The organism is Janthinobacterium sp. GW456P (genome assembly GCF_002127655.1).
Classification (GTDB): domain Bacteria; phylum Pseudomonadota; class Gammaproteobacteria; order Burkholderiales; family Burkholderiaceae_D; genus Janthinobacterium.
The window spans coordinates 55,900-271,011 of record NZ_NEHB01000004.1 but is presented as its reverse complement, the minus strand read 5'-3'; the positions used below and the strand labels follow the sequence as shown (position 1 = coordinate 271,011).

Below are 215,112 nucleotides of genomic sequence, written 5' to 3'. Positions count from 1 at the left end.
CAGGGCCGGCGCCCACGGCACGCGGCCGCGCTCGCGGCCGGGCGCCCAGCCCCAGCGGTGGCCCAGCAGCACCCAGCGGCCGTAGTGCGAGGGCGCATAGCCCCACGGCGCATTGTCGACCCAGGTCCAGCCCCACGGCGCGATCCACGTCCAGCGCCCGTCGCTGTACGGTGCCCAGCCGGCAGGCACCGTGCTGGGCAGCCACAGGGGACCGTATTCCGCGTTGTCCTGCCAGGCGCCGTAGCGGTCCAGCTCTTCATAGCCTGTCGTATCGTCCGTGACATAGCGCAAGGCCGGCGCGGCGGCGGGCAAGGCTTCGGGCCAGTTGTCGAAGGAGACTCTCTGTGCGGCGCCCGTGCGCAATTCCTCGTCCGTCAGCTCGGCGCGCTTGCCCGCGCGCAAGGTCACGCTGCCCGTCGCGCCATCCACGTCGGCCGCGCCGTCGAGCACGCTGACGACGCTGGTGCCGGGCTGGCGCCCAGCGTCGATGCGCACCCAGCCCGGCTGGGTCAGAATCACACGCGCCTGGGCCGTGGTCAGCTCGAAGCCGCGCAGCGCGTCCGGGTTGCGCACGCGCACGCTGACCGTGCCATAGCTGAGGTGCAGCCTGAAACTGTCGTCGTCGAGCTCGCTCACTTCCAGCTCGGAATCGCCATCGAGCCGCACGGCGGCGGCGCCCACGCGAAACTCCGCCAGCGCGCCGCGCATGGTACTGAGGCGGTTATCCGTCGTGACGGGCCAGTTCACGAGGGCGTTTTGCGCCTCGCCATCGCCGGCGCGCACCAGCACCGGCCCTTCAACGCTGGAAATGCGCCCCACGCGGGCGGGCGGGTCCTGCGCCAGGGCGAAGGCGCACGCCGACGACAGCAGCACGGCGCACACGGTGTTCAGCAGGGGGGAAGAGAGGATAGGACGCATGGCAGCGCTCCAGGCAGGACTACAAGGAAGACATACTGCCGATTACATCCGCATCGTGCCGGCATCGCAAGCGGGCTTACAAATGTTTGCATATTGACTTCGTTCAGGATGCCGCCTGGCTGCCCCGCTTGACGAAGAACAGGGCCGCGCCGACGGCCATCAGCAAGCCGCCAAAGAAGCGGTTCTGCTTTTTCACGGCCTTGGCATCGCGGAAAAAACGCTGCATCGACGAGGCGAGGAAGGCATAGCTATGCATGACGATCTGATCGATCGTGCACATGGTAACGGCCAGGATCAGCAGCTGCGGCAGCAGCGGCGCTGTCGGGCTGATAAATTGCGGCAACACCGCCACCATGAAAATGATGCCTTTCGGATTCGTCACATTGGTCAGAAAACCCGTCAGCACGCGCCGGCCCATGGAAGGCACCACGGCGTCGGCATGCAGGTCGCCCGCCACCGCCACCTTGGCGCGCCATTGCGACAGGCCCAGGTAGATCAGGTACAAGGCGCCCACCGTCTTGACGATATTGAACGCTACTTCGGAAGCGAGCAGGAGGGAGCCGACGCCGGCGCCCGCGATACCCAGCACCACCAGCAGCCCCAGTTGCAGGCCCAGAATCGTCGCGCTGGCCTTTCTGACCCCGTACGACAGGCCATGCGACATCGACAGCACGGCGCCCGAGCCGGGCGAGACGGCGATGATGGAAGCGGCGATGACAAAGGTGATCCAGGTGGCGAAAGGCATGCGGTGTCCAAAAAATGGTGACGATGAGCAATTTTAACCCGCTCAGTGCGGCCCTGCCGGCCCGCCCTGGGGTAAGATCGCAGTCGCACACTCCCTTGCCGTACAACCAAGAATAACATCATGAAAAACAACACTTTACTTGCTCCACAGTTTCCTGCCACCACCGTGGGAGCGCGCTGAGATGGCCGGCTCCAGCCTGCTGGCCCTGCTCGACGACATCGCCAGCATCCTCGATGACGTTTCCCTGATGACCAAGGTAGCCGCCAAGAAGACGGCCGGCGTGCTCGGCGACGACCTGGCCCTGAACGCGCAGCAAGTGGCCGGCGTGCGCGCCGAGCGCGAATTGCCCGTCGTCTGGGCCGTCGCCGTCGGTTCGCTGAAGAACAAGGCCATCCTCGTGCCCGCCGCGCTGGCCATCAGTGCGTTCGCGCCGTGGGCCATCACGCCGCTGCTGATGGTGGGCGGCGCCTACCTGTGCTTCGAGGGCTTCGAAAAGATCGCCCATAACTACCTGCACCCGGACGACAGCCACAAGGCCGAACTGGCTCAGGCGCTGCGCGATCCGCAGGCCGACCTCGTCGCGCTGGAAAAGGACAAGATCAAGGGCGCCATCCGCACCGATTTCATTTTGTCGGCGGAAATCATCGTCATCGCGCTGGGCACGGTGGCCGCGGCCACCTTCGCCGAGCAGGTGGCCGTCGTCGTCGGCATCGCCATCATCATGACGGTGGGCGTGTACGGCCTGGTGGCGGGCATCGTCAAGCTCGATGACGCGGGCTTTTATTTGTCCGCGCGCAAGGGTACGGGCGCGCTGATGGATGGCGTGCGCGGCGTTGGCCGCATGCTCGTGTCGGCGGCGCCGAAACTGATGAAATTTCTCTCCGTGGTCGGCACCCTGGCCATGTTCATGGTCGGCGGCGGCATCTTGACGCATGGCTGGCCGTGGGCCAGCGGCATGCTGCACCATGCGGAAGAAGCGGTCGGCGGCGTGGCCGGCATCGGTCCCGTGCTGGCCGCCGTCACGCCCAGCCTGATCAACGCGGTGGCCGGCGTCATCGCCGGCGGCCTGGTGCTGGCCGGCGTCACCGCCGTGTCGGCTTTGTTGCGCATGATCAAGTCGGGCAAATAAACTTTCTGGTCTGATGGGGCGGCAGGCGCATCCGTGCCTGCCGCCACGGCCATGCCGGCGGCGCCGTCCGTCCATGGAGACCCTATGCAGACTTCCCCCATCCAACGTCCCAGCAGCGCCTTCATCGGCGCCTCCTGGGCGGCGTTGCTGATCGGCATCATCACCTACCTGTCCGGTCTGTGGAACGCCAGCATGGCGCTCAACGAGAAAGGCTATTACTTCACCATCCTCATGTACGGTCTGTTCGCCGCCATCTCGCTGCAAAAATCCGTGCGCGACCGCAGCGAAGGCATCGCCGTGACGGGCATCTATTTCGGCCTGTGCTGGATTTCCGTGCTGCTGGCCTTGCTGTTATTGACGCTGGGCCTGTGGAACGCCACCCTGCAAAATAGCGAGAAAGGGTTTTATGCGATGGCATTCCTGCTGAGTTTGTTTGCTGCCGTGGCCGTGCAAAAGAATGTGCGCGACGTAACGCGCGCGGAGCTGGCCAGTTCCGGGGCCAGCTCTGCCGAAGCGCCGGGAACTTAAATACCGGTGGCGCATCTATCCCTGTATCGATGTCGGGAGGGGAAGATGAGCGACCAGCAGAAACGTTTGCAGATGGCCCTGGAGGCGGCGCATATGGCGATCTGGGATTCGCGCATCGTCGACGGCCAGGTGATCGACGGCACGGTCAGCTGGTCGGCCAAGGGCGCCACCTTGCTGGGCCTGGAAGAGCGCGCGCTGACGCAGCCATTTCGCAGCTTCCTCGACTGCGTGCACGCCGGCGACCGCGACAAGGTGCTCGGCGTGCTGCAGGACGGCGTGCGCCGGCGCTGCGGCTACGCCCTGCAATACCGCGTCATCTGGCCCGACGCGAGCGAACACTGGCTGGCGGCCAAGGCGCATATCTTCATGGATGCAGCCGGGCAACCGGAACGCACCCTGGGCATCATCTGGGATATCACCGAACACATGGCGCGCGAGCTGATGATCGCCGAGCACAAGGAACTGGCCGAAGTGACGCTCAGTTCCATCGGCGATGGCGTCATCACCACCGATCCGCAGGGCAAGACGCGCTACCTGAACCGCGTGGCCGAGAAATTAACGGGCTGGAACAACGACATGGCGCAGGGCCTGGACATCGCCGTGACCATGCCGCTGGCCGATGAACGCACGGGCGAAGCGCGCGAGCACGTGGCCATGCGCTGCCTGCAACAGCGCATGGCCATCGGCACTTCTCCCCGCTCGCAGCTGATCACGCGCGACGGCCGGCGCATCGCCATCGAAGAGTCGGCCGCGCCCATCTGGTCGCGCGACGGCGACATCCTCGGCGCCGTCGTCGTCTTCCGCGACGTCAGCCACGAACGCAAGCTGAGCCAGGAACTGTCGTGGCAAGCCTCGCACGACACCCTGACGGGCCTGATCAACCGGCGCGAATTCGAACACCTGGTGGCCAAGGCGCTGCACACGGCCAAGCAGGACGGCCACGTGCATGCGCTGCTGTACCTGGACCTGGACCAGTTCAAGGTCATCAACGACACCTGCGGCCACGGCGCCGGCGACGTGCTGCTGCAACTGCTGGCGAAAATGCTGCAGGGACAAATGCGCGACAGCGACATTCTGGCGCGCCTCGGTGGCGACGAACTGGGCGTGCTGCTGCCGCACTGTCCGCTCGACCACGCGCGCCAGATCGGCGAGCAGCTGCGCCAGTCCATCCGCGATTTCCGCTTCGCCTGGGATAGCCGCAGCTTCGAACTGGGCGTAAGCATCGGCATCGTGGAAATCAGCCAGGACAGCAAGTCCATGAGCGAGCTGCTGAGCGCCGCCGACCAGGCTTGCTACCTGGCCAAGGAGCAGGGCCGCAACCGCATCCATGTCTACCAGGAATCGGACGTCATGCTGGCGCAGCGGCATGGTGAAATGCTGTGGATTTCGCGCCTGAACGAGGCGTTCGCACACGATTATTTCCGCCTGTACGCCATGCCCATCGTGCACCTGCACGACAGCGAGGAATACCACGACGAAGTGCTGATCCGCATCCGCAACAGCAAGGGCGACCTGATCTTGCCCGGCGCCTTCATCCCCGCCGCCGAGCGCTACGACATGATGCTGCCCATCGACCGCTGGGTCATCCGCGCCGTCTGCGCGCATATCGAGAGCGTGCGCGACAGCCTGCCGCCGCTCGAAGCGATGGCGGAAAGCCGCCGCCGCGCACCGGCCCTGTATTCCGTCAACCTGTCGGGTATGTCGCTGGCCGACACGGCCTTGCACGACTACATCACCGAGCAGTTCGTGCAGTTCGCGGTTGCGCCCGAACAGATCTGCTTTGAAATCACGGAAACGGCCGTCATCGCCAACCTGCCCAAGGCGCAAATGTTCATGCGCCAGCTCAAGGCCATGGGCTGCCGCTTCTCGCTCGACGACTTCGGCAGCGGCTTTTCCTCGTTCGGCTACCTGAAGGCCCTGCCCGTCGACTATTTGAAGATCGACGGCGTCTTCGTGCGCGACATCGCCAGCAACGCCATCAACCGCGCCATGGTCAAGGCCATCAATGAAGTGGGCCACGTGATGGGCCTGCAAACGGTGGCCGAATACGTGGAAGACGAAGCCACCCTGGCCGTCATCCGCGAGCTGGGCATCGACTATGCGCAAGGCTACGCCGTGGGCAGCCTGCGGCCGCTGACGGCGGGCGTGGACTAGCGGCCAGACTTCAGAGCTCGCAGGCCGGCGCCGCCGCCACGCACTGCGCATCGGGAAACGCGCGCACGCGGTAGCGCACCGGGTAGCAATCGATTTGCTCCATCAGGCCGCCGCCGATGGCTTGCGCATCGTCCCAGGCCAGCAGCTTGCTGCCGCTGCGCTCGCCATGCTCGTCGTTCAGCTCCAGCGCCACGACATCGGTGCGCGGCAGCAAGGTATGCACGGCGCGGGCCCAGCTGCTCACGGAAACGACGCGCTCGCCCGACTGCCGTTCGATCAGCATGCAGCTGGCGACGAAGACGTCTTCGCCCGTGCTCGTGTTGAGTTGCTCCCACTCTTCCTTCTGCTGGTTGTAGAGATCGGCGCGCACGATCGTCTGGAAACGCCGCAGCGCCGTGGCGACAGCCGCATCGGCCGGCTCGCAGGCAACGATTTTCCCTTCCCGCACGCCATACAGGGCGGTCGAGACATGCCGCCCCTCGTCGCGCGCCAGCTGGTCGGCCAGGGCCACCATGGCCAGCTGTCCCGCCGCATTGTGCGACGACGCCAGCAGAAAGCGCCCGCGCGTGGGCACCATCACCAGCGGTTCGCCGCCCTCGCAGGCGCGGAACAGCAAGTCCGGCAGCAGCAAGCGCGAAGAATCATAGGCATCGTTCCAGTCGCCCAGCAGCAAGCCGTTGCCCAACGTTACGAAGCTGTGCGCCGTGCGGTCGCGCAAATTGTCCAAGGCCGCCGCCAGCGCCTGTTCGAACGTCACGCCCCACTGCGCCAGCGTAGCCTGGCCGATGGTGGCCATATTCGCTTCCGTATCGTAGGCCAGCATGACGACCGCATCCTCGCTGAAGTCCTGGCAGGCAGTGGCAAATGCCGGACGCTGCGGCTCGGTCTGCGCCAGCAGGCGCAGATAGTCGCCCTGCCGGCGGCTGCGCAGCACGGGCATCAGGCTGGCGCGGGCGTCGGCAAAGCTGGACGGCATGCCCGGAGCCGAGTAGATGTTCAGGTAGTGCTGCACGACGTGTGCCCGCTGCTTGCGCGGCGCGGCGCAATAGTCGCGGTAGGCATTGTCCAGATTGAAAACATGCCCGTCATCGCTGCCCGACACGATGCGAAACTGTTCCCGTTCATAGCGGCTGTCGGATGCCAGGCCATCTTGGCCGATCTGCCGCAGGACGATCTGCGCAAAGGCATCGCGCGAGGGAGGGCTGCGGAAAAAATCGAATAAACCCATGGGTCTCCCGTATCCAAAGAACGCCGACCAGGCAAATAGTGCCAATTGGCAAAATAAATAGCCAATTTGGCACTATAAACCAAAAACCGCCATGACGAAACAGCTGCTCGCTTGAGGGGCACGGTAAATTACCGAAGCCAATATTGAGGATTTTGATCTACATCAATAAAAATGCGTAGTCGACTCCTTACACTGATCTCCATTCTTGCAATCGTGCAAGTCTTACTCACCAATTGCTCATTTAACCGATCAGGAAGCCGCGACCATGCGACAAAATTTGCCAGTGACTAACCGTGAAGTCCTCGTCCAGGACGACCAGGCCATCGTGTCGAAAACGGATATGAACGGCAATATCGTGTACGTGAATCCGTACTTCAGCCAGGTTAGCGGCTTCAGCGAGGCAGAGCTGCTCGGTTCGCCCCAGAATATCGTGCGCCACCCGGACATGCCGTCCGAGGCGTTTGCCGACCTGTGGGCCTCGATCCAGGCCGGCACGCCGTGGACGGGCCTGGTCAAGAACCGCTGCAAGAACGGCGATTTTTACTGGGTGCGCGCCAACGTCACGCCCATCCGCGAAGCGGGCAAGACCACCGGCTACATGTCGGTGCGCGTCAAGGCTGACAAGGAGCAGGTCAAGGCGGCCGAGGAAGCCTACGCGGCCATCCGCAACAAGGAAGGCGGCAACATCGTCATCAAGCACGGGCAGATTGTGCGCCCGGGCCTGGCCCACCTGCTGCACAACCTGACGCACATGTCGCTCAACCTGCGCATCTGGGCCGCCACCTCCATCGTCAACTGCCTGCAGTTGCTGGTGTGCATCATCAGCCTGTTCGCCAGCGGCGGCAAGATCACCAATTACGCCATCTTCGGCGCCACCCTGTTCGGTTTCCTGATCAACGTCTTCCTCTGGTACACCTTGCGCATGTCCGTGCTCAAGCCGCTGGGCAAGGCCCTGAACGGCGCGCGGGCGATCGCCGCCGGCGACCTGTCAGGCAGTTTTGAAACGGACAGCACCGATGAAATGGGACAATTGCTGCGCGCGCTGCAGCAGATGAACAGCAACCTGATCGCCACCATCCGCGACGTGCGCATCAACGTGGAAACCATGGCCGTGGCCACCAGGCAGATCGCCGTCGGCAATATGGACTTGTCGGGCCGCACGGAATCGCAGGCGGCCAGCCTGGAAGAGACGGCCTCGAGCATCGAGGAATTCTCGTCGACCGTGAAACAGAACGCGGACAACTCGGTGCAGGCCAATGAACTGGCCGTGGCCGCCTCGAAAGTGGCGGTGCAGGGCGGCGAGATCGTTTCCGAAGTGATCACCACCATGGACGACATCAGCACCTCGTCGAAAAAGATCGTCGACATCATCGGCCTGATCGAAGGCATCGCCTTCCAGACCAACATCCTGGCGCTGAACGCGGCCGTGGAAGCGGCGCGCGCCGGCGAACAGGGCAGGGGCTTCGCCGTGGTGGCGGGCGAAGTGCGCAACCTGGCGCAGCGCTCGTCCGTGGCGGCCAAGGATATCAAGCAACTGATTGAAATTTCCGTCGGCAAGGTGGGCGCCGGCATGCTGCAGGTGAACCGCGCCGGCGCCACCATGGAGCAGGTAGTCAGCTCCGTCAAGCAGGTGACGGCCATCATGCAGGAAATTTCCATCGCTTCGCGCGAACAGAGCATCGGCGTCGACCAGGTCAACCAGGCCATCGCCCACATGGACCAGGTGACGCAGCAGAACGCGGCCCTGGTGGAAGAAGCCGCCGCGGCCGCCACGCGCCTGGCGGAAGAAGCAGCCAGCCTGTCGCAAGCCGTGAGCCTGTTCAATTTCGGCAAGATGCCGCCACCGCGCCGCGTCGCCATGCCTGGCGGCAAATCGGGCGCCGCGGGCGCAGCGAACGCCGGCAAACCCGCCATGAAACGCCTGGCCGCCTAAACCTTTCAAGACATCAAAACACATCATGCCTACACTCCTCAGCAGTGCTTCCGCCGAACTCGATGCGGTCGTCGAATTCGACCCGGTCATCATCGGCAAAATGAGCCAGTCCGGCCCCCGCTACACGTCCTACCCGACCGCCGACCGTTTTAGCGCCGACTTCGGCTACGGCAACTTTCTCGAAGCGCTGGCCGCGCTGCGCATGCGCGGCGGCCGCCGTCCCCTGTCGCTGTACGTGCACGTGCCGTTCTGCGACACCCTATGCTACTACTGCGCCTGCAACAAGATCATCACGAAAGACCGCAGCAAGGCCGCCACCTACCTCAGCTACCTGAAACAGGAAATCGCCATGCAGGGAAAGCTGTTTGCCGGCATGAACCAGATCGAACAATTGCACTTCGGCGGCGGCACGCCCACGTACCTGAGCGAAAAGCAGATGGACGAGCTGATGGCGCATTTGCGCCAGCATTTCGAGTTCGCTGCCGATGAAGACGGCGAATATTCGATCGAGATCGACCCGCGCACCGTCTCGCGCGAACGCGTGTTTTCGCTGCGCGCGCAAGGCTTTAATCGCATCAGCCTGGGCGTGCAGGATTTCGACGCCGACGTGCAAAAAGCCGTCAACCGCATCCAGCCGGAAGCGGAAACGGTGGCCATCATGCAGGCGGCGCGCGACGCCGGTTTCCGCTCGATCAGCATCGACCTGATCTACGGCCTGCCCAAGCAAAGCCTGGAGACGATGACGGAAACCCTGCGCAAGGTGATCAACGCCAGCCCCGACCGCATCGCCCTGTATCACTACGCGCACATGCCGCATTTGTTCAAGCCGCAGCGCCGCATCCTCGACGCCGACATGCCCGACAGCGCCACCAAGCTGGCCATGCTGGGCCTGTGCATCGCGCGCCTGACGGCCGCCGGCTACGTGTATATCGGCATGGACCATTTCGCCAAGCCCACGGACGACCTGGCCGTGGCGCAGCGCCAGGGCCGCTTGCACCGCAATTTCCAGGGCTATTCCACGCGCGCGGAAGCGGACCTGATCGCCTGCGGCGTGTCGGCCATCAGTTCCGTCGGCGCCGTCTACAGCCAGAACGAAAAGACCCTGGACGCCTACTATGAAAAGCTCGACGAAGGCGTGCTGCCGATCGCGCGCGGCATCAAGCTCGATACGGACGATTTATTACGCCGTATTATTATCCAGATGCTGATGTGCAATTTCGAATTGTCGATCGCCACCATCGAGCAGGCGCATCCCGTGAAATTCCGCAGCTACTTCGCCACGGAACTGGAAAAGCTGCGCGAACTGGCGCGTGACGGCTTGCTCGTCATCGAAGAAGACTGGCTGACCGTGACGCCGAAAGGGCGCTTGCTGATCCGCAATATCTGCATGGTTTTCGACCGCTACCTGACCCTGGCGCGCGCGAACGCGGCGCCGGACGCGGTGCAGCCGCTGCGCTACTCGAAAACGGTGTAACACCGCCCGATGAACGCCCTCAGCCTCGTGCCCATGTTCCTGGTCGGCCTGGCCGGCAGCGTGCACTGCATCGGCATGTGCGGCGGTATCGTGGGCGCCCTGTCGATCAGCGGCGGCGCACCGGCGCCGACGCGTCCCGTGATCGCCATCGCCGTGGCGCGCCCCGCGCTGCAGGCTAACGTGCTGCGCGTACTGGCCTACAACGGCGGGCGCATAGGCAGCTACATGCTGGCTGGCGCCCTGGCCGGCAGCCTGGCCGGCGCCGGCATGCTGCACCTGGCGTCGCTGCAAGTGGCCGGCTACTGGCTGGCCAACCTGATGCTGGTGGCTTTGGGCCTGTACCTGATGGATGCCTGGCGCGGCCTGGCCCGGCTGGAAGCGGCCGGCAACGTCGTCTGGCGCCGCGTGCGCCCCCTGCTGAAACCGCTGATGCCCATGGATACGCCATTCAAGGCGCTGGCCGTGGGCGGCCTGTGGGGCTGGGTGCCGTGCGGCATGGTCTACAGCGCGCTGCTGACGGCCATGATGCAAGGTTCGGCATTGCGCGGCGCGGCCACGATGGCCGCCTTCGGCCTGGGCACCCTGCCCACTTTGCTGAGCATGGGCTTGCTGGGCACGCGCTTGCGCATGCAGATGCAGCGCCGCCCCGTGCGCATCGCCAGCGGCTTGCTGGTGCTGGGCTTTGGCTTGCTGGGCCTGCTGCGCGCCGCGAATGGTGTCTCGCTGGGCTGGCTCGACGCCCTGTGCGTCACGGGCCATCCATGAAAAGACGCATGAAAACATACCTATGAATGCTGTTTTACAACCCTCCGCCTGCTTCCATTGCGGCTTGCCTGTGCCCAGCGGTTCCAGCTGGCTCGTCACCATCGACGACGTGCCGCGCGCCATGTGCTGCCCCGGCTGCGAAGCCGTGGCGCAAACCATCGTCGACATCGGCCAGAGCGCCTACTACCGCGACCGCGACGAATATGCCGTCAACGCGGCCGATGCGACCATGGTGCCGCCCGAGCTGCGCCTGTACAGCAATGACGACGCGCAATTCGCGCGCGACGCCAGCAGCTGCGAAGCAACGCTCTCTGTCGAGGGCATCCGCTGCGCCGCCTGCGTCTGGCTGATCGAGCGCCAGCTGACGCGTTTGCCCGGCGTGCAGGCGGCCAGCCTGAACGTCGCCACGGAACGCCTGTACGTGCGCTGGAGCCGCGCGCAGTGCGAACCGGGCGACATCCTGCAAGCCGTGCGGCAAGTCGGCTACACGGCCTATCCGTATGACGCCGTGCGCCATGGCGAACGCCTGCAGAAAGCCAGCAAGACGCTGGGCCGCCAATTGTTCGTCGCCGGCCTGTCGATGATGCAGGTGATGATGTACGTGGCACCCGCCTACCTGGCGGCCGAAGACGGCACCCTGGACAACAATATGGCCAGCCTGATGCGCTGGGCCAGCCTGCTCTTGACCCTGCCCGCCATCTGCTATTCGGCCCTGCCGTTTTTCCAGGGCGCCTGGGCCAGCCTGCGTGCGCGCACCCTGGGCATGGACGTGCCCGTGGCGCTGGGCATCCTGGCGGCCTTCTTCGGCAGTGTGGTGGCGACGTTTACGGGCCGCGGCGAGGTGTATTACGACTCGGCCACGATGTTCATTTTCCTGCTGCTGTGCAGCCGCTATTTCGAGCTGCAGGCGCGCCGCAAGGCTGCCTCGGCCCTCGAGCGCTTGCAGCATGCCTTGCCCGCGTCCGCCTCGCTGATGGCGGGCTTTCCAGACAACCGGGCCACCACCCTGGTGCCGGCGGGTTCCCTCGCCGTGGGCGACGTCATCCTGGTCAAACCGGGCGAGGCGATTGCCGCCGACAGCGTCATCATCGAAGGCACGAGCGCGCTCGATTTATCGCTGCTGACGGGCGAGAGCGCGGCGCAGCGCCGCAAACTGGGCGAGCGGGTGCCGGGCGGCGCCATCAATGCCAGCGCGGCACTGATCCTGCGCGTGCTGAAACCGGCGCGCGAAAGCACGCTGTCGGACCTGTTGAAACTGATCGAGCGGGCCGGCAGCGGCAAGCCGCAGATCGCCCAATGGGCCGATAAAGTGGCCGCCTGGTTCGTGCTGGGCCTGCTGCTGTTCGCCGTCGCCGTGTTCGCCTTCTGGAGCTGGCACGATGCGGCGCAGGCGTGGCCCGTGGCGATTGCCGTGCTGGTCGTGTCGTGCCCGTGCGCGCTGTCGCTCGCCACGCCGACGGCGCTGGCGGCCGCCACCGACAGCCTGCTGCGGCGCGGCGTGCTGATCGTCCAGCCGCACGTGCTGGAAACCCTGCACCGCGCCACCCACATCGTCTTCGACAAGACGGGCACATTGACCCTGGGCCGGCCCGTGCTGAAACAGATCGAGGGCCTGGACAGCATGACGGAAGACGACTGCCTGCAGGTGGCCGCCGCGCTGGAAGCGGGCAGCGCCCATCCGCTGGCGCAGGCGATCCTGGCAGCAGCGGGAGAAACGCCGCGCACGCATGCGGAAAACCTGCAGGAAGTGCAGGGCCAGGGCCTCGAGGGCATCGTCGACGGCGTGCGCTACCGCCTGGGCAATGCGGCCTTTGTCGCCGCCATCGCGGGTCCGCCGCTGGGCGACACGGCCGTCGGCATGCAGGGCATGACGCCGCTGTACCTGGGCACGCAGGGGCGCTGGCTGACGCGTTTCCTGCTCAGCGACGCGCTGCGCCCGGAAGCGCGCGACGTGGTCGCGTATTTCCACCAGCGCGGCAAGCAAGTCGTGCTGCTGAGTGGCGACCAGGAGGCGCTGACGCAAAGCGTGGCGGCCGAGCTGGGCATCGCCACGGCGTGCGGCGAATGCCTGCCCGATGAAAAGCTCGATTTCGTGCAGCAATTGCAGGCCACGGGCGCCGTCGTGGCCATGGTCGGCGACGGCATCAACGACGCCGCCGTCCTGAGCGGCGCCGACGTGTCCTTCGCCATGGGTTCCGGCGCCGCGCTGGCGCAGGCGCATGCGGACACGGTGCTGCTGTCGAGCCAATTGGTGTCCGTGCTCGACACGGCGAAAACGGCCGCGCGCAGCATGCGCATCATCCGCGAGAACCTGGGCTGGGCCACCCTGTACAATCTGACGGCCATCCCGGCCGCCGCGCTGGGCTTCTTGAACCCCTGGCTGTCCGGCGTCGGCATGGCTGCCAGCTCGGCGGTCGTCATCGCCAACGCCCTGCGTCTGCGGAAAGCCTGAACATGGAAGCACTGTACCTCCTCATCCCCTTAAGTGTCGTGGTCGTCTTCATCGCCCTGTGGGTGTATTTCACGGCCTCGGACAGCGGCCAGTTCGACGACCTCGTCGGACCGGGCCTGCGCGTGCTGCAGGATGACGACACGACGGTCAAGCCGGCGCCCGGCGAACCGCATCCCTGACCCTGCCCGGCCGGCGTCGCGCACGCCATGGCCGGCGCATCTGCTCCCCATGCCCTTTTTGCAGGGATCTTGTACGGCCTTTTTGATCGAAATATCACTTTATTTCGATGCCAGTTCGCTACGCTTATTTCATCCGGGGAATTTTGATCCACATCAAAGTTTTTTCGCGGTCAAACACTTACTCTCTGGCCACCATCATAAATAGTAATTCCAGGGAGAGTCTTTGTGGATCAATCGCTGAACTATAACTACAAGATCGTGAAGCAATTCGCGGTCGCTACTGTGGTATGGGGCATCATCGGCATGCTGGTAGGCGTTATCATCGCCGCTCAGCTGGCCTGGCCTGCCCTGAACCTCGACATACCATGGCTGACATACGGACGCTTGCGTCCGCTGCACACGAATGCGGTGATTTTCGCCTTCGGCATCTGCGGCCTGTTCGCCACCTCGTACTACGTCGTGCAACGCACCTGCCAGGTGCGCCTGTTTTCCGACAAACTGGCCGCCTTTACCTTCTGGGGCTGGCAAGCGGTCATCCTGTGCGCGGTCGTCAGCCTGCCCATGGGCCTGACCCGCGGCAAGGAATACGCCGAGCTGGAATGGCCTATCGCCATCCTCATCGCCGTCGTCTGGATCGCCTACGCCATCGTCTTCTTCGGCACCCTGATCAAGCGCAAGGTCAAGCACATCTACGTGGCCAACTGGTTCTTCGGCGCCTACATCCTGGCCGTGACGATTTTGCACGTGGTCAATGGCGCCGTCATGCCAGCCTCGTTCACCAAGTCGTATTCCGCGTATGCGGGCGTGCAGGACGCCATGATCCAGTGGTGGTACGGCCATAACGCGGTGGGCTTCATCCTGACCGCCGGCTACCTGGGCATGGTCTATTACTTCATCCCGAAACAGGCCGAGCGCCCCGTGTACTCGTACCGTTTGTCGATCGTCCACTTCTGGGCGCTGATCTTCACCTACATGTGGGCCGGCCCGCATCACCTGCACTACACGGCCTTGCCTGACTGGACGCAATCGATCGGCATGGTCTTCTCGCTGGTCCTGCTGGCGCCAAGCTGGGGCGGCATGATCAACGGCATCATGACCCTGTCGGGCGCCTGGCACAAGCTGCGTACCGACCCGATCCTGAAATTCATGATCGTCTCGCTGTCGTTCTACGGCATCGCCACCTTCGAAGGTCCGATGATGTCGATCAAGACCATCAACTCGCTGTCGCACTATACCGACTGGACCGTTGCCCACGTGCATGCGGGCGCCCTGGGCTGGGTGGGCTTCATCACCATGGGTTCGATCTACTACCTGCTGCCGCGCCTGGCGGGCCGCACGCAGATGCACAGCACGCGCCTGGTCGACGTGCACTTCTGGGTGGCCACCATCGGCATCGTGCTGTACATCGCCGCAATGTGGATCGCCGGCGTGATGCAGGGCCTGATGTGGCGCGCGGTCAATCCGGACGGCACCCTGACCTACACCTTTGTCGAGAGCGTGAAAGCAACGTATCCGTACTACGTGGTGCGCGTGGCCGGTGGCCTGCTGTACCTGTCGGGTATGTGCATCATGGGCTACAACACCTGGATGACTCTGCGCGGCAGCAAACTCCCCGTCGCCCGCATTCCGGAACTGAACGCGGCGCACGCCTGATAGGAGCGAAAGCAAATGAAATTTTCACATGCATGGATTGAGAGAAACCCCTGGCTGCTGATCGCCCTGGTCACCGTGGTGATCAGCATCGGCGGCGCCGTCGAGATCGTTCCCCTGTTCTTCCAGAAGAGCACGACGGAGCCGGTCGCCGGCCTGAAGCCGTACTCGCCGCTGCGCCTGGCGGGCCGCGACATTTACGTGCGCGAAGGCTGCTACAACTGCCACTCGCAGATGGTGCGTCCGCTGCGCGCGGAAACGGAACGCTATGGCCACTACTCGGTCGCCGGCGAATTCGTCTACGACCGTCCGTTCCAGTGGGGTTCCAAGCGCACGGGGCCGGACCTGGCCCGCGTGGGCGCCCGCTACAGCGACGAATGGCACCGCACGCACTTGAACAACCCGCGCGACGTGGTACCCGAGTCGAACATGCCGGCCTATCCATGGCTGGCGAAGACCAAGCTGGTGCCTGACGACATCATGCCGAAGATGCGCGCCCTGAAACGCCTGGGCCAGCCGTACAGCGAGGAAGAAATCGCCGCCGGCCCCGCGCAGCTGCAGGACAAGACGGAAGAAGACGCCCTGGTCGCCTATCTGCAAGGCCTCGGTACATTAATCAAAACAAGGAATTAGCATGGCAATCGAAAACCTGTTTGACAGCGCCAGCAGCGTCATGACGGTGGTTTCCTTTATGACATTCGTGGGCATCCTGTGGTGGACGTTCAGCCGCAGCAATGGCGACTTCGACGCGGCGGCACGCCTGCCGTTCGCCGACGAGGCGCTCGACTATCCGGCCGATGCCGCGCCGGCACAAGGGGAGCGCAACCATGGCTGACTTTACCAATGGCTTCTGGAATATCTACGTCATCGTGCTGTCCCTGCTGGGCATCATCGGCTGCGGCGTGCTGCTGTACTCGCAGTCGAAAGTGAAAGTGGCCGCCGGCGCCCCCGCCGACGGCACCACGGGTCACGTCTGGGACGAGGACTTGAAGGAACTCAATACGCCGATGCCGCGCTGGTGGATGTGGCTGTTCTACATCACCATCGTCTTCGCGCTGGCCTACCTGTTCCTGTATCCGGGCCTGGGCAACTATGCCGGCAGCCTGGGCTGGAAATCGACGGGCCAGTACGAGGAAGAGCTGAAGAAGGCGGAAGCCGACTACGGCCCCCTGTTCAACAAGTACCTGAGCCAGGACTTGAAGACGGTGGCCGCCGATCCGCAGGCGCAAGCCATCGGCCAGCGCCTGTTCCTGACCTACTGCGCGCAGTGCCACGGTTCGGATGCCCGCGGCAACAAGGGCTTCCCCAACCTGACGGACAAGGACTGGCTGTATGGCGGTGATCCCGACATCATCAAGACCACCATCATGCACGGCCGCAATGGACAAATGCCGCCGATGGGCGCCGCGCTGGGTTCCGAACAGGATGTCGAGAACGTGGCCCATTATGTGCTGAGCCTGTCCGGCTCGACCTCGGACCCCGTCAAGTCGGTGCTGGGCAAAGCCAAGTTCGGCGCCTGCATGGCCTGTCACGGTGCCGATGCGAAGGGCAACCAGATGCTCGGCGCGCCTAACCTGACGGACAAGATCTGGCTGTACGGCGGCAGCGCCGATACCATCATGGAAACCGTGCGCAAGGGTCGCAACAACACCATGCCGGCCTTCAGCGACTTCCTCGGCGAATCCAAGGTACACGTGCTGTCGGCGTATGTCTGGAGCCTGTCGAATCCCCAGACGCCCGTGAAATGACGTAATGGAACCTCAAGTCATCAAGATGTATGCGGCCCGCGAGCAAATCTACCCTCGCGAGGCCAAAGGACGCTACGCTACCTGGCGATGGGTATGCGTATGGCTTACCCAGCTCGCGTTCTACGGCTTGCCGTGGTTGACCTGGAATGGCAGGCAAGCCCTGCTGTTCGATTTGACCACGCGCAAGTTCTACATTTTCGGCGTCGTGCTGTGGCCCCAGGATTTCATCTATCTGGCGGCCCTGCTGATCATCTGTGCGTACTTGTTGTTCCTCGTCACGGCCATTGCGGGGCGAGTGTGGTGCGGGTTCTCTTGCCCGCAAACGGTATACACGGAAATTTTCCTGTGGGTCGAACGCCGCATCGAGGGCACGCGCAGCGCGCGCATGGCCCTCGACAAGCAGGGCCCGTCGCTGCGCAAGACGGCCAAGAAGACGGCCAAGCACCTGGTATGGGGCGCCATCGCCCTGTGGACGGGCTTTACCTTTGTCGGCTACTTCACGCCGATCAAGGAACTGGCGCAAGAGGTGACCACGCTCAATTTCGGTCCCTGGGAATGGTTCTGGGTCTTGTTCTACAGCCTGGCAACCTACGGCAACGCGGGCTGGCTGCGCGAGCAGGTGTGCAAATACATGTGCCCCTACGCGCGCTTCCAGAGCGCCATGTTCGACCAGGACACCCTGATCATCACCTACGATGCCAAGCGCGGCGAACCTCGCGGCGCGATGAGCAAGAAGGCCGGCAACAACGACAAGCTGGGCGACTGCATCGATTGCACCCTGTGCGTGCAGGTGTGTCCGACCGGTATCGATATCCGCAACGGCCTGCAGTATGAATGCATCGGCTGCGCCGCCTGCGTCGATGCCTGCAACAGCGTGATGGACAAGGTCGAGCGGCCGCGTGGCCTGATACGCTACAGCACCGACCATGCGATGGAAAACAACTTCAATTCGAAGCAGATCCGCCAGCGCGCCATGCGCCCGCGCGTGCTGATCTACACGTCCATCCTGGCCCTGATCATCATCGCCGTGTGTACGTCGCTGGCCCTGCGCACGCCCCTGAAAATGGACGTGATCCGCGACCGCGGTTCGATGGGACGCGAAGTGGAAGACGGCATGATTGAAAACGTCTACCGCCTGCAGATCATGAACACCTCCGAGCAAAGCCAGCATTTCAAGATCAGCGCTTCCGGCTTGCCGGGCCTGACCTTGCTGACGCGCGAAGAAGTGACCTTGCAGCCGACGGAAACGCTGGGCTGGCCGATCCGCCTGCGGGTGCCGCACGGCGTGGGCGAGAAGGGCTCGAACAAGATTGCGATCGAATTGCATTCGCTGGACGACCCGTCGCTGCATGTGCGTGAAAGCGCGGTATTCATCGTGCCGCGTTAACAAGGAAAGGCGGACGGGGACCGGGTGCCCCCGCCGCCGCCACGAAGTTGCAGGAAGGCCGGTCCCCGCATGGGGACTGGCCGTATACACAGAAACACAGGAGAAATACCATGTCCGACAGTCTCAAGCTGCAAGCCCCCGTTGCCCCATGGTACAAGCACCGCTGGCCATGGCTGTTGATGATCGGCCCCGGCCTGTCCGTGGTCGTCGGCAGCTTCATGGGCTATATCGCGTTTACGCAGCCCGACGCGCTGGTGGTGGGCGATTATTACAAGCAGGGCAAGGCGATCAACCAGGATCTGAAGCGTGACACGATCGCCAGCGACCTGGCGATGGATACGACCCTGTCGTATGACGTCGCCGCAGCGCGTCTCAGCGGTTCCGTGCACAGCTTCGGCAAGGCTTACCAGGGTCCGCTGCAATTGCACCTGGCACACGCGACCTTGCCGGAAAAAGACATCAAGCTGCTGCTGCAGCCCGATGCGTCCGGCAATTTCTCGGTGGCGCTGCCGATGCTCGAGCGCAGCCGCTGGCAGGTGCTGGTGGAAAACGACAAGCGCGAGTGGCGCCTGTCCGGCATCTGGACCTGGCCGCTGCAACGCAGCATCGCGCTGCACGCGGATGAGGAACTATGACGTACAGTGCCGGGAAAACCGTAGCGAGCGGCAGTGATTTGTGGCTGAGAAGCACAGCTGTGCTATAGCACAGCGAGCATCGCAGGCCGCAAAGCGCGACGCGCAGTAGGTTTTGACGGTGCTGTTATTTGCAGACGTCCGTGCCGGCCGTGATGGCTTTCAGCTTGGCCGGCTGCAGGATTTCAATTTCCCGGTTGGACACGCGCAGCCAGCCTTCCTTCTTGAATTTCGACAATAAACGGCTGACGCTTTCGATGGTCAGGCCCAGGTAGTTGCCGATTTCCTCGCGCGACATGCGCAACTGGAATTTGCTGGCCGAATAGCCGCGCGCCTCATAGCGCGACGCCAGGTTGACGATGAAGGCGGCAAAGCGCTGCGTCGCCTGCATATTGCCCAGCAACAGCATCACGCTTTGCTCGCGCGTGATTTCCTGGCTCATCATGCGATGGAAATGGCGCAGCAGGGTCGGCATATTGCCCAGCAATTGTTCCAGGCTGGAAAACGGGATTTCACACACTTCGCTGTCTTCCAGCGCCACCGCATTACAGTGGTGGCGGTCGGCGCTGATGGCGTCCATGCCCAGCAATTCGCCAGCCATCTGGAAACCCGTCACCTGCTCTTCGCCGCCCGGATTGATCTGGTAGGTCTTGAAGTGGCCCAGACGGATCGCATACAGGTTCTGGAACGAGTCACCGATGCGGAACAGCGAAGCGCCGCGCACAATCTTGCGGCGGCGGCCGATGATCTGGTCCAGTCTGTCCATGTCGCCCACGTCGAGGCCCATCGGCAGGCACAATTGATGCATGCTGCACGTCGAGCATCGCGCACGCAACGCTTCCACGGTCACTGTGGGCAAGGTTGGAGTGAGTAGCGCTTCAGTCATGTCGGTACCTTTTAGAAAATGCAATAACAAGTTTACTGCATACAGGGTTGCCGTGTGCCAATTTCACCGCAATTTCGCTGAATAAACGACGTTCCGACTTTAATTATATGGCAACATCGCCAAAAGCCCATGCACGGGGGGCCATTTGCGCGGCGCCGCTTGCCAAGTTGATGTATTGATAGGAAAATTCCTAACAGCATTCTCTTGCCGCCTGTGCCGCCCGGTACTGAAAAGGAAATCATGAAGCCTCTTGGCATCAAAGCAAAAGTCGCGCTGGCCACCAGCCTGACCTCGATCGCCATGATCGCGCTGGTCACCATGATCCAGGTGCAGCACATGCGCGACGACTTCACGCGAGTACTGCTGAGCCAGCAATCTTCCCTGATCAGCCGCACCGCTGCCGAACTCGACGACAAACTGGGCATGCTGCTGCAGATCGTCACCCTGACGGCCAGGCAGCAGCCGCCGGAATTGATCGCCCAGCCCGCCCAACTGCGCGAATACTATGCGCGCCGCTCGATGCTGGTGCTGTTCGACGACGTGCTGGTGCTCGACGCGCATGGCGCCGTCGTGGCCGACATGCCGGAAGTGGCGGGGCGCGCCGGCATCAACGTCGCCGAGCGCGAATACTTCCAGACCGTGCTGCGCACGCGCCAGCCCATGATCACCGAGCCGATGCTGGGCAAATCGAGCGGCATGCCCATCGTGCAGATGGTCGCGCCCGTGCTCGCCGCCGATGGCCAGGTGGCCGGCGTGGTGATCGGCGTGCTGCGCCTGTACAAGGACAACCTGCTGGGGCGCCTGCGCTCGGAAAAGATCGGCAAGAGCGGCTATTACTTCATCCTCACGCGCGGCGCCGTGCCGCGCTATGTGCTGCACCCCGACACCAGCCGCTTGCTGCAGCCGCGCCTGCCGACCGCCAACCTGACGACCACCCAGCTGCTGAAGGACGATGGCGAAGGCAGCATGGTCAGCACCAACAGCCGCGGCATCACGGCCGTCAACAGCTTCAAGCGCCTGAAATCGGTAAACTGGCTGCTGGCCGCCTCGCTGCCCCTCGACGACGCCTTCGAACCGTTCGACGGCGTGCTGTACCGCCTGGTGCTGTGGAGCATCCTCGCCTCGCTGCTGGCCGCTTTTGTTCTGGGCTGGGTCACTGTGCGCCTGCTCTCGCCGCTGGTGCGCCTGCGCGACACCCTGCAGGCGCTGCGCACCAGCGGCAGCCGCTTCACCCCCGTGCCGGTGCAGCAACGCGACGAGATCGGCGAACTGACGGAAGCGTTCAACGGCCTGATGAGCGAACGCGACCGGCTGCAGCAGGAACTCGAAGCGCGCGCGGCAGAGCTGGAACAGGAACGCGACCGGGCCGAGGCGGCCAACCGCGCGAAGAGCGATTTCGTCGCCAACATGAGCCATGAAATCCGCACGCCCCTCAATGCGGTGCTGGGCATGGTGTATTTATTGGGCAATACCAAGCTCGATACGGAACAGCGCAAGTACCTGACCATGGTGCGCGTGGCGGGCCAGTCGCTGCTGGGCATCCTCAACGACGTGCTCGATTATTCGAAGATCGAGGCGCGCCGCATGGAATTGTCGCCCGTCGAATTCGACCTCGACGAGGTCATGAACACGCTGGCCACGACGATGACGATGAATGCGGGCGAAAAGGAGCTGGAACTGGCGATTGCCGTCGAACCCGACGTGCCGCGCCGCCTCGTGGGCGACGCCCAGCGGCTGCAGCAGATCCTCGTCAACCTGGCCGGCAACGCCATCAAATTCACCGAGAGCGGCGAAGTGGTGGTGGCCGTCAGCCTGGCCGAGAAAGACAACGGCCGCGCCTGGCTGCGCTTCGAAGTGCGCGACACGGGCATCGGCATGACGCAGTTGCAGCAACAGCAGCTGTTTTCCGCGTTTTCGCAGGGCGACCAGAGTATCACGCGGCGCTTCGGCGGCACGGGCCTGGGCCTGGCCATCAGCAAGCAGCTGATCCACATGATGGGCGGCGACATCGCCGTCGCCAGCAGCGAAGGCAAGGGCAGCCGCTTCTGGTTCAGCGTGCCGTTCGACATGCTGGCGCAGCCGGCCGAAACGCGGCGCACGCCCACCCTGGGCCAGCTGCGCCTGCTGGTGGCCGACGACAACCGCACCACGCGCGAACTGATCGTCAAGCTGATCGAGGCGTGGGGCTGGCTGGCCGACGAAGTGGACTCCGGCTTTGCCGCCATCGAACTGTACCGCGAGCGCCTGGCGCAGCAGCAGCCCTACGACGTGGTGCTGGCCGACTGGCACATGCCCGTCATGGACGGCCTGGCCACGGCCAAGGCCATCCGCCAGGCAGCCAGCGGCCAGCGCCAGCCCATCGTGGTGATGGTCAACGCCTTCGCCCGCAACCACCTCGAGGAAATCTCCAGCGCGGCCGAGGCCGACGTCGTGCTGATGAAGCCGATCACGGGTTCAAGCCTGTTCGATGCCCTGCACCAGGCGCTGATCGCCAAGCACGACGGCGGCGAGCAGCGCATCCTGCAGCAGCCGCTGGGCACGGAACTGGCCGGCGTGCATTTCCTGCTGGTGGAAGACAATCATTTGAACCAGGCCGTGGCGCGCGGCATCCTCGAACACATGGGCGCCACCCTGGACGTGGTGGGCGACGGCTTGCAGGCCGTGGAACGGCTGCGCACGGAAGCGCTGCGCTACGACATCGTGCTGATGGACATGCAGATGCCCGTCATGGACGGCTTCAGCGCCACCCACATCATCCGCACGGAACTACGCTTGAGCCTACCTGTGATCGCCATGACGGCCGGCGTGCTGGCGTCCGAGCGCGAGCGCTGCATGACGGCCGGCATCAGCGATTTCATCGCCAAGCCCGTCGTGGTGGAAGAGATGATGGAAGTCATCCTGCGCCACCTGCCCAAGCGGCCGCCAGTGCAGACGGCCGGGCCGGCGCCCGTCGCCGATGAAGAAATTTTTTCCATGGCGCCGCTGATGCGCGTGATGGGGCGCGATGCGAAGGGGCGCGGCGTGCTGCGGCGCATGGTGGAAGACGCGCTGAACAAGGGCATGACGCCCATGCGCGACGCCGAAACAGCATTGCAGGCAGGCCGCCACAGCGACGTGGCGCGCATCCTGCACAGCGTGCGCGGCTCCGTCGGCACCCTGGGCACGAAACGCCTGATCCGCACCGCCTTCGCCACCGAGGAAGCCATCGATGCGGGCCGCCTGGACGAAGTGCCGGCACTGCTGGCGCAGACGGCGCAGGAGCTGGAGCAGGCGCTGGCGGCGGCGGCCGATTGGTTGTCGCGGCTGAAGGATTAAATTTGCGACCTTGCGCGGGTCGGATTAGCGCGCCAGCGCGTAATCCGACACCACGGACGCCAACAATATTGTCGGATTACGCGGCGTGCCGCCGCTAATCCGACCTACGGCTTTTGGCTTACGCCGGCACGCCCAGAATCACGCTGGACGCTTTGAAAATCGCCGTCACGCTGCTGCCGATCTCGATGCCCAGCTCGGTGCTGCTCTGGTTGGTGATGATGGCGGCAATCGTGCCGCCGCTTGGCAAGTCCAGCACCACTTCCGTGTTGACGGCGCCCGTCTGCACGCGCGTGACGGTGCCGGCCAGCTGGTTGCGCGCGGAAAAGCGCGCCCCTGCGCCGTCGGCCACGAGGATGATCGACGAAGCCTTGATCAGCGCGAACGCTTCCGCGCCCGGCACCAGGCCCAGGCCCGCGCTGCTGCCCTGCGTGACGATGGCCACGATGTGCTGGCCACCGGGCAACTCCAGGGTGACTTCATCGTTGACGGCGCCCGGTTTCAGTTCGGCCACCTTGCCCAGAAATTGATTGCGTGCCGTGGTTTTCATGGCCATTCTCCGTATGAGTAAAAGATCGTCGGCGATGCCTTCGGCCTGGCTGCCCAGCTGGCGCAGGTAGCGCGCATGCTCGCGCTCGATGATGCGGAAATTGTCGACCAGCTGGCGTCCCCGCTGCGTCAGCCGCGTGCCACCGCCGCCCTTGCCGCCCGTCAAGCGTTCAACCAGCGGCTCGCCGGCCAGGTTGTTCATCGCGTCGATGGCATCCCAGGCCGCCTTGTAGCTCATCTTGACGAGCTTGGCCGCCTGCGTGATGGAGCCGCATTCGGCGATGGCGCCCAGCAATTCCACCCTGCCGGCGCCGCCCAGGTTTTCTCCGCCCACCGTCATCCATACCGAGCCTTGCAGGCCGATTTCCGCTGCCGCTGATTTATCCAATGCGTTCACCCAATGCCATGTGTTCTTCCCTGTTATCGATCTGTCCGTCGCGCAAGTACAGCACATGCTCGCCCAGAATGCGCGCATCTTCCGGATCATGGGTGATCAGGATCATGGGCACGTCCAGGCGCTGCTGCCACTGGCTCAGTTCCAGGCGCATTTTGACACGCAGGGCCGGATCGAGGGCGGCGAACGGCTCGTCGAGCAGCAACGCGGCCGGTTCGGCCACGAGCGCCCTCGCCAGCGCCACCCTTTGGCGCTGGCCTCCGGACAACTCGTCGGGAAACTGGTGCGCCAGTTCCTGCAAGTGAAACGCGTCCAGCCAATGCTCGACCTTCTGCAATTTTTCGCGCGCGCGCGGGTTGAACCAGCCGCGTGCCAGGCCGAAGCCCACGTTCTGGCGCACCGTCAGGTGCGGGAACAGCGCGTAATCCTGGAACAGGTAGGCGACATTGCGCTGCTGCGGCGGCAGATTGATGCCGGCGGCCGCATCGAACAGGGTGCGCCCGTTCAAGCGGATATGGCCCGCGTGCGGCGTGAAGAGTCCGGCAATGGCTTTCAGGGTCATGCTCTTGCCGGCGCCGGACGGGCCATACATGGCGATGCGCTGGCTGCCTGAGGTGCATTGCACCTGCAGGTCGAAGCGGCGTTTGCCGGAACGCAGGGTGGCGCGGATGTCGAGGTCGAGTTGCATGGGCGTCATCATAGACCTCATTTGTGCGCGACGCGCCCGGGCGCCAGGCGGCCAGCCGACAGCAGCACCACGATGCAGACAAAGGAGGTGATCAGCACCAGAGTGTTGGCGACATCGTCCTGGCCCGCCTGCACGGCTTCATACACGGCCACCGACAGGGTCTGCGTCTTGCCGGGAATACTGCCGGCCACCATCAGGGTGGCACCGAATTCGCCGAGCGCGCGCACAAATCCCAGCAGCACGCCGGCGAGGATGCCGCGCCACGCCAGCGGCAAGGTGACGCGAAAGAAAATCGCCATTTCAGAAATACCCAGCACGCGGGCCGCCTGCTCGAGCTGGCCATCGACCGCCTCGAAGGCGGCGCGCGCGGGCTTGAAGACGAGGGGAAAGGCGACCACGGTGGAGGCGATCACGGCGCCCTGCCACGTAAAAATCAGGTTGATGCCGAAGTTGTCCTGCAACCAGATACCCAGGGTGCCGCGCCGGCCCAGCAGCACCAGCAGGTAATAGCCGAGCACGGTGGGCGGCATCACCATCGGCAGGGTCAGCAGGGCGTCGAGCAATTCGCGCCCGGGAAAACGCGTGCGCGCCAGCAGATAGCCCGTACCGATGCCGAGCAGCAAATTGAGCGCCGTGGCCCACGCCGCTACTTTGAGCGACAGGGCCAGCGCGGTCCAGGCGATATCCATGCGCGTTCGTTTTACCTTATGGCTTCTTGAAACCGTACTTGGCCAGGATGGCTTGCGCCGGCGCCGTCTGCAGGTAGCTGACGAAGCGCTTCGCCTCGGCCGCATTGCCGCTGCCCTTGATGGTGGCGATTGGGTACAGCACGGGTGCGTCGAGCGGCACGTCCAGCACGACGTTGACCTTGTCTTTCATGATGGCCGCGTCGGTGGCGTAGACAAAGCCCGCATCGACTTCGCCGCGCGCAACGTAGTCGAGCGACTGGCGCACATTCTGCGTGCCGATGGCTTTCGGCTGCACGGCGTCCCACAGCTTCGCCTTCTTCAGCGCGCCTTCAGAATAGCGGCCGACGGGTACGCTGGCCGGGTTGGCGATGGCCACGCGCGTGATGCTTTTTTGCGCCAGGTCGGCCAGGCTCTTGATGCCCAGCTTGCTATCGTGCGGCACGATCAGCACCAGGCTGTTGCCGACGAAATCCATGCGCTCGGCCGGCAGCACCAGGCCCTGCTTTTGCGCCGCATCCATGGTTTCCTGGTCGGCCGAGGCAAACACATCCACGGGCGCGCCCTTGACGATCTGCTGCAGCAGCACGCCCGAGGCGGCAAAGTTCAGGGACACCTTGCTGCCCGGATACTGCGCCTCATAGCTTTGCGCCGCATCCTTGAACGCATTCGTCAGGCTGGCCGCGGCCGACACCACCACTTCGCCGGCAAAGGCGGACGAGGCAGCGGTGGCGAGCAGGGCGGTGCCAAGCAGGCGGGCGAGGGAGGTGAGGCGCATGATCGTATCCTTGTAAGTGAACGGTGAACAAGGAACGTAATATACACTTATATATAGCGCTCTGCCATGGCGCAAGTCAAGACGGCACAAGGCAGATTCCCTGATATACTGTATATAAACACAGTATATCGAGGTGAGCCATGGAATTGACGGACAAGCTGGAAATCCTGGCCGACGCGGCCAAGTACGACGCGTCCTGCGCCAGCAGCGGCGCACCCAAGCGCGATTCCATCGGCAAGGACGGCTTTGGCGCCACCTCGGGCATGGGCATTTGCCACAGCTACACGCCGGACGGGCGCTGCGTCTCGCTGCTGAAAATCCTGCTGACCAATTACTGCCTGTACGATTGCCAGTACTGCGTCAACCGCCGCAGTTCGAACGTGCCGCGCGCCCGCTTTACGGTGGCCGAGGTGGTGAAATTGACTGCCGACTTTTACCTGCGCAACTACATCGACGGCCTGTTCCTGAGTTCCGGCATCATCCGCTCGGCCGACTACACGATGGAGCAACTGGTGCAGGTGGCGCGCGAGTTGCGCGAGGCGCACCAGTTCCGCGGCTATATCCACCTGAAAACCATCCCCGACGCCGACCCCGCCCTGATCGCGCAGGCGGGCCGCTATGCCGACCGGCTCAGCGTCAATATCGAACTGCCGACCCAGGACAGCGTGCAGAAACTGGCGCCGGAAAAGAGCGTGCACACGATCAAGCTGGCCATGGGCGCCATCCGCCGCAAGCTCGATGAAAAAGCCGAAGAACCGCGCGCGCCGCGTTTCGCGCCGGCCGGGCAAAGCACGCAGATGATCGTCGGCGCCGACGCCAGCGACGACCAGCAAATCCTCGCCACCGCCGAGACCTTGTACGGCAGCTACAAACTCAAGCGCGTGTATTACTCGGCTTTCAGCCCCATCCCCGACAGCCCGAACAGCGTGCCGCTGGCGCCGCCGCCGATGCTGCGCGAACACCGACTGTACCAGGCCGATTTCTTGCTGCGCAGCTATGGTTTCCAGGCCAGCGAACTGCTGCCCGCCAGCGGCGGCAACCTGGCGCTCGACATCGATCCCAAGCTGGCGTGGGCGCTGGCGCACCGCGAACATTTTCCGCTGGACTTGAACCGCGCGGCGCAGCACATGATCGCGCGCGTGCCCGGCATCGGCCTGCGCAACGCGCAGCGCATCGTCGACCTGCGCCAGTTGCGGCAAGTGCGCTACGCTGACCTGTCGCGCCTGCGCTGCAGCATGAAGAAAATTGCGCCCTTCATCATCACGGCCGACTATTTTCCCGCGCGCGACACCGCCGCTTCCGAACAATTGCGCCGCGCCATGGCCGATGCGCCGCAGCAAATGCATTTATGGCCGGAGTTGCAGGCGGCATGAGCGGCCAGATGGTGCGCCTGGCGCAGTCGTTCGACGCGTGGCGCGCGGCGGCGCGCGAACTGATCGCGCGCGGCGTGCCGCCTGCCGATGTGGCCTGGCAATCGCGGCCCGGCGAGGGCGACCTGTTTTCCTCCACGCCAGAGGCGACGGATACCGGCGCGCCGCCGCTGCGCCTGCCCCGCCAACTGGTGGAACTGCTGGAAAGCGCCGCCTGTTTCAACGTCCCTGACCGCTGGGCCTTCCTGTATCAGGTGCTGTGGCGCTGGCAGCTGGGCCAGCACGACGTGGTGTCGCCGGCCGACGCGGACGGCGCGCGCCTGCACGCCATGGTCAAGGCCGTGCATCGCGAAGAGCACGACATGCATGCGTATGTGCGCTTCCGCGAGCGGGCGGAAAGCGACGGCGCGCCCCGCTTCGTCGCCTGGTTCGAGCCCACGCACGAGGTGCTGCCGCAGGTGGCGCGCCACTTCGCGCGCCGCATGGGATCGGCCAGCTGGATGATCGCCACGCCCGGTGCCAGCATGCTGTGGGATGGCGCCACCCTGCACGCGGGACCGGCCCTGCTGCGTGGCGCGGCCGACATCGACGATGCGGGTGAAGCGCTATGGCTGACGTACTACCGCAGCATCTTCAACCCCGCGCGCGTGAATGCCGATTTGCTGCACAGCCATATCCCCTCGCGCTTCTGGAAAAACTTGCCGGAAGGCGCCATCGTGCCCGCCATGCTGAGCGGCGCGGCCAACGGCGAGCGGCGCACGGGGCAGACGGCCAGCGTGGGACAGCGGCAGGGCGCGGCCATGATCCCGATCAGCGCAGAACGGGCCCAGCCCGTGCGCGCGGTAGCGACTACCCTGGACCAGTGCCGCCGCTGCGCGCTGTGGCAGCACGCCACGCAAGCCGTGCCCGGCACAGGTCCGCACACCGCCCGCATCATGCTCGTCGGTGAACAACCGGGCGACCAGGAAGACCTGGCCGGACTGCCGTTCGTCGGCCCGGCCGGTGCGCTGCTGGACAGGGCCATGCGGGAAGCGGGCATGGCGCGCGACAGCATCTATCTGACCAATGCGGTCAAGCATTTCAAGTGGGAACCACGCGGCAAGCGCCGCCTGCACAAGACCCCGGCCCAGCGCGAGATCCTCGCCTGCCATGGCTGGCTGGAAGAAGAAATGGAACGTGTCAAACCACAGGTGATCGTGGCGCTGGGCAGCACGGCATTAAAATCCGTGCTGCGGGATGGCGCGGCGGCGATGACGCCGCTGATCGGCACGCCCATCGAACACGACGGCCGCTGGGTGGTGACCGTCTACCATCCGTCCTACGTGCTGCGCGCGCCAGACGAGGCGAGCCGGCGGCAGGCGTATCGGGTGATCGTGGACGGTTTACGGCAGGCCTTGACGCTGCAGCAAGGCTAATCCTACAAGGTCGTCGCCGGTCCTTCCTGCTGCTCGTCGCGCCGCGCATAGCGTTGCGCAATCACGGCGCAGATCATCAGTTGAATCTGGTGGAACAGCATCAGCGGCAAAATCACCATGCCCAGCGCGTGCGTGGCGAACAAGACCTTGGCCATGGGCACGCCGCTGGCCAGGCTTTTCTTCGAGCCGCAAAAGACGATGGCGATCTCGTCTTCCTTGCTAAAGCCCAGGCGGCGGCTGATGAACGTCATCAGGCCCAGGACCAGCGCCAGCAGCAAGATGCTGAACAGGCCCAGGGCGACCAGGGTTTCCACCGAGATCGTGTGCCACAGGCCTTCGCTGACGGCTTCGCTGAAGGCCGTGTAGACCACCAGCAAAATGGAACCTTGGTCGACGAATTTCAGCATGGCCTTGTGACGGTCGACCCAGCGGCCGATCCAGCGGCGCAGGAACTGGCCGGCCAGGAAGGGCAGCAGCAGCTGCATCACGATGGACAGCACGGCATCGACCGACGACTTGCTTTCCGCGCCCTTGGCCACCAGCAAGCCCACCAGGATGGGGGCCAGAAAAATGCCGATGAAATTCGAGGCCGAGGCGCTGCAGATGGCGGCCGGTACATTGCCGCGCGCCATGGCCGTCAGGGCGATCGATGATTGCACGGTCGATGGCAAGGCGCACAGGAACAAAATGCCCACGTACAGCTCGGGCGTAAGAAAAGTCAGCGCCAGCGGACGCAGAGCCAGGCCCAGCAGGGGGAACAAAATAAAGGTACTGGCCAGCACCAGCAAATGCAGGCGCCAGTGCATGACGCCGGCCACCACGGCTTCACGCGACAGCTTGGCGCCATGCAGGAAAAACAGGGCGCCGATGGCAACAGTGGTGATATTGCCGAAGACCACGGCCGTCTGGCCCGTGCAGGGCAGGAAGCTGGCCAGTGCCACGGTGACGAGCAGGGCGATGGTGAAGTTGTCGGGTTTCAGATTGCGCAGCAGGGCGGCGGAAGAAAAAGAAGACATGCGGTAGCCTGGTAGCGGCCCAGCCTTGCAACACTGCGCCGTGGATGACAAAAAGCGCCGGGAACGGCGCCATTGCTGGCTATTCTACCTGCTTCCACTCAGAGCCTGACAGAACCGTAGCGAGCGGCAACGAGTTGTGGCCAGGAAGCGCAACTGTGCTACAGCACGGTGCGCATCACAGGCCGCCAATGGCGACGCGCAGTCGCTACTGTCAGGTGCTACACGATGCCGCTGCTGCTCGCGCCTGCCTTGGGTGGCCGCGCCACGCCGCACTGCTCGCGGTAGCCCGTCGTGCGATAGCACGCCACCGGATCGATCGCGCCGCCCGAGCGCAAACGCGCCATGGCCAGAATCGCGCTCACGTCCGTACGGAAAGCCTGCTTCAAGGCTTGCGCCGACGCATGCACGTCATTGCTTTCCTGCAGCTGGCGCAGGCCGGCGCGGTCAACCAGGGCCGACTGGATAAAGGCGCGCTGCACCTCGACCGCGCTGCTCATCAGGCTTTCGATGGGGTCGGTCACATTGTGCGACTGGTCCAGCATGTAGGCAGGATTGAAAGTGCTGCCTTCGCGCTCGGCCGCGTCGGCCAGTTCGTTGAACACCAGGAACAGCTGGAACGGATTGATGCTGCCCGAATCGAGGTCATCGTCGCCATACTTGCTGTCGTTGAAATGGAAGCCGCCCAGCTTGCCGAACTGCGCCAGGCGCGCGACGATCATTTCAATGTTCGTGTTGGGCGCATGGTGGCCCAGGTCGACCAGGCATTGGGCTTTCTGTCCCAGCGCGCTGGCGCAGGCAAAGCTGGTGCCCCAGTCGGCAATGGTGGTGGCGTAGAAGGCTGGCTCGAACAGTTTATGCTCGATAAAGATGTTCCAGTCGGCGGGCAGGGCGCCGTAGATGTCGCGCATGCTGTCGAGGTAACGTTCCAGCGCGCCGCGCAGATTGTGCTGGCCGGGGAAGTTGGCGCCATCGCCGACCCACACCGTCAGCGCTTTCGAGCCCAGCGCGCGGCCCAGTGCTATACACTCGATGTTGTGTTCGACCGCCTGCGCGCGCACGGCCGCGCTTTGCGACGTCAAACTGCCGTGCTTGTAGGTATGCGCCTGGCCCAATTGATCCTGGAAGGTGTTCGAATTGACGGCGTCAAAGCCCAGGCCATGGCCTTGCGCGATTTCGCGCAGGGCGGCCGTATCGCTGACCTTATCCCAGGGGAAGTGCAGCGAGACGGCAGGCGTGGCCTGCGTCAGCTGGTTGATCACGGCGCAGTCTTCGAGCTTTTCAAACACATTGCGCGGCTCGCCCACGCCAGGAAAACGGGCAAAGCGCGTGCCGCCGGTGCCGGCGCCCCAGCTTGGCACGGCCACGGCGAAGGTCTGCGCCAGCGCCGTCAGTTTTTCAATATCCTGGCCGCGCCGTTCCAGTACGCCGGCCAGCGCCGCGTAGTCGGCGTCCAGGTTACCTTGCAGCTTGGCATTGTGTTCGGCCACCAGGCCGCTGTCGATCATGGTACTCATCTTGTCTCCTTGGGCGCGGCGCGGCGCATGGGCCGGCTGCTTTTTTATAGGGCGTGATTATCGTGTAAAGGCGGCCGCATTGCCGGCATCGACATTGAGGATATTGCCGGTGCTCTTGGCCGCTTTTTCGCTGGACAGGAAATACACGGCCTCGGCAATGTCTTCCGGCAGCACGCTGCGTTTGAGCATGCTGCGCTGGCGGTAGAATTCCTCGATATCGTCCGAATCGATCTTGTTCGAGGCGGCCCGCTCTTCTTTCCACTTGCCGTCCCAGATGCGCGAACCGCGGATGACGGCGTCGGGATTGACGACATTGACGCGGATGCCGTGCGGCGCGCCTTCCAGCGCCAAACAGCGCGCCAGGTGGATTTCGGCCGCCTTGGCGGTGCAATAGGCCGAGGCGCCGCCCGAAGCCACCAGGCCATTCTTGCTGGCCACATACACCATGCTGCCGCCCAGTTGCTGCTGCTTCATGATGCGGAAGGCGGCGCGGCTGACGAGGAAGTAGCCGGTCACCAAAATCGACTGGTTGCGCTCCCACATTTCCAGGGTCGTGTCTTCCACCGGCGCCGACGAGGCGATGCCGGCGTTCGACACCAGCAGGTCGACGCCGCCAAAGCGCAGCGCGGCCGCGTTCAGGATGGACTCGACTTCGTGCTCGGCCGTGATATTGGCGCGCACGGTGGCGATATTGTCGCGCCCCGCCACCTTCAGCAAATTCTGTTCCGCCTCTTCCAGCGCGCCGCCATCGATATCGGTCAGCATCACGCACGCGCCTTCCTGCAGCAACTGGCGCGCCACGGCCTGGCCGATGCCGCCGGCGCCGCCCGTCACCAGGGCGATGCGCCCGGCCAGGCTTTTTGGTTTCGGCATGCGCTGCAGCTTGGCTTCTTCGAGCAGCCAGTATTCGATGTCGAACGCTTCCTGTTCCGGCAAGCCCACATAGGTGTCGACGCCATTGGCGCCGCGCATCACGTTGATGGCGTTGACATAGAACTCGCCGGCGATGCGCGCCGTCGCCTTGTCCTTGGCGAACGACAGCATGCCCACGCCCGGGATCAAATAGATGATCGGGTTGGCGTCGCGCACGGCCGGGCTGTTGTCGTGCTTGCAGCGCGTGTAGTAGGCGATATAGTCGGCGCGGTAGGCGGCCAGCGCCTCGTCGAGGCCGCCGACGAGCTTGTCGAAGTCGGGGTCAAGCGGATCGAAATCGATCACGAAAGGACGGATCTTGGTGCGCAGGAAGTGGTCGGGGCAGGAAGTGCCGAGCGCGGCCAGCGGCAGCAGATCATTGCTGCAGACAAAATCGAGCACATTGGCGCTGTCGTCAAAGTGGCCGAGCTTGTATTCATGCTGGCTGATCTTGCCGCGCAGCACAGGCATCAGGCGCTGCGCCAGCGCCGCGCGCTCCTGCGCTGGCAATGGCGCGGCCTTGGCACCGCCAAAGGCGGGCTGCTTGCTGTTGGCGGCCAGCCAGTCTTCGGCGCGCTTGATGATGGCCAGGGTCACTTCATAGCAGGACTTGGCCGTATCACCCCAGGTAAACAAGCCGTGGCCTTCGAGGATGATGCCCTTCAGGTTCGGTTGCGACTGCGACAGCGCTTCGAGTTTCAGGCCCAGGTCATAGCCGGGACGCTGCCATGGCAGCCAGCCCAGTTCGCCTTCAAAAATCCTGTGCGTGAGCGCTTTGCTATTGGCGCAGGCGGCGATCGCGATCACCGCGTCCGGGTGCATATGGTCGACATGCTTGCGCGCGATGTACGCATGCAGCGGGGTGTCGATACTGGCTGCGCGCGGGTTCAGGTTGAAGGTGCAGTGGGGCAGATACGCCACCATTTCATCTTCCAGCGCCAGGCCACGGTAGCGGCCTTTCAAGGCATGGAGCTTGTCCATGTAGAGGGTGGAAAAACCGTCGAGCTTGATGCTGCCCAGGTCGCCGCCCGACCCTTTCACCCACAGCACCTCGGCTGCGCCGCCCGTCAGCGGGTCGGTCATGCTGATCTTGGCCGACGTATTGCCGCCGCCAAAATTGGTGATGCGCATGTCGGAGCCGAGCAGGTTCGAGCGGTACAGCAGCAGTTCCGGTTCGCTCAAGGTTGCGGCGTGCGCGTCATCCCACAGCGAAGTCATGGGCGCAGGCGTGTTGGTGTCCATCGTGGCGGTCATACAGTGTCTCCATTATTGGTTATGTGTGCACTTGCCCTGGCCGCATCTGCGTGCGGAGCAATTGGCGGCAGCAGCGTTCAGTAGAAGTCAGGCGCCTGATCATGTCAATCAACAAGCAATCAAAAGCGTGAGAGAAACGCAAATAATCATCATGTTGATCGAAACGTCGATCAGGCATTTGCGCAATGGGCAAATAATCACGATGTTGATTGATTGATTGTTGACACGCACCGCTCAACTGCTTAGGCTGGCTCACCGATAAAGAAGTCGTCCCTGCCCATCTGGCTACGCCAGGGCAAGGCAGGAGAGGGCTCAAGAGGAGACAAAGGTGATCAATCACAAACGCCGCAAAGGGCTGTTGAAGTTACTCGCCGAGCATGCCGCGGCGAGCGTCGACCAGTTGGTCGGCTGGCTCAATTCGTCGCCAGCGACCATACGGCGCGATATCGCCTGGCTGGCCGAGCGCAACCTGCTGGTGCGCACGCGTGGCGGCGCGGAAAGCCTGCCGCAAAAAAAGCAGCGCACCTTTGCGCTGTCGGGCGAGACATTCCAGAACAATATCGACCGCGGCGCCGCGCAAAAACGCGCGATTGCCCGCCATGCCTGCGGCCTGTGCGCGGACGGCGACACCATCATCATCAATGGCGGCACCACCACCTACCGCATGGTGGAATTTCTGGTCGACAAGCGCCTGAAAATCCTCACCAATTCCTTCATGATGGCCGAACGCCTCCTGATGACGAGCGAGAATGAAATCATCTTGCCGGGCGGTACGGTGTACCGCGAACAGAACGTCATCCTCAGCCCTTTTGATAACGACATCAGCCAGCACCATTACGCCGGCAAGATGTTCATGGGCGTGTATGGCCTGTCGATGCTGGGCCTGATGGAAGCGGACCCAATGCTGATCCAGGCGGAAAAACGCCTGATCAGCCAGGCCGAGGAATTGATCGTGCTGGCCGACAGCAGCAAGTTCGCCCGCAAGGCGGGACTGATCCTGTGCGGCCTGAACCGCGTCTCCTGCGTCATCACGGACACGGGCGCATCCGACGCTGCCGTGCAGATGCTGGAACAGTCGGGCGTCAAGGTGCTGGCGGTAGCGCCCGAACTCGCGCCCGAGGCGGCCATGTCGCAGGCGGAAAGCGACTGGCAGGGCCAATAAACACCAATAACAAGATGGCCGGAGGCATGGTGCCTACCGCCACATCAATAATAAAAGGAGACGTGGCATGACAATGAAAAAAATGATGGTGGCGATCCTGAGCACCTGCATGATGGCCTGCCTGGCCACCGGTGCCCAGGCGGCTGACAAAATGAAGATCGCCATGGTCGTGAAAAACCTCGGCAACGGTTTTTTTGACGCCGCCCATGAAGGCGCGAACGAAGCGGCCAAGCAGCTGGGCGACGTGGAAATCATCTACACGGGCCCGACGACAGCCACCGCCGAAGGCCAGATCGAAATCATCAGTTCCCTGATCAGCCAGAAGGTCAAGGCCATCGTCATTTCCGCCAACGACGCCAATGCCCTGGTGCCGATCACCAAGAAAGCCATGCAGCGCGGCATCAAGGTCATTTCCTTCGACAGCGGCGTCGCCAAGGAAGGCCGTTTGCTGCAGCTGAACCCATCGAGCCCGTCCCTGATCGGCCAGAAACAGATCGAAATGGCGTCCGACGCCATCGGCGGCGCCGGCGACATCGCCATCCTGTCGGCCACAGCGCAGGCGACCAACCAGAATATCTGGATCGGCGAAATGAAAAAGACGCTGGCCCAGAGCGCGTATGCCAAAATCAAGCTGGTGTCGACCGTGTATGGCGACGACCAGTCCGACAAGAGCTACCGCGAAGCGATTGGCCTGTTGCGCAGCAACCCGAATTTGAAAGCCATCATCGCTCCGACGACGGTCGGCATCAATGCGGCCAGCAAGGCGGTGGTTGATGAAAAACTGGTGGGCAAAGTGTATGTGACGGGCCTGGGTTTGCCATCGGAAATGGCTGGCCACGTGAAAAGCGGCGCCGTGAAAAGCTTTGCGATCTGGAACCCGATCGACCTCGGCTACGCCGCCACCTATGCCGCGCACCAGTTCGTCACCGGCAAGGCGACGGGCAAGGCGGGCGAATCGATTGCCGTCGGCCGCATGGGCAAGCTGACGATCGACGCCGCCGGCGAAGCGGCGCTGGCGCCACCGTTTACCTATGACAAGGATAACGTCGACAAGTTCTCGAAGATTTTCTAAGCAGGTTGGATTCGGCGCGTGGCGCCGTAATCCGACAACACCTGCGACGTCAACAATGTTGTCGGGTTACGCCTTTGGCTAACCCGACCCACAATTTTTCTTGTGTGAACGGATATGTCACAGAATCCCCCCATTGCGCAGAGCGCGGCGCCGGTATTGCGCCTGCACGGCCTCTGCAAGCATTTTCATGGCGTCACCGCGCTGCACGACGTGGCGCTGACCGTGCGCGCCGGTGAAGTGATGGCGTTGATCGGCGAAAACGGCGCCGGCAAGTCGACCCTGGTGAAGACCCTGACGGGCATTTATCAGCCGGACGCAGGCCATCTCGAAGTCGGTGGCCAGCGCGTGCTGTTTGCCAGCCCGCAAGACGCGATGGCTGCCGGCATCACCGCCGTGCACCAGGAAACCGTGATGTTCGACGAACTGACGGTAGCCGAAAACATTTATATCGGCCGCCAGCCGCAGACCGGCTACCCGGCGCGCATCGACTGGGCGCTGATGGCGCAGCAAGCAGAAGCGATCTTTGCGCGCCTGGAAGTGCAGCTGCCGGTGCTGGCCAAGGTGAAGGACCTGAGCGTGGCGCAGCGCCACTTCGTGGAGATCGCCCGCGCGCTGTCGCAGGAGGCGCGCGTGGTGATCATGGACGAACCGACGGCGTCGCTGTCGCAGCGCGAAATCCACGAGCTGTACCGCATCATCGGCCAGCTGCGCGCGGCCGGCACGGCCGTCATTTTTATCTCGCACAAATTCGATGAAATCTTTGCCGTCGCCGACAGCTACACCGTGCTGCGCGACGGCCATTTTGTCGCCGCCGGCCTGCTGGCCGAGATTACCGAACCGCAGCTGGTCTCCTTGATGGTGGGCCGCGCCATCCACCAGGTATTTCCCAAGGCCGAGGTAGCGCTGGGAGCGACCTTGCTGGAAGTGTCGCAGTTCTGTCATCCGACCGAGTTTCGGGACGTCAGTTTTTCGGTGCAGCAAGGCGAGATCGTCGGCTTCTACGGCCTGGTGGGCGCCGGGCGCTCCGAAGTGATGCAGGCGCTGTTTGGCCTGACGCCAGGCGTGACCGGCACCGTCAAGATTGCCGGCCAGGAAGTGGCGATCCGCTGCGCCAGCGACGCCATCCGGCACGGCATCGCGTATGTGCCGGAAGACCGCCAGCACCAGGGCGCGCACCTGTCGCTGTCCATCGTGCAGAACATCACCTTGCCTATTCTCGACGGCATCGGTTTTTTCCTGCGCAGCAAGCGTGCCAGCGAAACGGCGATCGCGCGCCAGCTCAGCGAACAGCTGGAACTGAAGGCCAGCCACTTTACGCAGATGGTGTCGGAGCTGTCGGGCGGCAACCAGCAAAAAGTGGTGCTGGCCAAATGGCTGGCCACCAAGCCCAAAGTCATCATTCTCGATGAACCGACCAAGGGCATCGATATCGGCTCGAAAGCGGCCGTGCACCGCTTTATCAGCGAACTGGTGACGCAGGGCCTGTCGGTGATCCTGGTGTCGTCGGAATTGCCGGAAGTGCTGGGCATGGCCGACCGCGTGGTGGTGATGCACCAGGGCCATATCCATAGCGTCTTTTCACGCACCCAGGCGACACCGGAAAACGTGGTCGCCGCCGCCTCCGGCAGCGTCCACTCGAACGAGGAACTCCCATGCACTACCTGAAACAACGCGAAGTCCAGCTGGCGCTGCTGATCGTGCTGCTGGCCGGCGCCGTGGGCCTGCGCGCCCCCGTCTTTTTGAGCGCCGGCAGCCTTGGCAACCTGCTCACCGACAGCACCCTGCTGGTGATGCTGGCGCTGGCGCAGATGTTCGTCATCATCACGCGCGGCATCGATCTGTCGGTGGCGTCGAACCTGGCCCTGTCGGGCATGATGGCCGCGCTGCTGGCGGTGCAATATCCGGCGCTGCCTTTGGCAGTGGTGATGCTGGCGGCCGTGCTGATCGGCCTGCTGTTGGGCCTGGTCAACGGCTACCTGATCGGCTACCTGGACTTGCCGCCCATCGTGGTGACCTTGGGCACCATGAGCGTGTACCGCGGCCTGGTGTTCGTGCTGTCGGGCGGCGCCTGGGTCTCGTCGCACCAGATGCCGGCCCACTTCATCGCCTTTCCGCTCGAGCGCTTGTTGGGCGTCACGCACCTGGTGTGGATAGCGGCCGCGGCCATCATCGCCATCTGGCTGCTGGCGCGCTACACGCGCTTTGGGCGCGACCTGTATGCGATCGGCAACCAGCCACAGGCGGCGCGCTATGTCGGCATCTCGACGGCTCGCCGGCTGTTCTGGACCTACGGCCTGTCGGGCATGATGGCCGGCCTGTGCGGCTACCTGTGGGTGGCGCGCTATGCGGTCGCGTATTCGGAAATTGCCTACGGCTTTGAATTTACCGTGATTGCCGCCTGCGTAATCGGCGGCATCAGCATCGCCGGCGGCGCCGGCACGGTGTCGGGCGCCGTGCTCGGCGCGCTGTTCCTGTCCGTGATCAATAACGCCTTGCCGATCATCAAGGTCTCGCCGTTCTGGCAAAGCGCGCTGACGGGCATCGTGATCCTTACCGCCGTGCTGATCAATGCACGCGGCAACAAGAAGGCCGGGCGCCAGATCCTGCCGCTGGCCATGCTGCAACCGTCCTCAAGGAGCGCCGCGTGAACGCGATCTCGACTTCCCTGCACCAGAGCACCGTGAACGGCACGCCATCGCCCGCCGCGCCCGGTACGCGCTACACCATCCTCGACCGCAAGGCACAGCGCCTGTCGCATTACCTGGCGCACTGGGAAGCGCTGCTGGCGCTGCTGCTGGTGGCCGTGTTCATCGGCAACAGTGTGCTGCTGCCAAACTTTTTCGACGCCTACAACCTGGCCGACAGCACCTTCAATTTCAGCGAAAAAGCGCTGATTGCGCTGCCGATGGCCTTGCTGATCATTTGCCGCGAAATCGACATTTCCGTCTCGGGCACCTTGGCGCTGTCGTCGGTGGCGATGGGTTTTGCGCACCACCACGGCGTGCCGCCCGCAGGCCTGCTGTTTGTCGCGCTGGCCATGGGCGCCGTTTGCGGCAGTCTGAACGGCGTGCTGGTGACGCGCTTTGCCCTGCCGTCCATCGTTGTGACGATCGGCACGGTGGCGCTGTTTCGCGGCCTGGCCAGCGTGATCCTCGGCGACCAGGCGTATACCGGCTATCCGCCACTGCTGGTCGACTGGGGGCAGGGCTATTTCTTCGACATTCTCCCGCGTCCCTTCGTGATATTGCTGGTGTTTGCCGTGCTGTTTGCCGTGCTGCTGCACGCGACCAGCTGGGGCCGGCGCATCTTTGCCATCGGCAGCAATCCGATGGCGGCGCGCTTCTCAGGCGTGGCGGTGGACCGCTACCGCTTTGCGCTGTTCGTGCTGACAGGCACCATGGCCGGCCTGGCCGCCTGGCTGCTGACGGGACGCATCGGCAGCACGCGGCCCAATATCGCCATGGGCTGGGAGCTGGAAGTGATCACCATGGTCATCCTCGGCGGCGTCAGCATCGCCGGCGGCAAGGGCAGCATCGGCGGCGTACTGCTGGCCGTGCTGCTGCTGGGCATGGTCACCTATGGCCTGGCGCTGCTCAATATTCCTGGTGTCATCATGACGATTGTTGTCGGCATCTTGCTGTTGATTACGATTGCCCTGCCGCGCCTGCTGAACCGCAAACCGACGAAAAAATAACCATGGAACACATCGCTTTCAGGATGCAGCTCAAGCCGGGGCCGGCCATCGCCGCCGAATATCAACGCCGCCACGACGCCATCTGGCCCGAACTGGCCAGCTTGCTGCACGACTCGGGCGTGCGCGACTACAGCATCTTTCTCGATGCAGGCACGGGCGCGCTGTTTGCCGTGCTGCGCCGCATCGACGGCCACGCGATGGACGCTTTGCCGCAGCATCCGGTAATGCGCCGCTGGTGGGATTACATGGCCGACCTGATGGACACGCGGCCCGATGCGTCGCCCGTCGCCGTGCCCCTGGTTCGCGTTTTTCATCTGGCCTGAGGACAAGACGTGACCGACAACGCCACCGTGGTACTCGATATCGGCAAGACCAATGCCAAGCTGACCTTGCTGGACGCCACCGGCGCCATCCTGGCCGAACAGCGCTGCCCGAACAGCATCGTGCATGCGGGACTGTATCCGCACCACGATACGGAGCGCCTGTGGGACTGGCTGCAGACCATACTGGCCGTGTTTGCGCGCCAGGCCCGCATCACCGCCATCGTGCCCGTCACGCATGGCGCCACGGCGGCCCTGGTCGACGACGACGGGCTGGTGCTGCCCATCCTCGACTATGAGTCCAGCTTGCCGCAAGCGCTGGCAGCCGAGTATGCGGCGCTGCGTCCCGCGTTTGCCGACAGCCTGTCGCCACGACTGCCGTGCGGGCTGAACCTGGGTTTGCAGCTGTACTGGCTGGCCAAAACGTATCCGGAGCAATTTGCCCGCGCGTGCCATATTCTGACCTACCCGCAATACTGGGCCTGGCGCCTGTCGGGCGTGGCGGCCGGCGAAGTGACCTCGCTGGGTTGCCATACGGATTTATGGCAACCGCGGCAAGGCACGTATTCCTCGCTGGTGCAGCAGATGGAATGGACGCATCTGTTTCCACCGCTGCGGCCGGCGTGGACCGCGCTGGGGCCGGTGCTGGCCCACGCCTTGCCGCCCGCGTGCCAGGTGCTGTGCGGCATCCACGACAGCAATGCCTCGCTGCTGCGCTATCTGGATGCGCGAGCAATCGGCGAGCCGCGCACGGTATTGTCGACTGGCACCTGGGCGATCGCCGCCGCGTTTGGGGCGCCCCTCGAGCAGCTCGATGAAACGGCCGACATGCTGGCCAATGTCAATGCGCTGGGCCAGCCCGTCGCCTGCATGCGCTTCATGGGCGGACGCGAATTTTCGGTGCTGGCCGGCGAGCAGCCGCAAGCGTGCGATGCGGCCGACATCGCGCGGCTGGTCGGGCAAGGCACGCTGGCGCTACCGTGCTTTGCGGAGTCGGGCGGGCCGTTCGTGGGGCAGGCGGGGCGCATCGCCGGGCCAGCGCCGCGCAACGCGCAGGAACGGTATGCGCTGGCCACCTTGTACTGCGCGCTGATGAGCGACTATTGCCTCGATGCCCTCGGCGCACGAGGGCCGGTCACGGTGGAAGGCAGTTTTACGGACAACCGGCATTTTTCGTCCTTGCTGGCGGCCTTGCGGCCAGGCCAGGACGTGTCCGTGTCGCAGGACGCCAGTGGCACCACGTGTGGCGGCTGGATGCTGCATCGCTGGGGCGAGGTGCCGACGATGGCGGCAACGCTGATGCCGGCGCTGGCCGTGGACGGCTTGCTTGCTTATCGTGAACAATGGCGGGCACTGCTGACACAATAAATCAACGGGCAAAAAAATGCCCTGTCCGCAGACAGGGCAACCCGGAGTAAAGTACAGCGCGAGGGGGATTAGCCGGCGGCTTTGACTTTCAGCTCGTTCTTGATTTCTTTCACGCCGCTCACGGAAGCGACGATCTGCACGACGCGGTCACCCGCTTCGGCGCTCGGCACGTCGCCCGACAGGACGACCACACCTTGCTGGGTTGCTACCTTGACGGGCAGGGCAGCGGCTTGCGCATCGGCGCTCAGGGCGGCCTTGGCCGAGGAAGTGATGGTTTCATCAGGAACGGCAGCGGCGGCGTTGGCGGCCACGACGGTGTCAGCAGGAGCTTGTGCTTTTGGGGCGGAGTCAGCTGCATGCGAAGCGGTGATCGAGGCGCCCGACAGTACGATAGCGGCAACCAGGGTATTGAACAGTTTCGATGTTTGCATGGTAGTTCCTCTCAATGAAGTTAAAAGCTTCTTACTTAGATAAAGCAACACTTTGAAGCGTCACATCTACCCATATAGCAAGCACCGTGCCAGCTTTTAATTTCCATTCAAAATCAACGACTTACACTAAAACACAATTTTTTCAGCGCATTTTTGCCGGATCCGGCCCGGAAAACCGGGCATTTTGTCGCCTGCCAGCGACAGCTTGTGGCAACAATATCAATGTTTCAGACTAAGCCGCTGATTTTTAACGCTTTATTTTTGTCGCTAATCAGCGACAGGGTCGCCGTCGGCCCGGAACAGGGCCGGCGTCAGCTCGTATTTCTGCAGTAAACGGTAGAACTCCGTGCGGTTGCGATCGGCCAGGCGGGCCGCGTCGGCCACGTTGCCGTCCGTCAGGCGCAGCAGTTGAATCAGGTAGTCGCGCTCGAAGCGCTGCTTGGCTTCGTTATAGCTGAGCGCTTCCAGCGACGGCACGCGCAAGGCCCGCTGCACCAGGGTCAAGGGCACCAGCGGCGCCGTAGCCAGCGCGCACACTTGCTCGACGACATTGACCAGCTGGCGCACGTTGCCCGGCCATGGCGCGGCCACCAGGGCCGTCAGGGCGTCAGGCGCGAAGCCGTTCAGGGGCTTGTCGTACTTGGCCGCCAGTTTTTGCAGGAAATGGTTGGCCAGCAGGGCGATGTCTTCGCGGCGCTCGGCCAGCGGCGGCAGGGTTAACGTCACGACATTGAGCCGGTAATACAGGTCCTCGCGGAATTGCCCTTCCGCCATGGCCACATCGAGGTCGCGGTGCGTGGCGGACAATAAGCGCACGTCGACGGGCCGCGTCTGGTCGGCGCCGACGGGCCGCACGGCCCGTTCCTGCAGCACGCGCAGCAATTTGACTTGCAGCGGCAGCGGCATGTCGCCGATCTCATCCAAAAACAGGGTGCCGCCATCGGCCGCCTGGAACAAGCCTTCGCGGTTGCCGACGGCGCCCGTAAACGAGCCTTTCACGTGGCCGAACAGTTCCGATTCCAGCAGTTGCTCGGGAATGGCGCCGCAGTTGACGGCGATGAACGGCGCCTTGGCGCGGCGGCTGGCGTTGTGCAGCGCGCGCGCCAGCAATTCCTTGCCCGTGCCGCTGGGCCCGCGGATCAGGATGCTGGCGTCGGACCCCGCCACCAGCTTGGCTTCGGCCAGCAGCTCGGCCATCTGCGCACTGCGGCTGATCAGTTCGGCGCGCCAGCGCTCGTCGCCGGACGCCGGCGCCGGCATGACGGTGGACAGGTTGATGGCGTACGCCACCTTTTCCATCAAGAGCTTGCCGTCGAACGGTTTCGTCAGATACGCAAACGCGCCGCGCGCCGTGGCATCGACGGCGTCGGGGATGGTGCCGTGCGCCGTCAGCAAAATGACGGGCAGGGCCGCGTGCTGGCGGCGGATTTCATCGAACAGGGCCAGGCCGTCGCGGCCCGGCAATTGCACGTCGGTAATGACCAGGGCCGGCAATTCCACGGCCAGGCGCGCCAGCGCCGCTTCCGCGCTGCCCACGGCCGTGACCCGATAATTGCCCGCCTTCAAGCGGATGGTCAGCAGGCGCAGCAGATCGGGATCGTCGTCGACCAATAGAATGTGGGCGTGCTCGCTCATTTCGCCGCTCCCGCGGCAGGGCGCACGGACAGGCTGCGCTCGATGTTTTTCAGCGCCTCGAGTTTTTCATTGAGCTGGTCGATGCGGCGCTGGGCGTCGCGCAGCTGCGTGCTGAGCTTGTCGATGCTCTCTTCCTGGCGGCGCAGTTCCGCATACTGGCTGCCCAGCAATTGCGCCAGCGGCGCCAGCAGCTGCGCGTCCTTGCCCGTGGCCGTGGCCAGCGGTTCCAGCAAGGCTTGCGCGCGGGCCAGGTCGCCGGGACCGCGCACGGTCGCCTGCAGCATGGCGCGGCGCAGCGTGTTGTGCGGCGCGTGATCGGCTTTCGCCAAATCCTGCTGCGCCTTCGCCAGTTCCGACGGCGTCATCAGGCGCAAGGCGCTTTGATACGCGAGCAGTTCGGTCAGCTGGGGATCGGCCACGATCACCACGCGCGGCGGCGTTTGCACCAGCACGGGTGTCTGGGTGGGGGGCTTGGCGGCGCAAGCGCCCAACAGCAGCGCGCAGGCGGCCATGCCGGCCAGGGAAGTTCTCGTCATCATAAGGGCAGTTCTATCCGAAAATGCGCGCCAGCCTGGCGCGGTAAAAGAGTGACGCTGCCATCGTGGGCGGCGATATATTCGCGCACGATGGACAGGCCGATGCCATTGCCGTTGCGCGCGCCGGCCGCCTGGCGCACGCCTTGGTAAAACGGTTCGAAGATCCGCGCGGCATCCTCGGGCGCCACGCCGGCCCCCTCGTCGAGGCAATCGATGCGCACACGGCCGCCTTCGCACGACAGGGCGAAACGCACGGTGCCGCCTTCCGGGCTGAAGCGCACGGCATTCGACAGCAAATTCGCCAGGGCGGTGGCCAGCTTGTCGCGGTCGGCCTGCACGATCAGGGTTTCGCCCTGCACCTCGACCGTCAACCGGCGCGCCAGCCACTGCAGGCGCTGCGCGGCCACCACATCTTGCAGCAGGACCAGCAAGTCGACCTTGCTGTGCGCCAGATGCTGGGCGTCAAAAGCGGCGGTATTGTAGCGCAGCAAGTCTTCGATCTGGGTTTGCAGCGAGGCCGTGTTTTGCTGCAGGATGCCGGCGATTTCGCGCTGGCTGTCGCTGAGCTTGCCCGCCACCTCGTCTTCCAGCAAGGCCACGCCTTCGCGCAGGGCCGCCAGCGGCGTTTTCAGCTCATGCGAGATATGGCGCAGAAAACGTTCCTTGTCGGCATCGAGGTCCGCCAGGCGCTGGCGCAACCAGTCCAGCTGCTGGCCCAGGCGGCGCGTATCGGCCGGGCCGCCGACGACGATGGGCTGGTCGTAGCGCTTCTCGCCCAGGCGTTCGATGGCCGTCTCGATGCGGCGCAGCGGACGCGAGAGTAAAAAACCGAAACAGGTGGCCAGCACGGCCGCCAGCAGCACGGCGCCGCCCACCAGCAGGCCCAGCAGGCGGCGCTGGCGCTCCAGCTCGGCCAGCAGGGCGTCATTGCGGCTGCCTATTTCCGTCTTGCTTTCGCGCGCCAGGCGTTCATTGATCTGCGTCATGCGGGCAAACGCGCGGTACACGACGGCGTGACCATCGCGCTTGCGGCGCTTACCAGCTTGCAACACTTCCCACGCCGATTGCGCCTGCGCCGTCCATTCGTCGGCCAGCTGGGGAGCGAACTCGGGTGTGGCACGGTTCAGCACCTGCAGCGCCGCCGTCGCTTCGTCGCGCGCCGCCGCATAGCGTTCGCGGAACACGGGGTCGTCGAGCACGAGGAACTGGCGCGCGCTGCGCTCCATGGCCAGGGTGCGCTCGGACAGGCGCTGCGACTGTTCCGTCAAGGCAATCGCCTGCGCCGCCGTCTCGCGCCCCAGCCGGGCCAGGTGCTCCAGGGTCAGCAAGGCTTGCACGGAGGTAGCCGTCAAAATGCCCGTCGTCAAAATGAAGGCGGCAAATAACAGTTGGCGAAAGGAAAGTCTGGACAAGGTAGGCGCCTTCGGTTCAGTCTGGAATGCAAAAGGCGCATGGTACGCTAAGCTTTCATTCGGAGACGCCACCCATTTTGCAATGATCAATTTTGCAACACTGTCGCTTTTCCGGCGGCCAGCAAGGCCCCGGCGGCGGCGCACGAATACTCCTAGTACAATAGGGAAAAACTTCACACAGGCATCAACGTGGCCGCCGGCCCTGGCAATACGCCACTTTGTCCCCAGATGTGATGCACGTCCACCGACCATCCGAACCATCTACCGCAGAGATCCCATACCGCATGAGCACATTTGAAAAAGTCAGCAGCAACTTCATTCCAGTCTTGCAGGCAACCATCGAGCAATATGTCGAGCCAGCAACGGGCATGCGCCATATCCATATGCATACCGAGCAGGCTGAGATGGTGTTCCTGGTGGCCTTTCCCACGGTGCCGGAAGTGAGCGACGGGCGCGCCCACATCCTCGAACACCTGGCCTTGTGCGGCTCGTCGCGCTACCCGGTGCGCGATCCGTTCTTCTCGATGCTGCGCCGCTCGACGGCCACGTTCATGAATGCGATGACCTATGCCGACCGCACCGTGTACCCGTTCGCCAGCACCGACCGCAAGGATTTCTTCAACCTGCTCGACGTCTACCTCGATGCGGCCTTCTTTCCGAACCTCGATTACCTGAACTTCCGCCAGGAAGGCTGGCGCCACGCGTTCGAAGGCGACAAGCTCGTGTACCAGGGCATCGTCTTCAATGAAATGAAGGGCGCCTTCAACAGCCCCATGCGCGCGCTCGACAGCGGCATCGCCAGCGCCTTGCTCAAAGGCACGACATATGAAGTGGAATCGGGCGGCGATCCGCTGAATATCCCCGAGCTGACGCATGAAATGCTGAAAGAGTTCCACGCCAGCCACTACCATCCTTCGCAAGCCGTGATCATGACTTCCGGCAATATCGAAGCGTCGGCCGTGCAGGAGCAAGTCGCGGAACGCGTGCTGTCCAAGCTCAGCGGCTTTAGCCCGCGCCGCCTGCCGCAGCTGGCGCCCGCGTGGACGGCGCCGCAGCAAAACATCGTTAAAATTCCATCGCAGGAAGCGCGCGACGATGAATTCGGCCTGCAATTCGCCTGGCTGATGGGTGAATCGAGCGACCCCATCGCCTACTACCACGCGCATCTGCTGTCGCATGGCTTGCTCGGCGAATCGTCGGCGCCCGTCATGCGCGCCATGGAATCGGCCGGCTATGGCCGCCCATCGGACATGAATGGCCGCGACGCGGGCATCCGCCAGATGGTGTTCCACATCGGCATGGAAGGCTTGACGCAGGAACAGATCGCCGATGCGCACCAGCGCATCTGGACGGCGCTGGAAGAAACGGCGGAAGAGGGCATTCCTGCCGCCGTGCTGCACGCCGCCTTGCGCGACATCAAATACAGCCAGCGCGAAATCAGCAGCGGCCGCATGCCTTACGGCCTGGGCCGCCTGCTGCACGCCTTGCCGCTGGCCATGTACGACGGCAACGTCATGGACGCCTTCGACAATGCTGCCATCCTGGAAACCCTGGAACAGCAGATCGAAGACCCGGCATTTTTCAAACAGCTGGTGCGCGAGCTGATCGCCAATCCCACCCGTTTGACGACGCACGTGGTACCCGACAGCGCCTATTTTACGGACCGCGCCGCGCAGGAAGACGCCAAACTGGCGGCACTGCAGGCAAAGCTGACGGATGCCGAGCGCGCGCACATCGTGGCCGAGTCGGCCGCGCTGGAAGCGCATCAGCAACTGCCGTCGAATTCGGAAGTGCTGCCGCGCATCCGCCCCGGCGACGTCAGCGCCGCGCCGCGCCCGGCCCTGCCGATTCCTGCCGCTGTCGACGGCGCCGTGGCGTTCAGCATTGCCTCGAACGGCATCAGCTATGCCAACGTGCTGTACGACGTGTCGGGCTTGCCGGAGGCATCGTGGCCATGGCTGCGTTTATATACGGACCTGGCGCCGGAACTGGGCGTGGGCGACATGTCGTTCGACGACGCCAGCGCCTGGCGCCAGAGCATGGTGCCTTCGTTCCACATCGGCCTGGAAGCCATTCCCCGCCCGCAGCAAACGATGCGCGTGGAACTCTCGTTCTCGGCCAGCGGCTTGCGCGAAGAACACGCGGCGATCGCCGCCGTGCTGTCGGCCTGGATCGCCAAGCCCCGCTTCGATGAAGAGGAGCGCCTGGCCTTCCTGATCGAAAGCCTGGTGCAAGACAAACTCTCCAGCCTGGCCGAATCGGGCAACCGCTACGCCATGCTGGCGTCGGCGGCCCCGCTGTCGCCGACGCGCCGCTTCGACGACATCGTCGGCGGCCCGGCAGCCTTGCCGTTCTACCGCCGTTTGCAGCAGCTGAGCAAGACGTCGGCAGGCTTGCTGGAAATCGCCCGCGAACTCGACACCCTGCACGCGCACATCATCGCCCAGCAGCCGACCGTGCTGTGCGCGGGTCTGGAGCAGGATGGCATCACCCTGGCCCGCCTGCTCGAGTTGCCGGCCGCCAGCACGGAGGCGGCCGCGCCAGCCGTTGCCGCCGCACCTGCCGCCTTGCCGCTAGCCAACACGGCCCTGCATGCGACGAGCCAGATCAACCATTGCTTCGTTTCCTGGGCCGTGCCAGGCGTGCATCATCCCGACGCTTCGGCCCTGGCCGTGGCCGCCGAGCTGATGACCAACCAGGTACTGCATACGGCCCTGCGCGAAAAAGGCGGCGCGTATGGCGGCAGCGCCAGCTATGCGGCCGGCGCCGGCACGTTCACGCTGAGCTCCTACCGCGATCCGCGCCTGGCCGGCACGTTTGCCGACTTCGGCACGACGCTCGATCAAATCCTCGATGGCGATTTCTCGCAAGAGCAGGTGGAAGAAGCCATCATCTGCGTCATCAAGGGCCTCGACAAGCCGCACTCGCCGTACGCGGAAGCGCTGACGGCGTGGAACATGCAGCAGCGCGGCACGACGGAAGCCGTGCGCCAGCAGTTCCGTACCGGCGTGCTCAATTGCACCCTGGCGCAGATCAAGGACGTCACGCGCACCTGGCTGAAAAACGGCCAGGCTAGCCGCGCCGCGTTCGCGGGCAACACAACGCAAGACCTGGCCGGGCTGGATGTGGTCGATTTGCTGGCGCTGGCCAGCTAAGGCTGAGGTTTAACAGTCGGGTAGGTCGGATCAGCGGCGGCACGCCGCGTAATCCGACACCACCACGTATCAGCCAGGTACGGCGCCTGCTTCCATGTACATCAATTCCCATTGATGCCCATCGGGATCCTGGAAACTGTGGCCATACATGAAGCCGAAATCGATCGGCTCCTTGTAGATGCTGCCGCCCGCCTGGACGGCTTTTGCCACCAGCGCATCGACTTCGCCCCGGCTCTCGGCCGACAGGCACACGAGCACTTCCGTCGCCACCTTGGTATCGCACAGCTGCTTGGGCGTGAATTGCTTGAATTTGTCGTGCGTCAAGAGCATCACGAAGATATCGTCGGCAACGATCATGCACGTCGCTGTTTCATCCGTGAAATGGGCATTGAAACTGAAGCCCAGCGCCGTGAAAAACGCCACCGAGCGTTCCAGCGACTGGACGGGCAGATTGACAAAGATTTTGCGAGCCATCATGTCTCCTTGTGGGTCGTAGTTATGGATGCTGCCCGCCGATTCTACACCGGCTTTTTAGCCCTTCGCGCGCCCCACGGTCTTCGGCGCGTAGCCGAAATAGCGGCTGAAGGCGGCGCTGAAATTGGCCGGGTGACGGTAGCCCGTTTGCCAGCCCGCCTGCGCCACCTGGCAACCATTTTCCAGCAGTAACTTTGCCCGCTGCATGCGCAGCGCCAGCAGGGTGCGCTGGGGACTGTCGTGGAAGCGGTAGCGCCATCCCTGCTTGAGTTTGAACAAACTCAGCCCTACTTGCGCGCACAGATAATCGAGCGTGAGTGCCTGCGCCATCTGCTCCTGCATCAGCGCGTAGGCACGCTCGAGCTTGATGATGTCGGCCTCGGACCAGCGCGGCACAAGAACGGGCGCCGGCCGCAGTCCCCGCAACTGTTCCGCCAGGATACTCAGCACGCCGATATGCACGGCCAGCGGGTCCGTCGCGCGCAGCAGCGAACAGGCGTGCAGGGAGACAGCCGCCGTGGTGGCCGCATGCGCCAGCTGGCGCGCGCCGCCGTGCGGCAGCAGCGATGCCAACCCCTCGGGCCAGTAGCGCGCCAGCGCATCCTCGTCGACCAGCACGCGCAATTGCGCCGCCCGTTGATGCGCCTCGAAGCGGCGCTCGCCGCTGACGTGGTGAAACACCGTCATGGTCGTATGGCCGCCCTGGAAACGCAATTGCCCGCCATCGCGCGTGACATAGCCGGATGCGCCTTCCAGGCCGATGGTAATGACCAGGCCGCCCCCGTCGTCATGCTTCGATTGCTCGACGAGCGCCCGCTGCGGACAGTAATCGGAATGCACGAGCAGCAAGCCCTGGTCGACCTGGCGCTGGTCGGCGCGGCACTCTTTCAATCCCGGGTCCAGCTGGCGCCGCGTCCAGCCTGCCGCTTCCCTGTCCTGTTCCAGCATCGCTCCTCCCTGTCCTTGCGCGCCGTCGCGCATACGAAATGCGCCGCGTCGCATACAAATGCAAATGATAATTATTCTCATTGTTGCATAAAATGACGCTGATGCCCACCTCGCCGAAAGGAAGATCATGTCATTCGATACACAACACGCCTTGCAACCGTACTGGGACCTGGCCGTCGCGCCCGTGCAGGCCGATGGGCTGGCCGCCGCCCTGGAACTGGGTATTTTCGAGGTGCTGGCCACGCCGCACACGCCGGCACAACTGGCCGAGTCCCTGTCGCTGCATGCACCGCACACGGCCCTGCTGCTCGAATTGCTTTGGAGCATGCAGGTGCTGGAACGCGATGGCGCCGATGCGGATACGAAGGCGAACGCACTACGCTACCGCTGCACGGCGGCCACCTTGCAGTATTTCTGCCGCGACTCCGTGGCCTTTTGCGGCGATGCCTGGCTGTACCGGCTGCACGCGCTGCGCCATTTCGCCACGCAGCTGAACACGCTGGTGCGCGACGGCGGAAAAGTAGCGCCCTACAGCACGGCGAGCGGGGTCAACTGGGCCGCCGCCGCGCAGCAGCAGATCGGCCAGGAGCAGCGCGCCGTCACCATGCGCGCCGCCCTGTCCGTGATGCAGCGCGTCGCGCCGTTTGCGGACGGCAACACGCCGCTGCGCCTGCTGGACCTGGGCGGCGGTCCCGGCTGGGTGGCCATTGCGCTGGCGCAAGCCCATGCGGGCGTGCGGGGCTGCGTCTTCGACTGGCCGGAAACGGTGGCCGTGGCGGCCGCGAACATCGCCCATGCGCAACTATCCGACCGCCTGGAAACTTTGGGCGGCGACCTGGACAATGACGATATCGGCGGCAATTACGACCTCATCTGGTGCTCGTCCGTGCTGCATTTCGTGCCCGACATGACGAGCGCCTTGCGCAAGATGCAGGCGGCCTTGAAGCCAGGTGGCGTGCTCGTCTGCGTGCAGGCGGAAATCGCGGCGGCGCCGGGCGACGCGGCGCGCGTGCTGCCATATTACTTGCCGATGCGCATGCTGGGCCGCACGGTGACACGGCACGGTGAATTGGCGCTGCTGCTGCGCGACATGGGCTGGCGGCAGGTGGAGCAGTATGGCGCCAGCGATTTTCCCATGGCGCCCGTGCAGGTCCTGATTGCTCGGGCCTAACAATTACCATTTAGTAATTATCTTTTTTATAGCAAAAAAGTACGCAAATGCGCTAAGCTGTGCCGGCATTGATCGATGCCATCCGCAGCACTGTGCTGCCTTCACAAGGAACCCATCATGAGTCAAGCTATAGCAGGGAAAGTCGTCCTCATCACCGGTGCCAGCAGCGGCCTGGGCGAAGCCACCGCGCGCCATCTGGCCGCGTTGGGCGCCTGCGTCGTGCTCGGTGCGCGCCGCATGGATTTGCTCAATACCATCGCCGAGGAAATCACGGCCGCCGGCGGCCAGGCCGCCATTGCCCAGACCGACGTCACTCAGGCGGGCGACCTGAAGCGCCTGGTCGACACGGCCCTGGCCGTGTTCGGCAAGGTCGATGTGATGATCAACAATGCGGGGCTGATGGCCATCGCGCCGATGAGCGCCTTGCAAGTCGACGAGTGGAACAACATGATCGATATCAACATCAAAGGCGTGTTGAACGGCATCGCCGCCGTCCTGCCATACTTCCAGGCGCAAAACAGCGGCCACTTCATCAATATCTCGTCGGTGGCGGGACAAAAAGTCTTCAGCCCGGGCGGTACCGTCTACAGCGGCACCAAGTTTGCCGTCAGCGCCATTTCGGAAGGCTTGCGCCACGAGCTGGCGGCCAGCGGCGGCACCATCCGCACCACCGTCATTGCACCGGGCGCCGTCGACACGGAGTTGAGCCAGGGCAGCAGCCACGCCGAGAGCGCCAAGGCCGTCAAGGAGTTCTACCAGATCGCCATTCCCGCCGATGCCGTGGCGCGCGCCATCGCCTATGCGATCGAGCAGCCGGCCGACGTGGCCATCAATGAAATCGTGCTGCGCCCGACGGCGCAGGCGTTTTAAGCGGCATCCTGTTGCAGCGACTCGATGATCAGGCCGGCCAGGCGCTCGACGGGCGGCCTGGACACCGTTGAAGCGCGCAGCAATTCCAGCGACAGCGGAGGCAGGGCGGGCAAGCCCGCTTCCACGTGATCGAGCGCGCGCACGGTCGAGGGCAAGCCCAGGCTAGTACGCACCGTCACGCCCAGCCCGGCTGCCGCCGCCGCCCACAGTCCCGCCAGGCTGGGGCTGGTAAACGCCGTACGCCAGGCGATGCCGGCCCCATCGAGCGCCTGCGTGGCGCAGCGCTGGAACAGGCATTCGCGGTCGAACGTAATCAATGGCAAAGGTTCGCCCGACTCGGGCCGCCAGGCCAGGCTGGACGAGGCGATCCAGCGCATGGACGGTTCGGCAATATGCTGGCGCTGCTGCGGCGGATATTCGGCCACGTCGGCGATGCAGGCGCCGCCCCACAGCAGGGCCAGGTCCAGCTGGCCCATGGCCAGCCCTTGCATCAGCGCCGTGTTGCGCGCCACGTGCGCCTCGATGCGCACTTTCGGATGCGCGCGGGCAAAACGCCCCAGCACGTCGGGCAGCAAGGCTTCGCCAAAATCCTCTTGCAGGCCCAGCCTGATCCAGCCTTCCAGTTCCGCCCCGCGCAAGGCGACGGCCGCCTCGTCGTTGAGTTCCAGCAGGCGGCGCGCATAGCCGAGCAGCACATCGCCGGCCGGCGTCAGCGCCAGGCCCCGGCCATCCTTGCGAAACAGCGGCATGCCCGCCTGCTCCTCGAGTTTTTTCAGCTGCGCACTGACGGCCGAGGTGGAGCGGCCCACCTTGTCGGCCGCGCGGGCAAAGCTGCCCAGCTCGATGCCAGCCACATAGCTGCGCAGGAAGGCGATGTCGAAATTAAGCAGGCTCATGGCGTGGTGGTAATCGTCCTGTTTTATGGGATGGTGTAGCGTAAATTATCTGATATTCAGAATGATCGTAGCGCGCCACACTGTCAGGGTCAACCACTTTCCTCTCCCTGCCATGAACACCCGCTGCCAAGCCGTTCCTGTCCCTGTTCCCGTCACCGCGCCCGTGCTGGGCGACGCCCACCGCTGGAAGGTGCTCGCCGTTGGCGTGGCGGCCAATGCCAGCTTTTCCGCCGCCGCCAACGGCATGCCCACCACGGCCATCTGGCTGCGCAGCGGCTATCACCTGAGCAATACAGAACTGGGGGTGGCGCTGGGCGCCATGGGCCTGGGCGTGGCCCTGACCGAATTGCCATGGGGCATGGCCACCGACCGCTGGGGCGACCGTCCCGTGCTGCTGACCGGCTTGCTGGGCACCATGCTGGCGCTGCTGGCCTTGCTGCTGTGGATTACGCCCGCTGACGGGTCCGTGCCGCCCTTATGGGCGCTGGCGGCAGGGCTGGCCCTGGTCGGCGTGCTGGGCGGCAGCGTGAACGGCGCCAGCGGCCGCGCCGTGATGCGCTGGTTCGGCCCGGGCGAACGGGGGTTCGCCATGAGCATCCGCCAGACGGCCGTGCCGCTGGGCGGCGGCCTCGGCGCCCTCATTCTGCCCAGCCTGGCATCGCGCTACGGCTTCATGCCCGTGTTCGGCGCCCTGGCCCTCATATGCGGCCTGTCGGCGTTTTTTACGTGGCGCTGGATGCATGAGCCCGATTTCTCTGCCGAGGCCGCCACGGGGCCGCACAACGCGCCCACGGGCCTGGTTGCGGTCAAGCCTGCGTCGCCCCTGCGGAATCGTCAAGTCTGGCGCATGGTGGCCGCCATCGGCTTGCTGTGCGTGCCGCAGTTTGCCGTGCTCAGCTACGCCACCGTCTTCCTGCACGACCATGGCGGCCTGGGCTTGGCGGCCATCACGGCCGTGATGGTGGCCCTGCAGGCGGGCGCCATGGTGATGCGCATCTGGAGCGGACGCCATACGGACCGCCGCGCGAACCGGCCCGCCTGGCTGCGCGGCTCGGCCCTGGTGGCGCTGGCTGCATTCATTTTGCTGGGATGCATCGCCTGGCTGGAGGCGCCGGGCTGGCTGTTGATGGCGGCAGTGGTGCTCGCCGGCATCGCGGTGTCCGCCTGGCATGGCGTGGCCTACACGGAGCTGGCCACGGAAGCGGGCGGCGCCAACGCGGGCACGGCCCTGGGCATGGCGAACACGGCCGTCTACGTGGGGCTGTTCCTCACGCCGATGGCCATCCCGCACCTGCTGGCGGTCAGCAACTGGCCCGTCGTATGGTGGCTGGCGGGACTGGTGGCGCTACTGACCTGGCCGCTGTTTCCGAAGCCTTAAGACAGCGGCGAAATCCTGTAAACGCAGCGCATCGCGTTCGCCAGCACGTGCTGCTCGCGCACGATGCTGGCGCTTGGTCCCACCACTTCCTGGAACAGCTGCAGTTCGGAGCGGCAAAAGCCCTGGCAGGTGCGCGCGGCCGCGCAGATGGGGCAATGGTCTTCGATCAGCAGCCAGTCGTCGCCGTCCGCTTCCACGCGCGCCATATACCCCTCTTCGTCGCGCACGGCGGCCAGTTGCCGCAAACGCGTGGGCAAGTCCGGCGCCGAGCACGCCAGGGCATAGGCGCTGCGGCTTTCCTCTTCGCGCTGCGTGATGAGTTTATCCAGCCCCGCCTCGCCGAACAGCTGGCGCACAGAACCGATCAGCTTGATCGTCAGTTGCGCATGCGTGTCCGGAAAGCGCGCATTGCCCGCTTCCGTCAAGACCCAATTCTGGCGCGGCCGTCCGGCGCCCGCCTGCGCTTCCTGGCGTCCTTCGATCAGGCCCGCCGCCACCAGCTTTTGCACTTGCTGGCGCGCCGCCTCGCCCGTCATGTCCAGGGTCTTGGCCAGGGTCGCCGTGGAGACGGGTCCCTTGGTCTTGATGAAATACAGGATGCGCTCCGTCGTTTGCGGCGCCTCGCTATTATCCAAACGTTTACTTGTGTAATTCATTTCACTCAACTATCATGGGGCCAGTTAACCAACTAATTGCTTGCATAATAGGCCGGTAGCTCCCCGCTGTCGAGGAGTTTCCACGCCTGCATGCCGGCACGGTACTCTTTTGACAGGATTTTCCCATGCAACTGTCTCACTCCATCTGGCTGTTTCACGCCATTTTCGCTAGCGGCCTGGCAATCTGGCTCACCCTGGCCGCCATCAACAACCTGCACGCCTTCCATGGCTCCGTCTGGGCCATCGGCAACACCATGCGCATGGACCCGCTGCGCCAGGACCCGACCATCCAGACGCCGCTGCTGCGCCGCGCGCTCACCTCATTGACCTTGCACCGGCTCTCGCTGGGCGTGGTGCTGGCGCTGCAACTGCTGGCGGCCATTGCCGCCTGGACGGGCGTGGCGCTGTTTCTCGGCGGCGGCCTGGCCGCTGGCTTGCCCTGGCTGAACCTGGCCTTGTGCGCCATGGCGGCCTTCTTGCTGCTGATGCACCTGGGCGGCCTGTGGTTCGGCTACTGGATCGCCCAGGAAAGCTTGCAGACGACGCACCTGGTGCTGCTGCTGTGGACCATAGCCCTGTTTGTACTTTTCAACGCGCAGCGGACCTGATCAGCCTCCGCTGCGCCTCTTCTCCCTTTGACTGCAGTAAAGGACTTCATCATGAACACGAAAATCGTCGGCGCTTCCGCGCTGGCCATCGCCCTGGCCGTCGCGGGCGCCGCGCTGTATCCGCGGGCAGATTCGCATGCGGCCGATGCCGCCGCCTACCCCGCCACCAAGGTGGCGCTGGTTCCCGTCGTGCTGGGCACGCAAGAGCGTTTTTTTGCGGGCGTGGGCGAACTGGAAGCGGCGCGGCAAGTACAAGTGGCCGCCGAAACGGGCGGCCGGATCACGCAGATCCGCTTCGAATCGGGCCAGCAGGTGGCAGCTGGCGCCGTGCTGGTACAGCTGAATGACGCGCCGGAACGGGCGGCCCTGCTGCGCCAGCGCGCACAGTTGAAAAACGCGGAAAGCAGCCATGCGCGCACGGCGCAGATGGTCAGGGAAAAAGCGGCCACGCAGGAGCAACTCGATAGCGCCCTGGCCGCGCGCGATGCGGCCCTGGGCGACGTGCGCCAGACGGAGGCGCTGATCGCGCAAAAGACCATCCGCGCCCCGTTCGCGGGGCAACTGGGCATCCGCAAGGTGCACGCGGGCCAGTACCTGAACGCGGCCGATACGGTGGCCAGCCTGATCGACACGAAGTCGTTGATGGTGAACTTCGCCCTCGATGAACAGAGCAGCGCGAAGCTGGCGCCTGGCCAGGCCGTGCAAGTGCTGGTGGACGCCTGTCCCGATGAAATCTTCACGGCGAAGATCAACGCCATCGACCCGTTGATCGCCCGCTCGCGCATGGTGCAGGTACAGGCGGCGCTCAGCAATCCGCGCGGCGCCTTAAAAGCCGGCATGTACGCGAATGTGCGCGTGGCGCGCGAAGCGGGCCGGCAGCTGACGGTGCCGGAAACGGCCGTGACCTACAGCGCGTATGGCGACACGGTGTTTGTGGCGCAGCAGGAGGGCAAGCAGCCGCTCACCGTCAAGCGCGTGGGCGTCAAACTGGGCGAGAGGGCGGGGGGCCGTGTCGCCATCCTCGACGGCTTGCGCGAAGGGCAGCGCGTGGTCGCTTCGGGCCAGCTGAAACTGGCCGACGGCATGGCCGTGCAAGCCGTGGCCAACACCCTGGACGAGGCCAAGCGCGCCGCGCCCAAGGCCGGTTCTTGAGGGAAGGCCGTCATGAAATTTACCGACCTATTTGTGCGCCGCCCCGTGCTGGCGCTGGTGATCAGTACCCTGATTTTGATGCTGGGCGTGGTCGCCATCCTGCAGCTGCCGATCCGCCAATATCCGATGCTCGAATCGTCCACCATCACCGTAAAAACCACGTACCCGGGCGCTTCGGCGGAACTGATGCAGGGTTTTGTCACGCAGCCGATCGCGCAAGCCGTGTCGTCGGTGGAAGGCATCGATTATCTGACCTCATCCTCGGTGCAGGGCAGCAGCACGGTCACCGTGCGCATGGAATTGAACCGCGATTCCACGCAGGCGCTGACGGAAGTGATGGCCAAGGTCAACCAGGTGCGCTACAAGCTGCCCGAAGGCGCGTTTGACCCCGTCATCGAGCGCTCGGCCGGCGATTCCTCCGCCGTCGCCTACGTGGGCTTTGCCAGCGAGAGCGTCTCGGCGCCCGCGCTGACCGACTACCTGGCGCGCGTGGTGCAGCCGATGTTCGCCACCATCGACGGCGTGGCGAAAGTCGACGTGTATGGCGGCCAGCAGCTGGCCATGCGTTTGTGGATCGACCCGGCCAAACTGGCGGCGCGCGGCCTGACGGCGGCCGACGTGGCCGACGCCGTGCGGCGCAATAACTACCAGGCGGCACCGGGCAAGGTGAAGGGACAATTCGTCGTTTCCAACATCAGCGTCAACACGGACCTGACCAGCGTGGAACAATTCCGCGACATGGTCATCCGCAAGGGCGGCGATGACAGCGCATCGCTCGTGCGTCTGAAAGACGTGGGCACGGTGGAACTGGGCGCGGCCGCGCTGGAGACGAGCGGCATCATGGATGGCGTGCCGGCCGTGTATCTGGGCCTGTCGCCCACGCCGGGCGGCAACCCGCTGGTGATCGTCGACGGCATCAAAAAACTGCTGCCCGAGATCCAGAAAACCCTGCCGCCCGGCGTGAAGGTGGAGCTGGCGTTCGAGACGGCGCGCTTCATCCAGTCGTCCATCGACGAGGTGGCGCACACGCTGCTCGAAGCGCTGCTGATCGTCGTCATCGTCATCTATTTGTGCATGGGATCCCTGCGCTCGGTGCTGATTCCCGTCGTGACGATACCGCTGTCGATGCTGGGCGCGGCGGCGCTGATGCTGGCCTTCGGCTTCAGCATCAATCTGCTCACCCTGCTGGCGATGGTGCTGGCCGTGGGCCTGGTGGTCGACGACGCCATCGTCGTGGTGGAAAACGTGCACCGGCATATCGAGGAAGGCAAGACGCCCGTGGCGGCCGCGCTGGTCGGCGCGCGCGAAGTGGCCGGCCCCGTGATCGCCATGACGATCACGCTGGCGGCCGTGTATGCGCCGATCGGCATGATGGGGGGGTTGACGGGCGCGCTGTTCAAGGAATTTGCGCTCACTTTGGCCGGCGCCGTGGTGGTGTCGGGCGTGGTGGCGCTGACCCTGTCGCCCGTGATGAGCTCATTGCTGCTGCAACCGAAACAAGCGGAAGGGCGCATGGCGCGCGCCGCCGAGCATTTCTTCGAGGGTTTAACCTCGCGCTATGCGCGCCTGCTGGACCGCTCGCTGCACCACCGCTGGCTCAGTGCCGGTTTCGCCGCGCTGGTGATGGTGAGCCTGCCGTTCCTGTACCTGCTGCCGCAGCGCGAACTGGCGCCAGCGGAAGACCAGGCCAGCGTCTTGACGGCGATCAAGGCGCCGCAGCACGCCAACCTCGATTACGTCGAGCGCTTTTCGTACAAACTCGATGCCATCTACAAAAACATCCCCGAAACGCACTCGCGCTGGATCATCAACGGCGGCGAAGGACCTGCATCGAGCATCGGCGGCATCAACCTGACGCCGTGGGCGGAACGCGCGCGCAACGCGGCCGTCATCCAGGCCGAATTGCAGCACGCCGTGGGCGACGTGGAAGGCACGAGCATCTTCGCCTTCCAGCTGGCGCCCTTGCCCGGGTCGAGCGGCGGCTTGCCCGTGCAGATGGTGCTGCGCAGCGCGCAGGATTACGCCACGCTGTTCCGCACCATGGAAGATGTCAAGCAGCGCGCACGGACAAGCGGCCTGTTTGCCGTCGTCGACAGCGACCTCGATTACAACAACCCCGTGGTGAAAGTGCGCGTGGACCGCTCGAAGGCGAACAGCCTGGGCATCCGCATGCAGGACATCGGCGAATCGCTGGCCGTGCTGGTGGGCGAAAATTATCTGAACCGCTTCGGCATGGATGGCCGCGCCTACGACGTCATCGCGCAAAGCCCGCGCGAACAGAGACTCACGGCGCAAGCCCTGACGCAGCAGTACGTGCGCGCCGACGATGGCAGCCTGCTGCCCCTGTCCGCCGTCGTCTCGGTGAGCGAACAGATCGAGCCGAACATGCTGACGCAGTTCAACCAGCAAAACGCGGCCACTTTCCAGGGCGTGCCGGCGCCCGGCGTGACCCTGGGCGACGCCGTGGCCTTCCTCGACGGCGTGGCGAAAACCCTGCCGCCCGGCTTCAGCTACGACTGGCAATCGGATGCGCGCCAGTTCGCCACGGAGGGCAATGCCCTGTTGCTGGCCTTCCTGGCGGCCGTGATCGTGATTTACCTGGTGCTGGCGGCCCAGTACGAAAGCCTGACGGACCCTTTGATCATCCTGATCACCGTGCCCCTGTCGATTTGCGGCGCCCTGATTCCGCTGGCGCTTGGCTACGCCACCGTCAACATCTACACGCAGATCGGCCTCGTGACCCTGATCGGCTTGATCAGCAAGCACGGCATCCTGATGGTGGAATTTGCCAACGAATTGCAGGTGCATGAACAGCTCGACCGCATCACGGCCATCCGCAAGGCGGCGCAGATCCGCCTGCGCCCGATTTTGATGACGACGGCCGCCATGGTGGTAGGCCTCGTGCCGCTGCTGTTCGCTTCCGGCGCGGGCGCCAACAGCCGCTTCGGCCTGGGCGTCGTGATCGTCTCGGGCATGTTGATCGGCACCTTTTTTACCCTGTTCGTGCTGCCCACCGTGTACACCTTTCTGGCCCGCCGCCACACGGCCGACCATGCCACGCCGCGCGCGCGCGATTTGTCGCAGGCGCTGAAGGAATCCGTATGAAAAATTACCGCTATCTAGCCTTCCTTTTCCCCGTGCTGGCCGGCTGCGCCGTCAGCCCCGCCTACGTCACGCCGGGCACGCCCGCCATCAGCCTGGCCAGCCCGCAGCAGGCGCAATTCGCCCCCGGCGCGGGCGCCGTCAGCGACGCCGCGTGGTGGACGTTTTTCGACGATGCACGGCTGTCGCAGCTGATCGCCAGCGCGCTCGAACACAACCTCGACATCGCCCAGGCGCAGGCGAGTTTGCTGGCCGCGCGCGCCGTCTTCGACGAACGCCGGCTCGACGAACTGCCTGCCGTCACGGGCCAGGCCGGATGGCAGCGCACGGTGCAGCAAAATACGCCCGATAGCCGCGCCGCCAGCGCCAGCACGCGCGTGGGTTTCGACGCGCAATGGGAGATCGACCTGTTCGGCCGCCTGGCGCACATGAGCCGTTCGGCGCAGGCGCGCGCCGATGCGGCGCAGGCCGATTTGCGGCAAGTGCGGCTGACGATCGCCGCCGAGGTGGCGCGCAATTATTACGAGGCCCTGGGTTACCAGCAAAACCTGGCGCTGACCCAGGCGCAGGTGCAAAGCTGGCGCGACACGGTGGCCTTGATCGACGCGCGCATCCGCGCCGGCAGCGGCTTGCCGGAAGAACGCCACAACGCGCTGGCCAACCTGGCGCGCAGCGAGGCAGCCTTGCCGCCGTTGCAGGCGGGCTTGCGCCAGGCGCAGTACCGGCTCGATGTGCTGAGCGGCCAGACGCCCGGCGCCATCGCGCTGGCCACCAAGCCCCAGCAGCAGGCGCCGCTGGCGGGCCAGCTGCCGCTGGGCGACGTGAACCGCCTGATCAAGCAGCGGCCCGACGTGGTGCGCGCCGAGCGCCTGCTGGCCGCTTCCAGCGAAGACGTGGGAGCCGCCACGGCCGACCTGTATCCGCGCCTGAGCCTGGGCGGCTTTCTGGGCTTCTTTGCCTTGCGCGGCAGCGGCGTGTTCGATGGCGGCGCGCGCGCGGTCGAGGTGGCGCCCTCCGTCAGTCATCCGGCCTTCCGTCTGGGCAGCGTCAAGGCACGCTTGCGCGGCACGCAGGCCCAGGCGCAGGGCGCCCTGGCACGCTATGAGCAAGTCCTGCTAACCGCGCAGGAAGACGTGGAAAACGCCGTCACGCAGCTGGCGGAAAACCAGACGCGCCTGGCCTCCCTGCTGGAATCGGCGCGCCATGGCAACGCGGCCCTGGGCATCGCCAGCACGCGCTATGCGGGCGGCGGTGGCAGCTATCAGGCCGTGCTGGAAAACCAGCGCGCCTTGTACGATATCCGGCGCGAAGCGCTGCTGGCGGAAACGGCGTCCTACATCGATGCGATCGCCCTGTACAAGGCGCTGGGATGGGGGCACACTATGTAGCATTTTTTGCTCAGGAGGAGAGGCGATGTTCACGCAAGGCAGCTGGCTGAATCCACCGGAAAACTGGTCCGCCGACGGCGCGCAATTGCGCGTGACGACGGATGCGAACACGGATTTCTGGCGCAAGACGGCGTATGGTTTTATCCGCGACAGCGGCCACTTTTTCGGCACTGAAGTCGACGGCGATTTCACGGCGCAGCTGCACGTGGCGGCGCAGTATTGTGCGCTGTACGACCAGGCCGGCATGATGGTGCGCATCGATGCGGAAAACTGGATCAAGTGCGGCGTCGAATTTTCCGACGGCCAGCTGTTGTTGAGCACCGTACTAACGGCGGACAAATCGGATTGGGCCGTCAGCCTGGCGCCCGCCATGCCGGACGGTTTCTGGCTGCGCGTGACGGTGGAAAAGGGCGCCATCCGGGTGCAGTATTCGCTTGACGGCAAGCTATGGCCGCTGCTGCGCCTGGCGCCGTTTCCCGTGGCGCCGAGCTACCTGGTGGGACCGATGTGCTGCACCCCCGAGCGGAGTGGCCTGGAGGTGGTATTTTCACAGTTTTCCACCGGTCCCGCGCTGCAAAAAGCGTTGCATGATTTAAGCTGATTTTCCAGCATAAAATCACGGCTGTTTATTCGTGCTGGTTGAGCGAGCGGTGCACGTCTTTCGACTCGTTGCGCCCCGGCCTGTCATCGGCCAGCTTGCCCGCTTCGCTGTGCGGCTGCTGGGCCACGCCCTTGACGTGGTCGCGGTGTTCCGGCTGGCCCAGCGTGGGCAGGTTTTCCTGCGCCACGGCGTCGGGCGCGCCCTGCGGCGTGATCACATTGTTCGCCCAGTGGCCGCTGGCGACATTGCCGCTGGCGGGCTTGCCGCCACCCTGGTTGGCGTAGGCGTCGCCCTCCGCTTGCGCGGTAGCGGTCTTGTCGATGCCGCTATTGCGGGCCTGGTTTGCCGGCTTCAAGGGGCTGTCGTTCATCGCGCTTCTCCTGTCCATGGTCGATAAAACTCCATCTTGAACCGACAGTTCCTCCTGCGCAGCCAGCGCGCGGCTTGCCTGTCTGTAGGAAAATGCCACGCTTCTTGCTCCCGTTACACGGCCGCCGGCACCGCCCACGTCTCGTGCAGATGGCGCCACAGCAGGGTGCCGGCAGGCGTTTTTTCATACACGACAGTCGACAGACGCTCGGTGTTTTCCGCGCCGGGCATGGACTGCAACTCACGGTAGGCGACGGTGGCGCCGGCCGCGCTTTCCTGTATCAGAACGATATCCGAAATGCGCATCTGTAAACCCGGACGGCTGCCGCCGGCGCTCCGGAAAAACGCCGTCAAGCCGGCAGCATCGAGCTGCTTGCCACCGGGCGCCACCATCGTGAAATCAGGCGAGAAACGCGCGAGCAAATCAGCGCAATGTTCGGGCGCCGTGGCTGCGCCGGAAAGCCATTCGCGGATCAGCACATGCGTCGATAAAACGTCGTCAAAATAAGGGGTAGATGCATTCATTTTTTGCTTGCTCCATGGTGATGTAAAAGGTCGAGAACAGCGCGGTTGTCGATGCGCAGGCACAGCACCAAAGGCAGCACGCACGACGCGGCAGCCAGGGCAAAGCACCAGTGAAACACCTGCGCCGCGCGCGCATGCAGGGCCGGGTCGTCCAGGCTGGCGATGCCTTGCGCCGCCAGCAAGCCGTTCAGCAGTACGCTGAGCAGCGCCACGCCCAGGCAAAAGCCCAGCTGGCGGTTGATATTCCACACGGCACTGGCCTGGCTCAGTTGCGCGTCGGGCGTGCGCAAAAACGCCGTGCTTTGCGCCGTGCTGCTGCACAAGCCGCCGCCAAAGCCCATCACGGCATACGCGCCGGCCAGCCAGAACAACTGATCGGCCGCCGCCACCCGCAGCAGCATCAGCATGCCCGCCGCCTGCAGCAGGGCGCCGGCGATGAACAGCGGCTGCGGCCCCACGCGGCGGTAGCTTTTGCCGGTCAGCGCAATGGCGCCAAACGAGGCCAGCGCCCACGGCAGCATCAAGGCGCCCGCCGTCGAGGCCGGCATACCCAGCACGCCCTGCAGGTACAGCATGGCCAGCAGGCTCACGCCCATGAAGACGCCCGGCACCAGCAGATACATCAGCATGGCAATGCGCAGCAGCGGCTCGGCGGCCAAGCGCAGGTTCAGCAGCGGCGTCGACTTGCGCAGCGCGCCACGCACATAACCCCACGCGCAGGCGGCGCCCAGCGCCAGCACGCCGGCACCGGCCAGCAACTCACCCGGCGTACCGAGCATGGTCAAGCCCAGCAACAGCAGCAAAATCGCCGTGCTGCCCGCCAGCAGGCCGCCCACGTCGAGACGGGGCACGGCCGCGCGCGGCGGATCGGCACGCAGCCAGCAGGCGGCCAGCAGCAGCGCCAGCGCGGCGAACGGCACGTTCAGGTAAAAAATCGCCCGCCACGACAGGCTGTCGACGATCACGCCGCCCAGCGCCGGCGAGAGGGCGGGCGCCAGCAAGCCCACCAGCATGATGACGGAGGACAGGCCGGGGCGCTCGGCAGGCTGGTACAGCTGGTAGGTCATGCTTTGCCCCAGCGGGATCAGCAAGCCGCCGCCGAGGCCCTGCACGCAGCGCCAGGCGATCAGCGCCTCGATCGACGGCGCCAGGCCGGCGCCGATGCTGGCGCATAAAAAGGTGAGCAACGATGCCATGAACACAGTTTTGCTGCCATAACAGGCAGCCAGCCAGGCGCTGGCGGGAATGACGATGGTCAGGCCGAGGATGTAAGCGGTGCTGATCCACGCCAGCTGCGCCACCGACGCATGCAAGGCATGGCCGATGTCGGGATAGGCAACGCTGGTGATGAACATGTTGATCAGGTCGACGAAAAACCCCAGCAGATAGATGGCCGCGACCTTTTTGCGATAGTCCATGGTGCTCCGAATGGCAAACGGCCAGCTTAAGCGTCCGTCGCCATTTGCGTAACGGGCCAGCCCCGACTACACTGTCAAACCTATTTTGACAAAACCCTGCAAGCCGCATCTTTCTTCTTATCTATGATCAGTCTTGACCGCCTGGGTATTTTTATCGCCATCGTCGACGCCGGTTCGCTGACGGCCGCCGCCGCCGTGCTGGGCCAAAGCAAGGCCGTCGTCAGTTTTAATTTGAAACAGCTGGAGGCGGAACTGGGCGTGTCGCTGCTCACGCGCAGTACGCGCAGCCTGGCGCTGACGGACGTGGGGCGGCGCTTTTACGAGGATTGCCAGCGCGTGCTGAGTGAAGTGCACGGCGCCATTGAGACGGCACGCCAGGGCCAGCAAGGCTTGCGCGGCACCTTGCGCCTGACCACCACCGTCGAATACGGCAGCCGCACGGTGATCCCCGCGCTGATCGCCTTTGCCGCCGCCCATCCGCAACTGCAGATCCAGCATTCGTCGTCGTCGTCGCATGAAGATCTGATCTCGGGCCGCTATGACCTGGCCATCCGCATGGGTTCCCTCAACGATTCGAGCTACCGCGCCGCGCTGATCGAGCCGTACGCGATCTGGCCCGTTGCCTCGCCCGCGTATCTGGCCAGCCTGCCGGCCAAAGGCATCGCCTCCCTGGACGAACTGCAGCGCGCGCGCTGGCTGGCGCACAGCCGGCTCAGCACGCCTTTGCGCTGGGACGTGCAGACACAAGACGGCCCCGCCGCCTTTGCCGTGCAGGACGATGCCGCCATCCATTCCGACTCCGCCTCGGCCCTGCTGGGCTTTGCCCTGGGCGGCTGCGGCGTGGCCCTGCTGCCGCAGTGGCTGGTGGAAGGCGAGGTGCGCGCGGGACGCCTGCGCCGCCTGCTCCCCGACGTCGTCTTCCCGCAGCAGGGCGTGTATGCCGTGTATCCGAACACTCAGCATATTGCGGAAAAGGTGCGCGCCTTTATCGACTTTTTGCGCGCGTTTGTGGGCGCGCCTGACTGAGATTTCACTTCCCCAACATTTGATCAACACAACAATTTCCAAGGGGCAAACGGGCGCCGCTTTCGGTTTGCACGGCCTACACTGGAAGGACGTTGTTCATCGAATGGAGACCATCATGGCACATACATTGGCAGCAGTTTTCGCCCTGCGCGACATGGCCGAGCGCGCCCGGCACGACCTGATCACGGCGGGCTTTCCCAGCGCCAACATCCGCCTGCACGATGCGGGCAGCGACGAATTTTCCGCCACGGAAAATATCCGCCGCGACGACAGCGACAGCCTGCTCGACAACATCAAGCATTTCTTTACCGACCTGTTCGGCAGCCACGCCGACCGCCACATCTATGCGGAAGCCGTGCGGCGCGGCCATGTCGTGCTGACCCTGGAAGGAGCGAGCGATGCCGATATCCAGCGCGCCACCGACCTCGTCGAGCGCTACGCGCCGCTCGACATCGATGCGCACGCCGAGCACTGGCGCGCAGGCGGCTGGCAAGGCGCGCCGCAAGACGACAGCGCGAGGCGCCAGGGTGCCAGCATGCAGTACGGTGCGCCATCGCGGCAGGGCACGTCCGCCGACAATATGAACGAGGCGCCAGGGTCGCAGCAGTTTGCCAGCGACATGGCATCGCCGCCGCCGTCCAGCGCGGGCGCCAACGTGCGCCGCTATCCGGGCGCCGACAACCTGCCCGGCACCAGCTACGACGACGAGCAGTACTACCGCAGCCACTGGAGCGCCACCTATGTCGCCACCGGGGCGCGCTTCGACGACTACGATCCCGCCTACCGCTATGGCCATTCCATGGCCAACAGCGACAGCTACCGGGGCCGCCCATGGGACGAGGTGGAAGCGGACCTGCGTTCCACGTGGGAGCACACATATCCCCAGTCGGCGTGGGACAACTTCAAGGCGGCCATCAAGCATGGCTGGGAACGCGTGACGTCCTGACGCGCTGAGGGGTTTGCGCCCCTCAGCGCCCCTCGTGCGTGAGCTTGAGGAAGTGGTTCAGGATGTGGAAGTGGTCTTCGAAGAATTGCTCTTCCATGGCCGACAGCGAGGCCACGGGCACCCACTGCGCCAGCGCCGCATCGTCGGCCGCCGTCACGGCCGGCAGCTGGCGCGTCTTCAGGTCAAAGTAATGCGCATGCGTGATGGTGCGCCCGCGCTGGCTGCGGTCCGGATGGTCGAACACGGCCACGCCCACCAGCGCCTCGACGAGGGTGGGCGCCAGCACGCCCAGCTGGGTTTCTTCCGCCAGTTCGCGCAGCGCGCCCTGCAGCAGCCGTTCGCGCGGCTCCAGGAAGCCGCCCGGCAAGGCCCACAGGCCCTTGCCCGGATAGCCGCCGCGGCGCACGAGCAGCACGTGGCCGCCCGTCTGCACCAGCGCATCGACGGTCGTGAAGATGGGCGCATACGGCGCCACTTTCCAGCGCGCCTTGTAGGCCTCGATGGCGCGGTATTCCTGCACCAGCGGCGCGTACCACGGCAGCAAGGTCCACGCTTTCAGATACTGGCCGATGGCCGCCGGCAGCAGCTGCGCCACGGCGCTCAGCGACACATCGACGTCTTCCGCTTCGAACAGCACGTTGCGGATGGCCGTCGCGCCGATCGGTGCGCCAGGGTCGATCTCCAGATTGAGTAACTGCCAGTGCGGAAAGTGGTGCAGATAATAACTGGTGGCGTCCTTGAAGCAGGCCACCAGGGCGATGCGCTGCGCCGCAGGCACGGCGCCCGCCACGGCGCGCCGCACGGCGTCGGCCCACAGTCCATCGTCGTAGTAATCGCGCACGGCCACGTAATGCACGCGCGCACGCTGCGCTTCGGGCAGGGTGGCGGCGATCATGGCGGCCCGCTCCTGCCACGTAAACGGGTTTTTAGGACTGCGCGCATGGAAGGCGGAACCGAGCACCACCACCACTTGCGCGGCCGTCGTCAGCGCCTTCTGCAGCAAGCCCGCATGGCCGTTATGAAAAGGCTGGAAACGGCCGATCAGGATGGCCGCGTCGGCGGAATAGGATAAGGTCATGCGTCGTCTCCGGTGGGGTAGTGGGCGGCGATCGGCAATTGACGCCCGCTGCCAAAGGCGCGCGAACGCACGCGGATGATGGGTGCCGCCTGGCGCCGTTTATACTCGTTGCGGGCGACCATGCCGAGGATGCGCGTCACGAGCGCGCGCCCCTCGTCCGTCTCGCGCAGCTGGTCGACCAGACTCAAGGCTTGCGCGCTTTCGGCCGCCGGCAAACGCCGTCCTTCGATATGCCATTTGAGGATTTCATCGAGCACGGGATACGGCGGCAAGCTGTCGGTGTCGCGCTGGCCCGGCGCCAGTTCCGCCGACGGGGGTTTCTCCAGCACGGCCACAGGAATCAGTTCGCGTCCGGCGCTGGCGTTGAGGTGGCGCGACAGGGCGAACACCTCGGTTTTATACAGGTCGCCAATCAAGCCCAGTCCCCCATTCGTGTCGCCGTACAAGGTGCAGTAGCCCACCGAGATTTCGCTCTTGTTGCCGGTGGTGAGCAGCAGGGCGCCGAACGCATTCGAGTATTCCATCAGGATGGTGCCGCGCACCCGCGCCTGCAGGTTTTCCAGCGGCAGTCCCTGCAGCCTGCCATCGAAGGCGGCCGCGTAGCCGGTTTCATACTGCACCACGATGTCGCGGATGGCATGCGTGTGCAGCGCGATGCCGAGATTGGCGCACAGGGCGACGGAGTCGGTGACGGAGCCGGCGCTGGAAAAGACGGACGGCATGGTGATGGCCACGACATTGTCGGCACCGAGCGCCTCGACGGCCAGGGCCAGGGTCAGCGCCGAATCGATGCCGCCCGAGCAGCCGACGACGACTTGCGTAAAGCGGCAGCGGCGCGCGTAGTCGCGCAAGCCGAGCACGATCTGGCGCCGCGCAAATTCGACGGCGGGGATGCCGTCCGGGTCCGGCACGGGAAACGCCGCACCATCGGTACGGGTAAAACGCCCATCGGCAAAGCGCAGCAATGGGAAATCCTCGACGAAGCGGGCCGCCTCGAATTGCACGCCGTCGCCCGGCGAGATGGCGAATGAGGCGCCGTCGAACACGAGCTGATCCTGGCCGCCCACCTGGTTGACGAACAGCAGGGGCAGGTGCACGCGCTGGCAGGCGGCGCCAAACACGGCGTGGCGCTGCGCGCGCTTGCCGATATCGGACGGGCTGGCATTGATGCTGACGATGAGATCGGGCCGCGCCGCGTGCAAGGTTTCAAAAGGGTTGATGGCGTAGGCACGGCCATCGTCGTTCCAGCCATCCTCGCAAATCATGAAACCGACCTTGCAGCCGGCAATCGTCAGCGTGCAGGCGCCGGGCGGGCCCGGCTCGAAATGCCGGCCCTCGTCGAAGATGCCGTAGGTCGGCAGCAGCTGCTTGTAGTACTCGGCGACGATATGCCCGTCGCGGATCGCCAGCAGGGCGTTATAAAGGGGCTTGCCGACGCCGGGGTTGGGCCGCGCCGTGCCGATGACGGTGACCAGCGCCGGCCAGCGCGTGGACGCTTGCAGCAGGGTGTCGAGCGCCTGCTGCAAGCCGCGCAGGAAGGCGGCATCTTCGAACAGGTCGCCCGGGTAGTACGCGCACAGCGACAGTTCGGGGCAGACGAGCAGGTCGGCGCCATCCTCGCTGGCGCGGGCCATGCGCGCGGTAATGGCGGCGACATTGGCGTCGAAGTCGCCCACGGTGGGATTCATCTGGGCGAGGGCGATGGTCAGCATGGCGATCCTTCATTGGTTATGCTTGAAACCACTATCCTGCCTGAAAACGTTTCTGAAGGTACTGATGCAATCGTGCAAGCCTGCCGGTCGCGGCGCTACAAGGTCTTGCGCCAGGCCCGCAAGCGCATGTGCGCATTCGCATACGGCGACGCCGTATTGAACTGGATCATGCGCCCCATCGTGTAATGCGTGTACCAGGGCCGGCCATACAATTGCGCGTCGTCATGCGCGTCGACCAGCGCCAGCAGCTGGTTTTTCGCCTGCTCCAGGCGCTGCAGCAAGTCGTCCATGCCCAGTTCAGCATAGTCGGCATAGAAGCGCTGCGCCAGTTTTCCCAGAGCGTTCCACGTGAAACCTTCAGCGGGAAAGGCGATCTCGTCCATACGCTTGCCGTCGCGCAGCTGGGCGTGCCAGTGCAAGACCAGCTCGTTCCAGCCCACCAGGTAGGCGAGCAGATCGCACACGCTCATGCGCGTGCCTTTCACTTGCCCCTCCAGCACAGGATCGCGCGCCAAGGCCGGCGGCACGCGCGCCAGCTCCTGCGCCAGTTTCGCATACGTGCTGTTGATGGCGGCAATGAGTTCCTGCTTGCTGTTGGGGATCGCCATCATGCCGCCTTCACGACAGGCAAGCCGGCCGCCTGCCAGTCGTCGTAGCCGCTGCCCAAACGGCGCGCCTGCAAACCGTGCTGGCGCAGGGCCGCCACGGCTTGCACGGACAGCACGCAATACGGGCCGCGGCAGTAGGCGGCGATCTCCGCGTTCGCGGGCAGTTCGGCCAGGCGGCGCTGCAAATCTTCCAGAGGAATATTCAGCGCGCCGGGCAAATGGCCGGCGGCAAATTCCTGCGCGGGCCGCACGTCGAGCACGGTGATGCTGGCTTCCTGCATGCGTTCCCGCAGCTCGTCGCCCGTGATCGCTTCCACATGGTCGCCCCGGCCCAGCGCCTGCAACTCGCTGCGCTGGTGCTGCGCATACACGTCCAGCGCAGCGAGCAACTGCATCACAGGGCCGTTGCCGAGCCGGTACAGCACGCGCTTGCCGTCGCGCCGCGCCTGCACGAAACCGGCGCGCCGCAACTGTTGCAAATGCTGCGAGGTGTTGGCTACGGACAAGCCCGTCAACTCGACCAATTGCTCCACCGCATGCTCGCCGTGCGCGATCTGTCCGAGCAGGCGCAAGCGGGGCGCACTGCCTAAAATTTGGGCAAACTCGGCGGGGCCGGTGAGGAGATCGATATCAGCGGTTTTCATTGACACGATGCTAGCACCCTTATAACATTCAAGCAATTACTTGAATGAAAATAGGAGAGACCATGCAAGCACTATGGGTTGACGCGCTGGCCATCGGCGTGGGCGCCACGGCGGTGATGGATGTGTGGGCCGTGGCCTTGAAGCGCTTCTGGTGCATCCCCTCGCTCAATTACACGATGGTGGGGCGCTGGCTCGGCCATCTGCCGCGCGGCACGTTACGCCACACGGCCATCGGCCAGGCGGCGCCCGTGCGCGATGAAGCCGTGCTGGGCTGGACGGCGCACTATGCGATCGGCGTGCTGTTCGCGGCCGTGCTGCTGGCGCTGGCAGGTCAGGAGTGGGTGCAGGCGCCGACCTTCGCGCCGGCCCTGCTGGCCGGTGTGCTGAGTGTGGCGGCGCCGTTCTGCATCTTGCAGCCGGGCATGGGCGCCGGCCTGGCCGCCAGCAAGACGCCGCACCCGAGCGCCGCCCGCCTGCGCAGCCTGATGGCGCACCTGGTTTTCGGCATCGGCCTGTACCTGGCGGCGCTGCTATGGTCGACTATCCGCTGACTTGCTGCTAACTAGCTCGTCAACGGCGGCACAGGCGTCGGTGCAGCCGTGGGGGCCGGCGCCACGGCCGACATGACCGGCGCCTCGGGCTGCGCCGGCAAGGTGCTCAGCACCATCGTGCTGGGCTTGGCGATCGCGATCTGCGCGTCGGCCAGGCGCTTGAGCAGCTCGAACAGCAGGGCACTGCGGATGCCCGACGTCAGGCGCGGCGACGAGGCATAGCCGGTGGCGTTAAACAGCAACAAGCCATTGTCGATGCCGTCCAGCTGCACGCTGGGCGCCGGCGTGTCAAGCACGTCGGGATTGTCGACAAAGGCGGACAGGATCAGCGCGCGCGCCGCCTGCGCATCCGTGCCCAGCGGCAGCGGCAGCTTGACTTGCACCAGGCCCAGCGGATTGGCCAGCGTGACATTGCGCACCGTCTTGGTGATGAATTCCGAGTTCGGCACGATCACCGTGGAACGGTCGCCCAATTGGATTTCCGTGGCGCGCACATTGATGCGGCGGATATCGCCCTCCACGCCGCCGAGCGAGACCCAGTCGCCCACTTTCACAGGGCGCTCGGCCAGCAGGATCAAGCCGGAAACGAAGTTCTGCACCACCGCCTGCAAGCCGAAACCAATACCCACCGACAAGGCCGACGCCACCCATGCGACGCGTTCCAGGCCGATGCCGGCCGCCGACAGGGCCAGCGCCACGGCCAGCACGCCGCCGATGTAGCCGAACAGGGTGATGAACGATACTTGCATGCCGGTATCGAGATTGGTGGTTGGCAAATAACTGTTTTGCAGCCAGCGCTTGAACAGGCCCAGCGCGATAAAGCCGACGACCAGCACCAGCAGCGCCTGGATCATGGCGGCCGGGCGGATCGCCACCTCGCCGATGGCCAGGCCATCCTGCAGCTTGCCCACGCGCTGGAACAGCTCGCCCGGGCCTTCGCCGAACGGCGCCAGCAGCAGCATCAGGGCCAGCAGCACGACAATGGCGCGGCCGATGCCCGACAACAGCACGGCCGCCTGGTCGCGCGCCTTGGGCGTGGCCAGCACAGGATGGGCGGCGTCCGGCGGCGGCGGGGTCGAGGCCAGCAGCATGCAGATATCGTCGACCAGCACCGTCAGCAGATAGGTGCTGCACAGCACCACGATGACCCAGGCGATTTGCTTGGCAATAAAGCTGCCGAATGCCACATAGCCAACCAGCAAGCTGATGACGCTGGATGCCAGCGCCAGCCACAGCAGCACCGTGACGCAGCGCAGCCACAGCGGCGTGACCAGGGTGGTGGGATCGGCCTCGCGCAACTGGCGCCAGCAACGTTCGGCGCGCATCAGGCCGTAGGCGATGGTCGTGCTCATCACCAGGGCGACGATGCAGTTGACGGCCACGGCCGTCGACAGGCCCGCATTGATGACGATGGTGACCCGTTCCGTGGCCCATACGAGCACGACGATGAAGGAAAACATCGAGGGAAAGTTGCGCATGCGGTGCGCCAGCGCATCGGGCAGGGGCAGCAAGCGCCACGATACACGGCGTGGCGACAGCAGCGCGTGGCCGAGCCCTGCCGTAAAGCCGGCAAAACAGATGATGCCGATCAAGCTGCTGAGGAAAGTCGAGGTTTTTTCGGACAGACCGCCATCCCAGCGCAGCCCCATGGCCAGCAATTCGGCCACCAGGCCCGGCGTGGCCGCCGCCAGCACCAGCACGGCCAGCGCATGCAGCGAACGGCGCAAACGGCCATGCGGCACGCGCGTGGCCGTGATCACCAGCAGATAGCGCGAAGCCCAGACGCTGACGCCGAACACGGCCACGATGCTGGCCAGCAAGCCACCCCAGGCCGACCACGGCGTGGCGCTTGCCGCGTTCGTCAATTCCAGCTCCAGCGCCCGCAGGCGCTGCAGATTCTGCGGCAATTCCGCATGCAGTTGCTTCCAGAACGAAGCGGCCAGTATCGATGCCGTGCGTTCACCCAGGCGCGCCTGCAACTGCGCGCGGCGCACCGTCGACACTTGCTCCGACGCCTGCGTCGCTTCCACAGCCAGCAAGCGCGCCAATTTCACCTGCGCATCGAGCGCGCTGCTGGTGCGGTCCAGCTGGCTGCGCTGGGCCGCCACGTCGGGGGCGTCTTTCGTGCCCGCCGCCGGCTTGCCCAGCTCGGCAAGCCGCGCCTGCACGCTCGATAGCGTGGGCACGAGCGCATCGGCCACCTTGTCGGCCTCGGCGCTGGCCGCCAGCGCATCGGCGCGCATCTGCGACAGGGTCGCGTCATCGAGTTCCGCCTCGCCATCGAGCGCCTTCTGGATGGTGGTAATTTGCTTGCGCAAGCCATCGAGGCGCTGGTCGGCCGTGGCCGCATCGTCGACCGGTTGCGACCAGGCGGAGGAGGGGGACAAGGAACAGGCCAGCAGCAGGCTCAAGAGCAGCGGCAGAAGCCAGCCGCGCCAGTGCGGGCGCGCGGCGCGGGGAAGGGGGGTACGAAAAGAAATCATGCAGTCCTAGGGCCAGGTGAGACGGTGGTATCCAGACGCCATCGTAGCGGCGGGCGCGGCGGTGCAATGCCGGCACACGGCGGGAACGACGGGAAGTACGGGAGTTGCTTAACTGTACGGCAAACAATGACAGACTAGCGCACTCCTGCGATGGATGACGGATATTTTCGTGCGGCAAGCAGAAACCGGCGCCGGTTTGCAAGCCATCCGCGGCCGCCGTCCGCGCAAACACGCCAGCGTCCCTGTCGCGCGCAGGCAGCGCCCGGCGGGACGGCAGTGGCCACGGCGCTTGATAACAGAAATTTCCTCAAGACAATATATTCAATTATTGCTAAAATATTAAATTGTTAAATTATTCTGCAGAGAGACCAGAGCACCCATGACATTGCCAGTAAATCAAGCCGCGCAACATTTACGCGCCGCCATTCGCGAGGCCACCGCGGGCCTGGTCGATCGCGAACAACTGGCCGAACTGATGATCCTGGCGGCCGTGGCAAGGGAACATTTGCTGGTGATTGGTCCCCCCGGCACGGCGAAGAGTGCGGTGGTACGCCGCGTGGCGCAGAGCCTGGGCGGACAGTATTTCGAATATCTGCTGGGCCGTTTCACGGAGCCATCCGAGCTGTTCGGCCCCGTCAACCTGAGCAAGCTGCGCGTGGGTCAAGTGGAAACAGATATCGCCGGCATGCTGCCCGAAGCGGAAGTCGCCTTCCTCGACGAAGTGTTCCTTGGCTCGACCGCCATCCTCAATACCTTGCTGGGACTGCTGAACGAACGCCAGTTCCGCCGCGGCCATACGCGCATAGAGTGCCCGCTGCGGGTCTGTGTCGGCGCCGCCAACGCGCTCCCCGAGGATGAGGGCCTGGCGGCGTTCGCCGACCGCTTCCTGCTACACGTGTTCGTCGAGCCGGTGCCCGACAACCGCCTGGAGGATCTGCTGGCAGGCGGCTGGGCAGCCGGCCAGCACCAGGTGGCGGCCATGCTCGACCTGTCCACTCTTGACGTGCTGAACCTGGCGGTGCCGCACGTCGACATGGAGGGCGTGCGGCTGGCGCTGGCGCAGGCGATCCGCCTGCTGCGCCAGGCCCAGGTCCAGCTGTCGGACCGGCGCATCGTCAAGGCGCAGCAGCTGATCGCCGCGGCGGCCGTGCTGGCCGGCCGCACGGCCGCCACGCGCGCCGACCTGTGGCCGCTGCTGTACGTGATACCGACGGCCGCAGGCCAGCGCAGTGCGCGCGAAATCCTGCGCGAGCTGCTGGCCGACGCCAGCCATCCGCTGTTGCACGCCGTGGTCGAACAAGCGGCGCAGCAGCCGATGGCGCGCCTGGCGCGCCTGGCCGAAAGCGCCGACCTGCTGCTGGCGAACACGGGCGCCGCCGATGCCCGCCCGCGCATCGAGGCGCTGCTGCGCGAAATCGATGCCAATTTCGATGCCGCGCAACTGCCGGAGCCACTGCTGCAGCGCCGCCAGCAGCTGGTCGCCGTGGCGAGCAACGCCTGATGCAGGCAATGGCATGGCAAGCGCGCGCCACGGCGCTGGCGCCGGCTGGCATGGTCGTGCCCGCCGCGCTGGCCACCGCGCTGCTGGCGCGCATGCGCACCGGCAAGCCGTTGCCGGCCTTGTCGGCCTTGTCGGCGGTGGCGACGCGCGACCTGCTGGTGCTGCTGGGCGCGAACGATGCGCTGCCATGGGTCGACGGCGCGCGCTACTGCGCTCCGCATCCGCAGGCCCCCAATCTATGGACGCCCACGCATCTGGAACCGGCGCTGCCGGTCGACCTGGTGCAAACCAATCTGCTCGCGCGCGCCGGCAGCAGCCCGGTACTGCTGTGGCACGCGCCGGAACTGCTGCTGCCGCTGGCCGCGGCACAGGCGCTGACGCCGTCCCTGCTGGACTGGCTGGCCGGGGAGCTGGCATGAACTCGCTGCCGACCGCACTTGAGCCGTGGGCGCCGTGGCTCACGCTGTTTCCGCCCGACCTGGCGCCCGCCGTCGGCGCGCTGCTGCTGCGCCTGCATCCGCTGGTCGGCAAACTCAGTACCGCCACCTTGCAGCGCGGCGCCGAACCGGCCGGCATCGGCAATATCGTGCGGCGCGGCCATTACGAGCGCCTCCTGATGACGCAGTGGGTATATGCCGACGCCGAGCCGGACGAATTCCTGCGCCGCGCCGCCGGCGGCGAGCTGCTGTTCAACGGCCCCGAACCGGCGGTGCACCAGCGCTCGCTGCGCAGCGTGGAGCTGTTCGACGCGGGATCATCGCAGCTGGGCGAGCCGCGTCTGGCGCACCTGGCGTTGTTCATTTTGCTGGCGCGCCGCGCACAACAGGCTGGCGCCCAGTTCATCTGGGGCATCTGGCAGCGGCCGGGGGTGGTGCACGAAGACACCGGGCTGGAAGCGATGCGCAGGCTGATCCAGTCGCGCACCCTGCTCGCAGCACCCGCTGACGTGAGCGCGCAGTGGCAAACCAGGCTTGGCAACGACCTGGCCGACTGCTGGCTGATCGGCGTTGCCGGCGAGGGCCCCTGGCAGGCCCGCGAACGGGTGGCGATCCGCCGCGCACTCGGCGGCAACCACCTGAATGTCAGCCTGCGGCAGCGGCATGACTACCGTACGCTGCAGCTGGAACTGCCCGACGCGCCGACAGGCGTGCGCTTGCTGCGAAAACCGTTTGCGCCGCGCGCGCCAGCGGGCGTGATCCACCATCGGGGCCACATGCCATCCCGCGCACAGGCGCCGCGCTTCGCCAGTGGCGGCCACCTTGTCTGCGTGCCGCAACTCCATGGCGGTGCGGTCGTCTATCAGGTGCCGCCATCGGCGTCCGCCAAGCAGGGCAAGCCGCGCGTCATCGCCGCGCCGAAGCATGGCGCCATCCTTGCCGCAGGCGTCTTCAAGCCGGCGCTGTCCTGTATCACTTCGGCCGGCGGGACGCTGGCTTTTCACAACTTTCCCGGACCGCTGTTTTCCAGCAAACCGGTCGTGTGCGACCGGCCGCCGCGCGAACAATTCCACGCACCACCCGGCATGGGGCGATGGCTGCAAATGTTCTATCTGCTGGCGCACCACACCGTCCAGCGCCACGGACACATCGTTGTGCTCGATACCAAAAGACGGCTGGTCTGCTGGCAGGCCGCCCCGGCGGCATCGCACAAGGAAGCCTCCACGGTGTCCTTCCGCCTGGTGCTCGATGACGTGATCGGTGCGGATCAGCTGGGCGACTCGCTGTATATCGCCTGTGCCGATGGCGATGGCGTGCAGCTGTATCACTGGCACCGCCAGAATGCCACCCCGCACAAGATGCAACGGATCGCGCAACAAGGCAGCAGGCTGCTGCATGGCGCCTTGACAGGCGAGCATGCCGGCCACAGCGGCAACCTGCTGGCGATCAACACCGGCACGAGCCGCTGGTGGGTCGGCAGTCACGCCAAGGGCGAGCTGATGGACATCGACGACAAGGCCAGCATACTGGGCGTGGCCATCAGCCAGAAAAACCCCCATCCCGGCCTGGTGGTGCTGCATCCGGGCCGCCGCCGCATCGAATTGCGGGTCGGCGCGCAGCGCTACGAACTGGCGACCTCGCCAGAACCGATACAGCAAGCCAGCATGGACCCGGCCAGCGCGCGCATCGCCTGGATCACGGCCAAGAGCAGTACCCTCGTCGTGCGCCATATCGATGGCGAGCAGCCGCTGCTGCAAATTTCCTGCGATCGAGACATTGATGAGTCATAAAGTACGCCGCCCCCTGCATGATGGCATGCAGCTGGTGCATGCGCTGTGGTTCGACTTGGCCCTGCTGGGCGAGGCCGAGGCGCGCCGCCGCGTGCTGCGGCACTGGGCGCCGGGCGCGCGCCTGCACGCGGTGCACGAGGGATTCCTGCTGTTGCTGGCGACGCCGCGCTACGGCCAGTGCGCCGCGCTGGACGGCCTGCCGCTGTGCGAACAGGACGGTATCCTCAGCAGCGCGCCGCTGGCGGCGGACGAACGGGCGGCCACGCCCCCGTCCGGCATCTGGCTGGTCCGCGCGGCACAGGCGCAATTGATCAGCCTTGCGGCGGCGCCGCGTATCGATCCGGCCGCGTGGCTCGACCTGGGCGCGATTGCCCTGCATGCACCGCTGCGGCCGCCGCCAGTCGCGGTCACTGCCACCGGCACGGCCCTGCTGGAAACCTTGCCCGTGCGCGACATTTTCGCCGGCGCACTGGCAGCGCCCAGTGCCAAACGCGAAGCGTTCCTGCGCCAGATGGACAAGGCGCAGCACGGCGGCAACGCTGCGCGGCGCGGCGCCGGTATCGCGCTGGCGGTGGCAGGCGTGGCGGCCACCGTGCTGGGTGCCATACCGCTGGGCTTGATCAAGCTGTTCGGCGGCGGCAAGCAGGCCGCCGCCGAACAAGCGAAAGACGGCCGGCAACAGGCACCGCCATCGGCGCTGCAGCAGCGCCTGGCCGCACTGGCGGCCCGGCTGGCGATCATGACGCGCGCCTCGAAGGTGATCGGCTGGCAACAGGCCGCCTATCTGCGCAAGATGATGGCTCTGCTGGACCAGGGCGACGTGCAGGAAGCGCTGCGCCATGCGATCCCGCTCGACAGCCTGTCGCCAGCGCGCCGTCCCGCCTTCGGCACGCCGCGTCCGCGCACCAGCCTGGAAATCTCCGGCCCCGGCCAGGCCGGCACCTCCATCAGCATCGGCGGCGAGCTGGAGCAGTACTTGCGCAGTACTTACCGCGCCACCTTCGAGCGGCTCGATCGTCAAGGCAGGATCGACGAAGCCACCTACGTGCTGGCGGAACTGCTCAAATGCGGTGACGAGGCGGTCGACTACCTGGAGAAAAAGGGCCGCATCAAGCAAGCGGCACAACTGGCGGAAACCATGGAACTGGCGCCGGAAGTCGCCGTGCGCCTGTGGTGCATGGCGGGCGACGTCGAACGCGCGGTGAAGCTGGCCCGGCTCGGCCAGGCATTCGCTGCGGCGGTCCAGCTGCTGGAACGGCGCCAGAGCCCGCAAGCAGCGGCGATGCGCCTGCTGTGGGCCGAGGATCTGGCCTGGCGCGGCCAGCTGAGCGAAGCGGCGGAAGCCATCTGGCCATTGCCGGATCAGCGCGACAAGGCGCTGGCATGGCTGCTGGAAGGCGAACGCACGGGCGGCGCGCTGGGCATGCGGGCGCTCCTCAAAAAGATGGCCTTGCTGCCCGCCAGCCTGGCCGACAGCGAAGCGGCCGTGCTGCAGCTGCTTGACGACGACAGCGACGACGGCGCGCAGCAACGCAGGCGTCTGGCCACGGAATTGCTGGCGCTGTCGCCGCATTCGCCGGCCACCCGGCGCGTGGCGGCGGCGCTCCTGCGCCCCCTGCTGGCCGACCGCATGGCCACACGTATCGATGTCGACAAGAAATCACTGAGCAAGCTGCTGGCACTGTCCCAGGACACCGTCCTGCAAGCCGACCTGCCAGCACTGACAGTGCCGCAGATGGAGCAGTCCCATGCGCTGAGCAAGCGCTACGAACCCTTGCGCGTGCACCTGGCCGAACGCGGTTTGCTGACCATCCATGATGCGCGCCGCCTGCCGGACGGCCATTACCTTCTGGCGCTGGGCGAGGGCGGCATGGTGCGCATCGACCGGCACGGCCGGCAACTGGCGCAATTTTCTGTACCGGCGACGCGGCTGGTGATGGCGGCCGGCGGACAGCGTGCGCTGGCGCTGGTGCAGCGCGACAGCCTGTGGCGCGTCAGCCGCCTCGACCTGATCGCGCGCAAGGTATCGGACTGGATCATCGAACCGCTGCGCTTCTGGGCCGACAACTATGACGGCCTGGTGTGGAACGCGGTGATCGGCAACTGCCTCGTCGCCATCGACACCAGCAAGGACCAGCTGGCCGTGAGCTGGCAAGTGGCCGACTTGCCAGGGCAGGTGATCGCCTTCCAGGAAGAACGCGGCTCGCAAACCTTGCTGCTGGCGTCGGCAAACGACCTCCAGCAATGGCGCTATGCATTGCCCGCGCGGCGCCTGCTGCAGCGCGACAGCTTCCCGCCGCCAAGCGATGACGTGCTGGCGTTGCTGCCGCATGGCATGCGCGACGCGCCAACCCTGGTGCGTGCCATGCGCGAAGAAGGAGCGATATCTCTGCAAGTGCATCACGGCGGCGCCACCGCGCCGATCACGCTGACATTGCGCGTCATTCGCTCCGCTCCCGAGCTGAGCCAGACCGCAGGGTTGCTGCTGCTGCGCAGCTATCCCGACGACGGCACTACCCTGGAATGCCTGGTGGCCGATGGCAAGACGGGCGCCACCTTAGCGCAATTGCGGCTCGACGAGTGCCAGGCGGCACGCGTGCATGTCAATGACGATCACCTGCTGCTATTCGACGCTGCTGGCCGACTGGTCGATATCGACTGCGAAAGCAGCCAGGTGCATACCTTGACGCTCGCGTAGGTGCGTGGCGGGGTAATCGTCGCACATACGGACAAGTTGCCAGGCACGCCGCCCCGGTCGACGCACCGGGACGGCATATCAGCCGCCTGCTAGGAAAGCTCCCGTCGGATGATGTGCGCGCCGGCGCTGAGCGCATTCAACTTGCCGCGTGCTACCTGACGCGACAAAGGTGCCATGCCGCAGTTGGTGGAAGGATAGAGCTTGTCGGCATCGACAAAGCGCAGCGCCTGGCGCAGGGTGTTGGCGACTTCTTCCGGCGTTTCAATGGTATTGGATGCCACGTCGATGGCGCCGACCATCACTTTTTTGCCGCGTATGAGTTCAATCAGGTCGATGGGCACGCGCGAGTTGTGGCATTCCAGCGAGATGATGTCGATATTCGATTGCTGCAGCTTGGGGAACGATTCTTCATATTGACGCCACTCGGACCCCAGCGTATTTTTCCAGTCCGTATTGGCCTTGATGCCATAGCCATAGCAAATATGCACGGCCGTTTCGCATTGGAGTCCTTCGATCGCCCGCTCCAGGGTGGCGATGCCCCAGTCATTGACTTCATCGAAGAACACATTGAAGGCGGGTTCGTCAAACTGAATGATGTCGACGCCGGCCGCCTCCAGTTCCCTCGCTTCCTGATTGAGGATCTTGGCGAATTCCCAGGCCAGTTTTTCGCGGCTTTTATAATGGCTGTCATACAGCGTATCGATCATCGTCATCGGACCTGGCAGCGCCCATTTGATCGGCTGCGTGGTCTGCTGACGTAAAAATTTGGCGTCGTCGACAAACACCGGCTTGGGGCGGCTCACGGCGCCCACGACGGTCGGCACGCTCGCGTCGTAGCGGTCACGGATTCGGACGGTCTCGCGTTTGTCAAAATCGACGCCGCTCAGATGCTCGATAAACGTGGTGACGAAATGCTGGCGGGTCTGCTCGCCATCGCTGACGATATCGATGCCGGCCTGCTGCTGTTCCTGCAGCGACAAACGCAAGGCATCTTGTTTGCCCTCGATTAACTCCTCGTCCTGTAATTTCCACGGCGACCAGAGTTTTTCAGGCTGCGCCAGCCAGGAAGGTTTGGGCAAGCTGCCGGCGGTTGAAGTAGGCAATAATTTTTTCATGATGGTGATGTCGTGTATTTTGATTGATCAGCGAACGTAATTCGAAGCCCATTGTTCAAGCACATGCTTGTATGGCTTGATGAAGTGCTCTTCCGTATATTTGCCCTGCTTGACTGCCAGCTGGCTGCGCTCTTCCCGGTCATAGACAATTTGCGTCAATGAATAATCCTGATTCTTCAGGCTGGGCTGATAGCATTTCCCCGCCGCGGCATTGGCGTTGTAAATTTCGGGCCGGTAAATCTTTTGAAATGTTTCCATCGTGCTGATGGTGGCGATCAGCTCCAGATTGCTGTAGTCGGCCAGCAGGTCGCCGATAAAATAAAACGCCAGCGGCGCGGCACTGTTTGGCGGCATGAAATAGCGCACCTGCATGCCCATTTTCTCGAAATAGGCATCCGTCGAGGAAAACTCGTTTTGCTGATACTCGACGCCCAGGATGGGGTGCTGGTTTTCCGTGCGCTGATAGGTCTTGCTGCTCGATGCACTGAGGCAGATGACCGGCGGCTTGCTGAAACGCTCTTGATAAGCATCGGATCTGACAAAGTGCTTGAACAGCTTGCCATGGAAATCGCCGAAATCATCTGGTGCACTGAAAGCGGATCGATTGTTGTTGTGCTCTGGCAGCAGCACGCTGAAGTCGTAATCGCGCACGTAAGAGGAGAAGTTATTCCCCGCAATCCCATCGATGCGTTGTCCGGTTTTTTTATCGATGATATTCGGCTTCAATATCTCGATCAGCGGGATGTTGCCGCCTTTGACATCGATATTCAACTCGACGGAAATGATTTCGAGCTCGACAGAGTAGCGGTCCGCGTTCGGGTTGTCCCAATGCGCCAGGCTGTTGAAGCGGCTGTCGATCATTTTGAGGGTGTTGCGCAAGTTCTCCTGGCGGCGCTTTCCCCTGGCCAGATTGGCAAAGTTGGTCGTCAGGCGGGTATTGTCTGATGGGTGATAGTTTTCATCGAAAACAATGCTCTTGATGCTGAATACAAAATCGTTGCTCATGGCGGTCTGCTGTCCTGATTTCTGCGAAAAGATGAATGTGTTGAATGGTGACGGCGGTGATGCGTATCAGGCTGCGGCCAGCTCTTGCGCCGTGGCCGAGCTCGCATGGCGCGTCAATGCGATCAAGGGCAATGCCCGCTGCACCGCCAGCGACGCGCGCTCGATCAGCGCCGCGTCCTGCAGACGGTAGTCGAGGAAATCCTTGTCGGTCGCGTAGACGCCCAGCGGCAAGGTGCGTGCCTGGAAAAAGCTGAAGAGCGGGCGCAACTGGTGATCGATCATCAGCGCATGGCGCTCGCTGCCGCCGGTGGCCGCCAGCAGGACGGGCTTGTCGATCAAGGCGTCCTGATGAATGAAGTCGAAGAAATGCTTGAACAGTCCCGTGTACGCGCCGCGGTAGACCGGTGTCGCCACCACCACGATGTCCGCTTGCTCGACCGCCGCAAGTTCCCGCTCCACCGGCTCGGGCAGCTGCGAGCGCCAGACGGCCCCGGCCAGCTGCGGCGCGAGCTGACCCAGTTCAACCAGGCGTTGTTCGCACAGCACTTCGTCGGCGATCAGGTCCATCAGGTGCTCGGCCAGGGCTGCCGCCTTGGAAGGGCGTTGCAGCCCGCCGGAAACGGCGACTATACGCAGGGGACGTGTCATGGTTGCTTTCATAGGAGTAATGCGCGAGGGCCGATCAATGCCGGCAACAGGGAAGTGGATGATAGCGGGAGGAATCGATGAAGTATAATGGTCATATTTCATACATCCATGAATATGGCTCATTCCAATGCTTGAACGCATCCACCTCAGCATCGTCCAGCAAGTCGAGAAACAAGGGTCGTTGACGGCCGCCGCAGGCGTGCTGCACCTGACCCAGTCGGCCCTGAGCCACAGCATGAAGAAGCTGGAGCAGCAACTGGGCACCGACGTCTGGCTGCGCGAAGGGCGCAACCTGCGCCTGACGCAAGCCGGCCAGTATCTGCTGGCGGTGGCGAACCGGGTGCTGCCGCAACTGGACCTGGCCGAAGAGCGCCTGGGCCAGTTCGCGCAGGGCGAGCGCGGTGCGTTGCGCATCGGCATGGAATGCCACCCTTGCTACCAGTGGCTGCTCAAAATCGTTTCCCCGTATCTGACCGCATGGCCGGACGTGGATGTGGACGTCAAGCAGAAGTTCCAGTTCGGCGGCATCGGCGCGCTGTTCGGCTACGAAATCGACCTGCTGGTCACACCCGACCCGCTGTACAAGCCGGGGCTGACATTCGAACCCGTGTTCGACTACGAACAGGTGCTCGTCGTGGCCAAGGGCCATGCACTCGCTTCAGCGGCGTATGTGCAGCCCCGGCAACTGACGCAGGAAGTGCTGATCAGCTACCCCGTCGACATCGAGCGCCTGGATATTTACAATCAATTCCTCTTGCCGGCCGGTGTCACGCCCAAGCGCCACAAGGCCATCGAAACGACCGATATCATGCTGCAGATGGTGGCCAGCGGCCGCGGCGTGGCCGCCCTGCCGCGCTGGCTGGTCGAGGAATACGCGGCCAAGATGGACGTGGTGCCCGTGCGGCTGGGCGCACGCGGCATCGCCAAGCAGATCTTCCTGGGTGCACGCGAGACGGACACCGCCATCGATTACGTGCGCGCCTTCATCGCACTGGCGCGCCAGCCTGTCATTGCGCAAGAAAGCTAAGACAAGCCCCTTGGCCCGCCAGCGGCGTCACGCACGCCTATTCGCTGGAAGCCAGTGCGAAGCACATACCTGCACAGAGCGCCGAGGATCTTATTTCGCGCGTTCCAAGGCTTCCACGGTGTCAAAAATATGCGCCAGCGCGCTTTCCATGGCGCCGGCCGTCGCGTCGCCGCTCTGGTTCGTGATGATGAAGACGCCAAGCTGATATTTGGGAACGACGTAGGCGTAGCTTTGCGCACGGGGCACGCCGCCATGGTGCACATAATGCGTGCCCAGCTGGCGATTGCTGCCGATGTTCCAGAAATAACCGATGCTGAAGTCGTCCTGAAAGCGGACCAGCGGCTGGTGCGATTCGACAACAGCAGGATGGGCGCTCAATTGCAGGCGCAGGTACTTGGTCATGTCCGGCATGGTCGACTTCAGGTTGCCCGCCGCCCCCCAAGGCAGTTGCGGCATCGGCGTGGTGACGACGGGATTGTCGCTGTGGTAGCCGGGCGCCAGCCGGCCGCTATCCTCGGCGCTGATTCTCAGCCGGGTATCGTGCATGCCGGCCGCGCGCGCGAGAAATTGCGTGAGCAGCACGTCATAGGGCATGCCGTAGATTGTTTCCAGCGTGTGCGCAATGAGTTCGGTGCCGGCGCTGGAATAGGCGTAGTCCTTGCCGAGCGGACCATTGATGCTGACGGTGTGCAAGTCCTGCCAGAATTGCCGTTGTCCGTAGTGGGCATAGGCGCCATTGAGCTTGGCCGGCGTGGCGTGTGCCGTGAAATCCTGCAATATGGTGTTCACCTGCAATGGCAGCATGCCCGGCATGGTGCTGGTGTGCGTGATCAAATGGCGCAGTCGCACGGGCTGCCCCTGCGACTGCAGGTTCGGGTACGCGGTCGGCAGATATTTTTGTATGGGATCGTCGAGCGCCGCCTTCCCATCGAGCACGGCGCTCGCCAGCAGCAGGCCGGCAAACGTTTTGCTGACCGAGCCGATTTCATACAGCGTCGTANCCCTGCGACTGCAGGTTCGGGTACGCGGTCGGCAGATATTTTTGTATGGGATCGTCGAGCGCCGCCTTCCCATCGAGCACGGCGCTCGCCAGCAGCAGGCCGGCAAACGTTTTGCTGACCGAGCCGATTTCATACAGCGTCGTATCGTTCGGCGCATTGGCTTTGCCCGTCTCCAGCTCGCCTTGATGCAGTATGAATTCCTGGCCGCGATACACGACAGCAATCGAGGTCGCATGCAGCAATGTCGATTGCAGCAGGGTGGTCGCGGTCTCGCGCATGGCCGCAGGAATGTCATGCGCAGGCGCGGTGGCTGCGGGCTTGCAAGCGGCCAGCACGAGTGTCATTCCAGTCACGATTGCGGCGAGTTTGGTCATCATGCGCACCATCGAAGGGGGATCGGCATTCTCGCACACTGGGTGCGGCGGCGGCAGAAAAAAGACACCCGCATGGTTTTTCCAGACTAAAAGAAAACGCCACCCGAAGGTGGCGTTGATGCTTGATGGCCTGTCGACAATTAACAAAGTCTGACCAATGGCCCATTAAAAATCAATGACCTACGAAATTTATGAGCGATTTGCTTGATAATAAAGTTTAACAAGACTCACCATCGGGTTTGATTCTTCAAGTTTTTTACAATAATAAAGTTTGACAAATTTGTGTAGGCTAACGCGCCAGCCGTGCATTTGGACGGCGATCACCAAATTACACATCTACCTCTTCATGTTGTGCCAAGAAGCCAGTAGCACTCTGGAGCGAACTAGTAAAATATTACAATAAAGAAATATCAACATCATCCACATACACCATATTAGCTGCACAGCAAATATGGTGTAACTCCCTAATTTCGTTGAAATCCTAAAATTCGCTGTACAGTCACTCGCCACACTCCAGCCTGACGAGCCGGCAGCGGAATGTATCGATCCGCTCGGTGCGATGGCGCTAGTGTGATTTGAAACTGGCGGCATTCGTTTGACAGGCCCTCCGGTTTCCATTACTGTTGTGGCATCCATGACGAAATTCGTGGTCGGGCCTGCTGAGCCCTGGTTGTGAGCGACCGTGATCAGTATGCCGCCGCCGCGTGGCATTAAGTACGACACCAATTCTGCCGGGTCAACCGGCGTTACCAATCTTGCGCTGCAGGCGTTGTGTAATCGCTCATCCCAGTCCGATTTATCGGACGGCTTGTAAGTGCACAATTGGAGCGCACCATGACCACAAATAAAGACCTGATCTCTTCCGCCGCAACCCACGTCCAGGATACCTTGGAAAAGATGGGGAAGAAGCTCGCCCCGTCGCATGCCAATGAGCTAACAGCAGCCTACATGGGATACGGCTCTAAAAAAGCCCTTATCGATAGTCGCGAGTATGACCTGAACGATCCTGAAATGGTGTTGAGTCTGACACCAGATCTAACGAAGCTGGGTGAAAAGGTCAGGAAGCTGCGTCCCGACCTACTCCAAAAGCTGCCTCTTCCCGCAATTGGCCGGCTTATAAAAACCGGGCTGACGCCGCCATGCGAGTGCTGCGGATATCGACTGGGCGCCGTCGTGCCTATTACCAGCGGCAGGCGCGGCAACGTGGACGGCTGGGTATGTATGCACTGTGTCGACCGAGAGGATGCGTACGGCACTTGCCGCTACTGCGACGACGCGAGCGTGTACCGTGCTCAAACGCTTAACCATGCTGGTGAATGCCCTGACCATGCTGGTGAATCGAGCATGGATATTGAAGAAGAAGCCGGCTGGGAGAGTCTGGCTGAATACTGGCAGAATCACTAATCAATGCTCGAAAAAAGGCTACAGAGATGCTGCTTTTTTTCTATTACCGGCCTGACAGCGCCCGTTGCAGTTATCCATCTCGGGCGTGATCAAAGCGTCGTGATCGCTGTCAGCAGCAAACAAAAGGCCGGAACTGCTGTTCCGGCTTTTTTGCTTTCTAAAACTCCACAGGACTTCTGCTTTCGGCCGCAACCGCCACATCGCGGACATAGCCAATTCATGAAAATACTCAATGTTGTAGGTACGCACAGATACGCACTCAGTTTAATTATGCAACAAAGCCACTTGAATGTGCCAAAGCCAGCTGGTCCCATTCCCCTGAAATACGAGGCCGGCGGTAATCCCCCCACCAAATGAACCAGTCCCTGAGCTGTGCCGCGAGCACGACGCCAGCAACGCCACGTTCTACAAATGGCGCTCCAAGTTCGGCGGCATGGACGCCTCGCTGATGGCCCGTATGAAGGAACTGGAGGACGAAAACCGGCGTCTGAAGAAGATGTATGCCGAGGAGCGCTTGAAAGCCGAGATCGTCGCGGAGGCCCTGACAAAAAAATGGTAGCGGCTTCTCAGGCGGGAGATAGCGCAATGGGCCGTGGCCCAGCGTTCAGCCACAATCGGACTGGCCTGCCAGGCGTTCGGTATCAGCCAGACCCGCTATCGCTATCGCGCCAGGCTCGACGCGGAAAACGCTGTCGTGGCTGACTGGCTGGTACGCCTGACCAATAACCAGCGCAACTGGGGCTTCGGCCTGTGCTTCTTGTATTTGCGCAACGTGAAGGGTTTTAAATGGAATCACAGGCGCGTATATCGTATCTATCGCGAGCCGGAACTGAACTTGGGGATCAAGCCACGCCATCGGCTGGTGCGGGAAAAGCCGCTGCCGCTGGCCGTGCCTGCACAGATCAACGACACCTGGTCGATGGACTTCATGCATGACCAGTTGGCTGATGGCCGTAGCATCCGCTTGTTCAATGTGATCGACGACTACAACCGTGAGGGACTCGGCATCGAGGTCGATTTCTCCTTGCCGTCCGAACGCGTCATCCGCTCCCTCGACAGGATCATCGAATGGCATGGCAAACCCCAGGTCATTCGCTGCGATAACGGCCCCGAGTACATCAGCGCCGTGACGCTGGCCTGGGCCGCCAAACGCGGCATTCGCATCGACTTCATCCAACCTGGCCAGCCGCAGCAGAATGCTTATGTCGAGCGCTATAACCGCACGGTGCGCTACGATTGGTTGGCCCATCACCTGTTTGAAACGCTCGATGAGATCCAGGATTTCGCAACCCGCTGGCAGTGGACTTACAATCACGACCGGCCCAACATGGCACTTGGCGGCATCACGCCAAAACAGAAGCTTGCCTTGGCCGCTTGACCTCTACTTTTAGCACGATCTAAAAATAGGGGGATTACCGAAGGGACCGAACGGTCCGAGGGGGCCGAAAAGTCCGAAAAGGGAAGTAATATGAAAATTTCTGAGATGCTCGGCAAGTCAGTTGCTGAGCTGGTTGAGATTTATCATGGACAGTACGTCCTGGATGATGAGGACGAGCTGGATGACGAAGATTTGCGATATCTGGAGGTCCGCACTAAAGGAATCTGCTTCGTATTGAACGAAGCTGGACAGGCACGCACAGTTTTTCTCTATGCAAAAGACACGGATTCAGATTATCAGCCATTTACGGGAGCGTTTTTGGGGGACTTCAAGTTCAGCGATTCCCGTGCCACTGTTCGTTCGAGACTAGGGAATCCGATAGAATTTAGAGACCCTAGTGCAGATTATGGGATTCTCGGTAGACCGGTGAAACCATGGGACGTGTATTTTATTGGTGAATATCGTTACCATTTTGAGTATACGAGCGAAGTTGATTCTATTGAGATGGTTACTATTTCCGTGGAAATTTAGAAGGCGCGCGCGACATGGGGTCAGATACGAGTCCCGAAAAACTGTAGTGGTTTAATGTACCCGGACACTGATTTAGGCGAGAATGCTCGCCATGGAGAGGTGTTTGATGAGCAAGCAGAGACGTACGTTTTCCCCTGATTTCAAACAGTAGGCGGCATGCCTGGCGCTGGATCAAGGATAGCCACATAGAGGCAAGCCGGTCGGTCGGCATCGGCGAATCAGTGCTGCGCCGCTGGGTGCAGCAGCTTCAGTTGGAGCGGCAAGGCATCACGTCACAGAGTAAGGCAATGACGCCTGATCAGCAGCGAATACAGGAACTCGAAGCGCATTGAGCGTCTCGAGCGGGAGAAGTCAATTTAAAAAAGCTACCGTGCTCTTGATGTCGGAAGGGATAGAACGTACGAGGTAATCGATCAGATTTGTGGTGACGAATCAATCGAGTTGATCTGCGCGGTGTTCGACGTAGCGTGGTCATGCCTGTATGCGCATCGGGAGCGCGCCGGGCATTGATGTTGAGCGCATGGCATTGCGTAGCCGCGTGCACGAGCTGTTTGTCGAGAGTCGCAGTTCGACGGGAAGCCGCAGCATCATGTCCATGATGCGCGAGGAAGGCATGGCAATTGGCCGCCTGAAAGTCAGTCGTTTGATGGGAGAGCTAGGGCTGGTCTGCAAACAACCTGGCAAGCATGCCTATAAGCAGGCTACGGTGGAGCGGGTCGACATCCCGAACCACCTTGAATAATCAATATTGAGTGTGTCACACGCCGCCTTGTAAAATCAAGTACTTACAACCTATAGCCGATAGGCAATGTTTGTCACATTGAGCTTATCTGACGCTCGCAAAAAACTTTGACGTAAATTGTGTTTGTCACACGGTTGCCGCGCTTGCTAGATCGAGCAAGACTTCCTAAAGTGTACTGATGTAGTCCATACCACGGGTGGTTTGACTCGACTGTAAACTATGACACAAGCCTCTCACCGCGAGGTATTGCCCTCCACGACTGTCCACAAACCGGCCAGCGAGGTATCTGGCGAGTCCTACGGGCCTCCTTCCTCATCAATAAAGCACGCATGCCTGTGTGCCCCATATCTTCCAGACGAGGTTTTAATTTCAGAAATCGGCCGTTATCACATCACAAGCGCAAACCGAACTACGACGGAAACCTATCGAGAGCTATTTCAATGCATGCCGTTCAACCTCAATACTAGCATTCCTTCTCATATTTCCATCCTCGCCAACATGATCGAAGGGAACGTAGTAATCAATACTAAACACTTTCTTCAGACCAAGACGCTATTTCCGTTGTTTGAAACATTCACCGCTCTGGAATTCAAGCAATCTCCACGCAAGGGAAAAATGGCTGTTGCCAATCCGGATAATTTGCCGCAACGGCCGCGACAAGCTCAACGAGATCCAGTGTTGGCGCCAAAGCGAAACGTGGGTGACAAGACGCGACTTTGCTTGCAATGCGTACATGAAGACATTCGACGCTTCGGGGTGCCGTTCATCCATCTGTCTCACCAAGTGCCGGGAGTGGGCGTTTGCGCAAAGCACGCGGTAGAGTTGATTTATAAATGCCCCTATTGCGAATGCCCGTTCAACCGACAAAAGGAACTGGTACTCAGCTTGTGGAAACCTTGCAGATGCAGTCGATATTTGATTGATTTCGCGTCCGCTGAAGAAAAAACGGATGATGCTGTTGCGCTGTCGTATGCCAGATTTACAGCTCGTCTTCTGGACTTAAGCATCGGTCCGCTTCAACCGATTATGCTCATCACATGCTATAAGAAGCGCGCACACGAACTGGGCTACACTCGGGGCGAGAATATTCATCGGGCGCGACTTTTCGAAGAAATTGAAAAATTCTACGGCGCGATTTTCCTCTCCAGCATCGACTCTGCTTATAAAAAGAAGCGCCTCACAGGCTGGTTTAATCTAATCAATGAAAGATATGTCACCGAAGTTCCATTAAGCCGCCACCTTCTTGTCGCTCATTTCCTATTTCGTGATGCAGAGTCTTTTGCTCAGAACGCTATGCAAATTCGTGCCGGGTTGTTGGGCGACAATGTCATTCATGAGAAGATTCGCTCAAAAACAGGTCGGCGTGCAAACACATCCCAACCGCCCGAGCAAACGCATGCCAAACGAACGCAAGAATTGATGCGGGAAATGCTACGCGCAGCTCAAGGTACGCCAGAATGTTCACTCGAAATATTATGGCGCACCAATTATGGAAAAATGAAGCTGCTGACCAAGCTCAATCCAGATGCAATAGTTCAACTAAAAAGCCGTCTCGCAAAGCTTAAACCTCGTCAAACCGCTCCCCAAAAAACCGCATTGACCCCTCATCCAAAAGACGAAGAGCGCGCGAAAAGAGTCGACGAAGCAGCGCAACGGTTATATGCCTCAATCGAGAAGCCAAGCCGAGTTAGCCGAAACCGGCTGGAGCGGGCTATCGAATGGCGCCCAGGCGGCGAAGCTACGAACCATCCGTCAACCTGCCGAATGATGAAAGAGTGTCTTGAATCGAATTGGCATTTTTATGCACGCCGCATGGTGTGGGCTATCCTTCATCACAGACAAGCGTCGCCAAGTGTCATCAAGGCGGCATCTGGGGTGGAATACCATCGCTCAATAGAGCTCTACAATTTTTTTCAGACCCTCGACGCGTCCACGGTGCTTACTGAAGGAACGATCATGGCGACTTTAGCGAGGTATGGTATCGATCGAAACTGGCAAGGGCCGTGTCCTGAGCGACTATTTTTTTCCGCCGGGCGCGGTTTTTACAAACACCGTTCGCCATCCTGAAGGTGGCGCACACCAGCAGCGCGAGCAATTTTCCAATCTGCCACAGGCTCATACGGACTACGAGTTGCTAGTTCACGTGACCACCACCGAAGTCGTCGGTCCCGGAACGCCTCTGGTGATTCGATGACGGCGTGCAAAACAGCTTTCGTTGATGGTAGTTTAGTCAAGTGCTTATCGAGCCAAGAGGGTTGGGCTGTGCGCCGGCCAATTTCATTGCGCGTCACTCGTATAGGCTTGCCTGGCGCATGCAAAATTTCAGCAGCAACCTCCTCAACCTGCCTGCTCGTGCACAGATCGCGTTCCAGCCAATCAATGAGGTTTTTTTTATTGGGCCTAGCTCTTGCGTGTGGTTGCAAGCGATCCTCAAGCCATTCGTGGTCATTGCGATACAGCCAAGAGAAATCCGCTGGAACGCTTGCCCGTACCGCATTGAAGCTAGCAGCAGGGTTCTCCATCAGCACCGCATTTACGCTTTCCCTTGCCTGCTGTTGTCGGTGTCTGCGCAATTGAACCACGCGTTCCTGATGCGTTGCTCGATCACCACCCAACAGGCGATGGACAGAGGCTGCCGAAAGATTCGCGGCATGCATGATTCCAGTAATCGACTCACCTGTTGCCAACATGCGTCGAACCTGTACGCGAAGACCGGCATCAATTTTCTTTGGTCTACGCTTTATCAGTGCACCTGCTTTTTCCGCTTTCACGAGTAGTGTATTCGTAGACCAGTTCAACACGCTGGCTACCTGCCTCACCGAGGTACCATGCTCAAGCAGTTCCACAATTTTACAATCGCTCAGCTCAGTTTTTTTCATGCGCAAAGTACCGGCAAGAATAGGCGGCCGTCGCATAGATGTTCCGAAGAATGAGGCTGCGTCCTTGGCGAGGAAACCGATCAAAAGTATATGTTTCAAAGGATGATGAGTACACCTTGGTTTTCTGCAAAGCCCCACTAGCCAGGACTCGTCTTGGTCGCAGCCGGCCAGAAGGTTAGAAAACGGCGATATATCCTTCAAACTGCTCCAGAACGCAGCAAATTCCCTACTTAACTCCGCCCGGCGCATTCTCGACGGTGATGAGGCGAGGCCTCGATCAACCAACCGAGCAGCATATTCATTTCGCAGCTCAATAGCATTGAAAGGCCTGTCGTCAAGTGAAAGAATTTGTGCGCTGAGCCCTGCCACCAACTGAAGGCTACGGATCGCCGCAACACCTGCTGCGCCAATACAGCAACGGGCAAATCCATGCCCACCCAGGGCCGGCAGAAATAATTGCTGACGCATGAGCCTCTGGGCCAAGCAGAAGCTCTCGTTCAGTAGCTCCCCATGGTAAGGACAAATGAGCACTCCGGGCAACTGGTGGACGCGGTACCATGTCGCTACGCCGATTGTTTCCAGGTCCGCCTCCACACACGCAGGGCAGTAACGAAGTATGTCCTGTGCACCAACCCGGCTGGCCAGAAGCCCCAACGAAATCTTGGCATTTCCGGCAAAACCATCAGCAACTTTCTGTGTAATTTGACGGTAATGCAGCGTCTGGGTGAATGACCGGAAATAGGGAAGAATCGTATGATGCTCGATGAGATCCTGGATTGAATCGCCTGGGAGCGCAAGACGTCGGCACATCACCTGCAAGCCGCTCGGAAACGCAGTATTCAAGCTTACGTTTCGTTTACCCAATAGTTCAATCAATGTGGCTCCAGCGGCCTGGTGTCCGGTAAGCACGTGGTATCTGGAGGCGATCCCGAAAACGCTCTCCTCGGGTACGGCAGTCGCGCCGGGCACTCCTGGCATTTTAGGAAGCGCAATGAACGCTGGATCACAGTTATCGCGCGCGGCTCTCAAAATTGAGCAGGTCATTGCTAATCACCTCCTTATCCACCAGTTCCTGATATGGGTCATCTGCGTTAGCAACCGACCGCATATCGACGTAATCAGGCGGCTGCACCGTAATAGCAGGTGCAACTGGCTGCCCATCATCGTTAGCATCTACTGTCACCGTATCACCAACGCCGCCAACAGGGGGCATTGTCTGGCTATTCGATGGGATCGCCGTAGGGAATAGTTTTTCCATATAGTCGTCTACAACAGTGATATGTTTTGGCAGCTCCAGCAATTTAAGCAAGGCCTCTTCCACCGGAAGCAAATCCTCATACTGAGATAGTGACTTCACTGTGTTTTCACGAAGAGCGTTAATCGGTGGATGCAGCAAGGTAAGGCTCTCGTCGTATGTGTGACGCAAAAGCGCGGGCGTCAGCGATTCGGTACCATCGAGCATGGCCCGTTGCTGGGCTAGCTTAAACAACAAAACGATAAAATCGGGAATGCTTTGACTCAAATCGAAGACTGTGTCGAGCATTTTTTCATCTGGTTCTTGCGGATTGCGAATCCACTGATACGTCCATATGCGACGCACAAAGTCATCCCATTCCTTGACGCGTTTTGAAGGACGTTCGAATTGGATGAGCCCGCTTTCGGACGCACGCCGACCGTCCTTCATCTCAGCGGTAAACAGTTTCGCTGCCTTATTGGTTCCAATTTCCACCACCGGTACACGCAACATGGTCCGAAGGTCCTGGAAGAAGTGCAATAACGGCGCCGTGCCACCAGTCTTGGCAAGGCTGAGACGCTGTATTTCGTCAATGATAAGAATACCCAGAAAGTGGGTTGCGGCGATCTGGCGCATTGAACCCTCAAGCATGTCTTCTGTCAGCTTTGATTTGGAGAACAGTTTTTCATACTTGCCATCCGTCTTTAATGCCAAGTCGACCTGGCGCGCGAATTCCCGGCAGAAGCTCGATATTGAGCCATTTTTCGGACAAGTAACTTTCAACCAGACCAGTTGAGTGATAGGCACTTGCCGGCCGTGCCAGACGCTGTGATGAATGACCTGCTGCGGGTAGGTGCGCAGGATAGCGTCGGCACAGGTTGTCTTCCCTGAACCGCTCAAACCAACCATCAACATCTGGGACTCAGACGAGATGAGCTGTGGATCTATTTTCATCAACTGGGCCGAATCTTGCGCGGCATACACTGTGCGCCACGTTCCCGCTGCAAGGGGACTGCGAACGACATATGCAGAGCGAATCAAACGCGAGATGGTGCGCTCTACGTCGTAAAAAATCATCCGGGGCACGACGACATGTTTAAGACGTGCCAAGAGGTGCCAGCGCTCTTCAGTTGGTAGATTGCGTTCCTCCGGCTGAAAAGACGGCCGCAGCAACATTGCTTTCGCCGCAGCCTTTTCGCTCAGAATCGGAGGAAGCGCCTCAATGAGAGGGTTGTCCCGGTATTCTGCAATATTCTGATCGATATACGATGGCGAAAAACTATTTGAGCTCATTGCTATCTCCAGCAGTAGGCAAAGCGCTTTAGCCTATGCGAACCTTTAACCTCACGACAAGTCCCACACGTCATCGAGCGGATTATGCTTCAGCATGTCTTGTCGTAGCGGGATCACATTGCTACGTGCGGCCTCACTGCAATACGATTGTGCCGCCTCGCGGGCATGTTCCACGCGCTCGGCAATTTTTTCAAAAGCTCGATTATCGTCAATGTTCGCGGTCTTCTCGGTCTTGGTCAGACCACGCTTAGCATTGGCTGCCGCGTTCTTCGCAGACTTGGTAATGGCATCGCACTGCGCATCGAACGCCGCAAAGGCCTGACCTACTTCAGATACCTTGCGATCGGCCTCCATACCCAGTAACTTTGCGCGATCAAGCATTTCTTCGACACGCGCTAAACGATATTGTTCATCCCGATCCAACAACTCACACGGTTCCCACTCACGCGACTGTTCATTGAGAATCCATATGTATCCAGGCGAGTAAGGAACAAAGCGAATCTCGATTGGAACAACTTTCCCCCGAGTTCTTGATCGCGCAAACCATTCCTCGCGCAACGCACGCTCGCTGACGTAATGCCGGCCTTGAAAATAGATGCCATCGCGGCGTATGGATGCCATAGCGCTGGGTAAAAGCTTCGTCCATACTCTCTGCTTCTCGATAGCATTGCCACTACCCGTCAGGTTCTCCATTCCCCAGTTCCAGACAGACAGGGGAGTCGCGTCCGTCACATTTGCACCGAGCATTTCCTGAGGTAAAGCATGCGCTTGATAGGACGAAAGGTTGTACTTGATCAGGCGACGAATCAGTATTTGCGTTAGGTCAGGGATTGTCAGGCACGCGTCAAGGAGACAGTGCCGCCTTTGAACGTCATCAAGCCGTGGGTTGAGCGCACCTGGTTCAAAATAGATCGTATGATTATTCACAAGGTTGAACTGTTGCTCAACGTTGGATTTCCAGTCTGCCCTCCGGACTGCCGCATTCTGAACGGTGATCCCCAAACTCTTGGGCAGGTTATCCGAAGCTTTGGACTTCATTTCTCCATTGTCACCAAGAACCTTGTGCGGCAGATGATGACAAGGCCACAGTTGGCCACTAATGTCGAGGCCGAACTGGCGGCAAAACTCAACCTTATCTGAAAATGCATTAAACAACGCCAGCCGAGCACCCTCCCAGCTGGGTCCCTCCAGCCCAAGATAAAATCCAACCACCATCCGGGAAAATGTATCGATGACGACATACAGAACTGGGCGTCCAATAATCCATGCCCGATTGAACACCGACACCAGATAGACGTCCACAATTGTTGCATCGATCTCGAACCGGGCCGCTGGTCCAAATACACGGTGTCGAGAAGTGCCCAAGACGCCGCGATGCTTCAGGTACCACGTTGACGTGCTGATGTTTTTTCGGGTCAACGAAAGGTCCCAGTCCAGTGCTTTGACGACGTTACAAAACTGAAACAGCGAGGGAGCTTCATGCGCTTCCGGCTGTACTGGAATCAACAATTTTCCTTGGACGATATCTCCCTTCTTGAAATATTTTTTCTTAGTATCCTCCCATGCTTTTTTCTTCGTCACGCCAGGCTTGAGAAACTCAGCAATACCCGCCTCGATCTTCTTGCGTACGTCGGCAGTCGATGGGCCAAGGAGCGACATGTCATGGTTATTGAATTTGACCCTGTCGGGCAGGCGGCCACGCTTTCGCGTCTGAGGTTGCTGGACCGTTCCCGCGCCACCGCTCAGGTCGTAGCAGCCGATCAGCGCATCGATGCAACTTCCGTGAGCCCAATATCGATACAAAGGGCGATATACCTGCTTTCGATGCAGCCCCAGTTGCGCAGCACGTCTTGCAACTAATATTCCCCGAGTCCGCGGCAGGTAGATGTCTGGGATGTGCTCATCGCAAACAAGTGGCGCTATGATTTTCCATGCATGATCTCGGATATCCAAACTCCTGCGCAAGATTGATTCTTCAGCTTGAAACACATACGGCCTGAGTTTGATCTCAGTCCGATGCAACATCCCTTTTTCAAGAAGTTCCATGATTTCGTGAAGGGAATAGGTCATCGGCTTTTTCAGATTTTTCTCCACACCAATAACAATCAGGAGGTCTTCTTGAGGTGCGACCCAAAGCACCCGTTGCGGACAGGTGAAGCCCGTCGGAGCACCTTCGGGCACTTGCTCAAAGACCTCAACTGGCTGAAGTAGTTCCATCATTGCACTCTCACCGCCGAGACCGTTTTTACCGAAACGACCGAAGGAACCCTCTGCAATCCAACCGGCACGCGAAGATCCAGTTCAATCAAATGATGCCAGACGCTGTAACGAAATATTTTGCTTGTCAGTTTCTGAGGCGTGTCCGCTCCAAGGCTCTCAGCGCATGCATGCAAGAGTTCTTTAAGAATCAATCCTTTCGATGACAAAATGGCGAAACGGGCTAGAAATTTTGGCAACATCCGGGCAATCACAGTGTCGTCCGTATCGTCCTCGACGGTTAGATAGCTAAGCCAGTCGAGATTGTCGATCACGGTCTGATCGAACTCATTGGCGGTAAATAGCCTCCACGGAACGCCCCGCTCAAACCAGTACCGCCTTTCAAGCTCTAGCTTAGCCAGCACGCTTCGTCGATTTTTGCCGCGCAACTCCTCTGGACTCTTGATGCTCCATGCAACGTATGAACGCGCACCGGAAGAGCTGACAACAGTAAGGAGAAAATCAGTCGTCATCACAATGGGAGTCGCGCTTTGAGGATACTTGGGATACCGAATTCCTAGAGCTGACGCTATTGCTTGAGTACGCGTTTCAGGGAACAACGGAAATTGCTCGCGAATATCGACGATCGGAATGGCGTAATCTGCCATCAGAAAAAAGTAGCTTTCGTTATCGGAAAATAAATGATGAACTCGGCCAGTTGTCACGCCTGGAGGACGGCTCATGCGTCCCTTGGACGAAAAGCATCGAACATCAATCCAGGGCTTGTAGGCTGCGCCCTGGCCAAGTCCCAAGCCTTGATTCTTCCATCGACAAATATCATCGACTGTAATTGGTGCGCGCCTCATCGTTCCAGTCCTGCTGGGATAGTGCCGCCTCAGTCAATATCCTGTATTCGATCTATCAGTCTAGTCACGAAAACTGGCTCGTCAAGCTGAAGAATAATAGCGACAACGACCAGCTTGCTTATATTTTCTAAATAATCGCACTGATTACTTTCATCTTGCGCTCGCTCCGGAGCGGCCCGTTGCGTCAATATCTAGCTTAGCGTGCAATGGATGTTTAGGTTTGTCCGGCAAACGCACCAGATGTTACGACTCGATTAACAGGATGATCGGCAATATGCGCCGGCAGGGTATGCAACTAGGTTTCGAGGTCTACAGCGTTCAGCCTGGCAGTTCCGATTAGCTCCTATAACATCAGTGCACTCACCGCCGCTCCGCTCTGATTGAATAGTAACAATGGCTCGTCAGCGCCGCTTGCCATCAAGACTTCCGTGCGATGCTGCAAGTATTCTTACGTTTCCAGTAGGTGGAAACAGCGTTGTTCCTTATCAGTCCTGTAAATTAGACGCTTCATCATTTCCTTTTTCTGCGTCGAGATTAAAAAGCCCGAGGACCTGTACAGAGCTTCGGGCTTTTCAACCGATAGAATCAAATATTAGGGGAAATCTCCGTCGATACGTGGCTGCCCCAGACGAGTAGTTAGCTGTCTATTGCAGCGCTGGGATTTTCATTCTTGCCGCCAACCGACTTCTTCTTCTTACTTTCGTTTAGTAACGTTAGTCGAGCAAGCAGCATCTCGCCAATTGCCTCGGACAGTAACGGTGGAACAGCGTTCCCAACCTGAGTATACCGGGGACATTCTTGCTTCCGCTGCTTGCCACCTGTCGTGTATTTCTCCTGAAACGCAAACCAATCAGGAAACGATTGGAGGCGTGCGCTCTCACGCACAGTCAATATCCTCGGCTCACTGTAGTGAACTATGTCGTCCGGTAGTGTCGTAACTGTCGGGGCGGGCAAGTCTGGGTGAAGTACTGTCGTCGAGTGCTTGCGCGTACCCGCTTTCTTTCTTTCCTCGATGGACAAGCAGAAGCCTGGCCGGCACAACGACTGGACGAGCTTGAAATACTTGACGGTGTCAGGTTTGTGTCGCGGGAGGCGACGACTATTGGGAACAATATCAGGAGTAGCCTTGCGCATCAACGCTTGAAATTTCGTCGGTTTAGTTGGCTGGTCATAAACAGCTTCTTTGAATCCAGAGGCTGCAGAGTCAAGGCACGGGACAAGTTCACGTCCGCTAATTTCCAAGTCAGAAATTGCTTCCCGCGTGCTGATCGGCTTGTCGATTGCCAATCCACGTTCTTTTAGGAATTTCGTGCGACCTGCCTTCAGCATGGCAAAGAGGTCAGGCATTTCTGATTGCTGGTCGTTGCGTTCGCAGATCATTAGGAAGCGTTGGCGGTTCTGCGGTACGCCGAAATCCGCGCAGTTTACAAGGCCGGCGGAAACCTCGTACCCTTGTTCCTTAAGGCGCGTAGCGATGTACTCGGCGTATGATTGTTTCTTTGTATTGCCCATGAGCAGTTCGGCACCTTGCTCATTTTCGAATTTCATATTGAAGCCGGCCACGTTTTCAATGACGATAAAGCGAGGCCGTACGAGACCAACCAGCGCAAGGTATTGCTCAGTCATTTTATTGCGGGGGTCAGCGGGATTGCGTTTCCCTGCGGTAGAGAACCCCTGGCAGGGCGGGCCTCCAACGATCAAGTCGACCTGGCCGCCCAGTTTCCCAACCTCATTCGCGTAAGTCGTGATCAAATCCTCGCACGTCATTGCCTGAGCTGGAAGCCACTTGGGCCAGGCGAAACTAAAGTCGTCATTTTTGATCAAATTATGCTTTAGAGTGGCAAAGGCAAGGGGACTCTTCTCGATCGCGAACACACCTTTGCAGCCGGCAGTTATCAACCCGAGAGACAGTCCGCCGCAACCCGCAAATGCATCTATGAATTGTAATTTGGGGGGGGAGTTCACTTGGTTTCCTGTAGTCGTATTTATCCGTAGCCGCGCCGGCTCCCAATTTTGACATGATTTCAAGACCTGCACCAGGATAACAGTGCTGTTTCATGGCACTATACGCTAAGACAATTTTTCCTATTGGCAATTTAGTTGTCGATTACAGTATTTTAATACCTATGACCGTGTAAAATCTTATGAATTTGCCAGCGACTGAGAGGATTGTGTGACACAAAATAGTTTGCTCAGTAAGCTCCTGACATTGCAGCAAGATGGTCAGCGATCAATTAGCGGCCCCACCAATTGGCTGAAACCTACCGTCCTTGAAGTTCAGACCAATCTTCATGCTGTGATAGACGCACTTGAGCAGGCGGTAGTTCCGAATACGGACAGCTCACGCCCCGGGCGATGGCACTTTTTTGTTGGCTCGCCTGGAAATGGCAAATCGGCGGGTGCTGGGGATCTGGTGCGCAGGTTGGATAAACGTGGCGACACGATCTTAGACTTAGCCTCAGGCAAGACTTTGCGTGAACTATCAGGCTCCGACGTTCCGTATAGGCTAGATGTCTTTGCGGCGGGTCAGAAATTTCCATATCTCTACATCGCACAAGATGCATCAGTACTGCCCGATCCTTATGATCCAGATGCCGACCCCGCACTTGCTCTTGAGGAGCTTTTGATTGACGCGGCAGAGCGCGGTGTTTCCGTTGTCGTATGTACAAATCGAGGAGTCATCGAACGGACTTTTTCGCGAGGATATCTTGACCCACTGAAGAATGGGGAAGGGTGGTTCAAGGCAATTCGAATGGCTGTTGGCGACCCGGTCGGCACAATCAGCCTAGGTCCAGCGACTCGCAAGCGTGTGTTTGACTCTATTGAGATAGGTGTTACTTCACTCGATCAACGTAGTTTGGTTCTTGCCTCGGACACTCTGGAGCACATCATTGTGAAGGCGATCAACGCCCCAGAATGGGCGGCTTGCGAAGGGTGCCCATCTCGTTCAATGTGCCCGTTTCGTGCAAACCGCGACTGGCTCGCTCAGCCGGAACTTCGGGGAAGTATAGGCCGCGTATTACTTCATGCAGAGCTCTTCGACGGGCAAGTGATTGTGCTGCGTGAGGCCCTCGCGTTGATTTCGCTCCTACTCGCGGGATGCCCTCATGACTATTCTTCTGCACATCCATGTGATTGGGTACATCAAAAAAGAAGCAAGGGGGACATCTTTGCTCTTGCAAGTCGCCGGCTCTACATGGTCCTTTTTTCCTCATATTCCCCTTTCGGGCTTGCCATTGATCCTGAAGACCGGGCAGTGCAAACAGCAGACTTGAAATCATTGACGAGATCAGGCTCTGGGACTACTGATCAGACCAACAAGGCAATGAAATTCGTTGTCGATGGACGCCACAGCACATCAACTGACGTTGGCGTGCAACGCCTACTTGGGATGGGACGTGTGTTGTCGTCGCTCGATCCATTTTCCGACGTCTTGCCGCCGGACTTTCTTGATCGATGGAACGAATCATGGATTCAGCTGCAATCTGGAGATAGCTGGGTGAGTGAGATCGAACGTGCGTGTTTTTCCTGCTGGGAGGACCTACAACGCGCAGCTGCCGCATCGCTTGATTCCTCGCCTACCGTATATCGTTGGCTAACCAGATGGATTACGGCCTACACAATTCGAGCGGGAGCACTTGTTGAGAAAGTGACAACGTATGGCAATGATTTGGATGAACTTGCAAGCATTCTTGGAATTAGTGGACAACCAACTCGTCAACAAATGCTCTTAATTGATAAGATCGAGATGACACTTGCGCTGAGCTTGAACCCTGTGAGTGAAGGGTTAGTCTTATCCCCTTCCACCAGCCTGCATGGCGATTGGCCTACCCAAGCCCTTAAGCCGAAATTGAAGACCGGTAGTGGCGGTGCAATTACCGCTCACCTTAGCTTTGGGGGGTCAAATCACACCATCCCAATGAGTACGCGCGCGTTCGTTTGGCTGAAGCGGAAGGCTGAGCGTGAGATGGCATCGGCCACCTTTCCAAACGAGTACTTAGGGACTGCACGGGACGCCATGCTCCGCGTTGCCGTGACCTCGGCGTATGACACAAAGGATGGTATCGAATTAAGGATAACGCGGGCCAATGAGCCTTCAATACAAATCAAACGCGCTCATGGAGGCATGGTCATAGATGTTATCTAACCTTAGTTCTCCAACACTGGATAGGATTATCGGCCCAGATGACAAATCAGTCTTTGAGCCGACGGTGCCGAATCTATTTAAGAAATCTGCATTTTTCATAAACACGGTGGGTATGCGTGAGGCTCCAGAACGACTTGTTCTCGAACTGTTTCGCGAAATATCGTTCGAGTATATGCGCCCACCGAGTGAGTCCAAGGCGCGCGATTTGGGGCCGCATGAAGGCCAACCCATCGAGGAGTTAGCGTTGCTGCATATTGCACGTGGACGTGGAAAGCGGAAGAGAGACAAGCTCAATAACGCAACCTACTTTGGCCCTCTATATCCGGAACTTGCTCGCGACGCTTGGCCACGGAAACAAGCCGAACGTGTAGTTGCGTACCAGTTAATTGATCGACCACTCGCGCAGTATATTTTGGACAATCGAGTGAATGCGAGCACATTCGCACAAGATGTGGTCAGCGCAATAGCAGGAAAGGCGCGAGCCGATGACGGGCGGCCTGACGTCTTGAAGGAGACGTTGGGCCGCATCGAAATTGATCGTGCAATGTCGGGCCTCCTTGACGAGCAACAGGCAATTCGCAAGCTCGTCGATCGGTTTGAGGCAGCAAAGGGCGCGGTTTTGGATTGCGGTTCCCCAGACAGGTTGGCAGGGCGCTTGGCTGAAGACTTCCAGAATCTATGCAAGCTGGAAGGAAAGATCCCACGGCTCCTTTGGATTGACCTCCTTAAATGCTACCTTCGTATGGCTCTTCCCACCTGGCTGCTTGCGCACATGCGCCTAACGGTAAGCCTTCGCGACTGGACACTAACGGCGCTCGGTGGAGGAGTAATTTCTGACGAGAGTATTCTCGCTGAGATTCAGGATCGATGGAAAGGCCTCTTTCACCCGACGCAAACTGGCTCAAATGAGATCGCATTGCATATTGAACGCTACGTGAAAGCTCGTGTTGAACTCAGCTTATTGACATATTGGGTACGCAGTATTCTGGGCAATCAGGCGATCGATGCATCGCTATCTGTAAGGACAGCTGGGAAAGATTTTCTATCGGTCTCTGACTGGTTGTCTCGCTGTCGACAAGCTGGAAGAAAAATCGACCTCGATTGCGATAGCACCGCCGTGCGAGCCAAAATCGTGCCGCTGGCGCAAGGGTTCGGTGCCTGGCTTAACCCCGCCACGAAAGGACAGGGAAAGAACATAGAGGAATTTCTTCGCATACTTCTTCGTTTGCCCGATTCGGATGAGGATGATGGTTACCTTTTGACAGGTACAAGGAAGGGTGGATTTCAACGCGTCGTTGTGTTTCCCGGCCCGGCAATGCTAAAAACCATGCTGTATTTGGTGGCAGCGGAAAAGAAAAATAATCCGACAAAAACTCGCGGAAAAATTGTTCTTTCTGATCTCGAACATCATTTCGCTGAATACGGCGTTGACTTTGCGGCAAGTGTAGGTGCTAGGCCGCAGTTGATTTCTGAATTATCCAGACTGGGATTTTTAAAGGGAAGTCCTGATGCTGGTGACAGCGCTGAACTAATTGTGCCAGACATGGTGTAATTTCAACGGAATTTGGATGTGATTGATGACGAATGCACTGATTGAAACATTAGCCCGCCTTGTGCGCCAGTATTTTGATGACCTTCGGCAAGGAGGCGTGGAATGTCGTCTTGTCCTCCCGGCGCTTACCGAACAGATTGCAATCGGTCTTCAAGAGAAGCTCGTATGCGATGGGCTCCCTTCGTATCTGGTTGTTCCTCGCTCGAAAGTGACGGACTCAAATAGGCGCTGGATACGAGCAGAAGGAGTCACTAGCGTGCGCCAGGGCGACATGATCGTCGTGGTGTGGCCAGGCGAGATGTCACACATTCAGGATTCAGTAATTGGCGCTGGTGGGGCAATGCGGAATTTTGCATTTAGTGATGAGTGGCCTTGGATTGAGACAAGTAACGAGTACTTTCGTTTTGACGGACCTGTACTCTCGGACATTCTAAAAAGCTGGGACGTGCGTACCGAAAGCCAAAGCACGTATTTAAGTATCATACAAGCGACCCTTGATGCATGTCGGGACTCACTAATGAGGGGAAGTGTTTTCCTCGACACGATATTGGGAACGTTTGATCCAAGTGCTCACGCTTCCATCGAGAATGATATCGAACACCTCTTATTTCATCTCGGGATACCCCGACCTGAGCGAGTCGAATGGAATGAAAAAGGAGCGGCAAAGCGCTACTTTGGAGAGGTGCGCCGAGTACTGAAGGAGCTGTCAACCCGCATACGTGATACGGACGGGAAACAGGAGCTTCTTACACGGATTTCCGATATTGAAGCTGACACGACTGTTGCCGACGCACTGAAAATGTCGTTTGGACAGTTGGTAGATACCTTTACCACGCGTGGAGATGATCGACAAGAAGGATTGTTGGCCCTACACGGCTGCTGGGCCGATGAACGTGTATGGATCGATTGGGGGTTGTCGCAACTTCAGGCGCTACTTGACGTTGTCCCTACTGACGAAGATGTGAGTATCACCTACGAACTCGATGTAAACAATGGTGTTGTCGCTCAAGACGGTAAGTCTGCTGTTCTAATCGAGGGTGGATCTGTTCACATTGACGTCAACTATGAAGGACTTGCCGCCGACTCAACTGATACAGAAATTCGCATTCTTGATCGTGCAAGGCTGCTGTTTAGTCAAGCCTGTGTGGGGACAAGCGGGAAGATTCAGATCGATCTGTATTACGACCACATCTTCGGACATCCTGCGACAGGAAAGAAGAAGAGTCTCAGAATTGTCGTGATGCGAGGACAAAAGGAATTGGCGACTGGGCGTGTCACGGCGATACCGTGTGGTCCGAATCAACCAGTTGTCGCAGTAGTGGAACCTGGTTTCAAATATTATTTTGGGAATCCGACAAATCACGGTGACGCGTCAAGTGAGGATGTTGAAAAGATTGATGTCAGTGAGCCCGTGCGCATTACTGTTCTTTCTTGGGACGGATTTGACGACGGCGAGGTCGAAATTGACGACGAACCAGTGTCCTTGGATCAGGATCCTGAAAACGCCCGCATTTTCAGATTCCCGAACGCCATCGACCCTGGTTCGTCTGGTGGCGGATTCGCTAGTATTGACTTACGTGTTTCAGGTCTCGAAATCGCTGTTGACGTAGAAGCAAAAAACATTACACGCGGCGAGTTCACGCTAGAGCGCGAGTTAATTGTGAAATTGGCGGCAATGTCGCAAGCACCGGGACATCGAACGGCTGTGGGGCGGATAGTTGATATTTTTACTGGTAAGCAGACTGACCCGTATCCAAGTCTTGGTGGCTTGGACGACTTGTCAAGAAACCGAATTAGATGGGCAAAGCTATTTGAAACAAGTACTAATGGCCGCCCAATTATTGCAAATCTCCTTTATGAAGGTAATCTACTTCCTGAGCCCATTGATAGCCAATTTGCGCTTGCATACATTCCTGTACTACCTGCTACATTTCGCGACGAGGCGATTCGAGCAGAAGTTGCCGAATTAATCAGTGCATACGCCGAAGCACGACAAGCTACACTTGATGTAGTTTGTGAAGGCGCGCGTAACGACTCGCAGTGGCCGCATTACGCCCTTTTGCCGATCCTTGTAGATACGAAGCGGCGCCGGATTGAGGACGTGATCCATGCATATCTAAACGCGTACTTAGCGCTCCTATCTTACGTACAGAAAAATCTGACAAAGTTGACTTGGGCGGAGCTCTTCCGGCTTTCGTGTGCTGATTGCGTCGTGCATTGGGATGATGGCGCCAGTGCGCGAAAGATAATCTTGATTGGACCGTGGCATCCTGTTGTGGTAGCAAAGCGATTTATGGTTCAGTCCGCATTGTTGGGAAGTGCGCGTCGTCACTTGGGACTGAAAAATGCTGGTAAGGGCCACGTGCTGGCATTGTTGCTTGATCAGGTCAATTCACTGCGTTGGTTTGCCTCGCCTGCATCGGACGGTACAACTTTCGAGAGCTACTATGTCACTTCTACATCTGATCCTGGTTGGCTAGTAGCGATGTCTCACGATACGGTTGGCGGGCCCGACTATTTGTCGTTTACTGTTGCGCTACGGCGTCTTCACGGATTGGAGACGGGCTTGATGCCGTCATCGCGCGATCAGGTTGCGAAAGGCTACCTTCAAGATTTCGTCAACGCATATCCAACGAGGCGAGCCATTTCTGTCGTTGCCGATGCATCGTACTCGCCTGCGCGACTTGTCGAGTCTGCGCAGTCGCTTCTATATGAGGGGGACGACGTGTCAAGCGTTGGCCGCCAATTGCCAGGTGGCATACATATCGCGGTTGCGGGTCAACATGACCTCGATGCGCAAGAGTGGCGCGAGCCGCCGGTTTGTCTATACGGCATCAGCAATAGCGACGTGATTGATCGCCAGTTTAACGACATTCATTTGCTATCGCCAGGTCGTGCCAAATCGACGCGGGACTCGGGGGATCGAGTCTCACTACCGCGAGGACACGGCCTGCTAGCGGCGTTCGCAAACCCAATTAAACAGGTCGGCGCATGGGCTGATGGAATATTGAATTCACGAGCTTTTGAGCGTGATTCACCGCTTTCTACAGCTGAATCTCTGGGAGATGTCTTTACTCAAGTATGTAGCAAGCTTGCAAGTCTTCCTGGCGAGGAACGTGTAATGAGTTGGCAAGCGGACTTGCCGCCCTCGCTCGAGCACCTGTGGACCGTGATACCTGGGAATCATGTCGATCCTGCGGTCTTCGTTCGCTATGTCACTGTCGCAGCTCGGCGTGGTGAGAGCACCGCGCTGTGGGACTACAGCATGAGTCTAACAGGAGCCCTTAACAGCTACTTTGTATTGTCACGAATTCCTGCCAGTGTGTCGCATGAACTCAACAAGAGCCCAGTACTCGAAAATCGACCGCTGGCACCTGCAGTTCTTGGGGAATTGGGACGTGTTGGAATGGCTTTAGGTAGCGAAAGTCTAAGATCGGGAAGTAAAGCATTAGGGGTAATCGGTGTTGTCGCCGCTGTTCGACTGTTCTTGCCAGGATCTATTGCGCGTCCGCCAATTCGCAATGGGAAATGCTTGCGTGGTTTTCTTCTACCGGTTGACGCTTTTAGGGAAATATTAGGCGGATCATTGGACAGTGCCGAACTAGGGCAACGTCAAAGGGCTGATTTGGTAGCTATCCAGCTTGGACTACAACAAGATGGGATCGTTGGAATTTCCTGTTGCTCTATTGAATGCAAATATAGCAGCAATACGTTTGGAACGGACCAAACGACTGCCGCGTTACAGCAAGCCAGCGCGACATTGAGACGCATCCACGAGCTGCTCGAAGCATCCCAAGTAAATTCTGGAATTCCGGAACGTTTAGCATTGTTGTCGCTCATCTCATTTGGTCTTCGACTATCGCAGGAGCAATTGAACGGTGACGCTGCAACATTCGCAGATCTCGAAGCCAAGTTACTGCAAGGAGTTCTTGATGGGAAAATCAAGATTGTCCCACCTCGATCAGCCAAGATTGTTGTAGTGACAGACTGCACAGCGCCAGCTGCATCATGGACGCAAGGGCAGGGACTAGTGATTACAGTAGGGCCAAGGCATTGGCCTGGGGTTTCTGAATCCCCCGAGCTGCGCGCTGTTCGTGATCGTCTTGCACAGGAGTTTGACCCTCTATTTGATGCCATTGGAAGTGAGCAAGAATGTGCTAATGACACTGGCGAGTTTGTGCGGGACAATGTAGTGGAAAGTGAAAAAGAAGGAGATCAAGAGCTGCAATCGATGCCAGCCAGTGATGCCGTAATAACAGGTCAAGAAATAGCACCTGTGTCCGCCAACAACAATACGACGGTGAGTACAGTGAAGGATGAGGACACCGTGGTTCCCCTTCAGGCATTGGAACCGGTGCTGCTAGGTACCGCCGATGGTTTAAAGTTTTTTTACGATCCACAGAACCGGAAAACCCCGCTCGACAATTACAATGTTATGGTGACCGGCTCATCGGGCAAGGGAAAAACGCAGCTAATTAAGGCAATTGTGTCGCGATTGAGGGAACAAAACCGCAATGTTCTCCTATTGGATTTTAAGAACGATTTTGCTAGTGACGAACATTTTGTAAAAAAAGCGAGATTACAGCCGCAATACGTGACGTTCGACGGCCTTCCCTTCAATCCATTGATACCGGTTCCTTTGCGTAGACCAGGTTCGCCAAAAGAATATCTTCCTATCTCGGAACACATCAACGGGTTAGTTGATATTTTTAAGAAAACCTTTGGTCTCGGGGATCAACAGGAAGTTGCGGTAAAAAATGCAATTCGAGAATGCTTTGAAGCACGAGGTATTCAATCGAGAGGTACGGTTGAAGTTCGCTCGGACATCGATTATCCCGACTTCAATGACGTTGGTGACAAACTTCGCGATACCAACCCGAACGCATACAATCGCTTGGATCCCTTGTTCGATCTCGGGATATTCCCGCCGAGTTCACGCTTGACTCGATTTGACACTATGTTGAACGGGTCAATCGTAGTTGATTTGAGCCAAATACAGAGCGACAAGATCAAGAATGCTGTGGCAAAGATCCTGGTGATGTCCGCACACCGGTACTACAATGCGCGCGAACACTCTGGGCACCTGCGGCAATTTTTTGCATTTGATGAAGCCCACCGAGTGCTAGATTCGGATTTCCTATTGCAGTTCGTGCGTGAGTGCAGGGCCTACGGTGTTGGAGTACTCCTTTCGTCCCAATATCCGACGGATTTCCCGGCAGACGTCTCCGCATCATTGAACACAAAAATTATCCATGGAAATGGTGCGGATCGAGATCGAGTTCGAGATATAACACGACTCGTCGGTGGACTTGTACCTGATGACCAAATCGTTCAGTTGTCAATGTTCCAGGCAATTGTGTCGAATCCGCAGTTTCAGCCGACGATCGTGAAAACCATTGGGTATCCAATGATGCTTGTTTTTGACTCAATCCGAGAATCAGGAGGAGTTGCTCGATCTGAGTTGCACGTCGACGGCGTGGACCCTGCTAGATTAAACGTCGCATATCTAGTTTCTGCATTAATGGATATGGGCGTTGTTGTCGAGACATCGGGTGTGTTGAGGGCACTCAGTTGACGTGGAGAACAGCATGGACATTGTTGTTCCAAGACTACCAACGATCGGCAGGTATACTATTTGCCGAGTTATGAGTTTGCTTGGTGATTTTTTAGGGAGTACGCGAGGCGCTGGGCTAGATCATTTGATTTCTGGAGTTCACATTCCCAGACAACAATTACCCGCCAGCCAAGTGCAGTTAGCTTGGCGGCATTTTCGCTGTCACGCTTGACATTCTGGGATAGCTTGGCTTCCCAGAACTCCTTTCGTGTGGAGGGTTTGCTCGCGAGCTTGCATCCGGCGTGTTGATGCCAAAAGCAACCGTTCACCAGAATAACTGCATTGTATTTTGGCAGTACGACGTCGGGACAGCCGGGGAGATCCTTGCGATGCAGACGAAAGCGGAAACCCATAGCGTGTAACATTCGGCGTATGGCGAGTTCAGGCTTGGTATTGCGACTCTTGTTGGCAGCCATGATCCGGCTTCTTTGTTCAGGACTAATTACGTCCACCATCGGCCTCTATAAATTATTGTGTTAAGTGTAGAGCACGGCGCCGGACAGCGCCGTATTAGTGTGTTTCGACGAAAATCGTACACCCTTTGGTCTCCGAAGGGTTTTCGATAAAAGGCGCCACTTCCTCATGCTGGCTAAAACGTTTCGTCCCGTACCAAACACTGACTGATTTTTTGACTAAGTAACAATATGACGAGAGTACCCAAAGCGCGCCTCGTGCTGCAGGACGCGATGTTCGTGCGTGAAAAATTGGAGAACGAATTAGGCCACATAGAATGGCGCCTCTACTGGGTGCTAGCGGTCGTTCTGCTGCGTGCTGTAGGTCACGTTCTGGACAAGGTTGACGGGAACGATGATCCGGCGGTAAAGCGGGAGGCGAATACCCTGCACAAGTCATGGCGATCTGGAGACGAGAATGCAATTTTCCGCGACTTCATCGAACGTGAACGGAACAGCATCCTGAAGGAATACGAATCCGAGATCACCGAGGGGCCGGTAGCAATAATGGCACACTTGCAACAACATGATGGGTTTGATGTCGTCAGACAGTTTCTCCTAGAGGAGAACATATATCGACCAATGGGTGCGGGAGTATTTGAGGGTGAGGACGGTCGCACACTATTGGACGAAGCGATAGCTTGGTGGGCGCGACAACTTGGGGAGGTGGACCGCCGCGTGGCCCCCTCGTCAACGTGACAGGGGCGACAGGGCCAGAAATGAATGGGCACGTGGACTACAAGCACCAACCAGAAACGACAACGATCACTTACATGAGTTATTGCATTGCGTGAGGATGTTCTTGGTGGTCCGGTACGGGCTCGAACCACTGACACAAGGAATTTCACAAATCCTGGCGCAGCGGGCCATTGGCCGCTACCTAAGGAATTCTTCCCGGAAATTTGCCATTTGATGTCAATCGACAACGCGCGAGTACTTGTAGCGTATCTTAGGCCACAGATGGACGTTACTTCTTGCGCTTATCTTGCGCAGACTTCAGCGTAAGGTTATCGGAAGATTCTGACTTTTGCGGCGAAATGGATCGAGCGACCTTGGCGTCGGCAGCAGCCTCTTTTGACTTGGCCTCAAGATCGTCTACACGCTGCAATAGTTGGGCCATCTTCATTTGTTGATCCTGGCCGGATGTAAAGACAGTGAAAGCAATAGGCGCGAAGATTGAGGCTACCGCTACAATAAGTGCTGCCCAAACGCCGTAGAACGCCCACTTCGGCAACTTGAAAACTTCAGTCTCCACTTCCTTGACTAACGTGTGCATGTTTAGAAAAGACTTCGAAAAACCCTTTGACTTCTTTCTCATATCTGCGGTGTAGGTGGCCATATCTTGTCGATTCGTTGCAACACCTGTCGCGGCATGTTGAATGAACACCAATCGCAAGAAGGGCATGCCTTTCTTAAGTTCAAAAGGCTCATTACTGAAGTTTACAAGCGCAGTTGCGATTGGACCAAACCAGCCCGGATCTATGACGCCGACGTTAAGAGCAAAGACGCCTTGGTGCGCCCAGCTAGTTTTGAGTGTCGCAAGTGCAGTGTGGTTTTCCTTTGTCTCAATTTCTTCCGTCGAGATAACCCAGACGACACCCCGTGGCTCTAAGGTAAATGAGCTTCCAGAGACAACTTTCCCTTCGTACATGATGGTGCCTACGGTTGCATCATATGTGGAGGCTCGCTCTCCTGCCGTGACACTATGATGTACAATCCCAGCACCCTGAATCTCAAGTTTTGTAAGCACAAATTACCTCGTCAAAGTGGACATACCAGAATTCCTCAACAAAACCGAAGCCGACATTTTTTACATGTCAGAAGCCTTCGCTGAAAGATCTTCTACTGACGATCCGAAGGGGAAAATTGTACCGCAGTCAGCCGTTGGCGTGATTATTGCCGAAGGCAGGTATCAAATAGCGCGCTCTGCCAATATCTTGCCCCCTGAACTTAAGCATAGCCTTGAAATATCTGGCATGGTTGTGACAGAAGACGATCGATATCATCTAATCGAACACGCTGAACGAGCGGCCATATTCAAAGCTTTTCTTGCGAAGGCGGATATGAGTAATGCGACAATCTACTGCACGCGTTTTCCGTGCAGTGATTGTGCGAGAGCAATAATCTGGTCCGGAATTAAACGGGCGGTTTTTGCAGGGGGGTTTGCAGGCGAAGAGCGGTGGCTAACGTCACAGCGCGCGGCTTTACGCATCCTCCGAGAAGGTGGCGTCAAGGTTCGTTACTTGACCGCTACGAATTTCCGATAATATTCGCACCACAGTGACTCTTTCCTAGTTATGAAACAATGGGGCGCCTTCAACATTGGTCATCTGGGCGAGTTGGACGCTATGGGGGCTAGGCGATTGGTGCTGAGTACCGGAAATAGACCAGACACAAAGGCTATTAACCTTAGAAACGGCAACGCCCACTTGTATGGGTCGGCGTTGCGTGAACGATGTTCTTGGTGGCCGGTGAGGAATCGAACCAACGACACAAGGATTTCCAATCCTTGTGTCACGAACGAGAATGCTTAGACCGAAGCTGTATTAATTAATTATGTAAAACTTAATTGTTTGGCCACGCGAACGTGTTTAACGACAAGTAGAGTTTGCTTGTGCAAAAAGTCCGACAGAATTTATTGTTTCGACTCACAGCCTAACCAACCAATGTGACAAACATAATTTAAGCTGTGACATACACAATTTAGCATGTGACATACACAATTTAAATTATTCACACCTCAGTCCCCGTCCGCCTTACTCCACCGTCACCGACTTCGCCAGATTCCTTGGTTTGTCCACATCCGTGCCCCGTGCCAGTGCCGTGTGGTACGCCAGCAATTGCAGCGCGACCACGTGCAGGATCGGCGACAAGTCGCCGTAGTGCTCGGGCAGGCGGATGACGTGCAGGCCTTCGCCCGAGTTGATGCGGGAATCGACGTCGGCAAAGACGTACAGCTGGCCGCCGCGGGCGCGCACTTCCTGCATGTTCGATTTGAGTTTTTCGATCAGGGCGTCATTCGGCGCGATGGTGACGACTGGCATTTCATTCGTCACCAGGGCCAGCGGGCCGTGTTTCAATTCGCCGGCCGGATACGCTTCGGCGTGGATGTACGAGATTTCCTTCAGTTTTAACGCGCCTTCCAGGGCGATCGGGTAGTGCATGCCGCGGCCCAGGAAGAGGGCGTTTTCCTTGCGCGCGAATTCCTCGGACCAGGCGATGATCTGCGGTTCCAGCGCCAGCACGGAAGCGATGGCGACGGGCAGGTGGCGCATGGCTTTCAGGTGCGCCGCTTCCTGCTCTTCGGACAGGTGGCCATTGACTTGCGCCAGGCACAGCGTCAGCAGGAACAGGCCCGCCAGCTGCGTCGTGAACGCCTTGGTGGAGGCCACGCCCACTTCCACGCCGGCGCGCGTGATGTAGGCCAGGGCGCACTCGCGCACCATGGCGCTGGTGGCCACGTTGCAGATGGTCAGGGTGTGCTGCATGCCCAGGCTGCGCGCATGTTTCAGGGCGGCCAGGGTGTCGGCCGTCTCGCCGCTTTGCGAAATGGTAACGACCAGGGTGTTCGGGTGCGGCACGCTGTCGCGGTAGCGGTATTCGCTGGCCACTTCCACGCTGACAGGTACTTTGGCGATCGACTCGATCCAGTATTTTGCCGTCATGCCCGCATACGAGCTGGTGCCGCAGGCGAGGATCAGCACGCGGTCGATCTGCTTGAAGATTTTATAGGCGCCGTCGCCGAACAATTCCGGCATGATGCCCGTCACGCCTTCCAAGGTGTCGCCGATGGCGCGCGGCTGCTCGAAGATTTCCTTCTGCATGTAGTGGCGGTACGGGCCCAGCTCGGCCGCGCCCGTGTGCGCATGCACGGTTTTCACTTCGCGCTCGACGGGCTTGCCGTCGACGTCGACGATCCAGCAGCGCGACAGTTGCAGGTCGACCACGTCGCCTTCTTCCAGGTAGATGATCTGGTCGGTCGTGCCGGCCAGCGCCATGGCGTCCGAGGCGACAAAGTTTTCACCGTTACCCAGGCCGACGATCAGGGGCGAGCCCTGGCGCGCGGCCACCACGCGGTGCGGCTCGTCGCGGCAGAAGACGGCGATCGCGTACGCGCCGTCGAGGCGTTTCACGGCCTGCTGCACGGTCTCGAACAGGTCGCCGTTATACATGTGCTCGACCAGGTGGGCGATCACTTCCGTGTCCGTCTGGCTCTGGAAGACGTAACCGAGAGCCGTCAGTTCGGCGCGCAGTTCGTCGTGGTTTTCGATGATGCCGTTATGCACCAGCGCCACGCGTGCGTTCTCTTCCGTTGGGGAAAAGTGCGGGTGGGCATTGAACGAGACAGGGGCGCCATGCGTGGCCCAGCGCGTGTGGGCGATGCCCGTAAAACCGCTCAAGCCTTCTTCGCCGATCTGCTTTTCCAGCTCGGCCACGCGCGAGGTGGAGCGCGAACGCTGCAGCCGGCCATCGGCATGCAGGGCGATGCCGCAGGAATCGTAGCCGCGGTATTCCAGGCGCTTCAAGCCTTCGACCAGGATGGGAGTGATATTACGTTGCGCTACCGCGCCGACGATGCCGCACATGGAAACCTCTGTCTAAAAATTCATCAATGCACGCATGCTAATGCAGAGTGCGTGAAATATGCTTTCTAAATCCGTATATTTTTGACTGATTATTTCACACCTATTTTGCGATGAAATTTTATTTCATTTAGAATCAATATATTTTCCAATTCATCAAAATCATGAGCGAGCACAATATTACCCTCGACGAAATCGATCGTCGCATCCTGAATGCCTTGCAAATTGATGCGTCGCAAACCAACAGCGAGCTGGCCCTGGCGGTGCACGTCTCGGCGCCCACGTGTTTGCGGCGGGTCAAGCATTTACGGGAAAACGGCATCATCGAGCGGCAAGTGGCCATCGTCGCGCCGCAGCTGGTGGGGGTGCGCCTGACGGCCATCGTGGAAATCACGCTCGATGTGCAGGCGTTTGAGCGCATGGCCGAATTCGAGCAGCTCGTGGCAGACGAGCCCGCCGTGCTGCAATGCTACCGCGTCTCGCCCGGGCCCGACTTCGTGCTGATGGTGCAGGTGGCCGACATGCCCGCCTACCACGCGCTGGCGCACCGCCTGTTTGCCGCGCACGCGAATGTGCGCAACGTGAAAAGCTATTTTTCCACGTTTCGCAGCAAGTTCGAAACGCGCATCGCCGTGTGAAACCGGCTGACAGAGAAGTTATCCCCGCTTATCCCAGTCTTTTTACCCACTTATGCACAAGTTTATCCACAGTATGAAAATCATGGATTTCCACGGCCACCGCCATCCAGCCTCGCATGAGGCCTATCTATAAATAGTCATCCGCTCCCGGATAAAACTTATCCCGTCTTATCCAGCGCTTGCCCACGCTTTAATCACAGGCTTTTGCACAGCCTTACCCACAGGCAGGCTATACAAATTTTCTAAAAATATCATTGCAATACAATGACTTATAAGTTATTCATGGCTTATACGCCAATTACGCACAAGCTTATCCACAATACAGACAGGCAAAAAACTGACGAGACTTTCGCAGCCTGCGAAACTGGCTTGCCTCCTCAAGCGCCAAACCGGGCCAGATAACTTATCCCATCTTTCCCACAGGTTTTTCACCTTTTATACGCAGCTTATACCGGGCTTATCCATCACTTGTCCGCCTGCTTGTTCACATGTTTATCCACACACCAAACCACAGTAAAAATGCTTCATGGAAATAAGGTCCTGACTTATCCCGGGTTGCCAGCCAACTTTCCACAGGATTATCCACAGGCGTAAAAAAACGCCGCCAGCCCGGACAGGCTGGCGGCGTCATGCCGGGTGAGGGCGGATTCTCTTACTTGGGGATTTTCACGGGACGCGTCCAGCCGTCAATGGTCACCTGGCGCGCGCGCGAGACGGTCAGCTTGCCCGCCGGCGCATCTTTCGACAAGGTCGTGCCGGCGCCCAGGGTGGCGCCCTTGCCGACGGTGACGGGAGCGATCAGCTGGCTGTCGCTGCCAATGAAGGCGTCGTCTTCAATCACCGTACGGAACTTGTTCACGCCATCGTAGTTGCAGGTGATCGTGCCGGCGCCGATGTTGACCTTCGAGCCGATGGTGGCATCGCCGATGTAAGCCAGGTGATTGGCCTTGCTGTGCGCGGCGATCTGGCTGTTTTTCACTTCGACGAAGTTACCGATATGCACGTCTTCCGCCAGCACCGTGCCCGGGCGCAGGCGCGCGTAGGGGCCGATGATGGAAGCGGCGCCCACGACGGCGTCCTCGAGATGGCAGAAGGGCTTGATGTGCGCGCCAGCGGCCACGGTGGCATTGATGATGACGTTGTTGGCGCCCACGCGCACGCCGTCGCCCAGTTCCACACGGCCTTCGAACACGCAGCCGACGTCGATGGTGACATCGCGGCCGCAAATGAGTTCGCCGCGCACGTCGATGCGGGCCGGGTCCATCAAGGTCACGCCCCGCTCGAGCAAGGCTTGCGCGATATTGTTCTGGTGAATGCGTTCCAGCTGGGCCAGTTGCACCTTGCTGTTGACGCCCGCCACTTCCCACACGGCGGCCGGATGCGCCGAGGTGACGGCCACGCCGTCGGCGACGGCCTGGGCAACGATATCGGTCAGATAGTATTCGCCTTGGGCATTGTCATTCGACAAGGCCGACAACCATTGTTTCAGCTGCACGGTGGGCGCGACCATGATGCCGCTATTGATCTCGCGGATGGCGCGCTCTTCTGGCGTGGCATCCTTTTCCTCGACGATGCGCACGATGGCGCCGTGCTCGCGCACGATACGGCCCAGGCCGAAGGGATCGTCCTGTTGCACGGTCAAGATGGCCAGCTTGTCCTTGCCGGCCGCCTGCACCAGTTGCTGCAGGGAAGCGGCGCTGGTCAGCGGCACGTCGCCGTACAGGATCAGGGTCGGCACGCTGTCGTCCAGCAACGCCACCGCTTGCTGCACGGCATGACCGGTGCCCAGTTGTTGCGTTTGTTCCGCAGCGTCAATCGCCAAATCTTGCTTGGTCTTGTAGCCGTCCAGCAACTTCAGCACCGCTGCGCCCCCGTGCCCGTAAATCACGCATAATCGGGACGGCGCCAGGACGCGCGCCGTGTCGATGACGTGCGACAACAGCGGCTTGCCCGCCAACGGGTGCAATACCTTGGGCAGTGCCGACTGCATGCGTTTGCCCATACCGGCAGCGAGAATGACAACGTTCATAGACCGTCTTTTATAAGTTAAGAATATGAAAAATTTTAACACGCAGGCTCCGTCTTCCACGCGCTTCCAGCGGTTTACTTATGCCGTGCTGGCCATCCTGCTTGTCGTCATGGCCGGCTGCAGCGGCTTGCGCCTGGCCTACAACAACGGCGATACCGTGTTGTACTGGTGGCTGAACGCGTATGTCGACCTCGACCGCGACCAGAAGGGCTGGGTGCGCGAAGACATCGACAAGCTGTTCGACTGGCACCGCAAGACGCAATTGAAGGATTACGTGGAAATCCTGCGCACGGGCCAGAAGCAGCTGCAAGGCAATACCACGCAGGCGGATCTGATGGCCGACTACGGCGAGATCAAGCAACGCACCCAGGCGTTGCTGCTGAAGGCGGCGCCCGAGCTGGCCGACCTGGCGCGCTCGCTCAAACCCGAGCAGATTGCGCAGATGGAAAAGAAGTTCAAGTCGAACAACGAGGATTACCGCAAGAAATACCTGAGCGGCGACCAGGAAAAGCGCCAGAAACTGCGCTACAAGAAAGCCATGGAGCAATTCGAACTGTGGTTCGGCGGCTTCAGCAGCGAGCAGGAAGCCATCATCCGCAAGGCGTCCGACGCGCGTCCGCTGAACAATGAGATCTGGCTCGACGAACGCATGCGGCGCCAGCAGAATGTGTTGAACCTGGTAAAGAAAGTCCAACAGGAAAAACTCGGCAAGGAAGCCACCGCGGCCTTGATCACGACCCTGATCAAGGACAGTTTCGAGCGCCTGGAACACTCGGAGCGCAAGGCCTTTTTTGACGCCTACGAAAGCAGCACGGCGCAGATGGTCTTGACGGTGATCAAGATCGCCACGCCGGCGCAAAAAGCCCATGCCGTCAAGCGCATGCAGGGCTGGATCGACGATTTCAATTCCTTGGCCACGCAAGCCAAATAGCCAGGCAGCGCCAGCAGGGGAGATGGGGGCCATATGCTATAGTGGCCGCCATCGAATTGAAGAAATGGAACGCCTGACAAAACCGTAGCGAGCGGCAGTGAGCTGTGGCTAAGAAGCGCAGCTGTGCGAATGCACAGTGAGCATCGCAGGCCGCAAATCGCAACGCGCAGTAGGTTTTGTTAGGTGTTCTAAATGCCCATGCAAAAGAAAACTAAAAAACCCGCCAAAGTCCCCGTCCACCACGCGCCGCCACCGAACCAGGTGCGCATCATCGGCGGTCAGTGGAAGCGCTCCGTGCTGCCTGTTTTGCAGGCACTGGGCTTGCGCCCGACGCCGGACCGCGTGCGTGAAACCGTGTTCAACTGGATCAACCACTTGCGCGACGGCGACTGGGCCGACGCCCAGGTGCTGGACCTGTTCGCCGGCAGCGGCGCACTGGGCTTCGAGGCGGCCAGCCGCGGCGCAGGCGCCGTCACCATGGTCGACACGCATACGCCCGTGATCCGCCAGCTGGAAGAAAACAAGACGAAATTACGCGCTGACAATGTCCAGCTGCTGCGCGGCGACGCCCTGCTGACGGCGCAAGGCCTGGCAGCGCGCGGCCAGCGTTACGACCTGATCTTCCTTGACCCGCCTTACCAGCAGGATTTCCTGGCGAAAGTATTGCCCCTGTGCGCCAACCTGCTCAAGGAAGGCGGCATCGTGTACGCGGAATCGGGCTTGCCGCTGGTCTTCGATGAAGCCAGCGCACTGGAAAAGCCCGAGTGGATGGCGCCATGGGAAGTCATCCGCGCCGACAAGGCTGGCACCGTTTATTATCATTTGCTAACTTACAACAAAGTGCCGGCAACGGCCTGAATCTGCCTATAAATGAGGCAAAAAGGCGCCCTGCCCCGAGGCGCAGCAGCAAGGTGATCACCAATTTCAGGCATAATGCGCGTCTATATTGGTGCATCATCAGGGAGCCGCAATGGTTGTAGCCGTTTATCCAGGAACATTCGATCCGCTCACGCGCGGTCATGAAGATTTGGTGCGCCGCGCATCGGGTCTGTTTGACAAGCTGATCGTCGGTGTGGCCGACAGCAAGAACAAGCAACCGTTTTTCTCGCTCGACGAACGCCTGGAAATCGCCAACGAAGTGCTGGGCCACTATCCGAATGTGCAAGTGGAGAGCTTTTCCGGCCTGCTCAAGGATTTCGTGCGCAAGCATGAAGCGCGGGTCATCGTGCGCGGCTTGCGCGCCGTCTCCGACTTCGAATACGAATTCCAGATGGCGGGCATGAACCGCTACCTGCTGCCCGATGTCGAAACCATGTTCCTGACGCCGTCCGACCAGTACCAGTTCATTTCCGGCACCATCGTGCGCGAAATCGCGGCGCTGGGCGGCGACGTCTCCAAGTTTGTCTTCCCCTCGGTGAACCGCTGGCTGCAAAACAAGATTGCCGCCAACGCTGCCTCATCGCAATAAGTAAGAGTGAAATCATGGCATTACTGATCACCGACGAATGCATCAATTGCGACATTTGCGAGCCCGAGTGCCCGAATGACGCGATCTACATGGGTGCGGAAATCTACGAAATCGATCCCAACAAGTGTACCGAATGCGTGGGCCACTTTGACGAGCCGCAATGCCAGCAAGTGTGTCCCGTCAGCTGCATCCCCTTCAATCCCGCCTGGCGCGAAAGCCCGGAGCAATTGATGGCCAAGTACGAGCGCCTGCAGGCGGAACTGCCTGCCGCCAAACCCTAAGCATTTCTTCCTCGCCACTTCTGCGTGGCGCCAGCTTCTGCCAACTGTTCTACACTGTGTGTTTGTGCGGACTTATCCACAGCACATGTTTCTCTACGGAGGCAGAAGATGCAAATACGCACATCCCGTGTGGGCCGCTCCCTCGCTGCCGCCTGCCTGTGCGCCGCCCTGGCGCAACCAGCGCTGGCCGTCGAGGTGGGCGGCGTCAAGCTGGACGACACGGTGCAGCTGGCCAGCCGCGAGTTGAAACTCAACGGCGCCGGCGTGCGCTACAAGGTCATCTTCAAGGTCTACACGATTGCGCTGTACCTGCCGGAAAAGAAAACCCAGCTGGCCGACATCCTGGCGTTGCCCGGGCCGCGCCGCCTGGAAATCGTCATGCTGCGCGACATCACGTCCGACGAGCTTGGGCAAGCCTTCATGCAGGGCTTGAAGCGCAGTTCCGACCAGGCCGACCGCACGCGCCTGCTGAGCCAAACGATGCAGTTTGGCGCCATGTTCGAAACGGTGCCCGGGCTGAAAAAGGGCGACATCCTGACCGTGGACTGGCTGCCGGAAGAGGGGACGTTATGCAAGCTGAACGGCAAACAGGTGGGCGAGACGGTGCCGGACCTGGCCTTTTACAATGCGCTGCTGAAAATCTGGATCGGCGCCCATCCGGCCGACACGGTATTGCGCGCGCATTTGCTGGGCGACGTGGCGTAATCGGCTGGCGGCAGGCGTAAAAAAAGCCGGCGCAGGCCGGCTTCTCATTTGCACGTTGATCGCTCAGGCGCGCGTCGACAGGGCGCGCAATTCGGCGGCGTTGCTTGGCGACACGCCATCCATCTTGCCCAAGGTACGCTGCAAGGCTTGCGCTTCGCGCATCTGCTGGCGCGCCAGGCGCTCTTCGCGGCTCAGCTTGGGACGCACCACCAGCACCATGGCGCGGGCAATGCCCACCAGCAAAGGCTTGAACAGCAGGGCGAAGGTGCCCACGGCAACGATCACCAGCACGAGTTGCAGGGCATTCAGCAGGGAAATCTCCAGCACGGGTGCGGATACTGCGTACAGGGCGGAGGCGAAGGTAGACATACTGTTCCAGTGCATTATAGAATTTGCCAGTACTATAGTGCAGTGCAACATATAAATCTAATTCCATTTCTTGATACCAATTATATGAATCGTGAATGGAAAACTGTAATATTTTTTTACGAGTGAAAATATTCGTGCCCGGCGCGGTTTACACTCTTAAGTAATCAATTCAACTTTTATCTTGGGCTTTCCATGAGTTTTCTGACGCTGGATCTGAACTTGCTGCGTGTTTTCGACGCCGTCATGACGGAACAAAACCTGACGCGCGCAGCGGGCCACCTGGCGATGACGCAGCCGGCGGTATCGAACGCCATCAAACGCCTGCGCGAGAGCCTCGGTGACGAATTGCTGATCCGCACGGCGTATGGCGTGAAACCCACGCCCCGCGCCGAAGCGTTGTGGCCGTCCGTGCGCTCGGCCCTGGCCAGCCTGGAGGCGGCCGTCACGCCGGAAACCTTCGACGTGTCGAAGACGCACGCCACCTTCCGCATGGCCATGGCCGACGCGACGGCCGCCTTCTGGCTGCCCTCGCTGATGCGCTCGATCGAACGCGAAGCGCCTGGCGTCAACGTGCGCATGATGCCGCTGACCACGCGCGAACCGCGGCCCATGCTGCTGCGCGGCGACATCGACCTGGCCGTGGGCTTCTTTCCCGGCGTGGCGGCGCAACTGTCGAGCGAGACGGGTTCGCCCATCCGCCACGAACGCCTGTATTCCGGCAAGTATGTATGCGTGATGCGGCGCGGCCATCCGCTGGCCGACAAGGAATTGACCCTGGATAACTATTGCGCGGCCAACCATTTATTGGTGAGCTTTTCCGGCCGCGCGCATGGCTTGATCGACGAGGCGCTGTCGCAGATCCACCGCGAACGGCGCATCCTGCTGACGGTCAACCAGTTCTTCACGGCCGGGCGCGTCGTCGCCAATTCCGACCTGATCACCGTCTTGCCGCGCCATCTGATCGCCTCGACGGGCATGACGGAATCCCTGCTGTACAAGGATTTGCCGTTGACCTTGCCGGCCGTCCACCTGGACATGCTGTGGCACGAGCGCGACGCCCGCAGCCCCGCCCACAAATGGCTGCGCAATCACCTGGAAAGCATGAACACGCCCACGTTACGGACGGCCACGGCGGCCGGCGGCGGCGTGGCGCCGAAACCGCATGTCGAATAAAACCTGCTACGGAACAAACGCCTGATGTCTCAGGCGTTTTTTTTATGCATGGCTGCTGGAGCGGTAACCGATGCGGAAACCGCCCCAGTGCTTGCCCTCGACGTGGATGGGCACGGATAAATCGTGCATGACTTCGCCCGTGTCGCGTTTATAGGTCTGCAACAGGAAGGGCTTGGTATTGCTGCCGCAGCGCTTGCCCGTGCGGTCGCTGAAGATGCGCTTGGTGCGGTTATTCACGATATCGGTCGCGTAGTCACCCGTCAGCGGCTGGGAAAACTTCTTGTTATGCGTTGGAAAATAGCCATTGTTGTCGACGGCGCCCGCATAGGCCAGATGGGGTAGTGCGGCCAGCACGCCTTCCTGCAGGTCCGGCAGCACCTTGTCCGTAAACGCGTCGAACTTGGTGTTGTGCTTGGGCGGATTGGTGTTCGGGATGGGCCGGTAGTGGCGGTCAAACARCGCTTCGCGCGTGATACGCCCCGAGGCGATCGCCTGCTCGAACAGTTTGCCCACCTCGCGCGCGGCGCGCTGGGCCGCCTCGCGGATCTCGTCGTGCGGCGTGGCCACGCTCGATTCGCCCAGCGCGCCGGCGATCACTTCGGCCCGCTCGGCCAGGGCCATGGCCGACTGCGTGGCGCGCGGCAATTCGGCATTCGTCGACAGCATGCTGTCGCGGATTTGCCCGATGGCGTCGGCGATCAGCTGCGTCGTGTCGACGTGTTCGCGCGAAGCGCGGGCGATTTGCCCGATCTCGTCCTCGGACTCGCCCGACGATTCCTCGATATGGCTGAGCGAGGCATGCACGCTTTCCACATTGCGCGCCGCTTCCGTGACACCGGCCGCCAGCGAACTCATGCCGCGCGCGGCTTTTTCCGACTGTTCATTGATTTCGCGCACCATCACGCTGATTTCATCGGAGGCTTCCTTGGTGCGCTGCGCCAATTGCCGCACTTCGCCGGCCACCACGGCAAAACCGCGCCCGTGTTCGCCGGCGCGCGCCGCCTCGATGGCGGCGTTCAGCGCCAGCAAGTTGGTGCGCGCGGAAATATCGGAAATGGCTTCCGTAAAGCCCGTGATGCGCTTGGATTTTTCCTGCAAGCTCAGCATGGAGCTGGAAGCGCCTTGCGCTTCCTCGCGCGCATGATTGATGCGGCGCAAACCCTGATCCACTTCGGCGCGCGCCGCCACGCTTTCCACGCGCACACCGGCGGCCACTTTGGCGGCCCGTTCCGCATTGGCGGCGATCTTTTCCGTCATCGCGGCATTTTGTACGGAGCTGTCGGCGATGTCGCTGGCCGTGCGCACGTCGAGTTCCACCTTCTGTTTGACGGAATCGACAAAATACGAAGTTTCCGCCGCGCCGATCATGATGGCATCGATGGCATTGCCCACGGTGTCGGCAAACTGGTTTAAACCCGCTTCGCCGCGCGGACGGCCGGCAAACGCCAGCAGCGCGGCGCCGATGGCGGCGGCCACGCAAGCGATCAGATACGGATGGTCGCCGCCCGACAGCAGCAACAGATAGGCCAGGCCACAGGCGACGGCCATGGCCAGGATCGTGAATACAAAGAAACGCACCAGCTGATGCTGCAACTGCTTCATTTGTCCCCCGCTGCGCGAACCCGTCACGTCCCGTTGAAGGGGACGTGCTGTCACCGTATGCAGGTGGGCACGATTGCCCGCCTTGCACCCTGAACCTACCGTCTGCGCGGCGTTTCAGGCGGCTACCGGATAGCAGAATTGTGGTTCTACCCTACAACATTTGTTCCGATAGCTCAATCAGAAAAGTGGGGCGGCTACACCAAGGTCACTTAATTGGCAATTTGGTGGTGTTTTTGACCTCTTCCATGACGGCATAAGTGTGGGTTTCCCGCACACCTTTCTGCAACAAGGTCTTGCCCAGGAATTCGCGGTAGGCGGCCATGTCCTTGACGCGCGCCTTGACCAGGTAATCGAAACCGCCGGCCACCATATGACATTCCAGTACCTCTGGAATGATTTGTACGCTATGCTTGAAGGCGTCGAACACTTCCGGTGTCGTGCGATCGAGCACCACTTCGATGAACACCAGCAGCGACACGTCGAGCAGCTGCGGGTTCAGCTGGGCCGTATAGCCCATGATGTAACCGGATTCGTGCAGCTTGCGCACACGCTCAAGGCAGGCGGCAGGCGACAGGTTCACGCGCGCGGCCAGCTCCACATTGCTGATGCGTCCATCGCTCTGCAATTCCATCAAGATTTTCTTACTGATCTTGTCCAGCATTCCTATCACCCCCAAATTAATATTATTTGGTTAAATTGTCGCATCAAAAACTATCTATTGCTAGTCCCCTGTATTACCAGAATTAATCCATAAGAATCCCCTTTACAATCGAATCATCTTAACGTCCGACTTTCTGTATTTTTTTGCACCAAAAAAGAGCAAGAATTACGTCAGTTTTCGTCCCCTTTTTCCTTGTAAAGAGCACTTATGCACCCTGCAGGCCCCTCGGCTTTTACCCCGATTCCTTTTGCTGCGTTCCAGGCAGAAATCCTGCCCGAAGCGACACCACAACGCGCCGCCATCACCGCCGCCTATAGGCGCGACGAGGTTTCCGCAGTGCAGTGGCTGTTGCAACAAGTGCGCCCCAGCAGCACCGAAACGACGGCCGAAGGACAAGCGCTGGCGCACCGCCTGGTCTCGAACGTGCGCCAAAAACGCACACGCGCGTCCGGTGTCGATGCACTGATGCACGAATTCTCGCTATCGTCGGAAGAGGGTGTTGCATTGATGTGTCTGGCGGAAGCGCTGTTGCGTATACCCGACAGTCAAACGGCCGACCGCTTGATCGCCGACAAAATCAGCAAGGGCGACTGGAAGAAGCATCTGGGCGAATCGCCGTCGCTGTTCGTCAATGCCGCCACCTGGGGCTTGCTGATTACGGGCAAACTGGTCAGTACCAGCAGCGAATCGGGCCTCGGTTCGGCCATGACCAAGCTCATCGCCAAAGGCGGCGAACCGCTGATCCGCAAGGGCGTCGACCTGGCCATGCGCATGCTGGGCAACCAGTTCGTGACGGGCCAAACCATCGAGGAAGCGTTGAAAAACAGCCGCGAGAATGAAACGCGCGGCTACCGCTACTCCTACGACATGCTGGGCGAGGCGGCCCTGACGCAAGCCGACGCGGCCAATTACTACGCTTCGTACGAAACGGCGATCCACGCCATCGGCAAGGCCTCGAACGGACGCGGCATCCGCAACGGCCCCGGCATTTCCGTGAAACTGTCGGCCCTGCACGCGCGCTACAGCCGCGCCCAGCGCGCCCGCGTCCTGGAAGAATTGCTGCCGAAGGTCAAAGCGTTGCTGCTGCTGGCAAAACAGTACAACATCGGCTTCAACATCGATGCGGAAGAGACGGACCGCCTGGAGCTGTCGCTCGACCTGATGGAAGCACTTGCCTTTGATACAGATTTGGCCGGCTTCGACGGCATCGGCTACGTGGTGCAGGCGTATCAGAAGCGCTGCCCCTTTGCCATCGATTTCCTGATCGACCTGGCGCACCGCAGCGGCCGCAAGTTCATGGTGCGCCTGGTGAAGGGCGCGTACTGGGATGCGGAAGTCAAGCGCGCGCAAGTCGATGGCCAGGAAGGCTATCCCGTCTACACGCGCAAGGTCTACACGGACGTTTCTTACCTCGTGTGCGCGCAAAAACTGCTGGCTGCCAGCAGTCTGATCTACCCGCAATTTGCCACCCACAACGCGCAAACCCTGTCGACCATTTATACCTGGGCGAAACGCGACGGCATTACCGACTACGAGTTCCAGTGCCTGCACGGCATGGGCGAAACCCTGTACGACCAGGTCGTCGGCCCCGACAACCTCGACAAGCCGTGCCGCATCTACGCCCCCGTCGGCTCGCATGAAACCCTGCTGGCCTACCTGGTGCGCCGTTTGCTGGAAAACGGCGCCAACTCTTCTTTTGTGAACCAGATCGTCGACGAAAGCGTGGCCATCGATAGCCTGATCCGCGATCCGCTGGAACAGGCGCGCCTGCAGGGCGGCTTGCCGCACCCGTCGATTCCGCTGCCGCTGGACATGTTCGGCAGCGAGCGCAGGAACTCGGCCGGCCTGGACCTGTCGAATGAAGATACCTTGCGCACCCTGGCCACCGGCTTGGCGCAGCAGCAGACATGGCAGGCAGCGCCGCTGATCGATGGCGCCGTCAGCCTGAATACGCCGATGCAAGTCATCCACAATCCGGCCCAGCACGACGATGTCGTGGGCAAGGTCATGGAAGCCGGCCCGGCCGACGTGGAAACGGCGCTGGCCAGCGCCGCTGCGTACGCCATGGATTGGCAAACCACGGAACCGTCGCTGCGCGCGCAAGCCTTGCTGCGCGCGGCCGACCTGTTCGAAGAACATCACATCGAGCTGATGGCCCTGGCCGTGCGCGAAGCAGGCAAGTCGCTGCCGAACGCGATCGCGGAAATCCGCGAAGCCGTCGACTTCCTGCGCTACTACGCGGCGCAGGTGGAACACGCGCCGAACACCCTGGCGCTCGGTCCCGTCACCTGCATCAGCCCGTGGAATTTCCCGCTGGCCATCTTTACGGGCCAGCTGGCCGCCGCCCTGGCAGCCGGCAACGTGGTGCTGGCCAAGCCGGCCGAGCAGACTCCGCTGATCGCCCACCGCGCCGTGCAATTGCTGCATGCGGCGGGCGTGCCGCGCGGCGCGCTGCAATTCCTGCCCGGCAGCGGAGAAGTCGTTGGCGCCGGCCTGTGCAATGACGCGCGCGTGAAAGGCGTGATTTTCACGGGCTCGACGGAAGTGGCGCAATTGATCAACCGCAACCTGGCCACGCGTGCCGTGGCCGAAGGCATCGATATTCCCCTGATCGCCGAAACGGGCGGCCAGAACGCCCTGATCGTCGATTCGTCCGCTCTGCCGGAACAGGTGGTGCAGGACGTGATGTCGTCCGCCTTCGATAGCGCCGGCCAGCGCTGCTCGGCCTTGCGCGTGCTGTTCCTGCAAACGGAAATCGCCGACAAGACCATCCATATGCTGAAAGGCGCCATGCAGGAATTGCGCGTTGGCAATCCTGACCGCCTGGCGACCGATATCGGTCCCGTCATCGATGCGGAAGCGCAGGGCAACCTGCTGGCGCACATCAACAAGATGAAAACCATGGCCATCGACCATTATTCGCTCGATTTGCCGACCGTCAAAGGCACGTTTGTCGCGCCGACCGTGCTGGAAATCAAGTCGCTGACGCAGCTGACGCAGGAAGTCTTCGGCCCCGTGCTGCACGTGATCCGCTACAAGCGGGCCGAACTGCCGCAACTGGTGCAATCGATCAACGACAGCGGTTACGGCCTGACCCTGGGCATCCATACGCGCATCGACGAAACCATCGCCTTCATCACCCAGCGCGCGCACGTGGGCAATATTTATGTGAACCGCAACATCGTTGGCGCCGTCGTCGGCGTGCAGCCGTTCGGCGGCGAAGGCAAATCGGGCACCGGCCCCAAGGCGGGCGGCCCGCTGTATCTGAAACGCCTGCAGCGCAATGCGCCGGCCGGCGCGCAGCACCAGCGCCAGGCGCCGCCGGCGCTCGACGCGCTGACCGTGTGGGCGAAGATGCACGGCCACGACCAGGTTCAGCAGTTGGCGCAGGACTATGCGCGCACCACCCTGCTGGGCAGCACCACCGTCTTGCCAGGCCCGACAGGCGAGCGCAATACCCTGAGCTTTGCCGCGCGCGGCACGATTCTGTGCGCGGCGGCCACGTCCGGCACGCTGATGAACCAGCTGGCGGCCGTCCTGGCCACCGGCAACCAGGCCCTGGTGCTGGCACAATCTCCCGAGCTGATTCCGGGCGACTTGCCGGCGGCGCTGAAGGACCGCATCCAAGTCGTCAGCAGCCTGGAGTCGGTCAAGCATGATTTCCAGATCGCCATGATCGAACCGAGCCTCGATGGCCAGCTCAAACCGCTGCTGGCGGCCCGGGAAGGGGCCCTGGTGGCCACCATCGCCACCACGCAGGACGGTGCCATCCCCCTGTGGCGCCTGGTCGCTGAGCGGGCGCTGTGCGTGAATACGACGGCAGCCGGTGGTAACGCCAGTCTGATGATGCTCAGCGTCTAAAGGAACCCGAGAAAAAGTCCATGGCGTTGTTGCCTTGCCTGGCCGTACATTCGTACTGCCTGCGGCAAGGCGCCTAGCCCTGAATATTTTTCAGGCTCCTTTATTGAAATAAGAAGGGCAGAACCAGTGGTTCTGCCCTTTTTTTATGCACCGGGCATTCAATGATCAGCGTGCCAGGCGCTGGCACAGCTGCTGGATCACCGTCAACGCATAGGGCGAGGCGACGCTCTGCACGAAACGCATGAAGTCGACTGCCGCCTCTTCGTTGGCGTTGTCGGAAATGGTGCGCATGACCGTAAACGGCACACCGAGTTCAAAACACACTTGCGCCACGGCCGCGCCTTCCATTTCGACGGCCAGCAAGTCGGGAATATCCGCCTTCAGCTGGTTGATATGCGCGGCGCTGCCGATGAACTGGTCGCCGCTGGCGATCAGGCCGCGGTGCACTTGCGCGTGCTGCAAGCCAAATTGCACGATATCGGCCGCCTTGAGCACGCTGGACACATCGTCCCGCAGGAAATCTTCTGCGGCGGCAGCCAGTTGCGTGCTCAGTTCCAGGTCCGTGGCGAAGCGCTGCAGTCCCGTCAGCGGCACTTCGAAGCGGGGAAATAAAGGACGCGCGTCCATATCGTGCTGCAGCAGCGATTCGGCCACCACGATATCGCCGACTTTCACGTGTTTATCCCCACTGCCGCCCACGCCGGTGAAGACGATGTGGGTAACTCCGTACTTTTCCACAAGGATAGAAGCTGTCATGGCAGCGGCAACCTTGCCCAGACGCGACAGGACGCACACAGCGTCGATATTCCACAGGGTTCCCAGGGTGTAGTCGCGCATGCCGTGCGAACGCCTCTGAGGGCCTTGCATGGCTTCTACCAGCCCCTGCTGTTCTTCGTGCAAGGCACTGATGATGCCTAAACGCATTTTTTTGTGTGAATTCATGCTGTTTTTACAGGTTTTTTGAATTGCAAAACGGTTTACAGGGTGAAAACAGCCGTTTCGGTGACTTTTCCACCGTTCGCGTTTGTTTCTGTGTTTTAAATAAAGATGTATACATAAAAATAGTAGTGATAGTAAACGGCGATTTTTTTGTGGATAAGTCGGTATACCACCTAAAAATCATCGACTTAGCGCACAAAAAAGTAGGCGCACAAGCATTGTATCCAGCGAGGACTTGTTTGGGATAAAAATTGGCTTGTGGACAAAGATCGACTTTTCCCACATCTCATCCTGTGGATATGCAGGCACTTATCCACACCAGCAAGCAAAAATCGCGTTTTTTTTTGCTGCAGTGACATGTTTGATGGGATTTGCGTGCACTGATCCTTGTCTGGCAATCAAAGCTGAGCGATCACGAACGCGCTTCTTTCACGAACATCGGCCTCCAGGTGATTCCTGGAAAACGGTTTGGCAGTGGGTCGCGCTGTCGCCGTTGGCTTTTTTTTTGACGTTTTTTGTATGCATTTTGGAAATATCCCCGGTCTTCCGCTTTTTTGTCGGTTTACAATAGATCTATATATAAAAAATAGTAGTAATAGTAAACGCGTTTTTTTCTGTGGATAAGTCGCTTTTTTTCAACAGGATCAACCGTTTACGCGCAAAATAAAGCGTGCATAATCGCTGTATCACGCGAGGAGCAAAATTGTATAAAATGCGGGCCTGCGCATAACTTCGTGTTTACTCACAAGTCATCCTGTGGATATCAAGTGACTTATCCACAATCGTCTTAAATTCCCCCTTATTTCGACCTCATGCGGCTTGCTGGCGCTGCGCCTGGCAAGGTCCGTTGACATTTCCATTTTGCAAAACGGTTGGGCAGTGCTGTCTGCATGACGCTGGCCGCGCCGGTTTTCGTTGCTCAGTTGTTGGCTGGATTTTTTTTTCGTACAGAAGCCGCTCGCGGGTTTTTTTACAGCAGAAGGCTGCAGGGCATTGCTTCGCAGGAAGGGCAGGCAAAGCGGGCGTTGTCGGGTTTACCTTAACAAGATCGTATACAAGAATAGTAATAGTAGTTAACGGCGATAACTTCTGTGGATAAGTCCTGATTTATCCTTGTAAACAATCGCTTGGCGTACGGATAAGCGCTGAGTAAGCGTTGTATCTGCCTGGGACGGTTTCTGGACAAAAAAAAGTCGCTCAAAAAATTTTTCGTTTACACACATATCGTCCCTGTGGATATCCATACGGTTATCCACAGCTTGCAGCCCCTGTTTTTATATTCTTTTTGACCTTTGCCCGTATCGTGAACCACGATTAATGTCGCCCTGGCCCGGCACTGGTGGTAATCTCAAGGCGGCTCAGCAGCCATGCATGCATGAAGAAAGACAGACTCTGGTAACGGGACGCGGCGGGGAGACACGCCGCGCGACAGCTTGATGGCATACCGAAAGGAGCTTCATTGGAATCGGCAGGCGAATACGACTACATCATCGTGGGCGGCGGCACGGCAGGTTGCGTGCTGGCCAACCGGCTCACGCGCGACAAGGATGCCAACGTGTTACTCGTGGAAGCGGGCGGCAAGGACGATTACGTATGGATCCACATCCCCGTCGGCTATCTGCATTGCATCGGCAATCCCCGCACGGACTGGCTGTATTCCACGCAGGCGGACGCGGGCCTGGGCGGGCGCAGCCTGATCTATCCGCGTGGCAAAGTCCTCGGCGGCAGCTCGTCCATCAACGGCATGATCTATATGCGCGGCCAGGCCGGCGATTATGATCACTGGGCCGACCTGACGGACGACGCTTCCTGGCGCTGGGACAAAGTCTTGCCGCTGTTTAAACAAAGCGAGGATTATTACGGCGGCGCCTCGGAAAACCATGGCGCGGGCGGCGAGTGGCGCGTGGAAAAACAGCGGCTGTCGTGGGATATCCTGAATGCGTTCCGCGATGCGGCGCAGCAAGTCGGCATTCCGAAAACCAGCGATTTCAATGGCGGAGATAATAGCGGCAGCGCGTATTTCGACGTCAACCAGCGCCGCGGCATCCGCTGGAATACCGCGAAAGCGTTCTTGAAACCGGCCGCGCGGCGTCCGAACCTCACCATCATGACGGGTTGCCACGTGGAACGTCTGCTGCTGGAAACGACGGAATCGGGGCCGCGCTGCACGGGCATCGTGTTGACGGGCGGCGGCACGCAGTGGCAGGCGACGGCGCGGCGGGAAACCCTGCTGACGGCGGGCGCCATCGGTTCGCCCCAACTGCTGCAACTGTCCGGCATCGGTCCGGCCGCCTTGCTGCGCGAACACGGCATCACGCCCGTGCTGGACTCGGTTGGCGTGGGCGGCAATTTGCAAGACCATTTGCAGCTGCGCATGGTCTTTAAAGTGCAGGGCGTCAAGACTTTGAATGTGATGGCCAGCAATATCGTCGGCAAGATGCAGATCGGCTTGCAATATGCGCTGTTCCAGAGCGGGCCCATGTCGATGGCGCCGTCGCAGCTGGGGGCATTCGCCAAGTCCGATCCGCGGCAAGCCACGCCGAACCTGCAATACCACGTGCAGCCCTTGTCTCTGGATAAATTTGGTGAGCCGCTGCACGCGTTTCCCGCGTTTACGGCCAGCGTCTGCAATTTGCGCCCGACTTCGCGCGGCCACGTGCACATCGCCAGCGCCGACAGTTATGCGGCGCCGAAGATCGTGCCCAATTACCTGAGTACCGAGCAGGACCGCGCCGTGGCGGCCGACGCCTTGCGCCTGACGCGGGCCATCGCCGCCGCGCCGGCGCTGAAAAAATTCGCTCCCGAAGAATACAGGCCGGGCGTGCAATTCCAGAGCCAGGAAGAACTGGCGCAGGCGGCCAGCCAGATCGGCACCACCATTTTTCACCCCGTGGGCACTTGCCGCATGGGCCTGGCCAGCGATGCCGCGAGCGTGGTCGACAGCCAGCTGCGCGTGATCGGCGTGCATGGTTTACGCGTCGTCGATGCCTCGATCATGCCCTACATTACTTCTGGTAATACGAACTCGCCCACCGTGATGATCGCGGAAAAAGCGGCGCAAATGATACACGCAGCCTGGAAATAGCGGGGCAAGCTTGCGAGTTTGCGCCATTCGGGCTGGCGAAAAATCCCCGTAGTTATACTGTATTGTGCGTTAAATTTAAGTTGTGTATTATAAAAATGACTAAGTAGTACAAAAAGTACAACTAGGAGACACGATGTCAAACGTAATCTTGGAAACAAGAAATTTGACCAAGGAATTCAAGGGTTTCACCGCGGTGAGCGAGGTGAACCTGAAGGTAGAGCGGGGCCATATCCACGCCTTGATCGGTCCTAACGGCGCCGGCAAGACCACGTGTTTTAATTTGCTCACCAAATTCCTGGTTCCCACTTCCGGACAGATCCTGTTCAATGGAAAAGATATCACGGCCGCCAAACCGGCGCAGATCGCGCGCATGGGCGTGATCCGTTCCTTCCAGATTTCCGCCGTCTTCCCGCATTTATCCGTGCTGCAAAATGTGCGCATCGGCTTGCAGCGCCAGCTGGGAACCTCGTTCCACTTCTGGCAAAGCGAACGCGCCTTGAACCAGCTCAACGACCGCGCCATGGCCTTGCTGGCCGAAGTCGACCTGACGGAGTTTGCCGATACCATCACGGTCGACATGCCGTACGGCCGCAAGCGGGCGCTGGAGATCGCCACCACCCTGGCGATGGAGCCGGAAATGATGCTGCTCGATGAACCCACCCAAGGCATGGGCCACGAAGACGTGCACCGCGTCACCGAGCTGATCAAAAAGGTCTCGGCTGGACGCACGATTTTGATGGTGGAACACAATATGAGCGTGGTCTCTGGCATCTGCGACAAGATTTCTGTCCTGCAGCGCGGCGCCATGCTGGCCGAAGGCAGTTACGCGGAAGTGTCGCGCAATCCGCAAGTGATGGAAGCGTACATGGGCACCACCCACGCCGAACTGGAAGGGGCGCATTGATGGCGACACAAGTGAATGGCGGCGCACCCGCGCTGGAAATTACGCAACTGCACACCTGGTATGGCGAATCGCACATCCTGCACGACGTCAACCTGAAAGTGGAGCCGGGCGAAGTGGTGACTTTACTGGGGCGCAACGGCGCCGGCCGCACCACCACCTTGCGCGCCATCATGGGGCTGACGGGCACACGCACGGGCTCCATCAAAGTCAATGGCAGCGAAGCGATAGGTTTGGCCACGCACAAAATCGCCCACCTGGGCATCGGGTATTGTCCCGAAGAGCGCGGTATTTTCTCGTCGCTGTCGACCGAGGAAAACCTGCTGCTGCCGCCGACCCTGGCCAGCGGCGAGAAGGGCATGTCGGTGGAGGAAATCTACGCCATGTTCCCGAATTTGCAGGAACGCCGCCACAGCCAGGGCACGCGCTTGTCGGGCGGGGAACAGCAGATGCTGGCCGTGGCGCGCATCCTGCGCACGGGCGCGCGATTGCTGCTGCTTGATGAAATTTCCGAAGGCCTGGCACCCGTCATCGTGCAGGGCCTGGCGCGCATGATTACCACCCTGAAGGCAAAGGGTTACACCATCGTCATGGTGGAACAGAATTTCCGGTTTGCCGCGCCGCTGGCGGATCGGTTTTATGTGATGGAGCACGGTCAGATCGTCGAGACTTTTGCTGCATCCGAACTGGAAGCCAAGATGCCGGTATTGACCGAGCTGCTTGGCGTGTAATGCCCATGTAGTTCCGTATCGTCGTCGAGCAATCGTTTAAATAGCAAACAATAATCCCAACGGAGACACTATGAAACGTAACGCTATCGCCATTGCCACCGCCACCCTTTGCGCTCTGGGCTTTTCCGCAGCCGCGCACGCCCAGGTATCGGGCGACACCATCAAGATCGGTTTTATTTCCGACATGTCGGGCGTGTATTCCGACGTCGATGGCCTCGGCGGCGCGGAAGCCATCAAGATGGCGATCGCCGATGCCGGCGTGGTACTGGCCGGCAAGAAGGTGGAATTCATTTCCGCCGACCATCAAAACAAGGCCGACATCGCCGCCTCGAAGGCGCGCGAATGGTTCGACCAGCAAGGCGTCGACATGCTGATCGGCGGCACCAATTCCGGCGCCAGCCTGGCCATGGCCAAGGTCGCGGCGGAAAAGAAAAAAATCTTCATCGCCATCGGTGCCGGTTCCTCTCGCCTGACGAATGAGGAATGCACGCCGTACACCGTGCATTACGCCTACGACACCGTGGCGCTGGCGCGCGGCACGGGCGGCACCATCGTCAAACAGGGCGGCAAGAACTGGTATTTCATGACGGCCGACTATGCGTTTGGCCATTCGCTGGAAAAAGACACTGCCGAGGTCGTCAAGGCGGCCGGCGGCAAGGTGCTGGGCAGCGTCAAGCATCCGCTGGGCGCCTCGGATTTCTCGTCCTTCCTGTTGCAGGCGCAAGCGGCCAAGCCGCAAATCCTCGGCCTGGCCAATGCCGGTGGCGACGCCATCAACAGCATCAAGGCGGCCAATGAGTTCGGCTTGACGAAATCGATGAAACTGGCCGGCCTGCTGATCTTCATCAATGACATCCATTCGCTGGGCCTGAACCTGACGCAAGGCATGTACCTGACGGATGGCTGGTACTGGGACTTGAATGCGGACACGCGCGCCTGGTCGAAACGCTATTTCGCCAAGATGAAGAAGGAACCGTCGATGCTGCAGGCGGCCGACTATTCGGCCGCCGCGAACTACCTGAAAGCCGTCAAGGCCGTCGGCACGGATGACACCGAGAAGGTCATGGCCTACCTGAAAAAGACCAAGATCAACGACATGTTCACCCAGAATGGCGAAGTGCGTCCCGATGGCCGCATGGTGCACGATATGTACCTGATGGAAGTCAAGAAGCCCTCCGAGTCGAAATACCCATGGGATTACTACAAGGTAGTCGCCACCGTGCCCGGTGCACAGGCGTACGTGACCAAGGCTGAATCGAAGTGTTCGCTGTGGAAGTAATGCTATAGCAATCCCTGCGGATCGCCCGTCGCCGCGCGGGCGTTCTATCCTGCATGCGCTTCGCTCGCAGGGTTCGCCTTGCGCCGCCGCACCCGTTTGCGGTGGCGCGTTTCCCTTGATACCACACCGCTACCCGGCGGTGCTTTTTATACTGTGATGCCATGGAAATTTTCGGCGTTCCATTACCAGCAATGATGAGCCAGCTGCTGCTGGGTCTCGTCAACGGCTCGTTCTATGCCATGTTGTCCCTCGGTCTGGCCGTCATCTTCGGCTTGCTCAACGTTATTAATTTCTCGCACGGCGCTATGTATATGATGGGCGCCTTCCTGGCCTGGATGGGCCTCAGCTATTTCGACATCAGTTACTGGGCCATGCTGGTCATCGCCCCGATCCTCGTCGGCCTGGTCGGCATCCTGATCGAAAAGACCATGCTGCGCTGGCTGTATAAACTCGACCACCTGTATGGCTTGCTGCTGACCTTTGGCATCACCCTGATCATGGAAGGCGTGTTCCGCTCCTTTTATGGCGTCTCGGGCCAGCCGTATGCCGTGCCCGAAGCGCTGGCCGGCGCGACGGACCTCGGTTTCATGATCCTGCCGAACTACCGCGCCTGGGTGGTGATCGTTTCGCTGTCCGTCTGCCTGGCCACCTGGTTCGTCATCGAGAAAACCAAACTGGGCGCCTACCTGCGGGCCGGCACGGAAAACCCGAAACTGGTGGAAGCGTTCGGCATCAACGTGCCGCTGATGGTGACCTTGACGTTCGGCTTCGGCGTGGCGCTGGCCGGTTTCGCCGGCGTGCTGGCGGCGCCGATCATCCAGGTTTCACCGCTGATGGGCTCGAACCTGATCATCGTCGTGTTCGCCGTGGTGGTGATCGGCGGCATGGGTTCCATCATGGGCTCCATCCTGACCGGCCTGGGCCTGGGTGTGATCGAGGGCCTGACCCGCGTGTTCTACCCGGAAGGCTCGGCTACCGTGGTCTTCGTGGTGATGGTCATCGTGCTGCTGCTGCGTCCCGCCGGCCTGTTCGGCAAAGAAAAGTAATCCTCATCAGTCATGTATTGGAGCTACCACGATGAATAAGAATGTAGGCTACGCCATTGCCTTGCTGCTGGCATTGGCCGCCCCGTTTTACGGCTACCCCGTCTTCCTGATGAAGTTGCTGTGCTTTGCCCTGTTTGCCTGCGCCTTTAACTTGTTGATCGGTTACACGGGCTTGCTGTCGTTTGGCCACGCCGCCTTCTTCGGCGGTGCCGGCTATGTCACCGGCTATGCGCTGCGCACCTGGGACTGGCCGACGGAACTGGGCTTGCTGGCCGGCGTCGCCACGGGCGCCTTGCTGGGCCTGGTGATCGGCGGCCTGGCGATCCGCCGCCAGGGCATCTACTTTACGATGATCACCCTGGCGCTGGCGCAGATGGTGTACTTCCTCGCCTTGCGTTTGCCTTTCACGGGCGGCGAGGATGGCTTGCAGGGTGTTCCACGTGGAACCTTGCTGGGCACGCTAGACCTGGGCAATGACACGGTGCTGTATTACGTCGTGCTGGCCATCGTCGTTGCCGGCTTCGCCCTGATTGTGCGCACCATCCACTCGCCGTTCGGCCAGGTGCTCAAGGCCATCAAGGAAAACGAACCGCGCGCCATCTCGCTCGGCTACGACGTCAACAAGTACAAACTGATGGCCATCGTGCTGTCGGCTTCCCTGGCTGCGCTGGCCGGCGCCACCAAGACCTTGGTGCTGGGCTTTGAGACCTTGACCGACGTGTACTGGGGCATGTCGGGCCTGGTCGTGCTGATGACCCTGGTGGGCGGCATGGGCACCTTGTCCGGCCCCATTCTCGGCGCCGTATTGATCATCGCGCTGGAAAACAAGCTGGGCGATGTCGGCACCTTTCTGGCCACGCACACGGGCATCGAATGGTTCGGCACCCTGGGTGAATCGGTGGGCATGGTGACGGGCGTGATCTTCGTCATCTGCGTGCTGCTGTTCCGGCGCGGCATCGTCGGCGAAGCCATCGCGCGCTTCGGCGGCAGGGCTGCCAAAGCCGCTGTCTGATTTTCAAGCAACGCCGGACGGATCGTCCGGCGTTTTTCATTGTGCGTCCACTGTTACTTCAACGGAGAGTACCACCATGCAAATGACGATCACGCGCGCGGGCACTGGCATGAGCTTGTGCACCCTGCTGGCGTTGGCAGCCTGCGGCAGTAACCATGCGCCGGAAGAGCTGAACCAGATGCCAAGCTACCTGGGCACCATCACGCGCGCCGACTACGACGGCAAGACGAATGACTTGCTCACGGCGGGCCTGGGCAAGACGGGGCTGGCCGGCGCCACGCCCGCGTATGCGAACGCTGAACAGCCGACGCCGCTCGAACTGCGCCGCAATGCGATCTATGCCAATTACCGCGCCGTGCTCGACATTGCCGCCAACAGCGGCTACGGCACCCTGTACGGACCGAACGTGGATGCGTCCGGCAACGTGGGCACGGGCGAAGGCCTGGTGGCCGGCAGTGAATACATCGCCTATGCCGACGATGGCACGGGCAGGAAGAATGTCACCTTGATGGTGCAGGTGCCGGCCAGCTTCGACCCGGACCGTGCCTGCATCGTCACGGGCACGTCGAGCGGTTCGCGCGGCATTTACGGCGCCATCGGCAGCTCGGGCGAATGGGGCTTGAAAAAGGGCTGTGCCGTGGCGTATGCCGACAAGGGTTCCGGCACGGGCTTGTATGTGTTCGAGGATGACAGCGTCAACCTGCAGAACGGCGTGCGCGCGGGCAGGGTGGCCGCCGGCAAGAACGCCCTGTTCGCGCCGGACTTGAACGATGCCGACCGGCTGGCCTGGGCTTCCGCTTACCCGAACCGCATCGCCTTCAAGCATGCGCACTCGCAGCAAAATCCGGAGAAGGACTGGGGCAAGGTGACGCTGCAGGCGGTCGAGATGGCGTATTACGTCTTGAACGAACGCTACGGCGTGCTGGCGCGCGACGGCAGTTCGCGCCTCGTGCGCCTGACGCCGAAGAACACCATCACGATCGCCTCGAGCATTTCCAACGGCGCCGGCTCGGCCTTGCTGGCGGCGGAGCAGGATACGAAAGGCTTGATCCATGGCGTGGCAGCCAGCGAACCGCAAATCCAGCCGGCGGCCTCTAACGCCTACAGCGTGCGCCAGGGTGGGGTGCTGGTCGCCAATCCGGGCCGTGCGCTGTTCGACTACGCCACCTATGCGGCCCTGTATCAACCGTGCATCGCTGCCGTGGCCGGCAATGCGGGACGCTGCACGGCACTCGTCAGCAAAGGTTTATTGAACGGTGCCGACCTGGCGGCGCAGCAGGTGGACGCGAAGCAGCGTTTGCGCGCGTATGGCTGGCTGGCCGATTCCGATCCGCTGCAGGCGGCGCACGCGGGCACGAACATCCTCGTGGCCGTCACGTATGCCTATGCCTACGGAAAATTCTCCGTGACCGATAACGTGTGCGGTTTCACGTTTGCGCAGACGGACGGCAGCGGCAATCCGATCGCGTTTACTACGGCGCAAAAGGCGGCCAGCTTTGCCGCGCAAAACGGTATCCTCGGCAATGTCGTGTACGAGAACAGCGTGGGCGGCGCCAAGGTCTACACGGCCGGCGTGTCGCCATCGACCAGCCTGGCGGACCAGTCGCTCGACGGCTTCCTGTGCCTGCGTGGCCTGGCGACGGGGCGCGACGCCGTCAGCGGCGCCACCTTGCAAGGGACGCTGGCCACGCAGAGCGTGCGCGTGCGGACCGGCATGGCCGAGGTGGCGGCCAGCGGCAAATTGAATGGCAAACCGGCCATCATCGTGCACGGCCGCAGCGATACCCTGATTCCCGTCAATCACGCCTCGCGCGCCTATCTGGGATTGAACGCCGCCGTGGAAGGGGCAAATAGCCAGCTGCGCTATATCGAAGTGAGCAATGCCAACCACTTCGATTCCTTCAGCAGCGCCTTGCCGACCCTGATCGTGCCGCTGCACGTCTACCTGAACCGGGCGCTCGACGCCATGTATGCGCACTTGAACGCCAAGCAAGCGTTGCCGCCATCGCAGGTGGTGCGCACGGTGACGCGCGCCGATGCGTCGACCCTGATCACGAATGTCAATGTGCCGGCGATTGCGGCAACGCCGGCGCCCGGCAATGTCATCAGCGTGACGGGGACGCAGGTGGATATTCCCAACTAGGCCGGCGACATCGGCATGCAAGCCAAGGCCACGTTGCACGTGGCCTTTCTTATTACTCCCAGGCCGTCTCGGCGATCTGGCCCAGTCCCTGGAAGACGGGCTTGGAAAACCAGTAGCCCTGCATCAGGGAAATGCCGCAGCTGGAAAGAAAATCGCGCTCGGCGCGCGTCTCGATGCCTTCGGCCAGCACGCGGATACCGAGCTCCTGGCACAGGCTGGCGATGGCGCGTACGATCGCCTGGCGCGGCGCCAGCGTATCGATGCCGCGCACCAGGTCCATGTCGATCTTGATGATGTCGGGCTGGTACTCGGCCAGCAGGTTCAAGCCCGCATGGCCGGCGCCGAAATCATCGATGGCTGTCTGGAAACCGAAGCGCCGGTAGGCGCGGAAGATCTCGACCAGGTGGGGACGGTCTTGCACCCGTTCGCCTTCCGTTACTTCAAAGATGATCTTGTCGGTAGGGAAGCGGTGCAGCCTGGCCGCTTCCAGGGTGCTGCGGATGCATACTTCCGGGCGGTAGACGGCGTTGGGCAGGAAGTTGATCGACAAAAATCCCTGCATGCCGAGGCGTGCGGCGCCGGCCACGGCCTTGACGCGGCACGCCTGGTCAAAGCGGTAGCGGTTGGCGTCGTTGACTTGCGCCAGCACGCTGGCCGCGCTTTCGCCGTTGGGGCCGCGCACCAGCGCCTCGTGCGCATAGATGCTGCGCGTGGCCAGGTCGACGATCGGTTGATACGCATATTCGAAGGCAAACGGCAGCGGCGCGCTGTCGTGGCAGCCGGCACAGGCACCGTGTGGAAAGTGGGTGCTGTCGGGATGAATGGGGATATCGGGAAGCGTCATGGCGTCAGTGTAGCTGGGCGGGTTGGCAGATTCCGTCTGCTGGCTCACAGTGCGGCCGCATAGATGGCGCGCGCATCACCACGCGTGACGGGCCGCGGATTGTTGCCCAGCAAGCGGGTCTGCAGCATGGCTTCATCGGCCAGACGGTCCAGGTCGCCTGCCGTGATGCCCACTTCGCGCAGGGTTCGCGCGATGCCGGTAGCAACGGCAATGTCTTGCATGGCGTCGATCAGGGCCATGGCCCGCGCTTCCTCGCTGCCCGTGATGCCGGGTTGCAGGATGGCCGCCAGTTGCGCGTACAGGGGCGCCGCGTAGGACAAGTTAAAGCGCAGCACGTGCGGCAGCACCAGCGCATTTGACAAGCCATGCGGCACGTGGAACAGGCCGCCGATGGGATAGGCGAGCGCGTGCACGGCAGCCACGGGCGCATTGGCAAACGCCTGGCCGGCCAGCATGGCGCCCAGCAGCATGGCTTGCCGCACCGGCACGTTGCTGCCATCGCGGCAGGCGGTCACGAGATTGGCGTGCAGTAGCGACAGCGCTTGCGTGGCCAGCATGTCGGATAGGGGATTTTTCAGCAGGCGGCTGGTGTACGCTTCGATCGCATGCACCATGGCATCGATGCCGGTGGCGGCCGTCACGGCGGGCGGCAAGCCCAGGGTCAGGCTGGCGTCGAGGATGGCCAAGTCCGCATACAGTTGCGGCGTGACGACGCCCATCTTGCTGGTGGCGCCCGTGGTAACGATGGCGATGTGCGTGACTTCCGAGCCCGTGCCGGCCGTTGTCGGCAATTGCACCAGCGGCAGGCGCTGGCCGTGCACATTGCCGATGCCGTACAGCTGGGCCAGTTCCTGTCGACCGGGCGCCAGCACGGCGATCAGTTTGGCCACGTCCAGCGAGCTGCCGCCGCCCAAGCCGATAATCAGTTCCACGTGAAACATCTGGGCCTGGGTCACGCCGGCCAGCACCACGGCTTCGGGCGGATCGGTTTGCACGTCGGAAAAGACGTGGACCTCGATGCCCGCCGCTTGCAAGCTGCGCAGCGGTGCATCGGCCAGACCCGTGCGCAAAAAGCCCGCGTCGGTGACGAGCAGGGCGCGGCGCACGGCGGGGAAGTGGTGGGCGATATGGGCGCCCAGCTGGGCGGCGGCGCCCGGTTCAACGATCAGATGGGGCACGGTGCGGAACTGGAAGGCGGACATGCGGACTCCTGACAGTGAGAGCAGTAACCAAGCTTACTCCGCTTTCCCGCCCCGTGCCTGTTTCACGTGGAACCAGAAACGGGCTTACTCCCACTCGAGCGCACCGCGCCTCCATTCATAGGCCAGGCCGATGGCCAGCACGCCCAGAAAACCCATGATGGCCCAGAAGCCGGGCAGGCCCAGTGCATTGACGTTGGCCGCCCACGGCATCAGGAAGATCACCTCGATATCGAACACGATGAACAGGATGGCGACCAGGTAGTAGCGGATGTCGAACTTCATGCGCGCGTCGCCGAACGCTTCGAAGCCGCATTCGTACGGGGACAGTTTTTGCGGATCGGGCTGGTGCGGCCCGAGTACTCGTCCCAGCAGCATGGGCATGATGCCGACCAAGATGCCGATCAGAATGAACAGGAGGACAGGAAAATAGTTTTCGAGGAGCATGGGGGATTCCTCTCAGTGGCTCGATGATAGTTTCATCAGCACGATGCCGCACACGATGAGGACGGCGGCGCATACGCGCAGGGTGTTGACTTGCTCGCCCAGGAAGACGATGCCAACGATGAAAGCGCCGACGGCGCCGATGCCCGTCCAGATCGTGTAGGCCGTTCCCAGGGGCAGGGTGCGCATGGCAAGCGACAGCAAGCCGAAGCTGGCGATCATCATGAGCACGGTAATTACGGAGGGGGTGAGTCTGGTGAAACCCTCGGAGAGTTTCATCGAATATGCCCACACGACTTCAAGCATGCCGGCAATAATTAAAAGTATCCAGGCCATGGCGGCTCCTTATACAGAGCGGGCCGTCCCGGTGTGTTCCCATGATGGGGGAGGCCGTCCTCCTGGATGATCGTCGCTATGGCCACTGAGGTGACCACGGCAGCGGACGATGCGGCAATTGTAGCAAACATTGCCGGCCCCCGCAGCCCCGGCGCGAGCCCTGTCCTGGCACCGCGGCGTGTTCCACGTGAAACAAAAATCGCTGTTGACTTGCCCGCGCTGAGTAAAAATTAAGCAAAAATTAGCCCGTGGAAGGTTGCGTTCGCAAAAAGACTCTATAATCGGAGCTCTCTCCCCGCATTTTTACTTGCACTGTTACCTATTTATCATGTTATTTCCTACAGAATTCGACGTCATCGTTGTCGGCGGTGGTCACGCCGGTACCGAGGCGGCCCTCGCTTCCGCCCGCATGGGGCAGAAGACGCTATTGCTCACGCATAATATTGAGACACTGGGCCAGATGTCGTGTAACCCCTCCATCGGTGGCATCGGCAAGGGCCACCTGGTCAAGGAGGTCGATGCCATGGGCGGCGCGATGGCGATTGCCACCGACGAGTCCGGCATCCAGTTCCGCATCCTGAATTCCTCGAAAGGCCCGGCAGTGCGCGCCACGCGCGCCCAGGCCGACCGTATTTTGTACAAGGCCGCCATCCGCACGCGCCTGGAAAACCAGCCGAATCTATGGCTGTTCCAGCAAGCGGTCGATGATTTGATCGTCGAAGGCGACCGGGTCGTCGGCGCCGTGACGCAGATCGGCTTGAAGTTTCTCGCGCGCGCCGTCGTGCTGACGGCTGGCACTTTCCTCGACGGCAAGATCCACGTGGGCTTGAATAACTATTCGGCCGGCCGCGCCGGCGACCCGCCCGCCATCTCCCTGTCCGCCCGCCTGAAAGAGCTGAAATTGCCGCAGGGGCGTTTGAAAACCGGCACGCCGCCGCGCATCGATGGCCGCACGATCGATTTTTCTGTGATGCAAGAGCAGCCGGGCGACCTCGATCCCGTGCCCGTGTTTTCCGTGATGGGCAACACGGCCATGCACCCGCGCCAGGTGCCGTGCTGGGTCACGCACACGAATAGCCAGACGCACGATATCATCCGCGCCGGCCTGGACCGCAGCCCCATGTATACAGGCGTGATCGAAGGTGTGGGCCCGCGTTACTGCCCCTCGATCGAAGACAAGATCCACCGTTTCTCGGGCAAGGAATCGCACCAGATTTTCCTCGAGCCGGAAGGCTTGACGACGCATGAATTCTATCCAAACGGCATCTCCACGAGCTTGCCGTTCGACGTGCAGATCGCCCTGGTGCAATCGATGAAGGGCATGGAAAACGCGCATATCCTGCGTCCCGGCTACGCCATCGAATACGATTATTTCGACCCGCGCGGCTTGAAAGCGTCGCTGGAAACGAAGGCCGTGGCGGGCCTGTTCTTCGCCGGCCAGATCAACGGCACCACGGGCTACGAGGAAGCGGCCGCGCAAGGCATGCTGGCGGGCCTGAATGCGGCCTTGCTGACGCAGGACAAGGAAGCCTGGGTACCGGGCCGCTCCGAGGCCTATCTGGGCGTGCTGGTCGACGATTTGATCACCCAGGGCGTGCAGGAACCGTACCGCATGTTCACCAGCCGCGCCGAATACCGCTTGAGCCTGCGCGAAGACAATGCCGACATGCGCCTGACGGAAATCGGCCGCGCGCTGGGCTGCGTGGGCGACGCCCAATGGCAAGCCTTCGAGACCAAGCGCGAAGCGGTGGCGCGCGAGCTCGAGCGCCTGCGTTCCACGTGGGTCAATCCGCGCATCCTGGCGGCGGCCGAATCGGAACGCATCGTGGGCCAGGCCCTCGAGCGCGAATACTCGCTGGCGGACCTGCTGCGCCGCCCGAACGTCGCCTACGACACCCTGATGAGCATGACGGGCGTGGAAGGCCAGGCGCTGGCCGGTCCCGGCGTGGCAGACCCCGCCGTGCGCGAACAGGTGGAAATCCAGCTCAAATATGCGGGTTACATCGAGCGCCAGAGCAAGGAAATCGAGCGCCACGAACACTATGAAAACCTGGCCCTGCCGGCCGGTTTCAACTACCTGGATATCGGTGCGCTGTCGGTCGAAGTGCGGCAAAAACTCGACAAGCAGCGCCCGGAAACTCTGGGCCAGGCCTCGCGCATTTCCGGCGTGACGCCGGCGGCGATTTCGCTGCTGCTGGTTCATCTGAAAAAGCGCGGCTTTGGCGCAGGGCAGGCCGAAATGCAGACCACCACTTTAAAGGACGAGGTTGTTGAATGAAGCAGTTTGACCGGGCACAACTGGCCCAGATTTTGAATGAAGGCATTGCCGCGCTGGGGATGGACCTGAGCGCGGATCAGACGGAAAAACTGCTCGATTACCTGGCCTTGCTGGCCAAATGGAACAGCGTGTACAACCTGACGTCGGTGCGCGATCCCCTGCAGATGCTGACCTTGCACGTGCTCGATTCGCTGGCCGCCGTGCCGGCGTTCGCCGATGCAAAGAACGTGCTCGACGTGGGCGCGGGCGGCGGTTTGCCGGGCATGGTCTTGGCCATCGCGCGGCCCGATATCAAGGTGTCGATGATCGACACGGTGCATAAAAAGACAGCTTTTCTGACGCAAGTGAAGGCGGAACTGGGCCTGGCCAACGTCACCGTGTACACGAAGCGCGTGGAACAGCTGGAAGTGGCGCAGAAATTCGACGTGATCACCTCGCGCGCCTTTGCCGACCTGTCCGACTTCGTCAACTGGTCGAACCACGTGCTGGCCGAGGGCGGGCAATTCATCGCCTTGAAAGGGGTGGCACCGCCAGACGAGAGAGAGCGACTGCCGGCAGACTGGAAAGTGACGGAATTACGGGCTATCCAGGTGCCAGGGCTAAATGCAGAGCGTCATCTGGTCTTTATAGCAAGAGTTTGAAAAGACGAAATTAAATAGTATAAACAGTTTATACGGTATAAATCATATAAACCGTATAAACGATTTATATCGTATATATAAAATAAACAGTATAAATCGTTTCGGCGGGATGCCGGGGCGCACGATGAAGTTTGCATCTCTTTACAACTAGAAGATACATGGCCAAAATTTTTTGTGTAGCAAATCAAAAGGGTGGTGTTGGTAAAACCACAACAAGCGTCAACCTCTCCGCCGGTCTGGCCAAGTTGAATCAGCGCGTGCTGCTGGTCGACCTCGACCCGCAGGGCAATGCGACCATGGGCGCCGGCATCAACAAGGCCGGCCTGAAGGCGTCCACCTATGAAGTCATGCTGGGCGAGTCCGATGTCAAGACGGCACGCCAGCGTTCGGAAGCGGGGCGCTTCGATGTGCTGCCGTCGAACCGCGAACTGGCCGGCGCCGAAGTGGAGATGGTCGAACTGGACAACCGCGAACGCCGCCTGAAGGATGCGCTGGCCGAAGTGGACGGCGAATACGACTTCATCTTGGTCGACTGCCCACCGGCATTATCGATGCTGACCTTGAACGGCCTGTGCGCCGCGCATGGCGTGATCATTCCGATGCAGTGTGAGTATTACGCGCTGGAAGGCTTGTCCGACCTGGTCAACACCATCAAGAAGGTGCATGCGAACCTGAACCCGGATTTGAAGATCATCGGCTTGCTGCGCGTGATGTTCGATCCGCGCATGACATTATCGCAACAAGTGTCGGCGCAACTGGAACAGCACTTCGGCGACAAGGTCTTCAATACCATCATCCCGCGCAACGTGCGCCTGGCCGAAGCGCCGTCGTACGGCTTGCCCGGCGTGACCTTCGACCCCAGCTCGAAAGGCGCCCAGGCGTATATCGCCTTCGGCGCCGAGATGGTCGAGCGCATCAAACATATGTAAACAAGAGGCGGGCGCCTGCACAGTTTGATGTAAGCGCTTACTCTGAAAACACGATTAGGACAGCATGGCTACGAAAAAATTAAAAGGACTGGGTCGCGGACTCGACGCCCTGTTGGGCGGTGGCGGTGATTTCGCCAGTCCGGACACGACTCAACCGTCGAACTTGCCCGTATCACAAATGCAAGCCGGCAAGTACCAGCCGCGCACGCGCATGGATGAGGGTGCCCTGAATGAACTGGCGGCTTCGATCAAGGCGCAAGGGCTGATGCAGCCGATCCTGGTGCGCCCGATCGGGCAGGATACCCTGAGCGGACTTGTTAAATATGAAATCATCGCGGGCGAACGCCGTTTCCGCGCCTCGCAGCTGGCCGGCCTGACGGAAGTGCCGGTGCTGGTGCGCGATGTGGACGACCTGGCCGCCGCGGCCATGGCGCTGATCGAAAACATCCAGCGCGAAGACCTCAATCCTTTGGAAGAAGCGCAGGGCATACACCGCCTGATCGCCGACTTCAGTTTTACGCATGAGCAAGCGGCCACTGCGCTGGGACGCTCGCGCAGCGCGGTGTCGAACCTGTTGCGCCTGATGAATCTGGCCAGTCCCGTGCAAACCATGCTGATGGCCGGCGATATCGACATGGGCCATGCGCGGGCATTGCTGGCCGTCGATGCGGCCACTCAGATTACGCTGGCCAACCAGGTCGTGGCCAAGCGCCTGTCGGTGCGCGAAACGGAAAAGCTCGTGACCCGCACGCTCGAGGAAGCGGCCAACCCGGTCGAGCCGCGGCACAAGGAAAAGTCGGGCGATATCGCGCGCCTGGAAGAAGAGCTGTCCGATGCGCTGGCCACGCCCGTGGTGTTCAAAATGGGCAACAAAGGCCGCGGCCAATTGGTCATCGATTTTGCCGATCTTGACGTACTCGATGGTGTATTGGCCCGCTTGCGTGGTTAAATAGCAAGTTAGCCTAGCGGCGGGAAAGTGGTCCGAGAAGCGGGCTGGACAAACTGGCCATGCTTTCCGGATGCACCACGTGATTCCTTGATAACACGGCTGGAAGCGGCCAGACAAGCGACTTTGCCATATAGTGGTGCAAATGGCGGCGAATAGTCGGTAAAGCGTCAGTTTCACGCAGCAATTGCCCTGCTGCGGTGCACCAACGTTTGACTCTATAGATCAAAGCCAACTATAATCCCGTGTCTTTGCGTGTGTAGATTTTTCTGGGAACTTGGCAATTGAGTGATTCACAACAAAGTATTGCCAAGCCAGTCTACAAAGTAGTTGCATTGCAGCTAGCAATCGCTATCAGTTTTGCCACGGTTACCCTGTTTTTTGGTGGCAGTGTCAGAGGCTGGTCCGCCGCATACGGCGGCGCTATCGCAGTCATCGGTAGCCTGGTGTATGCCCTGTTGGTGGTTCGCGGTTCTAGCGACGCCAATAAGGCATTCCGGGCGCATTTGCGCGCAGAAGTGGTGAAAATATTTATCACAGCGGTGCTGTTTATATTGGCACTGGTGTTGTTTCAGTCGGCCGCCTGGTTATGGCTGATCTTGGGTTTCGCGGTGGCAACCTTAGCATACTGGTTTTCATTGCTCGCTGTTTAATCATTGGTTTTGGGGCTTGTTGAGCTCTGAAACGACAAATCTAAATTCATTATGACCACAGAACACGCTATTGAAGCGGGCCATGCTGCCCCGGCCAACGCCACAGAATACATCAGTCACCATCTGGCCCACCTGAGAAGTGCCGACGGCATGATCAATCTGGATACGTTCTGGATTTCGGCCATTCTGGGCTTTGTTTTCCTGGCTGTTTTCTATATGGCGTCGCGCCGCGCGACGGCTGGTGTCCCTGGCAAGTTGCAAAACTTCGTCGAAATGGTCATGGAAATCGTCAATGACACTATTAATGGGGCCTTCCACGCAAAAAGCAAGGTCATCGCGCCGCTGGCCATCACTATTTTTGTGTGGGTCTGGTTGCTGAACGCGATGGACTTCCTGCCGGTTGACCTGTTGCCGAAGATCCTGAGCTGGTTTGGCGTGCATAAACTGCGCGCCGTGCCGACCGCCGACGTCAACCACACCTTCGCCATGTCGCTGTCGGTCGTGCTGTGCGTGATCGCCTTCTCGATCAAGGCCAAGGGCCTGGGCGGCTGGATCAAGGAGCTGTTCACGGCACCGTTCCATGCGAGCGGCCTGATCGGCACGATCGCCCTGGCACCTGTCAATTTCTTGCTGCAAATGGTTGAGCTGGTTGCAAAACTGATCTCCCTGTCGCTGCGACTGTTCGGCAATATGTATGCCGGCGAACTGATTTTCATCTTGATCGCGTTGTTGCCTTGGTGGGCACAGTGGGCGTTGGGTGGTCCATGGGCAATTTTCCATATCTTGATTGTAACTTTGCAAGCTTTTGTGTTTATGGCGTTGACGGTTGTGTATCTGAGCCTCGCGGTTGAGAAACATTAATCATTGACTTTATATTTTGTTTTTTTAGTATCTTTCGTTTTTAAATTTAGGAGAATTTTATGCAAGCTCTGATCGCACAAGTACAAAGCATGACCGTTCTGGCAGCAGCAATCATCATCGGCCTGGCCGCAATCGGCACCGCTCTGGGCTTCGCTATCTTGGGTGGCAAATTCCTGGAAGCTTCGGCACGTCAACCAGAACTGATGCCACAACTGCAAACCAAACTGTTCGTTATCGCTGGTCTGCTGGATGCTATCTCGATGATCGGCGTTGGTGTTGCTCTGCTGTACACGTTCGCTAACCCGTTCCTGTCCGCTCTGACGGCTGTTGCTCAGTAATTCGCTCCAACCCTAGGAGAAACTTTTAGTTAGGAGCAAAGGTATGGACATCAATATGTCGCTCATCGGCCAGATGATCACCTTCGCGGTGTTGGTCTGGTTCTCGATGAAGTTCGTATTTCCAGCGCTGAACAATGCGCTGGATGAGCGTGCCAAACGAATCGCGGATGGATTGGCTGCGGCCGATCAAGGTCAGGCTTCGATGGCAGTCGCTGAAAAGCGTGCGCAAGAGGCATTGAACAGTGCACGTGAAGAAGCGTCGCAACGCGTTGCGGACGCTGAAAAGCGCGCGCAGCTGGTTGCTGAAGAGATCAAGCAAAATGCACAAGCTGAAGCTGCGCGTATCGTTGCGCAAGCCCAGTCGGACGCCGAACAGCAACTGTCGAAAGCACGCGAACAATTGCGCGCTCAGGTGGCTGACCTGGCTGTCAAGGGTGCCGAGCAGATCTTGAAGCGTGAAGTTAACGCTACGGCTCACGCCGAAATGTTGCAGCGTCTTGCTGTCGAGCTGTAATCATGGCAGAACTCGCAACCGTCGCCCGTCCCTACGCGGAAGCTTTGTTCCGCGTAGCCCAAGCTGGTAAGGAGTCAAGCAACCTCGCGGCGTGGTCCGAGCTGGTGTCCGAACTGGCACAGATCGGTAGCCACCCCGAGGTACAGGCGTACGCGCGCAATCCGAAAGTTTCGGAAAGCGACGTCGCCGCCACCATCCTGTCGTTGTTGAAATCGCCGCTCAATGAGGAAGTCAAAAACTTCGTCACGATGTTGATCGAAAATGGCCGCATCAGCCTGCTGCCGGAAATCGGCGCGCAATTCCATGCCTTGAAAAACGGTCTGGAAGGTGCGGCTGACGCCGAGATCACGAGCGCTTTCGATCTGAGCGAAGGCCAAACGGCCGAGCTGGTCGCAACGCTGGAAAAGAAATTCAGTCGTAAGCTCAACCCTGCCGTCACAGTGGATCCATCGCTGCTCGGCGGCGTGCGCGTGGTTGTTGGCGACCAAGTGCTCGATACCTCGGTGCGCGCCAAGCTGCAGCAACTGCACGCTGCACTGGTGTCGTAAGACACGCGCTTCGGCAGGCCAGCTTAGACAGACCCTTACCCCTCGCGCAAGCTGAGAGAAACACTTTTAGGAGTTAGTATGCAACTCAACCCATCTGAAATCAGCGAGTTGATCAAGAGCCGGATCCAAGGTCTTGACGGCGGCGCTGAAGTGCGTAATCAAGGCACGGTTATTTCCGTCGCCGACGGTATCTGCCGCATCCACGGTTTGTCGGACGTGATGCAAGGCGAGATGCTGGAATTCCCAGGCAACACGTTTGGCCTGGCCATGAATCTGGAACGCGACTCCGTCGGTTCCGTGATTCTGGGTGCCTACGAGCACATCTCCGAAGGCGACACGGTGAAATGCACCGGCCGCATTCTGGAAGTGCCAGTCGGTCCTGAGCTGCTCGGCCGCGTAGTCAACGCGCTGGGCCAGCCGATCGACGGCAAAGGCGCCATCGAGACCAAAATGACGGCCGCGATTGAAAAAATCGCCCCGGGCGTGATCGCCCGTGAGTCCGTGTCGCAACCGATGCAAACCGGCCTGAAGTCGATCGATGCGATGGTTCCCGTTGGCCGCGGCCAGCGCGAACTGATCATCGGCGACCGTCAAACCGGCAAGTCGGCCGTGGCGATTGATGCGATCATCAATCAAAAAGGCCAGGGCATGAAATGTATCTACGTCGCGATTGGCCAAAAAGCCTCGTCGATCAAGAACATTGTGCGCTCGCTGGAACAGCACGGCGCGATGGAATACACCATCGTTGTCGCCGCTTCCGCTTCGGAATCGGCCGCCATGCAATACATCTCGCCGTACTCCGGTTGCGCCATGGGCGAATACTTCCGTGACCGCGGTGAAGATGCACTGATCGTCTACGATGATCTGTCCAAACAAGCTGTTGCATACCGTCAAATCTCGCTGCTGCTGCGCCGTCCACCAGGTCGCGAAGCGTACCCAGGCGACGTGTTCTACCTGCACAGCCGCCTGCTGGAACGCGCAGCACGCGTGAACGCCGACTACGTCGAGAAGTTCACCGACGGCGCCGTCAAAGGCAAGACCGGTTCCCTGACGGCACTGCCGATCATTGAAACGCAAGCTGGCGACGTGTCCGCATTCGTGCCAACCAACGTGATTTCGATTACCGACGGTCAGATCTTCCTGGAAACCTCGCTGTTCAACGCCGGTATCCGTCCTGCAATTAACGCCGGTATTTCCGTATCGCGCGTCGGTGGCGCCGCCCAGACCAAGGTCATCAAAAACCTGTCCGGCGGTATCCGTACCGACTTGGCGCAGTACCGTGAACTGGCCGCGTTTGCGCAGTTCGCTTCGGACCTCGATGAATCGACCCGCAAGCAGCTGGACCGTGGTGCGCGCGTGACGGAATTGCTCAAGCAAGCCCAGTACTCGCCACTGTCGATCTCGCTGATGGCCGTATCGCTGTTCTCGGTGAACAAAGGCTTCATGGACGACGTGCCAGTCAAGCAAGTGCTGTCGTTCGAAGCTGGTGTCCACGCTTACATGAAGACCAAGCAAGCTGCTCTGCTGGCCAAGATCGAAGAAACCAAGCAACTCGACAAAGACAGCGAAGCAACTCTGTCGGCGGCCATTGCTGATTTCAAGAAATCCGGCGCATATTAAGCGGCCAGGCGGCGCCCGCCTCGAGCGAGGCGCCGCCCTACGCGCAGAAGGAGTAAGGACTCATGGCATCAAGCAAAGAGATACGTGGCAAGATCAAGAGCGTAGAGAATACGAAGAAGATCACCAAGGCGATGGAAATGGTTGCCGCATCGAAAATGCGCAAAGCGCAAGACCGTATGCGCGCCGCCCGTCCCTACAGTGACAAGATTCGGAATATCGCCGCCAATCTGGCGACCGCCAATCCGGAATACACGCACCCGTTCCTGGCAGCTGCCCAGGGTACGCAAGCGAAGGCAGTGGGTTTCATCGTTGTCACGACCGACAAAGGTCTGTGCGGCGGCATGAACACCAACATCCTGCGCCAGGTGACGTCGAAGTCGCGCGAGCTGGAAGCTGCTGGCAACCGGGTTGAAGCAGTTGCCATCGGTAACAAAGGTTTGGGTTTTTTGAATCGCATCGGCGTCAAGATCGTCGCTTCTGCCATTCAGACCGGTGATACGCCCCACCTGGACAAACTGATCGGACCTGTCAAGGTCATGCTCGAAGAGTTCCAGGCAGGCAAGATCGATGCAGTGTACCTGTGCTACACCAAATTCATCAACACGATGAAACAGGAACCAGTCGTGGAGCAATTGCTGCCCCTGACGGCCGACAAGATGGTCGCCGACAAGAGCGCACACTCGTGGGATTACATCTACGAGCCGGATGCACAAAGCATCATCGACGAATTGCTGGAGCGCTATGTAGAAGCGCTGGTGTACCAGGCTGTCGCGGAGAATCTGGCGTCCGAGCAATCGGCACGGATGGTCGCGATGAAAGCTGCAAGCGACAACGCGGGTAGTGTGATCGGCGAATTGAAGCTGATCTACAACAAGACCCGCCAAGCTGCGATTACCAAAGAACTCTCCGAAATCGTCGCCGGTGCGGCTGCGGTTTAAACGAATTTAACTATATTGAAGGAACGAACATGGCTGATGGCAAAATCGTTCAGTGTATCGGCGCTGTGGTGGACGTTGAGTTTCCCCGCAACGCGATGCCTAAGGTATTTGATGCCTTGAAGATGGCAGGCTCGGAACTGACCCTGGAAGTACAACAGCAGTTGGGCGACGGCATTGTCCGTACCATTGCACTCGGCTCGTCCGATGGCCTGCGTCGCGGCATGATGATTCAAAATACCGGCAAACCGATCATGGTGCCAGTCGGTAAGGCAACCCTGGGTCGCATCATGGACGTGCTGGGCAACCCGATCGACGAATGCGGCCCCGTGTCGCACGAGCAGATCGCGTCGATCCACCGCACCGCTCCTGCATACGACGAACTGTCGCCATCGCAAGAACTGCTGGAAACCGGCATCAAGGTGATCGACCTGGTGTGCCCGTTTGCAAAAGGCGGTAAAGTTGGTCTGTTCGGCGGCGCTGGCGTAGGCAAGACCGTGAACATGATGGAACTGATTAACAACATCGCCAAGGCGCACAGCGGCGTGTCCGTGTTCGCCGGCGTGGGTGAGCGTACCCGTGAAGGTAACGACTTCTACCACGAGATGGCTGACGCGAAAGTGGTCGATCTGGAAAATCCAGAGAACTCCAAAGTGGCGATGGTCTACGGTCAGATGAATGAACCGCCAGGTAACCGTCTGCGCGTCGCGCTGACCGGCCTGACGATCGCTGAATCGTTCCGTGATGAAGGCAAGGACGTTCTGTTCTTCGTCGACAACATCTACCGCTTCACCCTGGCCGGTACCGAAGTGTCGGCACTGCTGGGCCGTATGCCGTCGGCTGTGGGTTACCAACCGACCCTGGCTGAAGAAATGGGCCGTCTGCAAGAGCGTATCACGTCGACCAAGACCGGTTCGATCACCTCGATCCAGGCCGTCTACGTGCCAGCCGATGATTACACCGATCCGTCGCCTGCTACCACGTTTGCTCACTTGGATTCGACCGTTGCGCTGTCGCGTGACATCGCTTCCCTGGGTATCTACCCAGCCGTGGACCCACTGGATTCGACCTCGCGTCAGCTGGATCCGTTGATCGTTGGTCAAGAGCACTATGACACCGCGCGTGCCGTGCAAACGACCCTGCAACGCTACAAGGAATTGCGCGACATTATCGCGATTCTGGGTATGGACGAGCTGGCACCGGAAGACAAACTGCTGGTGGCCCGCGCACGTAAGATGCAGCGTTTCCTGTCGCAGCCTTTCCACGTCGCTGAAGTCTTTACCGGCGCGCCTGGTAAATACGTTTCGCTCAAAGACACGATCAAGGGCTTCAAAATGATCGCTTCGGGCGAACTCGATCACCTGCCGGAACAAGCGTTCTACATGGTCGGCACGATCGAAGAAGCAATCGAAAAAGCCAAGAAACTTAACTAAGTTAAGTCTGGGCCTAACCCCGCCCCTCAGAAGGCGGGGTTCTTCAACCCGATAGGACACACATGGCACACACAATTCACGTTGACGTGGTTTCCGCTGAAGAACTGATTTTTTCAGGCGAAGCAGAATTCGTCGCGTTGCCGGGTGAGCAGGGCGAGCTGGGTATCTACCCACGCCACACGCCTTTGATTACCCGCATCCGTCCGGGCGCGGTCCGCATCAAGGTAGTCGGCCAGGCTGAAGAAGAGTTCGTCTTCGTTGCCGGCGGCCTGCTGGAAGTGCAACCGGATACCGTGACCGTCCTGGCCGATACCGCGATCCGCGGTCACGACCTTGACGAAGCGAAAGCGCTGGAAGCGAAGAAGTTGGCGGAAGAAAATATCCACAACAAGGATTCGGGCATCGACTACGCGCAAGCGCAAGCCGAGCTGGCCAGCGCGATTGCGCAGCTGGCAGCGATCCAGAAGCTGCGCAAGCATTAATTTGCTCGCACGCAGTAAGACAAAAAGGCAGCCTGCGGGCTGCCTTTTTTTTCATCAGAAATTAACGGCGCTTGTCCTTGCCCCTTTCCAGTCCGGCCTTCAATATCGTCTTCCACTTGGCGCGCGCGGCGATGCGCTCGAGCGGCGTTTCCTCGCTGCGCCGGGCGTCGCGCAGCAGCTTGTGATAATTGCGCAGGCGGTCCGCCTCGACGGCGCCGCGCACTTGGCAACCGGGCTCGCTGGCATGCTGGCAATCGCGGAACTGGCACGTTGCCGCCAGCGCCGCGATGTCGTCGAAGGTGGCGGCCAGGGTTTGCGCATCGGCATCGGCGCGCCAGCTGCGCAAGCCCGGCGTGTCGATGATGCAGGCGCCGCTGGCGCACAGGTGCAGCGAACGGGCCGTCGTCGTATGCCGGCCGCGGCCGTCGCCATGGCGCACGCCGTTGGTTGCTTGATCCGCCGCAGACAAGGTATTGGTCAGGCTGGACTTGCCCGCGCCCGATGAACCGAGCAGCACCAGGGTCTGGCCGGCGCCCAGCCAGGGTTCCAGGATGGCCACGTCATACGCATGGCGCGTATCGATGGCAAAGCGGGGTACGTGGGGCGGCAGGCGCTGTTTCAGCAGCGCCAGCTTGCCCGGCACGTCGTCGGCCACGTCGGCCTTGCTCAGCACCACCACGGGCGTTACGTGCGCCGCCAGCACGATGGCCAGATAACGCTCCAGGCGGCGCGCATTAAAATCCTCGTCCAGTCCCATCACCAGCAGGGCCGTATCGACATTCCTGGCCAGCACCTGGCGCCGGCCGTCATTGCCGCGCCGCGCGATCTGCGTGACTGGGGATAAGTGCGCCGTTATCCACAGCGTGCCGTGAAGATCGGGTTCGGCGGCGACCCAGTCGCCGACAGCAAGGGTGGTGTCGTGTTCCAGCAGTGCGTGCAGCAGGCGCGGCAGGATCTGCGCCGGCTGTTCCAGGCTGCCGTCGTGCACCCCGATGCTGTCGCGGTGCACGGCGCAAACGCGCATCAGCTGCGCGGCGGGGGAACAGATGTCGAGTTGGGTGGCTGCGCCGGCGATAGCCTGCTGCAGCCCGATACGGCGTAGTTGCGCAAAATCGAATGCGATCATGGTAGCGTAATTCCAAATTCTGTCGTCCGCATGCGGACGTGTAGCCTGCGCGTGCAGGCACCGCCAGTCGCGATGACTGGCACGAAAGAAGGGGAACGTCGGCTACGCGATCACGCGTATGGGGAATTGCGAGCTAAAAAGGCTTAGCAGGGGAAAACAGTGATCAGGCAGCCGACAGCACGGCAGTATCCGAATGGCGCATGTTGTCTACTCCTGTGGTGTGATGGAAAACGCCAGTGTGCCAGCGGCTTGCGCCGCCGTCAATGGACGGTGTGGCTCAGCTGCACATGCCTTAGGTCGGATTAGTCCGCAGGGCGTAATCCGACACACTGTTGGCGCGATTTTTGAATTAGGTGCACATGCCGTAGGCGCTGCGTTCGGGGAAATAGCGGTACGTAAACGTGCGCACCGGGTAGCGCTTGCCGCCGACGAGCATGTCGGGCATCGACAAGTCAAAGCGCTGCGGCAGCTGGCGCGGCAGTTGCAGGCGCAAGCGCCACTGGGTTTCGGCGCTAGAGCCGACGGCGGCAAACATGATGGGCAGCTGCTCGATGACGTCGACGATTTCCGCCTTCTGGTTCATGCCGCGCTGGTAGATGGTGAGTACCTTGGCCTCTCCGAAAGGCGGCTTTTTCGGTTCTTCCAGCAGGAAGGACAGGCGCGTAAAACTGGCTTGCGTGCCAACGGGTAAAGTGAAGATCAGCGCCAGTTCCGTGCCGCCTTCCTTCAGGGTGACAGGCGGCGTGGCGTAGATGCTGATACCGCGCGGCAGTTCGAAACGCGAGCCCTCCGTCCACGTCTTGCACTCGGGCGTGGTGGCCTGGTACAGGCTGGGCGCCGTATAGTCATCGCAGGCGGAAACCAGCAGCAGCAGGGGCAGGGCAAGGAGGGCGGAACGGCGCATGGGAGTCACGGTTGGGGGATCAGCCGACAGTGTAAGCGATCCCCACGCGATCCACCAGCGACGCCAGGCCTACCCGGGCGGCGCGCGCCGCACGGACTGCAGCTGGCAATGCGCCGCCTGCAGCGCCTCCTGGATGATGTCCAGCGCCAGCTGCGGCCGGGCCGCGCCGCACATGAAGATGTCGACGGCGGCAAAGTCCACTTCGGGCCAGGTGTGGATGGAGATATGCGATTCGGCCAGCAGCAGCACGCCCGTGACGCCCTGGCCCGGGCCAAAGCTGTGGAAATGGCCGTGCAGTACCTGCGCGCCGGCCGCGACGGCCGCCTCGCGCAGCAGGTGCTCGAGCGCGGCGCAATCGCGCAGCCGTTCCGGCGCGATGCCCGACAGGTCGGCCAGCAGGTGGGTGCCCTCGGGCAGATGCGGTACGGACGCCATGCTTATTTGTGGCTGCCGCCGCTGGAGCCGCCGCCATAGCTGCCGCCGCCGCCGCCCGTGCGCGAACTCCAGCTGCTGCCGCCGCTGCTGCCGCTGCCGGCCACCTTGAACATGCGCACCCAGTTGGCGGCCGTGACGGAAAACGTCACCATCAGGGCGTAGATCACGTATTTACTCATGGGGGATTCTTTGCATTCTTGTCGAGAAAAGCGGCGGGCAGGAACAGCGCCAGGCAGCCCAGCACGCTCCACAGCAAGGTGCTGGAGAACGAGACGAACATGGGGATCGCATTCAAGACCAGCACGATGACCATGAAAACCTTGGCGATGCCGCGGTGACTGAGCGCGATATTCTGCGCCTTGGCGCCGCCATGGAAGGCGGCGCCGAACCAGGCGGCCATCTGGTCGTAGGCGACGGGCACGGAGCGCGACCAGGTCATTTCCTCGCCGGTGAGTTCCGCCGCCAATTTTGCTTGTCCCTGTTCGAATTCAAAGACGTGCGTGCTGTCGCCGACGGCCACCTTCCAGTTGAAGGCGCCCGCCGCGTACACGACCTGCGAGCCGTAGTCATACAGCTTGCGGTAGGTGGCGCCATCGAGCTTGCAGGTATCGGCGTCCAATGAGGCCCAGTTGGGCCAGTTCGGCAGCACGTTCGAGCGCGACCAGCCCTCGTCCGTCTCGACCAGCCAGAAGAAGCCGGCGCGCGCGCTGAACAGCAGGTATTCGTTCCACTCGCTGCCTTCGTCGTCGGCGCGGCGCATCATGCCGATCACCGTGAAGTCGGCATTGTTGATCTTCGCGCTGGCGCCCAGTTCCAGCGTGAGGTCGGCGTTGTCGTGCACCTGCTTGCCTATGGCCAGCACCTGCGCTTCCTGGCCGCTGGCGTCGAGCTGCGCGTGGCAGGCGGGGCATACCAGCTGCGCCGCCGCACCGGGCACATAGTGGATGCCGCTGCCGCAGGAAGGGCAGTCGAGCGCATCGAGCTTGCCGCGGTACTTGCCGGCGCTTTTGGCAATGGCGTCATCGTCGCGCAGCAGCTGGCATTGCAAACTGTCCAGGGTGACGGCGACGCCCTGGTAGACGACCGGTTGCGGGCCGTCCGTGTAGTCGAGCGTGACGAAGCTGGCGTAGTTGCGCAAGTCCGCCACCTGGATACGCCAGCCCGCGCCCACCTTGAACGGCAGTTCGCCCTGGCCGGCGATGCATTCGGCATTGCGGATCTCGGCGGCCGTGTACGGCTCGCCGCAGATCGTGTAGCGCTTGCCCGGCGCCAGCGCGCCAAAGGCGGGCAGGGTGTCCTGGGTCTTGCGTACACGCGTCAGGGTGTACAGGCCGGACGAGTCGCCCAGCCACGCCGTGCTGGCGTCGTCGAACAGCAGATACCACTCGTTCCACGTGCCGGCGCTGTAGCGCTGCTGGATGCGTCCGACGACGGTGAAGTGGACGCCATCGTGCACGCCGGCCGTGCCGATCTGGATCGGCGTATAGTCTTCCAGGACGGCCGACATCTTGCCGATGTCCCTGACGGCATCGGCGTCCTTGAGGATGGTGCTGTGGCAGTACTCGCACACGGCGAGCACGGAAGCGTGCGAGCGGAAGCGGACTTCCGCGCCGCAGCTGGGACAGGAAACAGTTTGCATGCAGTCGTATTTCGCCAGTATTTAGCCGATCAGTTTCTTCAGCAGTTCAGCCTTGGCGCCGTCGTAGTCGGCCGGCGAAATGAGTCCCTTGTCCAATAAGCCCTTGAGTTTTTCCAGGCGCGCCTCGATCGGTTCTTCCACGGGCGCGGGCGCCGGGGCGGGCTGCTGCAGCGCACCGCCCATGCTTTGCGCCATCACCTGGCCGATCGACAGCCCGGCGCCCAGGCCTGCGCCGATGCCGGCCATGCCGCCTTCGTTCTGCGCTGCCAGCGGGATCGCATTGGCCACCTGGAATTTCGTGTAGCCGCTCATCTTGTCGGCACCCAGGCCGCCCTTCATGCCGGCCGAGATGCGCTCGTCGAGCGCCGCCTGCAATTCCTCGGGCAGGCTGATGCTGGCCACGTTGAATTCATCGAGACCCACGCCATAGCGGGCAAACGCCTGCGCCAGGCCATCCTTGACCTCTTGCGCCATCAGCGCCTGGTTGGCCGCCATGTCGAGGAAGGGGACGTTCGCGCCGCCCAGCGAGCTGGCCATGCTCGACATCAGAATGCCGCGCAACTGGTCTTCCACCTCGTCGCGCGTATAGACGTCGCGCGTGCCGCTGATCTCGGTGAAGAAGGTGCGGGCGTCGGCGATGCGGTACGAGTACATGCCGAAGGCGCGCACGCGGATCATGTCGAAATCCTTGTCGCGGATGGTGATCGGCTGCGGCGTGCCCCACTTGCGGCCAGTCTGCACGCGGGTGCTGAAGTAATACACGTCCGACTTGAAAGGCGAGTCGAACAGCTTGTCCCAGTTTTTCAGGTTGGTCAGCAACGGCAAGGTCTGCGTCGTCAGCTTGTGCGTGCCGGGACCGAAGACGTCGGCGATCTTGCCTTCATTGACGAAGACAGCGACCTGCGATTCGCGCACATTCAGGATGGCGCCGTTCTGGATCTCGAAATCCTGCATGGGAAAACGCCAGGCCAGCACGCCTTCCGTCTCTTCGTTCCACTGCAGTACGTCGATAAACTGCTTCTTGATAAAGCTGCCGAGGCTCATGATGGATATCCTTGAATAAGATAAAGCGGTGTCAGGAAATGCAGGCGGCGTTGATGGCGCCGATCGACAGGGAGATGGCGCCCAGCAGGCCGCCAAAGGCGCTGTTGTTCGATTCGATCTGGTCCTTCGACATGCGCAGCAGCCGCGTGGTCACCAGATAGGCCAGCAATTGCACCACCATGGCGCCGAAGGCCCAGGCGAAGAATTGCTGGTAGTCGGCCGTGTGCATCAGCGACGAGGCGATGGTGGCGGAAAAGCCCAGCAGCGCGCCACCGAGCGAGAGGGCCGCCGCCTGGTTGCCCTGGCGGATCAGCAGCACTTCCTTATACGGCGTGACGCGCGTATAGATGATAAAAAAGGCAATCAGCAGCGCGGCGGCCAGTATAAGATGGATCAGATAGTTTAGGATGGCGGGCACAGCTTTCCTCGCAATGAGTATTTGATAACGTCAACGCATATTAGAACAAAAAAAGTCCAATGAACAAAAAGATTCTGATTTTGTCCGTCTTCGTGGTCGCCTCCTGCGGCCTCGCGTATGAGCTGATCGCCGGCGCCATGTCCAGCTACCTGCTTGGCGACTCCATCCTGCAGTTTTCCACCATCATCGGCTGCTACCTGTTTGCCATGGGCGTAGGCGCTCACTTTTCCAAGTATGTGCGCGACGGCGACGTGCTGTCGCGCTTCGTCGACATCGAACTGGCCGTCGGCCTGATCGGCGGCTTGTCGGCCGCCATCCTGTTCATGACGTTTTCGTGGATGGCCGCGCCCTTTCGCACCTTATTGTATGTGATGGTGTTCCTGATCGGCGCACTGGTCGGCATGGAAGTGCCGCTGGTGATGCGCGCCCTGAATTCGCGCCAGACGGAGTTTTCCGAGCTGGTCAGCCGCGTGCTCACCTTCGATTACCTGGGCGCGCTGGCCGTCTCCCTGCTGTTCCCGCTGGTGCTGTCGCCCTACCTGGGCCTGGTGCGCACGGGCTTTTTGTTCGGCATGCTCAACGTGGGCGTGGGCCTGTGGACGATTTACGTGTTCCGCGCGGAGCTGAAGAACCTCACGGGGCGCTTCCTGCGCGCCTGCGCCGTGATGCTGGTGCTGGTCGCCGGCTTCGCCATGTCCGACCGCATGGTGGCCTGGGGCGAGCACGGCCTGTTCGGCGACCAGATCGTGTATTCCACCACCACGCCCTACCAGCGCCTGGTGATCACGCGCTGGAAGGACGATACGCGGCTGTACATCAACGGCAACCTGCAGTTTTCCTCGCGCGACGAGTACCGCTACCACGAGGCGCTGGTGCACCCCGTGCTGGAAGCGCTGCCGTGGGCGCGCCGCGTGCTGGTGCTGGGCGGCGGCGACGGCCTGGCGCTGCGCGAAATCCTCCGTTATCCACAGATCGAGCATGTCACCGTGGTCGACCTGGACCCGGCCATGACGGCCGCGTTTACCATGCGTCCGGAACTGGCAAAGTTAAATAACAACGCGTTCTCGGACAAGCGCGTCACCGTCGTCAATGCCGATGCCGCCGTCTGGCTGCGCAACAACGGCGACATGTTCGACGCGGCCATCGTCGACTTCCCCGATCCATCGAGCTTCGCGCTCGGCAAACTGTATTCGGTGCCGTTCTACGACCTTGTGAAAAAGCACCTGGCCGCCAAGGGCCTGATGGTGGTGCAGTCGACGTCGCCGTTCTTTGCCCCGCACGCCTACTGGACCATCGATGCCACCCTGCGCGAAGTGGGCATGCGCACCTGGCCCTACCACGCTTACGTGCCCTCGTTCGGCGAATGGGGGTTTATCCTCGCCTCGCCCCAGCTCGACTACACACCGCCGAAGAAATACCGCCTGCCGATGCGCTACCTGAATGCGGACACCACGCGCGAGATGTTCCTCTTCCCGCCCGACATGCAGCCGCTGCCGATGGCGCCCAACCGCTTGAATACCCAGTCGCTCGTGCATGAATTCGAGCAGGACTGGAACCGGGTGATCCGCTGATGCAGCGCCGCTCCTTCATGCTGTGGGCCGCTGGCGGCACCGCGGCGGCCGCCGCCGGCATCGGCAGCATCGCCGCGTATCTGCGCTGGCAGGAAATCACGCCCAAGGTACTGTATCCGGGCCGCAGCGAAGGACACTATTTGCGCGAGCTGCTGCGCGAGCGCAAGGCCTTGCCGCCACCTTCACGCACCTTGAACACCGACGTGGCCATCCTCGGCTCGGGCATCGCGGGTTTGACGGCTGCCTGGCGCCTGAACAAGCTGGGGCACCGGGACTTTCTCATGGTCGACGGCCCGCAGCCGTATGGCAACGCGGCCGGCGGCCATTTCGGCGACCTGGCCTATCCGACCGGTGGCCATTACCTGCCGCTGCCTTCGCCCGAATCGACGCACGTGCGCGAGATCCTGTTCGACCTGGGAATTATCCAGCGCGATCCGCAGGCGGAAAAGCCGACTTACGACGAGCGCTACATCCTGCACGCGCCGGAAGAGCGATTGCTGTTCAACGGCCACTGGCAGGACGGCTTCATCCCCACCGAAGGCGTGCCACCTGCGGAACTGGCGCAGCATGAACGCTTCTTTGCCGAGGTGCGGCGCCTGCGCCAGACGCATGGCAATGATGGCAAGCGCGTGTTCGTGTTCCCTACCGTGGAATCGTCGCAGGACCCGGCCTGGCAGGCGCTCGACACCATCACGTTAAAACAGTGGATGGAGCGCGAGGGCTATACCTCGCCCACCCTGCACTGGTACCTGAACTACTGCTGCCGCGACGATTACGGCACGCGCTACGACCAGGTCTCGGCTTGGGCCGGCCTGCATTACTATTGCAGCCGCTGGGGCCAGGCGGTCAACGCGGGCAATGGCGCCTGGCTGACCTGGCCGGGCGGCATGCAACCGGTCGCCACGGCCATGGAGCAGGCCTCAGGCGTCAAACGTCATGCGGGCACGGTGGTTTCCGTGACCACCACAAAACAGGGCGTGGAAGCGCTGTGCCTGGAGCTGGTCGACGGCCAGCCGCGCACCTACCTGGTCAAGGCGCGCAAGGCCATCTGCGCCATGCCCTTGTATGTGGCATCGCGCGTGGTGAAGAACATCGCCGAGTATGGCTTTGACGCGCAGCGCCATACGCCTGCCTACGCGCCGTGGATGGTGGCGAATTTTTTACTGAAACGCTTTCCCGACGAACGGCCGCATGCGCCCCTGTGCTGGGACAACGTGGTGTACCAGGAGCCGGGCCTTGGCTACGTCGTCTCCACGCACCAGGATATCCGCGTGCGCCCGCCCGAGAAAACCGTCTTCAGCGCTTACGTGGCCCTGTCCGACCGCACGCCGCAGCAAGCGCGCAAGTGGCTCGATACGGCCACGCCCGAGGAACTGCTGGCGCTGGCCAGCGTCGATTTGAAGACGGCGTATGGGCGCGATTTTGCCCGCTGCGTCGAGCGCGTCGACATCACCGTGCGCGGCCACGCCATGGCGGCGCCCTTGCCGGGGTTTCGCAGCAATGCGGGACTGAAGGCCTTGCGCGAGCACGACGGCGCCATCCTGTTCGCGCATGCGGATTTGTCGGGCTTTTCCGTATTTGAAGAGGCGGCGTGGTGGGGCGACCGCGCCGCGCGTCTGGCCATGAAATGAAAAAGGCCGGCGCGAACGCCGGCCAGAGCCCCCTAAGGCTCGAACCTGTGCTTCCTTGTTCTTCTCATTTATTTTTATTAATCACGTCGATGAACACGGCCGCCAGCAGCACCAGGCCCTTGATCACCTGCTGGTAGTCGATGCCGATGCCCATGATGGACATGCCGTTGTTCATCACGCCCATGATGAAGGCGCCGATGACGGCCCCCATCACCTTGCCCACGCCGCCCGAGGCCGAGGCGCCGCCGATGAAGCAGGCGGCGATCACGTCCAGCTCGAAACCCGTGCCTGCTTTCGGCGTGGCCGTGTTCAGGCGCGCCGCGAAGATCAGGCCGGCCAGCGCGGCCAGCATGCCCATGTTGACGAAGGTGTAGAAGCTGACGCGCTCCGTCTTGATACCGGACAGGCGCGCCGCCTTCTCGTTGCCGCCCACGGCATACACGCGTCGGCCCAGCACGGTGCGGTTGGTGATGAAGGTGTAGGCGACGATGAGCAGCGACATCACGGCCAGCACGTTGGGAAAGCCGCGGTAGGACGCCAGCAGGTAGCTGAAATACACCATCACGGCGGCGAAAATGGCGTTTTTCAGCAGGAAGAAGGCGCGCGGCTCGTTTTCCATGCCGTGTTTCAGTTGCTTGGCGCGGCTGCGCAGCGAGGTGACGATCAGCGCCGCGGCGGCGATCACGCCCAGCAGCAGCGACAGGCCGCGCAGGTTGTCGCCGCCGAACGGGTCGGGCAAAAAGCCCGAGCTGAGCATCTGGAAGCCTTCCGGGAAGGGGCCGACCGACTGGCCTGCCAGCAGCGCCAGGGTCAGGCCCTTGAACACCAGCATGCCGGCCAGGGTGACGATGAAGGACGGGATTTTAAAGAAGGCGACGAAATAGCCTTGCGCGCCGCCGATGACGGCGCCGGCCAGCAGGCAGAGGATGCTGGCGGCGACAAAGTTCATTTCGTAGTTGACGATCAGGACGGCCGCCAGTGCGCCGACAAAGCCGACCACTGAGCCGACGGACAAGTCGATATGGCCGGCCACGATGACCATCAGCATGCCCAGCGCCATGATGACGATGTAGCTGTTCTGCAGCACCAGGTTGGTCAGGTTCAGCGGCTCCATCAGGGTGCCGTTCGTCATGTACTGGAAAAAGCCCATGATGACGATCAGGGAGAGCAGCATGCCGTAGTCGCGCATATTGTTCTTCAAGAAGCCGGCATAGCTTTTCGCTTGCGGCGCGGCCGCTGGCGTTGCGGGCGCGCCTGCGGCCGCTCCCGCTGTCATTTTGTTATCCATTGTTTTCTCCGTGTGTAACGATCGCGCGCATGATGCGCTCCTGCGATGCTTCTGCCGCGCTCAGTTCTGCCGCGAAGCGGCCTTCGTTCATGACATAGATCCGGTCGCACATGCCCAGCAATTCCGGCATTTCCGAGGAAATCATGATGATGCATTTGCCTTCGGCGGCCAGGTCGCTGATGATGCTGTAAATCTCGTACTTGGCGCCCACGTCGATGCCGCGGCTCGGTTCATCGAGGATCAGCACGTCGGGGCGCGAAAACAGCCATTTCGCCAGCACCACTTTCTGCTGGTTGCCGCCGGACAGATTGACCACCTTCTGCGCCACGCTCGAGCAACGGGTCTTGAGCTTGCGGCGGAATTCCTCGGCCACGCCGAATTCACGCTGCTCGTCGATCACCATGTGCTTTGAAATCGCGTCCAGGTTGGCCAGGCTGGTATTTTTCTGGATGTCTTCCTCGAGGATCAGGCCCAGGCCCTTGCGGTCTTCCGTGACATACGCGAGGCCATGGGCGATGGCCTTGCCGATGGTGCTGACGTCGATCTCCTGGCCATGCTTGAGCACCGTGCCGCTGATGCGCTGGCCGTAGGCGCGGCCGAAAAGGCTCATCGCCAGTTCCGTGCGTCCGGAGCCCATCAAGCCGGCGATGCCGATGATTTCGCCCTTTTTCGCGTGCATGTTGATGCCCTTGATGACGGGGCGGTCGGCATGCTCGGGATGGAAGACGCGCCAGTCGCGCACTTCGAAAATGGTCTCGCCGATGGTGGGCGTGCGCGGCGGATAACGGTCGGCCATTTCGCGCCCGACCATTTTTTCGATGATGCGGTCTTCGCTGACGGGCTCCGCGCGGCAGTCGAAACTGTCGACCGTGTTCCCGTCGCGCAGCACCGTGATGGCATCGGCGACCCGTGAAATTTCATTGAGCTTGTGCGAAATCAGGATCGAGGCGATGCCCTGCGCTTTCAGGTCCAGCAGCAGGTCGAGCAGGGCCGCGCTGTCGCTTTCGTTCAGGCTGGCCGTCGGTTCGTCGAGGATCAGCAGCTTGACGTCCTTGCACAGCGCCTTGGCGATTTCGATCAGCTGCTGCTTGCCCACGCCCAGGTTGGTGATCAGCGTGTCCGGGGATTCCTTCAGGCCGACTTTGTGCAGCAGTTCGCGCGTTTTGCTTTGCGCGTATTCCCAGTCGATGACGCCCATATGGGCCGGTTCGTTGCCGAGGAAGATATTCTCGGCGATCGACAGCTGCGGCACCAGCGCCAGTTCCTGGTGGATGATGATGATGCCGATTTCTTCGCTGTCCTTGATGCCGCGGAAGTGCCGCGTCTGGCCCAGGTAATCGATGTCGCCCGTATAGCTGCCATGGCCGTAGACGCCACTGAGCACTTTCATCAGGGTCGATTTGCCGGCGCCGTTTTCGCCGACGATGGCGTGGATCTCGCCGCTGCGTACCCGCAGGTTGACATTGTCGAGCGCAACGACGCCCGGGAATGTTTTGCGTATCCCGCGCATTTCCAGGATAGTGTTCGTCATATAACCTCTCTGGCACGGCCGCGCTGGTGGGCATCGGTCGTGCGGCAGTCTTGTTCTGGATAGTGCATGAAGCGAAAGGCCCGGCAGCGCCGGGCCTTCAGTACCATCGATGCTTATTTCACTTGCGCTTCCGTGTAGTAGCCGCTGCCGGTGACGAGCACCTGCTTCCAGTTCGCCTTGTCAACGGTGACCGGTTTCAACAGGTAGGATGGCACGACCTTCACGCCGTTGTTATAGGTCTTGGTATCGTTGACGGCCGGCGTCTTGCCGCTCATCATCGCGTCGACCATGTTCGCCGTGACCTTGGCCAGCTCGCGCGTGTCCTTGAACACGGTCGATGCCTGTTCGCCGCGGATGATCGATTTCACCGACGGGATTTCCGCATCCTGGCCCGTCACGACGGGAAACGGCTGCTTCGGCGTGCCGTAGCCGACGCCCTTGAGCGACGACAGGATGCCGATGCTCAAGCCGTCATACGGCGACAGCACGGCGTCCACACGCGCATTGCCGTAGTAGGCGCTGAGCAGGTTGTCCATGCGCGCCTGCGCCACGGCGCCGTCCCAGCGCAGAGTGGCGACCTTTTCCATGCCCATCTGCTTCGAGCGCACCACCAGCTTGCCGCTGTCGATGTACGGTTTCAGGACCGACAGCGCGCCGTTGTAGAAGAAGTGCGCGTTATTGTCGTCGGCCGAGCCGCCGAACAGTTCGATATTGAACGGGCCCTTGCCTTCCTTGAGTTTCAGCGCCGATTCGATATAGCCCGCCTGCAGCACGCCGACCTGGAAGTTGTCGAAGGTGGCGTAGTAATCGATGTTTTTCGTGCCGCGGATCAAACGGTCATACGAGATGACCTTGATGCCCTTGTCTGCCGCTTTTTGCAGCACGTTCGACAGGGTGGTGCCGTCGATGGCGGCGATCACCAGCACCTTGGCGCCCTTGGTGATCATGTTTTCCACCTGCGCCAGCTGGTTCGGGATATCGTCGTCGGCGAACTGCAGGTCCGTCTTGTAGCCGCGCTCCTTGAATACCTTGACCATGTTGTCGCCGTCGGCGATCCAGCGCATGGACGATTTGGTTGGCATCGAGATGCCGATCGCGCCCTTGTCGGCGGCGCTTGCCACGGGCATTGCCGCCATGCCGGAGATGGCCAGCGCCAGGCTCGCGGTCAGCATTTTCATTGTTGTTTTCATTTTCAGGTCTCCACCGTCTTCGATAGTTGAATGTGCCAGGGCCGTCGTCCAGCGGGCGGGCTCCGTGCGAATGGCCGATTGCAGGCCACGGCTGATACTAGTTTGTCCATCCATCCCTCACCAATCACTTTTTTCGCATTGTCGATATCCAAAACGATATTGATGGGTCAATTGATGCAATGCGCCATGGCGCGCCTTTCCGCCTGCGCGCAGGGCGGAAACGGGGACCGGGCGGCGGCTTTTTTTGGTGCGCTGCAATACCAATAATCATCATTCAATTTGGTGATTTTCGTAATTGCGGCGACACAGGGCGGCGCGCAGAATCGGTCCGGACTTGAAGACCCGCCATCCCGTCACGACCTTTTGAAAGCTTGCCATGCAGCCGATTTCCCCCGCCTCCCTGTTGCCCGCCGACCTGGCGCAGGCCGTACTTATCGGCCGCATCTGGCGTGACGGCCCCTGCGTCGTCGCCGTGCGCGGCGGCGAAGTGGTCGACATCACGCAGACGGTGGCGACGGTGGCCGAGCTGTTCGAGCGCAGCGATGCGCTCGACATCGCCCGCCATGCGCCAGGCATCGCGCTCGGCCCCGTGCAAACGCTGCTGGAGCAGGCGCTGGCCGCGCCGGCCGGCGCGCCGCTGCTGCTGGCGCCGTGCGACCTGCAGGCCGTCAAGGCCTGCGGCGTGACCTTCGCCGTCAGCCTGCTCGAACGGGTGATCGAGGAACAGGCGGGCGGCGACGCGGCACGCGCGGCGAGCTTGCGCACCGCGCTGCAAACGACCCTGGGCGGCGACCTGTCGGCATTGAAGCCTGGCTCGGACGCGGCGCAGCGCCTGAAACAGCAGCTGCAGCAGCGCGGCGCCTGGTCGCAATACATGGAAGTGGGCATCGGCCCCGATGCGGAAGTGTTTACCAAGGCGCAGCCGATGTCGTCGGTGGGCTGCGGCGCGCAGGTGGGCTTGCTGCCATCGTCCGCCTGGAACAACCCCGAGCCCGAGATCGTCCTGGCCGTCAACAGCCGCGGCGAGGTACTGGGAGCAACCTTGGGCAACGACGTCAACCTGCGCGATATCGAAGGGCGCAGCGCCCTCTTGCTGGGCAAGGCCAAGGACAACAACGGCTCGTGCGCCATCGGCCCCTTTATCCGCCTGTTCGACGAGCACTTCACGCTCGACACCGTGCGCCAGGCGGAAGTGTCGCTGCTGATCGAGGGCGCGGACGACGGCTTTGTCCTCGAAGGCGCCAGCTTCATGCGCGAGATCAGCCGCGATCCGCTTGACCTGGTACGCCAGACGGCAGGCCAGTACCACCAGTATCCGGACGGCTTCATGCTGTTCCTGGGAACCATGTTCTCGCCCGTGAAGGACCGTGGCGCGTCGGGCGGCGGCTTTACGCACCACCTGGGCGACCGCGTGACGATAGCCAGCGCCGCGCTGGGCGCGCTCGTCAACGAAGTGCAGCGCTGCGATGCGATTGCTCCCTGGACCTTCGGCGTGCGCGCGCTGTACCAGAACCTGGCCCAACGCGGCTTGCTTTGATCCGATTTTTTTAAAAAGAGAGACACCATGCAGCATGCAACTTACCCCAGCCTGGCAGGCCAGCGCGTCGTCATCACAGGCGGCGGCACCGGCATCGGCGTGGCGATCGTCGAGGCGTTCGCGCGCCAGGGCGCCCACGTCACCTTTCTCGACATCGCCCGCGAAGCGTCGCTGGCGCTGCAGGAAAAGCTGGCCCACCTGCCGCAGCCGCCCGTTTTCCGCTATTGCGACCTGACGGATCTGGAAGCCCTGGCCGCCACCTTCGCCGAAATCGAGCACAGCGCGGGCGCCACGGATATCCTCGTCAACAACGCGGCCAATGACGACCGCCACCAGTTGCAGGACGTCACGCCCGCCTACTGGGACGAACGCATGGCCGTCAACCTGCGCCACCAGTATTTCTGCGCCCAGGCAGTGGCGCCGGCCATGCGCGCCAAGGGCAGCGGCGTGATCCTCAACCTGGGCTCGATATCCTGGCACCTGGCGCAGGCGAACCTGTCGATCTACATGACGGCCAAGGCGGGCATCGAGGGCCTGACGCGCGGCCTGGCGCGCGACCTGGGTGCCGACGGCATCCGCGTCAACTGCATCATTCCCGGCGCCGTGCGCACGCCGCGCCAGGAGCGGCTGTGGCATACGCCGGAAGCGGAAGCCGTGATCCTGCGGGGACAATGCCTGCAGCTGCGCGTGGAGCCGGAAGACGTGGCGGCGCTGGCGCTGTTCCTCGCGTCCGACAACGCGGCCAAGTGCGCCGGACGCGAATACTATGTCGACGCGGGATGGTACGGCGCATGAGCACCCAAGGCAACCGCCAGGCGCGGCGTTTCCGCTCGCAGGACTGGTTCGACAATCCCGACCATATCGACATGACGGCGCTGTACCTCGAGCGCTTCATGAATTACGGGATCACGGCCGAGGAGCTGCGTTCGGGCCGGCCCATCATCGGCATCGCGCAAAGCGGCAGCGATATCAGCCCCTGCAACCGCATCCACCTGGAGCTGGCGCAGCGCGTGCGCGACGGCATCCGCGACGCGGGCGGCATTCCGATGGAATTCCCGCTGCACCCGATCTTCGAGAACTGCCGCCGTCCCACGGCCGCGCTGGACCGTAACCTGGCCTATCTGGGCCTGGTGGAAATCCTGCATGGCTACCCGATCGACGCCGTGGTGCTGACGACCGGTTGCGACAAGACCACGCCGGCGCAATTGATGGCCGCCGCCACGGTGGACATTCCCGCTATCGTGCTGTCGGGCGGTCCCATGCTCGACGGCTGGATGGACGGCGAACTGGTCGGTTCCGGCGCCGCCATCTGGAAGGGCCGCCGCCAGCTGTCGGCCGGCGTGATCGACAACGACAAATTCCTGCAGATCGCCGCCGCCTCGGCGCCATCGGCGGGCCACTGCAACACCATGGGCACCGCATCGACCATGAATGCGCTGGCCGAGGCGCTGGGCATGTCGCTGACGGGCTGCTCGGCCATCCCCGCGCCGTACCGCGAACGGGGCCAGATCGCCTATGCAACGGGGCGCCGCATCGTCGGCATGGCGCATGACGACGTGCGCCCGTCGAGCATCCTCACGCGCGAGGCCTTCCTGGACGCCATCATCGTCAACGCGGCCATCGGCGGCTCGACCAACGCCCAGCCGCACCTGATGGCCATGGCGCGCCATGCGGGCGTGGAGCTGCACTCGGGCGATTGGATGGCGCACGGCTACGACGTGCCGCTGCTGCTGAACATGCAGCCGGCCGGCAAATACCTGGGCGAACGCTTCCACCGCGCCGGCGGCGTGCCCGCCGTGATGTGGGAACTGCTCAAGGCGGGATTGCTGCACGCCGAGCGCCCCACCGTCACGGGCCAGACGATGGCGGCCAACCTGGCCGGGCGCGAAAGCACGGACCGCGAAATGATCCGCCCGTTTGCCGCGCCGCTGAAGGAAAAGGCCGGCTTCATGGCCTTGCAGGGCAACCTGTTCGATTTTGCCATCATGAAGACCAGCGTGATTTCGCCCGCTTTCCGCGAGCGCTACCTGTCGCGTCCCGGCAGCGAGGGCGTGTTCGAGGCGCGCGCCATCGTCTTTGACGGGTCAAGCGATTACCACGCGCGCATCAACGACCCGGCGCTGGGCATCGACGACAGCTGCATGCTGGTCATGCGCGGCGCGGGTCCCGTGGGCTGGCCCGGTTCGGCCGAAGTGGTCAACATGCAGCCGCCCGATGCCTTGCTCAAGGCCGGCATCTTGAACCTGCCGACACTGGGCGACGGGCGCCAGTCCGGTACCTCGGACAGCCCCTCGATCCTGAACGCGTCGCCGGAAAGCGCCGTCGGTGGCGGCCTGGCGCTGCTGCGCACGGGCGACATCATCCGCGTGGACCTGAACGGGGGCCAGTGCGACATGCTGGTCGATGCGGCTGAACTGGCGCGCCGCGCCCAGGAATTGCCGCCGCCGGTCAACGACAGCGCCACGCCATGGCAGGAGATTTACCGCGCCAGCGTGGGCCAGCTGGAAACGGGCGCCTGCATGGAGCTGGCGCTGAAATACCGCGCCGTGGGACAGACCCTGCCGCGCCACAACCATTAGCAGGCAGGTCTGGGTAGGTCGGGTTAGCGCTGCGCGCGTAACCCGACAAGCACCACATTTTTCAGCAGCACCCGTAGTTCAAAACGTTGTTAATAAAATCCACAAGGAGACACACAATGAACAAGATCATCAGTGCAGCCATCATGACCGCCATGCTGGCATTGAGCAGCAGCGCCGCCCTGGCCGACGCGAAAAACCCGAAGATCGGCTTTTCCATCGACGATTTGCGCGTCGAGCGCTGGACGCGCGACCGCGATTTCTTCATCGCCGCGGCCGAAAAGCAGGGCGCCAAGGTCTTCGTGCAATCGGCCGACGCCAGCGAGCAGCGCCAGATTTCGCAGATCGAAAACCTGATCTCGCGCGGCGTGGACGTGCTGGTGATCGTGCCGTTCAACGCCACGGTGCTCAACAACACTGTCAAGGAAGCGAAAAAGGCCGGCATCAAGGTGCTGTCGTATGACCGCCTGATCCTGAATGCCGATATCGATGCGTATATCTCGTTCGACAACGAGAAAGTGGGCGAGATGCAGGCCGAAGGCGTGACCAAGCTGCAGCCGAAGGGCAATTACTACCTGCTGGGCGGCTCGCCGACCGACAACAACGCCAAGATGCTGCGCGAAGGGCAAATGAAAGTATTGAAACCGTTCATCGACAAGGGCGACATCAAGATCGTCGGCCAGCAGTGGGTGAAGGACTGGAGCGCCACCGAAGCGCTGTCCATCGTGGAAAACGCGCTGACGGCCAACGGCAACAAGATCGACGCCATCGTCGCCTCGAACGACGGCACGGCCGGCGGCGCCATCCAGGCCCTGGCCGCGCAAAAACTGGCCGGCAAGGTGCCGGTCTCGGGCCAGGACGCCGATCTGGCGGCGGTGAAACGCGTCATCGCCGGCACGCAGTCGATGACCGTCTACAAACCCCTGAAAACCATCGCTGCCGAAGCGGCCAAGCTGGCCGTGCAACTGGCACGTAATGAAAAGCCGGCCTACAACTCCAGCTATGAGAACGGCCTGAAAAAGGTCAGCACGGTGCTGCTCAAACCGACTCCGCTGACCAAGGCGAATGTGAACATTCTCGTCGACGACGGCTTCTATACCAAGGCGCAGCTGGGTAATTAATCCGCCGCTAGATGTCGGCTTACGCGCTGCGCGCCAAGCCGACCTACCCGATTTTAACGGTAGGTCGGATTAGCGCAGCGTAATCCGACATTCTTTTCGTATCCGCAACGAGAGTGAGCATGTCCGACTATCTGCTTGAAATGAAAGGCATCGTCAAACAGTTTGGCGGTGTCCGCGCGCTTGACGGCATCGACCTGCAGGTGCGGGCCGGCGAGTGCATCGGCCTGTGCGGCGAGAATGGCGCCGGCAAGTCGACCCTGATGAAGGTGCTGTCCGGCGTGTACCCGCACGGCACCTGGGACGGCGAGATCCTGTGGGATGGCCAGCCCTTGCGCGCGCAATCGATCCGCGACACGGAAGACGCGGGCATCATCATCATCCACCAGGAACTGATGCTGGTGCCGCAGCTGTCCGTGGCCGAGAATATCTTCATGGGCCGCGAGCTCACCCTGCCCGGCGGGCGCATGCATTACGCGGCCATGTACCGGCGCGCCGACGAGCTGCTGCGCGAATTGAAGATACCCGAACTGAACGTGGCGCAGCCCGTGATGCATTACGGCGGCGGCCACCAGCAGCTGGTGGAAATCGCCAAGGCGCTCAACAAGAATGCGCGCCTGCTGATCCTCGACGAGCCGTCGTCGTCGCTGACGGCCTCGGAAATCGCCGTGCTGCTCGATATCCTGCGCGCGCTGAAGGCCAAAGGCGTCACCTGCATCTATATATCGCACAAGCTCGATGAAGTGGCGGCCATCTGCGACACCATCGTCGTCATCCGCGACGGCAAGCATATCGCCACTACGCCGATGGCGCAGATGAACGTCGAGCGCATCATCGCGCAGATGGTGGGCCGCGAAATGAGCCAGCTGTATCCGCACCGTGCGCAGCCTGCGGCCATCGGCGAAGTGTTGTTCGAGGCGCGCCACGTGACGTGCATCGACCCCGACAACCCGCAGCGCAAGCGCGTCGACGACGTATCGTTCACCCTGCGCAAGGGCGAGATCCTCGGCATTGCCGGCCTGGTGGGGGCGGGGCGCACGGAGCTCGTCTCGGCCCTGTTCGGCGCCTACCAGGGGCCGTGCCAGGCCGAAGTGTGGCTCGATGGCCGCCGCATCGATACTTCGTCTCCGCAAAAGGCCATCGCCATGGGGCTGGCCATGGTGCCGGAAGACCGCAAGCACCACGGCATCGTGCCCGACCTCGACGTGGGACAGAACATCACCCTGGCTGTGCTGGAGGAATTCGCGCGCGCCACGCGCATCGATGGCGAGGCGGAATTGACCGCCGTGCGCGGCGAGATCGCCCAGCTGGAACTGAAGGCGGCCAGCCCGTCGCTGCCCATCACGAGCCTGTCGGGCGGCAACCAGCAAAAGGCCGTGCTGGCCAAGATGCTGCTGACGCGCCCGCGCGTGCTGATTCTCGACGAGCCCACGCGCGGCGTGGACGTGGGCGCCAAATATGAAATCTACAAACTGATGCTGGCGCTGGCGGACCGGGGCGTGGCCATCATCATGGTCTCGTCGGAACTGGCCGAAGTGCTGGGCGTGTCCGACCGCGTGCTGGTGATGGGCGAAGGCCGCCTGCGCGGCGACTTTATCAACGATGGCCTGAGCCAGGAAACCGTGCTGGCGGCGGCGCTGGACCAGCGCCCTGCGCCCGCCGCCAATACCGCAAACAAGGAACCCGCAGCATGAAACCACACAGTATCAAACAGCTGTTCACCCAATACAAGATGCTGGCCCTGCTGATCGCCGTGGCGCTGATCTGGGCCTTCTTTTCGTGGAAGACGGAAGGCAGCTTCCTCACGCCGCGCAACCTGTCGAACCTGCTGCGCCAGATGTCCGTCACCGGCATCCTCGCCTGCGGCATGGTGCTGGTGATTATCGCCGGCGAGATCGACCTGTCGATCGGCTCCCTGCTGGGGCTGCTCGGCGGCATCGCCGCCGTGCTGGACGTCACGCAGCACTGGCCGCTGGCGCTGAACCTGGCGGCGGTGCTGGGCTGCGGCCTGGTGATTGGCCTGCTCAACGGCTACCTGACGGCGTACCGCGGTATTCCGTCCTTCATCGTCGGCCTGGGCGGCATGCTCGCGTACCGCGGCGTGTTGCTGGGCATCACGGGCGGCATCACGATCGCGCCCGTCTCCGAGCCGATGGTCTACCTGGGGCAGGGCTACCTGCCCGCGGTGCCCGGCATCGTGCTGGGCATCGGCCTGTTCCTGCTGGCCGCCTTCCTGACGTGGCGCGCGCGCGCCAGCCGCGCGCAGCATGGCTTGCCGCAGACGGCGCCCTGGGCCGACGGCTTGCGCCTGGCCGTCATCGGCGCCGTGCTGTATGCCTTCGTGCAAACCTTGAACGGCTACGAAGGCATCCCGCTGCCCGTGCTGCTGTTGCTGGCGCTGTTGGGCCTGTTCAGCTACATCACCAGCCAAACCGTGTTCGGCCGGCGCATCTACGCCGTGGGCAGCAATATGGAAGCGACGCGCCTGTCCGGCATCAATGTGAAAGCCGTCAAGCTGTGGATCTTCGGCATCATGGGCCTGATGTGCGCGCTCGCTGGCCTGATCAACACGGGCCGCCTGGCGGCCGGTTCGCCGTCGGCCGGCACCTTCAGCGAACTCGATGCCATCGCCGCCTGCTTCATCGGCGGCACCTCGATGCGCGGCGGCTCGGGCACCGTGTACGGTGCCCTGATCGGTGCGCTGGTGATGGCCAGCCTCGATAACGGCATGTCCATGCTGGACGTGGACACCTACTGGCAGATGATCGTGAAAGGCAGTATCCTCACCCTCGCCGTGTGGGTCGATGTCAGCACGCGAGCCGGACGCAGATAGCCGTGAAACGATCTGGCACGGGAGGAGACACCATGAAGATGCCGACCGCGCACCGGATCGCGCTGCTGTTTAACGGGAATAAAATCTACGACCGCGACATCATCGCGGGCATCGCCGCTTACCTGAACACGACGCGCGTGTCGTGGGACCTGTTCCTGGAAGAGGATTTCCGCTGCCGCCTGCCCGGCATCGAGCGCTGGCAGGGCGACGGCATCATCGCCGATTTCGACGATCCAGCCGTCTGCGAAGCGCTGGCGCACAGCCGCCTGCCCGTGGTGGCCGTGGGCGGTTCGTATGCGCGCGCCGAGGATTACCCGGCCGGCATCCCCTACGTGGCAACCGATAATTTCAAGATCGTCAAGCTGGCCCATGAACATCTGGTGGAAGCGGGCTTGACGCGCTTTGCCTGTTTCAGCCTGCCCGAGGCCGATGTCAACCGCTGGGCGCAGGAACGGGAAACGGCGTTTTGCGCCCTGATGGAGCGCGACCACATGCGCGCCGACGTGTACCGGGGCGTGGCCACCAGCGCGCCGTCTTGGGACGAGGCGGTGGAGCAGCAGATCGCCTGGCTCAACAGCCTGGAAAAACCCGTCGGCATCATCGCTGTCAGCGACGCGCGCGCGCGCCAGCTGCTGCAAGCGTGCATGCATGCGGGCATCGCCGTGCCGGAGCAAGTGGCGCTGATCGGCATCGACAACGACCCGCTGGCGCGCATGCTTACGCGTATTCCCTTGAGTTCCGTGATCCAGGGCACCGAGGAAATGGGCCGCACGGCCGCGCATTTGCTGCACCAGATGCTCAACGGCGCGCGCCTGTCCGGCACGCGCATCCTGGTGCCGCCGGCCGGCCTGAACGTGCTCGCGTCCACGCGCCACCAGCCCTTCCAGCATCCGCAGGTGATGCAGGCGCGCCACTTCATCCGCCAGTACGCCTGCCAGGGCATCAAGACGGAGCAGGTGGCCGATTATGTGGGCGTGTCGCGTTCCTCGCTCGAAGCGCACTTCCGCCACGAGCTGGGGCGCAGCGTGCACGACGAGATCCTGCACTTCAAGCTCGATGCGGCCAAGACCCTGCTGGCGCGCGGGCCGGGGCAGGTGGCCGAGGTGGCCGTGCGTTGCGGCTTTACCACGGTGCAGTACATGCACGCCGTGTTCAAGCGCGAACTCGGCTGCACGCCGCGCGAGTTCCAGCAGCGCAGCCGGCCGCCGCCAGCTCCCGGGCAGGCGCCATGATGCATCTGCTGCGCAATGCGCGCGGCATGCGCGTGGCCATCGACGCGCACGACGCCAGCGTGCGGGCCTGGTGGGCACCCGACCGCTATGGCCGCCTGGCCGACGTGCTGGGTGCGGCACCCCCTGTGGCGCATGCGTCCACGGGCTGGCGGTACGACCCGCCGGATGACGGCCACTTGCTGCTGCACCTGGCACAAGACGGCTTGTCGGTGCGTCTGGCCTACCGGCTCGACGACGATGGCAGCCTGCACCTCGATTGCGCCGCCACGGCCGATAGCGTTTCCCGTTTTGCGCTTGCCGCACCCCGCTTCAATCTGCAGGGCAGCCGTGCCGCCGTGGGCGACCATGTGCTGCGTCTGGCCGCGGACCGCTACTGGCCTGGCGGCCACGCGTGCAGCGCTCCGCTCGACGTGGCGGGCAGCGCGTTCGACTTCCGCCAGCCGGCGCCGCTCGCGTCACGCCTGGCCTGGCCCGCACTCGTGGACTTGCCCGGATTCCGGCATGACTTTTACTGGACGGGCAGCGGCCAGCTGCGCGAGGCGGCGCGGGTTGCCGATCCCGCTTCCGGCCGGGTCCTGCGTTTCTCCAGCACCCAGGACAGCTGCCATCTGTATTCCGATGCGCGCTGTTTTTCCCTGCTGGCGCAGGGCGTGCAAACGCAGCCGGGACAGCCGAGGCGCTTCCAACTCGCCTATCGTTTGGGCGTGCAGGATATCGATGCGTTTGACATATCCGAACCGGTATCAATGATGTCAAATAAGTGATTGGTCAGATATGCGGGGCAGTTCTACCATGAGGTAGTTTTTCCCTCATTTATTTTTGTCCTTACCGACGCTGCCAACTTGCCCATGAACATACTCACCATCGATGCCGGCACCACCAATACGCGTACCTTGCTGTGGCGCGGCGGCGCCGTCGTCGCCCAGGCGCAGCTGGAAACGGGCGTGCGCAATACCGCCATCGATGGCCATAACGGCGCGCTGAAACAGGCGCTGCGCGACACCATCGCCAGCGTGCTGGCCAGCGCCGGCATCGCGCCGTCCGCCGTCGACCTGGCGCTCGCTTCGGGCATGATCAGTTCGCCCATGGGCGTGCAGGAAGTGCCGCATTTGCCGGCGCCCGCCGGCCTGGCCCAGCTGGCGCAAGGCATGCAGGCGGTGGACTTGCCCGACGTGCTGGCGCAGCCCCTGTGGCTGATTCCCGGCGTGCGCAACCAGCATGGCGCCGTCGGCCTTCATAACGTCGAGGCGATGGACATGATGCGCGGCGAAGAGACGGAAGTCGTCGCGCTGCTCGAACGCCTGCAGTTGCGCGGCGCGGCGACCCTGATCATGCCCGGCTCGCATACCAAACTGATCAGCGTCGACGAGCAGCGCCGCATCCTCGGCTGCAGCACCACCATCGCTGGGGAATTGCTGCAGGCGATTACGCAGCACACCCTGATCAAGCAATCGGTCGATGGCGGTTTTGCCCAGACCCTGGTGCCGAAAATGCTGCTGGCCGGCGCGGCCGCGGCGCAAAAAACGGGACTGGCGCGCGCCTGCTTCAGCGTGCGCACCCTGGGCCAGTTCAGCGCCGTCGAATGCAATGAGCGGGCCAATTTCCTGATGGGCGCCGTCCTCAGCGGCGACTTGCTGGCGCTGCGCAACAGCACCGCCATCCAGATGCGGCCCGATACCCCGCTCGTCATTACCGGCAAGCCCATGCTGCGCCAGGCGCTCGGGCTGCTGATCGAGGAACACGGATTTTTTTATGGCAAGCGCATCATCGTCGACGACCAGCAGCAAGACCATCTGGCCGGTCACGGTGCGCTGCTGATCGCCGCCGCGCGCGGCTTGATTTCCCCGCAGGAGACAGTATGAGCAGCAACAAGAACAAGCGTCCCTTGCGTTCGCAAGCGTGGTTTGGCGGCGACGACAAGGACAGTTTTATTCACCGCAGCTGGATGAAGAACCAGGGCTATCCCAGCGACGCCTTCGATGGCCGTCCCGTCATCGGCATCTGCAATACCTGGTCCGAGCTGACGCCCTGCAATGGCCATTTCCGCGACCTGGCCGAGATGGTCAAGCGCGGCGTGCTCGAGGCGGGCGGCTTTCCCGTCGAATTTCCCGTGATGTCGCTGGGCGAGACGAATCTGCGCCCGACGGCCATGCTGTTCCGTAACCTGGCCAGCATGGATGTGGAAGAATCGATACGCGCCAACCCCATCGACGGCGTGGTGCTGCTGACGGGCTGCGACAAGACCACGCCGGCCCTGCTGATGGGCGCGGCCAGCGTGGATTTGCCCACCATCGTGCTGTCGGGCGGCCCCATGCTGAACGGGAATTACCGCGGCAAGCCGATCGGCTCGGGCACGGACGTGTGGAAGTTTTCCGAAGACGTGCGCGCCGGGCGCATGACCTCGAACGAATTCAAGCAGGCCGAATCGTGCATGTCGCGTTCCGCCGGCCACTGCATGACCATGGGCACGGCTTCGACCATGGCCAGCATGGTCGAGGCGCTGGGCGTGACCTTGCCCGGCAACGCGGCCATTCCCGCCGTCGATGCGCGCCGCAAGCTGCAGGCGCAGCTGACGGGCAGGCGCATCGTCGACATGGTGCATGAAGACTTGAAACTGTCGCAGATCCTCACGCGCGAAGCGTTTGAAAACGCCATCATGGTCAACGGCGCCATCGGCGGCTCGACCAATGCCGTGATCCACCTGCTGGCCATTGCCGGGCGCATCGGCGTGGACATGCGCCTGGGCGACTGGGACCGCCTGGGCCGCGACATTCCCTGCCTGTTGAACCTGATGCCGTCGGGCCAGTACCTGATGGAAGATTTTTACTATGCGGGCGGCCTGCCCGTGATCATCCGCGACCTGCTGGGCAAATTGCATGGCGGGGCGCTCACCGTCACGGGCGCCAGCATGGCCGTCAACGTGGCCGAGGCGGAAAACTTCAATCCCGAGGTGATCACGCCGCTGGCGCAGCCATTCAAGGACGAGGGCGGCATCGCCGTCCTGCATGGCAACCTGGCCCCGCGCGGCGCCGTCATCAAGCCATCGGCCGCCTCGCCGGAATTGATGCAGCACCGCGGCCGCGCCGTCGTCTTCAACAGCATCGAGCACTATAAAAAGCGCGTCGACGATCCCGCGCTCGATATCGACGCCAGCTGCGTGATGGTGCTGCAAAATTGCGGCCCGCAGGGCTATCCTGGCATGGCTGAAGTGGGCAATATGGGATTGCCGAAAAAACTGCTGGAGCAGGGCGTGCGCGACATGGTGCGCATCTCGGACGCGCGCATGAGCGGCACGGCCTACGGCACGGTGGTGCTGCACGTGGCGCCGGAAGCGGCCGTGGGCGGGCCGCTGGCGCTGGTGCGCGATGGCGACATGATCGAACTGGACGTGGCGGGACGGCGCTTGCACCTGGACGTCGACGAGGCCGAGCTGGCGCGCCGGCGCGAAGAATGGCGCGCCCCCGAGCCGGCCATGAAGGGCGGCTACCAGTCCATGTACATCAAGCACGTGACGCAGGCCGACGAAGGCGCGGATCTCGATTTCCTCGTCGGCTGCCGGGGTTCGGCCGTGCCACGCGAGTCGCACTAGAAAGGAAAAAAATGATGGGAACACAGGCCCAATTACTGGTCGATGCACAGAACTTCCTGGGCGAGGGCGTGCGCTGGTGCGAACGCAGCGGCCGCGTTTTCTGGACGAATATCGAAGGCTGCCAGCTGCATGCGCTGGTGCTGGCCACGGGGGAGCGCCAGCGCTGGGACATGCCCGAGCGCCTGGCCTGCTTCGCGCTGACGGACCGCGACGACGTGCTGCTGCTGGGCCTGGCGTCGCGCCTGGCCTGGTTCGACGCGCGCAGCGGGGCCGTCACGGCCCTGCACACGGTGGAGGCCGACTTGCCCATGACGCGCCTGAACGACGGCCGCTGCGACCGCCAGGGGCGCTTTGTCTTCGGCACGCTCGATGAGCGCCCGTGCCGCGATGCGATCGGCAGCTTCTACCGCCTCAACCTGGACCTGAGCCTGGAGCGCTTGCCGTTGCCGCAGATCGCCATCTCGAACAGCATCTGCTTCAGCGTCGATGGCACGGGCATGTATTTTTGCGATTCGATGAAGAAGGCGATCTACCGCTGGGACGATTACCTGGGGGGCGACGCCAGCCGCGTGCGCGTGTTTGCCGTGCTCGATCCGGGGCCGGGCGCTGCCGATGGCGCCACCATCGATGCGCATGACCACTTGTGGAGCGCGCAGTGGGGAGCCGGCAGCGTTCTGCGCTTCGCGCCGGACGGCAGCGTCGAGCGCAAGATCGGCCTGCCCGTCTCGCAGCCCAGCTGCGTGAGCCTGGGCGGTCCGCACTACGACGAATTGTTCGTCACCACGGCGCAGGAAAGCTTGACCCCGGCCCAGCTGGCGGGCGAACCGCTGGCCGGCGGATTGTTTCATGCGCGCCAGGTGGGCGTGCGCGGTTTGCCGGAAGTGCGCTTTGGCGCCCTGCCGGCCTGACAGGAGAGAGCAGATGCAAAAGCACATGGTTTTCAATGGCATCCTCGAGCGGGGCATGGTCGGCATCGTGCGCGCCCCTTCGGCGCAGGCGGCCGTGCAGATCGCCGAGGCGTGCATCGCCGGCGGCATCACGGCGCTGGAAGTGGCGTTCACCACGCCCGATACCCTGGGCGTGCTGCGCACCCTGCGCGAACGCCACGGTCCTGACGTGCTGCTGGGCGCGGGCACGGTGCTCGATACGGAGACGGCGCGCGCCGCCATCCTGGCCGGCGCCCAGTTCATCATCTCGCCTGGCGTGAACGTGGAGACCATCGCGCTGTGCCAGCGCTACCAGGTACTGTCCATGCCGGGTGCGATGACGCCGACGGAGATCGTCACGGCCCTGCAGGCGGGCGCCGACATCGTCAAGGTCTTCCCCGCCGAGATGTTCGGCCCCGCCTACATCAAGGCCCTGCGCGCGCCTTTGCCGCAAGCGCCGCTGATGCCGACGGGCGGCGTGACGGTGGAGAACCTGCATGACTGGTTTGCCAGCGGCGCCGTGGCGGTAGGCATCGGCAGCAGCCTCAGTGGCCCGGGCGCCACGGGCGATTACGCGGCCGTGACGGCGCGCGCGCAGGCTTTCGTGGCGCAGCTGGCGGCCGTGCGTACAGCTAAGTCTTCTGGCTAGCTCCCGGCGCTGGATAATTCTGCTACGCTAGGCGGGCAATGTCGCACGCCTCATAGACCGGAATATGTCCAACATCGCCCGCATCCTGCAAGACAGCCGCATCATCGCCATCGTCGGCATGTCCGACAAGCCCGAACGCGCCAGCCATGAAGTGGCCGACTACCTGCTGCGCCAAGGCTACCGCATCCTGCCCGTCAATCCGGCCCTGGCCGGGCGCGACGTGCTGGGCCAGCGCGCTTACGCCACCTTGACGGAGGCGGCGGCGGCCGTCGCGCCGGCGCGCATCGACATCGTCGACTGCTTCCGCAAGGCCGAGGATATCCTGCCCATCGCCGAGGAAGCCATCGCCGTCAAGGCGGGCTGCCTGTGGCTGCAGCTTGACATCGTCAACGAGCAGGCGGCGCAGCTGGCGCGCGCGGCGGGCCTGGACGTGGTGATGGACCATTGCACGAAAATCGAGCACCGCAAGCTGGCGGTGGCGGCATGAAGGCGCGCACGCAATTTCGCGCCGGCAAGGACTTCGTCCTCGACGAGGACTTTGCCGGCAAGCGCCTGCTGGGCGCCGCCACCAAGGCGGCCAATAAAAAACTGACGCCAGCCCAGTGCAAGGCCCTGGACCGCGAGGAAACCGTGGCGCTGACGGCGCAGATCGCCGAGTGCCAGAGCATGCTGTATGCGCAGCACAAAAAGAAGGTGCTGCTGGTCCTGCAGGGCATGGATACCTCGGGCAAGGATGGCACGGTCAAGGCCATCTTCAGCGACATCAACCCGATGGGCATCCGCGCCGTGGCGTTCAAGGGCCCCACCGATATCGAACTGGCGCACGACTACCTGTGGCGCGTGCACCAGCACGTGCCGGTGAAGGGCGAGATCGCCATCTTCAACCGCAGCCATTATGAAGATGTGCTGATCACGCGCGTGCAGGACATGATCGACAAGGCCGAATGCCAGCGCCGCTACGCGCAGATCCGCGATTTCGAGCGCATGCTGAGCGAAACGGGCACCGTCATCCTGAAAGTCTTCCTGCATATCTCGAAGGATGAGCAACGGGGACGGCTGCAGGAGCGGCTCGACGATCCCGACCGCCAGTGGAAGTTCGATCCCAACGATATCGCCCAGCGCAAGAAGTGGGACGGCTACCAGCGTGCCTACGAAACGGCGATCCGCGAGACCGATGCCGATCATGCGCCGTGGTACGTGGTGCCATCGAATTCCAAGACGCAGCGCAACCTGGTGGTCGCTTCCCTGCTGCTGGAAACCCTGCAGGGCATGAAGCTCGCATATCCGGCGCCGGACCCGAAACTGTCGTCTTTCAAGGTTGAGTAGAGGGTAGGGTAGTTCAGCGCATCGCCTGCGGAATCGGCCGCGCTGTGGCATAGTATCCCTCGTCATAATTCAAATCAGACCGGAGATGCATATGCTGCAGTTGAAAGATCCTACCTTGTTGCGTCACCAGGCTTACGTGAATGGCGCCTGGATGGACGCCGATGGCGGCCAGACGATTAATGTGAGCAATCCCGCCACCGGCGAGCATCTCGGCACGGTGCCCCTGATGGGCGCAGCCGAGACGCGCCGCGCCATCGAGGCGGCCAATGCCGCCTGGCCCGCCTGGCGCAAGAAGACCGCCAAGGAGCGCGCGGCCGTGCTGCGTCGCTGGCATGACCTGATCCTGGAAAACGCCGACGACCTGGCGCTGATCATGACCACCGAGCAGGGCAAGCCCCTGCCGGAAGCGAAGGGCGAAGTGCAGTTCGGCGCCTCGTTCATCGAGTGGTTCGCGGAAGAAGGCAAGCGCGTGGCGGGCGACACCCTGCAGTCGCCATGGCCGGACCGCCGCCTGGTGGTGACCAAGGAGCCGATCGGCGTATGCGCCGCCATCACGCCGTGGAACTTCCCTGCCGCCATGATCACGCGCAAAGTCGGCCCGGCCCTGGCCGCCGGCTGCCCGATGGTCCTGAAACCTGCCGAAGCGACGCCGTTTTCCGCGCTGGCGCTGGCCGTGCTGGCCGAGCGCGCGGGCGTGCCTGCCGGCGTGTTCAGCATCGTCACCGGTGCGCCGAAAGAGATCGGCGGTGAAATGACGTCGAACCCCATCGTGCGCAAGCTGACGTTTACGGGTTCCACGCAAGTGGGCCGTTTGCTGGCCGAACAATGCGCGCCGACGATCAAGAAACTGTCGCTGGAACTGGGCGGCAATGCGCCGTTCATCGTCTTCGACGACGCCGACCTGGACGCGGCAGTGGAAGGCGCCATCGCCTCGAAATACCGCAACGCGGGCCAGACCTGCGTGTGCGCCAACCGCCTGTATGTGCAAGACAGCGTGTATGACGCGTTCGCCGAGAAACTGGTGGCCGCCGTGGCCAAGCTGAAGGTGGGCAATGGCATCGAGGCGGGCGTCACGCAAGGCCCGCTGATCGACGCCAAGGCCGTCGCCAAGGTGGAAGAGCACGTGGCCGACGCGCTGGGCAAGGGCGGCCGCCTGCTGGCCGGCGGCAAGCGCCATGCGCTGGGCAACGGCTTCTTCGAGCCGACCATCATCGCCGACGTGACGAACGACATGCGCGTGGCCACCGAAGAAACCTTCGGCCCGCTGGCGCCCCTGTTCCGCTTCAAGACGGACGATGAAGTGATCGCCCTGGCCAACAACACGGAATTCGGTCTGGCGGCCTACTTCTATTCGCGCGACATCGGCCGCATCTGGAGAGTGGCCGAAGGCCTGGAAACGGGCATGGTCGGTGTGAACACGGGCCTGATCTCGAACGAGATCGCTCCCTTCGGCGGCGTCAAGCAATCGGGCCTGGGCCGGGAAGGGTCGACCTACGGCATCGAAGACTATCTTGTTATCAAATACATCTGCATGGGCGGGATCTAAGGCTGCCTAGCGTGCGCCACGGCGCGCGGCGAGGCGGTCGAGCATGCCCTTGACCGCTTCCATCTGCGTGCCGCTCTTGCGGTAGAAATCCGGATCGATCGGATTGATGCTGGTGTAGCCCCAGAAATCCCAGCAGCCTTTCGGGTTGTACGGGTAGACGGGGCTCGGCTCGGCCTGCGGATACAGCACGATGATCTTGTTGGCGTCCGCCACCTGGTTGTAGCCGGTGCTGGTATAGAAACGGTCGCCGATGGCCTGCGTCGTTTGCAGGCAGCCGTGGAACACCACGTGCACGCGGCAGCTCTCGCTGTCGCAGGCTTTCGGGATGTAGGCGTAGGCCGTATTGTTCATGCTGGAGTACGCGCTCTGGATGAAGCTGCGCTGGTTGAAGGCGATCAGCTTGCCCGTCAGGGTGGTCGATGACGGTTGCAGGCCCGGATACAGGTGCTGCAGGATGTCGCGCGCCTGCACGTAGTCGCAGTCGTTGATGAAGGGCGACTCCGTCACGGCGCAAGGCTTGTCGGCGTTGCTGTCGGTCAGGATGGCGTGGCCCGCGCCGAGCGTGTCGACGAAGCGGATCTGCGCCGCCGGCGTGCCCGCAAGTTGATAGAATTTTCCCACCTGTTCCACCACCGGCCGCGTCACGGTCTGGTCTTTCGTTCCGCTGAACAGATACACGCGCTGGCGTTTCAGGTTGGCCGTGTCGTCGATGAGACGCTCGCGCGCAAAATCGTTTGCCGCGCGCAGCAATTCGCTGGCGACGGGCGGCGCCACCTGCGCGCTGCCGGGATTCATGCAGGTGGTCAGCGCGTTCGTCAGGTAGGGAATGTAGGGGAAGCGGCCCGGCTGGCCCGAGCAGAAATACGGGCCGCCCGCGATGATGCCGGCGCCGGTCACCGTGGCCGAGTAGGCGACGGCAAACTGCGCCGCCATGAAGGCGCCCGAGGACAGGCCGGATACCGTGGTCTGGCTCAGGTCGGCCTGGTAGCCGGGCAGGGCGGGAGCATCGCCGGTCGCGGCGGGCTTGACGGCTTTGGCCGTCGTGGCGGCGTGCGCGCCGCCTGGCGCCAGGAGGAGCAGGCTGGCGGCCAGCAGGGCGGTAGGTAATGCGGTCAGGTGCGGGAAGGGCATGGCAACTCCACAAGGCAAGGGCAGGAAGGCCGAGCATAGGTAAAAAAACTGTGCGCTGGGCAAGTACTGCACGGTCGTTGATGTCGCTCAAGCAATCGCTGTTGTTGTGCGTCTTGTACGCGCATGTGGCGTTTGACATAGAATGGTTTTTTTCCGTTCAACCATGGTGCCCTTCATGTCCAAGACTCTTGCCCAGCTGTTTGCGCTCACCACCCTAGCCGCCGGCGCCAGCCTGGCCATGCCGGCCCATGCCGCCGACACCGCGCCAGCTGCCGCCGCGCCGGCCGCCTGCCCAGCCATCCTTAAGCAGACCTTCAACCGCCTGCAGGATGAAGCGCCGCAAAACCTGTGCCAGTATGCGGGCAAGGTCGTGCTGGTAGTGAATACCGCCAGCTATTGCGGTTTTACCAACCAGTATGAAGGACTCGAGGCGCTGTATGCCAAGTATGGCAGCAAGGGCCTGGTGGTGCTGGGCTTCCCGTCGAACGATTTCGGCAAGCAGGAGCCGGGCAACAGCAAGGAAATCGCCGATTTCTGCTACAACACCTACGGCGTGAAGTTCCCCATGTTCGCCAAATCGGTGGTGTCCGGCCCCACGCCGAACCCCCTGTACGTGGACTTGATCAAGCAGACGGGCAAGACCCCGGCCTGGAATTTCCACAAATACCTGATCGACCGCCACGGCAAAGTGGTGGAGAGCTTCCCCAGCAAGGTGACGCCGGACGACAAGAAACTCGTTGGCGCGGTGGAAAAAGCGCTGGCGATGTAAGTTGCCGGGACCCAAGCAGGCTTGAACGCCTGCTTTTTTTTTAATGCCGTGCTTGTCGTCTTGCTATCATTGTCCTAAGCTGGTTGTTCGCGTTTGTCACAACAAAGGAGAACATCATGGCGTATGTCGATGGATTTGTGGTGCCCGTACCGAAAGCCAAGCTCGATGCCTACCTGGCCATGTCGCGCGCCTGCGGCGCCGTCTGGCGCGAATATGGCGCGCTGGAATTTCGCGAGTGCGTGGGTGACGATGTCAAGCCGGGCAAGCTGACTTCGTTCCCGCAGGCGGTGGACCTGCAGGATGGCGAAGTGGTGGTGTTTTCATGGATCGTGTATGAGTCGCGCGCCAGGCGCGATGAAATCAACGACAAGGTCATGAAAGACCCGCGCCTGGCCGAGATGATGGACCCGGCCAAGCTGCCGTTCGATGGCAAGAGGATGATCTACGGCGGCTACGAGATGCAAGTTGACATCAAGTAATCAGTTTTGCCGGCAGCGCCCCGCGCAGCGCATTGCAGACGACAATCGCCTCGGCGCGCGCCAGCATGGGGCGCGTGATGATGGTTTCCTGCGCGTTCCAGCAGGGATCGGCCAGCATGGCTGCGCGTTGCACGCCGGGCAGCAGGCCGCAGGACAGGGGCGGCGTGTGCCAGCGGCCATCGAGCCGGACGAAGACATTGCTGCGCCCGCCCTCCGTCAGTTCGCCCCGGTCATTAAAGAACAGCATGTCGAAGCCCCCTTGCGCCTCGGCCGCACGCCACGCCGCGTCGTAGCGCGCGCGCACGCTGCTCTTGTGGCGCAGGAACAGGTCGTCCGCCACGGTGGCGTCGGGCGCCAGCATGACCTTGACCGTGTCCGGCAAGGTGCTCAGGGCGCCGCTTTGCACGCTGAACTGGCCATCCTGGCGCAGCGCCAGGCGCAGGCGGAAGGGCGCATCGTCGGGGCGCGCGGCGCAGGCCGCCTGCAGCGCGGCGCGGGCGGCATCGGCATCCCAGGCAAAACCGAAGTAGGCGCCCGATGCTGCCAGGCGCGCCAGGTGGCGCTCCTGCTGGCGGCAGCCGCCGGCGCGGCTGGCGTGCAGGGTTTCGAACAGTTCAAAGTCGTTGCTCAGCCCTGTCAGGAAGCAGGCCTTGAGCTGGCATTCGGCAAATTCCTCGTGCGGGTCGCTGTCGAGCACGATGCCGGCGCCGACGCCCATTTCGCCGCGCCGCAGGCCGCCAGGGCCAACCGGCTGCAAGGCCAGGGTGCGGATCGGCACGGACATGCAAAAGTCGCCCACGGCATGGGCGGCGCCGGCGGCCGGCGGATCGAACCAGCCGATGGCGCCCGTATAGACGCCGCGCGGGGCCGGCTCGAGTTCGGCGATGATCTCCATGGTGCGGCGTTTCGGCGCGCCCGTGATTGAGCCGCATGGGTACAGGGCCTGGAAGATGTCAAACAGGCTGGCGTCGCCGCGCAGGCGCGCCTGCACGGTGGACGTCATCTGCAGCACGCTGCTGTAGCGCGTCACTTCGAACAACGCCGGCACCTTGACGGACCCGGTGACGGCGATGCGGCCGATGTCGTTGCGCAGCAGGTCGACGATCATCAGGTTTTCCGCGCGATTTTTCGGGTCGCTGGCCAGGGTGGCGGCGCGGCGCGCGTTTTCTTCCTCTTGATCCGCAGGGGCCGCCGGCGCCGTGCCCTTCATGGGACGCGCCGTCAGCTCGCCCTGTGCATGGCGCACGAACAGCTCCGGCGACAGCGACAGCAGGGCGCCGCCATCGGGCAGCATCACCAGCGCGCCATATGGCACGGGCTGACGGGCGCGCAGCCGCGCATACAGGGCCAGGGGCGAGCCGAAGGCGTCAAAGCGCAAGCGATACGTGTAGTTGACCTGATAGGTGTCGCCGGCCACGATGTAGTCGTGGATGCGGTTCAATGCGCGCGTGAATTCGGCCTGGTCCACATTGGCGCGGATGCCGGCGATGCCGGCCGGTGCTTCCGTCGCCGGCGTACGTTCGGCCAGCCATTGCAGCACCTCGTCCTGCGACAGCTGCGTGCAATGTTCGAAGACCAGCACCTGCGCCAGCGGCGCCGCGCCGGGATCTGCCGCGCGCGGCGGCATGCCCAGCAAGTGCGCGCCCAGCTCGTAGCCGCACACGCTGACGGCGTGCTGGCCGCGTTGCAAGGCCGCTTGCAGCCCTTCGAGCAGGGCCGGCCACTGTTCCCCCTCGCCGCACCGCAAGACCGCCGCCAGGCCCGTGTACAGGCGCGATGCGGCGCCGGGCGTGCTGGCGTCGTCGAGCAGGGCGAAGCAATCGGTATGCATGGGGACAGCCGCGGCGGTGACTTACCCCAGCAGCATGGCGATTTGCAGCGCCGCTTCCTGGGAGGGATTGATCTTGAAGCCGCTCTTGGCGTAGCGGTGCCAGCGTCCGATGACGAAGCTGACGATCAGGGTGGCGCGCGCTGCCACTTCGCTTTCCTTGCCATGGCCTTCGGCGGCGGCCACGCGCAAGGCCTGCTTAAGCGCCAGTTCCACGCGGTCGTAGAACTGGTTCATGCGCACTTGCAGGCGCTCGTCCTCATTGACCAGCGCGTCGCCGATCAGCACGCGCGTCATGCCCGGATTGCTGATGGCGAAATTGAGCAGCATGCCGACGATGTCGCGCGTTTGCGTCATGCCGTCGCTGTGCTTTTCCGCGATCTGGTTGATCAGGCCGAAGACGCTCGACTCGATGAATTCGATCAGCCCTTCGAACATTTGCGCCTTGCTGGCGAAATGGCGGTACAGGGCCGCTTCCGATACGGTCAGTCTGGCCGCCAGTGCGGCGGTGGTGATCTTTTCGCCTTTCGGCTGCTCCAGCATTGCGGCGAGGGCCTGAAGAATTTGTAGCCTGCGTTGGCCCGGCGGTGTGCTTGCCATATTTTCTCTTGTCGTTAAAAAAAATGCTGCCTTGATGGGGAGGTCCGTCACCGCCGCTAGCGGTGCGGCTTCCGGCGTCAACCGGAAGCCCAGGAGTCCCCTTCAACGCAGACGGTGAAGGCGGCGTGCCAAATGCCGGACAGATTTTACTTTGACATCGACGTAAGCGGGGCGATTTAACGCCTTGGGCAACTTCGCCACGCCGATCGGATCGGCCATTTTCAGGTATTGCGTGACCCAGGCCGTGCGCAGGCCCAGTCTTTTTGCGCCCTTCAGGTTGGCGAGGGTGTCTTCCACCAGGATGCAGCGCCCAGGGCGGATCTGATGCTTGCGCATCAGTTTGCGCAGCATCAGCGTCGATGGCTTGGGCCGCAGCTGGCGGTGCACCTGCATCGCCTCGATGGCGACGTGGTGTGAAAAGTGCCGGCGCAGTCCCAGGTGGCGCATCACGTCGCTCGAATAGCGCAGCGGCGCGTTGGTGAGTAAAATTTTACGGCCAGGCAGGCGTTTGAGTAAAGCCCCCAGTCCCCGCTCGGCGCGTATCATGGCGCGCAAATCGTCGAAGGCGTGCGTCTCGTGCAAAAAATGCGCGGCCTGCACCTGATGGTGCTTGACCATGCCCAGCAAGGTGGCGCCATAGCGGCGCCAGTAAGCCGCGCGCGCCGCATTGACGATGGCGTCGTCGGCCGGCGTCACGCCGTCGCCCAGTACGCGGGCAATATACGTGTTCATATTGGCCGTGATGGTGGGGAAAATGGCGTGCGAGGCATTGTGCAGCGTGTTGTCGAGGTCAAACAGCCAGACCTGCGACGAGCGGTTAAGATGGGACACAGGCACGAGAGTCTTTGCTAGCGAGAGAAGATGAAAAATTCAACAATCAGGAAAACCATGCGACGCCAGATTATAGTGATGTTTTGCGGATTATTCTTGCTGCCGTTGCCGGCGGTCTTCGCCGAAGCGCCGCCCGTGGCGCAAAACCGGGGCGCCCTGTTCAAGGTGCAGGATGCGGCACACACCCTGTATTTGTTCGGCACCATCCATGTCGGCGCGCCCGATTTTTACCCGCTTGAACCGACAGTAACGCAGGCGCTGCAGCGGGCCGGGGCGCTGGCGCTGGAGATCGATCCCGGCGCCGATCCGCGCAAGGCTGTTGGCGCCGTGCTGAAATACGGCACGGAGGCGCCGGGCAGCAAGGCGCCCGCCGACTGCCGCCAGACCCTGGCCCCGCGCCTGGCGCCGCTGTTGCAAAAATACGGCATTCCAGCCGAATCGGTGGCGCCGATGAAGCCGTGGATGCTGGCCAGCGTGCTGGCCATCGGCGAATTTTCCACCCTCGGCTACCGCTCCGACCTGGCCGTCGACAATTATCTGTCGCAGCAGGCCAAGGCGCGCAAGATCCCCGTCGTCGAACTCGAATCGATGGAAGGCCAGATGGCGCTGTTTGGCGCCATGTCGCCGGCTGAGCAGTGCCGCTTCCTGGAAGACGGCGTGGCGTCGATCGAGGACCAGGAACAAAGCCAGGAAGCGCGCGAGATCGCCGATGCGTGGCGCAACGCCGACGCGGCCGCCTTCGACAAGCTGGCGGCAAAGGCAGCGACAGACCCCTCGTTCGCCGCGCAGTTCGTGCAAAAGGTGTTGTTAGATGGCCGCAACCCGGCTCTCGCCGACGGCATCGCCAAACTCCTGGCGCGCGAAAAGTCCAGCCTGGCCGCCATCGGCGTGCTGCACTTGGTGGGAACGAAAAGCGTGCCGGACTTGTTGCGTCAGAAGGGCTTGAAGGTCGAGCGGGTGTATTGAAACTGAAACGCGGAGGAGATGCGGGCGACAGATAGCAGAGCAGATGGAAAAGTGTTCAGGGCAAGGCGGACTGACGAAGACAGTACGCATGTACGGCGAGGCGAGGCAACGCAGCCATGGACATTTTTCAGATACGGGGAGATATAGTTGGTGCCCTTGACGTGGATCGAACACGTGGCCTCTCCCTTACCAAGGGAGTGCTCTACCACTGAGCTACAAGGGCAAATTAAAAGCGGCGCCAGGTGATCTGCGCCGCCAAACTACTCGCTGTGATGCGTTGCGATTTTTTTAGTGCGAACGGATCATAGTACCAAAAGCCTGCTCGGTCAACACTTCCAGCAATAATGAGTGTTCGATGCGGCCATCGATGATGTGCACCGTGTTCACGCCGGACTTGGCGGCGTCGAGGGCGGAGGAGATCTTCGGCAGCATGCCGCCCGAGATCGTGCCATCGGCGAACATCTCGTCGATTTCGCGTGCCGACAGGTCGGTCACCAGATTGCCCTGCTTGTCCTGGACGCCGGCGATGTTGGTCATCATGATCAGCTTTTCCGCTTTCAGGATTTCCGCGATCTTGCCCGCCACGACATCGGCGTTGATGTTGTAGGCCTGGCCATCCTGGCCGAAACCGATCGGCGAGATGATGGGAATGAAGGCGTCGTCCTGCAGCGCCTTGACGACGGCCGGGTTGATCGCGTCGATCTCGCCCACAAAGCCGATGTCGAGGAATTCGCCCGGATGTTCGCGGTCCGGCATCTGCATCTTGCGTGCGCGGATCAAGCCGCCATCCTTGCCCGTCAGGCCGACGGCCTGGCCGCCGTAATGGTTGATCAGCATGACGATATCCTGCTGCACTTCGCCGCCCAGCACCCATTCGACCACTTCCATGGTTTCTTCATCGGTGATGCGCATGCCCTGCACGAAGGTGCCTTGCTTGCCGATTTTTTTCAGCGCGTTGTCGATCTGCGGTCCGCCGCCGTGCACCACGACCGGGTTCATGCCCACCAGCTTGAGCAGGATGACGTCGCGCGCGAAGCCGTGCTTCAGGCGTTCGTCCGTCATGGCGTTGCCGCCGTATTTGATGACGATGGTCTTGCCGTGGAAATTGCGGATGTAGGGGAGGGCCTCGGCCAGAATCTGCGCCTTGATTTGCGGCGACACCGCCGTCAAGTCGTCATTCATGTCCAGGTTCAAGTTAGCTAGTTGATTCATGGCGAGTCCGGAAAATAGATTTGTGCGATTTTACAGGGAAGAAGAAAATCCTGGAGGCATTATAGGGCGATCTTGTTGTATTTTCCCTGATGATCCTATAGTCTGGTCCGATATGTCCCCCAGCCAGCCCTTTTACTGCCCGTTACATCTGCGTCGTGTTCCGGCGCAGCATGACACACACTTGCCAATTCAAACATAGCCATGAGTCAGTGCAGCCTGTGCGGCGCCACCTTCCAGTGCGGCCAGACCGACCCGCAGGCCAGCGGACCCTGCTGGTGCCTGGCGCTGCCGCCCGCCATGCCCGTGCCCGGCAGCGCCGCCGCGGGCTGCTGGTGCCCCGCCTGCCTGCAAGCCCATATCGCCACCCTGGCACCTCCTGGCCAGCCTAACGTCGGCTAAATAAGTGCTTCGGCATGCAATTGCTTTGCAATAAACCTTGCATTTCGTAGGGGAATACGTTCAGACTTCGGTTTTCAAGAATTTCTTATAGGAAACTCTCATGCGTTTCAGGGATATCGGTATCGGCGTGCGCATCAATGCCGGTTATGCCATGTTGATCGTGCTGATGCTGATCGTCATCGTCCTCTCTGGCAGCCGCATTTACGCCATCCGCGCCGAGACCGACGATATCCTGCAGCGCGACTGGGTCGCCGCCAAAGCCACCAGCCGGATCCACGGGCTGGCGCGCGAGGCGGCCACGCGCATCGGCAATCTGCCGAACCAGCACGAGCGGGCGCTGCGCCAGGCGAACCAGGCGCGCCTGGAAGCGATCAAGCAAGGTATCGATGAGCAGGTGCGCATTCTCGACGGTCTCGATGCGCGGCCCGAGGAACGGCGCCTGCTGGAACAGATGCACCTGGCACGCGCCGAATACTATGGCTCGCTCAAGGCGATGTTCGAACTGGTCGAGCGCGGCGAGGATGCCCGCGCGGAGCAGGCCATGCAGACGCAGACCTTGCCGGTGCTGGAAAAAGTGCTGCTGTACGTGGGCCAGCTCGACGATTTGCAGCAACAGCTGATCCGCGACAGCGCGGCCAGGATCCGCAACGACATCGACACTTCGCTGCTGCTGATGGGCGGCATCGGCCTGGCGGCGCTGTTGACGGGCCTTGCCTTTGCCTGGTCGGCGCGCTCGATCACGCGTCCGCTGGGCGAGGCGGTGGCGATCGCCACGCGCGTGGCCAATGGCGACCTCAGTTCCGTCATCGAAGTGACGTCGCGCGACGAGACGGGCGAATTGCTGCAGGCGCTCAAGAACATGAGCACCAGTCTGGCCGTCGAGCAGGACCTGCGCCACGCCGTCGAAGTGGCCGAGGATGCGACCAAGATGAAGTCGGACTTCCTGGCCAATATGTCGCACGAAATCCGCACGCCGATGAACGGCATCATCGGCATGACTCATTTGGCGCTGCAGACGGAACTCACGTCGACCCAGCGCAACTACCTGGAGAAGGTGGAATCGGCGTCGAAGAATCTGCTGGCCATCATCGACGACATCCTCGATTTCTCGAAGATCGAGGCGGGCAAGATGGCCTTTGAAAAAGTCGATTTTTTCCTCGAGGACGTGCTGGCGCAGATCGCCGACCTGTCCGTGATGCGGGCGCAGGACAAGGGGCTCGAACTGCTGTTCGACATCGCCCCCGACGTGCCTAACGCCTTGCAGGGCGACCCGCTGCGCCTGGGCCAGGTGCTGATCAATCTGACCAACAATGCGATCAAATTTACGGACAAGGGCGAGATCGTCGTCACCATCCGCCTGCAGCAGCTGGAAGAGCATGCGGCTGTCTTGCGCGTCGACGTGCGCGACACGGGCATCGGCCTGACGCCGCCCCAGCGCAGCAAATTGTTCCAGGCCTTTACCCAGGCCGACACCTCCACCACGCGCCACCATGGCGGCACCGGCCTGGGGCTGACCATCAGCAAACGCCTGGTGGAAATGATGGAAGGCGAGATCGACCTGGTCAGCGAAGCGGGCGTGGGCAGCACCTTTTTCTTCACGGCCCGCTTCGGCCTGGCCGCCGTACCGCGCGATAATCTGCCGCAGTTGCAACATCAACAGCAGTTCCAGGGCCTGCGCGTGCTGGTGGTCGATGACAACCCCAGCGCGCGTGAAATCTTCGTCAGCATGCTGGTGGCGCTGGGCTTCGAGGCGCGTGCCGTGTCTGGTGGCGTGCTGGCCATCGGCGCCGTGGCGCAGGCGCGCGCCGAGGGGCGTCCGTACGGACTGGTGCTGATGGACTGGAAAATGCCGGGCATGAACGGCCTCGATACCCTGGCCGGCATCCGTGCCGATGCCGCCGGCATCGATGCGACGCCGGCCTGCATCATGGTCACGGCCTTCCATCGCGAAGCGCTGCTGGAGGCGGCGCGTCAGCGCGATTTGCCGCTCGACGGGATATTGAACAAGCCGGTCAGCGCCTCGACCCTGCTTGACCAGATCTCGTTCGTGTTTGGCGGCGTGACGGGACAGAGCCGCAAGACGCAGCGCCAGAGCAGCTACCGCGACGACGAGCGTGCTCTGCGCGGCGCCTGGCTGCTGCTGGTCGAGGACAATGAAGTGAACCAGGAAGTGGCGCAGCATATTCTCAACGACGCCGGCATCCGCGTCGACATCGCGGGCAATGGCGCCATCGCGCTGGCGAAGATCGAGGAAAACGCCTATGACGGCGTGCTGATGGATTGCCAGATGCCGGTGATGGATGGCTACCAGGCGACGCGCAAGCTGCGCCAGGACCCCCGTTATTCGAATTTGCCCGTGATCGCCATGACGGCCAATGCCATGGTCGGCGACAAGGAGAAATGCCTGGACGCCGGCATGAACGATTTCATCGCCAAGCCGATCGACGTGGCGCAGCTGTTCGGCACCCTGGCGCGCTGGATCGCGCCGGCCGCGCCGCAGGAAGTGGCGGCGGTGGCGGCGCAGCCGGAAGCGGAGCTGCCTGTGATCGCCGGCCTGAAAATGGCGGAGGCCATGCGCCGCGTGGGCGGCAATGCCGCTTTGATGCGAAAATTGCTGGACCGTTTTGTGGAAACCCAGTTCGACGCCATGCAGCGCATCGTTGCCGCCATCGAGAATAACCAGCTCGAGACGGCGATCCGCGAAGCGCATACCCTGAAGGGGCTGGCCGGCAATATCGGCGCCGGCGGCCTGGCCGACAGCGCCGCGCGGGTCGAGCATTTGCTCAGCCTGGGGTCGCACGACGGCTTGCCGCAGGCGCTGGCCGCCTGCACCCTGGCGCTCGACGAGCTGGTGCCGAAGATCGTGCTGGCGATGCAATCGCGCGGCAATGCGGCCGAGACGGGGGCGGCGGCCGTGGCTTCCGTGGCGCCGGTGGACCGGGCGCACCTGGAGGCGGGCTTGCGCGAGCTGTCGCAGCTGCTGCTGCAGGACGACGCGCAGGCCGTCAAGCACCTCGACGGCATCGGTCCCGTGCTGGTCGCGGCGGGGCAGGCGGAACATGCGCGCCAGTTGAAGCGCATGCTGGGACAATACGATTTCGAAGGTGCGCTGGCGCAGCTGGGCGAGGTGGCCGATGCGCTGGAGCTGACACTGTGAGAAGGATAGCTATGCAGAACGAAGGACGGGCATGAGAGCGCAGGCAAGCAAGCCAACCATCCTGGTGGTCGACGACACGCCAGACAATATCGATCTGCTGCGCGCGGTGCTGGAAGACGACTACCGCACCAAGATCGCCGTCAATGGCGAGCGCGCCCTGAAGATCGCCGCCGGCAGCGACCAGCCCGACCTGATCCTGCTCGACATCATGATGCCGGGCATGAGCGGCTACGACGTGTGCCGCGCGCTGAAAGCCGATCCCGCGACGGCCGGCATCCCCGTGATTTTCGTGACCGCCATGAGCGAGGTGGCCGATGAGCAGCTGGGCCTGGCCCTGGGCGCCGTCGATTACATCACCAAGCCGATTTCCGCGCCCATCGTGCTGGCGCGCATCAAGACGCAGCTGGCGATGAAGCAGATGCAGGATTTCCTGCGCGACCAGAACCATTACCTGGAAACGGAAGTGGAGCGCCGCGTGCAGGAGGTGGCGGCGCTGCAGGACGTCACCATCCACGCCATGGCCTCGCTGGCCGAGACGCGCGACAGCGAGACGGGCAACCATATCCGCCGCACTTCGCACTACCTGAAGGCGCTGGCCGAGAAGGTGCGCAACTTGCCGCGTTTCCGCGATTTTTTGACGGACAAGAATATCGAACTGCTGTTCAAGACGGCGCCGCTGCACGACATCGGCAAGGTGGGCATCCCCGACCATATCCTGCTCAAGCCGGGGCGTTTCGAGCCGCATGAAATGGCGATCATGAAGACGCACACCACCCTGGGACGCGACGCCATCCTGGCGGCCGAGCACGAGCTGGGCATCGAGGTCGATTTCCTCAAGTACGCGAAAGAGATCGCCTACAGCCACCACGAAAAATGGGACGGCAGCGGCTACCCGCAGGGGCTGGCGGGCGAAGCCATCCCGATTTCGGCGCGCCTGATGGCGCTGGCCGACGTGTACGATGCCCTGATCAGCCGGCGCATCTACAAGCAGGGCATGGACCACGCGCAGGCCGTGCAGATCATCGTCGAGGGGCGCGGTTCGCACTTCGACGCCGAGATCGTCGACGCCTTTTTGCAGATCCAGGACCAGTTCATCGCCATCTCCCACCGCTATGCCGACGGCGTATGCGAGATCGCCGACAAGCAGCGGCAGATCGCGCCCTACACAGAGAATATCAGCTGACGGTCTTGAAGAGGCGCAGCTTTTTGCATCCGGCGGCTGGCGTGCGGGCTTGTGCCGTCGGTCGCATGACTGCCGCTGTCGCTGCCGCCGGACCAGGCATGGCCGGCGCCGTGCATGCCGCGTCCAGATCAGTGCTTAGCTGACGGTCTTGAAGAAGCGCAGCATCTCGCGGCTGGCGTCCGGACCTTTTCCATCCGTATAACTGCCGCTGTCGCTGCCGCCGGACCACGCGTGGCCGGCGCCGTGGATGACCCAGTGTTCGCCCAGCGGCGAGCCGTCGGCCTGGCTGTGCGTGGTGCGCGTGTAGCGGTGGCCGTTCGGCACGCTGCCGTCGACGGATGCGGCCTTGGCCGCCTTGCCGCCCGCCTGGCTGCGCACGCCCTGCGCGATCAGTTCATCGCCATTGCGCGGGTTGACGGTGGTGTCGCGGTCGCCGTGAAAAACGATGATGGGCACGCCGCCGGCCGGCGCCTTGCGCTGGGCATTGGGCATGGCGCCGCCCTTCATGGCTGCCAGCGCCGACGGCAAGTCCTGCGCCGAGGCGAAGGGCAGACCAGAATGCACGCCGACGGCGGCAAACAGGTCGGGGTACAGGGTGCCGACGATGACGGCCATGGCGCCGCCCGCCGACAGGCCGGCGACGAACACTTCGCGCTCGTTGACCGGGTAGTCGTCGATGACTTGCTGGGCGATGCCGGCGATCAGCGACGGTTCGCCCTGGTCGCGCTGCTGGTCGATGGCGTTGAACCAGTTCCAGCAGCGCGAACTGTTGGCGCCCTGCGTCTGCGCCGGGTAGACGACGAAACACTCCTTTTCTTCTGCCAGCGCATTCATCTGCGTGCCGGCGGCGAAATCGTCGGGATTTTGCGTGCAGCCGTGCAGCATGACGATCAGCGGCATGGCCTGGCCGTGGTAGCTGCTGGGGATATACAGCTTGTACGAACGCGTGCCCGCATGGTTGCGGTACACGCCGTCGATGAACTGCGCGCCGGCGGGGATCTCCGCCGGCGTGGCGGCCGGCGCGTTGAAGCCGGGCGGGTGGAAATTCGGCAGTTCGAAGCTGGGCATGTCGAAGCTGTGCTGGCCCAGGCCGGCCGGCACGCCCAGGCGCGCCATGAAGTCCTGCGCGAAGTCCTGTGCCGCTTGCGCGGGCGTGGGGGGCACCGATGCCGCTTCCGCTGCGGCGTCAGCGTGCGGCTGCTGCGCTCGGGCCTGCGCTGGTGGCGGATTAATGTCGCGCATCGGCTGCGGTGGCGGCGCTTGCGTGGCGGCCGCTTGCGGCGCCAGGCCGGCCGCAGACAGCGCCTGCTGGATCGCTTCGGTGGCAGCGGCGGGGCCGCTGCCCATCAGATTACGGGTCGCTGTGCGCATCTGCGCCAGCATGTTGAGAGGTAGTTTCATGACCATCCTTAACGGTGCCGCGCATCGGCCGGGTCATCGCCGCGAACCAATACGCTAGTGAATTCGCCCTGCGAGCGCCGTCTTGACGACGGTGCTGGCGTGCAGGGCACCTAATACGAAAATCGACTCGATGGTGGCCAGTGCCAGTTCCACGGAGACGTCGCTGGCGATGCTGGCCAGTCCCAGCACCTGGATTTGCAGGCGCTGGCCGGCTGCCTGGATCGCTTCCAGGTCGGCGCGCGAGTAGTGCTGCATGCCCAATACCAGGCTTTTACGGGCCACGGTCTGTTTCACCACGTCGGCGTGGGTACCGAGCTGGTTGCGTATGGCCGTACGGATCAGATCCGTGCGGTTGGAATAAAATCCCTCCTGGACCAGCAGATCGATCTGCCCCAGGTCGATCAAGCCGAGGTTGATCGTGATTTTCTCGGATTCCCCAATTTTGGGCTTGCTGTCTTGCTTGGCCATATCTCTCCATAAACTCCACGTGGCATCCATTTGCCATCTGTATGGATGGTAGTATAGGCCTGAAATGTCTCAAGTCAAGCAGGATCTGGGCTGATCGTGTTGTAGGACGGGCACCCGCAGAGTGAGAACAGGCAGCAAAATAAATTTCCGGAAGAGGTGGTTTTGATCATTGTTTCGCCAGGAAATATAGTCATGAAGACATTGCGCGGCGACGCCATCGCCTCGCCGGCGCGGTTTCGCGGCATAATGAAAGCCTTCACGTTTACCGATGCCGCTCCACGATGGTCGCCACCCCACTTTCGCCAGCCGTTCCACTTCCTTTGCCGTCGCCGGTGCCGTCGCCCTGCGTCAGCCTGTGCAAGATGAACCGCAACAGCGGCCTGTGCGAAGGCTGCCTGCGCACGCTCGACGAGATCATCGCCTGGAGTCAGGCCGACGACGACTTCAAGCGCGCCGTGTGGGCCGAGTTGCCAGGACGCGAATCCCTGCTCGATTTCGAGCCCGACTACTGAGGATGCCCATGCCGCGATCGCCAGCGCTGTTCCCCGATACGCTGCAGGTGTTCGAACGCGGCTGGCTCTCGTCGAACAACATCCTGTTCCTCGGCAAGGATGACACGGCCCTGATCGACAGCGGCTATGTCACGCATGCGCCGCAAACCCTGGCCCTGCTGCGTCACAGTCTCGAAGGCCGTCCCCTGGACCGCCTGTTCAACACCCACCTGCACTCCGACCATTGCGGCGGCAACGCGCTGCTGCAAGCCGCATACGGCTGCCACACGGCCATTCCCGTGTCGGAAGCGGACAAGGTGCGCGCCTGGGATGTCGATGCCCTGAGTTTCCAGGCGACGGGCCAGCAATGCCCGCGCTTCGGCTGTGACGCCACCGTCTCGCCAGGCGACACCTTGACGTTGGCCGGCATGGCCTGGCAAGCGCTGGGCGCACCGGGCCACGACCCGCACTCGCTGATTTTTTACTGCGCCGACGAGGGCATCCTGATCTCCGCCGACGCCCTGTGGGAAAACGGCTTTGGCGTGATCTTCCCGGAACTCGATGGCGGCTCCGGCTTTCCTGAAGCGCGCGCCACCCTCGACCTGATCGCCAGCCTGGACGTGCGCGTCGTCATTCCCGGCCACGGGCGGCCCTTCCAGGATGCCGGCGGCGCCCTGCAGCGCGCGTATTCGCGTCTCGACTACCTTTCGTCCGACCCCGTGCGCAATGCGCAGAACGCGGTCAAAGTGCTGCTGAAATTTTTGCTGCTGGAGCGCCAGCGCATCGCCCTGGCCGGGATACCGGCCCTGCTGCGCGGCATGCCCGTCTTCGAAGAGGCCAACCGGCGCTTCCTGCGCCAGGAGGCGGCCGCGCTGGCCGAGTGGGCCGTGTCGCAGCTATGCAGAGCTGCGGCGGCGCGGGTCGAGGGTGAGTACTTGCTCAACGCGGGCTGAAACGCAGTGCCGATAAATTCAGCACGATCGTACTTTTTCTGCACTATAATCAACGTTCAGTGTGTTTCTCACGTCCGATCAACTTTCCAGCGAGTCCGCCATGGCATTGCCTGTTGCGTTGCAAAACCTCTCCTTACCCGTTATCGCCTCGCCGATGTTCATCGCCAGCGGCCCGGCCCTCGTCGCGGCGCAGTGCAAGGCCGGCATCGTCGGTTCCTTCCCGGCCCTGAACGCGCGTCCGGCCGAGTTGCTCGACACGTGGCTGACCGAGCTGCAGGCCGAGCTGGCCGCCTTCCAGGCCGCCAATCCCGATAAAAAAGTGGGACCGATCGCCGTCAACCAGATCGTGCACCAGTCGAACGATCGCCTGGCGCATGACGTGGAAGTGTGCGTGAAACACCAGATCCCCATCATCATTTCCTCACTGCGCGCGCCGCCCAAGGAAATGCTCGATGCCATCCACAGCTATGGCGGCATCGTGCTGCATGACGTGATTTCGATCCGCCACGCGAAAAAGGCGCTGGAAGCCGGTGTCGACGGCTTGATCCTGGTCGCCAGCGGCGCCGGCGGCCACGCGGGCACCCTGTCGCCGTTCGCGCTGGTGGGCGAGGTGCGTAAATTCTTCGACGGCCCGCTGGCGCTGTCGGGTTCCATCGCCACGGGCGACGCCGTGCTGGCCGCGCAGGCGATGGGTGCGGACTTTGCCTATATCGGCTCGCGTTGGCTGGCGACCAAGGAATCGAACGTCAGCGACGGCTACCGCGAGGCCATCGTGGAGTCTGCGGCGGCGGACATCGTCTACACCAACCTGTTTACTGGCGTGCACGGCAATTACCTGAAAAAATCGATCGAAGCGGCGGGGCTCGATCCGGAAGCCTTGCCCGAAGCGGACAAGAGCGCGATGAATTTCGGTTCCGGCAGCGCCAAGGCCTGGCGCGATATCTGGGGCGCGGGCCAGGGCGTGGGCTTGATGGATGACGTGCCGAGCGTGGCAGAGATGGTGGCGCGCCTGAAGGCCGAATACGATGCGGCGCGCGCGCGGTTGAAGCTGTAACGCTGGTGGGTTTGTCGGATTACGCGCTGCGCGCTAATCCGACCTACCAGTGCCCGGTGGCGTAGGTCGGATTAGGCCGAAGGCCGTAATCCGACAAACACCGCAATTACCCCAGTCACTCCTGCTTCAAATCCTCAGGCTTGATGGCCCACAAACCTGGCAGGTTGCGCCAGTAGCCATACGCATCCATGCCGAAGCCGACGACGAAGCGGTTCGGGATCACCAGGCCGACGATGTCGGCTTGCACGGGCTTTTTCTTGCCGATGGCCTTGTCGGCGAACACGGCCAGGATGACTTCCGAGGCGCCCATGTCCAGCAAGCGCTGTTTGACGTGCGCCAGGGTTTCGCCTTCGTCGAGAATATCGTCGAGCACGATGACGGTGCGGCCCGCCACGTTCGAGCGGGGGATGACTTTCCACACCACTTCGCCACCCTTGTCGTCGTCGCCGTAGCGGCTCACATGGATGTAGTCGAATTCGAGCGGGAAGCTCAGCTGCGGCAGCAGGCTGCCCGTAAATACGACGGCGCCGCCCATCACGCCCAGCACCAGCGGGAACTCTTTCGAATCCTCGGCGTTGAAGCGCGTGTTGAGCACATCGGCCATGCGCGTGATCGACGCCTGCACGGCCTCCTGGTCGAACAGCAGTTCCGCGTTCTTGATCAGGTCACGGGCACGGTTGTGATGAAATTCTTGCATGGACTCTTGCATGGCGATGAAGGGGGCTGATGATGAATGCGGGTATTATCCCGCAAACGCCATCCGTGCGCTACGCCTAGCTGTAATCGCGCGTGTCGTCGATGATTTTCCCATCCTGCGCCAGACTGCCGACCGCCACCAGCACCACGTCGCCGCGCAGCTTGGTCAGTTCGCGGATTGAGCCGATGATGGCTTCCACGTTGCTGGCGTCAAGCGGATCGTCGACTTCGCAATGCAAGGCCATCTCGTCGTTGGCCATGCGCCCCGACACCACCAGCCGCGCCTTCCTGATTTGCGGGTGGCGGCGCGCGATGTCATGCACCTGCGAGGGATGCACGAACATGGCGCGCACCTTGGTGGTTTGATCGGCGCGCCCCATCCAGCCCTTGATGCGCGTATTCGTGCGCCCGCACGGCGACGCCGGCGCGTCCATCAGCACGGCCGACAGATCGCCGGTGGCAAAGCGGATCAGCGGGTAGTCGGCATTGAAGACGGTGACGACGACTTCGCCCACTTCGCCCGGCGCGACGGGAATGCCGCTGCCCGGATGGACAATTTCAAGCAACACGTTTTCGTCGACGACCATGCCGGGATTGAGCTTGCCATTGCTGGCCGTTTCATAGGCGATGCTGCCGATATCGGCCGAGGCATAGGTCTGGAACACGTGCGGCACGCCGTTCGCGGCAAACCAGCTGCGCAAGGATTCGGGCAGGGCTTCGGCGCCCATCACGGCCTTGGTGACGCTGCTGATGTCGGCGCCCATTTCGCGCGCCTTCTCGATGATCAGCTTTAAAAAGGACGGCGTGCCGATATACGTGTCCGGCTTCAGATCCATCATCGCCTGCACCTGCATTTCCGTCTGGCCGATGCCGGCCGGGATGACGGTGCAGCCGATGCGCGCGGCGCCCCCTTCGACCATGAAGGCGGCCGGCGTGAAGTGATACGAAAAGCAGTTCTGCAGCAAGCCGCCGGCGCGCACGCCGGCCGCATACATGGGCCGCGCAAAGCGCCACCAGTCGGGGCCGCGGCCTTCGGGATCGAAGATGGGGCCGGGCGAGACGAACACGCGCGACAGGGCATTTGTCGGCGTCGTGTTCAAGCCGCCGAACGGCAGCGCGCCATGCTGCAATTGCTTCAGGTCGGACTTGCGCGTCACGGGCAGCTGCGCCAGCGCGGCGCGGCTGGTGATGCCGGCCGCGTTGACGCCGTCGAGGATGCGGGCCCAGCCTGGCGCCTGTTGCGCGCGCGCGATCAGCTGCGGCAGGCCGGCCATCAATTCGCGTTCGCGCGCTTCGGGGGCGCGTGCTTCCAGACTGTCGAGCGTATCGGTCATGTTACGGATTCTCCAATGTCAATTGCATTTTTTTCGTGAGCTTGCTGACGATCAGGCGATACGAGCGGTGCAGCAGGGCGGCCATTTCGTCGTCGTCGAGGGCATCGGGGCTGGCGACCAGCACCCATCTGGCCCGCGCCAGGTAGGGCGCAGGGCGAAAGCCGGGACGGTCCGTCAATTCCAGGAAGCGTTCCGCATCGACCTTGAAGCTCATGCCGCGCGTGCTGCGCGCTTCCGCGCCGCACAGGGCGAACATCTTGCCGCCCACGCTAAACGCCAGCACGTCGCCCCATTTGATGTCTTCGGTCGCGCCGGGAAAGCCGCGGCACACTTGCTTCGCCCGTTCCAGGTCCATGCCAGTCTCCTGCCTCAGGCCAGCCAGCGCTTGCGGCGGCGGTAGAACTTCATGTCGCGGAAGCTCTTGCGCCCGGCGCTGGAGACGCCCAGGTAAAACTCCTTGACGTCTTCGTTGCTGGCCAGCTCTTGCGCCTGCCCTTCCATCACGACGCGGCCGTTTTCCAGGATGTAGCCGAAGTCGGCGTAGCGCAGCGCCACGTTGGTGTTCTGTTCGGCCAGCAGGAAAGACACGTTTTCCTTGTGGTTCAAGTCCTTGACGATGCCGAAGATCTCTTCGACGATCTGCGGCGCGATGCCCATCGAGGGTTCATCCAATAAGATCATCGACGGCTTGGCCATCAGCGCGCGGCCGATGGCGCACATCTGCTGTTCCCCGCCCGAGGTGTAGCCGGCCTGGCTGCTGCGCCGCGTTTTGAGGCGCGGGAAGTAGTGGTACACCTTGTCGAGCGCGTCCTTCAATTCGCCGCGCGACAGGCTGCGCGTGTAGGCGCCCGTCAGCAGGTTTTCTTCGATGGTCAGGTGGCCGAAACAGTGCCGCCCTTCCATCACTTGCGACAGGCCCCGTTTCACCAGTTCATTCGGCGTCAATTGATCCACGCGCTCGCCCTTGAACTGGACTTCGCCCTTGGTGACGTCGCCGCGTTCGCCGCGCAGCAGGGTCGAGATGGTTTTAAGCGTGGTCGACTTGCCGGCGCCGTTGGCGCCCAGCAGCGCGACGATCTTGCCCTGCGGGACTTGCAGCGACACGCCCTTCAAGACCAGGATCACGTGGTCGTAAATGACTTCGATATTGTTCACCGACAGGTAGGGCGGCGGCGCGTCCGGCTGGATCGGGGATTGCGTGGCAGTGGCTGTCATGGCTGCTTCGTTTTCATAGGTGGTAACGGTGCTGTCGGATTACGGCCTGCGGCCTAATCCGACCTACGTCATATTCAGGTAGGTCGGGTTAGCGCGCAGCGCGTAACCCGACGCACCCGCTTCATCATTACTTCATGCACGCCGGCGTGATCTTCTTCTCTTCGGCGTATTTGCCCGACGATTCCTCGACGAGCTTACGCACCAGGGCCTTGTCGCCGACGATCCATTTTGGCGTGATGGCGGTCCACTTCTTGCCATCCCACTGCTGTACTTTCACGGCGCCCGAGCCTTCATGGTCGTCGCAGCTGGTTTTCACGGTGGGGAACATGCCCAGCGCGCCTACGGCCTTCTGGCGCGCATCGTCGACGTTCAGGTTTTCCAGGCCCCAGCGCATCTGCTCGCCCGTGATCGGCTTGCCCTTGCCGAATTTTTCCTGCGCCGTGCGGATCGCTTCCACCCACAGGATGCCAGCCGTTACGCCGCGCATGTGGTAGACGGAGCCGATGCGCGACTGGTCGGACAGGTTGCCCTTGCCGGAGGCGTAGAGTTTCTTGCGGATGTCGTCGAGCACGGGGTAGTTGCCCGGCGTATTGAACGTCATCGCCGTGTAGCCCTTGGCCGCGTCGCCCGATGGAATCGTGTCTTCCTCGGAGCCGGCCCACCAGACGCCCAGCATTTTGTCGCGCGGGAAGCCGTTGCGCTGCGCCGTCTTGATGGCCACCGAATTCATCACGCCCCAGCCCCACAGGATCACGTGGTCCGGCTTGGCCTGGCGGATTTGCAGCCATTGCGATTGCTGTTCGCTGCCGGGTGGCGCGACGGGAATCTTGATCAGCTCGAAGCCGTACTGTTTCGACAGCGCTTCCAGTACGGGCAGCGGCTCCTTGCCGAAGGCCGAATCGTGGTACAGGTGGACGATCTTTTTCCCTTTCAGCTTGTCCATGCCGCCATCCTTGTCGCCCAGGTACCTGATCATGGCGGCGGCCTGGCTCCAGTAGCTGGAGATCAGCGGATACACATACGGGAAGACCTTGCCGTTGGCGGCGTCCGAGCGGCCGTAGCCGATCATCGTCATCGGAATCTTGTCCTGCGCCACGCGGTCGAGGATGCCGTAGGCGACGCCCGTGGACAGGGTTTCGACCAGGGTGGCGCCGCCCTGCTTGGTTTTCAGGCGCTCATAGCACTCCACGCCGCGCGAGGGGTTGTATTCGGTTTCGCATTCTTCCCAGCTGATTTTCACGCCGTTGACGCCGCCGGTCTGGTTGACCAAGTTGAAGTAATCGATGATGCCGCCATAAAAACCGGAACCGCCGGCCGCGTACGGCCCCACGCGGTAGGACGGCAGGGCGATGTACTGCTCCTTGTCTTGCGCCTGGGCGCTGCCGGCCATGGTGAGTGCGGCACTGGCGATGGCGGCGGCCAGCATGAGCGATTTGATGTGTTTCATTGTGTGTCTCCTCTTGTTTTATTTGATTTCAAGTCAACCGACATCAGACTGCAAGGTACAAATTCCTAGTGCGGGAAAGGCCACAGGCGTAATTTCTCTTTCGCGATCTGCCACAGCCTGGCCAGGCCGTGCGGCTCGACGATCAGGAAGAAGATGATCAGCGCGCCGAACACCATCAGTTCCAGGTTCGAGGCCACGCTGGTCGGCAATGCCAGGCCATGCGCGATGGTGTTCAGGAAGACGGGCAGCAGCACGATGAAGGCCGCGCCGAGGAAGGAGCCTAAAATCGAACCGACGCCGCCGATGATGATCATGAACAGGATGCGGAAGGACAGGTCCAGGTTGTACGCTTCCGGCTCCACCGTGCCCAGGTAGGCATACGCATACAGGGCGCCGGCCACGCCGCAGTAGAACGAGCTGGCGGCAAACGCCAGCAGCTTGGTGCGCATCAGGCGGAAACCGATCACTTCGGCCGCCATGTCCATGTCGCGCACGGCCATCCAGGAGCGGCCCACGTTCGAGCGGATCATGTTCTTGGCCAGCAGCGCCATGCCGGCCACGATGGCCAGCACCAGCAGGTATTTGCTTTGCGGCGTGTCGAACTGGTAGCCGAGGATGGTCATCTTCTGCACCGTGATCACGCCCGAGGAGCTGTAGTTGGTCAGATACGGGATCTTGGTCAGGCACCAGACAACAAAGAACTGCGTCGCCAGGGTGGACGCGGCCAGGTAAAAGCCGCGGATGCGCAGCGAGGGCAGGCCGAAGGCGATACCCACCATGGCCGCGCACAGGCCGCCCAGGATGAACGACACCAGCAGCGGCAAGCCGGGCAGGCGTGCCATGAAGTTATACGAGGCAAAGGCGCCCACGGCCATGAAGGCGGCCGTGCCCAGCGACAGCTGGCCCGCGTAGCCGGTCAGGATGTTCAGACCCAGCGCCGCCAGGGCGAAGATCAGGAAGGGGATCAGGATCGCCGACAGCATGTAGGGCGAGGCGAAATACGGCAGGAGGAAGACGGCGACGAGCAGCGTGGCCGTCAGCGCCAGGCGGTCTTGGCGGATCGGGAAAATCTGGTTGTCAGCCTGGTAGCTGGTCTTGAATTGTCCTGCTTCACGGTAAATCATGGGGTGTCCTTTGCGGGCTGTTTTGGCTGTTGTCGGGTTAGGCGCCATGCGCTAACCCGACCTACGATGCTGTTTCGGTGGTGTTATATTCGGCGGATGATCTTCTCGCCGAACAGGCCTTCCGGGCGCACCAGCAGGAACAGCAGGGCCAGCACATACGGGAACCAGCCTTCGATGCCGCCGCCCACCATGGGACCGAGGTAGACTTCGGCCAGCTTTTCCGACGCGCCGATGATCAGGCCGCCGACGATGGCGCCCGGCACCGACGTAAAGCCGCCGAGGATCAGCACCGGCAGCGCTTTCAGGGCGATGAAGGTGAGCGCGAACTGCACCCCGTTGCGCGCGCCCCACAGCAAGCCGGCCACCATCGCCACCAGGCCCGCCACGCCCCACACCACGGCCCAGATGCGCTGCAGCGGAATGCCGACCGCCAGCGCCGCCTGGTGGTCGTCGGCGACGGCGCGCAGGGCGCGGCCCACCTTGGTTTTCGAGAACAGCAAGGCCAGACAGACCACCAGCAGCGCGCAGATGCCGGCCGCCACCACGTCGAACTGCGAAACGATGATGTTGAAATGGTCCATCAGGAAGGGCATCGGCACGTCTTCGATGGGCAGGTCCAGCTTGTGCACTTGCGAGCCCCACATCAGCTGCGCCAGGCCTTCGATGAAAAAAGTCAGGCCGATGGTGGCCATGAACAGCGTGATTTCGGGCTGGTTGACGAGGGGGCGCAAGACCACTCTTTCAATCGCCATGCCCAGGGCTATCATCGTCACCATCGTCAGCGGAATGGCCAGCCACAAGGACAGGCCGAACTTGTCCATGATGCCGACGCAGGTGAGGGCGGCGAAAAACACCATCGCTCCCTGCGCAAAATTGAATACGCCCGAAGCCTTGTAGATCAGGACGAAACCGATGGCCACCAGCGCGTACATGACGCCCGACAGCAGGCCGCCGATCAGCACTTCAAAGAAGAAATTGATATTCATGAGGTTTTCCAATGGGTTGTGCTTAGCCCTGCCCGATCACGGGCAGGTCGTTTCGCCGGCCGGCAGCGTGCTGCCTGCATTCCCGGCTGCACTGCCAAGGTAGGCGTTGATGACATCCTGGTTGCTGCGCACCTCGTCGGGCGTGCCGTCGCCGATCTTCTTGCCGTAATCGAGCACCACCACGCGGTCGGAGATATCCATCACCACGCCCATGTCGTGCTCGATCAGCACGATGGTCGTGCCCAGCTGGTCGTTGACGTCGAGGATGAAGCGGCACATGTCCTGCTTTTCTTCCACGTTCATGCCGGCCATCGGTTCGTCCAGCAGCAAAATTTCCGGTTCGGCCACGAGGGCGCGGCCCAGTTCCACGCGCTTTTGCAGGCCGTACGGCAGGCGTCCCACGGGGGTCTTGCGGATGGCCTGGATTTCCAGGAAGTCGATGATCTCCTCGGCCTTCTTGCGGTGCTCGATTTCCTCGCGCCGCGCCGGGCCCCAGTACAGGGCCTGCAGCAGGAAATTCGACTTCATTTTGAGGTTGCGCCCCGTCATGATGTTGTCCAGCACCGTCATGCCCTTGAACAGGGCGATGTTCTGGAAGGTGCGCGCGATGCCGGACTTGGCCGCCGCGTAGCAGTCCATGCCGCGCCGGTGTTCGCCCCGGTAGATGATCTCGCCCTGCTGCGGGCGGTACACGCCGTTGATCACGTTGAGCATCGAGCTTTTTCCGGCGCCGTTCGGGCCGATGATGGCGCGGATTTCATGCTGCTTGACGTCGAACGAGATGTCGGTCAGCGCCTTGACGCCGCCGAACGACAGCGAGATGTTCTTCAGATCGAGGATCACGGGGCCGGTCTTGCGGGCCGTGCCGAAATGGGCGTCGGGTTCGTTCATTTGCATCGTGCGGTGCTCCATCATGCGGCCAGGCCCTGGGGCCGGTATGTTTTGCTGTCCCAGATCTGCAGGTTGGCGCTGGTCGAGCCAAGGCGGCCATCCTCGAATTTCACCTGGGTCTCGATGTATTGCGTTGCCTTACCCTCATACAGGGCGGAGATCAGCACCGCGTATTTTTCGGCGATGAATTTGCGCCGCACCTTGCGCGTGCGCGTCAGCTCGTCGTCATCGGGATCGAGTTCCTTGTGCAGCACCAGGAAGCGGTGCACCTGCGTGCGGTCCATCAGCGGGTCGGCCGCCAGTTCCGCGTTGACCTGTTCGATGCAGTCGCGGATCAGGCCATAGGTTTCGGCGCGCGCCGCCAGGTCCGTGTAGCCGGAGTAGGCGATGCCGCGCCGCTCGGACCAGTTGCCCACCGCTTCGATGTCGATGTTGATGAAGGCGCAGACCTGGTCGCGCGCATGGCCGAAGGCCACCACTTCCTTGATGAAGGGGAAGAACTTGAGCTTGTTTTCGATGTAGTTGGGCGCAAACATGGCGCCGCAATTCATCTTCCCCACGTCGGCCGCGCGGTCGATGATTTTCAGATGCCCTTCGCTGTCGAACACGCCCGCGTCGCCCGTATGGAAGTAGCCGTCGTTGTCGATCACTTCGGCGGTGGCGTCAGGGCGCTTGAAGTAGCCGCTCATGGTGGCGGGCGACTTGACCAGCACTTCGCCATTCGCCGCCAGCCTGACTTCCACGCCGGGCGCCGGCAAGCCGACGCTGTCGAACTTGATATTGCCGTCCGGTTGCAGACACACGTAGGCGCAGGTTTCGGTGGAGCCGTACAGCTGCTTGAGGTTGACGCCGATGGAGCGGTAGAAGCGGAACAGGTCGGGGCCGATGGCGGCGCCGGCCGTGTAGGCGACGCGCACGCGCGACAGTCCCAGCACGTTTTTCAAGGGGCCGTAGACGAGCAGTTCGCCCAGCTTGTAGCTGAGGCGGTCCGCCAGCGAGACGGGCTTGCCATCCAAAATCTGCGCGCCGCAGCGCTTGGCCACGTCCATGAAATGGCTGAACATGCGGCGCTTGATGCTGCTCGCGTCCTCCATGCGTATCATCACGCTGGTGAGCATGTTCTCGAACACGCGCGGCGGCGCAAAGTAGCAGGTGGGGCCGATTTCGCGCATGTCGATCATCACCGTGTCGCCCGATTCGGGGCAGTTGACGGTAAAGCCGGCCACCATGGCCTGCGCCAGCGAAAACAGGCAGTCGCCTACCCACGCCATGGGCAGGTAGGACAGAATGTCCTCATTGTCGGTGAGCTGGTCGAAGGCGACGCCGCCAACGCCTGCTGCCAGCAGCGCCGTATGGCTCTGGCACACGCCCTTCGGCTTGCCCGTGGTGCCCGAGGTGTAGAGGATCACGGCCGAATCGCTGCCCTGGCCCGCTGCCACCGCGGCGTCGAAAAAGCCCGGGTGTTCGCGGTCGTAGGCGCGGCCCAGCACCTGCAGGGCGGCAAAGGACGTTAGCTCCGGCTGGCGGTAATGGCGCATGCCCCGTTCATCGTCATAGGCGATGTGGGCGACGTGCGGATACAGGGCCTTGAGTTCGAGCAGCTTGTCGACCTGTTCCTGGTCTTCGACGATGGCGTAGCGGATTTCCGCATCCTGCAGCACGTAGGCCATGTCGGCGGCCGGCGCGTCCTGGTACAGCGGCACCGGCACGCCGCCCAGGCTTTGCGCGGCCAGCATGGCCCAGTACAGGCGGGGACGGTTGTCGCCGATGATGGCCAGGTTCATGCCGCGCTGGAAACCGATGGCGGCCAAGCCGCAGGCCAGCGCGCGCACCTCCTCGTTGACCTCGGCCCAGGTCCAGGTTTGCCAGATGCCCAGGTGTTTTTCGCGAAAGGCGGGCTTGTCGGATCGTACTGTCCCGTGTTGCAATAAGCGCCGCGGAAAAGTCGGCATTGTTGCTGTGGTATGCGTTTGCACCAGTGTCTCCCTGTTGCTTGTCTCAGGCTCCACCTCGTTGGATGGCGCTCTGTGTTTTTTATGTGTAAGGCGTTTGTGCAATGATAGTAGCTTGCGTTAGTTTGCCGAGTTGTCTTTTCGGGGACATTTACCCACTTTTCGATGGTGCATCGCACAATGACCAACCCTGATATCAGCCTCAAGGATGCCGTGCGCGCGGCCAACTGGGCGCAGCTGCTCGACCCCGTGCAAATGGCCCGGGTCGAGGCGGATGTGTTCGAGACTTTCGTGCCGAAAGGCGGCTTTGTCTGCCGCAAGGGCGAACCGGTGGACAACTGGATCGGCGTCATCAGCGGCATGGTCAAGATGAATAATTTTTCCGCTTCCGGCAAGGCCATGACGTTTACGGGCTTGTCACCGGGCAGCTGGTTTGGCGAAGGCTCGCTGCTCAAGCGCGAGATGCGCAAGTACGACACCATCGCCGTGCGCGACACGCGCGTGGCGCGCTTGCCTGCCAGCACCTTCCACTGGCTGCTGGAGACCAGCCTGCCATTTACGCGTTTCCTGCTGATGCAGCTCAATGAGCGCCTGGGCCAGTTCATCGGCATGGTGGAAAACGAGCGCCTGCTGGACCTGAACACGCGCGTGGCGCGCTGCCTGGCGTCGATGTTCCATTCGCACCTGTACCCGAGCGTGGACACCTTGGTGCAGCTGTCGCAGGAGGAAATCGGCCTGCTGTCGGGCTCCTCGCGCCAGCGCGCCAACCAGGCCTTGCAGGTGCTGGAAAAAAAGGGTTTATTGCGCCTCGACTACGGCGGCATCCGCGTGCTGGACCTGGAAGGCTTGCGCCGCTACGAGGCCGATGATGGCGAGTGAGATTTCCGTGCGCGCCGCGGCGCTGCGCGCGCGCCTCGATGGCGGCTTTGTCGAGCATGCGCGTTTCACGGGGCCGCCGGTCGATTTCAGCGACTGGATCCCCGAGGAACTGGGCGCTGTCTGGGGTGCGCTGCATCGCGCGGCAGGCTTCGGCCATGACGATCCCGCGCGGCGCGAACTGGCGATGGCGCTATTGGCGCAGGCGAGCAGCATGAACCTGGCACCGGCGCTGGCAGGCGACATGTTCCTCGACGCGCTGGACGCGGCCCGCGTGCACGACTGGGCCTACGCAATCGGCTGCCTGGCTTGCCTGCATGGCGCGCCACCGGATGGCAGCGCGCAGCTGGCGCTGCGTATCCTGGATAAACCGAAGCGCTGGGACGAGCAGCATTTTGCCGCCTGGCTGCTGGCGCAGCTCGCTGGCGGCGACGCCCCGGCCCGGTTCGGGCAGATGATGGACGAGCGCCATGCGCACTACCCGATGCCCCTGACCTTGCAGGAACTCACCGTGCTGCCGCAGCTGGCGAAACCGTCGCTGCTGGCGCTGGCCGGCTCGCGCTACAGCGGCCACTGGAACCGCGACAGCATCGGCGAGGCCGATCCCGCCGACGTGCTGGCCGACGATGCGGCGTATGTCGATTTTGCGCGCACGATACTGGAGCAGGCGGCGCGCCATATCGCCGCCATCCATGACGGCAGCGTGCCGTATGCGGCCGATGCCGCCTTTGCCACGGCAGACTCGCCGGTGCTGGCGCGCGCCGCGCGGGTGGCGTCCTATCGCGATGATGCCTGGTTCAGGCCCGTGATTATCGTCTTGCTGCCGTTGGCATGCGTGGCGCCAGGCGCGGCCAAGAGCGCGCCGTCGCAGTCGTTGGCGATGGCGCTGGGCCATGCGGTGGAAACCACTCCCACGCCCGAAAGCCTGCAGGCCCTGCGCGCGGCGCTGGCCCAGGTACGCCATGCGGGCATCCGCAAGAAACTGGAACGCAATCTGAAACCGGCCGAACGGGCGCTGGCCGAACGGCCCGATATCGCCTGGAGGGTCGGCATGCCGGGCCCCATGGGCAAGCGGCGCCAGGCCATGCTGGCGCGCCGCCTGGAAGCGGGCTACGCCAGCGAGGTGTGGTTTGACATGGACCAATGGCGTGCCCTGCGCGACGATGCCGATATCGACGCGGTGGCGCGCGCGCTGGTCTGGCGCACGGGCGATGGGATGGCCTTTATGCCCGACGGGACGGGGGCCATCGATGCGCAGGGGCAGCCGGTGGATTTGCCTGAGCAAGGCGAGATCGGCCTGTGGCACCCTTTGCATGGCAGCGGGGAAGAGCGCGCCGCCTGGCAAGCGCTGGTCGCGCAGCGGCGCCTGCGCCAGCCGCTGCGCCAGGTTTATCGTGAAATATATGCACCGCCCGGCGACGGCAGCGCCCCATTTGCCGGCTACCAGCTGTCGCTGCGCACCTTGCTGGGACTGGCGCGCCGCGAAGGCTGGAGCCTGGACCACGATGAAGGCCTGTCGCGCCAGTTCGGCGCCTGGCGCGTGTCGCTGCGCATCGAGGGACGCGTGTATCCGGGGGCGGGCGGCGCTTGCACGTCAAACGGGCTGGCGCCCGCGCAGATGATGCCGATGGCGCCGGTGGCGTATTCGGAAGCGTGCCGCGCGGTGGACCTGCTGGTCAGCGCCAGCGCCTTGGCGCTGGTGGAGGAAGAGCAAAGCGTGGAGCGCGAACAGCGCCTGTTTTACCTGGCCGACCTGGCACCGGGGCCGATGGCGGGCATGCGGCGCGCCGTGCTGGAACAGGTATTCGCGGACCAGATCGGGGATGGCCGGATGGCGCTCGAAGCGCGCCACCTGATGGTGGGCGGGCATGCGATCCACCTGAGCACCGGCAGGGTCACGAAGGATGGCGCCGAGGCGGTGATCGAGGCGGTAGCGCAGGGGAGCAAGCTGGGCGCCGTGCCGTGGCTGCCCTACGACGAAGCGCTGCTGGAAAAAATCGCCGCCGCCGCCGGGGCGCTTCTGGCGCTGCAGCGAGTGCAGCCCGGCCGCTAATCGCGGTATCATAGACGCTTCCCAGCACCGCGCCATTTTCGCTCCCATGCAGACACCAGACCAATCCACTCCCGCCTCCCGTTTGTCGCAGCTGCGCGGCGCCATGCGCGCGCAGCATATCGACGCCTGCATCGTGCCCTCGGCCGACCCGCATTTGTCCGAGTACCTGCCGGCCCGCTGGCAGGGCCGCGAGTGGCTGTCGGGCTTTACGGGGTCCGTCGGCACCCTGGTCGTGACGCAGGATTTCGCCGGCGTGTGGACCGATGGCCGCTACTGGGAGCAGGCGGAAGACGAACTGGCCGGCAGCGGCATCGTCCTGAAGAAAATCCCGTCCGGCGCCAGCGTGCTGTATATCGACTGGCTGGGCGAGACCATGCAGCCGGGGCAGACGGTGGCCGTCGACGGCGCCGTGCTGGGCCTGGCCAATGCGCGCCTGCTGCAGCAGGCGCTGGGCGCGCAAGTGACCCTGCGCACGGATACGGACGTGCTGCATGCCGTCTGGCCGGACCGCCCGGCCATGCCCGCCGCGCCGGTGTACGAGCATGCGGCCGCGTATCCATCGCTGTCGCGCATGGAAAAACTGGCGACGCTGCGCGCCAATATGGCGGCGCACGGCGCCAGCCACCACGTCATTTCCACGCTCGACGATATCGCGTATCTGTTCAACTTGCGCGGCGCCGACGTCAATTACAACCCCGTCTTCCTCGCCCATGCGCTGGTGGGCCCCGAGCGCGCCACCCTGTTCGTCACCGACGGCAAGCTGCCCGCCGCCCTGCGCGCCACGCTGGAGAGCGAAGGCGTGGACGTGGCCGCGTATGACCGCGCGGCGGCCACGCTGGCGGCCCTGCCGTCCGGCGCCACCTTGCTGCTCGATCCGCGCCGCATCACGTTCGGCACGCGCCAGGCCGTGCCCGACGGCGTGCGCGTGGTCGAAGCCATCAACCCGACCACCCTGGCCAAGTCGCGCAAGACGGATGCTGAAGCGGCGCACGTGCGCGCCGCCATGGAGCAGGACGGCGCCGCCCTGTGCGAATTTTTCAGCTGGTTAGATAGCACCCTGGCCGACCCGCAGCGCGCGCCGTTGACGGAAATCGGCGTCGATGAACACTTGACGGCCGCCCGCGCGCGCCGCGCCGGTTTTGTCAGCCCCAGTTTCGGCACCATCGCCGGCTTCAATGCGCATGGCGCCATCATGCATTACCACGCCCATGCGGGCAGTGAGGCCACCATCGAAGGCGACGGCTTGTTGCTGATCGACTCGGGCGGCCAGTACTGGGGCGGTACCACGGACATCACGCGCGTGGTCCCCGTCGGCACGCTCACGGCAGAGCACCGGCGCGATTTCACCCTGGTCTTGCGCAGCATGATCGCCCTGTCGCGCGCGCAGTTCCCGCGCGGCGTGAAGTCGCCCATGCTCGACGCGATTGCCCGCGCGCCCCTGTGGGCCGAAGGCATCGACTTTGGCCACGGCACGGGCCATGGCGTGGGTTTCTTCCTCAACGTGCACGAAGGGCCGCAATCGATTTCGCAGTCCGCCATGCCGGAGCCGCAGACGGCGATGGAGCCAGGCATGATCACCTCCATCGAGCCGGGCATCTACCGACCCGGCCAGTGGGGCATCCGCATCGAGAACCTGGTGCTGAATGTACCGGCGCAGTCGTCGCAGTTTGGCGACTTCCTGAAATTTGAAACGCTCACTTTGTGCCCGATCGACACGCGCTGCGTGGAACGCTCGCTGCTGCGCGACGACGAGGCGGCCTGGCTCAACGACTATCACGCGACCGTCCGCGCGCGCCTGGCGCCGCACCTGGCGGCCAATGCGCCTGCGCTGGCGTGGCTGGAACAGCGCACGGGAGCCATCTGATGCGCTCGACCCGCGCCACGTCCGCCATCGAGCGGCTCAAGGAACGCAGCGGCAACCGCCTCTACACGATGGCGCGCACGGGCGATGAGCTGTTCTTCCTCACGGAAGGCCCCGGCTTGCCGCCTCTGTGCCCGCCGCTCGAACTCGACGCCTTTGTCGCCTTTGTGAATGGCCTGGGACCGCAAAAGGCGCGCCGCGTCAGCAAGCTCGACGTGGCGTTTGAAAAGCAGCTGACG

Annotated in this window: 182 protein-coding genes, 1 tRNA gene and 2 pseudogenes (1 of these 185 only partly in view); 109 read left to right on the top strand and 76 right to left on the bottom strand. The window is 61.8% G+C overall.

Going from position 1 to position 215,112, the window contains the following annotated elements:
* A partial coding sequence (locus CBW66_RS06730) for a FecR domain-containing protein (RefSeq protein WP_139843045.1) occupies positions 1 to 918 on the bottom strand: 918 nt, incomplete at its 3' end.
* Between the two features lie 103 nt (positions 919 to 1,021).
* The gene (locus CBW66_RS06725; protein ID WP_086137423.1) at positions 1,022 to 1,663 is read right to left on the bottom strand and encodes a LysE family transporter; all 642 of its coding nucleotides are present in this window, start codon (positions 1,661 to 1,663) and stop codon (positions 1,022 to 1,024) included.
* A gap of 181 nt (positions 1,664 to 1,844) precedes the next feature.
* Here CBW66_RS06725 and CBW66_RS06720 point away from each other — a divergent pair, with 181 nt between their 5' ends.
* The 3 genes from CBW66_RS06720 to CBW66_RS06710 all read left to right on the top strand — a co-directional run bounded on the left by CBW66_RS06720 (position 1,845) and on the right by CBW66_RS06710 (position 5,474).
* Positions 1,845 to 2,792 (top strand): DUF808 domain-containing protein, encoded by a 948-nt coding sequence (locus CBW66_RS06720; protein WP_086137422.1) that lies wholly within the window; start codon positions 1,845 to 1,847, stop codon positions 2,790 to 2,792.
* Positions 2,793 to 2,876: 84 nt separating this feature from the next.
* Positions 2,877 to 3,320, top strand: coding sequence for an inner membrane protein YiaA (yiaA, locus tag CBW66_RS06715; protein ID WP_086137421.1), 444 nt, complete (start codon positions 2,877 to 2,879; stop codon positions 3,318 to 3,320).
* Positions 3,321 to 3,365: 45 nt separating this feature from the next.
* A complete protein-coding gene (locus CBW66_RS06710) occupies positions 3,366 to 5,474 on the top strand; it encodes an EAL domain-containing protein (protein WP_086137420.1) in 2,109 nt (702 codons plus the stop codon).
* A gap of 10 nt (positions 5,475 to 5,484) precedes the next feature.
* Here the strand turns inward: CBW66_RS06710 and CBW66_RS06705 are convergent, their stop codons facing one another.
* Entirely contained in the window at positions 5,485 to 6,702 is a 1,218-nt protein-coding gene (locus CBW66_RS06705; RefSeq protein ID WP_086137419.1) for a hypothetical protein, read from the bottom strand.
* Positions 6,703 to 6,967: 265 nt separating this feature from the next.
* Here CBW66_RS06705 and CBW66_RS06700 point away from each other — a divergent pair, with 265 nt between their 5' ends.
* The 11 genes from CBW66_RS06700 to CBW66_RS06650 all read left to right on the top strand — a co-directional run bounded on the left by CBW66_RS06700 (position 6,968) and on the right by CBW66_RS06650 (position 18,925).
* Positions 6,968 to 8,635 carry a PAS domain-containing methyl-accepting chemotaxis protein gene (locus CBW66_RS06700; RefSeq protein ID WP_086137418.1) on the top strand — a complete coding sequence of 556 codons (1,668 nt, stop codon included), beginning with the start codon at positions 6,968 to 6,970 and terminating at the stop codon, positions 8,633 to 8,635.
* A 25-nt stretch (positions 8,636 to 8,660) separates the two neighbouring features.
* Positions 8,661 to 10,109, top strand: coding sequence for an oxygen-independent coproporphyrinogen III oxidase (gene hemN / locus CBW66_RS06695; RefSeq protein ID WP_086137417.1), 1,449 nt, complete (start codon positions 8,661 to 8,663; stop codon positions 10,107 to 10,109).
* 9 nt (positions 10,110 to 10,118) lie between these two features.
* Positions 10,119 to 10,874, top strand: coding sequence for a sulfite exporter TauE/SafE family protein (locus CBW66_RS06690; protein ID WP_086137416.1), 756 nt, complete (start codon positions 10,119 to 10,121; stop codon positions 10,872 to 10,874).
* Between the two features lie 22 nt (positions 10,875 to 10,896).
* Entirely contained in the window at positions 10,897 to 13,326 is a 2,430-nt protein-coding gene (locus tag CBW66_RS06685) for a heavy metal translocating P-type ATPase (protein WP_086137415.1), read from the top strand.
* Between the two features lie 2 nt (positions 13,327 to 13,328).
* Positions 13,329 to 13,505: a cbb3-type cytochrome oxidase assembly protein CcoS gene (ccoS, locus tag CBW66_RS06680; RefSeq protein ID WP_046681774.1), complete on the top strand. Its 177-nt coding sequence runs from the start codon at positions 13,329 to 13,331 to the stop codon at positions 13,503 to 13,505.
* 225 nt (positions 13,506 to 13,730) lie between these two features.
* Positions 13,731 to 15,158, top strand: a complete 1,428-nt coding sequence (ccoN, locus tag CBW66_RS06675; RefSeq protein WP_046681775.1) for a cytochrome-c oxidase, cbb3-type subunit I — start codon at positions 13,731 to 13,733, stop codon at positions 15,156 to 15,158.
* Positions 15,159 to 15,173: 15 nt separating this feature from the next.
* A complete protein-coding gene (ccoO, locus tag CBW66_RS06670; protein WP_086137414.1) occupies positions 15,174 to 15,788 on the top strand; it encodes a cytochrome-c oxidase, cbb3-type subunit II in 615 nt (204 codons plus the stop codon).
* A 1-nt stretch (position 15,789) separates the two neighbouring features.
* Positions 15,790 to 15,990 carry a cbb3-type cytochrome c oxidase subunit 3 gene (locus CBW66_RS06665; protein ID WP_070223255.1) on the top strand — a complete coding sequence of 67 codons (201 nt, stop codon included), beginning with the start codon at positions 15,790 to 15,792 and terminating at the stop codon, positions 15,988 to 15,990.
* Positions 15,983 to 16,903 carry a cytochrome-c oxidase, cbb3-type subunit III gene (gene ccoP / locus CBW66_RS06660; RefSeq protein ID WP_086137413.1) on the top strand — a complete coding sequence of 307 codons (921 nt, stop codon included), beginning with the start codon at positions 15,983 to 15,985 and terminating at the stop codon, positions 16,901 to 16,903. The genes CBW66_RS06665 and ccoP overlap by 8 nt, the downstream gene beginning before the upstream one ends.
* Before the next feature lie 4 nt (positions 16,904 to 16,907).
* Positions 16,908 to 18,290: a cytochrome c oxidase accessory protein CcoG gene (gene ccoG / locus CBW66_RS06655; RefSeq protein WP_086137412.1), complete on the top strand. Its 1,383-nt coding sequence runs from the start codon at positions 16,908 to 16,910 to the stop codon at positions 18,288 to 18,290.
* A gap of 110 nt (positions 18,291 to 18,400) precedes the next feature.
* Entirely contained in the window at positions 18,401 to 18,925 is a 525-nt protein-coding gene (locus tag CBW66_RS06650) for a FixH family protein (protein WP_086137411.1), read from the top strand.
* 124 nt (positions 18,926 to 19,049) lie between these two features.
* Here the strand turns inward: CBW66_RS06650 and fnr are convergent, their stop codons facing one another.
* The gene (gene fnr, locus CBW66_RS06645) at positions 19,050 to 19,808 is read right to left on the bottom strand and encodes a fumarate/nitrate reduction transcriptional regulator Fnr (protein ID WP_086137410.1); all 759 of its coding nucleotides are present in this window, start codon (positions 19,806 to 19,808) and stop codon (positions 19,050 to 19,052) included.
* Positions 19,809 to 20,048: 240 nt separating this feature from the next.
* Here fnr and CBW66_RS06640 point away from each other — a divergent pair, with 240 nt between their 5' ends.
* Positions 20,049 to 23,123: a response regulator gene (locus CBW66_RS06640; RefSeq protein WP_086137409.1), complete on the top strand. Its 3,075-nt coding sequence runs from the start codon at positions 20,049 to 20,051 to the stop codon at positions 23,121 to 23,123.
* Between the two features lie 118 nt (positions 23,124 to 23,241).
* Here CBW66_RS06640 and CBW66_RS06635 read toward each other — a convergent pair whose 3' ends face one another.
* Genes CBW66_RS06635 through modA form a run of 4 tightly spaced genes read right to left on the bottom strand, consistent with a single transcriptional unit; the run spans position 23,242 to position 26,215 of the window.
* Entirely contained in the window at positions 23,242 to 24,009 is a 768-nt protein-coding gene (locus tag CBW66_RS06635; RefSeq protein WP_086137439.1) for a TOBE domain-containing protein, read from the bottom strand.
* Between the two features lie 40 nt (positions 24,010 to 24,049).
* Entirely contained in the window at positions 24,050 to 24,760 is a 711-nt protein-coding gene (locus CBW66_RS06630) for a sulfate/molybdate ABC transporter ATP-binding protein (protein ID WP_205701178.1), read from the bottom strand.
* A gap of 8 nt (positions 24,761 to 24,768) precedes the next feature.
* The gene (gene modB, locus CBW66_RS06625; RefSeq protein WP_086137408.1) at positions 24,769 to 25,440 is read right to left on the bottom strand and encodes a molybdate ABC transporter permease subunit; all 672 of its coding nucleotides are present in this window, start codon (positions 25,438 to 25,440) and stop codon (positions 24,769 to 24,771) included.
* 16 nt (positions 25,441 to 25,456) lie between these two features.
* The gene (modA, locus tag CBW66_RS06620) at positions 25,457 to 26,215 is read right to left on the bottom strand and encodes a molybdate ABC transporter substrate-binding protein (protein WP_086137407.1); all 759 of its coding nucleotides are present in this window, start codon (positions 26,213 to 26,215) and stop codon (positions 25,457 to 25,459) included.
* A 140-nt stretch (positions 26,216 to 26,355) separates the two neighbouring features.
* On the opposite strand from modA, the gene CBW66_RS06615 reads away from it, so the two are divergent.
* Both CBW66_RS06615 and CBW66_RS06610 read left to right on the top strand, forming a co-directional pair.
* Positions 26,356 to 27,588, top strand: coding sequence for a putative DNA modification/repair radical SAM protein (locus tag CBW66_RS06615; protein ID WP_086137406.1), 1,233 nt, complete (start codon positions 26,356 to 26,358; stop codon positions 27,586 to 27,588).
* Positions 27,564 to 29,000, top strand: a complete 1,437-nt coding sequence (locus CBW66_RS06610) for a UdgX family uracil-DNA binding protein (RefSeq protein ID WP_230492187.1) — start codon at positions 27,564 to 27,566, stop codon at positions 28,998 to 29,000. The genes CBW66_RS06615 and CBW66_RS06610 overlap by 25 nt, the downstream gene beginning before the upstream one ends.
* A gap of 2 nt (positions 29,001 to 29,002) precedes the next feature.
* Here the strand turns inward: CBW66_RS06610 and CBW66_RS06605 are convergent, their stop codons facing one another.
* From CBW66_RS06605 to CBW66_RS06595, 3 genes are all read right to left on the bottom strand, one after another.
* The gene (locus CBW66_RS06605) at positions 29,003 to 30,016 is read right to left on the bottom strand and encodes a bile acid:sodium symporter family protein (protein WP_086137404.1); all 1,014 of its coding nucleotides are present in this window, start codon (positions 30,014 to 30,016) and stop codon (positions 29,003 to 29,005) included.
* 218 nt (positions 30,017 to 30,234) lie between these two features.
* On the bottom strand, positions 30,235 to 31,530 hold the full coding sequence (gene rhaI / locus CBW66_RS06600; RefSeq protein ID WP_086137403.1) for an L-rhamnose catabolism isomerase: 1,296 nt from the start codon (positions 31,528 to 31,530) through the stop codon (positions 30,235 to 30,237).
* A gap of 57 nt (positions 31,531 to 31,587) precedes the next feature.
* Positions 31,588 to 33,696, bottom strand: coding sequence for a bifunctional rhamnulose-1-phosphate aldolase/short-chain dehydrogenase (locus CBW66_RS06595; protein ID WP_230492186.1), 2,109 nt, complete (start codon positions 33,694 to 33,696; stop codon positions 31,588 to 31,590).
* Positions 33,697 to 34,024: 328 nt separating this feature from the next.
* Here CBW66_RS06595 and CBW66_RS06590 point away from each other — a divergent pair, with 328 nt between their 5' ends.
* From CBW66_RS06590 to CBW66_RS06560, 7 genes are all read left to right on the top strand, one after another.
* A complete protein-coding gene (locus CBW66_RS06590) occupies positions 34,025 to 34,858 on the top strand; it encodes a DeoR/GlpR family DNA-binding transcription regulator (RefSeq protein WP_086137402.1) in 834 nt (277 codons plus the stop codon).
* A 67-nt stretch (positions 34,859 to 34,925) separates the two neighbouring features.
* Entirely contained in the window at positions 34,926 to 35,930 is a 1,005-nt protein-coding gene (rhaS, locus tag CBW66_RS06585; protein WP_086137401.1) for a rhamnose ABC transporter substrate-binding protein, read from the top strand.
* Between the two features lie 114 nt (positions 35,931 to 36,044).
* The gene (locus tag CBW66_RS06580; RefSeq protein WP_086137400.1) at positions 36,045 to 37,595 is read left to right on the top strand and encodes a sugar ABC transporter ATP-binding protein; all 1,551 of its coding nucleotides are present in this window, start codon (positions 36,045 to 36,047) and stop codon (positions 37,593 to 37,595) included.
* On the top strand, positions 37,583 to 38,578 hold the full coding sequence (locus tag CBW66_RS06575) for an ABC transporter permease (protein WP_086137399.1): 996 nt from the start codon (positions 37,583 to 37,585) through the stop codon (positions 38,576 to 38,578). The genes CBW66_RS06580 and CBW66_RS06575 overlap by 13 nt, the downstream gene beginning before the upstream one ends.
* A gap of 5 nt (positions 38,579 to 38,583) precedes the next feature.
* Complete coding sequence (locus CBW66_RS06570) at positions 38,584 to 39,624, top strand: ABC transporter permease (RefSeq protein ID WP_230492193.1); 1,041 nt, start codon at positions 38,584 to 38,586, stop codon at positions 39,622 to 39,624.
* 2 nt (positions 39,625 to 39,626) lie between these two features.
* Positions 39,627 to 39,947: an L-rhamnose mutarotase gene (locus tag CBW66_RS06565; protein WP_086137397.1), complete on the top strand. Its 321-nt coding sequence runs from the start codon at positions 39,627 to 39,629 to the stop codon at positions 39,945 to 39,947.
* Between the two features lie 9 nt (positions 39,948 to 39,956).
* Positions 39,957 to 41,312 carry an FGGY-family carbohydrate kinase gene (locus tag CBW66_RS06560; protein ID WP_086137396.1) on the top strand — a complete coding sequence of 452 codons (1,356 nt, stop codon included), beginning with the start codon at positions 39,957 to 39,959 and terminating at the stop codon, positions 41,310 to 41,312.
* 68 nt (positions 41,313 to 41,380) lie between these two features.
* Here the strand turns inward: CBW66_RS06560 and CBW66_RS06555 are convergent, their stop codons facing one another.
* The 4 genes from CBW66_RS06555 to CBW66_RS06540 all read right to left on the bottom strand — a co-directional run bounded on the left by CBW66_RS06555 (position 41,381) and on the right by CBW66_RS06540 (position 45,326).
* A complete protein-coding gene (locus tag CBW66_RS06555; protein ID WP_034752546.1) occupies positions 41,381 to 41,743 on the bottom strand; it encodes a BON domain-containing protein in 363 nt (120 codons plus the stop codon).
* A gap of 267 nt (positions 41,744 to 42,010) precedes the next feature.
* Positions 42,011 to 43,378 carry a sigma 54-interacting transcriptional regulator gene (locus CBW66_RS06550; protein WP_086137395.1) on the bottom strand — a complete coding sequence of 456 codons (1,368 nt, stop codon included), beginning with the start codon at positions 43,376 to 43,378 and terminating at the stop codon, positions 42,011 to 42,013.
* On the bottom strand, positions 43,375 to 43,917 hold the full coding sequence (locus CBW66_RS06545; protein ID WP_230492185.1) for a SlyX family protein: 543 nt from the start codon (positions 43,915 to 43,917) through the stop codon (positions 43,375 to 43,377). Before CBW66_RS06545 ends, CBW66_RS06550 begins: the two co-directional genes overlap by 4 nt.
* A complete protein-coding gene (locus CBW66_RS06540) occupies positions 43,914 to 45,326 on the bottom strand; it encodes an ATP-binding protein (RefSeq protein ID WP_086137393.1) in 1,413 nt (470 codons plus the stop codon). The genes CBW66_RS06545 and CBW66_RS06540 overlap by 4 nt, the downstream gene beginning before the upstream one ends.
* A gap of 284 nt (positions 45,327 to 45,610) precedes the next feature.
* Here CBW66_RS06540 and CBW66_RS06535 point away from each other — a divergent pair, with 284 nt between their 5' ends.
* Positions 45,611 to 48,481 (top strand): insulinase family protein, encoded by a 2,871-nt coding sequence (locus CBW66_RS06535; RefSeq protein WP_086137392.1) that lies wholly within the window; start codon positions 45,611 to 45,613, stop codon positions 48,479 to 48,481.
* A 69-nt stretch (positions 48,482 to 48,550) separates the two neighbouring features.
* On the opposite strand, the gene CBW66_RS06530 is transcribed toward CBW66_RS06535, so the two are convergent.
* Entirely contained in the window at positions 48,551 to 48,955 is a 405-nt protein-coding gene (locus CBW66_RS06530; protein WP_070223284.1) for a VOC family protein, read from the bottom strand.
* Positions 48,956 to 49,012: 57 nt separating this feature from the next.
* Positions 49,013 to 49,936: an AraC family transcriptional regulator gene (locus CBW66_RS06525; protein WP_230492184.1), complete on the bottom strand. Its 924-nt coding sequence runs from the start codon at positions 49,934 to 49,936 to the stop codon at positions 49,013 to 49,015.
* A 94-nt stretch (positions 49,937 to 50,030) separates the two neighbouring features.
* Between CBW66_RS06525 and CBW66_RS06520 the strand changes: the two genes are divergently transcribed.
* Both CBW66_RS06520 and CBW66_RS06515 read left to right on the top strand, forming a co-directional pair.
* The gene (locus tag CBW66_RS06520; RefSeq protein WP_086137390.1) at positions 50,031 to 51,074 is read left to right on the top strand and encodes a methyltransferase domain-containing protein; all 1,044 of its coding nucleotides are present in this window, start codon (positions 50,031 to 50,033) and stop codon (positions 51,072 to 51,074) included.
* A gap of 117 nt (positions 51,075 to 51,191) precedes the next feature.
* On the top strand, positions 51,192 to 51,944 hold the full coding sequence (locus tag CBW66_RS06515) for an SDR family oxidoreductase (protein WP_070223291.1): 753 nt from the start codon (positions 51,192 to 51,194) through the stop codon (positions 51,942 to 51,944).
* Here CBW66_RS06515 and CBW66_RS06510 read toward each other — a convergent pair.
* Entirely contained in the window at positions 51,941 to 52,840 is a 900-nt protein-coding gene (locus tag CBW66_RS06510; RefSeq protein ID WP_086137389.1) for a LysR substrate-binding domain-containing protein, read from the bottom strand. The genes CBW66_RS06515 and CBW66_RS06510 overlap by 4 nt on opposite strands.
* Positions 52,841 to 52,952: 112 nt before the next feature.
* Between CBW66_RS06510 and CBW66_RS06505 the strand changes: the two genes are divergently transcribed.
* A complete protein-coding gene (locus CBW66_RS06505) occupies positions 52,953 to 54,218 on the top strand; it encodes an MFS transporter (RefSeq protein WP_086137388.1) in 1,266 nt (421 codons plus the stop codon).
* On the opposite strand, the gene CBW66_RS06500 is transcribed toward CBW66_RS06505, so the two are convergent.
* Positions 54,215 to 54,874, bottom strand: a complete 660-nt coding sequence (locus CBW66_RS06500; RefSeq protein WP_086137387.1) for a metalloregulator ArsR/SmtB family transcription factor — start codon at positions 54,872 to 54,874, stop codon at positions 54,215 to 54,217. The two genes, CBW66_RS06505 and CBW66_RS06500, sit on opposite strands and share 4 nt — an antisense overlap.
* A gap of 125 nt (positions 54,875 to 54,999) precedes the next feature.
* Between CBW66_RS06500 and CBW66_RS06495 the strand changes: the two genes are divergently transcribed.
* Genes CBW66_RS06495 through CBW66_RS06475 form a run of 5 tightly spaced genes read left to right on the top strand, consistent with a single transcriptional unit; the run spans position 55,000 to position 61,725 of the window.
* Positions 55,000 to 55,482 carry a DUF2165 family protein gene (locus CBW66_RS06495; protein WP_086137386.1) on the top strand — a complete coding sequence of 161 codons (483 nt, stop codon included), beginning with the start codon at positions 55,000 to 55,002 and terminating at the stop codon, positions 55,480 to 55,482.
* 51 nt (positions 55,483 to 55,533) lie between these two features.
* Positions 55,534 to 56,634: an efflux RND transporter periplasmic adaptor subunit gene (locus tag CBW66_RS06490; RefSeq protein ID WP_086137385.1), complete on the top strand. Its 1,101-nt coding sequence runs from the start codon at positions 55,534 to 55,536 to the stop codon at positions 56,632 to 56,634.
* Positions 56,635 to 56,646: 12 nt separating this feature from the next.
* Positions 56,647 to 59,739, top strand: coding sequence for a MexW/MexI family multidrug efflux RND transporter permease subunit (locus CBW66_RS06485; RefSeq protein ID WP_086137384.1), 3,093 nt, complete (start codon positions 56,647 to 56,649; stop codon positions 59,737 to 59,739).
* A complete protein-coding gene (locus tag CBW66_RS06480) occupies positions 59,736 to 61,124 on the top strand; it encodes an efflux transporter outer membrane subunit (RefSeq protein ID WP_086137383.1) in 1,389 nt (462 codons plus the stop codon). The genes CBW66_RS06485 and CBW66_RS06480 overlap by 4 nt, the downstream gene beginning before the upstream one ends.
* Positions 61,125 to 61,149: 25 nt before the next feature.
* The gene (locus tag CBW66_RS06475) at positions 61,150 to 61,725 is read left to right on the top strand and encodes a DUF1349 domain-containing protein (protein ID WP_086137382.1); all 576 of its coding nucleotides are present in this window, start codon (positions 61,150 to 61,152) and stop codon (positions 61,723 to 61,725) included.
* Between the two features lie 25 nt (positions 61,726 to 61,750).
* On the opposite strand, the gene CBW66_RS06470 is transcribed toward CBW66_RS06475, so the two are convergent.
* From CBW66_RS06470 to CBW66_RS06460, 3 genes are all read right to left on the bottom strand, one after another.
* Entirely contained in the window at positions 61,751 to 62,095 is a 345-nt protein-coding gene (locus CBW66_RS06470; protein ID WP_086137381.1) for a hypothetical protein, read from the bottom strand.
* Positions 62,096 to 62,208: 113 nt separating this feature from the next.
* Positions 62,209 to 62,619, bottom strand: a complete 411-nt coding sequence (locus CBW66_RS06465; RefSeq protein WP_086137380.1) for a hypothetical protein — start codon at positions 62,617 to 62,619, stop codon at positions 62,209 to 62,211.
* Positions 62,616 to 64,037 (bottom strand): MFS transporter, encoded by a 1,422-nt coding sequence (locus CBW66_RS06460; RefSeq protein ID WP_086137379.1) that lies wholly within the window; start codon positions 64,035 to 64,037, stop codon positions 62,616 to 62,618. Before CBW66_RS06460 ends, CBW66_RS06465 begins: the two co-directional genes overlap by 4 nt.
* Before the next feature lie 123 nt (positions 64,038 to 64,160).
* On the opposite strand from CBW66_RS06460, the gene CBW66_RS06455 reads away from it, so the two are divergent.
* Both CBW66_RS06455 and CBW66_RS06450 read left to right on the top strand, forming a co-directional pair.
* On the top strand, positions 64,161 to 65,063 hold the full coding sequence (locus tag CBW66_RS06455) for a LysR family transcriptional regulator (protein ID WP_086137378.1): 903 nt from the start codon (positions 64,161 to 64,163) through the stop codon (positions 65,061 to 65,063).
* A 115-nt stretch (positions 65,064 to 65,178) separates the two neighbouring features.
* Complete coding sequence (locus CBW66_RS06450; protein ID WP_139841589.1) at positions 65,179 to 66,009, top strand: hypothetical protein; 831 nt, start codon at positions 65,179 to 65,181, stop codon at positions 66,007 to 66,009.
* A gap of 22 nt (positions 66,010 to 66,031) precedes the next feature.
* Here CBW66_RS06450 and CBW66_RS06445 read toward each other — a convergent pair whose 3' ends face one another.
* The 4 genes from CBW66_RS06445 to CBW66_RS06430 form a co-directional block, all read right to left on the bottom strand.
* Positions 66,032 to 67,087, bottom strand: a complete 1,056-nt coding sequence (locus CBW66_RS06445) for a bifunctional nicotinamide-nucleotide adenylyltransferase/Nudix hydroxylase (RefSeq protein ID WP_086137376.1) — start codon at positions 67,085 to 67,087, stop codon at positions 66,032 to 66,034.
* Positions 67,084 to 68,799 carry an NAD+ synthase gene (locus CBW66_RS06440; protein WP_086137375.1) on the bottom strand — a complete coding sequence of 572 codons (1,716 nt, stop codon included), beginning with the start codon at positions 68,797 to 68,799 and terminating at the stop codon, positions 67,084 to 67,086. Before CBW66_RS06440 ends, CBW66_RS06445 begins: the two co-directional genes overlap by 4 nt.
* A gap of 95 nt (positions 68,800 to 68,894) precedes the next feature.
* The gene (locus CBW66_RS06435) at positions 68,895 to 69,410 is read right to left on the bottom strand and encodes a ClbS/DfsB family four-helix bundle protein (protein WP_276206272.1); all 516 of its coding nucleotides are present in this window, start codon (positions 69,408 to 69,410) and stop codon (positions 68,895 to 68,897) included.
* Positions 69,407 to 70,051, bottom strand: coding sequence for a metalloregulator ArsR/SmtB family transcription factor (locus CBW66_RS06430; protein ID WP_086137374.1), 645 nt, complete (start codon positions 70,049 to 70,051; stop codon positions 69,407 to 69,409). Before CBW66_RS06430 ends, CBW66_RS06435 begins: the two co-directional genes overlap by 4 nt.
* Positions 70,052 to 70,113: 62 nt before the next feature.
* Here CBW66_RS06430 and CBW66_RS06425 point away from each other — a divergent pair, with 62 nt between their 5' ends.
* Positions 70,114 to 70,602 (top strand): DUF2938 domain-containing protein, encoded by a 489-nt coding sequence (locus CBW66_RS06425; RefSeq protein WP_086137373.1) that lies wholly within the window; start codon positions 70,114 to 70,116, stop codon positions 70,600 to 70,602.
* 11 nt (positions 70,603 to 70,613) lie between these two features.
* Here CBW66_RS06425 and CBW66_RS06420 read toward each other — a convergent pair whose 3' ends face one another.
* Positions 70,614 to 73,085 (bottom strand): DUF3772 domain-containing protein, encoded by a 2,472-nt coding sequence (locus tag CBW66_RS06420; protein ID WP_230492183.1) that lies wholly within the window; start codon positions 73,083 to 73,085, stop codon positions 70,614 to 70,616.
* Between the two features lie 379 nt (positions 73,086 to 73,464).
* On the opposite strand from CBW66_RS06420, the gene CBW66_RS06415 reads away from it, so the two are divergent.
* From CBW66_RS06415 to CBW66_RS06400, 4 genes are read left to right on the top strand one after another with little or no spacing between them, the layout of a single operon-like run.
* Positions 73,465 to 74,586: an AAA family ATPase gene (locus CBW66_RS06415; protein ID WP_086137372.1), complete on the top strand. Its 1,122-nt coding sequence runs from the start codon at positions 73,465 to 73,467 to the stop codon at positions 74,584 to 74,586.
* Positions 74,586 to 75,005 carry a hypothetical protein gene (locus CBW66_RS06410; RefSeq protein ID WP_086137371.1) on the top strand — a complete coding sequence of 140 codons (420 nt, stop codon included), beginning with the start codon at positions 74,586 to 74,588 and terminating at the stop codon, positions 75,003 to 75,005. The genes CBW66_RS06415 and CBW66_RS06410 overlap by 1 nt, the downstream gene beginning before the upstream one ends.
* Positions 75,002 to 76,813, top strand: a complete 1,812-nt coding sequence (locus CBW66_RS06405) for a hypothetical protein (protein ID WP_086137370.1) — start codon at positions 75,002 to 75,004, stop codon at positions 76,811 to 76,813. The genes CBW66_RS06410 and CBW66_RS06405 overlap by 4 nt, the downstream gene beginning before the upstream one ends.
* Positions 76,803 to 79,511, top strand: coding sequence for a bpX6 domain-containing protein (locus CBW66_RS06400; RefSeq protein ID WP_139841588.1), 2,709 nt, complete (start codon positions 76,803 to 76,805; stop codon positions 79,509 to 79,511). The genes CBW66_RS06405 and CBW66_RS06400 overlap by 11 nt, the downstream gene beginning before the upstream one ends.
* 89 nt (positions 79,512 to 79,600) lie before the next feature.
* Here CBW66_RS06400 and CBW66_RS06395 read toward each other — a convergent pair whose 3' ends face one another.
* The 3 genes from CBW66_RS06395 to msuE all read right to left on the bottom strand — a co-directional run bounded on the left by CBW66_RS06395 (position 79,601) and on the right by msuE (position 82,279).
* Positions 79,601 to 80,626 carry a methionine synthase gene (locus CBW66_RS06395; RefSeq protein ID WP_086137368.1) on the bottom strand — a complete coding sequence of 342 codons (1,026 nt, stop codon included), beginning with the start codon at positions 80,624 to 80,626 and terminating at the stop codon, positions 79,601 to 79,603.
* Between the two features lie 27 nt (positions 80,627 to 80,653).
* On the bottom strand, positions 80,654 to 81,631 hold the full coding sequence (locus CBW66_RS06390) for a DUF1852 domain-containing protein (protein ID WP_086137367.1): 978 nt from the start codon (positions 81,629 to 81,631) through the stop codon (positions 80,654 to 80,656).
* A gap of 66 nt (positions 81,632 to 81,697) precedes the next feature.
* Positions 81,698 to 82,279, bottom strand: a complete 582-nt coding sequence (msuE, locus tag CBW66_RS06385; protein ID WP_086137366.1) for an FMN reductase — start codon at positions 82,277 to 82,279, stop codon at positions 81,698 to 81,700.
* Between the two features lie 127 nt (positions 82,280 to 82,406).
* Here msuE and CBW66_RS06380 point away from each other — a divergent pair, with 127 nt between their 5' ends.
* Positions 82,407 to 83,306: a LysR family transcriptional regulator gene (locus tag CBW66_RS06380; RefSeq protein WP_086137365.1), complete on the top strand. Its 900-nt coding sequence runs from the start codon at positions 82,407 to 82,409 to the stop codon at positions 83,304 to 83,306.
* A 90-nt stretch (positions 83,307 to 83,396) separates the two neighbouring features.
* Here CBW66_RS06380 and CBW66_RS06375 read toward each other — a convergent pair whose 3' ends face one another.
* The gene (locus tag CBW66_RS06375) at positions 83,397 to 84,380 is read right to left on the bottom strand and encodes a serine hydrolase (RefSeq protein ID WP_086153614.1); all 984 of its coding nucleotides are present in this window, start codon (positions 84,378 to 84,380) and stop codon (positions 83,397 to 83,399) included.
* Complete coding sequence (locus tag CBW66_RS06370; protein ID WP_216356460.1) at positions 84,292 to 84,828, bottom strand: serine hydrolase; 537 nt, start codon at positions 84,826 to 84,828, stop codon at positions 84,292 to 84,294. The genes CBW66_RS06375 and CBW66_RS06370 overlap by 89 nt, the downstream gene beginning before the upstream one ends.
* Positions 84,829 to 85,515: 687 nt before the next feature.
* On the opposite strand from CBW66_RS06370, the gene CBW66_RS06365 reads away from it, so the two are divergent.
* From CBW66_RS06365 to CBW66_RS06340, 5 genes and pseudogenes are all read left to right on the top strand, one after another.
* Positions 85,516 to 86,085, top strand: a complete 570-nt coding sequence (locus tag CBW66_RS06365) for a hypothetical protein (RefSeq protein ID WP_086137363.1) — start codon at positions 85,516 to 85,518, stop codon at positions 86,083 to 86,085.
* A gap of 358 nt (positions 86,086 to 86,443) precedes the next feature.
* Positions 86,444 to 87,463: pseudogene (locus CBW66_RS06360) on the top strand (IS3 family transposase); the annotation flags it as partial.
* A gap of 90 nt (positions 87,464 to 87,553) precedes the next feature.
* Positions 87,554 to 87,994: a hypothetical protein gene (locus CBW66_RS06355; RefSeq protein ID WP_139841587.1), complete on the top strand. Its 441-nt coding sequence runs from the start codon at positions 87,554 to 87,556 to the stop codon at positions 87,992 to 87,994.
* A 160-nt stretch (positions 87,995 to 88,154) separates the two neighbouring features.
* Positions 88,155 to 88,730 (top strand): annotated as a pseudogene (locus CBW66_RS29345) (IS3 family transposase); the annotation flags it as partial.
* A gap of 225 nt (positions 88,731 to 88,955) precedes the next feature.
* A complete protein-coding gene (locus tag CBW66_RS06340; protein WP_086137360.1) occupies positions 88,956 to 90,803 on the top strand; it encodes a TnsD family Tn7-like transposition protein in 1,848 nt (615 codons plus the stop codon).
* Here CBW66_RS06340 and CBW66_RS06335 read toward each other — a convergent pair.
* From CBW66_RS06335 to CBW66_RS06315, 5 genes are all read right to left on the bottom strand, one after another.
* Positions 90,779 to 92,659 (bottom strand): TnsD family Tn7-like transposition protein, encoded by a 1,881-nt coding sequence (locus CBW66_RS06335; RefSeq protein ID WP_086137359.1) that lies wholly within the window; start codon positions 92,657 to 92,659, stop codon positions 90,779 to 90,781. The two genes, CBW66_RS06340 and CBW66_RS06335, sit on opposite strands and share 25 nt — an antisense overlap.
* Positions 92,625 to 94,142 carry an ATP-binding protein gene (locus CBW66_RS06330; RefSeq protein ID WP_086137358.1) on the bottom strand — a complete coding sequence of 506 codons (1,518 nt, stop codon included), beginning with the start codon at positions 94,140 to 94,142 and terminating at the stop codon, positions 92,625 to 92,627. Before CBW66_RS06330 ends, CBW66_RS06335 begins: the two co-directional genes overlap by 35 nt.
* Positions 94,143 to 94,193: 51 nt before the next feature.
* The gene (locus tag CBW66_RS06325) at positions 94,194 to 96,362 is read right to left on the bottom strand and encodes a Mu transposase C-terminal domain-containing protein (RefSeq protein ID WP_086137357.1); all 2,169 of its coding nucleotides are present in this window, start codon (positions 96,360 to 96,362) and stop codon (positions 94,194 to 94,196) included.
* The gene (locus CBW66_RS06320; RefSeq protein WP_086137356.1) at positions 96,359 to 97,204 is read right to left on the bottom strand and encodes a TnsA endonuclease N-terminal domain-containing protein; all 846 of its coding nucleotides are present in this window, start codon (positions 97,202 to 97,204) and stop codon (positions 96,359 to 96,361) included. The genes CBW66_RS06325 and CBW66_RS06320 overlap by 4 nt, the downstream gene beginning before the upstream one ends.
* A gap of 636 nt (positions 97,205 to 97,840) precedes the next feature.
* Positions 97,841 to 99,169 (bottom strand): DNA cytosine methyltransferase, encoded by a 1,329-nt coding sequence (locus tag CBW66_RS06315; protein ID WP_086137355.1) that lies wholly within the window; start codon positions 99,167 to 99,169, stop codon positions 97,841 to 97,843.
* A 208-nt stretch (positions 99,170 to 99,377) separates the two neighbouring features.
* Between CBW66_RS06315 and CBW66_RS28380 the strand changes: the two genes are divergently transcribed.
* Genes CBW66_RS28380 through CBW66_RS28375 form a run of 3 tightly spaced genes read left to right on the top strand, consistent with a single transcriptional unit; the run spans position 99,378 to position 108,478 of the window.
* Positions 99,378 to 101,351: a hypothetical protein gene (locus CBW66_RS28380; protein ID WP_139841586.1), complete on the top strand. Its 1,974-nt coding sequence runs from the start codon at positions 99,378 to 99,380 to the stop codon at positions 101,349 to 101,351.
* Positions 101,341 to 102,903 (top strand): hypothetical protein, encoded by a 1,563-nt coding sequence (locus CBW66_RS06305; protein ID WP_139841585.1) that lies wholly within the window; start codon positions 101,341 to 101,343, stop codon positions 102,901 to 102,903. The genes CBW66_RS28380 and CBW66_RS06305 overlap by 11 nt, the downstream gene beginning before the upstream one ends.
* Before the next feature lie 25 nt (positions 102,904 to 102,928).
* On the top strand, positions 102,929 to 108,478 hold the full coding sequence (locus CBW66_RS28375) for an ATP-binding protein (protein ID WP_139841584.1): 5,550 nt from the start codon (positions 102,929 to 102,931) through the stop codon (positions 108,476 to 108,478).
* A 68-nt stretch (positions 108,479 to 108,546) separates the two neighbouring features.
* Here the strand turns inward: CBW66_RS28375 and CBW66_RS06295 are convergent, their stop codons facing one another.
* The gene (locus CBW66_RS06295) at positions 108,547 to 108,972 is read right to left on the bottom strand and encodes a very short patch repair endonuclease (protein WP_086137351.1); all 426 of its coding nucleotides are present in this window, start codon (positions 108,970 to 108,972) and stop codon (positions 108,547 to 108,549) included.
* 189 nt (positions 108,973 to 109,161) lie between these two features.
* On the opposite strand from CBW66_RS06295, the gene CBW66_RS06290 reads away from it, so the two are divergent.
* Positions 109,162 to 109,668 carry a hypothetical protein gene (locus CBW66_RS06290; RefSeq protein ID WP_086137350.1) on the top strand — a complete coding sequence of 169 codons (507 nt, stop codon included), beginning with the start codon at positions 109,162 to 109,164 and terminating at the stop codon, positions 109,666 to 109,668.
* Between the two features lie 268 nt (positions 109,669 to 109,936).
* Here CBW66_RS06290 and CBW66_RS06285 read toward each other — a convergent pair whose 3' ends face one another.
* Positions 109,937 to 110,620 (bottom strand): hypothetical protein, encoded by a 684-nt coding sequence (locus CBW66_RS06285; protein WP_086137349.1) that lies wholly within the window; start codon positions 110,618 to 110,620, stop codon positions 109,937 to 109,939.
* Positions 110,621 to 110,783: 163 nt separating this feature from the next.
* On the opposite strand from CBW66_RS06285, the gene CBW66_RS29770 reads away from it, so the two are divergent.
* Positions 110,784 to 111,236, top strand: a complete 453-nt coding sequence (locus CBW66_RS29770; RefSeq protein ID WP_139841583.1) for a deaminase — start codon at positions 110,784 to 110,786, stop codon at positions 111,234 to 111,236.
* A 489-nt stretch (positions 111,237 to 111,725) separates the two neighbouring features.
* Here CBW66_RS29770 and glmS read toward each other — a convergent pair whose 3' ends face one another.
* Positions 111,726 to 113,555: a glutamine--fructose-6-phosphate transaminase (isomerizing) gene (glmS, locus tag CBW66_RS06275; RefSeq protein WP_086137347.1), complete on the bottom strand. Its 1,830-nt coding sequence runs from the start codon at positions 113,553 to 113,555 to the stop codon at positions 111,726 to 111,728.
* 161 nt (positions 113,556 to 113,716) lie between these two features.
* Here glmS and CBW66_RS06270 point away from each other — a divergent pair, with 161 nt between their 5' ends.
* A complete protein-coding gene (locus tag CBW66_RS06270; RefSeq protein WP_086137346.1) occupies positions 113,717 to 114,190 on the top strand; it encodes an Lrp/AsnC family transcriptional regulator in 474 nt (157 codons plus the stop codon).
* A gap of 652 nt (positions 114,191 to 114,842) precedes the next feature.
* Here the strand turns inward: CBW66_RS06270 and glmU are convergent.
* Positions 114,843 to 116,219 carry a bifunctional UDP-N-acetylglucosamine diphosphorylase/glucosamine-1-phosphate N-acetyltransferase GlmU gene (glmU, locus tag CBW66_RS06265; RefSeq protein ID WP_086137345.1) on the bottom strand — a complete coding sequence of 459 codons (1,377 nt, stop codon included), beginning with the start codon at positions 116,217 to 116,219 and terminating at the stop codon, positions 114,843 to 114,845.
* Positions 116,220 to 116,244: 25 nt separating this feature from the next.
* Here glmU and CBW66_RS06260 point away from each other — a divergent pair, with 25 nt between their 5' ends.
* The 5 genes from CBW66_RS06260 (at position 116,245) to CBW66_RS06240 (ending at position 119,604) form a co-directional block, all read left to right on the top strand.
* On the top strand, positions 116,245 to 117,150 hold the full coding sequence (locus CBW66_RS06260) for a DUF6279 family lipoprotein (RefSeq protein ID WP_170932845.1): 906 nt from the start codon (positions 116,245 to 116,247) through the stop codon (positions 117,148 to 117,150).
* Between the two features lie 198 nt (positions 117,151 to 117,348).
* A complete protein-coding gene (gene rsmD, locus CBW66_RS06255) occupies positions 117,349 to 118,008 on the top strand; it encodes a 16S rRNA (guanine(966)-N(2))-methyltransferase RsmD (protein WP_170932844.1) in 660 nt (219 codons plus the stop codon).
* Between the two features lie 112 nt (positions 118,009 to 118,120).
* Positions 118,121 to 118,618 carry a pantetheine-phosphate adenylyltransferase gene (coaD, locus tag CBW66_RS06250; protein ID WP_034752633.1) on the top strand — a complete coding sequence of 166 codons (498 nt, stop codon included), beginning with the start codon at positions 118,121 to 118,123 and terminating at the stop codon, positions 118,616 to 118,618.
* Positions 118,619 to 118,632: 14 nt separating this feature from the next.
* Positions 118,633 to 118,899 carry a YfhL family 4Fe-4S dicluster ferredoxin gene (locus CBW66_RS06245; protein ID WP_070218911.1) on the top strand — a complete coding sequence of 89 codons (267 nt, stop codon included), beginning with the start codon at positions 118,633 to 118,635 and terminating at the stop codon, positions 118,897 to 118,899.
* 108 nt (positions 118,900 to 119,007) lie between these two features.
* Positions 119,008 to 119,604: a chalcone isomerase family protein gene (locus CBW66_RS06240; RefSeq protein WP_086137343.1), complete on the top strand. Its 597-nt coding sequence runs from the start codon at positions 119,008 to 119,010 to the stop codon at positions 119,602 to 119,604.
* Between the two features lie 63 nt (positions 119,605 to 119,667).
* Here the strand turns inward: CBW66_RS06240 and CBW66_RS06235 are convergent, their stop codons facing one another.
* Complete coding sequence (locus CBW66_RS06235) at positions 119,668 to 119,973, bottom strand: hypothetical protein (protein ID WP_086137342.1); 306 nt, start codon at positions 119,971 to 119,973, stop codon at positions 119,668 to 119,670.
* A gap of 192 nt (positions 119,974 to 120,165) precedes the next feature.
* On the opposite strand from CBW66_RS06235, the gene CBW66_RS06230 reads away from it, so the two are divergent.
* Positions 120,166 to 121,146 (top strand): LysR family transcriptional regulator, encoded by a 981-nt coding sequence (locus CBW66_RS06230; RefSeq protein WP_034783859.1) that lies wholly within the window; start codon positions 120,166 to 120,168, stop codon positions 121,144 to 121,146.
* 42 nt (positions 121,147 to 121,188) lie between these two features.
* On the opposite strand, the gene CBW66_RS06225 is transcribed toward CBW66_RS06230, so the two are convergent.
* Together CBW66_RS06225 and CBW66_RS06220 are read right to left on the bottom strand one after the other, a co-directional pair.
* Positions 121,189 to 122,748, bottom strand: a complete 1,560-nt coding sequence (locus CBW66_RS06225; protein ID WP_086137341.1) for a methyl-accepting chemotaxis protein — start codon at positions 122,746 to 122,748, stop codon at positions 121,189 to 121,191.
* A 205-nt stretch (positions 122,749 to 122,953) separates the two neighbouring features.
* Positions 122,954 to 123,409, bottom strand: coding sequence for an Lrp/AsnC ligand binding domain-containing protein (locus CBW66_RS06220; protein ID WP_010393827.1), 456 nt, complete (start codon positions 123,407 to 123,409; stop codon positions 122,954 to 122,956).
* Positions 123,410 to 123,616: 207 nt separating this feature from the next.
* On the opposite strand from CBW66_RS06220, the gene putA reads away from it, so the two are divergent.
* Entirely contained in the window at positions 123,617 to 127,270 is a 3,654-nt protein-coding gene (gene putA, locus CBW66_RS06215; protein WP_086137340.1) for a trifunctional transcriptional regulator/proline dehydrogenase/L-glutamate gamma-semialdehyde dehydrogenase, read from the top strand.
* Positions 127,271 to 127,435: 165 nt separating this feature from the next.
* Here the strand turns inward: putA and CBW66_RS06210 are convergent, their stop codons facing one another.
* The gene (locus CBW66_RS06210) at positions 127,436 to 128,212 is read right to left on the bottom strand and encodes a 5'-methylthioadenosine/adenosylhomocysteine nucleosidase (RefSeq protein WP_086137339.1); all 777 of its coding nucleotides are present in this window, start codon (positions 128,210 to 128,212) and stop codon (positions 127,436 to 127,438) included.
* A 1,456-nt stretch (positions 128,213 to 129,668) separates the two neighbouring features.
* On the opposite strand from CBW66_RS06210, the gene CBW66_RS06205 reads away from it, so the two are divergent.
* From CBW66_RS06205 to CBW66_RS06175, 7 genes are all read left to right on the top strand, one after another.
* Positions 129,669 to 131,294: a GMC family oxidoreductase gene (locus CBW66_RS06205; RefSeq protein WP_086137338.1), complete on the top strand. Its 1,626-nt coding sequence runs from the start codon at positions 129,669 to 129,671 to the stop codon at positions 131,292 to 131,294.
* Positions 131,295 to 131,427: 133 nt separating this feature from the next.
* Complete coding sequence (locus CBW66_RS06200; protein WP_035823437.1) at positions 131,428 to 132,198, top strand: ABC transporter ATP-binding protein; 771 nt, start codon at positions 131,428 to 131,430, stop codon at positions 132,196 to 132,198.
* The gene (locus CBW66_RS06195) at positions 132,198 to 132,926 is read left to right on the top strand and encodes an ABC transporter ATP-binding protein (protein ID WP_086137337.1); all 729 of its coding nucleotides are present in this window, start codon (positions 132,198 to 132,200) and stop codon (positions 132,924 to 132,926) included. The genes CBW66_RS06200 and CBW66_RS06195 overlap by 1 nt, the downstream gene beginning before the upstream one ends.
* Before the next feature lie 70 nt (positions 132,927 to 132,996).
* Positions 132,997 to 134,205 carry an ABC transporter substrate-binding protein gene (locus CBW66_RS06190; protein WP_086137336.1) on the top strand — a complete coding sequence of 403 codons (1,209 nt, stop codon included), beginning with the start codon at positions 132,997 to 132,999 and terminating at the stop codon, positions 134,203 to 134,205.
* 161 nt (positions 134,206 to 134,366) lie between these two features.
* Positions 134,367 to 135,251, top strand: a complete 885-nt coding sequence (locus CBW66_RS06185; RefSeq protein WP_086137335.1) for a branched-chain amino acid ABC transporter permease — start codon at positions 134,367 to 134,369, stop codon at positions 135,249 to 135,251.
* Between the two features lie 31 nt (positions 135,252 to 135,282).
* The gene (locus CBW66_RS06180) at positions 135,283 to 136,263 is read left to right on the top strand and encodes a branched-chain amino acid ABC transporter permease (protein WP_086137334.1); all 981 of its coding nucleotides are present in this window, start codon (positions 135,283 to 135,285) and stop codon (positions 136,261 to 136,263) included.
* Between the two features lie 76 nt (positions 136,264 to 136,339).
* Positions 136,340 to 138,406, top strand: a complete 2,067-nt coding sequence (locus tag CBW66_RS06175; protein WP_086137333.1) for a 3-hydroxybutyrate oligomer hydrolase family protein — start codon at positions 136,340 to 136,342, stop codon at positions 138,404 to 138,406.
* 52 nt (positions 138,407 to 138,458) lie between these two features.
* Here CBW66_RS06175 and CBW66_RS06170 read toward each other — a convergent pair whose 3' ends face one another.
* The 4 genes from CBW66_RS06170 to sugE all read right to left on the bottom strand — a co-directional run bounded on the left by CBW66_RS06170 (position 138,459) and on the right by sugE (position 141,229).
* A complete protein-coding gene (locus CBW66_RS06170; RefSeq protein ID WP_086137433.1) occupies positions 138,459 to 139,250 on the bottom strand; it encodes an EAL domain-containing protein in 792 nt (263 codons plus the stop codon).
* 44 nt (positions 139,251 to 139,294) lie between these two features.
* Positions 139,295 to 140,452: an iron-containing alcohol dehydrogenase gene (locus CBW66_RS06165; RefSeq protein WP_086137332.1), complete on the bottom strand. Its 1,158-nt coding sequence runs from the start codon at positions 140,450 to 140,452 to the stop codon at positions 139,295 to 139,297.
* Positions 140,453 to 140,536: 84 nt separating this feature from the next.
* A complete protein-coding gene (locus CBW66_RS06160; protein WP_086137331.1) occupies positions 140,537 to 140,896 on the bottom strand; it encodes an NADH-quinone oxidoreductase subunit A in 360 nt (119 codons plus the stop codon).
* Between the two features lie 12 nt (positions 140,897 to 140,908).
* On the bottom strand, positions 140,909 to 141,229 hold the full coding sequence (gene sugE, locus CBW66_RS06155; protein ID WP_086137330.1) for a quaternary ammonium compound efflux SMR transporter SugE: 321 nt from the start codon (positions 141,227 to 141,229) through the stop codon (positions 140,909 to 140,911).
* A 328-nt stretch (positions 141,230 to 141,557) separates the two neighbouring features.
* Here sugE and mnmG point away from each other — a divergent pair, with 328 nt between their 5' ends.
* The 13 genes from mnmG (at position 141,558) to CBW66_RS06090 (ending at position 153,407) form a co-directional block, all read left to right on the top strand.
* Entirely contained in the window at positions 141,558 to 143,507 is a 1,950-nt protein-coding gene (gene mnmG / locus CBW66_RS06150) for a tRNA uridine-5-carboxymethylaminomethyl(34) synthesis enzyme MnmG (protein ID WP_086137329.1), read from the top strand.
* Positions 143,504 to 144,148, top strand: coding sequence for a 16S rRNA (guanine(527)-N(7))-methyltransferase RsmG (gene rsmG, locus CBW66_RS06145; protein WP_086137328.1), 645 nt, complete (start codon positions 143,504 to 143,506; stop codon positions 144,146 to 144,148). The genes mnmG and rsmG overlap by 4 nt, the downstream gene beginning before the upstream one ends.
* A 158-nt stretch (positions 144,149 to 144,306) precedes the next feature.
* Positions 144,307 to 145,077, top strand: coding sequence for a ParA family protein (locus CBW66_RS06140; protein ID WP_034752687.1), 771 nt, complete (start codon positions 144,307 to 144,309; stop codon positions 145,075 to 145,077).
* 64 nt (positions 145,078 to 145,141) lie between these two features.
* Positions 145,142 to 146,026 (top strand): ParB/RepB/Spo0J family partition protein, encoded by an 885-nt coding sequence (locus tag CBW66_RS06135; protein WP_086137327.1) that lies wholly within the window; start codon positions 145,142 to 145,144, stop codon positions 146,024 to 146,026.
* Between the two features lie 281 nt (positions 146,027 to 146,307).
* Complete coding sequence (locus tag CBW66_RS06130) at positions 146,308 to 146,676, top strand: ATP synthase subunit I (protein ID WP_034752692.1); 369 nt, start codon at positions 146,308 to 146,310, stop codon at positions 146,674 to 146,676.
* 51 nt (positions 146,677 to 146,727) lie between these two features.
* Positions 146,728 to 147,537 carry a F0F1 ATP synthase subunit A gene (gene atpB, locus CBW66_RS06125; RefSeq protein ID WP_046681851.1) on the top strand — a complete coding sequence of 270 codons (810 nt, stop codon included), beginning with the start codon at positions 146,728 to 146,730 and terminating at the stop codon, positions 147,535 to 147,537.
* Positions 147,538 to 147,596: 59 nt separating this feature from the next.
* Positions 147,597 to 147,875 (top strand): F0F1 ATP synthase subunit C, encoded by a 279-nt coding sequence (gene atpE, locus CBW66_RS06120; RefSeq protein WP_034752695.1) that lies wholly within the window; start codon positions 147,597 to 147,599, stop codon positions 147,873 to 147,875.
* Positions 147,876 to 147,918: 43 nt separating this feature from the next.
* Complete coding sequence (locus CBW66_RS06115) at positions 147,919 to 148,389, top strand: F0F1 ATP synthase subunit B (RefSeq protein WP_086137326.1); 471 nt, start codon at positions 147,919 to 147,921, stop codon at positions 148,387 to 148,389.
* Between the two features lie 2 nt (positions 148,390 to 148,391).
* Positions 148,392 to 148,937, top strand: coding sequence for a F0F1 ATP synthase subunit delta (locus CBW66_RS06110; protein ID WP_034752699.1), 546 nt, complete (start codon positions 148,392 to 148,394; stop codon positions 148,935 to 148,937).
* Between the two features lie 78 nt (positions 148,938 to 149,015).
* Positions 149,016 to 150,557 (top strand): F0F1 ATP synthase subunit alpha, encoded by a 1,542-nt coding sequence (gene atpA / locus CBW66_RS06105; RefSeq protein ID WP_086137325.1) that lies wholly within the window; start codon positions 149,016 to 149,018, stop codon positions 150,555 to 150,557.
* A 62-nt stretch (positions 150,558 to 150,619) separates the two neighbouring features.
* Positions 150,620 to 151,495, top strand: a complete 876-nt coding sequence (gene atpG, locus CBW66_RS06100) for a F0F1 ATP synthase subunit gamma (protein ID WP_072456005.1) — start codon at positions 150,620 to 150,622, stop codon at positions 151,493 to 151,495.
* Between the two features lie 29 nt (positions 151,496 to 151,524).
* Complete coding sequence (atpD, locus tag CBW66_RS06095) at positions 151,525 to 152,925, top strand: F0F1 ATP synthase subunit beta (RefSeq protein ID WP_034752705.1); 1,401 nt, start codon at positions 151,525 to 151,527, stop codon at positions 152,923 to 152,925.
* 62 nt (positions 152,926 to 152,987) lie between these two features.
* Positions 152,988 to 153,407 carry a F0F1 ATP synthase subunit epsilon gene (locus tag CBW66_RS06090; RefSeq protein ID WP_065307860.1) on the top strand — a complete coding sequence of 140 codons (420 nt, stop codon included), beginning with the start codon at positions 152,988 to 152,990 and terminating at the stop codon, positions 153,405 to 153,407.
* A gap of 61 nt (positions 153,408 to 153,468) precedes the next feature.
* On the opposite strand, the gene rsgA is transcribed toward CBW66_RS06090, so the two are convergent.
* From rsgA to CBW66_RS06060, 7 genes are all read right to left on the bottom strand, one after another.
* Positions 153,469 to 154,533: a ribosome small subunit-dependent GTPase A gene (rsgA, locus tag CBW66_RS06085; protein ID WP_086137324.1), complete on the bottom strand. Its 1,065-nt coding sequence runs from the start codon at positions 154,531 to 154,533 to the stop codon at positions 153,469 to 153,471.
* Positions 154,534 to 154,882: 349 nt separating this feature from the next.
* Positions 154,883 to 155,437 carry a hypothetical protein gene (locus tag CBW66_RS06080; protein ID WP_086137323.1) on the bottom strand — a complete coding sequence of 185 codons (555 nt, stop codon included), beginning with the start codon at positions 155,435 to 155,437 and terminating at the stop codon, positions 154,883 to 154,885.
* A gap of 69 nt (positions 155,438 to 155,506) precedes the next feature.
* Positions 155,507 to 155,872: an adenosylmethionine decarboxylase gene (gene speD / locus CBW66_RS06075; RefSeq protein ID WP_086137322.1), complete on the bottom strand. Its 366-nt coding sequence runs from the start codon at positions 155,870 to 155,872 to the stop codon at positions 155,507 to 155,509.
* Between the two features lie 2 nt (positions 155,873 to 155,874).
* Entirely contained in the window at positions 155,875 to 156,051 is a 177-nt protein-coding gene (locus CBW66_RS28915; RefSeq protein WP_157792409.1) for a hypothetical protein, read from the bottom strand.
* Positions 156,048 to 157,511, bottom strand: coding sequence for a DUF4178 domain-containing protein (locus CBW66_RS06070; protein ID WP_086137321.1), 1,464 nt, complete (start codon positions 157,509 to 157,511; stop codon positions 156,048 to 156,050). Before CBW66_RS06070 ends, CBW66_RS28915 begins: the two co-directional genes overlap by 4 nt.
* 21 nt (positions 157,512 to 157,532) lie before the next feature.
* Positions 157,533 to 158,555 carry an SPFH domain-containing protein gene (locus CBW66_RS06065; protein WP_086137320.1) on the bottom strand — a complete coding sequence of 341 codons (1,023 nt, stop codon included), beginning with the start codon at positions 158,553 to 158,555 and terminating at the stop codon, positions 157,533 to 157,535.
* Between the two features lie 31 nt (positions 158,556 to 158,586).
* A complete protein-coding gene (locus CBW66_RS06060) occupies positions 158,587 to 158,973 on the bottom strand; it encodes a DUF350 domain-containing protein (protein WP_086137319.1) in 387 nt (128 codons plus the stop codon).
* A 59-nt stretch (positions 158,974 to 159,032) separates the two neighbouring features.
* Between CBW66_RS06060 and CBW66_RS06055 the strand changes: the two genes are divergently transcribed.
* The gene (locus CBW66_RS06055; protein WP_086137318.1) at positions 159,033 to 160,544 is read left to right on the top strand and encodes a polyamine aminopropyltransferase; all 1,512 of its coding nucleotides are present in this window, start codon (positions 159,033 to 159,035) and stop codon (positions 160,542 to 160,544) included.
* Positions 160,544 to 162,175: an NAD(P)/FAD-dependent oxidoreductase gene (locus tag CBW66_RS06050; protein ID WP_086137317.1), complete on the top strand. Its 1,632-nt coding sequence runs from the start codon at positions 160,544 to 160,546 to the stop codon at positions 162,173 to 162,175. The genes CBW66_RS06055 and CBW66_RS06050 overlap by 1 nt, the downstream gene beginning before the upstream one ends.
* A 64-nt stretch (positions 162,176 to 162,239) precedes the next feature.
* Here the strand turns inward: CBW66_RS06050 and mmsB are convergent, their stop codons facing one another.
* The 3 genes from mmsB to chvE form a co-directional block, all read right to left on the bottom strand.
* Positions 162,240 to 163,463, bottom strand: a complete 1,224-nt coding sequence (gene mmsB, locus CBW66_RS06045) for a multiple monosaccharide ABC transporter permease (RefSeq protein ID WP_170932843.1) — start codon at positions 163,461 to 163,463, stop codon at positions 162,240 to 162,242.
* The gene (mmsA, locus tag CBW66_RS06040; RefSeq protein ID WP_086137316.1) at positions 163,456 to 164,994 is read right to left on the bottom strand and encodes a multiple monosaccharide ABC transporter ATP-binding protein; all 1,539 of its coding nucleotides are present in this window, start codon (positions 164,992 to 164,994) and stop codon (positions 163,456 to 163,458) included. The genes mmsB and mmsA overlap by 8 nt, the downstream gene beginning before the upstream one ends.
* A gap of 113 nt (positions 164,995 to 165,107) precedes the next feature.
* Positions 165,108 to 166,130, bottom strand: a complete 1,023-nt coding sequence (gene chvE / locus CBW66_RS06035) for a multiple monosaccharide ABC transporter substrate-binding protein (protein WP_276206264.1) — start codon at positions 166,128 to 166,130, stop codon at positions 165,108 to 165,110.
* A gap of 430 nt (positions 166,131 to 166,560) precedes the next feature.
* Here chvE and CBW66_RS06030 point away from each other — a divergent pair, with 430 nt between their 5' ends.
* The 15 genes from CBW66_RS06030 to gabD all read left to right on the top strand — a co-directional run bounded on the left by CBW66_RS06030 (position 166,561) and on the right by gabD (position 183,516).
* Positions 166,561 to 167,721: a fumarylacetoacetate hydrolase family protein gene (locus CBW66_RS06030; RefSeq protein ID WP_086137314.1), complete on the top strand. Its 1,161-nt coding sequence runs from the start codon at positions 166,561 to 166,563 to the stop codon at positions 167,719 to 167,721.
* A 27-nt stretch (positions 167,722 to 167,748) separates the two neighbouring features.
* The gene (locus CBW66_RS06025) at positions 167,749 to 168,516 is read left to right on the top strand and encodes an SDR family NAD(P)-dependent oxidoreductase (protein ID WP_086137313.1); all 768 of its coding nucleotides are present in this window, start codon (positions 167,749 to 167,751) and stop codon (positions 168,514 to 168,516) included.
* On the top strand, positions 168,513 to 170,300 hold the full coding sequence (locus tag CBW66_RS06020) for an IlvD/Edd family dehydratase (RefSeq protein WP_086137312.1): 1,788 nt from the start codon (positions 168,513 to 168,515) through the stop codon (positions 170,298 to 170,300). Before CBW66_RS06025 ends, CBW66_RS06020 begins: the two co-directional genes overlap by 4 nt.
* A gap of 116 nt (positions 170,301 to 170,416) precedes the next feature.
* On the top strand, positions 170,417 to 171,418 hold the full coding sequence (xylF, locus tag CBW66_RS06015; RefSeq protein ID WP_205701115.1) for a D-xylose ABC transporter substrate-binding protein: 1,002 nt from the start codon (positions 170,417 to 170,419) through the stop codon (positions 171,416 to 171,418).
* Positions 171,419 to 171,537: 119 nt separating this feature from the next.
* Positions 171,538 to 173,109, top strand: a complete 1,572-nt coding sequence (xylG, locus tag CBW66_RS06010) for a D-xylose ABC transporter ATP-binding protein (RefSeq protein ID WP_086137311.1) — start codon at positions 171,538 to 171,540, stop codon at positions 173,107 to 173,109.
* Positions 173,106 to 174,248 (top strand): sugar ABC transporter permease, encoded by a 1,143-nt coding sequence (locus CBW66_RS06005; RefSeq protein ID WP_086137310.1) that lies wholly within the window; start codon positions 173,106 to 173,108, stop codon positions 174,246 to 174,248. Before xylG ends, CBW66_RS06005 begins: the two co-directional genes overlap by 4 nt.
* A 32-nt stretch (positions 174,249 to 174,280) precedes the next feature.
* Entirely contained in the window at positions 174,281 to 175,480 is a 1,200-nt protein-coding gene (locus CBW66_RS06000; protein ID WP_086137309.1) for a DNA-binding transcriptional regulator, read from the top strand.
* Entirely contained in the window at positions 175,477 to 176,244 is a 768-nt protein-coding gene (locus tag CBW66_RS05995; RefSeq protein ID WP_086137308.1) for a hypothetical protein, read from the top strand. Before CBW66_RS06000 ends, CBW66_RS05995 begins: the two co-directional genes overlap by 4 nt.
* 84 nt (positions 176,245 to 176,328) lie before the next feature.
* On the top strand, positions 176,329 to 177,342 hold the full coding sequence (locus CBW66_RS05990) for a 2-dehydro-3-deoxygalactonokinase (RefSeq protein ID WP_086137307.1): 1,014 nt from the start codon (positions 176,329 to 176,331) through the stop codon (positions 177,340 to 177,342).
* Complete coding sequence (araD, locus tag CBW66_RS05985) at positions 177,339 to 179,069, top strand: L-arabinonate dehydratase (protein ID WP_086137306.1); 1,731 nt, start codon at positions 177,339 to 177,341, stop codon at positions 179,067 to 179,069. The genes CBW66_RS05990 and araD overlap by 4 nt, the downstream gene beginning before the upstream one ends.
* Positions 179,070 to 179,083: 14 nt before the next feature.
* The gene (locus tag CBW66_RS05980) at positions 179,084 to 179,977 is read left to right on the top strand and encodes an SMP-30/gluconolactonase/LRE family protein (RefSeq protein WP_086137430.1); all 894 of its coding nucleotides are present in this window, start codon (positions 179,084 to 179,086) and stop codon (positions 179,975 to 179,977) included.
* Positions 179,978 to 179,990: 13 nt separating this feature from the next.
* Positions 179,991 to 180,644, top strand: coding sequence for a bifunctional 2-keto-4-hydroxyglutarate aldolase/2-keto-3-deoxy-6-phosphogluconate aldolase (locus CBW66_RS05975; RefSeq protein WP_086137305.1), 654 nt, complete (start codon positions 179,991 to 179,993; stop codon positions 180,642 to 180,644).
* Positions 180,645 to 180,708: 64 nt separating this feature from the next.
* Positions 180,709 to 181,131: a CoA-binding protein gene (locus CBW66_RS05970; protein ID WP_086137304.1), complete on the top strand. Its 423-nt coding sequence runs from the start codon at positions 180,709 to 180,711 to the stop codon at positions 181,129 to 181,131.
* The gene (locus tag CBW66_RS05965) at positions 181,128 to 181,970 is read left to right on the top strand and encodes a PPK2 family polyphosphate kinase (protein ID WP_086137303.1); all 843 of its coding nucleotides are present in this window, start codon (positions 181,128 to 181,130) and stop codon (positions 181,968 to 181,970) included. Before CBW66_RS05970 ends, CBW66_RS05965 begins: the two co-directional genes overlap by 4 nt.
* 91 nt (positions 181,971 to 182,061) lie before the next feature.
* Entirely contained in the window at positions 182,062 to 183,516 is a 1,455-nt protein-coding gene (gabD, locus tag CBW66_RS05960; RefSeq protein WP_086137429.1) for an NADP-dependent succinate-semialdehyde dehydrogenase, read from the top strand.
* 6 nt (positions 183,517 to 183,522) lie between these two features.
* Here gabD and CBW66_RS05955 read toward each other — a convergent pair whose 3' ends face one another.
* On the bottom strand, positions 183,523 to 184,647 hold the full coding sequence (locus CBW66_RS05955; protein WP_086137302.1) for a poly(3-hydroxybutyrate) depolymerase: 1,125 nt from the start codon (positions 184,645 to 184,647) through the stop codon (positions 183,523 to 183,525).
* 175 nt (positions 184,648 to 184,822) lie between these two features.
* Here CBW66_RS05955 and CBW66_RS05950 point away from each other — a divergent pair, with 175 nt between their 5' ends.
* Both CBW66_RS05950 and CBW66_RS05945 read left to right on the top strand, forming a co-directional pair.
* Positions 184,823 to 185,416: a glutathione peroxidase gene (locus CBW66_RS05950; protein ID WP_086137428.1), complete on the top strand. Its 594-nt coding sequence runs from the start codon at positions 184,823 to 184,825 to the stop codon at positions 185,414 to 185,416.
* A 116-nt stretch (positions 185,417 to 185,532) separates the two neighbouring features.
* Entirely contained in the window at positions 185,533 to 185,895 is a 363-nt protein-coding gene (locus CBW66_RS05945; RefSeq protein ID WP_086137301.1) for a DUF1428 domain-containing protein, read from the top strand.
* Here the strand turns inward: CBW66_RS05945 and pabB are convergent.
* The 3 genes from pabB to CBW66_RS05930 form a co-directional block, all read right to left on the bottom strand.
* Positions 185,888 to 187,726, bottom strand: a complete 1,839-nt coding sequence (gene pabB, locus CBW66_RS05940; protein WP_086137300.1) for an aminodeoxychorismate synthase component I — start codon at positions 187,724 to 187,726, stop codon at positions 185,888 to 185,890. The genes CBW66_RS05945 and pabB overlap by 8 nt on opposite strands.
* A 21-nt stretch (positions 187,727 to 187,747) precedes the next feature.
* A complete protein-coding gene (gene slmA, locus CBW66_RS05935) occupies positions 187,748 to 188,323 on the bottom strand; it encodes a nucleoid occlusion factor SlmA (protein ID WP_086137299.1) in 576 nt (191 codons plus the stop codon).
* 102 nt (positions 188,324 to 188,425) lie between these two features.
* The gene (locus tag CBW66_RS05930; protein ID WP_086137298.1) at positions 188,426 to 189,160 is read right to left on the bottom strand and encodes a pyrimidine 5'-nucleotidase; all 735 of its coding nucleotides are present in this window, start codon (positions 189,158 to 189,160) and stop codon (positions 188,426 to 188,428) included.
* A gap of 90 nt (positions 189,161 to 189,250) precedes the next feature.
* Here CBW66_RS05930 and CBW66_RS05925 point away from each other — a divergent pair, with 90 nt between their 5' ends.
* A complete protein-coding gene (locus CBW66_RS05925; protein WP_230492180.1) occupies positions 189,251 to 190,120 on the top strand; it encodes a TraB/GumN family protein in 870 nt (289 codons plus the stop codon).
* Positions 190,121 to 190,268: 148 nt separating this feature from the next.
* On the opposite strand, the gene CBW66_RS05920 is transcribed toward CBW66_RS05925, so the two are convergent.
* A tRNA-Thr gene (locus CBW66_RS05920) sits at positions 190,269 to 190,343 on the bottom strand.
* A gap of 65 nt (positions 190,344 to 190,408) precedes the next feature.
* Positions 190,409 to 191,302: an acetylglutamate kinase gene (gene argB / locus CBW66_RS05915; RefSeq protein ID WP_010393729.1), complete on the bottom strand. Its 894-nt coding sequence runs from the start codon at positions 191,300 to 191,302 to the stop codon at positions 190,409 to 190,411.
* 231 nt (positions 191,303 to 191,533) lie between these two features.
* Here argB and CBW66_RS05910 point away from each other — a divergent pair, with 231 nt between their 5' ends.
* From CBW66_RS05910 to CBW66_RS05900, 3 genes are all read left to right on the top strand, one after another.
* On the top strand, positions 191,534 to 191,731 hold the full coding sequence (locus tag CBW66_RS05910) for a cysteine-rich CWC family protein (protein WP_086137296.1): 198 nt from the start codon (positions 191,534 to 191,536) through the stop codon (positions 191,729 to 191,731).
* 100 nt (positions 191,732 to 191,831) lie between these two features.
* Positions 191,832 to 194,888, top strand: coding sequence for a response regulator (locus CBW66_RS05905; RefSeq protein ID WP_086137295.1), 3,057 nt, complete (start codon positions 191,832 to 191,834; stop codon positions 194,886 to 194,888).
* A gap of 31 nt (positions 194,889 to 194,919) precedes the next feature.
* Positions 194,920 to 196,071, top strand: a complete 1,152-nt coding sequence (locus CBW66_RS05900) for a two-component system response regulator (protein ID WP_086137294.1) — start codon at positions 194,920 to 194,922, stop codon at positions 196,069 to 196,071.
* Between the two features lie 135 nt (positions 196,072 to 196,206).
* Here CBW66_RS05900 and CBW66_RS05895 read toward each other — a convergent pair whose 3' ends face one another.
* Both CBW66_RS05895 and CBW66_RS05890 read right to left on the bottom strand, forming a co-directional pair.
* Positions 196,207 to 197,472 (bottom strand): PHB depolymerase family esterase, encoded by a 1,266-nt coding sequence (locus CBW66_RS05895; RefSeq protein WP_230492179.1) that lies wholly within the window; start codon positions 197,470 to 197,472, stop codon positions 196,207 to 196,209.
* Positions 197,473 to 197,526: 54 nt separating this feature from the next.
* Positions 197,527 to 197,940, bottom strand: coding sequence for a CopG family transcriptional regulator (locus CBW66_RS05890; RefSeq protein ID WP_034752801.1), 414 nt, complete (start codon positions 197,938 to 197,940; stop codon positions 197,527 to 197,529).
* Positions 197,941 to 198,221: 281 nt separating this feature from the next.
* Here CBW66_RS05890 and CBW66_RS05885 point away from each other — a divergent pair, with 281 nt between their 5' ends.
* The 3 genes from CBW66_RS05885 (at position 198,222) to CBW66_RS05875 (ending at position 200,438) form a co-directional block, all read left to right on the top strand.
* A complete protein-coding gene (locus CBW66_RS05885; RefSeq protein WP_086137292.1) occupies positions 198,222 to 198,452 on the top strand; it encodes a DUF1289 domain-containing protein in 231 nt (76 codons plus the stop codon).
* 8 nt (positions 198,453 to 198,460) lie between these two features.
* A complete protein-coding gene (locus CBW66_RS05880; RefSeq protein ID WP_086137427.1) occupies positions 198,461 to 199,384 on the top strand; it encodes an MBL fold metallo-hydrolase in 924 nt (307 codons plus the stop codon).
* Between the two features lie 100 nt (positions 199,385 to 199,484).
* Positions 199,485 to 200,438, top strand: a complete 954-nt coding sequence (locus tag CBW66_RS05875) for a nitronate monooxygenase family protein (protein WP_086137291.1) — start codon at positions 199,485 to 199,487, stop codon at positions 200,436 to 200,438.
* Between the two features lie 115 nt (positions 200,439 to 200,553).
* Here CBW66_RS05875 and CBW66_RS05870 read toward each other — a convergent pair whose 3' ends face one another.
* The 9 genes from CBW66_RS05870 to CBW66_RS05830 form a co-directional block, all read right to left on the bottom strand.
* Positions 200,554 to 201,135 (bottom strand): hypoxanthine-guanine phosphoribosyltransferase, encoded by a 582-nt coding sequence (locus CBW66_RS05870; protein WP_086137290.1) that lies wholly within the window; start codon positions 201,133 to 201,135, stop codon positions 200,554 to 200,556.
* A 76-nt stretch (positions 201,136 to 201,211) separates the two neighbouring features.
* The gene (locus CBW66_RS05865; protein WP_086137289.1) at positions 201,212 to 202,468 is read right to left on the bottom strand and encodes a phenylacetate--CoA ligase family protein; all 1,257 of its coding nucleotides are present in this window, start codon (positions 202,466 to 202,468) and stop codon (positions 201,212 to 201,214) included.
* Between the two features lies 1 nt (position 202,469).
* Positions 202,470 to 202,823, bottom strand: coding sequence for an MmcQ/YjbR family DNA-binding protein (locus CBW66_RS05860; RefSeq protein WP_086137288.1), 354 nt, complete (start codon positions 202,821 to 202,823; stop codon positions 202,470 to 202,472).
* A gap of 14 nt (positions 202,824 to 202,837) precedes the next feature.
* A complete protein-coding gene (locus CBW66_RS05855) occupies positions 202,838 to 203,683 on the bottom strand; it encodes an ABC transporter ATP-binding protein (protein WP_086137287.1) in 846 nt (281 codons plus the stop codon).
* Positions 203,684 to 203,810: 127 nt separating this feature from the next.
* Entirely contained in the window at positions 203,811 to 205,130 is a 1,320-nt protein-coding gene (locus CBW66_RS05850) for an ABC transporter substrate-binding protein (protein ID WP_086137286.1), read from the bottom strand.
* A 65-nt stretch (positions 205,131 to 205,195) separates the two neighbouring features.
* A complete protein-coding gene (locus CBW66_RS05845; protein WP_086137285.1) occupies positions 205,196 to 206,254 on the bottom strand; it encodes a branched-chain amino acid ABC transporter permease in 1,059 nt (352 codons plus the stop codon).
* An 83-nt stretch (positions 206,255 to 206,337) separates the two neighbouring features.
* Entirely contained in the window at positions 206,338 to 207,234 is an 897-nt protein-coding gene (locus CBW66_RS05840; RefSeq protein ID WP_170932849.1) for a branched-chain amino acid ABC transporter permease, read from the bottom strand.
* 42 nt (positions 207,235 to 207,276) lie between these two features.
* A complete protein-coding gene (locus CBW66_RS05835) occupies positions 207,277 to 208,137 on the bottom strand; it encodes an ABC transporter ATP-binding protein (RefSeq protein WP_230492178.1) in 861 nt (286 codons plus the stop codon).
* A gap of 14 nt (positions 208,138 to 208,151) precedes the next feature.
* Positions 208,152 to 210,083, bottom strand: coding sequence for an AMP-binding protein (locus CBW66_RS05830; RefSeq protein ID WP_086137282.1), 1,932 nt, complete (start codon positions 210,081 to 210,083; stop codon positions 208,152 to 208,154).
* A gap of 180 nt (positions 210,084 to 210,263) precedes the next feature.
* On the opposite strand from CBW66_RS05830, the gene CBW66_RS05825 reads away from it, so the two are divergent.
* The 4 genes in view from CBW66_RS05825 to CBW66_RS05810 are tightly spaced (at most 46 nt apart) and all read left to right on the top strand, a layout consistent with a single transcriptional unit that may run on beyond the window.
* Positions 210,264 to 210,962 carry a Crp/Fnr family transcriptional regulator gene (locus tag CBW66_RS05825; RefSeq protein WP_086137281.1) on the top strand — a complete coding sequence of 233 codons (699 nt, stop codon included), beginning with the start codon at positions 210,264 to 210,266 and terminating at the stop codon, positions 210,960 to 210,962.
* On the top strand, positions 210,949 to 213,012 hold the full coding sequence (locus CBW66_RS05820; RefSeq protein ID WP_086137280.1) for a DUF4132 domain-containing protein: 2,064 nt from the start codon (positions 210,949 to 210,951) through the stop codon (positions 213,010 to 213,012). Before CBW66_RS05825 ends, CBW66_RS05820 begins: the two co-directional genes overlap by 14 nt.
* 46 nt (positions 213,013 to 213,058) lie before the next feature.
* Positions 213,059 to 214,876, top strand: a complete 1,818-nt coding sequence (locus tag CBW66_RS05815; RefSeq protein ID WP_086137279.1) for an aminopeptidase P family protein — start codon at positions 213,059 to 213,061, stop codon at positions 214,874 to 214,876.
* A protein-coding gene (locus CBW66_RS05810; protein WP_071325858.1) for a hypothetical protein crosses the window boundary here: on the top strand, positions 214,876 to 215,112 show its 5' portion. It continues 12 nt past the right edge of the window; 237 of the gene's 249 nt are visible here — the first part of the coding sequence; its start codon is at positions 214,876 to 214,878; its stop codon lies beyond the right edge, outside the window. The genes CBW66_RS05815 and CBW66_RS05810 overlap by 1 nt, the downstream gene beginning before the upstream one ends.

What these genes read in the sequence shown, in the direction of transcription:
- CBW66_RS06725 (WP_086137423.1), bottom strand. Translation starts at nt 1,663, where the DNA reads ATGCCTTTCGCCACCTGGATCACCTTTGTCATCGCCGCTTCCATCATC.
- CBW66_RS06720 (WP_086137422.1), top strand. Translation starts at nt 1,845, where the DNA reads ATGGCCGGCTCCAGCCTGCTGGCCCTGCTCGACGACATCGCCAGCATC.
- yiaA (WP_086137421.1), top strand. Translation starts at nt 2,877, where the DNA reads ATGCAGACTTCCCCCATCCAACGTCCCAGCAGCGCCTTCATCGGCGCC.
- CBW66_RS06710 (WP_086137420.1), top strand. Translation starts at nt 3,366, where the DNA reads ATGAGCGACCAGCAGAAACGTTTGCAGATGGCCCTGGAGGCGGCGCAT.
- CBW66_RS06705 (WP_086137419.1), bottom strand. Translation starts at nt 6,702, where the DNA reads ATGGGTTTATTCGATTTTTTCCGCAGCCCTCCCTCGCGCGATGCCTTT.
- CBW66_RS06700 (WP_086137418.1), top strand. Translation starts at nt 6,968, where the DNA reads ATGCGACAAAATTTGCCAGTGACTAACCGTGAAGTCCTCGTCCAGGAC.
- hemN (WP_086137417.1), top strand. Translation starts at nt 8,661, where the DNA reads ATGCCTACACTCCTCAGCAGTGCTTCCGCCGAACTCGATGCGGTCGTC.
- CBW66_RS06690 (WP_086137416.1), top strand. Translation starts at nt 10,119, where the DNA reads ATGAACGCCCTCAGCCTCGTGCCCATGTTCCTGGTCGGCCTGGCCGGC.
- CBW66_RS06685 (WP_086137415.1), top strand. Translation starts at nt 10,897, where the DNA reads ATGAATGCTGTTTTACAACCCTCCGCCTGCTTCCATTGCGGCTTGCCT.
- ccoS (WP_046681774.1), top strand. Translation starts at nt 13,329, where the DNA reads ATGGAAGCACTGTACCTCCTCATCCCCTTAAGTGTCGTGGTCGTCTTC.
- ccoO (WP_086137414.1), top strand. Translation starts at nt 15,174, where the DNA reads ATGAAATTTTCACATGCATGGATTGAGAGAAACCCCTGGCTGCTGATC.
- CBW66_RS06665 (WP_070223255.1), top strand. Translation starts at nt 15,790, where the DNA reads ATGGCAATCGAAAACCTGTTTGACAGCGCCAGCAGCGTCATGACGGTG.
- ccoP (WP_086137413.1), top strand. Translation starts at nt 15,983, where the DNA reads ATGGCTGACTTTACCAATGGCTTCTGGAATATCTACGTCATCGTGCTG.
- ccoG (WP_086137412.1), top strand. Translation starts at nt 16,908, where the DNA reads ATGGAACCTCAAGTCATCAAGATGTATGCGGCCCGCGAGCAAATCTAC.
- CBW66_RS06650 (WP_086137411.1), top strand. Translation starts at nt 18,401, where the DNA reads ATGTCCGACAGTCTCAAGCTGCAAGCCCCCGTTGCCCCATGGTACAAG.
- fnr (WP_086137410.1), bottom strand. Translation starts at nt 19,808, where the DNA reads ATGACTGAAGCGCTACTCACTCCAACCTTGCCCACAGTGACCGTGGAA.
- CBW66_RS06640 (WP_086137409.1), top strand. Translation starts at nt 20,049, where the DNA reads ATGAAGCCTCTTGGCATCAAAGCAAAAGTCGCGCTGGCCACCAGCCTG.
- CBW66_RS06635 (WP_086137439.1), bottom strand. Translation starts at nt 24,009, where the DNA reads ATGACGGTGGGCGGAGAAAACCTGGGCGGCGCCGGCAGGGTGGAATTG.
- CBW66_RS06630 (WP_205701178.1), bottom strand. Translation starts at nt 24,760, where the DNA reads ATGACGCCCATGCAACTCGACCTCGACATCCGCGCCACCCTGCGTTCC.
- modB (WP_086137408.1), bottom strand. Translation starts at nt 25,440, where the DNA reads ATGGATATCGCCTGGACCGCGCTGGCCCTGTCGCTCAAAGTAGCGGCG.
- modA (WP_086137407.1), bottom strand. Translation starts at nt 26,215, where the DNA reads ATGCGCCTCACCTCCCTCGCCCGCCTGCTTGGCACCGCCCTGCTCGCC.
- CBW66_RS06615 (WP_086137406.1), top strand. Translation starts at nt 26,356, where the DNA reads ATGGAATTGACGGACAAGCTGGAAATCCTGGCCGACGCGGCCAAGTAC.
- CBW66_RS06610 (WP_230492187.1), top strand. Translation starts at nt 27,564, where the DNA reads ATGGCCGGAGTTGCAGGCGGCATGAGCGGCCAGATGGTGCGCCTGGCG.
- CBW66_RS06605 (WP_086137404.1), bottom strand. Translation starts at nt 30,016, where the DNA reads ATGTCTTCTTTTTCTTCCGCCGCCCTGCTGCGCAATCTGAAACCCGAC.
- rhaI (WP_086137403.1), bottom strand. Translation starts at nt 31,530, where the DNA reads ATGAGTACCATGATCGACAGCGGCCTGGTGGCCGAACACAATGCCAAG.
- CBW66_RS06595 (WP_230492186.1), bottom strand. Translation starts at nt 33,696, where the DNA reads ATGACCGCCACGATGGACACCAACACGCCTGCGCCCATGACTTCGCTG.
- rhaS (WP_086137401.1), top strand. Translation starts at nt 34,926, where the DNA reads ATGACAATGAAAAAAATGATGGTGGCGATCCTGAGCACCTGCATGATG.
- CBW66_RS06580 (WP_086137400.1), top strand. Translation starts at nt 36,045, where the DNA reads ATGTCACAGAATCCCCCCATTGCGCAGAGCGCGGCGCCGGTATTGCGC.
- CBW66_RS06575 (WP_086137399.1), top strand. Translation starts at nt 37,583, where the DNA reads ATGCACTACCTGAAACAACGCGAAGTCCAGCTGGCGCTGCTGATCGTG.
- CBW66_RS06565 (WP_086137397.1), top strand. Translation starts at nt 39,627, where the DNA reads ATGGAACACATCGCTTTCAGGATGCAGCTCAAGCCGGGGCCGGCCATC.
- CBW66_RS06555 (WP_034752546.1), bottom strand. Translation starts at nt 41,743, where the DNA reads ATGCAAACATCGAAACTGTTCAATACCCTGGTTGCCGCTATCGTACTG.
- CBW66_RS06550 (WP_086137395.1), bottom strand. Translation starts at nt 43,378, where the DNA reads ATGAGCGAGCACGCCCACATTCTATTGGTCGACGACGATCCCGATCTG.
- CBW66_RS06545 (WP_230492185.1), bottom strand. Translation starts at nt 43,917, where the DNA reads ATGATGACGAGAACTTCCCTGGCCGGCATGGCCGCCTGCGCGCTGCTG.
- CBW66_RS06535 (WP_086137392.1), top strand. Translation starts at nt 45,611, where the DNA reads ATGAGCACATTTGAAAAAGTCAGCAGCAACTTCATTCCAGTCTTGCAG.
- CBW66_RS06530 (WP_070223284.1), bottom strand. Translation starts at nt 48,955, where the DNA reads ATGGCTCGCAAAATCTTTGTCAATCTGCCCGTCCAGTCGCTGGAACGC.
- CBW66_RS06525 (WP_230492184.1), bottom strand. Translation starts at nt 49,936, where the DNA reads ATGCGCGACGGCGCGCAAGGACAGGGAGGAGCGATGCTGGAACAGGAC.
- CBW66_RS06520 (WP_086137390.1), top strand. Translation starts at nt 50,031, where the DNA reads ATGTCATTCGATACACAACACGCCTTGCAACCGTACTGGGACCTGGCC.
- CBW66_RS06515 (WP_070223291.1), top strand. Translation starts at nt 51,192, where the DNA reads ATGAGTCAAGCTATAGCAGGGAAAGTCGTCCTCATCACCGGTGCCAGC.
- CBW66_RS06510 (WP_086137389.1), bottom strand. Translation starts at nt 52,840, where the DNA reads ATGAGCCTGCTTAATTTCGACATCGCCTTCCTGCGCAGCTATGTGGCT.
- CBW66_RS06505 (WP_086137388.1), top strand. Translation starts at nt 52,953, where the DNA reads ATGAACACCCGCTGCCAAGCCGTTCCTGTCCCTGTTCCCGTCACCGCG.
- CBW66_RS06500 (WP_086137387.1), bottom strand. Translation starts at nt 54,874, where the DNA reads ATGAATTACACAAGTAAACGTTTGGATAATAGCGAGGCGCCGCAAACG.
- CBW66_RS06495 (WP_086137386.1), top strand. Translation starts at nt 55,000, where the DNA reads ATGCAACTGTCTCACTCCATCTGGCTGTTTCACGCCATTTTCGCTAGC.
- CBW66_RS06490 (WP_086137385.1), top strand. Translation starts at nt 55,534, where the DNA reads ATGAACACGAAAATCGTCGGCGCTTCCGCGCTGGCCATCGCCCTGGCC.
- CBW66_RS06485 (WP_086137384.1), top strand. Translation starts at nt 56,647, where the DNA reads ATGAAATTTACCGACCTATTTGTGCGCCGCCCCGTGCTGGCGCTGGTG.
- CBW66_RS06480 (WP_086137383.1), top strand. Translation starts at nt 59,736, where the DNA reads ATGAAAAATTACCGCTATCTAGCCTTCCTTTTCCCCGTGCTGGCCGGC.
- CBW66_RS06475 (WP_086137382.1), top strand. Translation starts at nt 61,150, where the DNA reads ATGTTCACGCAAGGCAGCTGGCTGAATCCACCGGAAAACTGGTCCGCC.
- CBW66_RS06470 (WP_086137381.1), bottom strand. Translation starts at nt 62,095, where the DNA reads ATGAACGACAGCCCCTTGAAGCCGGCAAACCAGGCCCGCAATAGCGGC.
- CBW66_RS06465 (WP_086137380.1), bottom strand. Translation starts at nt 62,619, where the DNA reads ATGAATGCATCTACCCCTTATTTTGACGACGTTTTATCGACGCATGTG.
- CBW66_RS06460 (WP_086137379.1), bottom strand. Translation starts at nt 64,037, where the DNA reads ATGGACTATCGCAAAAAGGTCGCGGCCATCTATCTGCTGGGGTTTTTC.
- CBW66_RS06455 (WP_086137378.1), top strand. Translation starts at nt 64,161, where the DNA reads ATGATCAGTCTTGACCGCCTGGGTATTTTTATCGCCATCGTCGACGCC.
- CBW66_RS06450 (WP_139841589.1), top strand. Translation starts at nt 65,179, where the DNA reads ATGGCACATACATTGGCAGCAGTTTTCGCCCTGCGCGACATGGCCGAG.
- CBW66_RS06445 (WP_086137376.1), bottom strand. Translation starts at nt 67,087, where the DNA reads ATGACCTTATCCTATTCCGCCGACGCGGCCATCCTGATCGGCCGTTTC.
- CBW66_RS06440 (WP_086137375.1), bottom strand. Translation starts at nt 68,799, where the DNA reads ATGCTGACCATCGCCCTCGCCCAGATGAATCCCACCGTGGGCGACTTC.
- CBW66_RS06435 (WP_276206272.1), bottom strand. Translation starts at nt 69,410, where the DNA reads ATGATGGCGATCCCCAACAGCAAGCAGGAACTCATTGCCGCCATCAAC.
- CBW66_RS06430 (WP_086137374.1), bottom strand. Translation starts at nt 70,051, where the DNA reads ATGAAAACCGCTGATATCGATCTCCTCACCGGCCCCGCCGAGTTTGCC.
- CBW66_RS06425 (WP_086137373.1), top strand. Translation starts at nt 70,114, where the DNA reads ATGCAAGCACTATGGGTTGACGCGCTGGCCATCGGCGTGGGCGCCACG.
- CBW66_RS06420 (WP_230492183.1), bottom strand. Translation starts at nt 73,085, where the DNA reads ATGATTTCTTTTCGTACCCCCCTTCCCCGCGCCGCGCGCCCGCACTGG.
- CBW66_RS06415 (WP_086137372.1), top strand. Translation starts at nt 73,465, where the DNA reads ATGACATTGCCAGTAAATCAAGCCGCGCAACATTTACGCGCCGCCATT.
- CBW66_RS06410 (WP_086137371.1), top strand. Translation starts at nt 74,586, where the DNA reads ATGCAGGCAATGGCATGGCAAGCGCGCGCCACGGCGCTGGCGCCGGCT.
- CBW66_RS06405 (WP_086137370.1), top strand. Translation starts at nt 75,002, where the DNA reads ATGAACTCGCTGCCGACCGCACTTGAGCCGTGGGCGCCGTGGCTCACG.
- CBW66_RS06400 (WP_139841588.1), top strand. Translation starts at nt 76,803, where the DNA reads ATGAGTCATAAAGTACGCCGCCCCCTGCATGATGGCATGCAGCTGGTG.
- CBW66_RS06395 (WP_086137368.1), bottom strand. Translation starts at nt 80,626, where the DNA reads ATGAAAAAATTATTGCCTACTTCAACCGCCGGCAGCTTGCCCAAACCT.
- CBW66_RS06390 (WP_086137367.1), bottom strand. Translation starts at nt 81,631, where the DNA reads ATGAGCAACGATTTTGTATTCAGCATCAAGAGCATTGTTTTCGATGAA.
- msuE (WP_086137366.1), bottom strand. Translation starts at nt 82,279, where the DNA reads ATGACACGTCCCCTGCGTATAGTCGCCGTTTCCGGCGGGCTGCAACGC.
- CBW66_RS06380 (WP_086137365.1), top strand. Translation starts at nt 82,407, where the DNA reads ATGCTTGAACGCATCCACCTCAGCATCGTCCAGCAAGTCGAGAAACAA.
- CBW66_RS06365 (WP_086137363.1), top strand. Translation starts at nt 85,516, where the DNA reads ATGACCACAAATAAAGACCTGATCTCTTCCGCCGCAACCCACGTCCAG.
- CBW66_RS06355 (WP_139841587.1), top strand. Translation starts at nt 87,554, where the DNA reads ATGAAAATTTCTGAGATGCTCGGCAAGTCAGTTGCTGAGCTGGTTGAG.
- CBW66_RS06340 (WP_086137360.1), top strand. Translation starts at nt 88,956, where the DNA reads ATGACACAAGCCTCTCACCGCGAGGTATTGCCCTCCACGACTGTCCAC.
- CBW66_RS06335 (WP_086137359.1), bottom strand. Translation starts at nt 92,659, where the DNA reads ATGACCTGCTCAATTTTGAGAGCCGCGCGCGATAACTGTGATCCAGCG.
- CBW66_RS06330 (WP_086137358.1), bottom strand. Translation starts at nt 94,142, where the DNA reads ATGAGCTCAAATAGTTTTTCGCCATCGTATATCGATCAGAATATTGCA.
- CBW66_RS06325 (WP_086137357.1), bottom strand. Translation starts at nt 96,362, where the DNA reads ATGATGGAACTACTTCAGCCAGTTGAGGTCTTTGAGCAAGTGCCCGAA.
- CBW66_RS06320 (WP_086137356.1), bottom strand. Translation starts at nt 97,204, where the DNA reads ATGAGGCGCGCACCAATTACAGTCGATGATATTTGTCGATGGAAGAAT.
- CBW66_RS06305 (WP_139841585.1), top strand. Translation starts at nt 101,341, where the DNA reads ATGTTATCTAACCTTAGTTCTCCAACACTGGATAGGATTATCGGCCCA.
- CBW66_RS28375 (WP_139841584.1), top strand. Translation starts at nt 102,929, where the DNA reads ATGACGAATGCACTGATTGAAACATTAGCCCGCCTTGTGCGCCAGTAT.
- CBW66_RS06295 (WP_086137351.1), bottom strand. Translation starts at nt 108,972, where the DNA reads ATGGTGGACGTAATTAGTCCTGAACAAAGAAGCCGGATCATGGCTGCC.
- CBW66_RS06290 (WP_086137350.1), top strand. Translation starts at nt 109,162, where the DNA reads ATGACGAGAGTACCCAAAGCGCGCCTCGTGCTGCAGGACGCGATGTTC.
- CBW66_RS06285 (WP_086137349.1), bottom strand. Translation starts at nt 110,620, where the DNA reads ATGTACGAAGGGAAAGTTGTCTCTGGAAGCTCATTTACCTTAGAGCCA.
- CBW66_RS29770 (WP_139841583.1), top strand. Translation starts at nt 110,784, where the DNA reads ATGTCAGAAGCCTTCGCTGAAAGATCTTCTACTGACGATCCGAAGGGG.
- glmS (WP_086137347.1), bottom strand. Translation starts at nt 113,555, where the DNA reads ATGTGCGGCATCGTCGGCGCGGTAGCGCAACGTAATATCACTCCCATC.
- CBW66_RS06270 (WP_086137346.1), top strand. Translation starts at nt 113,717, where the DNA reads ATGAGCGAGCACAATATTACCCTCGACGAAATCGATCGTCGCATCCTG.
- glmU (WP_086137345.1), bottom strand. Translation starts at nt 116,219, where the DNA reads ATGAACGTTGTCATTCTCGCTGCCGGTATGGGCAAACGCATGCAGTCG.
- CBW66_RS06260 (WP_170932845.1), top strand. Translation starts at nt 116,245, where the DNA reads ATGAAAAATTTTAACACGCAGGCTCCGTCTTCCACGCGCTTCCAGCGG.
- rsmD (WP_170932844.1), top strand. Translation starts at nt 117,349, where the DNA reads ATGCAAAAGAAAACTAAAAAACCCGCCAAAGTCCCCGTCCACCACGCG.
- coaD (WP_034752633.1), top strand. Translation starts at nt 118,121, where the DNA reads ATGGTTGTAGCCGTTTATCCAGGAACATTCGATCCGCTCACGCGCGGT.
- CBW66_RS06245 (WP_070218911.1), top strand. Translation starts at nt 118,633, where the DNA reads ATGGCATTACTGATCACCGACGAATGCATCAATTGCGACATTTGCGAG.
- CBW66_RS06240 (WP_086137343.1), top strand. Translation starts at nt 119,008, where the DNA reads ATGCAAATACGCACATCCCGTGTGGGCCGCTCCCTCGCTGCCGCCTGC.
- CBW66_RS06235 (WP_086137342.1), bottom strand. Translation starts at nt 119,973, where the DNA reads ATGTCTACCTTCGCCTCCGCCCTGTACGCAGTATCCGCACCCGTGCTG.
- CBW66_RS06230 (WP_034783859.1), top strand. Translation starts at nt 120,166, where the DNA reads ATGAGTTTTCTGACGCTGGATCTGAACTTGCTGCGTGTTTTCGACGCC.
- CBW66_RS06220 (WP_010393827.1), bottom strand. Translation starts at nt 123,409, where the DNA reads ATGCTGGACAAGATCAGTAAGAAAATCTTGATGGAATTGCAGAGCGAT.
- putA (WP_086137340.1), top strand. Translation starts at nt 123,617, where the DNA reads ATGCACCCTGCAGGCCCCTCGGCTTTTACCCCGATTCCTTTTGCTGCG.
- CBW66_RS06210 (WP_086137339.1), bottom strand. Translation starts at nt 128,212, where the DNA reads ATGAATTCACACAAAAAAATGCGTTTAGGCATCATCAGTGCCTTGCAC.
- CBW66_RS06200 (WP_035823437.1), top strand. Translation starts at nt 131,428, where the DNA reads ATGTCAAACGTAATCTTGGAAACAAGAAATTTGACCAAGGAATTCAAG.
- CBW66_RS06195 (WP_086137337.1), top strand. Translation starts at nt 132,198, where the DNA reads ATGGCGACACAAGTGAATGGCGGCGCACCCGCGCTGGAAATTACGCAA.
- CBW66_RS06190 (WP_086137336.1), top strand. Translation starts at nt 132,997, where the DNA reads ATGAAACGTAACGCTATCGCCATTGCCACCGCCACCCTTTGCGCTCTG.
- CBW66_RS06185 (WP_086137335.1), top strand. Translation starts at nt 134,367, where the DNA reads ATGGAAATTTTCGGCGTTCCATTACCAGCAATGATGAGCCAGCTGCTG.
- CBW66_RS06180 (WP_086137334.1), top strand. Translation starts at nt 135,283, where the DNA reads ATGAATAAGAATGTAGGCTACGCCATTGCCTTGCTGCTGGCATTGGCC.
- CBW66_RS06175 (WP_086137333.1), top strand. Translation starts at nt 136,340, where the DNA reads ATGCAAATGACGATCACGCGCGCGGGCACTGGCATGAGCTTGTGCACC.
- CBW66_RS06170 (WP_086137433.1), bottom strand. Translation starts at nt 139,250, where the DNA reads ATGACGCTTCCCGATATCCCCATTCATCCCGACAGCACCCACTTTCCA.
- CBW66_RS06165 (WP_086137332.1), bottom strand. Translation starts at nt 140,452, where the DNA reads ATGTCCGCCTTCCAGTTCCGCACCGTGCCCCATCTGATCGTTGAACCG.
- CBW66_RS06160 (WP_086137331.1), bottom strand. Translation starts at nt 140,896, where the DNA reads ATGCTCCTCGAAAACTATTTTCCTGTCCTCCTGTTCATTCTGATCGGC.
- sugE (WP_086137330.1), bottom strand. Translation starts at nt 141,229, where the DNA reads ATGGCCTGGATACTTTTAATTATTGCCGGCATGCTTGAAGTCGTGTGG.
- mnmG (WP_086137329.1), top strand. Translation starts at nt 141,558, where the DNA reads ATGTTATTTCCTACAGAATTCGACGTCATCGTTGTCGGCGGTGGTCAC.
- rsmG (WP_086137328.1), top strand. Translation starts at nt 143,504, where the DNA reads ATGAAGCAGTTTGACCGGGCACAACTGGCCCAGATTTTGAATGAAGGC.
- CBW66_RS06140 (WP_034752687.1), top strand. Translation starts at nt 144,307, where the DNA reads ATGGCCAAAATTTTTTGTGTAGCAAATCAAAAGGGTGGTGTTGGTAAA.
- CBW66_RS06135 (WP_086137327.1), top strand. Translation starts at nt 145,142, where the DNA reads ATGGCTACGAAAAAATTAAAAGGACTGGGTCGCGGACTCGACGCCCTG.
- atpB (WP_046681851.1), top strand. Translation starts at nt 146,728, where the DNA reads ATGACCACAGAACACGCTATTGAAGCGGGCCATGCTGCCCCGGCCAAC.
- atpE (WP_034752695.1), top strand. Translation starts at nt 147,597, where the DNA reads ATGCAAGCTCTGATCGCACAAGTACAAAGCATGACCGTTCTGGCAGCA.
- CBW66_RS06115 (WP_086137326.1), top strand. Translation starts at nt 147,919, where the DNA reads ATGGACATCAATATGTCGCTCATCGGCCAGATGATCACCTTCGCGGTG.
- CBW66_RS06110 (WP_034752699.1), top strand. Translation starts at nt 148,392, where the DNA reads ATGGCAGAACTCGCAACCGTCGCCCGTCCCTACGCGGAAGCTTTGTTC.
- atpA (WP_086137325.1), top strand. Translation starts at nt 149,016, where the DNA reads ATGCAACTCAACCCATCTGAAATCAGCGAGTTGATCAAGAGCCGGATC.
- atpG (WP_072456005.1), top strand. Translation starts at nt 150,620, where the DNA reads ATGGCATCAAGCAAAGAGATACGTGGCAAGATCAAGAGCGTAGAGAAT.
- atpD (WP_034752705.1), top strand. Translation starts at nt 151,525, where the DNA reads ATGGCTGATGGCAAAATCGTTCAGTGTATCGGCGCTGTGGTGGACGTT.
- CBW66_RS06090 (WP_065307860.1), top strand. Translation starts at nt 152,988, where the DNA reads ATGGCACACACAATTCACGTTGACGTGGTTTCCGCTGAAGAACTGATT.
- rsgA (WP_086137324.1), bottom strand. Translation starts at nt 154,533, where the DNA reads ATGATCGCATTCGATTTTGCGCAACTACGCCGTATCGGGCTGCAGCAG.
- CBW66_RS06080 (WP_086137323.1), bottom strand. Translation starts at nt 155,437, where the DNA reads ATGCGCCGTTCCGCCCTCCTTGCCCTGCCCCTGCTGCTGCTGGTTTCC.
- speD (WP_086137322.1), bottom strand. Translation starts at nt 155,872, where the DNA reads ATGGCGTCCGTACCGCATCTGCCCGAGGGCACCCACCTGCTGGCCGAC.
- CBW66_RS28915 (WP_157792409.1), bottom strand. Translation starts at nt 156,051, where the DNA reads ATGAGTAAATACGTGATCTACGCCCTGATGGTGACGTTTTCCGTCACG.
- CBW66_RS06070 (WP_086137321.1), bottom strand. Translation starts at nt 157,511, where the DNA reads ATGCAAACTGTTTCCTGTCCCAGCTGCGGCGCGGAAGTCCGCTTCCGC.
- CBW66_RS06065 (WP_086137320.1), bottom strand. Translation starts at nt 158,555, where the DNA reads ATGAGCCTCGGCAGCTTTATCAAGAAGCAGTTTATCGACGTACTGCAG.
- CBW66_RS06055 (WP_086137318.1), top strand. Translation starts at nt 159,033, where the DNA reads ATGAACAAAAAGATTCTGATTTTGTCCGTCTTCGTGGTCGCCTCCTGC.
- CBW66_RS06050 (WP_086137317.1), top strand. Translation starts at nt 160,544, where the DNA reads ATGCAGCGCCGCTCCTTCATGCTGTGGGCCGCTGGCGGCACCGCGGCG.
- mmsB (WP_170932843.1), bottom strand. Translation starts at nt 163,463, where the DNA reads ATGGATAACAAAATGACAGCGGGAGCGGCCGCAGGCGCGCCCGCAACG.
- mmsA (WP_086137316.1), bottom strand. Translation starts at nt 164,994, where the DNA reads ATGACGAACACTATCCTGGAAATGCGCGGGATACGCAAAACATTCCCG.
- chvE (WP_276206264.1), bottom strand. Translation starts at nt 166,130, where the DNA reads ATGGCGGCAATGCCCGTGGCAAGCGCCGCCGACAAGGGCGCGATCGGC.
- CBW66_RS06030 (WP_086137314.1), top strand. Translation starts at nt 166,561, where the DNA reads ATGCAGCCGATTTCCCCCGCCTCCCTGTTGCCCGCCGACCTGGCGCAG.
- CBW66_RS06025 (WP_086137313.1), top strand. Translation starts at nt 167,749, where the DNA reads ATGCAGCATGCAACTTACCCCAGCCTGGCAGGCCAGCGCGTCGTCATC.
- CBW66_RS06020 (WP_086137312.1), top strand. Translation starts at nt 168,513, where the DNA reads ATGAGCACCCAAGGCAACCGCCAGGCGCGGCGTTTCCGCTCGCAGGAC.
- xylF (WP_205701115.1), top strand. Translation starts at nt 170,417, where the DNA reads ATGAACAAGATCATCAGTGCAGCCATCATGACCGCCATGCTGGCATTG.
- xylG (WP_086137311.1), top strand. Translation starts at nt 171,538, where the DNA reads ATGTCCGACTATCTGCTTGAAATGAAAGGCATCGTCAAACAGTTTGGC.
- CBW66_RS06005 (WP_086137310.1), top strand. Translation starts at nt 173,106, where the DNA reads ATGAAACCACACAGTATCAAACAGCTGTTCACCCAATACAAGATGCTG.
- CBW66_RS06000 (WP_086137309.1), top strand. Translation starts at nt 174,281, where the DNA reads ATGAAGATGCCGACCGCGCACCGGATCGCGCTGCTGTTTAACGGGAAT.
- CBW66_RS05995 (WP_086137308.1), top strand. Translation starts at nt 175,477, where the DNA reads ATGATGCATCTGCTGCGCAATGCGCGCGGCATGCGCGTGGCCATCGAC.
- CBW66_RS05990 (WP_086137307.1), top strand. Translation starts at nt 176,329, where the DNA reads ATGAACATACTCACCATCGATGCCGGCACCACCAATACGCGTACCTTG.
- araD (WP_086137306.1), top strand. Translation starts at nt 177,339, where the DNA reads ATGAGCAGCAACAAGAACAAGCGTCCCTTGCGTTCGCAAGCGTGGTTT.
- CBW66_RS05980 (WP_086137430.1), top strand. Translation starts at nt 179,084, where the DNA reads ATGGGAACACAGGCCCAATTACTGGTCGATGCACAGAACTTCCTGGGC.
- CBW66_RS05975 (WP_086137305.1), top strand. Translation starts at nt 179,991, where the DNA reads ATGCAAAAGCACATGGTTTTCAATGGCATCCTCGAGCGGGGCATGGTC.
- CBW66_RS05970 (WP_086137304.1), top strand. Translation starts at nt 180,709, where the DNA reads ATGTCCAACATCGCCCGCATCCTGCAAGACAGCCGCATCATCGCCATC.
- CBW66_RS05965 (WP_086137303.1), top strand. Translation starts at nt 181,128, where the DNA reads ATGAAGGCGCGCACGCAATTTCGCGCCGGCAAGGACTTCGTCCTCGAC.
- gabD (WP_086137429.1), top strand. Translation starts at nt 182,062, where the DNA reads ATGCTGCAGTTGAAAGATCCTACCTTGTTGCGTCACCAGGCTTACGTG.
- CBW66_RS05955 (WP_086137302.1), bottom strand. Translation starts at nt 184,647, where the DNA reads ATGCCCTTCCCGCACCTGACCGCATTACCTACCGCCCTGCTGGCCGCC.
- CBW66_RS05950 (WP_086137428.1), top strand. Translation starts at nt 184,823, where the DNA reads ATGTCCAAGACTCTTGCCCAGCTGTTTGCGCTCACCACCCTAGCCGCC.
- CBW66_RS05945 (WP_086137301.1), top strand. Translation starts at nt 185,533, where the DNA reads ATGGCGTATGTCGATGGATTTGTGGTGCCCGTACCGAAAGCCAAGCTC.
- pabB (WP_086137300.1), bottom strand. Translation starts at nt 187,726, where the DNA reads ATGCATACCGATTGCTTCGCCCTGCTCGACGACGCCAGCACGCCCGGC.
- slmA (WP_086137299.1), bottom strand. Translation starts at nt 188,323, where the DNA reads ATGGCAAGCACACCGCCGGGCCAACGCAGGCTACAAATTCTTCAGGCC.
- argB (WP_010393729.1), bottom strand. Translation starts at nt 191,302, where the DNA reads ATGAATGACGACTTGACGGCGGTGTCGCCGCAAATCAAGGCGCAGATT.
- CBW66_RS05910 (WP_086137296.1), top strand. Translation starts at nt 191,534, where the DNA reads ATGAGTCAGTGCAGCCTGTGCGGCGCCACCTTCCAGTGCGGCCAGACC.
- CBW66_RS05905 (WP_086137295.1), top strand. Translation starts at nt 191,832, where the DNA reads ATGCGTTTCAGGGATATCGGTATCGGCGTGCGCATCAATGCCGGTTAT.
- CBW66_RS05900 (WP_086137294.1), top strand. Translation starts at nt 194,920, where the DNA reads ATGAGAGCGCAGGCAAGCAAGCCAACCATCCTGGTGGTCGACGACACG.
- CBW66_RS05895 (WP_230492179.1), bottom strand. Translation starts at nt 197,472, where the DNA reads ATGAAACTACCTCTCAACATGCTGGCGCAGATGCGCACAGCGACCCGT.
- CBW66_RS05890 (WP_034752801.1), bottom strand. Translation starts at nt 197,940, where the DNA reads ATGGCCAAGCAAGACAGCAAGCCCAAAATTGGGGAATCCGAGAAAATC.
- CBW66_RS05885 (WP_086137292.1), top strand. Translation starts at nt 198,222, where the DNA reads ATGGTCGCCACCCCACTTTCGCCAGCCGTTCCACTTCCTTTGCCGTCG.
- CBW66_RS05880 (WP_086137427.1), top strand. Translation starts at nt 198,461, where the DNA reads ATGCCGCGATCGCCAGCGCTGTTCCCCGATACGCTGCAGGTGTTCGAA.
- CBW66_RS05875 (WP_086137291.1), top strand. Translation starts at nt 199,485, where the DNA reads ATGGCATTGCCTGTTGCGTTGCAAAACCTCTCCTTACCCGTTATCGCC.
- CBW66_RS05870 (WP_086137290.1), bottom strand. Translation starts at nt 201,135, where the DNA reads ATGCAAGAATTTCATCACAACCGTGCCCGTGACCTGATCAAGAACGCG.
- CBW66_RS05865 (WP_086137289.1), bottom strand. Translation starts at nt 202,468, where the DNA reads ATGACCGATACGCTCGACAGTCTGGAAGCACGCGCCCCCGAAGCGCGC.
- CBW66_RS05860 (WP_086137288.1), bottom strand. Translation starts at nt 202,823, where the DNA reads ATGGACCTGGAACGGGCGAAGCAAGTGTGCCGCGGCTTTCCCGGCGCG.
- CBW66_RS05855 (WP_086137287.1), bottom strand. Translation starts at nt 203,683, where the DNA reads ATGACAGCCACTGCCACGCAATCCCCGATCCAGCCGGACGCGCCGCCG.
- CBW66_RS05850 (WP_086137286.1), bottom strand. Translation starts at nt 205,130, where the DNA reads ATGAAACACATCAAATCGCTCATGCTGGCCGCCGCCATCGCCAGTGCC.
- CBW66_RS05845 (WP_086137285.1), bottom strand. Translation starts at nt 206,254, where the DNA reads ATGATTTACCGTGAAGCAGGACAATTCAAGACCAGCTACCAGGCTGAC.
- CBW66_RS05835 (WP_230492178.1), bottom strand. Translation starts at nt 208,137, where the DNA reads ATGCAAATGAACGAACCCGACGCCCATTTCGGCACGGCCCGCAAGACC.
- CBW66_RS05830 (WP_086137282.1), bottom strand. Translation starts at nt 210,083, where the DNA reads ATGCCGACTTTTCCGCGGCGCTTATTGCAACACGGGACAGTACGATCC.
- CBW66_RS05825 (WP_086137281.1), top strand. Translation starts at nt 210,264, where the DNA reads ATGACCAACCCTGATATCAGCCTCAAGGATGCCGTGCGCGCGGCCAAC.
- CBW66_RS05820 (WP_086137280.1), top strand. Translation starts at nt 210,949, where the DNA reads ATGATGGCGAGTGAGATTTCCGTGCGCGCCGCGGCGCTGCGCGCGCGC.
- CBW66_RS05815 (WP_086137279.1), top strand. Translation starts at nt 213,059, where the DNA reads ATGCAGACACCAGACCAATCCACTCCCGCCTCCCGTTTGTCGCAGCTG.